Source organism: Halorientalis sp. LT38, from assembly GCF_037031225.1.
In the GTDB taxonomy this organism is placed as follows: Archaea; Halobacteriota; Halobacteria; order Halobacteriales; family Haloarculaceae; genus Halorientalis; species Halorientalis halophila.
Genome location: NZ_JAYEZN010000001.1, coordinates 2934958 through 3156716, shown reverse-complemented (window position 1 = coordinate 3156716; position 221759 = coordinate 2934958). Strand labels below are relative to the sequence as shown.

Sequence of the window (221759 nt, the reverse complement as noted above, 5' to 3'; positions counted from 1 at the left end):
GAGCACGTCCCGACCGAGCAAGAGCGGATAGTCCATGTGGCTCCGGTCTTCGACGCTCGCGGTGACGGTGTGCTGACTGCCGCCGACGCCGACCACGAGATCGACGACCGGCCGGGAGCGGCCCTCCTTGAGACTCCCGGAGCGGATCTTCACGATGTCCTTGATCGGCCCGGTCCCGATGTCCGCCGCCAGCGAGGCGTCGATGCTCGTCCGCGTCGCGCCGGTGTCGGACTTCGCGTAGACGGTCTCGGCCCCGCGGGTGCCACGGACGACCACCTCCTCGATGTATCCGATGACGACCGGATCGGTCGGGCCGGACCGGTCGACGGCGGGCATACACGCGGGGCGGGAGTCGTCCAGTTCGGTCGTCAGCTCTGCGACCGCCGCGTCGTCCACGTCGCCGCCCGCCCGTTCGATGGCGAGTTTAGCGATGGCGGGGGCCGGGCTGACGCCGGTCGCGGCGAACAGGCCCCTGAACCCCGCCGTCGGGTTGACTTCGAGCACGTACCAGCCGTCGGGGCCCTCGATCATATCGACGCCGGCGTAGTCGAGGCCGACGGCGGCGGTGGCGTCGCGCGCGATCTCGCGGACCTCCTCGGGCACCGTCTCGGTCACGTCGGCGGTCTCGCCGCCCAACGCGACGTTGGTGCGCCACTCCGCGTCGCTCGCGGTCCGGGACATCGCGGCGATCACCTCGTCGCCGACGACGTAGACCCGGAGGTCGCTGTTCGGGTCGTCGGCGGGCGCGAGGTACTCCTGGAGGAAGGCCTGGCGCGGGCCGACCTGTGCGGTGACGGCGTTGCCCGCGTCGACCTTCCAGGTCCCGCCACCGTGGGTGCCGATGGCGGTCTTGTAGACCGCCGGGTCGCCGAACCGCTCGCGGTCGGCCTCGAGCCGGTCGCTCGACAGCGCGAGCAAGGCGTCGGGGACCGGCACGCCCGCCTCGGCCAGCGCGGTGGCCGTCGCGAACTTGTAGGTGGCCGTGAGCGTCGGTCCCGGTGGGTTGAGCATCGGGCGCAACTTCGCGATGGTGTCGGCCAGCCCGAGCCCTTCGGCGGGCTGTTCCTGCTTCGAGAGCAGGAGGCGGTTGACGATCACGTCGGCGTCGGGTTCGAGCGTCGCCCGGCCGTCCCGGACGTCGACGGCGGTGTTCGACGCGCGCAGCCAGACGGCCTCGTGGCCCAGCGCGGCGACTGCGTTACAGATCGCCTTCGACTCCTTGCTGGTGTGGAGACTGAGGACGCCGACGGTGATTCCGGAGGAGTCTGCCATGCCGAATACTCGACCCGCCGACTCGTATGTGTGGTGGTCTGCGTGCGATCGTCGGCCGGTTTCCCGACTCGAAGGGACTGGACAGTTTTTGTACCTGCCAGTCCGAGGGGTTGCCATGGCCGACGGGGCGTTCACGTACAGCGGTGGCCGGGTCGAACCCGGCGAGACCGAGGACATCCGGGTGCCGGTCAGCGAGACCTACCTCGGCGACCCGATCCGGATCCCGGTCACGATCAGCAACGGCGAGCGGCCGGGCCCCACGATGTTCCTCAGCGCCGCGGTCCACGGCGACGAACTCAACGGCATCGAGGTCGTCCGCGAGGTGGCCCAGGAGTGGGACCACGAGGGCCTCGAGGGCACGCTCGTCTGCCTCCCCGTCCTCAACGTCATGGGCTTCATGGCCCAGCAGCGCTACCTCCCGATCTACGACCGCGACCTCAACCGGTCCTTCCCGGGTTCCCCTGACAGCACCAGCGCCCGCCGGATGGCCGCCCGGATCTTCTCCGAGTTCGTCGAGCCCTGCGACATCGGCATCGATTTCCACACCTCGACCCGCGGCCGGACCAACATGCTCCACGTCCGCGGGGACACGGACGACCCGGAGGTGAACCGCCTCGCGAAGGCCTTCGCCTCCCACGTCGTCATCTCCAGTCAGGGGCCCTCGGGATCGCTCCGCCGGGAGGCAACCGACGCCGGCGTCCCGACGATCACCGTCGAGATGGGCGAGGCCCACCGCTTCCAGCGGGACCTGATCGACGCCGCCCTCCAGGGGGTCGTCAGCGTCATGGCCGAGTACGGCCTCCGACCGGCCGACGCCGTCCGCTGGCCCGGGTGGCGCACCCTGGTCGACGATCAGGACGACAAGACCTGGCTCCGGGCGAACGCCGGCGGCCTCGTGGAGATGCATCACGCACAGGGCGCGCTCGTCTACGAAGGCGACCGCATCTGCACGATCACCAATCCGTTCAAGGCCGCCTCCGAGACCGTGTGCGCCCCCTTCACCGGCGTGGTCGTCGGCGTGCTGGAGAACCCGCTCGTCTACCCCGGCAACCCGCTCTGTCACCTCGTGCGACTCGACGAGGACACGCTCCGGGCCGTCGAACGGGAGCAAACGCCGTAATTCGTCGCGGAACCGTCGCTCGGATCACGCCGACCGGTCGACCGGATCAGCCCTCGTGTTCGAGGCCCTCGTACAGCGTCACGACCCGGTCTTCCTCGCCGTCGACGCGTTCGGGGTAGATCGCGATCGCGCCGATGTGGTCGTCGCCGTGCTCGAACTTCGTCGCGTGGATGATCACGTCGATCTCCTGCCCGCTCAGTTCCGTGGTGCCGTCGAACTGCTTCACGCTACGGGTCTCCCCCAGGATCGACAGGTTCCGGGTGCCGGTCTGTTCTTCGACCTGGACGTTGCTGTGCTCCGTGTTGAACTGGTTCAGGATGTCACGCTCGGACATGTCGTCGAGCGGGTTGAACGACTGGCCGGCGACGGAGATCTGCGGGCTCGAGAAGGCCACGAAGGCCGCGGCCTCCTGCTCGCCGAGGCCGGAGATGCCGACCTGTCGTTCGTACTGGGCCATGTGGTTCGTCACGACCACTTCACGGGTCTGTCCCGCCGCCTCGACCTCCCGCGAGATGTTCTGTTCGGTCACGTTCGTCTCCTCGTAGCTCGTCTCCTCGAGGGCCTGCTCCGACACCGTCGCCGGCGAGGCGCTGAAGGTGGCGGGTTCGTTCCCGAGGAGGAACCCACAGCCCGCCGTCACCATCACCGCTGCGACTGCAACCGTCGCGAGTATTCGTCTGTTCATCGTCTACCCGACAGTTTCGCGAGCCCGATGTTATGGGTTTTGGCCGGGGATCGGGAGGCCGCGTCCGTGTGACGGGCTCTCAATTCGGGCGGCCACAGGCCGGACGAACGGGCGGAAAACCGTCGTCGAAGCTGACAGTCGGAACCGAACATGAGCGGGGCGTCGGGGGCTGAAAATCGCGATTCGGAGCCGAGGTAGAAACTACTAAACACCCCCGGTCCTTGGCTCCGAACGTTATGAGTCAGTCGTACGACCGGGGCACCATCGAGGACTTCGGCCGGTGGCGAGAGTTCACCGCCGGCATGTGGGCCTGGATCTTCCACAAGTTCTCGGGCTGGGTGCTCATCGGCTACCTGTTTACGCACATCGCGGTGTTGAGCACTGCGACCCAGAGCGGGGCCATGTACACGGAGACGATCCGTGGGCTGGAGTCGCTCGTCGCGGTCCGCGTGCTCGAAGTCGGCCTCCTCGCGGTCGCCGTCTTCCACATCCTCAACGGGGTGCGCCTCCTGTTCGTGGACCTCGGTGTCGGGCTTGAAGCACAGGACAAGAGTTTCTACGCGTCGCTCGTCGTGTCGGCGGCAATCGTCGTCGCGAGCGTGCCGACTTTCCTCGCGGGGGCCTTCTGAGATGGCTGAACACTACTCTTCGTTCGACCGGAAGGGGACGCGCTGGTTCCTCCAGCGCGTGACGGCGGTCTTCCTGATCGGCGTCCTCGCCTTCCACTTCATGCTGCTTCACTTCGTCAACCACGCCGCCGAGGTCACCTTCCTGGGCACCCAGGCCCGGATGCAGCAGGTGGGTTACTTCGGCACGATGGTCGCGTTCCTGGTCACCGCGACCTTCCACGGCGTCAACGGCGTCTACAACGCCCTGATCAACCAGGGGCTCGACGGCTCGCAGAAGCAGGCCGTCAAGTGGGTCCTGATCGTCGCGAGCGCGATCCTGATCCTCCAGGGCGTCCGCACGGCACTCTACATGGCAGGGATCATCGCATGAGCACGGAAGTCACCGAGAAAGAGACCGAGGCACAGACCGAGACGGAAGCCGAGTCGGGCGAGTCGGCCCACCAGTCCCGGCGCATGGAACAGAAGCGCCAGCAGGCGTCCCAGCGCGACCTGGAAGAGGAGGCCCGGACCGAGATCGACGAGGCCGAGCAGACGATCGAGGTCAAGGTCTTCCGCTTCGACCCCGAGGTCGCCGGCAAGGAAGAGCCCCGGTTCGACACCTTCCACGTCCCCTTCTTCAAGGGGATGACGGTGCTCGACGCGCTCATCTACGCGCGAGACCACTACGACTCTTCACTTACCTTCCGGCACTCCTGCCGGCAGGCCATCTGCGGGTCCGACGCCCTGTTCGTCAACGGGCGCCAGCGCCTGGGCTGCAAGACCCAGATCGCGGACCTCGAAGACCACCTGAACTCGACCATCCGGATCGAACCCCTCCCCCACCAGGAGGTCGTCAAGGACCTCGTCGTGGACATGGAGCACTTCTACGACCAGATGGAGGCCGTCGAACCGTTCTTCGACGCCGACGAGCTCCCGGACGGCGACCTCGAAGAGCAGCGCCAGGACCGGGAGAACCGCGAGAAGATCAAGATGTCGACGCGCTGCATCTGGTGCGGTGCCTGCATGTCCTCCTGTAACATCGCGGCCGGCGACAACGAGTACCTCGGCCCGGCGGCCATCAACAAGGCCTACCGCTTCGCGATGGACGAACGCGAGGGCGAGGACCGCAAACAGCAGCGACTCAACATCATCGAGCAGGAACACGGCGTCTGGCGCTGTCAGACCCAGTTCTCCTGCACCGAGGTGTGCCCGAAGGACATCCCGCTGACCGAGCACATCCAGGAACTCAAGCGCGAATCGGTCAAGAACAACCTGAAGTTCTGGTAACCAATACATGTACGAACACGACGTACTCGTCATCGGCGGCGGCGGAGCCGGACTGCGCGCGGCGATCGCAGCCCACGAAGAAGGCGCCGACGTGGCGATCGTGACGAAGCTCCACCCCGTCCGCAGCCACACAGGCGCGGCGGAGGGCGGTATCAACGCGGCGCTCCGGGACGGCGACTCCTGGGAAGACCACGCCTACGACACCATGAAGGGCTCGGACTTCCTGGGCGACGCCCCGGCCATCGAGACGTTCGCCAAGAACGCCCCGGAAGAGGTCATCCAGCTCGAACACTGGGGGATGCCGTTCTCCCGCGAGGACGACGGCCGCGTCTCCCAGCGCCCGTTCGGCGGCCTCTCCTTCCCGCGAACCACCTACGCCGGCGCCGAGACCGGCCACCACCTGCTGCACACGATGTACGAGCAGGTGGTCAAGCGAGGCATCACGGTGTACGACGAGTGGTACGTCAGCCGACTCGCCGTCACCGACCACGACGACCCCGAGGACCGCGAGTGTCACGGCGTCGTCGCCTACGACATCAAGACCGGCGAGATCGCCGGCTTCCAGGCCAGCGGCGGCGTGATCCTGGCCACGGGTGGGTTGGGGCAGGCCTTCGACCACACCACCAACGCGGTGGCCAACACCGGCGACGGCCCCGCGATGGCCTACCGCGCCGGCGTCCCGGTCGAGGACATGGAGATGATCCAGTTCCACCCGACCACGCTCCCCTCCACCGGCGTCCTCATCTCCGAGGGGGTCCGTGGCGAGGGCGGCATCCTATACAACGACCAGGGCGAGCGGCTGATGTTCGAGTACGGCTACGCGAACAACGAGGGCGAACTCGCCTCCCGCGACGTCGTCGCCCGCGCCGAACTCACGGAGGTCAACGAGGGCCGCGGCATCGAGGACGAGTACGTCCACCTCGACATGCGCCACCTCGGCGAGGAGCGCATCCTCGACCGCCTCGAGAACATCCTCCACCTCGCGGAGGACTTCGAGGGCGTCGACGGCCTCGAAGAGCCGATGCCCGTCAAGCCCGGCCAGCACTACGCCATGGGCGGCCTCGAGGTCGACGAGCACGGCGAGACCTGCATCGACGGCCTCTACGCCGCGGGCGAGTGCGCCTGCGTCTCCATGCACGGCGCGAACCGCCTCGGCGGGAACGCCCTGCCCGAACTGCTCGTCTTCGGCGCCCGCGCCGGCTGGCACGCCGCCGACCGCGACCTCGGCGAGGCCCAGATCGGGACCGGCCCCTCCGCCAAGAGCGAAGACGAGGACGTCGACACGCCCGTCTCCCCCGGCGCCATCGACGCCGGCGACGAGGACGTCGCCGCCGACGGCGCCCTCGTGGAGCCCACCGAGGTCCTCGACCACCACGTCACCGCCGAAGAGCAGCGCGTCGAGTCGCTGCTCGAGAAGGACGAGGGCGTCAACCACGCCGAGGTCCGCGCCGACGTGCAGGAGACGATGACCCAGAACGTCAACGTGTTCCGCGAGGAGAGCAACCTCAAGGAGGCCCTCGAGGACCTCCGCGTCGCCCGCGAGCGCTACCAGGACGTCTACGTCCGCGACCCCTCGCGCACGTTCAACACCGACCTGATCCACACCATCGAGACGCGCAACATCATCGACGTCGCCGAGGCCATCACCCTCGGCGCCCTGGCCCGCGAGGAGTTCCGCGGCGCCCACTGGCGCGCCGAACACCAGGAGCGCAAGGACGACGAGTGGATCAAGCACACGATGCTCGCCTGGAACGACGGCAACCCCGACCTCTACTACAAGCCCGTCATCCTCGAAGGCGAGGACAAGACCTACGAGCCGAAGGAACGCTCCTACTAGACCACCTTTTTTCTTCGTCGGGTGCCGCGCGGAGCGCGGCACCGCTCCTCGAAAAAACGTGGGCGAAAAAAGAACTCGGCGCTCCCTTCGGTCGCGCCGAGCGAACCCCGCGCCTCCGGCGCGCGGATGCTGGACCGCGAACGCGTCGCTTCTTGCGACCGCACATTCGACCCAGCTACGGCTCCAGATCGTGTCGCTCCAGTAGTTCCGGCACGCTCGCGGGATCCATCTCCAGATCGTAGGCCGCGTTCAGTTCTTCCAGTCGAGCTATCGTCTCCTCGTCCGGGACGCCGTCCTCGGGGAGGACCGCGGCCGTCTCCTCGAAGTAGCCCGCGAACTCGCCCGGCGCGACGATCTCCAGGAATCGCAGTTCCTCGGGCCCCGGGTTCCAGAAGGTGTGCCAGACGCCGCGCTCCTTGACCGCGGCCTCGCCGGCTTCGACCGTCGAGACCTCGTCGTCCTCCCGGACGCCCATGACGCCCTCCAGCACGTAGGAGATCTCGTCTTCGTTCTCGTGTCGGTGCATCGGTGCGGCGAGTTTCCCCGGCGCCAGCGTGTGCTCGACGACCGCCACCCCGCTCTCGCTCTCCGTCGGCCCGACGGCCAGCGCCGCGCCGAGGTTCTTCCGGAGCCCCGCGTCGACGTCGTACCGCTCGTCGTCCTCGCTCATTCGAAATCCGGGTGTGCCAACCCCAAGCGCTATTGACACGATCGGCCGGCATAACTGTGCGGGTCGATTCACAGGCCTTCGATCGGCGTGGCGTGGTCCACACGAAGGCGAGTCTGGAGTCACGAGTCGGCGGTTCCGCTTTGCGCGCTGGGCGGGATCGGTGTTCGCGCTCCGTCCGTGACCGGACCGGGTGGACGCGTGCGGACGCGTCGCACAAGTCACCGACTTCCAGCTATCCGCGGTCGACAGTCGATGCGTAACAAAGCCGGGCTCTGTCGTACGAGGGCCGCATGCATCCCTCAATTGACGGTGATCGCACGTGAACCGGCGCACGGGACTGCTCGTCTCGCTGGCGGTCCTCGCGTGCACCGCGGTGCCGGCCGCGGCGGCGCAGTCGGCCCCGGAGACGGCGGCGGCGGACTCGGCCCTGACCTCGGGCGAGACCCACTGGATCGGACAGGAACTGGCCGTCCGGGGCGGCGACGCCGACGCGGCTTACGACCTCCGGACCGTCGAGGACGGCGAGGTCGGCGACTACGTCCGGTCGATCTCAGTCGGAGAGAACGGGACGGCAGTCGTCGACACCGCGTCGCTATCGGCTGGCGGGTACGTCCTCGTCGACGGTGACGGGGCAGTGGTGGCGACCGACGCGTCCGGCGTTCGGACGGGCGGCGACGCGAGCGTCGACGAGGCCGCCTTCGACCTGGCCGAGCAGTCCCTCGAGGTGCGGACGGCGGACGACGACCAGACGAGCGCGACGCGGGATCTGACGGTCGTCTCCGAACGGACCGGTTTCGACGTCGAGATCACCGCCGACGAGCTGTCGGCCGACGAGGTCCGGGCCGTCTTCGGCGGCACGGCGACCGACGACGGGACCCGGGTGACCGTCGACGGCGAGGAACTGACGGGCAATCTCTCGGCGTTAGATCCGGGTCGGTACCGCTTCACGGTCGCGGTGACTGACACGGACGCGACCGACGAGGTCACCGTAACGGTCGGAGAGCCGATCGAGACGGCGCTCGACGGCGCCGAGTTCTCGGGCGCGGTCGGTGACACCGTCGACGTGGACGTGAACGTGCCGGCCGGCGAGTCGGGCCGGCTCACGGTCGGCTCGACCGACGTCGGATACGTCACGACCGTCGCCTTCACCGACGACGGCGACGGGACGGTGACGCTGTCGCTGAACACGTATCTCGCGGGCGGGCACCGCGGCGCGGAGAGCCAGGCGTGGTCCGCGGACGGCGGGACGATCACCAACGTCTCCCGGACGACGCCGGCGCTGTCGGACCCGCTCGAACCGGCGCTCTACGACGTGAACCTGACCGTCGCGGGTGACGAGCCGGCAACCGGTGCCATCGCGCTGGAACCTGCGTCGGTCGAGAACCTGACGCTGAGCGCCGCTCCGGAATCTGCCTTCGGCGACGACCCGGCCGCCCTCGATCGGAACGCGACCGATCAGGTCGCGGTCGGTGACACCCTCGTCGTGACGGCGAACGCGACCGGCGTGTTCGGCGCGCTCTTCGCCCGGCCGGGGTCGACGACCGAGCGGTTCCGATCCCTGCTCGCGTCGGACGTCGCGGACTTCGAGTTCACCCCCGAGTCGAGCGACGACGAACTCGACGTCAACCGGAGCTTCGAGAACGACGCATTCGACGTGTACGCTGACGAAGACGCGAACAGGCTGTTCGTCGTCCTCGACACGGCCGCGCTCCGGTACGAAGGCGATCCCGGCCGCGTCGGCGACGGCGACGAGTACACCGCGGTCTTCGAGATCGACGAGGACGGCGGCATCGTCACCGAGGCCGCGACCCAGTCGGCGTCGATCCGACTCGTCGAGCGATCGCTGACCTTCGATACCCGCCCCGACGGGACCCTCGCGGTGGCCCCCGAAGCCGACGCGCGGCTGACCGGGACGACCACGCTCGCTCCCGGGAGTCGATTCGAGGTCCGGGCCCGCTCGTCCGGGAACTTCCTCCGGCGAGCCGACGTGACGGTCGGCGCGGACGGCCGGTTCGCGGCCGACATGAACCTCTCGGGCGTCGAACCCGGGACCGAGTTCACCGCGAGCGTCGACGCCGTCGACGCCGAGACCGAGGGCGTCGTGACGAACGAGACCGGGACGAACGCGACCGCCGACGGCCCAAGCGGCGAGGCGACCGCGACGGGAGCGGGCAACACGACGACGGACGCCGATTCCGACGCCTCCGGCGACCTCGCCGCGAACGCGGCCGAAGGCGGGGCCGCCGACGACCGCTCCGGTGAGGAGGAGACAACGCGGAGCGGAACCGAGTCGAGCGGGACCGGAGTGGGCTTCGCCCCGGCGGCCGCGCTGGCTGCGATCGCGGCCGTCGCGCTGCTCTCCCTGCGTCGCTCGCGACGCGAGTGAGGACGGTCCGAGAGGTCATCTGGAGGCCCTGATCGCGGCGGTCGTGGCCGATCGACTGACCTGACCACGGGCGGTTCAGGCCGCGTCCTCGCGTCCGCCGGCCTCCGCGTCGGTCGCCGACCGGCCCGTGAGCACCGATCGGAGCGAGTGCGGACTGTGCTCTCTGAGGACGCCGAGAAGGTTCGCCGCGAACGCGACCGCGCCGAGGGAGACCAGTCCGCCCGCGAGCGCGACGAGCGAGTCGGGACCGAATCCAAGGTCGGCGGCGATCAGCGCCGCGGTTCCGGTTCCGAGCAGGGTGAAGTCGGCCGCGGCCAGCCGGTCATCGTAGAGGTCGTCGATCATCGGCACGTCCTCGAAGCCGAGCAGGTCGCTGTAGCGGTGGACCCAGACGATGAACGGGACGACGTGGTAGAGCGTCCCGAGCACGACGAAGCCGACGATGCCCACGGCCAGGAGGTGGGCCGCCCCCGGCGCGCCGAAGCGCGCGGCGCGGGCCAGCGGATCGGCCAGCCAGACCCGGACGGTGAGCAGGCTCCAGCCGGCCATCGCGAGCGCGACGACCGCGTATCGCGAGAGCATCGGCGTCCACGCCACCTGCGTCTCGACGAGGCGGCGCGCGAGCAGCACGGCCATTCCGGCGACGGCGGCGACGACCAGCAGGCCACCGACGCGGGCGAGGGCGGCGTTCCCGACCAGCCGGCCGCCAGCGAGCGCGAGCACGCCGACGGGATAGCCGTAGGCCTCGACCCGCTGGAGGTGGTGGTCGATCCCGTGGAGTTCCGTCTGCGTGAACATGGTCGCGAGCTGGTAGAGCGCGCCGAAGACGGTCGTGAGGATCGCGCCGAACACGGCGAGGGTCGCGTGCGCGCCGACGGCTCCCGATCGAGTGACCGGGAGGCCGGCGAAAATCGGCGCCGCGTAGTCGAGCGCGAGCAGGAACCCCAGCCCGGTCACGAGGACGAAACAGCCGAGCGCGAACGCGAAGTGGGCCTCCGTGACGTCGAGGTCGTCGATCCGGGCGAGCGTCCGACCGAGGTTGTAGGCGAAGGTCCAGAAGCCGGCCACTGCGAGCGTGCCGAAGACGTGGACCCAGGGCAAGGCGCCGGCGAGGAAGCTGCCCGCCATCCCGAGCAGGCCGGCGGTCACCAGCCACAACTGGGCGGCGGCCAGCCGACGGGAGTATAGGGAGACGCCGGACCAGACGGGCACGAACTGCGTCATCGCGCCCATGATGGTGATGCAGACCCAGCCCGCGAGCAGGAGGTGGACGTGGGCGAGACTCGCGATGCCCTGGAAGCCCACGACGGCGTCGACGACGGCGATCAGGGCCCCGCCGACGAGAAATGCCACGGCGACGACGAAGTGGCGCAGCGGGACGGTCATCGGCGGCCCCCCGTCGGTGTCGATGTCGCCGGGTACGACGCTCATGTCTCACCGTAGGAACCGCCCGTCCGAACGCGTGTGCCCGAACGTGTTCGCCAGGTGGCCGGGTCCCTCTGCCCCCTATTGCTCGCGATCAGGCGTGTTCGATGTCGACGTGGAACGTCTCGGGACCGACCTGCTCGGTCTCGTGGACGAACCCGCGCTGGTCCAGGACCTCGTAGAGCGGGACGGGCTCGAAGCTGTTGATCAGGCGCAGTCGCTCGCCCTCCGGGAGCTCCGCGAGGGCGGCCATGATGTCCTCGAACGGTTCGCCGTCGATCTCGCGGACGTCGAGCCGTCTGTCCGTGGGTGCGTCCTGACTCATACCAGCACATCGGCCACGGTCGCGGTATATATTGTCCCGAAATTGTTCGTGGCGGTCGAGGGGGCCAGCGGATCGATCGTCACTCGATCGTCCGCGGCTCCTCGCCGGTGTCGAGCGGTTTCGGCTCGGCCTCCTCGTCTAAGTCGTGGGTGGAGTATCGGCTGACGGCGTCGGTGGGACATAGCCAGACGTCGGCGGCGAACCAGGCGAACAGCTTCGTCGCCTGCTCGTAGGCCACGTCGGCGTCGGGGGCGGTGACGCTGCCGACGTATCGCATGCGGCCGTCTGACTCTTCGCGGACGAACACCTCCCACTCGCGTTCGGTCGCGTCACGTGGCTGGTCGCCGACGCGCGCGCGTTCGGGTTTCTCGACCATGGTGATCTTCGGATCGGGGACGGAGAGTCGGTTGTGCCGAACCCGTTCGTTACAGGTCGTAGCCGGCGTAGTCCATCAGGTCGGCGAAGATGTCGGTGTCCATCGCCTCCTCGTAGACGATGCCGGTGACCATGCCGCCGGGGTAGGACGCGGCGGCGTCGAGGCCGTTCGTGGCGTGGTTGACCTTGTGGCAGTGCAGCAGGTAGATGCCCGGTTCGGCGTTGGCCTCGAACTCGATGGTGTGGCGTTCGGCGGGCGAGACGTTGGTGATGTCACGCTCGTACTGGAGGGGTTCGGGGAGCTGGGTCCCGTCCTTCTCGACCAGTTTGAACCGGTGGTTGTGGGTGTGCATCGGGTGGGACATGTACCCGCCGACGTTCACGTAGTGGACCCGCACCGTGTCGCCCTGGCTGACGATCAGCGGCGAGCCGTCCTCCGGGTGAAGGGTACGGGGGAGGCTCCGCCCGTTGATCGTGAACACGTCGGCTTTGCGTCGGTGGGCGCTGTAGCTCACGTCCTCGCCGGCGTACATCCGGGAGAGTCGGGAGTCCCAGTCCTTGATGGTCAGGAAGTACTCCCGGTCTGCCTCCTCGTACCCCGCGGGATCGACACGGAAGATGCCGTACATCCCCATCTCGATGTGCTTGTGGGTCTGGTAGTGACAGTGGTAGCCGTGGGTACCGGGCGTGTTCGCCGGGATCTCGTAGGTGTGTTTCTCACCGGCCGGGACGGTGATCCCGGACGTCGTCGGGACGCCGTCGTCCTTCCAGGCCTTCTGTACGCCGTGGAAGTGGACCGTGTGCGGCCGTTTCCCGTTCGTGTTGTCCAGCGTGACGTCGATGACGTCCCCCTCCTGGGCCCGGAGGACGGGGCCGGGGACGCTGGGCTGACCGTCGTCGGCCTGGAAGGCCCACACCCGCGGGAGTTCGATGGGACCGCCCAGCGAATCTTCGGGATGGACCGGGAGCCGGGCAGGTTTCGTCTTCAGCGTGACCTGGTTGTTCTGTTCGGCGAGGTCGATCATCTCCGGCGGGGCCGCCGCCGGTAAGGACGACTGGTTCCCCTGCGATGCCGTCGAATCGGGCGTTCCGGCCGTGTTCTGCGCTTTCGGTGCCGACTGACACCCGGCCAGCCCGACGGTCGCTGCACCGCCGGTTGCTTTCACGAAGTCGCGACGCGAGAACCGCGTTCCGGGCGCACTCATCTGATCGCTCATGACACCCGGATATTGTGGGGGTTAATATATACAGGGAAGGGACATTCCAACTCCCCGAGAACGGGTCCGAACATGTTCGTCTTCGTGACGGGGTCCCTGAGAGGCGACGGCCGACGTGGTCCGGGTCGGCGGAGGACGGGCTTGCACACGCCGGTTTGAGGCTTTTCCGGGTCGGTGTGGAACATCGGCCGTGCGTCTGGTCCAGCTTTCGGTCCCCGACGAGCGACGCGACGACGTCGTCGCCCACCTGCGCGATCAGGGCATCGGGTACTCGATCGTCCCTGGGGGCGCCGAATACGACGACCGGTCGTACGTCTCCTTCGTCGTCCCCGCCGACGCCGTCGAGCACGTCCTCGAGGATCTGGCGGCGGTGGGCTACGAGCGCGAGTGGTTCACCGTCGCGATCGAGACGGAGTTCGCCGACTTCGAGGGGCGGGACGAACTGCAGGCTCACTGGGCGAACACGCCCAACAAGATCGCCCCGCGGACGCTGCGCTCGAAGGTCGTGGACATGCGCTACAACACCAGAGCGTACCTCTGGATGATGGTCCTCAGCGCGATCGTCGCCGTCGCGGGGATCTTGCTGGCCTCGCCGGCCGTCGTCGTCGGGTCGATGGTGCTGGCCCCGATCGTGAGCCCGATGCTGACCGCGAGCGTGGGCGCCGTCCGGGGCGACCAGGAGATGCTCTACGAGAGCGTCAAGATGCAGGTCCTCGGCCTCGGCGTCGCCGCGCTGGCCGCCACCGCCTTCAGTCTCCTCCTCAAGTGGTTCTTCGCGGTGCCGCGGGTGCTTGCCGTGGCGAGCCTGGAGCTCGTCGCGCTCCGGATCTCGCCCGGCATGCTGTCCGTCGCGGTCGGGTTGGCTGCCGGTGCGGCCGGCGCCTTCGGGCTGGCGACGAAGGGACAGGTGAGTATCGTCGGCGTCATGATCGCCGCCGCCCTGATCCCGACCGCAGGCGTCGCCGGCATCGGGTTCGCCTGGATGGAGTTCCAGGTCGGCCTCGGCGCGCTCGTCTTGCTGTTCATCACCATCGTGGCGGTCAACGTGGGCGCGTTCCTGATGCTGTGGTACCTCGGCTACCGGGCCGAGGCCAGCGCCGAGAAGTCCCTCGCCCTGGACTCGCCGGGCCGGGCGGTCAGCGTCGCCGCGACCCTGGTCGTCGTCGTTGCCATCCTGCTGTTCGTCGGCGTCGGGTTCTACCAGCAGAGCACCTTCGAACGGGAGGCCAACGCCGCCGTGACGGACGTGCTGAACCGGGGCGGGTACGACGACCTCGGCGTGGTGGAGACCTCCTACGAGTACACCGGCATCGGCCCGTTCACGTCGCCGACCACGGTCACCTATACCCTCCGACGGACGAGCGATCGGGGGTACGCGAGCCTGCCGGCCAGGTTCGAAGACCGAATCGCGGCGGCGACGAGCCGGGACGTCGTCGTCCAGATCCGGTTCGTCGACTACCGGGTCGCCGGGACCGAGACCACGGCGGCCGATCGCTCGACGGAAACCCAAACTCCGGCACTGCTGGCCCCCGTGGGCTGACGATGACCGACCGGCGACGACCGCTCGACGCTGGCTCTCTCGACGGCGACCCCAACGCCGTGGTCGCGTCGGCGAGACCTGATCACTGCCCCGACCAAAACGTATTTGCCCCTCTCCGTCGTGGGTGTGAGCAAGCTCGCTTGGTATAGAGAAAGCGAGGTTGTATACAGATGTCACAGGACACACTCGTACTCGTCGGGCAGGAGGGCACGCACGACGGGGCAACCCTGGCGACGCACGCGACACGGATCGAGCGGCGCGGCGCGGTCGACCGCGCCCGGGCGGTCACCTACGCCGAGGAGCCGGGCCGGGAACTCCGGGAGACCTTCCGGACCGTCGCCGACGGCGTCGTCTACGTGTTGCCCGCCTCGCTGGCCCACAGCCGGGAGACGACGGACGTGCTCCCCCGGACCTTCCCGGCGTTCGAGGGCACCGTCCGGTACTGCGAACCGATCGGTCGGAGTCCGGCGATCACCCGGCTGGTGACCGAGCGCGCGACCGAACTCGTCCCGGCGGGCCCCGATGCCACGCTCGTCCTGGTCGGCCAGGGCAGCAGCTCACAGCCCTACAACCGGCAGATGACGGAGTACCACGCCTCGCGGATCGCCGCGGAGACCTACTACGCCGCCGTCGAGCCGTCCTATCTCCTGCAGAACCCCGCGGTCGAGTGTGTCCGTTACGCCGTCGAGACCGAGCGCTCGGTCGCCGTCCCGCTCTTTCTGACCGCAAACGAGACGACCGATCGGCGAGTCCCCGCGAAGCTCGAACTCGACCGCGGCGGGGTCGCCTACGCCGACCCGCTGGGCGAACACTCGCTCGTCACCGACGCGATCGAGGGCGAGATCACCAGACAGCGCGCGCTCGCCAACGCCGAGGACGCGCGACCGACCTCCTTCGAGGACGCGCTGGTCAGCGGCGCGAAGACGGTCGCCACCGACGGCGAAGGGCCGGTCTAGGCCCGCCTGACGACCAGGACAGACAGATCGGAAAAGGGTGTGTCCTCCGGACCGTCGCCGTCCGCGTACGTCGCCAGCTTACCGAGCGTCGTCCGCGTGATCGACTCCCCGTCGTGCGTCAGCTTCTCGCAGACCAGCGCGTCCAGCGACGCCGCCGCACCGGCCTCCACCAACTCGGCCGCCACGTCCCCGGGCATCAGGTCGTACGGACGGGGGAGCACCAGCAGGTGCCGGTTACCGACGTGCTCCCGGAGCCGCTCGAGATCCGGCCCGAGGTCACCGCTCTTGTGCAGCGTCACGAACTCGGCGTCCTCCATCGGGGTTCGGGCCCGCGAGGCCGCCACCTGCAACGCGGAGATGCCGGGGACGACTCGCACTGGCCCCGCCTCCTCACTCTCGACGGCCTGCTCGACCTTCCCGAGGAACTGGTACCCGGAGTGGTTCGGGTCGCCCATCAGGACCGCCGTTCCCGTCTCGCCAGCGGCCACGCGCTCACCGAACCGGGCGAGGGTCTCGCCCTCGTCGCGGTAACCACAGGTGAGCAGGTCGGCGTCGGTCAGGTCGGCGACGAACTCGACGACCGTCTCGAACCCGACCACCACGTCCGCCGCCTCGATCGCGCGCCGCCCGCGCGGGGTCAGGAACTCGAGGTTCCCGGGACCGATTCCGACGGCGTGAACCGAGCCGGCCGACTCGGCCGAGGCCGTCGCTTCTGGCGCCCGGGCCGCGAACGCCGCGGGGTCCGGTCCCGAATCGAGGTCGTAGTCGCTCTCGGCGTCGCTCATAGCCCGAGGTCGCCGTTTTGCAGCTCGCCGTTTCTCGCGGTTCGTCGCCGTTCGCTCTCGCTCACGCCTTCTCACCGCTCGACTGTTCCGATGTCTCTAGCGAGACGTCGCCATTCCGATGGTCGCTGGCGACGTGAACCAGTTCGTTGCTGAGTCCAGCGGCGAGCCCGCTCCCGCCCCGTCGCCCGACGTTCGTAATCGCCGGGACACCGTGCTCGCCGGCGACCTTGCGGAGCCGTTTCCGGCTCTCGGCGGCCTTCACGAAGCCGACCGGCGTCGCGACGACGACCGCGGGTCGCGTGCCGTCCTCGATACAGTCCGCGAGCGCCAGCGCGGCCGTCGGCGCGTTGCCCACGACGGCAATCGCGTCGTCGTAGACCCCGTCTCGATCGAGTTCGAGGACCGACGCGGCCGTGCGCGTCATGCCGGTCTCGGCGGCCAGCTCAGCGCCGTTACCGATGGCCTTCCGGACCGGGCAGTCGTGGCCCCGGCCGGTGATCCCCTCCTTGACCATCGTGATGTCGGTGACGATCGGGCGCTCGTCGAGGACCGCTCGCGCACCCGCGGCGACGGGTTCGTCGTCGGTCTCGCCGGTGAACCGGACGAGGTGCTGGAACTCGGGGTCACCTGTCGCGTGGACCGATTTCTGCCTGATCCGGTCCGCGAGCGTCTCGTCGGGGACCAGTTTCCGGACCCGGTCCATCGAGGTCTCGGCGATCTCCATGGCGTTCTCGGTGGTCGCGCCGAGGTCGGCGTACTCACCGACAGACTCGCTTCGCTCGTCTGTCGAGCCTCCGCTCGCTTCGCTCGCGGAGACCTCGAAGTCTTCTCCGTCGGGATTAGTCGTCATCGCTGGTCACCTCCGTGCTTTCGCCGCCTTCCAGGTCCGCGGCCGCTCGCGCCTCCAGATCGCCGTCGACCTCCAGATTGAGGTCCCGTAGTCGATCCTCTGTTTCCCGATCGGCATCCCAGAGCCCGCGGTCGATGGCCTCCAGCAGCGTGTCGGTGATCGAATCCAGCGCCCAGGGGTTGACGTCTTTCAGCCAGTCCTGGCGGTCCTCGTCGAAGGCGAACTTCTCGGCCACGTCCTCCCAGAGGTGGTCGGAGACGACGCCGGTCGTCGCGTCCCAGCCCAGCACGACGGCGACCGTCGTCGAGAGGTCGCCCGCGCCCTTGTAGCCGTGGTCCTCCATCGAGTCGAGCCACTCGGGGTTGAGCACCCGGGCGCGCATCGCCTTCCGGACCTTCTCCTCGTTGGTGTAGACGTCGACGTTGTCCGGGTCCGAGGAGTCGCCGACGTAGGAGGCCGGTTCCTCGCCCGCGGTCTCGGCGACGGCGGAGATGAAGCCGCCGTGGAACGCGTACCAGTCTGAGGAGTCGAACTCGTCCTGCTCGGCGGTGTCTTCGATCTTCACCGTGGCGTCGACGTTGCCCAGTCGGCGCTCGAAGGCGTCGTGGGCCTCGCTGACCGTGCCCCGCGAGCCCATCGCGTAGCCCCCCCACTGGACGTAGACGTCGGCCAGGTCCGAACGGTCGTCCCAGTTACCTTCGTCGACGGCCTTGTTCGTCCCCGCACCGTAGCCGCCGGGCCGGGTGGTGAACACGCGGTGTTTCGCCGCGTCGCGGGCCTCGTCGGGGTCCAGTCCGTCGGCTTCGAGCGCTTCGGCGTCCTCCTCGACGTGCTTTTTGACGTAGTTCATTTCGAGGGGTTCGTCCAGTTCGACCACGGCCTCGACGGCGTCGTGGACGACGCTCGCCGCCGCCGGGAACGCGTCCCGGAACAGGCCGGAGACGCGCGTCGTCACGTCGATTCGTGGCCGATCCAGCTCTTCGAGCGGGATCGGCTCCACGCCGTCGACCCGGCCGGCGTCGGTCCACTGCGGTTCGACGCCCATCAGGGCGAGGACCTGCGCGATGGTCTCCCCGCGCGTGCGCACGGTGGGGGTGCCCCAGGCGACGACGCCGATCTCCTCGGGATACGCGCCCTCCTCGTCGTGGTGCCGTTCGGCGACGCCGTCGGCCACTTCGCTCCCCACGTCCCAGGCCGATTTGGCCGGGACCTTGCGCGGGTCGAGCGTGTAGAAGTTCCGCGCCGTCGGGAGCAGGTCGACGCCGCCCCGCGTCGGTGCGCCCGACCCGCCCGGCGGGACGTACTCACCTGCCAGCGCGTCGGCGGTGCGGGGAATCTCCTCCTCCGCGCCCGCGACGCGTGGGGCGGCCTCCTCGCAGACGAACGCCAGGGCCTCGCGCAGGTCGTCGTGGGCGCCCGACTTCGCGCGGGCGTCGCCGAGCGGATCGACGTCGACCACGAGCAGGTTCATGTTGACCTCGCTGTCGCCCGCTGCGAGTTCGGACTCGGGCACGTCGAAGTCGTGAGCGGCCAGCGTCGAGACCAGATCGAGACTCGTCTCGTACACCTCGTCGGCCGCCTGCGCGTACGTCATTCCCAGATCTTCGTCGTAGGTCCCCGGTTCGTCGAGCATCCGCTGGTAGTCGACGCCCAGTACGCCCGCGACGGCCTCGCGGAGGCTCGGCCCGCCGGGGTTGTCGAGTCGGGTGAGCGCGACCAGGTACTCGGTCAATCTGTCGTCCTCGGGCGGTTCGCCCATCGTGTGCAGGCCCAGGCGGATCTGCGTCGTCTTCACGTCCGTCAGGTACTCGTGGATTCGCTCGACGAGGTCGTCGATGTCGACATCGTCGCCAGAGACCTCACCTTCCGCCAGCGTCGACCCGGCTTCGTCGGGGCCGCGGACGTCTGCCTTTTCCGACATCTCGCCCGTGATCCCGAGTTCGACGGCCAGATCGAGGTCGTCGACGGTCTCGCGGATGCGGTCGGCCAGCGCCTCGCCGTCGTCGGTTCTGGCGTCTTCCATGCCCGCCTCGCGGTACCGGTCCGCGAGTTCCTCCAGGTCGGCGAGGTCGTCGTAGGTGCCCGCGTTGGACATCACCGGCGTCAGGTAGTCCACGATGGTCGCGTACGACCGGCGCTTGGCCTGGGTCCCCTCGCCGGGGTTGTTGACGATGTACGGATAGACGTTCGGAACGGTCCCGATCAACTGGTCGGGGGCGCTCTCGCCGTCCAGCCCGACGGTCTTCCCGGGGAGCCACTCCAGACTGCCGTGGGTGCCGAGGTGAACGACCGCGTCGGTGGAAAAGTCGCGTTTGAGCCACTCGTAGAAGGCCACGTAGTCGTGTGGCGGCTGGAGGTCCGAGTCGTGGTAGACCTTGGATGGGTCCATGCCGAACCCGCGCGGGGGCTGGACGGTGACGAGCACGTTCCCGAACTCCACGCCCGGGATGGCGAACGGCCGGTCAGGGACTTCACCCCACTCCTCGAGGACGTTTTCGCGGAAGCGGTCGTCCTTCTCGGCGAACCACTCGCGGTATCGGTCGGGCGCGACGGTGTCGACCGAGAGGTCGCGCACGTCTTCCGGCGCGACCCAGCGATCGTCGAGGGTGAGCTGGGCGGTGAGGGCGTCGATCAGGGACTGGCCGTCCGGCGGTGACTGGCCGTCTCGCGGGTCGCTGAGCTCCCCGCTCGACTGTTCCGAGGCGCTACGCGCCTCGCCCCCGAGGTCGTAGCCGCGGGCGCTCAACTCGTCGAGCAGATTGACGGTGCTCTCGGGGCTGTCGAGGCCGAACGCGGTGCCGATGCCGTCGTCGCTCGGCGGGTAGTTGTGGAGGACCACCGCCACGCGTTTGTCCTCGTTCGGGGTGTGCCGGAGTTCGGCCCAGTTCACTGCCAGGCCGGCGGCGTGATCGACGCGGTCCTCGATCGGGAAGTGCTGCTTGGGGGCGCTCCCGATGCCGGCCTGGTCGTCGGTCCGCTCCTTGCCGCTGATCGGGTGGGTAATGACGTTGCCGTCGAACTCCGGCAGCGCGACGGAGAGGGCGAGTTCGAAGCCCATGACACCGGTGTCGCTCGACTCGTAGCGCGAGCGCGAGCGCATCGTCGTGACGGTCTGGATGACCGGGACGCCCAGCCGATCCAGGAAGACGTCCTCCGCCGAGTCGCCTTCGTCGTCGGCGCTGCGGCCGCGCTCGTCCATCGACAGGGAGAACATGAACGACGAGAGCACGGCGTCGACGATCGGTTCGCCGCGGTCGTCTACCAGCCACTCCTCGGTGACGGTCTCGGCGTCCCACTGGCCCTCGGCGTCGGTCGCTGGCTCGCAGAAGATCGGCAGCGCGTTGGCCCCACGTTCCTCGATGGCCCGGACCTGTGCGTCGACGTAGCGGGTGTTCTCGTGGGTCCAGTGGGACTCGTAGAACCAGACCGCGACCGTCGGCGCGTCGGGGTCGAACGTCCCGAGTAGTTCCTCGTAGCTCGCGGCGGGATAGTCGGGGTGGTAGACCCCCTCCGTCGGGAGGTCCACCGGGTCGTCGAACGCCGGGTCGGCGTCCGCGTCGTAGGTCGCGACGAGATAGCGCAGACAGTTGGCGACGTTGCTCGCGCCGCCGCGCTCCAGATAGGCACAGACGCGCTCACGCTCGTCGTCGGCGACCGTCGTGTCCTCGACGGCGAAGGCGTCGCCCGTCGACTCGACGATCAGGGGGACCCCGGCCTCGGCGAGTCGTTCCCGGGCGTGGTCGTACCCCGGCATGCTGTCCTGGCCGCCGTGCAACCAGAACACGACCGCGGTCGCGTCCGTCAGTTCGTCGACGAACGCGTCCACGTCGGTCCCGTCGTCGAGGTCGCTCTCCGAGCGCACGACGAGGTCGGCGTCGACCTCCCCGGCCGCCCGCTGGACCGCGCCCAGTTCGTTCTCCGTCGCGGTGTATAACCCGATGGTCGGCATAACGTTGTTAAACCTCCGTTTAGTTAACGCAAGTATGGTTGATTACGCCCACGGCAAAAAAGCTTCGCAGGCGCGGGGCGAGGGGGCCGCGTTCGGCGACATCGTCGGGCAGACGGAGTTCAAGCAGGCTTTACTGGCGGTCGCGGCGAACGACGACCTCGACGGCCTGCTCGTCCGCGGCGAGAAGGGGACGGCCAAGTCCACGGCCGTTCGGGCGCTCGCAGCGTTGCTGCCCGTCCAGCGCGCCGTCGCGGACTGTCCGTACGGCTGTCCCCCAGGGGAGCCCCAGCGCCAGTGCGACGAGTGCCGCCAGCGCGACGATCCGCCGACCGAGATTCGAACTGTGCCGCTCGTGACGCTACCGCTCGGTGCCACGCGAGATCGGGTCGTCGGGACCCTCTCCGTGGACGATGCCCTCGACGGAAACTCCGAGTTCGAGCCCGGCCTCCTGGCCCGGGCCAACCGTGGGATCCTCTACGTTGACGAGGTGAATCTGCTCGACGACCACCTCGTCGACGTCCTGCTCGACGCGTCCGCCAGCGGGATCAACCGCGTCGAGCGGGACGGCGTGAGCGTTTCCCATCCCGCCGAGTTCACGCTGATCGGGACGATGAACCCGGAGGAAGGCGACCTCAGGCCCCAGCTGCGGGACCGCTTCGCCCTCCAGGCCACCGTCACGGGCTGCACCGACGTCGAGGACCGCGTCGCCATCGTGCGGCAGGCGCTCGGCGACCGGACAGTGGGCGACGAACGGGACTACCGGACCGAACTGCGGACGGCGAGGGAGGTGCTGCCCGACGTGACGCTGCCAGAGGAGTTCCTCGCGGAGATCGCCGAGCTGTGCCGGGACGCAGGGGTCGACGGCCACCGCGGCGACATCGCCGTCGCGAGGACCGCCAGAACGCTCGCGGCGCTCGAATCGCGCGCGACGGTGATCGAATCCGACGTCCGCCGGGCCGCCGAACTGGCCCTGCCCCACCGCTTGCAGTCACGGCCCTTCGACGACGCGCCGGACCCTGAAGACGTGATCGACGACCACTTCGAGGACGGGGAGCCAGACGGAGACGGCACCGACGGGGAATCGGAGACGGGCGATGGGGACGGAGAGAACGACGCTGCAGACGGTGACGCTGGCGGGACCGGCGGAGCCGGCGGTGACGAGGAAACCGAGAGTGGCGCCAACGGCGGAGACGACCCAGAGGAAACGGAAGCCGACGACCAGGCGGGATCGGGACCAGGCGACGATCCGGAACCGGAGGAGACCGAGGCGGAAGGAGACAGGACCCGGGGTCCGACGGCCACCGCCGACGGGTCCGATCACGGAGGGGGCGAGGGGACTGAATCGGACGCTGACCGCGATGAATCGGGAGCCGACGAGGCGGACGACGCGGAGACGGCGACGCCCCTGCTCCCGGGCCAGGAGCGGGCCGCTGTCGGCGACGGCGCCGCGCCGGACGTCGAGATACCCGACGCGGTGACCGGTGGCGAGGGGAGCGGGTCGCGCGTTCGGACGACACCGAGCCCGAACGGGGACGGCCCGCGGATCAGGACGGAGCCGGCCGACTCCGACGACGGGATCGACGCGGCGGCGTCGGTCCGGGCAGCGTCGCGACGCGGCGGGTCGCGGGTCGAGTCACGCGACCTCCGGCAGTCGGTCAGGGCGGGCAGTGACTCGTCGCTCGTGCTGTTCGTCGTCGACGCGAGCGCGTCGATGCGCGCGGCCATGCGGACGGCCAAGGGCACGGTGCTGGAACTGCTGAAAGACGCCTACCGAGAGCGCGACGAGGTGGGATTCGTGGCCGTAGCGGGCGATTCGGCCGAGGTGGTCCTCCCGCCGACAGACAGCGTGAGCCACGCCGCACGACACCTCAAGGACCTCCCCACCGGCGACCGGACGCCGCTCCCGGACGGCCTGCGGACGGCCCGGTCGGTCGTCGAGCGGACCGATCCGGCCGCGTCTGTGATCGTGCTGGTCAGCGACGGCCGGGCCAACGTCGCCGACGGGAGTCCGACGGCGGCGACCCGGACGGCGGCGCGGGAGCTGGCGAGCCTCGACGCGACGGTCGTCGTCGTCGACGCGGGCGACGGCGGCCGCGCCGGCGTCCTCGACGTCGTCTGCGATGCCACCGACGCCGAGCGCGTCCCGCTGTCCGCGCTCTCCCCCGAACGCGTCGCGGCGACCGTCGACGGCAACTGAAGTTTGGCCCACTCGAAAGCTTTACAACTGCGCTTGCTGTTCTACAACTGTAGTTTACAATGGCGACAGCGAACACCGTTCACGGACGTATCGAATCGGCGCGGCCGGAACTGACGACGCCGCGGGTCGCGCTCGGCCTCGCACTGGTGGCGATTCTCGGGTTCACGCTCCTGTTCGTCCAGGAGCCGCTGGTCCACGACTCGCTGCACAACGCCAGGCACGCCGCCGGCATCGTCTGTCACTGATGCTACAACCCTACCTGGTGCGCGGACTGAAGGCCGGCCTCGTCGCCGGCGTGGCGTTCGGCCTGTTCGTCGCGATCCTGGCGAACCCGATGATCGCCGCGGCGGAGGGACTTGCCGGCGAACACGGCTACCACGGCGAGGACGGCCACGCCGGCGACGATCAGGGTGGCCACCACGACGCAGGGGGGGCCCAGGCCGGCGAGTCCGGCCTGCTCTCGGCGCTGTCTCCGCCGCTGCTCAGCGTGCTCGGCGGCGTCTTCTGGGCGCTGTTGCTCGGCGTCGTGACCTTCGGCCTGGCCTTCTACTTCCTCGAGCCGGCGATTCCGGGGACGGGGGCCGGAAAGAGCGCGGTCGCCGGGGCCACCGGGTTCGTCACGGTTTCTGGCGCCCCCTGGCTCGTCTTCCCCCCGCAACCCCCGGGCGTCGAAGCGGCGCTGTCCATCGACGCCCGAATGGGTCTCTACGCAGGCCTGATGCTGGCTGGCCTGTGCGCCTGCCTGCTGGCCGGGTACTGGTACGACCGACTCCGTGACCGGGGACGGGGGCGCGCGATCGCAGGCGCGGCGGTGCCGTTCACGCTCCTGGTCGGTCTCACGTTCGTCCTGCCCGCGAATCCGGGAACGGGGGCGCTCCCGGCTGCATTCGTCGCCGCGTTCCGAGCCCAGGTCCTGTTCGGCCAGGTCGTGCTCTGGACGCTGCTGGCCGGCACCCACGCGTGGCTGTCGCGTCGCGCGTCCGGGCCCGCAGCCGACCGACCCGCCGAGACGGTGCGGCGGGACGCCCCCTCGGCCGCCGACTGAGTCCTCGCCGTCCGGGTTTCGCTCGTAAGCCGCGTAAACACGCATTTCGGGGCCCAACATGTTCGTTTCCGGAACGACCGTGTTAAGCGTCCCACATTTTCCGGGGGAACGGCTACCCCATCGCTCCACCCAAATCGTGGTATGTCGTTTCAGGACATGGACGCGGTGGAGACCGGCCGTGTGGACACCGACAGCAAGTGGTTCGAGCTCTACCAGAAGGGGATCGAACTCGGGACGTGGGACGCCGGGAAACTCGTCGAGCAGATGGGGGTCGAGGAGGACAAGGCGGTCTGGGCCTCGCTCGAACCCGAGGAGAAAGAGCAGTGGGCGCGCCTGATCGCCGCCTTCGTCGATCTCGAGCACGCCGTCGCCGAGGACGGCCGGCGGATCATCGAGCAGATGGGATCGCCCTATCTCGACGAGTCCATCGAGAAGGAGATGTACGCGACGGTGTTCGCCATGACCGAGGCCAAGCACACGCAGTTTTTCGACATGTACATCAACACCGTCATGGACGACGTGTTCCCGGACACGCACCTCGACATCCGGCGCGGCGGCCAGCCGCTCCCGCGGACCTCCGCCTGCGGGATGTCGAAGCTCGGCGAGCGCCAGGGGGCGAAGATGGCGCTCGCGGCCAACGGCGGCGACCCCGTGGACATCGCCCGCGCCGCGACCACCTACCACATGATGGTCGAAGGCATCGCCGCGAGGGGCGGCTACTTCCTGAAGAACAACATGATGGCCGAGTCGCCGCTGCCGCTTTTGAACAAGGGCTTCCAGTTCGTCAGCACCGACGAGGGTCGTCACGTGACCCACGGACTCGAGTTGCTCTCGGAACTCCTTGAGAAAGAGCGGGCGGGGATTCCGGAGTACCAGGGGGTCGACGAGGCCATCTGGGAGGAGTCACTGGCGTGTCTGCCCCACGTGATCGACACGGCTTACTTCGTCTCGGCGGCGATGGACGACCCCCTCGGCGCGGACTTCGACGGACTCATCCAGCGCGGGATGGAGCTGTGGCACGCCCAGTTCAAGGAGACGCTGGACCTGGAGCACTACGCCCCGAACACCTTCTCGCAGGTGGCGCAGGGGGCCGCGAACGAGGCCGACGAGACCGACTACGACGGCCGGATCGAACACCACGCCGCGACCTACGCGCGGAAACTGGACCTCGACGAGACCGACGTCGTCACCGGAGGTGTCGCCGATGACTGACCTGACCGACATCGGCGGTGGCGGCGAGTTCACCGCCTCCGACGAGGAGATTCAGGAGGCGCTGGAAGACGCCAGCGAAGAACTCGGCCAACCGGTCGACGACATCGAGCGAGAAGTGGCCTACATCCTCGATTCGGGCACCGGGAGCGCGACCAACGAGGGCGTCGCCGGCACGTCGGTCGGCGCGAACGCCTCGGCCGCCTCGGATCCGCGACTCGAAGCCCTCGAACTGTACAAACTGAACGAACGGATCTGACGGGAACGCGATCTGCGAGGGTCAGGCGAGCGCGTCGAAGAGAAGCCGATACGCGCCGCGCTCCTCGCCCTCGTCGTGGTACGCGACCGGTTCTTCGATGGCGACCGCGGCGTCCCCGTCCAGCGCTGCCGCGGTGACGACCCCCTCGGCGTCGAGACCGCCGATCGGTCCGTCGACGACGTCGAAGACCGACAGACCGTGGCTCTCCGCGTCGCGGTCCCGGAAGTGCTGTGCGCTCGCGACGGCGATCCGGTCGCCGTGAGTGCCGATTCCAGTGGCGAAGCCGTCGACCGGGTGGGTCCAGTTCCGCTCGCCGCCGAGGGAAACCCCGACCCCGGTGTGTTCCATCGGGTGGCGGGCGTCGGTCTCGCGGCCCTCCTCGGGGTAGGTGTTCCCGGTCACGAAGACCGCTCCTGCCGCCGTCGCGTGGACGTGATTCGGGTAGGCGTAGACGCGGTCGCCGTCGACGGACTCGGGCGTCGCCAGCGGGACGCGTGCGCGCTGGCCGCCGTCGGCGTCGAGCAGGTAGCCACAGTAATCGCCGTGACTGGCGACCGCCATCCCCTCGGCGAGCAGCGAGACGTCGCCGACCCGCCGCTGGCCGTCCGTCCCGGGGTCCCACGTCACCCGTTCGTCTCCAGTCTCGGCGTCTAGCACCACGAGCCCGCACTGGTGATCGCCGGGACAGCGGTTGTAGGCCACCGCAACCCGGTCCTCGCGGACGGCGAGGCTGATCGGTGACGCGTCCGCCCGGTAGCGCCAGTCGACGCCGCCGTCGGGGCGGAAGGCGTAGACCGCGCTGTGGAACCGGCGGCCGTCGTCTCCACGCTCGTAGCGCCGCGCCGCGACGTACATCCGGTCGTCGCCGGCGACGACGTCTGCGACGAAGGGGAGCAGAAACCGGGTTTCTTCCTGTGGCTCACCCAGATCATCTGCCGTCTCGTAGCGCCAGACCAGATCGCCCGTCGCAAGATCGTGACAGCGAACGGCACCAGCCGGACCGCGTTCCCCCGCAACAATTTTTCCGTCGAAGGCAATATTTTCTTTAGTATTTTTGCCGTCGAAGGTATCAATCGACACGACGCGCCCGTCGCCCGTCTCGGTCGTCCACAGGGAGTGCAGGTCCCGATCGAACGCCCGGAGCCGCCCGTCCGCGGTGCCCGCGAGAACTGTATCGTCGGTGAGCGCCACGGCCGACCGGCGGCCGAGGTGCCGGGACCCCGCGGGCTCGACGTCTCCGAGCGACCGGTTTCGCCGACCGAGGCTACTCATCGGCCGGGAAGACCTCGTGGAGGTGGTGGTGGGCCTCGCCGAACCCGTCGAGGACCGATTCGGCCTGTCCGGTCAGGCGGTGGATCGCCCGTTCCGCGTCCCGCACGGCAACCAGCCGTCCGCGGGTGTAGTCGTACTCCGGATCGCCGGGGTCCATCGCGGCCACCTCCTCTTCGAGGTCCACCAGCGCGGCGTCGAGGTGCCGTTCGATCTCCGGCAAGGTCTCCGCGTTCGCCAGCGCCTCGATGGGGCCGTCGAGGCTCCCCTCGAGTTCTTGTTCCGCGTGTTCGCGCGTGCTTTCGTCGCCGATGCCGAGTGCCGTCATCACGCCCAGTCGCAGGGCTTCGAGTTCGTCACAGCTCATAGTGTTTGATCCACGAGATCCGAAACGATGCGGTCCCGGTCGAGGTGGGACGAGACGATACGGTCGGCGTCGCCCTCGTCGGCGTCGCCGTACCAGACGCCGTCGGGGTAGACGGCGACCATCGGTCCCTCGCCGCAGCGGCCCAGGCAGGATGATCTGGTGACCCGGGCGTCACACTCCTCGGAGTCCCGGACGGCCTGCCGGAGCCGCTCCAGGACCGCTGGCGCCCCGTCTTCCGCGCAGGTCTGGTTCGTACAGACCGCGACGTGTTTCTCGGGCGCGTCGTGGACGTGCGGGTCGTCGTCGACGTCCTCGCGGTCGGCGTGGGTCTCCTGGTGAGTCAGCGCTCGCAGCATCGCCCGCGCGCCGCCGACGTCTTCCTCGTAGCCGTCGAGTTCGACCTTGTACTTGCAGGTGTCACAGGACATCTCGACGCTGCCGGTACGGGCCTCCTGCCAGCGGTCGCCCAGCACGTCCAGTAGCCGCGAGTCGGTCCCGAGCGGGTCGCCCGCCGCCGCGTCGACGTAGGGGTATTCGTCGTCGAACTCGTCGGTTCGGTCCCGGATCCGCTGGGTGAGGACGCCGTCGCCCAGCATGTACGGCAGGACGACCACCGCGTCGGGCCGCCGCTTGGCGACGCCGTGCAGCGACTCCTCCAGCAACGGTTCGGTGACGCCGATGAACGAGGCCTCGACGCGGTCGAAGGCTCTGCCCTCGTCCAGCAGGCGGGCGAGTTTGTGGACGTCGCCGTTCGCGTCGGGGTCGCTCGATCCCCGGGCACAGACCACCGCGACCACGTCGTCTTCGGTCCTGTCCACGCCGAGTTCGGCCTCGACGGCCGTGGCCCGGTCGTCCAGCAGGTCGACGATAGCGGGATGGATCCCCAGGTGCGCGCCGTTGTTGACCGTCAGCCCGTCGTGGGCCGACCGGGCCTGCTGGACGGCGAGCGGCACGTCGTTTTTGACGTGGCTCGCGGCGAACAGCGAGAGGGGGACGACGGTGACCTCCGACACCGCGCCCGCAAGGCCCGCGATGGCATCGGGGATGGCGGGTTCCGCGAGTTCCAGGAAGCCGGCATCGACCGGCACGCCGAGTCGGTCTTCGAGAGCGACGGCCAGTTCGCGGACCTGCTCGTTGGACTTCTCCCGACGGGAGCCGTGGCCGACCAGCAGAACCGCCTCGTCGTCGAAGGCGCCCGCGGCGTCGCCGCCCGTGGTGCTCCGGCTCATGGCTCGACGTTCTCGGCCTGCTGGAGACTCCGCCGGAGCTTTCGCCGCCGCGACGGCGCGAACAGGCCCGTCTCCTCGCAGCCATCGTAGAGCCGCGGGCCGACGGTCGGGACGGCCGCGTCCTCGACGCCGAACCAGTAGCCGCCCGAGGCGGTCTCGGATAACTCGTCGTAGGGGGCGTCCACGTCGAGGCCGTCGAGCAGTCCCTGGATCCGTTCGAGCAGCCGCCGATCGTCGGCGACGAAGGAGAGGCCGACCGTCCCCGCTGAACTCTTGAAACAGATCGTCCCGCAACCCTCCAGCAGGCCGCGGAGTAGCTGGCGGTCGTGGTCGGCGACGGAGTCCAGCCGGTAGCCGCCCGGCTGCCCGTCCCGCGGGAGGCCGAACGCGGCCGCGGCGCGCGTCGAGAGGTCGCCGAACACCTGGACCGTGTACGCCTCCTCGGTCCTGGTGATCGACGTGTCGTGGGCGTACTCGCGCTCGCGGATGCGCTTGTCGACCTGCTCGGCCCCGGCGATGGCCGCGAGCCGGCGGGCCGCCGTCTCGTCGGTGGCGCGGACGGTCACCGAGTCCTCGCCGAGGTCGCCGTCGCCGACGACCCGGCCCCAGAAGTACGCCGTCTCCGGGTGGCTCGCCAGCAGGTCTCTGGGGACGCCGGTTTCGACGCTCACGCTTTCCCTCCGTCGGCGGACGAGACCTCGATGGCGTCGACCGGGCACGCTGTGGCGGCCTCTCTGGCGTCCTCGATCAGTTCGTCCTCGAAGGTGACGGTGAGGCGGTCGTCACCGTCCGCATCGCCGGGCCGGCGGTCCGTCTCTCCGTCCGTGGACTCGATCCCGGCGAGGCCGTCCTCGGCCTCGACGAACCGGTCGTCCCGGACGAGGCAGGCGAAGATCCCGTCGCAGGCCTCGCGGTCGAGGGTGACTGTGTAGGCCATCAGTAGTCGTACTTGGTCTCGTAGCCCCGCGGGGTCACCATCCGGTCGTCCCAGACGTAGGTCTCCGAATTGCCCACGAGGATCGTGGTCGTCATGTCGATCAGGTCCGTCTCGCCGAGGTCGGGAAGCTCGCCCAGTTCGACGATCTCGACTTCCTCGTCCTCGCGCCCGGCGGCGTGGACGACGCCCACCGGCGTGTCCGGGTCGCGGTGTTCCAGCAGGATCTCACAGCACTTCTGGAAGTTCTCTCTGCGCTTGCGACTCCAGGGGTTGTAGATGGCGATGGTGAAGCCCTCCTTCGCCGTCGCGTGGAGCCGTGACTCGATGGTCGGCATGTCCGTCAGGTGATCCGACAGCGAGATCGAGACGGTGTCGTTCACCAGCGGTGCGCCGACGCGTGCGGCACAGGACTGGGCCGCCGGGACGCCCGGGACCACGTCGAAGTCGAGCATCGACGCGGTCGCGCCCTTGGACTCGACGATCTCCAGGGCGAGGCCGGCCAGCGCGTAGACGTTCGGGTCGCCGCTCCCGATGATCGCGACGTCGTTGCCGGCCAGCGCACGGTCGATGGCCTCCTCCGTGCGCGAGACCTCGCCGCACATCGGCGTGTCGTAGATGTCCTCGGCCGCCTCGGTGATCTCGTCGGGCAGCAGGTCGACGTAGGTCGTGTAGCCGACGATGTGCTCGGCGTCGGCCAGCGCGGTCTTCGCCCGGTCGGTCATGCCCTCGGGCTGACCGGGACCGAGACCGACGGCGATCAACTGGCCGGGGTCGGCGTCGAAGTCGTCGACGGTCGCGCCGACCTCCTCCTCGTCGGAACTCGCACCGCACTCGCTGGACGACGAACTCGACGAGTCCGTGGATGCGCCGCACTTCGACTCACTCGTGGTCTCCTCGGTGCTGGTCGTTGCACCGCCGCACTTCGATTCCGTGTCTGTACTCGCGTCGTTGGTAGTGGTATCGTCGGTGCTCATGGTTCAGAAATCCTCCACGTCACGTCCGCCGCGGGGCGTGACGAGGAACTCGCGGTGGTCGTTCTCCCAGACCTCGGTCTCGTGGGTGCCGATCAGGATCGAGGAGCCCATCCCGCCGACCTTCTCGTCGTGGTCGGTCACGTCGGCGAGTGTGGTGATCGTGTTCGTCTCGCCCTCGACGTTCCGGCCGGCATCGCCCCGGCCGGCGTCGTTGACGATCGCGACCGGGACGTCGGCCGCCCGCTCTTCGCGGACGACCTCGATCGCCCGCTCGTAGTCGCGCCAGCAGTTGTAGAGGACGATGACGAACCCGGAGATGGCCGCGGCCCGGAGTTTCTCCTCGATCTCGTCCCAGCCGCGCCACTTGTCCGACAGCGAGACGGTGCAGAAGTCGTTCGAGAGCGGCGCACCGAGGGTCGCCGCGCCGCCCAGCGCCGCCGTGACGCCGGGGACGATCTCGATCGGGACGTCCGTCGCGTCCTCCGCCTCTGCCATCGTGAAGACCAGGTCGCTCTTCCCGTAGACGTTCGGATCGCCCCCGGAGACGTGGGCCACGTCCTCGCCGTCGCGGACGCGCTCGAAGGCCTCGCGGGCGAGTTCGACCTGCCGGCCCATCGTCGACCGGACGAGCGTCTGGCGTGACCCATCGGGTCGTTCGAGGACGGTTCCTTCGTCGGCAGATGCGGCCGAAACCCCTCCGTCGGCGGCCGCCTCGACTTCGGCGCTCTCGGGCGGCAGGGTCCCGTCCTTCCGCAGGAACTCCTGGTAGAGGTTCGAGGCGACGACGCAGTCGGCGGTCGCGATCACGTCTTTGGCCCGCTGGGTCATCCCGCCAGGGAGCCCCGGACCGATGCCGACGACGTAGAGGGTGCCGTAACCTTCGTCCCCACTGTCCTCGGTTCCGCTCATCGTCCGATCGCCACCGTCACGGCCTCGTCGTAGCGCTCCTTCTCGCGGAGCAGTTCGTGCTCGCGCCCGCCAGCGATGGCGCTGGCCTCGGAGATGCCCGGCCAGCCGATCAGCTCCTTCGAGCGCGAGGGAGAGGGCCCCTCGAACTCCTCCAGGGTCTCCTTCTCGAAGGAGATCACGCCCAGATCGAGTTCGGCCGCGGCGTCGAGCAGGCCGTCCTCCTCTTCCTTGCGGGTCCCGGTCGCGACGAAGTCCACGTCCGCGATCTCGTAGTCGGTGCCTTCGAGGGCAGATCTCCAGGCGGCCTCGAACTGCTCTTTCTTCGCGCCGGAGACGCTCCCGGTGCCGAGGACGACGCCGTCGTCGCCGTTGCGCTTCAGTACTGTGACGTCGTCGTCCACCATCACCGCCTTCGGCCCGTCGAGTCGCTCGACGGGACCCAGTTCGTCGTCGAGGACGGCGAGGTTCGTCGCGACAGTGGAGTCGCCGTTGACGACGTGCGCGTCGAGAGCCTTCGCCTGTTTCTCGACGCCCTGCTTGTCCGCGGCCTCCGAGGCCGTGGTCATCGCCGGCACCGCACCCATCGTCGCCAGGTCGTCGGCCACCTGGTTCGCGCCGTGGTGACCGCCGGTGATGGGGATGGCCCAGGTCAATTCCTCGTCGACGACGACGATGGCGGGGTCGTCCCACTTGTCGTCTAGCAGCGGCGCAGTCTTGCGCATCGCGATGCCGCTGGCCATCAGGCCGACGAAGCAGTCGTACTCGCCCCAGTGCTCGGCGAAGACGTCGCCGTGGTACTCGACGAGATCGATCGACTCGTAGCGATCGCCGATTTCGGCCCGGATCTCCTCGGCCGTGTCCCACTTGCGCTCGAAGGAAACGATCGCGATCTCCTCGGCGACCTCCCCGTCGCTGTCGGGGGTCGAACAGTGGCCGCCGCTCGATTCGCCAGAGTCGTCGTCCGCCGCGTCGTCGGTGTCAGTGCTCATCAGTCGTCGGCCTCCGTTTCGCTCTCGCTCCCGCGATTGGCCCAGCCGTCGTAGAGGTAGGACCGCTCGTAGCCGTCGCCAGCGACGGCCTCGCCGATGATCACGAGGGCCGAGGCGCGATACCCGGCTTCGGTCACCCGGTCGCCGATGGTCCCGATGGTCCCTTCGATCACGTCCTCGTCCGGCCAGGACGCGTGGTAGACCACGGCGACCGGCGTCTCGGGGTCGTGGCCCTGTTCGAGCAGTCGGTCCATCGTCTCCGCGACGGCGTGGGTCCCGAGGTAGATGCAGGTCGTCACGTCGCCCATCTCCACGAACTCGGAGATGTGGTCCTCGTCGGCGTCGAGGGTCTTGCCCTGCGGCCGGGTGAAGGCGACGTGGTTCGAGACCTCGTTGAGCGTGAGTTGGGTTCTGAGGGTGGCGCTCGCGGCGAAGGCCGCGGTGACGCCGGGGACGAAGTACGTCGGGACGCTCTCGTGTTCCAGGGCGTCCATCTGCTCCAGCGCCGCGCCGTAGATGGCCGGGTCGCCGCTGTGGAGGCGGACCACGTTCTCGCCGGCCTCGTAGGCGTCACGCATGAGCGGGATCAGCTCTTCGAGATCCTTGCCGATGGAGGAGACCGTCTCCGCGTCGGCGCAGTACTCCTCCAGCAGTTCGCTGTTGACGAGCGACCCCGCGTGAACGACAAGGTCGGCTGCCTCGACGAGTTCGCGGCCGGCGACGGTCAGCAGTTTCGGGTCGCCGGGGCCGGCACCGATGAAGGGAATCCCCTCCTGCTCGTCGCCGGCGCTGCGTTCGTAGACGCGCGGATCGCGGTCCGTCCGACCCGCCGTCGCGTCGATGGCGTCCTGCGGGTCGGTCGGATCCTCGCCGTCGGTCGCGTCGGGATCAGTCATCGGATCGCACCTCCGGCAGTTCGTCGCCGCAAGCGACCCCTTCGGCGCACTCCTCCGTGACCGGACCTGGGTTCTCGTAGGCCGTCTCGAACTGCGCCGTGGCCAGGTCCTCCTCGGCGTCGCTCCGCGTCGCGTAGGCGAGGGTGTAGTAATCGCGCTCCTCGATATCGTCGGGGTCGTCGGTGACGACCGTCTCGCCCTGCTCCATGAACAGCCGCCGACCGTAGGTCACGTCGTAGCCCGCATCGACGAGCCCCTCGTGGGTCGCGGGTGCGTCGGTCACTTTGAACAGGACCATCCGGTCGGGACCGGTCGGTGAGCGCCCCTGATCGGCCTCCCGGAGTGCCAGCCCCGAACCGGCCGGGATCTCGACGCCAAGCGCCGTCGCGAAGGCCGTCATGGCGCTGACGCCGGGGACGACTTCCAGCTCCACGTCGGGGTGGAAGGCGTCCAGTGTTCGCCGGAGGTGGCCGAACGTCGAGTAGACGTTGGGGTCGCCCAGCGTGACGAAGGCCGCGTCGCCGTCTTTCGCCCGGGGCGCGATCTCGGCGGCTGCCTCCTTCCAGGCCCGCCGGAGTTTCTCCTCGTCGCGTGTCATCGGGAAGTCGAGGTCGCCGATGCGCTCCTCGGGGACGTGTTCGGTCGCGACCGAGCGGGAGAGCCGGCCCGGCGAGTACACCACGTCCACCTCTTCGAGGACGCGCTTCCCCCGGACCGTTACGAGATCCGCCTCGCCGGGGCCGAGTCCGACGCCGTAGAGGGTCATGGCTGGTCCTCCGGGAATCGCGAAGCTACGCTTCGCTCACCCCCATCCGCGGCAACCTGCTCGTCGCTCGCGCTCCCGATCAGCATGTAGACGGGGTTGTCCGAGTCGAAACTCGTCGCGCCGGCGAGTTCGTAGCCGTGGCTGACCTGGAACTGGACGACCTCTTCGAGGAGGTCGCGCTCGCGGAAGGCGTCGGTCGCCGCGCCGGCGACCTCCAGCCGCGAGACGTTCATGATCACGCGGTCGACGCCGGTCGCGACGGCGTGGTCGAGGACGGCCTCGTAGTTGCGGCTGCCGCCGAGGAAGAGCGCGTCCGCGTCCTCTGGGAGCCCGTCGGGAGCTTCCCCCTCGCGCAACTCGACCTCGGCGCTGGTCTCGTTTGCCGCCAGGTTCTTCCGGGTGGTCTTAAGGCGCGATTCCTTCCGTTCGACCGCGGTGACGCGGCCGGCTCGGCGCGCGGCCTCGATGGTGACCGCTCCGGTACAGGAGCCGACCTCGGCGAAGTGGTCCGCGTCCGTGAGCCCCAGCTTCGAGAGCAACACGGCCCGGACCTCGGGCTTGGTCGGCCCCGCCTTCGCGTCGTGTGGGAGCGCTACGCGGGACATCACCGAATACAACCGGAGTGTCGGATAAAACAATTTTGGTTGTATTAGTGAGAGTGGATTTGCCGTTCGGCGCGTGATCGCAGCGCGGAGGGAAAGCCAGGCGGGAGTATGGCAAAGGTACTTGAGTTTCCGGGACGCAGGGGCAGCCATGACGGGCGAGGAGTCCGGCGAGGGGAACGTACTCAGGAGCAAGCGGGACGCGACCCGGTACCAGATCCTCGTCCAGATCGCCGAACGCCAGCCGGCGGTCAGCCAGCAGGAGGTCGCCGACGCCATCGGCGTCACCTCACAGGCGGTCAGCGACTACCTGCAGGACCTCATCAAGCAGGGTTTCGTTCGCAAACACGGCCGCGGCCGTTACGAGGTGACCAAGGAGGGCGTCGACTGGCTGATCTCCCACACCAGCCGCCTCGAGGAGTACGTCAGCCACGTCTCCGAGGAGGTCATCGGCCAGGTCGAGATCGAGACGGCGCTCGCGACCGGCGATATCGAGGAAGGGCAACCGGTCTCGCTGTCGATGCACGAGGGGACGATGCAGGCCACGCCCGGATCGACGGGCTCCGCGACGGCGGTCGCCGTCACCGCCGCGGAAGCCGGAACCGACGTGGGCGTCACCGACTTCGAGGGCGTCCTCGACTACGAGCTCGGCGACGTGACGGTGGTCTCCCTGCCACGGGTCGACGAGGGCGGCAGCCGCGCCGTCGACGCCGACCGCGTGGCCGGGCTGGCCGACGAGCACGACCTGCTCGCCGTCGCCGGGACGGAGGCGCTCGTGGCCGCCCGCGACGCCGACCGGGAGCCTGACCTGCGCTTTGGCACCCCCGAGGCCGTCCGCGAGGCCGCCACGCGCGGGCAGGACGTCCTCCTCCTCTCGGTCGAGACGGAACTCGCGCGCCACACGGACCGACTGCGCGAGGACAACGTGAGTTACGAGATCGTCGACGCAGTCGATTAGGGTTTTCGCGTCCGGCACCGCCAGGTGTCGGGGTTCTGCCGTTTGACCTCGAAGGTCTCTAAGTTCTGGCCGTCGATCAGATCGACGAGGAACTCCCGGACCGGTCCCGGATTCCGATCGCTGACCACCTCGAATCGCTCCCCTGACTCGAGCGCCTCGAAGGCGTCCCGGACCCGACCGCGGCGCTCTTCGGGGGGAACGCCGCGCAGGTCGACGGCCCCGTCCGGAACCTCCACCGTCCAGATCTCCTCGATCCGGTCGCGGGCGGCCCCCGCGAGTTCCCGGGCCACGTCGGGCACGCCGTCGGCTGTCGGTCGGGGGTCGGACTGCATCTCGCCGGTGAAGGGCACCTCCGCGAGGATCGGGACTTCAAGGGCACCAACGGGATCGTCGCCGTCGAAGAGGTCGTGGTGCTCGCCGCAGGAGTCACAGACGAACTCCCCCATGTTCGAGACGACGCCCAGCACGGGGACCTCGTTCTCCTCGAACAGCTGCAGCGAGCGGTGGGTGTCCGAGACCGCGGCGTGGAAGGGCGTCGTCACGAACACGACGCCGTCGACCCGGACCTCCTGCAGCGTGGTCAGCGCCACGTCGCCGGTCCCCGGCGGCAGGTCGATCACGAGCGTGTCGGGGCTGGCCCACGCCGTCTCCTCGAACAGTTCGGTCAGCGCGTCGTGGGCCATCGCCCCCCGCCAGGCCAGCGGCTGGCTGTCGTTCATCAACCCGACGCTCATCACTTCGAGAGCGCCGGCCGCCTCGTCCGCATCGGCCGCGCTCGCGTCGACGGGAACCGGGTGGCCCTCGTCGTCGGACTGCACCGGGCCACTCACCGAGAGCAGTTCGGGCACGTTCGGCCCGTGGATGTCGGCGTCGAACAGGGCCACGTCGTCGCCATCGGCCGCCAGCGCACAGGCGAGCGTCGTCGCGACGGTGGTCTTCCCGACGCCGCCCTTCGCGCTGGCGACGGCGATCACCCGCTCTGCCGTGCCGACGCCGACCTCGCGTCCGTCGGTGTCGACGCCGCGAGGTGCCTGTTCGACGTGGGCGCGCTCGACGCCCTCGACCTCGGAGACAGCGCGCATCATCGTCGACGTGACGGCCTGGCCCTCGCTGGGCGGGAACTCGGAGAGGTCGGTCCGGACCGTGACGTCGCCGTCGGCGATCCGCACGTCCTCGACCAGCCCTGCCTCGAAGACGTTCACGTCGGCGTCGGGGTCGCGCACCTTCCGGAGCGCGGCCTCGACGCGATCGGAGAGCGGTTCCGTCGTGGTGGTGTCCTCTGAACTCATAGGTCGGGTCTCCGGTTGAGTCGGTCTTCGCCCGGCAGCGCCGTGCTCTCGCCCTCGATGCCGCCGGTGAACTGCCGCCGGAACTTGCCGGGATCGGCCTCGACGGCCCGCGCGGCCGTGCTCCTGACGACCTGCGGTTCGTCCTCGTCGTCGGCCAGTTCCGTCAGCCGCTCGGTCGCCCGCCCGTCCTCGACGCCGGCCATGAGGTGGGCCGCCCACTCCCGCAAGCGTTCGCTGTCGGCCCGCGACTGTTCCAGCAGGACCGGGAGCAGGTCCTCGCCGCGGTGTTTGAACAGCGAGATGGCCGCGTTCCGGCGCACGGCGTGGTGGTCGTCGTCCAGTGCGGCCTCGATGTGGTCCTCGTACTCGAGTCGGTCGATATTGTCGAGCGCGACGACCGCCTCCGCGCGCACCCAGGGGTCCTCGTCGCCGAGCGTCTCGACGACGGCGGCGGCCGCCCGCTCGCCGCCCAGACTCGCCAGCGATTCGACGGCGAACTGGCGCACGTCGTCGTCTCCGTCGTTCGTCGCGGCGATTACGGCGTCCAGCACCGCCTCCTCGGGCCGTTCCTCCCCCAGTGCCAGGGCGGCCCGTCGCCGCTCGACGTGATCGCCCGAGAGCAGGTCGTCGATCTTCTCGGCGGCCGAGGCGTCGGCCACGGGTGCGAGGTCGGTCGCCTGTAGCTCTCTCGGGGTGGCCTCACCGATGGTCACGTCCCGGCTCACTTCGATGTCCTCCAGCCCCTCGGGGTCCTCGCCGAAGCCGGGGCTCTGCTCGGGGTGGACGCGCGGATCCGTCGGTCCGTCGGTCGCCTCGTCGGGATCTCTCACGTCGTCACCTCCGCGATCTCGCCCGTTGCCCGCACGAGCAGTGCGACGCCGAGCAGGACGGCCATCGCGCGTGGCAAGGTTGCAGGCACGCCCGCGAGCGCGACGAGTGACGCACCCACCGCGAGCCGTGTGTTCCCCCGGGTCAGCCCGGCGACGGCCGCCGGAACGGCCCCCCCGAACGCCAGTGCGACGAGCAGGTGGGGCACGCCGACCACGCCGAACCCGACGAGCAGGACGCTCCCGACGAGAAACGGGGCCGAGACGATGACCGCGATCACGCCGACCACGGTCACCAGTCCGGCGAGCGCTGCGGTCCGGTCGGTTTCGACCAGCAGCGCGAGCGCCGCCGTGGCGAGCAGGGTGAGCCCCGCGCCGATCGCCATCGCGCCGTCGAGGACGCCGATAGCGGCGGCGAGTGAGCAGGCGACGCCCGCCAGGAACCCGAGGAGCACGGCTGCGCGCCTGCCCTCCCGGTAGGTCCGCGGGGTGTCGAGCGAGCCGACGACCGCGAGCGCGCCGCCGCCGATCACGCCGCCGACGGCTGGCAGCGTCGCGGCGGGCGAAATCGTCGCGAGCGGGCCGAAGGCACCGGCGAACAGCAGTCCGACGCGGCGTGCCGGTTCGGCGGCCGCGAGCGCGACGGCGAACAGCGCGGCCCCCAGCGCGAGCGGCGTCGCCGTCTCCAGCGCCGCGAAGGCGACTCCCGGCACCGCGACTCCGTCCAGGGGCGCGTTGTGCAGAATCCGGAGTGCCAGCCCGAGCGCCACGATCGCGAGGCCGGCGAGACCGGCGAGCAGTTCGATCCGATCGCCGTCCGCCTCGACGCTCGCGAGCGTCGCCAGGAGGGACGCATCCTCGGCGCCCTCGGTCTCGGCGACCGGCCCCGTCGCGTGGGACTCGCGGCTCACGCCGATCCACCCCCCTCGCGGCGGGCCGCCAGGTCCTCGACGTCGGCGTCGGTGAACCGGTCGAGGAACGCGCCGAGGTCGCCGTAGAACTCGGTCCCGGGTTCGGCCGCCAGCGCGTCCGCGACGGCCTCGCCGATCACCCGGAGGTGGCGGTCGTGGAAGTCCAGTCGCGCCGCGGCGACGTCGGGGTCGACCGCCGCTTCCCGCCGGCAGAGATAGCCCATGAACTCCAGTTGCAACTGGAGGTGGTCGTGGTTGTCCCGCACCTCCTGGTCGACCTGGCAGCCGAAGTACTCGTAGGCCCGCGCCAGGTCGAGGTTCACGTCGTTCCAGGACACCTCCGGCCGGTGTGCGGACTCGTACAGCGAGACCGGCGGCTCCTCGTGGCGCATCGTCCCGTCGGTCGCGTCGACGACCTCCGAGAAGCCGATCACGAACAGGTCGTTGTACCGGGCACAGAGGTGTTCGTAGTCGTCCTCGGTGGTCAGATCCGGCACCGCCATGTCCAGCGCGGTCCGGTCGACCAGCGCCGCGAGTTCCTCGCGGAAGGCGCCGGTCTCGATGGCCCGGTAGAGTTCCTCGTCTGGCTGGTCGAACGCGGCCGCAAGCAGCGCGTAGACGGCGCCGCGAGCGCCCGCGTCGCTCTCGACCTCCCCCGCCAGCGCGCCGGGGCCACCCGGGGCGTCGTTCGCCGCCATCAGCTGTCACCCCGGGTCCGGCGGACGCCCTCGATCGTCACGAGCGTCGTGAACACGATCGCGAGGCCGGCGATCACCCACAGCAGGAGTTCGTACGGCGGCCCCTGCGGCCCGGCGCCCAGTGCGAGGTAGTACCAGTCGCTCGCGGCCTTGTGGCCCGACCGCTCGTCGGCCGAGCCGTTCCAGACCGCGATGGCCACGTCCAGGTCCTCGTCCGCGGGGACCGACGTGCGGTTCGCACCGCTGGCGTCGAGGTCGCGCGAGAAGACGACTTCCCGCTGGCCGTCGACGTAGCGGCTCTCGGTTGCGACGGTACCGTTCATCGGCGTCGTCGTCCCGGCGCCGCCCGCCAGCAGTTCCTGCTGGGTGGCATCGGCCCGCCAGAACCAGACGTTCACCGGGTTGTCGGCCCCGCCCATCGCGATCGGGGGCCGGGCGCTCTCGTCGACCGGCAACTGGATGGCGGCCGCGTCGGCGAACGCTCCCACGTCACCCGTCTCGGTGTCGTTGGTGGCGTCGGCCCAGCTGAGCTTCAGGAAGAGCCGCTCGTCGGTGCGGACGGCCTGGAGTTTCGCCTCCTCCACGGTCGTCGATGACGCGTTCGGCAGCCCGCTCGGGGCGCTTGCCATCTCGAGTGTCGCCGCCGGTGCCTCGGACCAGTCACCGCTCGCCGGGTCCCTGTAGGTCCCCTCGCCCTCGTCCTCGTGGACCGGGACGGCGAAGGCCGGCCGCGCGTCGACCACCGCCGGGAGTGCGAGCGTCGCCGCGACCAGTGCCACGGCGAGAACGGCCGCGAGGGCGAGTTCCTTACTCTTCATCGTCGAAGACCTCCAGCCGATACTGTTGGGCAGGGTTGTCCGTCGTCAGGATGTCCATCACCTCGCTCTCCTCGCCCCGTTCGACCCGGTTGCGCTCGCGCTCGATCGTGTTCAGCGCCTCGTTTACTTCGGGGCCGAACAGCTCCTCGAGGTAGTTGCGCGGGATGCGCTCCGACTCGAGGCTCTCGCCCGCGTCGGAGTGCTGTGGCGGGGCGAAGGGCGGGATGTAGAAGACGTTGGGTTCGGTGCGGTACTCGGGGTGCAACTGGACCGCCACCTCGTGTTCGTTCACGAGCTTGTGGATCGGCCCCTCCTCGTCGTCGAGGAAGCCCACGAGCCGCAACTGCGGCGGACAGTCCGCCGCACAGGACGGGGGTCGGACCTCGTCGTCCGGCCCCTCGCCCTCGATGCGGGGATAACAGAAGATGCACTTCTCGCTATTCTTCGTCACCGAGTTGTAGTACACCTTCTTGTAGGGACAGCCCTCGACGCAGTAGCGGTAGCCCCGGCAGCGTTCCTGGTCGACCAGGACGATGCCGTCCTCCTCGCGCTTGTACAGCGCCGAGCGCGGGCAGGCCTCCACGCAGGAGGGGTGGGTGCAGTGGTTGCAGATCCGGGGCAGGTAGAAGTAGTAGGAGTTGGGGTACTCGCCGGCGCCCTGGTCCTCGTCCCAGTTGGGGCCCCACTCCGCGCCGTCCATGGGGCGGAGCGGTTCGTCGCTGCCCTCGTAGAAGATCTGCTCGTGGTTGAACTCCCAGGCGCGGCCGTACTCCTCCTTCTCGGGGAGCTGGCCGGGCGACCGCTCGCTGTGCTCGTCGGACTCCCAGCCGCCGCCCATCTCCTCCCAGTCGCGCGGGTAGCCCGAGCCGGGCCGGGTCTCCACGTTGTTCCAGTACATGTAATCCCGGCCGCCGCCCTCGGTCCAGTTGGTCTTGCAGGCGATGGTGCATGTCTGGCAGCCGATGCACTTGTTCAGGTCCATCACCATCGCGACCTGGTGGTCGATCCCCTCCGCGAGGTCGACGCCCTCCGGCGTTTCGCTGCCGCCGCCGTCGGACTGGGAACTCACTGGCCGTCACCTCCGTCGGTCGCCCCCGAAGTGCCGTCCGCGCCGTCGATCGCTTCGACCTCGACGCGGACCTCGCTGTTGACGCCGGTGGGACCCCAGTAGTTGGGGAAGAAGTGCAGGTGTTCGCCGGTGTCCTCGGGATACTGGACGAGCTGTGTGGGTTTCATGTACATCGGGACGAGGCTGTTGAAGTTGTCGCCGTCGGGGAACTGGAACTTCTCCCAGGCGAAGTACATCCTGACGGTGCCGGGTTCGCTGCTTGGGTACTCCTTGGCCTGGACCTCGACTTCGGCGAGGTCGTTGTACACCGTGACGGTGTCGCCGTCCTCGATGCCCCGCTCGGCCATGTCCTCGGGGTTGAGGTAGACGACGGGTTCCCCGCGCTGGAGGCGGAGCATCTTCTCGTTGTCCCGCCAGGTCGAGTGGATCGACCACCGCCCGTGCGGCGTGTTGTACCGCAGCGGGTAGTCCGACTTCTCCTGCAGCGTCGGCGGCGACTTGTGCGTCGGCAGTTGTTCGCCCAGTTCGAGGAACCAGTCGTGGTCGACGTAGTACTGCTGGCGCCCCGTGAACGTCGGCCACGGCTCCTTGTCCTGGACGTAGCGCTTCCAGGGCGTGTAGGCCTCGCCCTCCTCGATCGGCGAGGTCCAGTGATCGCCCGTGTCCAGCAACCGTCGTGGCTGTTCGTCGATGTCGTCGAACGTGAGTTGCTCGTCGGTGCCCTCGGGATTGGATTCCTCTGAGTGTTCGAGGATGTACTCGGAGGCCGCCTTGTCACCGGTCAGCGCACCCGCCTCGCCGGTCTCCCAGTCCCGGACGTAGTCGTCGTGGACGCTCGTCAGGTCGATCTCGCGATCGAACTTCCGGTCGGGGATCGGGTCGATCCCGCGCTGGGTGGCGAGTTCCTGGATCTTCGCGGCCAGTTCCCGGAAGATCTGCCAGTCGGTCTTGGACTCGCCCAGCGGTTCGACCGCCGGGGTAAAGGGATGCACGTAGGTGTGCATGTCCGTCATCGAGAGGTCGTGTTTCTCGTAGTGGCTCGCCGTCGGCAGGACGATGTCGGCGTTCATCGCCGTCGAGTCCATCCGGAAGTTCACGTCGACGACGAGGTCGAGTTTCGGCCAGAGCTGTTCCTCGACGGCGACGTTGCCCTTGGCCTGGTTGAAGTAGTTGCCCCGCCAGACGAAGAGGACCGAGGGGTCCGGACGGGAGCCGTCGGACCGCTCCGAGGGATAGAGCGGCATCCAGCCCTTCTCGACGGACTCGCGGATCTTCGCCGCGGTGTCGGGGTCGGTGTTGTCGAGGATGCCCGCGTGGAAGTAGGTCCACAGCGTCGTGGGCACGCCCCGGACCGAGCCGGTGGGGAACGAGAGGGTCTGCCACCCCTTGAAGGTCCAGATCTTCTCCTGGCCGACGTAGTGGTCGAGGCCCGTGCCCTGCTCGCCCAGATTGCCCGTCAGCGTGACGAGCAACTGGATCGCGCGGTTGCCCAGGTCGTTGTGGTACCAGTCGTTGACGCCCTTGCCGTGGATGATCTTCGCCTTCTCGGCCTCCGCGAACTCCCGGGCGATCTCCTGGTGGGTCTGCCGGCCCACGCCGGTCTCCTCGTAGATGTACTCGGGCGTGTAGTTTTCCAGTTCGTCGGTCAGGTTGTTCCAGACGGATCGAACCTGTACGTTGCCGTCGGTCGTCGACACCGCGCGCTCGACCGACAGTTGCGGATCGAAGTCCAGCGCGATGCTCTCGCTGGGATCGTACTGGCCGTCGCGTTCACCGAGCGACCCCGGCGCGACGCGCAGGTTCCCCCCTGCGTCCTGCATGACGAACATCTGGTCGGGGCGGTCGGCCTGCACGGTGAGTCCCCGCACCTCGCTGGCCCGGAGGAACTTCCCGGTGTCCTCGCGAACCAGGAGCGGCATGTCGGTCTGCTCTTTGAGGTGGGCCGCGTCGTACAGCCCCTCGTCGACGATGACGCGGGCCATACCCAGCGCCAGGGCGGTGTCGGTGCCCGGTTCCGGACTGATCCACTCGTCGGTGTGGATCGCCGTCTGCGAGTAGTCCGTGAAGATCCCGACCCGCTTCGTGCCGTTGTAGGCGGCTTCGAGGAAGTACTTCGCGTCGGGGATCCGCGTGACGTTGATGTTCGAGCCCCACGCGATGATGTAGTCGGCGTTGTACCAGTCGGCGCTCTCGGCGTTCTCCGTCTGGGTGCCCCAGGTGATCGGCTGACCCGGCGGCAGGTCCGAGTACCAGTCGTAGAAGCTGTGGGAGACGCCACCGAGCAGGTTGATGAGGCGGGAGCCGCTGGCGAAGGAGACGGGACTCATCGCCGGAATCGGGGTGAACCCGGAGATGGCGTCGTACTCTCCGTCCTGGACCGTGTCGATCACCTCCTCGGCGATATCCGTCAGGGCCTCGTCCCAGGAGATCCGCTGCCACTGCCCCTCGCCGCGCTCGCCGACGCGACGGAGCGGGTGGAGAATGCGCTGGTCGGCGTTGACGTAATCGGAGTAACAGGCCCCCTTCTGACACCCCCGGGGGTTCGGGTCGGGCGCGTCCTCGTCGAACTGCGGGTAGTCGCCGGCCTGCTCCTCGCGCCAGACCTGGCCGTTGCGGACGAACACCTCCCACGAGCAACTGCCGGTGCAGTTGACCGAGTGGGTCGACCGGGCCGTCGAGTCCCAGTCCCACTCCTCGCGGTAGAGGTCCTCCCAGTCCCGGTAGGGGTACTCCCCGATGGGATCGTCGACGACCTCTAAACTGTTCATCTCGCTCTGCTGTCCCAGGCCGAACCCGGTGACGCCGACCGCCGTCGCCGCGCCGATCCCTTTCAGGAAGTCCCGGCGCGCGGCGTCGACGTCCGCCGCGTCCTCCCCTGTGTCCCGGCCGCCGCTCATCGGTCGATCACCACGGTTGCCAGTCCACAGGTCACGCCCAGCGCCGCCAGCACGAGGCCCGTCGCCGTGCCGCCGCCGACCTCGAGGCCCGCTGCGATCAGCGCGACCCCGACGAGTTTGCTCGCCCGATCCAGCCAGCGATACCGCCGTGCGTCCAGTGCCATGTCAGTCATCCGTACCTCCGTCGTCGCTCGCGTCGCCGTCAGTTCGACCGCCCGATTCGCCTCGCCCGTCCGCCGCCGTCTCCTCGCCCTCCGTGGGCGGGTCCGCGTCCGGTTCACGGAGCGTCACGTACGTGATCAACCCCGCGACCACGGGGACGGTCAGCAGCGCCCCGAGCAGGTACGGCCTGATGGCCGCCGTCGAGGCGCCGACGAGGTCCGCCACGATCACGTCCATGCCGGCGATCGAGGCCACCATGATGAAGGTCACGCCGGCGATCCCGACCGCCGTCTGCCAGGGCCGTTTCAGCGGGCTCTCGGCGAAGTGGACCTGCTCCTCGCTGTAGTCGATGAACGGCCAGGCGGCCACCACCGCGAACACCAGGCCGGGCAGCAGCAGGCCGCCGACGAACTCGGAACTGACGTGAATCCCGAGCAGGTCGAAGCTCAGCCACGACGGCACGAGCTTCAGGAACCCGTAGCCCCACATCAGGAACCAGTCTGGCATCACCAGCGACGGGGTCGACGCCGGGTTGTTGGGGCCGTACTCGGCGATGTTGTGGACCGGCAGGAACCCGGCCAGCAGGGAGAGCACCGCCAGCGTCAGGAAGAACACGACGGCGCTCACCGCGACCTGGTTGGGCACGGCTGGCAGACCGACCACGACGCTGCCGTCGTCCCGGTCGACGGGCTCACGACCCGGGACGTCGCCGTCCCGCTCGGCCTCGGTGTGCTTCTGGCGTATCAGGATCCCCATGTGCAGCGCTAACAGTCCCGCGATGACCAGCGGCAAGACGAGTACGTGCAGGAAGAAGAGTCTGGGTATCGTGGCGCTGGACGGGAAGCTCCCACCGAAGACCAGTTGCCCGAGAGTCTCGCCTATGATGGGGACCGACAGGGCCACGTTGTAACCGATGCCGACGGCCGTGCTGGCGAACTCGTCGAACGGTAACGCGTAGCCCGTGTAGGCCGCGAACATCGACGTGCCGGCCAGCCCGGTGCCCACGAGCCAGTTGAGCTCCCGCGGGTTGCGGTAGGCCCCGTTGAAGAAGACCCTGAGCATGTGCAACGCCATCGAGGCGACGAACAGGTGCGCGGCCCAGTGGTGCATCCGGCGCAGGAGCATCCCGAAGGGCACGTCGTAGGTGATGTTGAGGACGCTCACGAACGCCTCCGGGAGGTCCTCGCCCTGGTACTCGGCGACGCTGCCCTCGTACTCGACCTCCGTGGTGCTCGGCTCGAAGAAGAAGCCGAGGAACATCCCCGTCAGCACGAGGATCAGGAAGCAAAAGAGGGCGACCTCCCCGAGGAGGAACGAATCCTCTGCGGGGAAGGCCTTCCCGAGGAACGACTGGCTCTCGGTCAGATCCAGCCGGTCGTCGAAGAAGCCGTAGATGCGGTCGAGTCGCCCCATCACTCACCCCCCGGGCCGATGGTGCCCTCGAAGTCGGCGGTAGCGACGAGGTGCCCCTCGCTCGACAGCGTGATCGGGAGTTGCGGGAGTTTGCGTGGTGGCGGCCCACCGGTGACCGCCGCGCCCGAGAGCGGGTCGAACCGGCCGGAGTGGCAGGGACAGACCATCGTCGTGCCGTCCCGGTCGGCGACCATGCAGCCGGCGTGGGTACACACCTTCGAGTAGGCGGCGTACCCGCCGACGGTGTACTCGAGGTTCGTGTCGCCGCCGTACTCGCCCTCCTCGAACCGGACGAGCAGCGTCGGCGAGTCGGCCAGTCCGGGCCGGGGCTCGGGGAAGACGGTCAGCTGTTCGCCCGCCGAGAGCCGCCCCTCCTGGATCCGCTCGCCGGCGTCGTCGACCAGCGCGACGCCGTCGGAGTAGATCGGCCCCGTGTACTCGCGCTCGAAGACCTGCGTCAGGCTCAAAAGCGGCGCGGTCAGGCTGCCGACGGCGGTGAGTCCGCCGATGGTCGCGAGCGCCTTGGCGTAGTCGCGGCGCTCCATCTCGGCGCGGCAGTCGCCGTAGAAGTCCTGGTAGATGCTCGGGCGGCCGCCGGCCATCGCGTCGCCGGTGGCCGAACAGGGACAGCCGCCGTCGCTCGCGTCACCCTCGTCGCCCGTCGGGTACGTCCGGCCCAGATCGGCGTCGGTCGTCTCGCGGTCCATCAGTGTCCCCTCCGTTCGGCCACTTCCATGTGGGGCATGAACCAGGCGTAGTACGACACCGTGAGCCCGGTCAGCGACATGAACATCCCGAAGGCGTAGACGCCGAAGTACTGGGTCCGGGCCAGCGTGAGGTACTCGCCGGTGAACAGGGCCGCGAAGGCGATCGTCAGGACGGTCAGCCCGCCCATCGCGATCAGCCCCTCCTTCGCGTCGCTGGCTGCGTGGTACTCCACGAGCCAGCGATCCTCGGTCTCGATCCAGGGGAGCGAGACGACGCCCCCGTCGGAGCGCGAATCGGACGAGGGCCCGCTGGCGCCCTCGGCGGCCCCGCCATCGGTCGCCTCCGAGGTCCCCCGAACCGTGGCGTCGACCCCGGCGTCGGGCCGAGCCGCGCGGTTCATGAAGCGATGGAAGAAGGCGAGGGTGCCCACGAGGGCAAACAGGGCGATCCAGACGATCACCCCGACCTGGCTGGGCGACAGTTTGTTCGGCGTGTCGAGAAACCCTTCGAGCGGGCTGATCTCGTTGACGCTCTGGTCGATCTGTATCTCCTCGGACGGTGGCTCGCCCTGTGATGCCACGTACCACGTCGGGAGCAACACCGCGAGCAGTACGAGCAGAATGACGATCGTTTTGCCTTGCATGCGTGGTCGGAAAGCCGTCGATTCGCGACCTGCGGGACGACCGCTCGCTCGGGTCGGACCCCTTGCCGGCGCCGTCGCCGGCGGTCCGCCGTCCCAACGTCCGTCGGGTCGGTGTCGAAGCGCGAATAGGTGTGGCTGGGCCGTGACCGCTGTTAGAGTGCGACCCACTGAATAGGGGGCCTTTAAATCGAGGGCAACGGTTTTGTCCGGGGCGGGCGACCGGGGAACATGGCCGAAGGCATCCTCGCAACCGTCGCTGTCAGGGAACCGGACTGCTGTCCGGTCGCCCCGATGAGCACCGGCGGGCGGGTCCGGTCGGTCTCCCAGAGTCGCCCCGTCGACGGAACGGTGACCGTCGAGGTGACCACCGACGCCACCGTCGAAGGGTCCGACGTGCCCGGCGAGACGCTGTTCAGCTACGACTCCGAGACGGTCCACCGGCTCGAACGCCAGGCAGGGCAGAACTGCGCCTGCGAACTCGTCGAGCGACACGGCTGTCCGGTGCGCGACGTGAGCGCCGAGGGCGGCTCGGTCGTGCTCTCCTTCATCGCCGAGGACCTCGCCGTCCTCCGCGACGTGGTCGCCGACCTGCGGGAGCGCGAGGAGGGGGTCACCGTCCGGTCGCTCCGGCGGTCCGGCGAGGACGGGAGCCGGTCCGAACCGGTCTTCGTCGACAAGGGGGAGTTCACGCCCCGGCAGCGCGAAGTGTTGCGGACCGCGCACGAAGCGGGCTACTTCGAGCGACCGAAGGGCGCCAACGCCGAGGAGGTGGCGGCCGCGCTCGAGGTCGCGCCGTCGACGTTCGCCGAACACCTCGCCGCCGCGCAGACGAAGCTCATGGCCGCGCTGTTCGGCGGGGCGGCCGACGAGAGCTGACGCCGCCGACCCTCGAACGTGTTCGGGGCCGAACACAGGGATCGGCGGGTCCTACCGGGAGTATGGACATCCCCTCGCCCTTCTCCGCCGACGACGCGACGTTCGACGACTACGACGCGTTCGTCCCGGGGAGCATCCCCGAGCCCGGCGCGTTTCTGACCGATCACGACGTGCTCACGGGCCGGGACCACGTCGCCTTCCACCGGCTGACCCGCTGGCTGTTCGACGAACGCGGGGTCTACGACATGACCTTCGGCTACAACCTGGCCCGGCTCAACCTCGACGTGCGCCACCCCGACGCGGGCTACCGGTACGCCCGCGAGCGTCCGGACGCCGACGTCGACGGGCCGGACGCCGGCGACCGCCGCGTCCTCCGGGCCGAATTCACGCCCACCACCGAGTTTTGCCCCCAGAGCACGACGCTCGCGAAGGGCTCGTTCCGCGCCTGGAACGGCCTCGCCGACCGCCACGAGTACGACCTCGTTCGGGTGCGTGTCGACGGGATGCATCACAAGAGTTCGGTGATCAACGAGGAGCTCCGCGATCACGAGGCTCGCTACCTCGAGTCCGGCGCGCTCCCGGATCCCCGCGGCGGCGCGGGCGGTGGTCAGCCGGGCGTCCCCAACGAGGAGGGGTACGCGGACGGGCCGGAGACGCCGTTCTAGCGCCGCGCCCGCTGGCGGAAGATCCCGAACAGGAGGCCGGCGTAGGAGAGCGCGCCCAGCAGTGCGATCCCGAGGCCCGCGGTCGCGACTGCCGGGAGACCGGCGAGTCGGCCGAACAGGTCGAGGACGAGGCCGCCGCCCAGCCCCGCCATCGCGCCGAGGGCGATCCAGTCGCCGTCGACGGGGAACTCCCCGACGGCCGGCGGGTAGAACTGGACGGCGACGCCCACGATCGTCAGCCCGAGGAAGCCGATCAGCGCGAACCGGTAGTGGGACGCGATGAGCGTGGGGTCGAGGCCGGCTACGGCGAACTGGACCCCCAGTCCGACGACGGCGACGCCGAACAGCGCACCCGCGACGACGCCGTAACGGCCGACCCGTTCACGGTCGCTCTCGACGACGAGCGCCAGGACTGCCAGCGCGTACGCGACCACCGCCAGGGTCTCGACGGCGGCCCCGAACCGGAAGAACGGGCCGGCGGGCAGCGTATTGGCCAGAAGCAGCGGTGCGAGCGCGCCGAAAGGAAGCGCGAGCGCGACCAGGGACTCCGGTGGCGACGCGACGAGCAGACGGGGGAGGAGTCGGAACCCGATGGCGAAGACGAGCAGGGCGGCGGTCCCGGCGGCGAACAGGTGCGTGCGTCGGGGGGCGTAACCGTCGAACGGGCTGGGGAGCGGGAGATGCGCAGCGAGCAGCGCGTAGCTGCCGAGCGCGAGGTAGGCGAAGGCGATGGGCATCGCGGCGTTGGCGAAGCGATCCACCGACCGCCGGTCGGCGTCGTGGTCCCCGGTCCCGGTTTCGGCTCCCGTGGGGTTGTCCCGGACCGTCCAGGCGAGCGTCCCGAGGAAGACGGCGACGCCGGTCGCCCAGAACAGGGCGCCCGCGGCGGCGACTGCGGTCGGAACCCGGGGCAGACCAGCCGCCGCGAGGGCCGCGACGCCGCCGACGGAGAGCGGCAGGTGGACCGCCGGCGCGTGCGGAAACGCGAGCCCCCGGTCGAAGTACGAGGGGACGAGCGCGTAGGCCTTCCCGAAGAGGGTGTGGAACACGAAGCCGAACAGCGCGAGGGTCACCTCCGTCCGGCGCGGGAGCCCGGCGACGGCGGCGAGGCCCCAGAGGACCAGAAAGCAGGCTCCGGCCGCGACGAACCGCCGGGTCCACTTCGAGACGGTCGCGCTCGCCGTCGACATATCAGACCCCTCGCACGGCCGCCAGAAAAGTCCCGCCCCCGAACCGGTTCGGGACAACCGGCAGGACGCGCCGGGCGGTAGGATCGGACATGCCAGCCACCCACGTCGACGACGAGCGGGCCTACGACGACGAGCAGTTCAGCGCGCAGGGGGTCTTCCGAACCGAGCACTCGAAGGTCGTCTGCGGGTACTTCGAGCCCGGGCAGTTCATCCCCGTCCACGCGCCAGACAGCGACGTGACCGTCGTCGTCCAGTCTGGCACCGGGATCGTCCGGGACGGCGACACCGACCACGCCGTCGAACCCGGCTCCGTCGTCAGCGTGCCGGCCGGCCGCGATCGCGGCGTCAGAGCCGACGACGACGAGCGCCTGGAGGCGGTCCTCGTGACCGCGCCGCCGCCGACCGACGCCGAGCACGAACCCGTCCGCCGCGGCCTCCAGCAGGGAACGTTCGAACCGTGAGCCGAACATATTCGGAACAAGGGGAAGAGGACGGACGGCGTACACTCGGTGTATGCCAGAGATCGACGTCCGCGAGATCGAGCCCAAGGACCGGCACCCGAAGATCATGGACACCTTCGCCGAGATGGACGACGGCGACACCCTGCGCCTGATCAACGACCACGACCCGAAGCCACTGTACTACGAGATGGAGGCCGAGGTAGAGGACTTCGACGCCGAGAACTACGAGGTCCGCCGCGAGGGCCCCGAGAAGTTCGTCGCCGAGTTCCCCAAGCAGTGATGGCAGAGACCATCTCGCTGTCCGACCTGACCGCGGCACCGCACGCGAAACTGTTCGACGAGCCGCTGGTGATCCGGCTGTCGCTCGACGCCGGCGAGCGCGTCGACCCGCACCGCCACCCCGAGCGGACGGTCGTCCTGCACCTGCTCTCGGGAACTGTAGATCTCGACCTGGACGATGAGACTCACCGGCTGGAACCGGACGACGTGATCCGGTTCGACGGGCGTCGCGAGGTGTCGCCGGAGGCGGTCGAGGACAGTGAAGCGCTCCTCGTCCTCTCCCAGCGGGTCGAGGACTAGTCGCCGAACAGCTCGATCGCGACCGCCGCGGCGTCCCGGTCCGAGGCCGCGGCCCGCAGCCCTTCTTTCGGCGTCGCGAGTAATCGCTCGGTGAGCCGGTCGGCCACCCTCTCGACAGCCGCCCGCGTTTCCTGATCGAGGTCGCCGCGCGCGTCCAGGGTCGCCAGCGCGCTGCGGACCTGACGGTCCCGGACTGTGGCGGCGCGGTCCTCGATCCGCGAGATCGCCGTCTCGACGTCCGGCGCGCCCGGTTCGTCGGCTTCGGTCGACTCTGACGTGCTCGCGGGCATCTACGGGGTCCAGATCGTCGTCACCACGGCCGCGTCGTACTCGGCCGTGCCGTACTCGTACCCTCGATCGTCGAGTTTCGGGTAGAGGTGCTGGGGCGCGCGATCGTTCAGCTGGACGAGCACGGTATCGTCGTCGAGTTCCGTCAGTCTCTCCAGCGTGTTCTTCAGGGGCTTTGGCGGCCCGAGGTCCCGCGCGTCGAGCCGATCCCGCGGCGCGTCCGCCGGCGCACCGGTCGCCTCGACCGCTCTGTCGGCCAGCTCAGTGGTCTCGACTCCCATAGGGGACGATACGATCCGACCGGTCCCAACCCTTATCCCGAACCGGTTCGGACTGTTGGCCGAACATGTTCGGAGACACGTACTGGACCGACGGCCCCGAACCACCTGGTACAGAGAGATGCCACGAGCCAAACTGAGTGTACGGTTGCCGCAGGCGGCCTGGATCGGGGAGATCTCGACTGAGTTCCCCGACGTCGAGTTCCGAGTGCTGGCGGCCCTGCCCACCGATGACACGGGCGTCGGTCTGGTCGAACTCAGCGGGCCCGACATCCCGGCCGTGGTCAAGCGCATCGAGGAGCGGGAGTCGATCCTTTCGCTCGAGTTACTCGGCGAGTCCGACGACCGGACGCTGATCCAGTTCGAGACCACCGAGCCACTGCTGTTGTTCTCGGTCAGGGAGTCGGGAGTCCCGCTGGAACCGCCTGTCGAGATCCAGGACGGCCGCGCGACCGTCGAGGTGACCGCCTCGCAGGACCGGCTGTCGAAGTTCGGGACCCAGCTCGAGCAGTTCGGGATGTCCTTCGACGTGGAGTACGTCCGCCGGACTGTGGACGCGACCGAACAACTGCTGACCGACCGCCAGCGCGACCTGATCGTCGCCGCGGTCCAGCAGGGCTACTACGACACCCCGCGTGAGTCCTCGCTGACGGAGCTGGCCGACCACCTCGGGATGGCGAAATCGACCGTCAGCGAGACGCTCCACCGCGCCGAGGAGACCGTCGTCAAGGAGTTCGTGGCGGAACTGGACGGAGCGTTGCTCCCAGAGGCGAACTGACCGTTCTTACGCCCTGGGAATCGCGCCAGGGCGTTTTGGGAGTTCCCGGCGAACTCACAGGTATGAACACGGTCGACTCCGACCCGATCCCGGCGGGCGTGCGGGTGACGCTCGCGATCACCCGGCCGGACGAGTGTCCGCTCGCGACCGCCTCCGCAGACAGCGGCGCGCGAGTCGCCTCGGTCGCCCGAACCAGTTGCGGGTCACAGGACGACACGAACACTGAGTTCACGGTCCAGGCCGACGCCCCGGATACGGGCGTCGAGGGCGATCCGGTGTTCCGGACCGAGGAAGGCGTGCGGTACCGCTGCCAGTGCGACGCCGAGGCCTGCCTCGCCGACCTCGTGGAGGGGTTCGGCTGCCCGGTCAGCGACGTCCACGCGGTCGACGGAACGCTCTACATGGTGTTCTACGCCCCCGACACCGACCGGGTTCGCGACATCGTCGCGGCCGCGCGCGAGCGGTTCGAAGACGTGACGGTCCGGAACCTGCGGCAGTCGGGCGAACTCGTCGGCGACGGGTTCGTCTCCGTCGACACCGGCCGGCTCACCGGTCGCCAGCGCGAGGTGCTGGCACTGGCCTACGAGATGGGCTACTTCGACTACCCGAAGGGCGCCAACGCCGAGGAAGTCGCGGCCGAACTCGACATCTCGGCGTCGACGCTCTCGGAACACCTGGCGGCGGCCCAGGAGAAAGTCATCGGCCCGGTCGCGGAGCGGTCGGTCTAATCGCCCGCGGCGTCGAATCCCTCGGGGACGTGCGGACAGAGCGGGTCGCTCGCCAGCGGATCGCCCGTCGTCGCGTACGCCCGGGACCGGCTGCCGCCGCAGACGTGCCGGAACTCACAGGCCCCGCACTTCCCGGAGAGCGCGTCGCGGTCCCGGAGCGCGGTGAACAGGTCCGAGTTCCGGTAGACGTCGACCAGGTCGTCCGCCGGGACGGTGCCGGCGGCCTCGGGCAGGAAGCCCGACGGGTAGATCTCGCCGGTGTGGCTCACGAACGCGAAGCCGTCGCCTGCGACGATCCCGCCGCGGCGGCGGAGCCCCCGGTCCTCGGCGTCGCCCTCACGGCGCTGTAACTTCACGCGCCGGTAGTGGGGTGCCTCGGTCGTCTTGACGCCGAATGGTTCCTCGTCGGCCGTCTCGGCCAGCCACTCCATGACCGCGTCGGCCCGCTCGGGGGCAATCGGGTCGAGCAACCGACCGCGACCGACCGGGACGAGGAAGAAGACGCTCCAGAGGACGGCGCCGAACTCCCGGACCCGATCCCTGATCGCCGGGAGCTGATCGACCGTCTGTGCACAGACCGTCGTGTTGATCTGCAGCGGGAGGCCGGCCGCTTTCGCGTGTTCGGCCGCCCGAACCGTCTCGTCGAAACTGCCTGCCTCACCGCGGAAGGCGTCGTGCGCCGCGGCATCGCCGCCGTCGAGGCTGAGGGCCATCCGCCGGAGGCCGGCGTCTGAGAGATCTTCGAGGACGTCGCCGGTCAACTCGTCGGTGCCGCTGGGGGTCAGCGACATGCTCAACCCGATCTCGTCCCCGTAGCGCACGAGTTCGGTGAGGTCCGGGCGCTTGCAGGGGTCGCCGCCCGAGAGGACGACGAGCTGATTGTCGGCGAACTCGCGGGCCGAGTCGAGGACGGCTTTCCCCTCCTCGGTCGTGAGTTCGTCGGGGTGACGCGCCGACTGGGCGTCGGCGCGGCAGTGCTCGCAGGCCAGTTCGCAGGCCTGCGTCACCTCCCAGATCAACACCATCGGCCGTCGGCTCGTGTCGAGGTCGCGGTTCATGTGACTCGATGTGGGTGGCGGGGTCGTAACGACGGGCAGGATTCCCAGCGGGCGAGAATCCGTGGGTCTGCGCTCGGCCGCTCAGTCCTGGACGTGGACGCGGGTGACGTGACCGCCACAGCCGCACTGTTCGACGTACTCGTATTCGACTTCGTCCCCGTACGCGGCGTCGAGTTCGCCGAAGAGGTACGTCTCAGGGTGGCCGTGGTCCCCGTGGGTGACGAGGTTGACGTGGTTGCCGGGGACGGTGTGGTCGACGGCGTCGCGGGCGTGGGCGAGCACGAGCTCCCGGTCCTCGGCGTGGTGGGGCTTCTCCAGGTTCGCCGACCAGGAGTTGTCGTGGGCCGTCTCCGTCACGGGCTCGACGTCGTCGTGTGAGACGCTCATGGTATCTCTGGCTACTCGCCCGCCCGCCAAACCCGATGTCCCGAACATGTTCTCGAACGATGGGGGCAGTCGTACCGACCGAACAAGTTCGGGATGGGGCTTTGGTTGGGGGAGCCGTTATCCCGTTCCATGCCAGGAACAGCGACCGAGCAGGGCCCGGACGCCGACGCCGCGGAGACGACGGTGACCGTCAAGTGTACCGGCCACGTCCGGACGGCGGTGGGCGAGCCGCGGTTCGAGTTCGCCTTCGCCGGGAACACCCTCCGGGAGTTCCTCGCGGCCTTCTTCGACGAGTACGACGTCGCGGACATGCTCATCGCCGAGACGGAGGCCGAGGCGACGACTCGTGGCTGGGCCCCGGTCGAGGAGGACCTCCCCGGGAAGTGGAACGCGAACCCGGAAGGTGAGCAGACTCGCGCGTACGCTCGCGTGATGGTCAACGGTCGCTTCAACGAGTCGCTGGACGGGCTCGACACCCGGCTGGCCGACGGTGATCGGGTCGCGCTGGTCTACCCGTTCATGTTTTGCTTATAAGGTATCCGAACCGGTTCGGCGATCCTCGACGATGTTCTAACGCCCCGAGAAAGCTTCTCACGGGCCAAGAACGCGGTTCCCTGTTTATCCCCTGTCACCCGCTACTCACATCTGTAAGGTGACTCCCAATGTTCGATTCAACGCGGCGAAAGTGGCTGCAGGCGCTCGGGATCAGCGGCGCGGCGGCGACCGTCGCCGGCTGTGCCGGGAACGAGGCGCCGGCGGTGACCGAGACGGAGAATAACACGCTGACCCAGCAGTCCGACGGCCCCGCCGAGACGGACGCCGACCGGGTGGCCGCGGATCCGACGGACCTGCCGGACCCCGTCGACTGGTCGTCCCCCCGGACCCACGAGGTGACGCTGACAGTCGAGGAGGTCACGGCGGAGATCGAGCCGGGGGTCACGTTCGACTACATGACCTTCGACGGGCAGATCCCCGGACCGATGATCCGGGTCCGGCAGGGTGACACGGTCGAGTTCACCATGGAGAACGCGCCCGAGAACGCCATGCCCCACAACGTCGACTTCCACGCGGTCTACGGGACCGGCGGCGGGGCGGTGGCGACGACGGCCTCCCCGGGTAGCGAGAACTCGATGCGGTTCCAGGCCAATTACCCCGGCGCGTTCATCTACCACTGCGCCGTCCCGAACCTCGACTACCACATCAGCGCCGGGATGTTCGGGATGATCGTGGTCGAGCCGAAACAGGGGCTCCCCGAGGTCGACCGGGAGCTGTACCTCGGCCAGCACGAGCTGTACACCGACAAGGACACCGGCCAGGAGGGCCACCACGGCTTCGACTTCGAGGCCATGGCCGCCGAGCAGCCCACGTACGTCCTCCTGAACGGGGAGAAGTACGCCTGGGCGGCCGCCCGCTACGGCCCCGTCGAGGTCCAGCAGGGCGAACGCGTCCGGGTGTTCCTCGTCGACGGGGGCCCGAACCTCTCCAGCAACTTCCACCCCATCGGGAACGTCTGGAGCGAGGCCTACCGTGACGGTGGCCTCCCCGAGGACGAGGACCTGAGCGCGTACGCCGACAAGAACATCCAGACGATGAAGGTCCCGCCGGGAAGCTGTATGATCGGCGAGATGGACACGCCGGTTCCCGAGCGGATCAAGCTCGTCGACCACGCGCTCTCCCGGGTCGCCCGGAAGGGGCTGCTCGCCGAGGTGGACGTCCTCGGCACCGAGGACGAGGCCGTCTACGACCCCGACTTCGGCGGCACCGACCACGACGGACCCCACTACGGCTGACTCGCCCCCCGTTTCGAAACGAGGGTATATCCGTGTCGAACCACTGTGCCACGGTATGGCACATCACGAGACCGACGCGATGGATCGGGTCTTCGGTCTCCAGCGGGACGCCGTCCGCGAGGGACGGATGGCGGTCTGGAACGGACTCGTTTGCCAGCGGCGGGTCGACGACGCGGTGACGGCAGGGCTCGAGGCCGCGGTGGCGACGGAGGGCGCGGCCGTCGAACTGTTCGCGGACGCCGTCCGGAGCGGTGCGGCGTGGCTCGACGACGCTATCGGGACGTCACCGTCGGACGACGACGACTCGGGGCCGGCCGGTCGGATCGTCGACCACCCGCTCGATTCGGTCGCGGCGGCGAACGCGACGGTCGGCGACGAACTCGTCGACGTCGCCAGGGCCGGGTTCGATCGGTACGAGAGTGGCCTGCGTGCGGTGTTGCTCGCGCTCAACAGGCGCATCAGCGCGTTGCTCGACAAACACGAAGCCCTCGAGGCCCGCCTGCGCGAGTACGTCGAGCGGTCGGACGAAGCAGTGGGGCACGGAGAACGGGTCGAGGAGTTCCGATCACAGCTCGCGGCGCTCCAGTCTGAGTTGCGCTCGATGCAGGCCACGCTGCTCGCGTCCCACGGCGGGCCGCTTTCCTGAGCCAGCCCGGCCCGTTCTTTCGAGTCGATCTGCGCGACGCCGAACCTGTCGCCCCACTACCTTGAAACGGCTGGGCGCAGAACCTTCAGCCATGGCAAACGAGGACAATCCGATCAGTCAGGCCTTCGAACTGCAGCGACAGGCACTCGAACGGAGTCAGCAGGCCATGGAGCAGGCCGTCGAGTTCCAGGGCCGGCTCAACGAGGCGATGCTGAGCGGCGTCGAGGGGACCGCCGAGGCCTCGGAGCGCAGCTCCGAGATGACCCGGCAGGCCATCCACAACAGCCTGGACGCCATCGAGGGCATGGTGCCCGAGGGCGAGGCGAACTTCGATCAGGTCCGCGAGGCCGTCGACGAGCAGTTCGACGCCGCCGAGGAGGCGACAGATCAGGCCAGCGAACAGGCCATCGAGGTGACCGAATCCGGCCTCGAGAACGCCGAGGCGGCCACCGAGTCCTACGTCGAGTCGGTCGACCAGCAGATCGACCAGCTCCGGTCGGCCCACGAGGACCTCGAAGAGCAGACGCTCTCCTACCTCGAACAGACCGAAGCCCAGCTGAAGAAACTGCAGGAGCAAACCGACGGCACGCCCTTCGAGGGCTTCGAGCAGCTCCGGGAGCGGATGGAGGAGATGCGCGAGCGCCTGAACCGGTGAGAGCCGTGGTGCCGGCGAGCGGTCGCCAGCTGTGCCGGCTCTAACCGGGTCGGCGCCGTCTCTCAACCCGGCACCGAGGGCTACGTTTAAGCGTTCGGCGTGTCTCCGTTCACGTACAGTATGGCAGACGAAACGCCAGTCAGCGAGATCATGAGCGCGCCGGTCGAGACGGTCACGGAAGACGAGACCGTCGAGGAGGTAGCGCGCGTCTTCGCGGAGGAGGGGGTCGGGTCGCTCGTCATCGGTGAGGATCCCATCCAGGGGATCATCACGGAGTACGACGTCGTCAAGTCGATCGGGCAGGGGAAAGATCCCGCTGCGACCACCGTCGGCCAGTTGATGTCCGAGCCCGTGGTCACCATCCGCCCCGACGACACCGTGGAGAACGCGGGCGACCGGATGGGCAACAACGGCGTGAAGAAGTTGCCCGTCACGGAGGACGGCAAACCGGTCGGCATCGTCACCACGACCGACCTCGCCCACTTCCTCCCCCACCACCGACTGGAGATGGCCAGTCAGCCCGAAACGGACGTTCCGGACGGCGAATTCGAGTAATCCGCGTTCGCGTCGTCGAGCACTGTTTTTGCGAGCGTCCCGCCGGCGAAAAGCGTCGGGCCGAGCCACCCCCAGAGAGAGAGAAGTCCGTTACTCGCCGTCCCAGTCCTGTCGACACCGATCGTCGCAGAAGTGCGCCGACTGCACCCCATCGTCCTCGATCCAGGTGATCACCCGGTGGTTCGGTTCGTCCACGACGGCCTCCCCACACGTCTCACAGACGGGCGCGTCGTCCGCCGATACGTCGTCGCCGATGTCCGATGTCGGATCGACCATTGCGTGTACCTGTGCAACCGACGTACTTAATCCCACATATCGCGGCCGGTGAGCGTCCCCGTCCGCCCCCGTCAGCGTCGGCCGACTGCCACCGTCGCGACGTCTCAGGCCGACCGTTCGTAGTCGGGATCGAACATCTGCGCCGACAGCGGTGCCGGGTCACCCTCGGTCAGGTTGTACCCGGAGAAGTCGGTGACGCCGGCCTCACGGAGCAGGTCCTCGTCGTAGACCGCCTCGCCGGTGAATTCGGCGGGGTCGCGCGAGAGGATCTCGAGGACGGTGTCGGCGACGATCTGCGGGGTGCGCCAGTCGTCCTCGGTGCCCATCCCGAAGTAGCGGGTCGCCCGGGTGTCGATGGCCGTGACGGGCCAGAAGGAGTTACAGCCGATGTCCTCGCTGCCGAGTTCCCGGGCCAGCGAGAGCGTGATGAAGGACATCCCCATCTTCGACCACGAGTAGGCGGCCTTGCCCGGCGACCGGTCCACCTTCACCGGCGGCGCGTTCGTCAGGATCCAGGCGTCCTCCTCGACGCCCTTCAGGTGGTCGATGAACGCTCGCGAGACGAGGTACGTGCCACGCACGTTGACCTCGTTCATCAGGTCGTAGCGGTTCGCCGGCATCGACTCCACGTTGGCCATCTGGATCGCGCTGGCGTTGTTGATGACGATGTTGATCTCGCCCATCTCGTCGATGGCCTCCTCGACGGCCGCCTCGACGGCGTCCTCGTCGCGGACGTCCAGCTGGACGGCGTGGGTGTCGACGCCCTTCTCGGCGCACTCCTCGGCGGTCTTGTGGATCGTCCCCTCGAGATCCGAATCGGAGTCGTCCACGGTCTTGCCCGTCGAGACGATGTTACAGCCTGCCGCTGCGAGTTCCAGGGCCAGGGCCTTACCGATGCCCCGTGTCGTGCCGGTGATAAATGCGGTCTGTCCGCTCAGATCGGGTGTGTCGAGCATCCGTGAGTGTCCCACATTGGCATACCCCAAATAGTTCCTGCAACGGCGGGCGCTACCGTGAACGGTGGTCCGCCGCCGAACGCCGTGAAATTAAGGGCCGCGGCCCCGAACCGTCGCGCATGTCCTCGTCCGTCGTCGCCAACGCGAAACGCCTGGTCGTCTGGATCGTCGGCCTCGCCCTCGCGGGGTTCGCCGGGGCACTGATGTTCGGCGTCCTGCCCTGAGACTCGAGTTCAGCGATCGCGGTCGACCGCTTCGCCGGGCTTCGTCGTCGCGCCGGCCGAGAGCTTTACGCCGGGGTACACACTGGAATTGATCCCGGTCTTCGCGCCGTCGCCGGCCACGACGCCGAACTTCCGGCGCCCGGTCGAGACGCGCTCGCCCTTGACCGTGAACTCCACGGGTCGATCGTCGTGCCGGAGGTTCGCGACCTGCGTCCCCGCGCCGAAGTTCACGTCCCGGCCGAGCACGCTGTCGCCGACGTAGGAGAGGTGGGGGACGTTCGTGCCGCGCATCAGGACGCTGTTTTTGATCTCGACGCCGTTGCCCACGTGGACGTCCTCGCCGAGCAAGGTCGCACCCCGGACGTACGCGTTGGGGCCAACGTCCGCGCCGCTGCGGATCAGCGCGGGACCTTCGATCACGACGCCGGGTTCGACCGTTGCCCCTGCCTCGACGACGACGGGACCGCGGAGTTCGGCGTCGTCGCTCACGTCGCCGCGGACGGCGGGGTCGAGTTCGTCGAGCTTCCACTCGTTGGCCTCGAGCAGTTCCCACGGCCGGCCGACGCCCAGCCAGCGGTCGACGCCGACCGTCCGGACCGCGAACTCGTCGACAACCCGCTCCAGCACGTCGGTGATCTCGTGTTCGCCCCGCTCGCTCATCGGCACGTCCAGCCACGCCCGCGCCTCGGCGGGGAAGACGTACGCGCCGACGTTGATCAGGTTCGAGGGCGGGTCGGCCGGCTTCTCGACGATGCCGGTGACGGTGCCGTCCTCGACGGCGAACACGCCGTAGGGCGTCGGATCCGAGACCTCGTAGGTGCCGACGGCCGGGCCGCCGGAGAACAGGTCCGAGAGCGCCGCCGGGTCGTAGAGGTCGTCGCCGTTCAGGACCGCGAACTCCCCGTCGAGGTGGTCCTCGGCGGCCTGCACGGCGTGGGCCGTTCCCAGTTGTTCCTCCTGGACGGCGTAGGAGACGGGGACCCCGCGGTAGCTGTCGCCGAAGTGGTCCCGGACGACCGCTTGCTCGTAGCCCACCACGAAGATCAGTTCGTCGACGCCGGCGGCGACCGCGGCGTCGACGGTGTGGGCCGCGAGCGGCCGGTCCGCGACCGGCAGCATCGGTTTCGGCAACGACTCCGTCAGCGGACGCATCCGCGTCCCCTCTCCGGCAGCGAGAATCACAGCCTGCATGTGCGACCCTGCCGCTGGCTCCCACTAAGCCCTACCGGCCGTTCGCTCCCGTAGGCGACACCTTCCGTCCCCTCCGCCGGTTACCCGCGGTCAGCAGCCATCCCCTTCTCCGAGTCCGGTGTGCGGAACCGGACGGGCGAGGTCCCGCTCAGTCCTCGTCCCGGGGTGCGGGGTCGTTGAACACCTCGGCGCTCGGTTTGCCGACGCTCATCGGCGGTGCATCGATGTCGCGCTCGTTGAGGTAGGAGTACTCGCCCTCCCCGTCGATCGACTCGCCGCTCGTCCACGCCTGGTCGGGGTTCTCCTGTGGCTCCACGTTCGTCGACATGAACGCGTAGTTGAACTCCTGGTTCTCAATCTCGTCGGGGAAGCTGTCCGGAATCGGGTGGACGTCGAACACCTCCTCGGGGTCACCCAGGGTCTTCAGCAGCGAGATCCACTGGTTCTGGTGCATGGTGTCACGGGCCACGAGATACGCCAGCATGTCTTTCATGCCGGGGTCGTCGGTGGCGTGATAGAGCCGCGTCGCCAGCAGCCGCCCCGTCGACTCGGCCATGATGTTCGCGTACATGTCCGACGCGAGGTTCCCGCTGGCGACGACCCAGGAGCCGCTGAACGGCACGCCGTTGGCGTCGCCGGCGATCGGATTCATCCCCCCGCTCAGGAGCTGTCGCGGTTGCATGTGCGCCAGCGTCTCCACGTCCTCGTCGAGCGACGCCGGCGCGTCCCGGAGGTTCTTCTTGACCGCCGTCGCCAGGATCTCGATGTGGCCCAGTTCCTCCGCTGCGGTGTCGAGCAACACCTCGCGATACTGCTCGTACTCGTCCGGCACCGACCACGCCTGGAACAGGTACTGTAGCGCGACGCGCATCTCCCCCTCGACGCCGCCGATGGCTTCCTGCAGCAGTTTTCCGAACACCGGATCCGGTTCCTCGACCTCGACCTCGTACTGGAGTCGGTCGTCGTGATAGAACACTGTTCGATCCCATCCGTTCGTCCACGAGCACCCGAAAAGCGGTTCTTGCCCGTCCGCCGTCCGCTGGTGCAGGTGTGCCTTCGACTCTCTTCGCCTTGGCAATCGCGGCCGATCTGTTCGGCGCCACGACGCCTCGCGAAGAAAGTCCGGTCGGCAGAAGGGGCGGGATTCGAACACGCCGAGACGTTCGTGCTCGCTCACTCCGTTCGCTCCGCGCGCTGCGACTCGTCTGCTCGAATCCCGGCATCCTCGAGCGGTTCGGTAGTGACTCGGCGACACGTCGCCTCGTCGGACGAACCGCTCTACGGAAGGGGCGGGATTCGAACCACGCGAAGCCCTTAGCGGGTACCCGAGGCCAGCGTTCTGGCATTGCCAGCCGTCGGTGCTCTACCACTGAGCCACCCTTCCAGACGCGTGGTAATTGGTCGCAGAGCGGTATGAACCCTGCGGTAACCCTCGATCGGAGCCGGCTTCTCAGTCCCGCCAGTCGTACTCGCGGGCCCGCCGCCTGACCGCCGCCGCGTCGACGCCGACGTGCTCGCCGTCCTCGTACAGCACCTCCCCGTCGACCATCGCGAACGCCACGTCGTCGCCGTGCGCGGCGTAGACCAGGTGCGAGTGGACGTCGTGGATCGGCGTCGCGCGCATCCGATCGGTCCGCAACCCGATCACGTCGGCCCGCCACCCCTCCCGCAACTCGCCGAGGCGGTCGAACCCGGCGGCGGCCGCACCGTTCGCGGTCGCCATCTCGAACACGGTCGAAGCGGGCAGCGTCGTCGGGTCGAGGGCGTCGACCTTCCCCAGGAGGCTGGCCTGACGCATCTCCGTGAACGGGTCGAGCGTGTTGTTGCAGGGCGGCCCGTCGTTGCCCAGCGCGACGGTGATCCCGCGGTCGAGGTAGTCCGCGACCGGGGCGACCCCGGAGGCGAGTTTCATGTTCGCGGACGGGCAGTGCGTCACACAGGTCCCGGTCTCGGCGAGTATCTCGCGCTCGCGCTCGTCGGTCCAGACGCAGTGGGCGAGCACCACGTCCTCACCCGTCAGCCCCACCTCGTGGAGCCACTCGACGTTTCGCATGCCGGTCTCGGCCTCGATCCGCTCGATCTCCTCGCGGTTCTCGCTGGCGTGCGTGTGTAGCCGGACGCCCTCGTGGGAATCGACGAGAGCTCGCGCGCCCCGGAGGCACTCCTCGGTGCAACTGATCGCGAACCGGGGTGTGACGGCGTAGCGGATCCGGCCGTCGCAGGCGTCGTGGTACCGCTCGATCAGTCGCTCGCTCTCGGCGAGCGCTTCGTCGGCCGATTCGGCCAGTCCCGGCGGGGCATCCCGGTCCATCAGCACCTTCCCCATCCGGGCGCGGATACCGAGGTCGGCGGCCGCCCCGAACGCCGCGTCGGCGTGGTGGACCGACAGGTGATCGATCACCGTCGTCGTCCCCGACTCGATGCACTCGAGGTAGCCCAGTTCGGCGGCGAGGGCCATCCCCTCGGCGTCGAGCGCGGCCTCCATGGGCAGGACGTGGTCGGTGAGCCACTCGAGCAGGGACGTGTCGTCGGCGATGCCCCGGCCGAGCGACTGGACGGAGTGGACGTGGCCGCCGACGAGTCCGGGCGCGAGCAGGTCGTACTCGCGTCGCTCGTGGTCGGGGTAGCGCTCGCGGAGTTCGGTCTCGGGACCGACGGCCGCGATGCGGTCGTCCGCGATCACGACAGCCCCGTCCTCGACGACGGTCTCCGCGTCGGCGACGACCGTTCCCGCCAGTAACATTCCGGCCCGACGTTGGAGAGTGGCCGGCAAAAAGCTCCCGCCGCCCCCGGTAACACCGACGTCACCTGATATCACCACGGCCAGAGAGCGCCTATACGTCCGGGTGCCCTAGTGATTCTCAACACCCGCATGCAGATTCAGACACCCGGAATCCACCACGTCACGGCCATCTCGAGCGATCCCCAGGCGACCGTCGACTGCTACACCGACGTGCTCGGCCTGCGTCTCGTGAAGCGCACCGTCAACTTCGACGACCCGGGGACCTACCATCTCTACTTCGGCGACGAGGTCGGTACCCCCGGAACGATCCTCACCTTCTTCCCCTTCGGCGAAGGCCGACCCGGCCGCGTCGGTCGCGGCCAGGCCAGCGCCACTGCTTTCGTCGTCCCCGAGGGCTCGATCGAGTTCTGGCGCGACCGCCTCGACGACGAGGGACTGGCGGTCGACGACCCGCGAGAGCGGTTCGGCGAGACCGTCCTGCCCGTCCGAGATCCCGACGGCCAGCCGCTCGAACTCGTCACCGCCGAGAGCGACGTCGAACCCTGGACCGACGGGCCGATCCCCGAGGCATACGCGATCCGCGGGTTCCACGGCGTGTCGCTCGACTCGATGGAGCCCGAGGCCACCGGCGATCTCCTGGAGACGCTGGGATACGAACGCACCGCGACGGCGGGCGAACGGACCCGCTACGAGTCCGGCGGGGACCGCGCGACGGTCGTCGACGTACTCGACCGTCCTGACGCCAAACGCGGTCAGCAGGGCGCCGGGACCGTCCACCACGTCGCCGTCCGCGCCCCCGACGCGGAGACGCAGGGCGAGTGGCGCGACTCGCTCCTCGACGCCGGCCAGCGCGTCACCGCGCGGAAGGACCGGCAGTACTTCGAGTCGGTCTACTTCCGCGAGGCCGGTGGCGTCCTGTTCGAGATCGCGACGGACGAACCGGGCTTCACCCGCGACGAGTCGGTCGCCGAACTGGGCAGCGACCTGCAACTCCCGCCGTGGCTCGAATCGGACCGCGACGTGATCGAATCGCAGTTGCCCGGGATCGACGCGAGTCCCGTCTCGGAGGCCGAACGATGACGGGCCCGCACCAGGACCAGCCGCTGGTCACGGACGGCACCGACCTCGACGCGGCCGATGCGGCCGTCGTCCTCGTCCACGGCCGCGGGGCGAGCGCGCGCAGCATCCTCGGCATGGGCCGGGAGGTCCACCGCGACGGCGTCGCACTGCTGGCTCCCCAGGCCGCCCGCAGCACCTGGTACCCGAACTCCTTCTTAGAGCCAGTCGAGCGCAACGAACCGGGTCGCAGTTCCGGGCTCCGGGCGGTGGGCGACGCGGTGGAGACGGCGATCGACGCCGGGATCCCGGCCGAGAAGATCCTCCTGGTCGGGTTCTCCCAGGGCGGCTGTCTCGCCAGCGAGTACGTCGCGCGCAACCCCCGCCGCTACGGCGGGCTGGCCGTCCTCTCGGGCGGCCTCATCGGCGACACAGTCGACGAGGCGGCGTACCTCGACGTCGAGGGCGACCTCGCAGGCATGCCAGTCTTCCTCGGCTGTAGCGACGTCGACCCGCACATCCCCGAGGAGCGCGTCCACGAGACGGCCGAAGTCCTCGACGCGCTCGACGGCGACGTCACCACACGCATCTACGAAGGGATGGGGCACGGCGTCAACGAGGACGAACTCGAAGCGCTCTCCGGAATGGTCGCAGCCCTCGTCTGAGCGGATGGGACGGCCGCGATAAGCCCGGATTACCCTCGGCCCGCCGAGCAGGCGTCGGCGGTCGCCCCCCGAACGACGCCCGAAGCAGTAACAACCCCTCTCTAACTAAGCTTCTCGGGCCTCTAGCTCGGGGTTCCCGCACCGGCGTCGGCGACCGAGACGGCCGGCCGAGAGGACCGCCCAATGGGTGACAACGGAGACGATGATCGACCTGGGCGAATCGACCGGCGAGTGATCGCCAGCCACCAGACCGACGAGGGGCAGCTCACCCGCTGGTTCCTGCTGACGGGCAGGCGGATGGTCGTCACGGCGGCGCTCCTCCTGCTGGTGTTGGGCACCCTGCTCGGCCTCTCGCTGTTGCGCCCCTTCGACGTCCACAGTCTGCTCACGGAGACGAACACGACCCAGGACCTGTTCAACACGCTTCTCAGCGGCACCATCCTGCTCGTCTCGGTCGTCGTCTCGATCAACTCCGTCGTGCTCTCCGAGGAGATCACCGACATCGAGACCCAGCAACGGCGCCTGGACGCCTCCATCGACTACCGCCAGCGGCTCGGGGACCTGGTCGCCGAGGACGTCACGCCGGCGCGTCCCGCCGAGTTCCTGCGCGTCATCCTGCACGTCATCTACACGCGAACCCAGCGACTGCAGGAACTCGCCACCGAGGAGGGCGACGCCGACTTCCAGGCCGACATCGAGCCGTTCGTCACCGACGTCCTCGTGCAGGTCGGGCAGGCCCGAGCCACGCTCGCCGATACCCGGAGCGGCACCTTCGGCGTCCTCCTGGTCGGTCTGCGATACGACCACTCCGAACAGTTGCGGGCCCTGCGTATCGTCGACCAGACCTACGGCGACGAACTGACCGACGAACAGCGGGCGGTGATCGACGACCTCGTCCAGACGCTGAAGTTCCTCGCGACCGGCCGCGAGTACTTCAAGTCGATCTACTACAAACAGGAGCTCGCGCGGCTGTCGAGCCGCCTCCTCTACGTCTCGCTGCCCTCGATCGTCGTCATCTCGTACGTCATCCTGTCGCTCGACACCGAACTGGTTCCCGACGTGACCCTGTTGACGCTCTCGCCGTTGCTCGTGTTCGTCGCCGTCGCCTACACCGTCGCCCTCGCGCCGTACATCGTCCTGACGGCGTACGTCCTCCGCGCGACGACCGTCACCCTGCGGACCGTCGCCGCGGGCCCGTTCATCCTCAGCGCCGGCCTCGAGGAGCAAGATCGCGAGGCGGTCGCGACCTCCCTCGAGTGGGGCGCGATCGGCGACGACGAAGAGGAGTGAGCGTCGCGACACGGCCGGCGGGACCACACCTATTGCAGCGGCGCCGCTACGCCGGGTATGGACGAGACTGTCGACGCGGGATTCCGGTTCGCGTACGAGCACGGCCCGATCCGATACGGGCAGGGCTGCGTGGACGCACTGAGCGAGGAACTGTCGGGGATCGGCGCCGACCGGGCGCTCGTCGTCTGCGGGAAGACCGTCGGCGACACGCCCGCGGTCGTCGACCCCGTCGAGGACGGCCTCGGGAAGTACCACGCCGGCACGTTCGCCGGCACGACGCCCGACAAGCGCCTCGGCGCGGCCGTCGCCGGACTGGAGGCGATGCGCGACGTCGGCGCGGACGTCCTCGTGAGCCTCGGCGGCGGGAGCAGCCTCGACGTGGCCAAAGCCATCGCGGTGCTCGCCGGACGCGAGGAGTCCGCCGAAGCACTCGCCGCGGAACTCGCCGAGACGGGCTCGATCGCCGTCCCCGAGGACGTGCCACCGATCGTGGCGGTCCCGACGACGCTGGCCGGCGCGGACCTCTCCATCGCCGCCGGCATCACCGCCACGCCCGCCTCCGGGCTGGTCGACGAACCGGTCGGCGGCGGCCTGTTCGGCCAGCCGCTGATGCCGGCCGCACTGCTGTACGACCCCGCACTGTTCGCGACGACGCCCACGAACGTGCTCGCCGGGTCGGCCATGAACGGGTTCGACAAGGCCGTCGAGGCCATGTACGCGAACACGCGGACGGCCGTCACGGACGCGACGGGCAAGCGCGCGCTCGAACTGCTCGCCGACGGCCTCCCCGACCTCCGCGCCGACACCGAGGCGGCGCTGGAGACGGTCGTGCCGGGGATCGTCCTCGCCCAGTACGGCGCCTCCCGCCCCGACGGGATGACGCTCTCGCTGATCCACGCCTTCGGCCACGGCCTGACCGCCGGCTACCCGATCCAGCAGGGGGTCGCCCACGCCGTCGTCGCGCCGCACGCGCTCTCCTACCTCTTCGAGCGGGTCGACGGCCGGCGTCGTCTGCTGGCCGACGGCCTCGGCGTCGACACCGAGGGGAAGAGCGACGCGGAACTGGCCGAGGCCGTCGTCGATCGGGTGGCCGAGATCCGCGACGACCTCGGACTGCCGTCGACGCTCCGCGAACTGGACGGCATCGCCCAGTCGGACCTCCCCAACGTGGCGGCGTACGTGATGGACGACGGCCTCATGGCCTACGTGCCGAACGAACTGGACCCGACGGTCGAGGAGATCGAGGGCGTCCTCCGCGAGGCCTGGTGAGCGTGGGCGAAACGACGCCTCACTGTCGGCGCTGCGGGGCCGAGGTGACGACCGGCCTGATCGCCACCGGTCGACGGGCCTGCTGTCTGAACGCGACGCCGATCGTCGGCGCCTGTCCCGAACACGGCCCGCTCGGCCCGCACCACGTCGTGGACGACGAAGAAGAAGCGTGACTCACCGCCCCATCGCACGGTAGCGTCCGAGATCCGGGTCCCACGCGACTGCACCGATGGTGACCCCGGCCGTCAGCACCGAGAGCAGATACGCGTACAGCAGGAGGTGGACCGGGCTGTCGGGAGCCACCGCGAGCGCGAGCACGGCGTTGCCCAAAAGGTAGGCGGTCAGGCCACCGACGAAGAAGTAGCGGGGTTCGACCCCTGTCACCGCACCGAAGCCGATCCCCAGGCAGAGCGCCAGGATGGAGACGGGGGCGACGACCAGATCCCCGAGCGCGGCCGCCCCGGGCAGCCACTGCCAGTACAGCAGCGAGTCGACGGGCGGCCAGACGGCGACGCCCGCACAGAGCGCGAAGGCCGCGCTCGCGGCGACGGCTCTCGGTGGTTTCACGCCGTCGACTCCTCTCCAAACTAACATAAGTGTTCCCCGGAGTTCGCCACACCGTGTCGCGGCAGGCCGAAGGACCGACCGATGCGACGCCGAGAATTTATACGCGGGACCGAAACGGGTCACATGGTCAACTCGGCGGGTGATGGAGCGGCGGGGCGGGGGAGCGACTCCGAACGGGAGCTCGCCATCGACGCCGATGGACTCAGGCTGGTCTACGGGGACGGGACCGTCGCGGTCGCGGACGTGTCGCTGTCGGTCCCCTCCGGGGAGTTCTTCGGCTTCCTCGGCCCGAACGGCGCCGGCAAGACCACCGCGATCAAGGTGTTCGCCACGCTGCTGTCCCCGACCGGTGGCGACGTGCGGGTCAACGGCTTCGACGTGCGGTCCGAGTCCCGAAAGATCCGGGAGTCGATCGGGTACATGGCACAGGAGACGAGCATCGACCCGGAGCTCACCGCCCGGGAGAACGTCGCCTTCGCCTGCGAGGCCTACGGCGTCCCCCGCGGCGAGCGAGGCGAACGAATCGACGAGCTGCTCGACCTGGTCGACCTGGTCCCGGAAGCCGACAAGCGCGCCGACGAGTTCTCCGGCGGGATGAAAAAGCGCCTCGACGCGGCGACGGCCCTGGTCCACGAACCGCCGCTGGTCTTCCTGGACGAGCCGACGACCGGCCTCGACCCCAGCGCCCGCAACCGGCTCTGGGAGTACTTCCGGGCCATCAACGATCGGGGGACGACCATCTTCCTCACGACCCAGTACCTCGAGGAGGCCGACCAGCTCTGCGACCGGCTGGCGGTCATCAACGACGGCGAGATCGTCGCCGACGGGTCGCCGGCGGACCTCAAGCGCCGCGTCGGCGGCGACGTGCTCGACGTCGACGTCGACGGCGGACCGTCCGCCCGTGAACGCGCCGCCGCCGTCGCCCGGTCGTTCGAGGGCTTCGACGCCGCCACGGTCGAGACGACCGACGAGGGCATCTCCGTCACGGCCGGGACTGCGCGCCAGCACGGGACCGACCTCCTCGTGAGGCTGCGCGACGAGGGGCTGACGGTGACCGGGTTCAACGTGCGCGCGCCCACGCTCGACGACGTCTTCCTCGCGATCACCGGCGATCGGGTCGATAGCGGCGGGGACGGCGGGTCCGACGGGCAGGCGAGCGCCACGCCGACGGGCGCCGACGCGTCGACGGAGGCGGGTGACCGATGAGTTCGCCCGACGCCGACGTGACCACATCGCGGCCCGTGGACCGGTCGGCCAACTCCTTCGCGGGGGACGTCTGGGTCAACTTCAAGCGCTGGAACCTGAAGGCCGTCCGGAACCCGTTCGTGCTCGTCGTCTCGCTCGTCCAGCCGATCATCTTCCTCGTCCTGTTCACGGAGGTGTTCGGCACCGTCGCCGGCGAAGCCGTCTCCCGTGGCGCGCCGGGCGTGGGCTACGAGACCTTCCTCGTGCCGGCCATCGCCATCCAGGTGGCGCTGGCCGCCGCGGTCACCTCCGGCATCGGCCTCGTCAACGACATCGAGAACGGCATGTTCGAGAAGGTGCTCGTCTCGCCGATGAACCGGACGGCGGTGTTCCTCGGGAAGACCGCCGCCGAACTGTTCCGCATCGCCGTCCAGATCTCGATCATCCTCGTCCTCGGCGTCGCCCTCGGCGCGGAGATCGCGACCGGCGTCGTCGGCGGGCTCGGCGTCGTCGCCGTCGGGATGCTCTTCTCGCTGTGGTTCGTCTCCTTCTCGAACGCGCTGGCGGTGCTCACCCGTGATCAGGAGTCGACGATCATCGGCGCGAACCTGTTGCAGTTCCCGCTGCTCTTCCTGTCGAGTGCCTTCCTCCCCCTGGCGGTCCTCCCGGGCTGGATCCAGACCTTCGCGCGGCTCAACCCCGTCACCTACGGCGTCGACGCCGCGCGGGCGATCGTGCTCGACGCCGACGTGATGGTCGTGATCGAGACGACGGCCTTCGGCGGCGCGCTGGACACGGTCGTCCCCGCGGTGGCCGTGCTCGCGGCCCTGGATCTCTGTTTCGGCGCGGTGGCCGTCTACCTGCTCTCCCGCGCGTCGAGTTCTGACGTGCGGTGAGGGAGGCGGCGCCGTCGGCAGATCGCGACGGAGTGGGTCAGGAGGAGCCGGTGCGCGACTCGCCGACGCGCTGGCCCGCCCCGGTCTCCCGGCCGGCCCTGGCGGCGGTCCCGAGCATCGCCAGCGCGACGCCGGAGGTGAGCAGATTGACGCCGAACAGCAGGCCCACCGCCCAGGCGGCCGAGGAGGGGAAGCCGAGCAGGATCAGCGAGGAGAGAAAGACGGAGACGACCCCCGAGATCAGGAGCCAGCCCCAGTTGTCGTTGGTCCTGACCCGCAGGCCCATCACCAGCTGGACGAGGCCGTCGGCGAGGAAGTAGACGCCCAGTAGCAGGGTCAGCGCGGCCAGGCCGAGGACCGGGTTGGCGAGCAACGCGATCCCGGCGACGCCGTAGAGGGCGGCCAGGACGACGCCGAAGACGGACCCGTGCCACCCCTTGGCCGAGAACGCCGCGGCGACGTGGGCGAGCGAGCTGATCACGAGTAGCGCCCCGAGCACGAGCGACAGGGTGATCCCCGTCAACTGGGGTGCGAGGATGGCCAGGATCCCGAGCGCGGCGAGGAGCGCCCCGGCGACGATGACGGTGGTCCGGTTGCTGGCGAGCGAGCGCTCGGAGCGCTCGGCCGACGACTCGTCGGTCCGAACCCGGTCGGTCCCGTTGTTCCGTTCCGAGGCGTCCACGGTACTGTCGCGGTCGTCTGTGTCGTCCGAGTTCATGAGATCTCCCCACGGTCCGCGAGCGGTCCTCCCCCCGAGCGGACCACCGCTGTAGGGACCAATAGTACACCGTCGGACCGGAAATGGATATTTCCGGGCTGGTTTCCCGTCGCAGCGCCCTGGTACCGACGTGGTTGCGAAGCGGTCGCGGACTGCCTCGGGGGCGCTCAGTCCACGTAGCGTGCCCACAGGACCACGGCCGATGGCGTGACCGCCAGGGCGGCGACGTAGGAGTAGAGGATGCTGAGTGCGGTCAGCAACCCGAACTGGCCGAGGACGGGCGTGAGCGCGAACACGAGGACGCCGACGCCGGTGGTGGTGGTGAGCATGCTGCCGGTGAGCGCGCCGCCGGTGCCGGCCACCGTGCGGTCGAGCGCGGCGAAGGGGTCGCCGTCCTCGTACTCGTCGGCGAACCGGTGGACGACGTGCGCGGAGTAGTCGATGCCGAGGCCGATGGTGATCGAGAGGATCGTGGCGGTGAAGGCGTTGAACGAGAGGCCCAGTAGCCGGAGGGTACCGGCCAGCAGCGCGACCGAGACGGCGATCGGGACGAGGTTGACCAGGCCGAGCACGGGCGCGTCCTCGAGGACCGCGTAGGCGATCACGAGGAAGACCGCGACCAGCGCGAGCGCGGCGACGAGGCTCGTGACCGCCGACTCCAGGATCAGCGCGGAGATGGACTGGAAGACGACCACCTGCCCGGTGGCGGTGGCGTCGGCCCGGTAGCGGTCGGCCACCTCGCGTGCGTCGGTCGTGACCGCCTCCTGGGACGCCGTGGCCTCCGTCTCGTACTCGACGCGGGCGGCCCGACGGTTCTCCGTCAGGTACTGCAACGCGCGGTCGCGCTGGGGCGAGGCGAGGAGTGCGTCGTACACCTGTTCCAGGTCGTCCTCCGGGACGCCGTCGGCGTCGACGTCGTTGCGGTCGACGAGCGCCCGGAACTCGGCGGACTCGTTGGCGTAGTCGCGGATCACGGTCACGATGCTGGTCGTCTCGGCGCGCCGGTTCGTCGAGACGAACGACCCGGGCGGGCGTTCACGGGCCCGCTGGAACGACTGCAGGGTCGAATCCCGCGTCAGTTCCCCCTCGATGTAGATCGTCACCGTGTCACCCTGGCTGGCCTCGAAGTTGTCCTCGAGGAATTCGATATCGCGAGTGACGGTATATTCCCCCGGTGCGAACGGTTCGGGCAGGCGCTCGAGGGTGGCCGGCGTCTCCGCCGGGGGCAGGAAGTCCTCTTCGGAGAAGGACGTGTCGACGCCGGTCGCGTAAACCGCCGAGCCGCCCGAAATCGCCAGGACGAGCAAGAGGAAGAGGACGGGGGTGCGCCGGGCGACCGCGACCCCGCTCGTGAGGGCCCTGGCGAGTCGCGACCCCTCGCGGCCGAGGGGTTGCTGGCCGAACGCGGGGAGGTCGCGGGCGTCGCGGAACCGGTCGCCGGCGACTTTCGCGGCCGGGAGGAAGAAGCCGAACACGAGGAAGGTGACGGCGATGCCGACGGCGGCGACGATCCCGAACTGCCGGATCGGGGCGAGCGTGCTGGTCAGGTTGGCGGCGAAGCCGATGACCGTCGTCCCCGTGACGATGAAGAAGGCGACGAGCAACTGGCCGAGCGCCCGGCGGATCGCCGCGTCGATGGTGGCGCCGGTGACGCGCTCCTCGCGGTAGCGGTTGATGGTGTGGATGCCGAAGTCGATACCCACGGCCAGAAGCAGGGGCGGCACGGCGATCAGGAACTGCGTGAAGGGGATTCCGACGAGGCCGACGAACCCGAAGGTCCAGATCAACACGAGGACCAGCGAGAGGACGCCGAGCAGCAGATCGACCGGGTCCCGGTAGGAGAAAAGCAGGAAGACGAAGATCAGCAGGGCCGCGGCGGGGACGACGATGAGCAGCGAGTCGGCGATGACGGTGGAGAACTCCGCGGCGACGATCCCCTGGCCGAAGACGCTGATCCCGTCGTCGACGCCGGCGACGATCGCGCTCGCCCGCAACTGAATCGCCGTGAACGGCCCCTCTTGCTCGCCGCCACCGCCCGTCTCCGCCGCCCCGGCGGGGATGCTGTGGGTGACGACGCCGACGGTCGCCGAGGACCGCGCAGCCGTCGGGTTGAAGTCGTCGCTCAACTGATCGCGAAAGCCCGGTTCGTCGGCCAGTTTGGCGACGGCGGTGTCGATCTCTTCCCCGGTCGCTCGTTCGACCGCGCGGCGTTGCGCCGCGGGCGTCGTCGCGTCCGGGTCGAGTTCGGTCGCGATCCTCCCGGCGGCGCTCTCCGTGGACTCGACACGGAGCCCCGGCCGCTCGGCCAGTTCCGCCATCGCCCGGAGCATGGCGAGCAGTTGCGACTTCGCGAGGACGTTCCGGTCGCGCTGGATGAGCTGCGTGGTCCCGCTGTCGGGGGCGAAGGGCGTGCCGAACTCGCGGGTGACGTCCTCGAAGGCCCGCTGGGCGGGGGTCCCCTCGGTGAACTGCTCGGTGCCGGCGGTCGTCGAGATGGTCCCGAGGCCGACGGCGAAGAGCCCGGTGAGAAGCAGGAAGGCGAGGACGACCGTCTTCGGGCGGTCGACGATCCAGTCGGCGGCGGTCTCCGTCGCGTCCACGTCACTCCCTCCAATAGCGGCGCCCGACCAGGGCCCCAGACAGGGAGAGAGCGGTCACGATCGCGAGCGGCCAGAGCCGGTCGATGAGCCCGTCGTCGGGCGGGTCCGTGACGTTCACGCCGACCTGATAGGTGTCGGACAGTTCCGAGTCGCCGTCGGGGAGTTCGTACTCGAAGTCCGCCCTGAGCGGGACGGTACCGGTGCTCGCGTCGCCGGCCGCGCTCACGTCGAAGGCGAGCCGGACGGACTCGTTCGGTTCGAGGACGGGAACGAACGCCTCGTCGTCGGTGTCGAGCGGGTCGTCGACGAACACCTTCGCGTTGACGTTCCGGAGCGTCTCGTTGCGGACGTTGCGGACGACGAGCGCGACCCCCTCGGTTTCGCCCCGGACGATCGAGGCGTCGACGGCCCGCACGGCGAATCGGTCGCGCTCGGGACGGACCGGGACGCGGGCGGTGAGCCGGTCGCTCCGCGTCCGATCCCCGTCGGCGTCGGCGTACTCGACGCGGAACTCGAACAGCCGCGGCGTGGGCTCGGCGTCGGAGGTGATCTCGACCGGGAACGAGAACGACCGCGAGGCCCCGGGTTCCAGCGACCCGACCGCGTATTCGGACTCCTGGGGGTTCGTGGTCTCCGTGTCGGTCTCCAACCGGACGAGCGCCGCCGTGGCGTTGCCCGGCCCGTCGTTGACCAGTCGTCCCTCGACGGTTCCCTCCTCGGCGACCCTGAGCCGACTGGTGACGTTCTCGAGCGCGAAGGCCTGTTCCGGACGGGGTTCGATCCCGAAACGGATCGGGTCGCTCTCGCGGTCGTCGCCGTCGCGGTCCTCGTACGCGACGCTGGCGCTGACGGCGTAGGTCTGGGCCGCGCTCCCGTTTTCGGCCCGCAGTTCGTACTGGACGGTCCGGGTCTCGCCCGGCCCCCACTCGCCGACGAACCGGGTCCCGTTCTCGCCGCCGTCGACGGAGAGCACGCCGGCGTTGGACCGGAGGTCGACGCGGGCGTCGGTCACCGCCCGGCCCCGCCTGTTCCGGACCGAGAGCGTGACGGTCCCCGAGTCCTCGACCTGGACCGGCGCGTCGACGTCGGTGACGGCGAACCCGTCGCGGCGGGCGCTGACGTCGACCGGGACTGTTCGGCGGTCACTCCGGAGCCGATCACCGTCGTCGGTCTCGTACTCGACCGCGAGGCGGAACTGGCGGGGTCCGGGTTCGGCGTCGTCGCTCACCTCGAACGGGTAGTCGAACGCGGCCGTGTCGTTGACAGAGAGATCGCCGAGCGGGACGGTCGACCGCTCGGCCGAGATCGCGTCGTCGCCCGTGTCGACGACCAGCGCGGCGTTCGAGACGTTCCGCGGGCCCGCGTTCAGCACCTGGCCGGAGACGCTGCCCTGGTCACCCACGCGCAGGGACGCGGTCAGGTTCCCGAACTCGAAGGTCTGCTCGTCGTCGGGCGAGACGCCGGTTCTGATCGGGTCGGACCGCTGCTCGTCACCGTCCCCGTCGACGTAGGCGACCCGGACCGTCAGCGGGTACTCGGCGACCGCCGAGTCGTTCGCGACCGTGGCATCGAACTCGACGGTCTCCTCGTCCCCGTCGTCCCACTCACCGACGAATCGTGAGGCGTTGGTGCCGCCGTCGATCCGGAGGGCGTCGCTCCGGGAGGTCAGGGAGACCCGCGCCTCGGTGAGGTCGTCGCCGGCCTCGTTCGACAGCGAGAGCGAGACGGTGCCGTCCGCGCCGACCTGGAGGTCCGAGTCGACGTCCTCCAGCGCGAACGCCTCGTCCTCCTCGTCGATCTCGACCGCCCCGCGTAGCTCCCGACTCGCCCGCGGATCGCCGTCCGCGTTCAGGTACTCGACGACCAGCCGGACGCTCAGCTCGCCCGGTTCGGCGTCCTCGGTCACCCGGACGGGAAGCTCGAAGTCCGCGTCCTCGCCGGAATCGAGGTCGCCCAGGAACGCCGACGAGCGCTGGGCAACCACCGTCTCGTCGAATCTTCCGCCGCGATCGGCTCCCCCGCCGTCCCCGGTCTCCCGGCCGCGTTCGGCGGTCACGTCGCTCTCGGTCGCCACGTCCCCGCCCCTGACGACCCGGACCACCGCGTCGGTGGCCGGTCCCGGCCCTTCGTTTGTGATCTCGCCCTCGATGGTTCCGTCGTCGTCCACTTCCAGATCGCCTCCGAGGTCGTCCAGCGAGAAGGCCTGCTCCTCGTCGGGCGTGACGCCGAAGGAGAGGGGGCGCGAGCGCCGCTGGTCGCCGTCGGGGTCGACGTACCTGACGACGGCCTCGAGCGCGTACTCCTGTGTTCGCGACCGGTTGGTCGGCGTCGCGGCGAAGGAGACGGAGACGTCATCGCCGGCGCCCCACTCGCCGACGAACCGGGAGGCCACGGGTGCATCGGCGCCCGGCTGGCCACCGCTCCCGTCGACGAGCAGGCCGCGGGTCCGCGATCGGATCTCGACGGTCGCCTCCGTGAGGTCCGCGTCGCCCTGGTTCTCGAGGTCGAGTTCGACCGTGCCCTGCTCACCGACCTGCAGGCCCGCGTCGACCGACTCGACGGCGAAGCGGCCCGTTTCGGTGACGACGAGTTCGACCTGGACGGTGTCCGATTCCTCGACAGCGTCGCTCTCGTTCACGTCGATCTCCTCGGTGTACTCGTACTCGATCTCGGCGTCGAGATCGTAGGTGCCGGGGTCGGCGTCCTCGTCGACGTCGATCCCGAAGTCGGCCCGGCTGACCGCCCCGCTCCGGAGGTCGCCGAGCGGGACCGTGCCGGACTCGACCGAAACCGGCGCGTCGTCCTCGGTGAGCGTCGCCCGGACGTTTCGGGCGGTCGTCACCGCGTCCTCGGCGTCGGGGTCGGTGCCCGTGCCGCCGTCCTCGACGATCCCCGAGTTGACGACGCTCACGGCGAGTTGCCGGCTCTCACCGGGTTCGACCGTCCGGTTCGGCGCGAACGCGTTCAGGTCGGGCTCCCCGGCGACGGGTTCGGCCTGCGTCGGGGCCGGCTCGGACTCGTCCACCGACGGTTGCTGGCCGGTCTGGTTGCCCGGGACTCCGTCGACGCCGTCTCCGGGCGTTCCACCGCCATCGACCGGTGTTCCACCGGCTCCGTCTCCGGCCGTTCCGCCGGCCCCATCCCCAGGCGTTCCAGCGGTTCCGTCTCCGGGAGTCGCCGCGCCGTCGGTCGGCACTGCACCGGGTTCCTCCGCGGGCGAAGCGGGCCCGCCATCCGGTTCGTCGCCCTGTGCGGGAGCGTCGCCGCCCGCTGGCGCTCCGTCGCCGTCTCCTGGCGACACTCCGTCGCCGTCTGCCGGCGTCGTATCCCCGTCCGCCAGGTCTCCATCGTCGGGTGCGTCGGGTGGTTCGGTATCCTGTTCGGCGGGCGCTGGGGCTCCTTCCGCTTGCGTGGCGGTATCCGGCGGCGCCCCCTCCTCCTGTCCGCCGGCAGCCGCTTCATCGGCTCCGTCCGCCGGATCATCTCCCGCGTCCACCGGTTCGTCGGCTCCGTCCGCCGGTTCGTCGGCTCCGTCGGCTGGTTCTTCCGCGCCCTGTTCGCCGGTGATCGGCGGTTCGTCGCCGTCGGTCGGGGGAGTCTGGTCCGGCCCTTCGGCGGGTGTTTGCACACCGTCCTCCCCGTCTGCATCGGTCGCGCCGTCGCCGTGCCCGGCGTCGTCCCCGTCAGCGTCGGCCGAGTCGATCGCCCCAGCCTCGGTCGATTCGCAGGGGGTCGACTCGTCCGACTGGGTGTGTGGATCCCCCGTCGTCGCGTCGGTGGCGGGGCAGTCTTCTGGCAAACCGCCGGCCGTCGGGTCGGCGTCGCTGATTCCGGGGCCATGGACGCCGACTGCGAGTCCGGCGCTCGTCGCGGCGACCGCGACGGCCAGGACGATCGCGCGCCGTCTCATCGTGGGAGCGATCCCGCGGCGGATCGGAGGGGGCCGGCGGACGCTGTCGGACCGGTTCGCTTGGGAGGGCGGGGGAATCCCGGGCCGAGCCGGATCGGACTCCGCTCGGGGACCGAGAGTCCGCGCCGGCGGCCGGTGACCAGTCGCATGTTTCGCCGAGCCTAGCGCCAAGCGACCGTTAGTACGCGGTAAGTACAATTCGGTTAACGACGGCGTATTCGCGCCGCCGTCGGTTTACCCGGCCTACCGGTTTTTACGCCGCCCGGATCCCTCAGAGGTACTGCAAGAGCATGACGAGGCCGATGGCGAACGCGTACGCGGGGATGAGCGGGCCCAGGATTCGCCCGGGCAGAACGCGGACGATGTAGGGAGCCAGGACGGCGGCGATCACCGATCCGACGAGCAGGGAGGGGAGCAGCTGATAACTGATCGGGAAGCCGGCCGCGAACAGCGCCAGGTAGACGGCCATACCGACCAGCGAGACCAGCCCCTCGGCCAGCGAGGTGATCGCGGTCGCCGTCTTCTCGTAGACGCCGGCGAAGATCTGTCCGAGCGTCACGACAGGGCCGAAGCCCCCGCCAGAGATCCCCTTGTTGACGCCGGCGAGCAGGGCGAACCCCGCCAGCCGTCGCGGCCGGTAGACGTCCGACCGGGGGAGGGACTCGCGCAGGAGGCCGATCACGCCCATCGAGATCACCAGGACTGCCACGTAGGCCTCGACGAGCGCGGCCGGGAGACTGAAGGCCAGATACCCGAGCGCGACCGAGAGGACGACGCCGACGACGCCGCCGGCCGTCAACACGACCACCGCACGGGTCGCCTCCGTGAGCGGGGGCCGAACGGAGAACTCGACGTTCCGGAACTCGTGGTGCATCGCACCGGCCAGTAAGCCGGTCGTACTCTCGGCGATGAACAGAGCGGGGACGACCTCCAGCGGGGAATACCCCAGCGAGAACAGCAGCGGGGAGAGTGCCGTTCCGAACCCCATCCCGGACGCCGAATCGAACGTCTCGAAGACGGCGGCGGCGAGGATCACCGTCGGGACGAGGACGCGACCGATCGCCGCTGGATCGCTCGGCCGGACGCCGAGGGCCAAAAGACCCGCCAGGAGCGAGCCGAGGAAGCCGAGGCCGAGCCAGAGCAGTCGTCGTCGCGTCCGCGCACCGATGGCGGCCCGGACCGCGAGCGGTCGCTCGTCGAGTTCGCGCGCGACTGCGTCGATCTCCGGTTGTTCGTAGGCCGGTTCCTCGTAGTCGACGTCGATGTCTGAGAGAGACCCGTTCGACATACACTTCGTCCGATCCCCCCGTCGGAGTCCCGCAGAGATTGTAATCCAGCCCGTACCGTCGACCGGCCGGCGCCACGCGGCAGTCACCGACCGCACGGGCTCGGCGACTATCCGGGCCCGGCTTACGCCGCGACCAGTTCTCGTCGGAAGCGACAGTCAGGCCCCGTGAGTCGAACCGCCGCCGAACCCCCGCGATCGAGTGTCGATTCGCGGATAGAAAGCCGAACAAAACCGTATCCAGCCCGATGCAACGACGTGTCATACCACCGGCTACAGCCTTGCTGCGGATCCCTTCAGCGCCGGCTTTGGCGGTCGTTCGGGGCCACTGGCACCGTCGGCGTCCGTCAGGATTTCGGACACCCGCCGGCTCGCTGCCCGGGGGTCGACACCGTGTGTCCGCGATTCGACAGTCACGACTAGCTGCACTTACGAGCAGGGGCAACAGTCGCCGCGTCTGCTACTTTCCCTATAACCAAGGGTTGGTCCGTGGTGGAACGGTGTTGCATGGTTTCGAAACACAGCAGAACGACGTTGCTGATCGTTACGCTGGTCTTAGTCGCCGTTGGCGGCCTGGTCGTGGCCGCTCCAGCGATCGCACAGGAGGACGGAGACGACGAGGACGAAGACGAGCCCGGCGCACAGATCCGACTCGTCCACGGGGTCGCGGACGGGCCCGCGGTGGACGTGTACATCGGCGGTGAACGAGTCCTCCAGGAGGTCGAACCCGGTTCGGTAGTCGAGTACCAGGAGGTCGAAGCCGGCAATCACACCATCGTGATGGTCGCGGCCGAGGACCCGGGTGGCGTGGTCCTCGAGACCACGTTCGAGGCAGAGGAGCGCGGGAACTACACCGTCGCGGCCGCCGGGCAGTTCGACGAGGGCGATGGAGAGATCGAGCCGGCCGTCCTGCTCGACAACGCGACGCAGCCGCCGGGAGAGCTCGCCTCCGTCCGCCTGGCGCACCTGGTTCGCGGCGCTCCCGACGTGACGGTGACGCTCAACGAGACCGACGGCGTGGTCTTCGAGTCGGTGAGCTTCGGTAACTCCTCGATGTACAGGACGATCCCCGAGGGCGACTACACCTTCGACATCCGTGCCGGCGGCGCCGACGGTGAGATCATCCAGTCCGTCGACGCCGACCTCACGGGCGGACAGGCGACCTCGCTGCTCGCCATCGGTGCCGAGGACGAAAACGAGACCCTGCAGGTCCTCCAGCAGACCGACCCCATCGGTCCGGAGGACCTGAGCCCCGACATCGTCCCCGAGCCCGACGGCGACGCGGCTGACGAGACCGACGACACCGACGACAACGCGACCGACGACACGGACGCCAACGAGACCGACGGAATCGACACCGACGACATCGAAGTAGAGACGGAGGCGGCCGACGATGAAGACGCGGCTGACGAAGAGGACGAGGAAGACGCGGCCGACGACGAAACCGATCCCGACGTCGACGTCGACGACGAGGCAGGCGACAACGAGACCGATGGCGGCGACGCGGGCGCCGACATCGGCCTGAACGGCCTGCCCTGACGAATCGGTCTCGACGACCACCGCCCTGCCCCCGCGGGTCGCTGTTCGCAGTTCGCGATTCGCGGTTCGCAGGTAGCGGTTCGGGCCGACCGCACACCATTTTTTGGCGACGATCGACGCCTCCGAGCAGTGACGCCCGACCTCCGAGCCCGGAGTGCCAGAGCGCGTAGAGTTAAGGCCCGCGCGGCCGCCGTTCCGGTGTCATGAGAGAAGTTGGCACTGGACACGTCACGCTGGAGATCGACGGGCACCGCGCCGATATCGTCCTGAACCGACCGGACAAACGCAACGCGATGAACCAGGCCGTCCTGGGCGACCTCCGGACGGCGTTCGAGGAGGTCGACGCCGACGAGGACGTCCGCGCGATCGCGCTGCTCGGCGAGGGCCCGGTGTTCTCCGCCGGGATGGACCTGGAGATGATGGCCGGCCGCGCCGAGGAGGGCGGCGAACTCGAAGTCGGCCTCGGCGACGTCACCGAGGTCATCGCCGACGCCCGAGTGCCAGTCGTCGCCGGCATCAAGCGCGCCGCCCCGGCGGGCGCCTTCGAGTTGACCCTGCCCGCGGACTTCCGGATCATCTCCGAGGACGCCCAGTACGGCGTCATCGAGGTGAAACTGGGACTCTTCCCCAGCGCCGGCGCACCGACGCGGCTGGCGCGGCTGGTCGGCCTCGCGAAGGCCAAGGAACTCGTCCTCTCCGGGGAGTTCATAGAGCCCGAAGAGGCCGAACGGATCGGGCTGGTGAACGAGGTCTGCGACGCCGAAGACGTCGACGACCGCGCCCGGGCGCAGGCGGATCGGCTCGCCGAGAACGCCCCGCTGGGCATGGAACGAGCCCGGAAAGTGCTGAACGCCACGCTGAATATGCCCCTGGAGGAGTCGCTGGAATACGAGCAGGCGCTTTCGGGGCCGCTGACCGATACCGAGGATTATACCGAGGGGTTCGAGGCTCGGATCGAGGGGCGGGAGCCGGAGTTCGAAGGGCGGTAATTCACTGGAGAATTGAGCGGTGAAATCTGGCGACGAATGTGACCCTACAAGATTGTGAACTACGAGGAGGCGGTCGGCCCGTTGATTCGCCCCAATCAGATACCCTTGACAGTCTCGATGACGCCGATCGATTCGAGGGTCATCCAGAGGAGAAACAGCACATAGAGTCCGACGAACCCGGCCGCTTCGAGGTCGGTGATTTCGAGGTCGGTCCGGGTGAAGACGATGAAGACGAGCGTCGCGAACGCGAGGAATCCCATCGTCGGGATGGCGACGAGGAAGTTGATGGTCGCCGAGCCCGCCAGGAGGACGCCGACGGGGATGGCGACCAGGAGATTGAACGTGTTGCTCCCGAGGACGTTCGTGAGACTGGTGACGCTGTCGTCGTTCTTGGCGGCCCGAACGCTGACGAAGGCGTCGGGCAGGCTCGTTCCGGCCGCGATCACGGTCAGGCCCCACAGGAAGGTCGGTGTCCCGAAAATATCGCCGAGCGACAGGGCAGCGCGGACGATCCCTTCGACGCCGACGGCGATGACCAGCAGCGCCACCGCGAGCGTTCCCCACTCTTTCAGCGGGCGGACGTCGGGAGCGTCCTTGGCCACGTGATCGCTGGCGTCCTGCTGATGGAGGAAGACGTAAATTCCGTAGGTTGCGAGCGGGAGGACGACCAGCGCCGGCGTCAGGATCGCCGCGCTGTTCGTGCCCCCCGGGACGTACGTCGCACCGAGCGCGAACACGATGAATAGCACGAGGACGCTGATGACGTAGAACTGCGCGTCCTTGTGGATGATGTCCCGCGTCGCTTCCAGGTCCTCGCTCGAGAAGGCAGAGAGGGCCGGAATGACGAGGAGGTTGAAGATCGCGCTCCCGACGATGGCGCCGACCCCGAGGGAGAAGTCGCCGTGGACGACCGTACTGATGACGATCGAACTGATTTCCGGGAAACTCGATCCGACGGCCACGACGATGGCCCCGTGGACGGCGACCGGCAAGCCGTAGTACTTGCTGAGCCGCTCCGCGGCCTGCTCGAAGTATCCGCTGCCCTTCCAGATGACCAGCGTCGCGACGACGGCGAGGGCGAGGGACACGAGGAGGCCCGGCATCGCTCACCGATTGCCGTCTCGCCCTGAAAAGTGTACCTCAGTGTGGCAGGACAGTGGACTGGCTGGGGGCGTCCATCGAAAATCTCCTCTGGAATAGACGACAGTCCTCACCGCACCGCGTGGTGACGGCCCGTTCGTTATGTCCGGGTGGCTCCAATGCGGGATATGGGCCGCGACGCATCCGTTTCGGACGAACGGAACCGCCGTGAGTTAGTCGAGTTCTACCTCCTGGATCACAGGACGATCCCCGGGAAGATCATCGACGTCGCCTTGCTGGGGCTCAATCTGGTGTTCGTCGGCATCTTCATCGTCGAAACGTACCCGATCGGCGCCGAGTTCCGATCCCTGCTCTGGCGTCTCGAGGTCGGGATCGCCTTCATTTTCTCCGTGGAATACGTATTGCGACTGTACGGCGCTCCCGATCGAATCTCGGAATTTTTCAACGGGTACACGATGGTCGATCTGCTCGCGATCTTGCCGACGCTCTTCGTGTTCGCACTTCCGGTGTCCCTCGGCGCGCTCCAGATCGGGTTTCTGCGTGCGATCCGGATCGTCCGCGTCCTGCGGTTCTACCGCTTTACGGACGATGCGGAGTTTTTCTTCGGAACGATCTCGGACAACACGCTGCGTGCCACGAAGCTACTGTTGACGATTCTGGTCCTCCTGTTCGTCTCCGCCGCGGTATTCTACAGCGTCGAAACCGCGTCGAATCCCGACGTCTCGACGTTCGGAGACGCCTTCTACTACGCCGTCATCACGCTCTCGACGACGGGGTTTGGCGATATCATCCCCGTCACGACGGCAGGTCGGTGGGTGACGGTCGGCGCGATCCTGGCCGCGATCATCGTCATCCCACGGCAGGCGAGTAAATTCGTCAGGGAGTGGGCGTCCAAGGAGAAAGTCAACGTCACCTGTCCACACTGCGGGCTGTCACATCACGATCCGGACGCGTCGCACTGCAAGGCCTGCGGCCACGTCATCTATCAGGAACTCGACTCCCGGACGTAAGGCAGTCTTTTCCACGCTTCGGAAGTCTTTCCAGTCGGCGGGCGGCGATGCTCGTGGCGCATCGGACCTCTGGTCGATCCGTCTCTCGCTGGATTCGAACGAACTGTGCCCGTTCGATCGATGAACGCTGCGCTATCGGGCGATTATCGCACCGCAGTTGTATGGGCGCTGCAGGATTGTGAACTACGTGGAGACGGTCGCCTCGCAAGGCTCGGCGCTGTCGTTCGAAAGAGCGCAAAGCGCTCTTTCGTGATGACGAAAATCGCAGCGTGCGATTTTCGAACCACGTCTCCCCTCGTTCAAATCCTTCGCGGCCAGTTTCGCCGCTCGCCGTGATGGCTCGCGGCGAGAACATGGGCGCTGCAGGATTTGAACCCGCGACAGCTTGGTCCGAAGCCAAGTACTCTGTCCAGACTGAGCTAAGCGCCCTCGGTAACCGGGTTATCTGTGTGCCCTGTTAAACGACTCGGTTGGCAGCGGCCCCGGCGAGGTATCGGACTGTTTATCACTCGCTCCCCAGCAGGACACCACATGATGGAGCGCGTTCGCGGCCTCGTCGAGCTAACGCGGCCGATCAACGCCGTCGCCGCAAGCGTGTTGACGTTCATCGGGGCCTTCGTCGCCGTCGGCTGGTCGCTCCAGACCCCACAGGTGGTCGCCGCCGTCGTCGCGACGGGGTTCGCGACCGGCGCCGGCAACGCCATCAACGACTACTTCGACCGGGAGATCGACCGGATCAACGCGCCCGACCGCCCGATCCCGCGGGGCGCTGTCTCGCCCCGCGGCGCGCTCGTCTTCAGCGTCGGGCTCTTCCTCGCCGCGGTCGCGTTCACGCTGGCGCTCTTGCCGCTTCCGGCCATCGCCATCGCCGTCTTCAACCTGCTCGCGCTGGTCACCTACACGGAGCTATTCAAGGGGCTCCCCGGCGTCGGCAACGCGCTGGTGGCGTACCTCGGGGGGAGCACGTTCCTGTTCGGCGGGGCGGCCGTCGGGGCTATCGAGCCGACCGTGGTCCTGTTCCTGCTCGCCGCGCTGTCGACGCTCGCTCGCGAGATCATCAAGGACGTCGAGGACGTGGCGGGCGATCGCGAGGAGGGGCTGAACACGCTCCCGATCGCGGTCGGCGAGGGCCAGTCGCTCGGCCTCGCGGCAGCGCTGCTGGTCGTCGCCGCGCTGGCCAGTCCGGTGCCCTACCTCCTGGGCACCTTCGGCGTGGCCTACCTCGTGGCCGTCGTGCCGGCGGATCTGGTGATGCTCTACGCGGGCTACGAGGGGTTCGGGGATCCGACGGCCGGCCAGTCCCACCTCAAGTACGGGATGTTTCTGGCCGCAGCGGCGTTCGTCGTGGGGCGGGCCGCGGCGCTGGTCTGAGGGCGCTGGCTGGCGGTCGGCGCTCGTCGTGACGCAAAAGCATTTATGTGAGCCGGCAGGATTGTACGGTACGCAAGAACCGGCCGTTGCAAGGGGGCAGCAGTCGGTTGCTCGAAACGAGGCAATTCCATGTACGATCTGGGGACGGAGTTCGGCGGCGCGACAGTGGAACCCGGGACGAACATTCTCGTGGCCGGGCCGCCGCTGTCGGGCAAGCGCGAGGTCGCGATGCAGGCGCTCAAAACCGGGTCCGAGCGCGGCGACGGGTCGATCGTCGTCACCACCCGGGACAACGCGGAGCGGGTGCTGACCGACTTCCGCGCGCTCCTCGAGAACCCGGACGAGGCCCGCGTCGGGGTCGTCGACTGCGTCACCAGACACCAGGGCCAGTCGGCCTCGGACACGGACGTCGTCAAGTACACCTCCTCGCCGGTGGACATGACCGGGATCGGGATCGAGTTCTCCGAGTTCGTCGAGGAGTTCTACCGCGAGCGCGGGAGCAAACGCAACCGCGTGCTCGTCGACTCGCTGTCGACGCTGCTCATGTACTCGGACCTGCAGACCGTCTTCCGGTTCATGCACGTGTTCACCAGCCGCATCGAGAGCGCCGAGGCCGTGGGCATCCACGTTATCGATTCGACCGCCCACGACGAGGAGACGATGAACACGCTCGTCCAGCTGTTCGACGGCGTCGTCCGCACCGACGAGGACCGCTCGGTGACTCTCCAGCTCCCCGGCGTCGATACCGAGACGGTCGAACCCTGAACGGCCGGCGACCGACGGCGACCGCGGAGCCGACGCCGGTTGCAGCCGGCTCGCCAGCACTCTTTTCCTCACAGGCGTCCTCGCTGTTCGTATGCCAGTCGAAACAGACGCGGAACTCCGCGAGATCCTCGGCCTCGAGACGATCGCCGTCGTCGGCTGCTCGGCGACCGAGGGGAAGGCCGCCCACGACATCCCGGCGTACATGCAGCGCCACGGCTACGAGATCGTCCCGGTGAACCCCTACGCGGACGAGATCCTCGGCCGGCCCGCGGCCGACTCCCTCGCCGACGTCGACGAGGCGATCGACGTCGTGGACGTGTTCCGCCCGAGCGAGGAGGTCGCCGGGATCGTCGACGAGACGCTGGAACGCGACGACGTGCAGGTCGTCTGGACCCAGCTCGGCATCGTCGACGACGAGGCGGCGGCCCGGGCCGAGGAGGCGGGCCTCCGCGTCGTCCAGGACCGCTGTCTGAAAGTCGAACACCAGCGGCTCCTCGGCTGAGGCGAGACCCCCCGACCGCGTTCAGTCTTCGGGCTCTGCGGCGCTGCCGCCCGCGGCGTCCGTCGCCTCGGCGCCGGTATCGGTCGCGCCGTCGGCCCCCCCGTCCTCGGCGGCCCCGGGCGTCGCGTCCTCGATCGCCGCCGCGGCCAGCACTTCGTCGACGTCGATCCCCTGCTCCTCGGCGAGCCGTTCGAGCAGGACCTGCTGCTCGGCGATGTCGTGTTCCATCGCGTCGACGGTCTCGCTCGTGTGCTCGACCGTCTCCCGGAGCTCCTCGATCTGGGCCCGGAGCTGGTTCATCTTCTCGTAGAGGTCTTCGGCCGCCGAAATCATCTTCTCGATCTTCTTTTTCGTGTCACCGAGTCCGACCATGGTGGTCGTACCGGGTCCACGCTTGTGGCCGTTTCGACTGCTCTCGGCGGCGGCCACCTGGCCGACCGGGCGGCGGACAACGCCGCGGTTAAGTTGCGGCGCCGACCAGACGGTGATATGGACGACCTGCGGATCGCCCCGCTCGTCGGGATCGTCGGCTGTCTCGCCGTCCTCCTCGCCCTGGCCGCGCCCTATCTCCTCCTCGAGGACGCGAGCGGCGTCGCCCTCTACTACGGTTCCGGTGCGATCAACCCCCTCGTCGCCGGCCTGTTCGCGCTCGTGGCACTCATCGCCCTGGCCGCGGGCCGGGAGGGCCGATCCGACCCCGCGCTGAGCGCCGGCGTCGCGCTCGTACTCGGCGTCGCCATCGCCGCCGTCGCCATCGCCTGGGCGCTGACCGTCCGCGTCGACGTCGTCGAGATCGACACCCTCCATCGCTGGGTCGTGGCTGCGGTGAGCCCGCTGGTGCCGCTCGGATCGGCATGGTTCGCCCGCGCGCTCGGGTTGCTGTAATCGTCGGTCGCGTCGACAGGTCGCGGCCGAAACCGGGCGACGGGGACGCATCCGAAAGGCCCTTATGGAGGTCGGGGGTAGGTAAGGCTGGACTAGGTCGGGCAGTTAGGCCCTGCTCTCCACCCGCGATATGGTCTTTAGCGGGGACCGAAGCTCGGGGGCGTCCAGTCAGACGGACGCGGGCCCCGCAAGCCAACGTCGAAGCCTCGTCCTGCGGGGGCGGCGGTCCCCACTGGCTCGCCTGCAGGGGCGATCCGGTGCGGTTAGTCGGGGACACCCCGTCAGGCGCGGAAGCGAGCAGCGAATCCCCGAACACCCGTCGCTCGTAGGGTCGCGGGGTGGAGGAGGCACGCGGGATTACCCGCGTCCGAACGCCGGGCAATCCCGAGGTCCATTCCATTCATCCCACCTTTTTCATCGTCGGGTTGCGCGCCAGCGGCGCGCAACCACTCCTCGAAAAACGTGGTTCCCGTGAGCCGAAGGCGAACGGGTGCTCGGAAGACGAACGGAGTGAGTCTTCCGGTGGCGAAAAAGGCGCGAGCGCCGGAGGCGCTCGCGTTGAACCGCGGCGCGAAGCGCCGCGGATGCTGGCAAAAGTGACCGCAGAACAGCAATCAAGCCTGCCATAGACCGTGGCAGTACTTTCCGTCGTCACCAGTGACACATTCCCGCCATCCAGTTCCTGTGACGCATGCCAGAGTTAGAATTTATTACCTTCGCTTGTCGCGACCCGGACGAACTGGCCGAGTTCTGGGCGGCGGCACTCGGCGGCGAGCGCCGTGAACTGCCGTCCACGCTCGATCCGGCGATCGTCGACCGCCCCGGCGAAGGGCCGAGCCTGCTGTTCAAGGAGCTGCCGAAGGGCACCGAACGGGACCTGCCGATCCACCTGGACCTCTCGACCGGCGACCGAGAGGCGACCGTCGAGCGCCTTCGGGACCTCGGCGCCGCCGTGCGGGAGACGAAGACCGAAGCCTACGAGACCCACACCGCGACCTGGACGGTCATGGAGGATCCAGAGGGGAACGGGTTCTGCGTGAGCGAGTACCAGTAACATCGGCCGGAGAGACTGGAGTCGAGGTCGGGATCGTGTTTCGGACAGGTCAACCCGCCGACCACTCCGCGACCGGCTAATTCACCTGTGGCACCAACTGCGGCTTTCAGTGTCGCGGTGGAAACGGGGACGCGATGGTCGGACCGACCGACGGCGACGCCGATCGGGAGCGGCGGGTCGTGACCCGACGGGCCCTCCTCGCGGCGGGCGTGTTCGGCGTCGGGTTCAGCGGCCTCATCGACGTGCTCGTCCTCCACCACGTCCTCCAGTGGCACCACCTCGTCTCCGGGATCTACCCGATGGACACCGTCGCGGGGCTCCGAACGAACGTCCGCGCCGACGGTCTCTTCTCGCTCGCGATGCTGTTCGTCGCGGGCGTCGGTGCCGGCCTGCTCTGGCGGGCCGAACGCCGGACTGAAGCGCCGCTCGCCGTCCGTCCGCTCGCCGGGGCCGCGCTCGTCGGTCTCGGTGCGTTCGACCTGTTCGACGCCGTCGTCGATCACGCGGTGCTCGGCCTCCACTGGCCGGTGGCCGCCGGCGGCGAACCGCTCTCGTGGGGCGGCCCGTACAATCCCCACTGGATCGCCGTCAGCCTCCTGCTCGTCGCCGCCGGCTACTACGTCTACAGGGCCGGAACCGCCACACGGGACGGGAACCCGGGTGACGAGGCGTGACCGGGATCCTGCCAGTCCAACCCGTTCCGACGACGTGGATCGCACTGCACGCCGCGCCGGCGGCACCGCGACAGCCAGTCCCACACTGGATCGTGCTGCTCGTGTCCGTTCCGACGTTCATGCTCCTGACGGGCGGTGCCGTCCTCGCGATCGATCGACTGCTGGAACGGCTCGAAGAGGCGAACGGGAGAAATCGGAACCGGTGAACGTCAGTCGTCGGCGGGTTCGACCATCTCGACGTTCTGGATCTGCAGGTCGCCGCCGATGGTGCGGTTCGGGTAGGGGATGTTGATGTCCGCCTGGTCGAAGCGCTCCTTGACGGCGGCGACGTACTCGCCGCGGATCTTCACGAAGTCAGATCGGCTGGGGTTGTCGATCCAGATGCGCGACTGCAGGCCGACCGAGGAATCGCCCAGTTCCGTCAGCCGGACGGACGGTTCCGGATCGTCCATGATGCCGTCGTGCTTCTCGGCCTCCTCGACGATGATCTCGGTGGCCTCGTCGATGTCGTCGTCGTAGCCGATGCCGAACAGGAACTTCAGGCGCAGTTGCTGCTTGGCGACGGGGTTCTTGATGACGCCGCCGGTTAGCTGGGAGTTGGGGACCGTCAGCAGTTCGTTGTCGAACGTGCGGACGCGCGTGACGCGCATCGAGATGTCCTCGACGACGCCCGAATAGCCGTCCCACTCGATCCAGTCGCCGATGCGGAACGGCTTGTCCGTGTAGATGAAGATGCCGGCGACGAAGTTCGAGAGCACGTCCTGCATCGCGAACCCGATGGCCAGCGTCGCCGCCGCGCCGATGGTCGCGATGGCCGTGAGGATGTTCCCGAACCCGGCGAAGGTGAAGGCGACCGCGACTGCCGTGAAGCCGGTCACGATCCGCGTGAGCTTCACGAGCGGTCGGCGCGCGTGTTCGTCGAGGTCCCGGCGCCGGAGCACCCGGTCGACGACCGGGACGAAGAAGAGCCGGCCGAGGAGATAGAGGGCGACGAAGGCGACCAGGAAGGTGACCGCCGAGCCGACCGCCCCCGCCGCGGGGACGCCGAACTCGGCCAGTCGCTCGGCGAGATACGTGTTCGCGGCCTGCAGCGGGATCATCGCTCGATCACCGCGGTGTGGCCCCGCGTCCGGACGAGGTCACCGCTCACCTGTTCTGCGAGGTCCGCGGCGAGGTCCTCGGTCGTGGTCCCGCCGCGAGCCGCGCGGAGGAACTTCACTTTCACCAGATCGCGCTCGTCGAGCTGGTCCGACAGCTCCTCGACGACGGACTCGATCCCGTGTTTCCCGACCCACACCGTAACGTCCAGGTCGTGCATCCGCCGGCGTTTCTCCTGATCGGTCATGTCGTCACTGCTAGAGGGCAATCGTTCTTAAAGCCTCTCCCCGACGGTCGGTGTGCCAGCCGTCCGCACTCGCGGCCGGTGGGCGGTCCCCGACGCGGGGTCAGTACGGATACCGCGCGTGGGCACCGCAGTCGCAGGCGACGACGACGTGGCCGTCGCGGGTCCGTACCCGAGCGTTCACACCGGGTCGGAGGTAGGCGTCACAGCGGTCGCAGGTAAAGCGCTTGAAGCGGTGGGGCAGCGACAGCCGGTTGCGCTCCGCCACCCGTCGGGCGCGGCGGACGTACGCGCGAGCCCGTTCGGTCTCCCCCGCCGCCGTCGCGGCCTTCGCCAGTTCCTGCAGGCGGTCGACCCGCTCGGCGGCCAGCTGTTCCTCGCCGGGCATGACTGACACTGATCGGGCGAGGCCGGTATAGGTTCCGCTCGGCGTCGGCGGCGTCGGGGTGCCGCCCGCGAGTCGTCGCGTCCGCCGAGCCTTTCGGTAGGGTTTTTTTCCGGCCACGTGTCGGCCCGACCGTGCGCGCGCTCAACTACCTGGAACTGGCCGCTCACCTCGACCGGAGCGGCATCGGCACCGCCGTCGACCAGCAACGGGCCGCCCTCGCCGAGACCGACGTGGAGGTCCTCACCTCACCGTGGTCGGGCGGCGACCCCGTGCGCGGCGTCGAGCGCGCCCTGACCGGCGACGGCCCCGTCGCCGACTTCGACCTCGCCCACTGCAACATGATCGGCCCCGGGACCGTCGCAGTCGCCCGGTACGCCCGTCGCAACGACGTCCCGCTGGTGCTGCACTCCCACGTCACCAGCGAGGACTTCGCCGAGAGTTTCCGCGGGTCGACCTACCTCGCGAAGCCGCTCCGCCGCTACCTCCGGTGGTTCTACTCGCAGGCCGACCTCGTGCTCTGCCCCAGCGAGTACACGAAGCGGACCATCGAGTCCTACCCCGTCGACGCCCCGATCCGACCGATCAGTAACGGCGTCGACGTCGACTCGCTGGCGGGGTTCGAGGACCTGCGCGAGCCGTTCCGCGAGCGCTTCGACCTCGAGGGGATGGTCGTGTTCGCGGTCGGCAACGTCTTCGAGCGCAAGGGCCTGACGACCTTCTGTCGGCTGGCCCAGGAGACCGACTACGACTTCGCGTGGTTCGGCCCCTACGACTCCGGACCCCAGGCCTCCGCGACCGTCCGGGAGTGGACGAGCGATCCCCCCGAGAACGTGACCTTCACCGGCTGGGTCGACGACAAGCGCGGCGCGTTCGGCGCCGGCGACGTCTACCTGTTTCCCACGAAGGCGGAAAATCAGGGCATCGCCGTGCTGGAGGCGATGGCCTGCGGGAAGGCGGTCGTCCTGCGGGACATCCCGGTCTTCGAGGAGTTCTACACCGACGGCGAGGACTGCCTGAAGTGCGAGACGCGGGCGGAGTTCCGCGAGGCCCTGGATCGACTGGCCGCGAACCCCGACCTGCGCGAGCGGCTCGGGGAGAACGCCCGGGAGACGGCCGCGGAACACTCGCTCGAGCGGGTCGGCGAAGAACTGACGGCTATCTATCAGGATCTCGTCGATGACACAACGTATTAACGACAGGTCGTCGAACGGTCGGGCGATGGATCCGACCGTCGCGGTCTTCACCGATACGTATCTGCCGACGGTCAACGGCGTGACCTACACGGTCCAGACCTGGCGCCAGCGCTGGGAGGCCCGCGGCGGCCGGATGCTCGTCACCTACCCGGACGCCGACGGCTACGACCCGTCGGCCGACGAACACCCCGTTCGCAGCGTCGCCTTCCCTTTCTACGACGGGTTCCACGCCGCGGTTCCGAGCGTCCCGGACGCCATCGGCGCGGCGGACCCCGACCTCGTCCACACGCACACCCCGTTCCTGCTCGGCCTGAGCGCGCTCCGGTTCGCCCGGGGCCACGGCGTCCCCCTGGTCGCCTCCTACCACACCCCGGCCGCGGAGTACGCCGACTACATCGCCGAGGGGTGGCTCCGCCCGCCGGTCGAGCGGACCGCCCGGGCCTACGAGAAGTGGTACCTGAACCGCGCGGAGATGGTGATCGTGCCGAGCGAACCCGCCCGGCACCACCTCCGCGAGATCGGCGTCCGGACCGCGATCGAGGTCGTGCCCAACGGCGTCGACGTCGAGCGGTTCCAGCCGGTCGACACCGCCGACTTCCTGGCGAAGTACGATCTGGACACCGGGAAGCCCCTCGTCGGGTACACCGGCCGCCACGGCTTCGAGAAGGAACTCGAGTTGATCGTCGAGGCGACCGACGGCATGGACGTGACGGTCGTCTTCGGCGGCGACGGCCCCGCGCGGGAGCGACTGGAGCGACTCGCGGCCGACGCGGACGTCGACGCACGATTCCTCGGGTTCCTCGACCGCGAAGAACTCCCCGCCTTCTACAGCGCGCTCGACGTGTTCGCGTTCCCCAGTCCCGTGGAGACCCAGGGTCTGGTGGCGCTGGAGGCCAACGCCTGCGGGACGCCCGTCGCCGCCGTCGACGCCGGCGCGCTCTCCGACACCGTCCGCACCGGCGAAACCGGCTACCGCGCACCGCCGGGCGATGCCGAGCGGTTCCGGTCCGCAATCGAGCGAACGCTCGACGAACGGGACGCGCTCGGCGAGCACTGTCTCGACCGCCGCGACGCGATGAGCGTCGACCACGCGGTCGAGAAACTGGGCGAGGTCTACGAGATGCTCGCCTAGAGTTCGAGGTTCGTCACGCGTATCAGGTTCTTAAGGATGGGACGTCTCGACCCCACGAGTCGCGGGTATCGTGAAACTATGACGGGCGGTGAGACCGGACGGCGCCGACAGGTCGCGCTCGGAGTCGCGTCGCTGGTCGCCGTCTCCCTCCTCCTGCTTCTCGCGAACGCGGTGCTGATTGCGACCAGCACCCAGTCCGAGACGACCCGATTGATCTGGCTGCTCGCGCCCGCCACCGTCGTCATCCTCCTGATCGCGGTCTGGCTCTGGGTCCGGTCCGACCGGGACCGAGCCCAGCACCTCACCCGGGTCGCCGCGTGGGCCTACCTCGGTGCGGTCGCCCTCGGGGCCGGCGGCGCGCTGAACGGCCACCTGAACGCCGTCGAGGGGATCGCGGCCGGAACCGGGATCGAACTCTTCGTCGGCTGGGCGGCCGGCGGCCTGCTCGACGGCGGCCTCCTGGGCATCTACGACGCCGAGCGGCGGCTCGAACGCCAGCGGACGGAGCGGGCTCGCGAGGAGAGCGAACAGCTCGCCGCCGGCCTGTCCGTCATCAACCGCGTCCTCCGCCACGACCTCCGGAACCACGCCACCGTGCTCGAGGGACAAGCGGAACTGCTCGAGAACGCCGACCCCGAGGAAGCCGCCGTCATCCACCACCACGTCGATCGGATCGTCGAACTGGCCGAACAGGCCCGACAGATGGAGGCCGTCCTGCGGTCCGACGATCGAACCGTCCTCGACGCGGTCGCCGTGGTCGAGCGGGTGACCGACGACCAGTTCGACCGCTACCCCGACGCCGCGATCAGCGTCGAGTCGCCCGCGGAAGCGCCGGTCTCCGTCGCCACGATGTTCGACGTCGCCGTCGAGAACCTCGTCGAGAACGCCGTCGTCCACAACGACGGGACGGATCCGACGGTCGACGTCTCGGTCACGGCCGGCGACGACTGTGTCAGCGTCGCCGTCAGCGACGACGGCCCGGGCATCCCGGACCACGAACTGGAGGTGCGCGACCTCCCCCACGAGTCGGCGCTGGAACACAGCAACGGCCTCGGACTCTGGCTGGTCGACTGGGTGGTCGAGCGATCCGACGGCGAACTCGACATCGAGACCGGACCGGACGGGAGCCGGGTCCGGCTCACGATTCCGCGCGCCTGAGGCGGTCGCTGGCCGGTGGGAAAAACGGAAGAAGCCGCGACCTCAGTCTTCGAGCGCGTCGGCGATCCGGTCGAGCGTCCGCCGGACGTCGTGGACCTCGTCACGGAGCTTGCGGACCTCGCGCGTCAGCTCCTCGTTGTCGCTGCCTTCCTGGCCGCGACCCTCGCCGCCGGGACCGCCGGGGCCCATACCGCCGGGGCCGCCCGGACCCATACCGCCGCCCATGCCGCCGGGGCCGCCACCGCCGCCCATCATGCCGCCCATCATCTGCGCGAAGGGGTTGCCGCCACCGCCGCCCATGCCGCCGGGGCCGCCACCGCCGCCCATCATCTCTTCGAGGCGTTCCTCGCGGCTCATGCCCTCGCCCTCTTCGCCCTCGCCCTCTTCCGCGCGCTGCTGGCGGATCTCCTCGACTCGCTCGCGGAAGGATTTTTCCTCCCCCTCGCTCTCTGCCGCTTCGCTCTCGCTCTCTGACTCGTCCGTAGGATCCTCGTCTGCCATGCCTCCGGGTTCGGGAGCGGCTGGGAAAAGGATTGTCGTGTCGGCCCGATCAGGCCGCCGTCGGCCCGAGCCGCCGGGCCAGCGTCGAGACGCCCGCTACCGCGAGCAGCAGGATCGCGAGGTTGAACGCGGCCATGAACAGCGGCTCGTAGCCGGCCTCGACCCAGATCCCGATGGCCCGGGTCGCGCTCAGGTAGAACTGCGCCGCCGCGACCAGCGCCGCCAGGATCAGGATCACCATGGCGCCCCACTGTAACTGGTCGGCGATGGTCCACTCCTCGTCCGTCGGGTCGATCGACTGGCTTGCGGTCCGTCTCTCGTCGTCCGTGGCGTTGGCGTCGGTCATTGGTACCTCCGTGCGATCGCTGCGGTTGCGAGGACTGCTATCAGGGCGACGACCGGCCCGAAGCCGGCGCCGTCCCCGCTGCTCGTGCCCGGGCGGTCGCCGTCGTCACTCCCGTCGAGGTCCACCCGGTCGGGTTCCTCGGTCCCTTCGGTCTCGAAGTCGCCCGTGTCCAGGGTGTCGCTCGATTCGTTTCGGTCGACGGTCACCGTCCGATTCGGATTCAGCGTCGCGGGCGCCTGGGCCGTCCCGACGACGACGTCGTCGTGCTGGACGATGGCGACCAGGCGGTAGTTGTAGTCGTCGGGGACCGAGAGGCGGGTCGACGGCGTGGCCGTCCGCCCGGGCCGGATCGCGCCGACCCGGCGGACCCTGCGGTCGGCGACGATGTTCGAGTCGGCCTGCCGGGCCAGGAAGGTCACGTCCAGCCCGTCGTTCGCACCGTCACCGGTGTTGGTGAGATAGGCAGTGACGTTCAGCGTCGCCTCGCTCCCATCGGCCTCGGCGATGGAGAACTGGATCGAGGGCATCTCCTCCTCCGAGAATCCCTCGAAGCGGTGGAACGTCACGCCCGTCCTGGCGTAGTGGGGCTGGAGCCCCCCGACGCCGTTTACGGTCTTGCGGCCGCCCGCGACCCGCTCGCCGTCGGCGTAGACGACCGTCTGGATGCGGTAGTCGCCGTCGCGCGGGACGCTCACGTTCGCGGCGACCGGGACCTCCCGGTCGCCCTCGATCGTGCCGACCTCGCGGTCGGTCGTTGCCGCCACCAGGTCGGTGTCCCTGTCGACGGCCCGGACGAGCACCGTCACGTTCTCGCTGGGCCCGCCGCGGTGTTCGAGCCGGCTGTCGATCGTCAGCGTCGCCGTGCCGCCGGTCACGTTGCCCGCCGCGATGGTCTGTTCTCTGACCGTGAGTTCCGAGGGCGGCGGGTCCGGCGTTGCGTCCGCCAGTGCTCCCGGTGCGATCACGACGAAGAGGGCTGCGACGGCGAGGACGACGACCGCCCCGCCGGCGAGGACCGTTTCGCGCTCCATGCCTCAATCCTATCGGTCGCCGGTAAATGTTTTGTGTATATCACGAACGGCGCGAACGAATCGGGCTAATTCGGCTCAGAACGCACCCAGACTCGACTGGACCTGGCGGTCGGTTCCACCCTCGTCGAGTTCGTGGCCCACGAGGTCCCGCAGGTCTACGGCGAAGGCCGTCCCGCCGTTGTCTAGCACCAGTACGCGTCCCTGCGTGCCCCGGACGGTCCCGGTCACCAGCGTGTCCGCCACCGGCCGGTCGGCCAGCACGAACCCGTAGTCGAAGGCGAACGTCTCGTTTGGATCGTAGTCGGCCAGCAACGTCTCCCAGGCCGACTCGTCCACCTCACGGTGGAGCCCCCTGATCTTGGTCGGGACGCGCACCCGGTCGCCGACGCGCTGGGCGATCTCGGCCTCGACCTGTCGGGCGATCCGGCCGTCGGCGACAGTCCGGAGGTGCGCCGCACGGTCGGCCCCCTGCTCCCGGAGTCGCGTCTCCAGCCGCCAGGACCGCGTCACGCCGACCTTGAACGTCGCGGGCGCGAAGGCCGCCAGATAGACGGCGTGTTCCTCCCGGCACGAGGGCAGGGGGAGGTCGCAGTTCCCCACGCACCGAGCGCAGGCCCAGCGGCTGGTGTGGTCGTCGCAGTAGGGCGCCGTCGGGTTCGCACAGGACTCGTGGACGCCGTCGCTGATCGCCCCGGCGCAGTGGCGGTCCGCGAGGGTGTAGGCCAGCTCGGTCCCCGGTGCGAGGTCGAGGCGCTCCAGTCCCTCCTCGGTCGCGAGAGTCAAGGCAGCGTCCCGGTCGTCGCCCGCACCCGTGTCGTACCCGACGATCTGCACGCCGCCGGCTACGAACCCGGCGACCAAATGGCTGCCGCTGGCGGGTTCGGGGGACGGTGGGGGCGCTCGAACCGCAACTCAGTGCTCCTGGACGAGTTCGCGGGCGGCCTGGCGGACGGCGTCGTCGCTGGACTGGCTCGGTTCCCAGCCCAGCGCCGACAGTTTCTCGATGGACAGGCGCATCCGCGGGACGTCACCGACCCAGCCGCGGTCGCCGCCGGTGAACTCGTACTCGGGGTCGAGGTCCATCGCGTCGGCGACGATGTCGGCGATGGTGGTCACCGACGTCGTGGTCCGCGTCCCGAGGTTGTAGACGTTGAGGTCGTCGTCGGCGTGTTCGACGACGTGGCACATCGCGTCGACGCAGGAATCGACGTGCATGTACGACTTCTCCTGGCGGCCGTCGCCGAGGATCTCCAGGGTTTCGGGGGTCTCCCGGAGTTTGTGGATGAAGTCGGGGATCACGGCTCCTTTCTGGAGGCGCGGGCCGACGATGTTGGCGAAGCGGTAGACCCACGCCTGGATCCCGTAGCTCTTGGCGTAGACCGAGATGAGCGACTCCTCGGAGAGTTTGCTCGCGCCGTACGCCGAAATGGGTTCCATCGGCGCGAAATCCTCCGGCGTCGGTCGGGGCGCTTCCCCGTACACCGTCGAGGAGGAGGTGAAGGCGACGTTGTCGACGCCGACCTCGCGCATCCGTTCGAGGACCGTGAGCGTCAGGTCGCCGTTGAGTTCGTACTGCGCGCGCGGGTCGTCGGTGTCCACTGTACGATCGGCCGCGAAGTGGAACACACCGTCCAGATCGGGTGTGATGACGTCGGCGGCGACCGCCGGGTCGGTCAGGTCGCCCTCGACGAACTCGACGTCGTCGGGCACCCACGAGCGGTCGCCGTTCGAGAGGTCGTCGACCGCCCGCACGTCGTTGTCAGCCGCGAGTCGGTCACAGAGGTGTGAGCCCACGAACCCCGCACCACCCGTCACGAGGAGGGACTTCCCAGTCAGGTCCATGGTGGCCGTCCACCGCCGTCGCTCAAGTGCGTTGTGAAAGGTGCAACCCGTCGGCTTCCGGTACGTAATCCGATACTATCGGTCGATCGATCGCAGGTGACTGGAACGCGTATTGCAGTCACCGTTATCACACCCGGTCGTGCAGACGGCATACGTCGCAGGTGTGACGATGATTGCTGGAACGCGAACGAACGAACCCGGCGCGCAGCGGCGAGGAACCGCCTCACGCCCGGCACGGAGCAGGCGATGACCTCGTCCGTCGACTGGCTGACGTCGCGTGCGAGCGAACGGACGCTCGCGCGACTGACCATCGCCTTCGCGCTGTGTTCGGTCGTCCTGCTCGTGGGCATCGCCTGGTACGTCGGCAGCCTCGGCCTGTCGATGGGCGCGATGGCCTACGACGGCGACGACCGGACCATCGTCGTCGACGCGAGCGAGCGCGCAGAGTTCGCGCGCCACTACGACGAGGACCGGGAGGAGGGCTGGTGTCTGTTCGGGTCGACCAACGAGACCCACGTGCGGATCGACGAAGTGGTCCACGCCCGACCGCTGGATCAGGACGCGAAGCGCGTGACCTTCACCTGTCTGCCGGAAGCCGGCGGGCAACTGCTCACCGGTGACAGCGCGAACCTGGTCGGCGTGGTCCACAGCCACCCCGGCCACAACACGAGCGAGTTGAGCAAACTCGACATCGCCATGTTCGGCCGTCTCAGCCCGCTGGTCGAGGTCATGGGGATCTACACCGACGCCGACGGCGTCGCCTTCTTCACGACCGACAGCATGACCAACGCACTCGATACCCGCGTCGCTGGCGGTGCTCCGAACGGTAGCGCCGCGAACGAAACCACGGATCGACGTATCGAAACCCCCTAACCGGCCAGGGGCGTTCGAGCGGGTATGCAGGGAGACCCCGAGGTCGCGGTGCTCAGACTCGGTCACCGGCCGGGCCGGGACGAGCGGATCACGACCCACGTCGGACTGACCGCGCGGGCGCTTGGGGCCGACCGCGTGATCCTCGCCGGTGACGCCGCCGGCCGGGCCGACACCGTCGCCGACATCACAGACCGGTTCGGCGGTCCCTTCGAGACCGAGACCGTCGACTCCTGGCGACCCGTCCTCCGGGATTTCGAGGGGTCGATCGTCCACCTCACGATGTACGGGCTGGAGGTTCAGGAGGTCGAGGCCGAGATCCGGGAGACTCATCGCGAGGGCCGCGACCCGCTGTTGGTCGTCGTCGGCGCGGAGAAGGTCCCCTTCGACGTCTACGAGAAGGCCGACTGGAACGTGGCAGTGACCAACCAGCCCCACTCCGAGATCGCCTCGCTGGCCGTCTTCCTCGACCGACTGTTCGAGGGGCGGGAACTCGACCGGGAGTGGGAAGACGCGGAGAAGGTCGTCGTCCCGCAGGCGGTCGGCAAGCGGATGGAGGCGGCAGACGAGGAGTGAGCCGGGTGGGCACGCTCGTCCGCACGGTTCGGTGCTTTTAAACGATCCAGGCACGGATACGTACATCAATGGCTTTTGAGGAACTCCTGGAGGACCCGGTCATACAGAAGTACCTCCACGAACTGGTGGGCCCGAAGGGGATGCCCGTCGCGGCCGCACCGCCGGACGGCGAGGTGACGGACGAGGAACTCGCCGAGGAGCTCGGACTCGAGCTCAACGACGTTCGCCGCGCGCTGTTCATCCTCTACGAGAACGATCTGGCGACGTACCGGCGACTCCGCGACGAGGACTCGGGGTGGCTGACCTACCTCTGGACGTTCCAGTACGACAAGATCCCCGAGAAGCTCGAAGAGGAGATGTACCGGCTGCTCGACGCGCTCGAATCGCGCGAGCAGTACGAGCACGACAACGAGTTCTACCTCTGTGAGGTCTGCGGCATCCGCTTCGAGTTTGGCGAGGCGATGGACTTCGGCTTCGAGTGTCCCGAATGTGGCTCGCCCGTCGACGCGATGGAGAACACGGCGCTGGTCCAGGCGATGGAGGAGCGCATCGCCGCCCTCCGTGACGAACTGAACGTCGAAGCCCAAGAGACCGAGGCCTGATGGTCGTCCTCGCAACCAAGTGCTACGTCGGCGGCGACGCCCGCGACAGGGCCCTCGACGGCCTGGGCTCGCTGATCGAGAACGCGATCGGCGACCTCGACGTGACCTACGACGTGGGCCTGCGCGACGACCAGTTCCCCTCCGTCACCGTCGAGGGCGACGACGCCGTCGTCGCCCGCAACCTCCTCCGCGAGGAGTGGGGCGCCATCACCCAGGAGTTCGAGGCCGGTGAGACGTACGTCGGGACCCTCGAATCGTGGGACGACGAGGGATTCGTCCTCGACGCCGGACGAGAGGTCCGGATCCCTGCCGCCGAGATCGGACTGGGGCAGGGGACGCCGGAACAGATCCGCACGCGCTTCGGGCTGGTCCAGCACCTCCCCCTCCGGTTCGTCTGGGACGAACCGGCTCGCCTGGCCGACGAGGAGATCGACCGGCTCTACGACTGGACCCGCGGCACGGGTCGGGTCAACGTCAACAGCGCGACCCGCGCGGAAGTGCGGGCCACGGTCAACCGCGCCGGCCACGCCCAGGACATCGTCACCGTCGAGCGACTGGGCCTGCTCGAACAGTCGGTCGTCTGCCGTGAGGGGACCGACCCGCCGGGCCTGCTCGCCAGCATCGGCAAGCACCTGCCCTCCGAGATCCTCGCCGTCGTTCCATGAAGCGACGCCGCGCCCTCGGACTGGTCGCGCTCGTCGCCCTCGTGGCGCTGTCGGGCTGTTCGGTACTGGGGCCCGGCGAACCGGACGCCGAGTCGCTCGGGAAGAACGTCACCTACGACTGGTCGAGCGACGCCAACGCCTCGATCGACGTCAACGACACGCGCTACACCGTCGTCCTCCGCGTCGAGGACCGGCAGCACGTCGAACTCTACCAGCGCGACGCGCTGGGGACCGAACACCCCCTGGAGATCGAGGGGCTGAAGTTCCGGTACGCGAACGGGACCGTCCGAAATCTCACCGCCGAGGACGTCGAGCTGACCCGCCGGCGCGCGAACGTCACCGTCGCCGAGGAGAACGTCACCGGTCAGATCGCCTTCGCCTCGCCGCACAACGGCAAGAGCTTCGCGATGCCGACGTTCGTGAAGGGGACCTACGAGATGACGCTGCCCGATCGGGCCCGCGTCGACGTCCCGATCCTGGCACAGGTCAGCCCCGGCGACTACGAGACGCGCATGACCGACGGCCGGGTCACCATTGCCTGGGACGACGTCGAGACGCGGTCGCTGTCGGTCCGGTGGTACCTCGACCGCGACCTCTGGCTGTTCGGCGGCCTGCTCGCGATCGCGCTCCTGCTGGGTGGCGGCGGCGCGATCTACTACCTCCGGCAGATCCGGGCGCTCGAAGACCGGCGCGAGGAGGTCGGCCTCGACGTGGACACCGGGGACGACGTGGGCGACGACGGGCCCCCGCCGGGGATGCGGTAGGCGGGCAGGTGGGGCCCGCGGACCGACGCGGTCGAGCCGGGACGGCACGACTTTTATTCGCGGGTCGCAAATCGCGGGTATGCGCGTCGCGCTGGTCACCGTGGGCGACGAGTTGCTCGCGGGTGACACGGTCAACACGAACGCCGCCTGGCTCGGCAGCCGCCTCGCCGAGCGCGGCGCGACCGTCGAGCGCGTGACGGTCGTGCCCGACCGGATCGCCGACATCGCCCGCGTGGTCAACGAGTACCGCGCCGAGTACGACGCGGTGATCGTCACCGGCGGGGTCGGCCCCACCCACGACGACGTGACGATCGACGGCGTCGCCGCCGCCTTCGGCCGCGACGTGACCCGGAGCGAGGAGGCGCTGGCGTGGCTCGAAGAACACGGCGGTTACTCCCGCGAGGACCTCACCGAGGGGACCGCGGACATCCCCGCCGGCGCGGAGATGCTCCCGAACCGCGAGGGCGTGGCTCCCGGCTGCGTGATCGACGGCGTCTACGTGCTGCCCGGCGTCCCGGCGGAGATGAAGGCGATGTTCGAGGACGTCGCGGATCGGTTCACGGGGCAGCGCCGCCACGTCGCGACCGTCGAGGCGGACGAGCCAGAAAGCGCCCTGCTCGACCGCGTCCGGGACGTCCGCGAGCGATTCGACGTCCAGGTCGGGAGCTACCCGGGCGATACGGTGACGATCAAGTTACAGCACACCGACGAGGGGACGGTCCGCGAGGCGGCCGAGTGGCTGCGCGAGCGAGTCGAATCGCCGGAGACCGCCTGATCAGCGGTAGAGGTAGGCGACCCACGCGGCGGCCAGTAGCAGGCTCACAAGTCCCACCAGGGCACCGGCGCTGTTGATGATCGCCTCGTTCACAGCCGGCTCCGACGCGTTCTGCGCGGCCGCGAGTAGCAGGTTCATGCCCGGCCGTTCCGACCGAGGTGTCTTAAGAATCCCGAACCCGGTGCGAAGCGGGAAGCGAGAGCGGCCCACGCCGCACCCCTTTTGACCCTCCCGGGGGTAGCCCAGCACAATGGGAACGATCGGGGTCGTCGTCAACCCCATCGCCGGGATGGGCGGACGCGTCGGACTGAAGGGGACGGACGGGAAAGTCGACGAGGCGCGCGCCCGCGGCGCAGAGCCGCGCGCACCCGGCCGCGCTCGCGCCGCCCTGGACCGGATCCACGAACTCGCACCCGACACCGAGCTCCTCACCTACACCGATCCGATGGGCGCGGCCGAGGCACGCGAGGCGGGCTTCGAGCCGACCGTCGTGGGCGAACCCGAGGGGACGGAGACCTCGGCCGCCGACACGCGGGCCGCCGTCGACGCCTTCCTCGACCGCGACGTCGATCTGGTCCTCTTCGTCGGCGGCGACGGGACCGCCGTGGACGTCGCCGAGCGGATCGAGGTCCGGGAGGCCGACACGCCGATGCTGGGCGTCCCGGCCGGAGTCAAGGTGTACTCCTCGGTGTTCGGGGTGACGCCGCGGGCCGCCGGGCAGATCGCCGCGACCTTCGAGGACACGGAGCGCGCGGAGGTCAACGACATCGACGAGGACGACTACCGCGAGGGCGAGGTCCACACCGAACTGCGCGCGGTCGTGAGTGTGCCGGCGGCGGAACAGCGCCAGGCGAGCAAGCAACTCGGCGGGGGCACCGTCGAGAGCCTGGCGTCGGGATTCGCCCGCGAAGTCCGCGACGGCGTTACCTACGTCCTCGGTCCGGGCAGCACCGTCGGGGCGATCAAGTCCGAACTCGGGTTCGAGGGGTCGCCCCTGGGCGTGGACGTCTGGCGCGACGGCGAACTGCTGGTCGAAGACGGCAGCGAGTCCGAGATCCTCGACGCGCTCGGCGAGGAGAACGTCGTGGTCGTCTCGCCCATCGGCGGCCAGGGGTTCGTGTTCGGCCGCGGGAACCAGCAACTCTCGCCGGCGGTGCTCCGGCGCTGTGAGATCGAGGTGGTCGCCTCGAAACCCAAACTGGACGACATCGGCCAGCTCCGGGTCGATACCGGCGATCCCGAACTGGACGAGGAGCTACGGGGCTGGCTCCAGGTCAGGGTCGGCAGTTACGAGCGGCGGCTGATGCGTGTGGTTTAGGAACGCGGTATTTCTGCCTGATCGTTCAAGAGGTATTACATTCGGCGACGTATTAAGTGGTGTATAGACAAGATTAAGGTCGCCGGAGTGTGACGAAGGACGTATGGAAACGCGGAAAGTTCAGCGGCTCGGTCCGTCCACCCTCGCGATGACGTTGCCCGCCGAGTGGGCGTCCGAACACGACGTCGAGAAGGGCGACGAGGTCTCCCTGCGCATCGGCGGCAAGGGAACGCTCACCGTGATGCCCGAGTCCGTCCAGACCGAAGAGTCCGAGGCGATCATCTACACCGAGGACCTCGACGCGGCCTCGGTCGAACGGGCCATCGTCGCCCAGTACGTCCTCGGCCGCCGGATCATCCACGTCGAGGCCGGCGAGGACGGTACCCTCAAGAGCGAGCACATAAACGCCGTCTACAACGCCGAGACACAGTTGATGGGCCTGGGCGTCATCGAGGAGACCCCCGAGCGCATCGCCATCCGATGTTCGGTCGACCCGGAGGACTTCACGCTGGACAACCTCCTGGAGCGACTCGAATCGACCGGCTCGACGATGCGGAACGAGGCCGTCAAGGCGCTGGCCCACGGCAACCCCGACCTCGCCCAGCGGGCGCTCAACCGGGAACGCCAGGCCAACAAGATCTTCGTCCTGCTCCTGCGCCTGATCTTCACGGCCTACCAGAACCCCAACCTCGCGCGAGCGGTGGGTCTGGACACCGGCTTCCCCCTGATCGGCTACCGGTCGATCGCGAAGAACCTCGAACTGACCGCCGACAACGCCGAGGACATCGCCGAGATCGTCCTCGAGACGGAGGGCCACACCCTCAACGTCGAGTCCTCGACTATGCGGCGCATCCGGGAGTTCACCGACCAGGTCAACGAGATCACCGAGATGGCCGTCGCCGCCGCCGTCGAGCGCGACTACGACAAGGCCATCGCCGTCCGCGAACTGTACGCCGAGATCGGCAACCGGGAACAGGAGATCCTGAGCGACCTGCCGGAGATGGACAACGAAGAGCTGCTCCGGGTGCGGGAAGTGCTGGTCAGTCTCCAGCAGACCGCCCAGTACGCCGTCCGGAACGCCGAGATCGCGACGAACCTGGCGCTCAACGAGGAGTCGGTCCACACCGAGATCCAGTGAGGCGATAGCGCCGGTCGGGACCGAGAGAGCGCGGTCTTGATTCTCAGTCCGCGGTCGCTTCGTCGCCGTCGCCGGTCCGTTTGCTGACCGTCAGCGGACTCCTGCGCGCGATGGCGCAGTCGAAGGCCGGATGTTCCGCGTAGTGGCGCACGAGCATGTGCCGGCGCGAACCGGTGATGCCCGTCCGACTGACCGCGTCGGCCGTGAACTCGCTCGGAAGCCGCTCGTAGAGCCGGCGCACCTGATCGAAGCTGTCGAACACCTTGCTGTTGCCGGCCGAGTCGGCACTCCGGCGCGAGACCACGTACGCGCCGTCGTCGCGGTACTCCCCTGCGGTGTGCAGGAACTCCCGCCGCTCGGTCAGCGCGTCGTCGATCGCCCCCCTGAGTTCGGTCGCCTGTTCGCGGGTCAACGCGACGGTCTCTCCCCCGACGTCCACCCGGATCCGATCCCCCACTGCCGTGACACCCACCCCGGTGCCGCGATCCTCGTTACCCTCGAAGAACGCGACCAGGAGCGTCAGCACTCCGTGTCATGTGGCCACACCTTCCAGACGGGATACTAAAGCGCTGGTGACGGGTTGACAGGGGCCTTTAAGTCAACCGAGGAGGCCGCCACCGCCGTCGCTCTCCTCGGTCGTGGTCGCGGTCGGGGTGGTCCCGTCGTCGGTCGTCGCCGTGGTATCGTCCTCGGTCGTCCCGGCACTGTCGTCCGCGGTCGTCTCTGCGGTACCGTCCTCAGTCGTCCCAGTGGTGTCCTCGTCTGCCGTCCCGTTCCCGTCGTCGTCCTGCGCGTCCCCAGCGGACCCCTCACCGTCCGCGGTCGCGTTCTTGGTGCCGAAGATGTCCGTCTCGATCGTCGTCCGGTAGTCCAGCGGTTCGAGCGGAACGCGGAACTCGCCGGTCTGTTCGAGCGTGCTGCCCAGGCCGCCGGAGACGCCGCCGGCCTCCTCGCTCGGATCGACGACCGCGTAGAACTCGATCTCCAGGTCGGTGACCTGATCGTTTTCCAGATGGGTGACCCACCACTCGTCGAGGTTCTGGTTCCGGATGGCGACGGTGGTCTCGAGGGTCTGGCTGCTCCTGGGCAGGATCGTCGCGACGTCCTCGCTGCTGCCCTCGCCGACCTGGACGCCGTTCATCGTGATCGTGTACCCGATCTCCGAGATCGCGTAGGGCCACTCCTTGGGGTTGTACGTGTCGAAGGTGAGGCGAATGGGCGTCCGCTCGCGGGTCAGGTCTTCCCGGTCCCAGACACCACTGGTCTCGTTGACGATCAGGATCGGATCCGAGGGGAAGGACCGACCGGCCTCGATCGGCCGCGTCTCCGTGGAGTTGAACTGGCCGATCATGTTCGTCTCGATGGTCCGGCGCTGGGGCACCCGGATCTCGCGGCCACCGAGCAGCCCCGACCGGACGCGGGCGTCGATCCGCACCTCCGTCCGCTCGCCGTTTTCCACGTGGGAGTGCCACCACGGCGGGATCCGGTCGTTACGCATCTGCGTGCTGAACTCCAGCGTGGAGTTGCCCGTTCCAACTGTGAGCCCCTCCTTGTCCCCGCTGGCCATCGCCACGTCGTTCATGAAGACGGTGTAGTTGACCGACGTGTCCCCCAGCGAGACCCCGACGGGGTTGGGGTTGGAGACGACCATGTCCGTCTCGACGGTCGTCGTCTCGTCGTTCACGCCGGCGAAACGATTCTCGACGGCGGCGACGCCGGGCGCGCCGATCACACCGAGCAGAAAGGCGGCCGCGACCGCGAGGGCCAGTCCGCCGGTGACCGTGCCGGCGACGCGCGTCTTGCTCCCCAGTAGCGCCCCACGAACCCGTTCGGTGTTCATCAGCGGACTGCAGTACCAGGGATCGGATATGTCTTCTGGCCCGGCGTCTGGTGGTGCGCTCGCGGGTTCGCGGGCTTCGAACGAACTAAGTGCGCGGTGGGGGAACCACGACCAATGACAGCAACCGGACTGGAGTCGGACAAGGCGATCGGCCTCGGACTGCTCTTCGGCGCGCTCGGCGTCCTCGGCGCCGTGGTGATGTACGTCGCGGCGGCCCAGCAGCTGCTGGCCGGGTGGGGCTTCGCCCTGGCGATCGTCTTCGGGTCGCTCTCGATCGCCGCGATCCACGTCTTCTGGTAGGCGACCGTTTCGGCAAAACGAGAGCTTAAAGGTCTCGACGGCGTATTCAGTGTATGGCCGATTTCAGCGAAGAGGAACAGCGTATCCTGGAGCACCTCCGCGACCAGGTCGGTGGGGACGAAGCCTACGTCCGGGCCCGAAATATCGCCGAGAGCATCGGCCTCTCGGCCAAGCAGGTCGGCGCGCGCCTCCCGCGGCTGGCCGAGAAGTCCGACGACGTCGACATCGAGAAGTGGGGCCGCGCCCGCTCGACGACCTGGCGCGTCACCCGAAGTTGAGCGCCGAGGAAGTCGACCCCTTTTTTGACTGGCAGCCCGAAGCCGGTGTATGACCGTCCGGGTCGAGCGAACGTTCGAGTTGCCTGCCGAACGGGAAGCCGTGTGGTCGTTCATCGCCGACCCGGAGAAGCGGGCCCGTCCGATCAGCGTCGTCGACGACTTCGAGAAGACCGGTGAGCGCACCGCGACGTGGTACGTCGAGTTGCCCATCCCGGTCGTGAACAAGCGGATCGCCGTCGAGACCGAGGAGATCTCCTTCGAGCCGCCCGAGTACGTCGAGTTCGTCGGCCGCTCGAAGGTGATGCGCGTCGTCGGCGAGCACCGCCTCGAGGAGTTCGACGGGGGCACCAGAGTGATCAACCGCTTCACCGTCGACGGGAAGCTCCCCGGCGTCGAGCGCTTCTTCAAGCGCAACATGGACCAGCAACTGAAGAACATCGAGGCGGCCATCCGCGAGGACCTGGGGCTCGAAGCGTGAGGGTCGCGCTGGCCCAGCTCGAGATCGAAGCCGGCGAGGTCACCGACAACGTCGACCGCGCCGTCGCGGCCGTCGAACGGGCCGCCGACGCGGGCGCCGACCTCGTCGCCCTCCCCGAACTCTTCACCGTCGGCTTCTTCTCGTTCGACCTCTACGCCCGCGAGGCCGAACCGGTGGGGGGCGAGACACACCAGCGCCTCGCGGCAGCGGCACGGGAGCACGGCGTCGGCGTCCTCGCCGGGACAATCGTCGAGGACCTCGAAGCCACGGCCGCCCAGACCGACCTGTCCGTCCCGAGTCCGGAGGGACTGGCCAACACCGCCGTCTTCTTCGACCGGGACGGAGAGCGCCGCGCGGTCTACCGGAAACACCACCTGTTCGGCTACGAATCCGCCGAGAGCGACCTGCTGGTACCAGGCGGTCGAGTGCCAGTCGTCGACTTCGAGGGGTTCTCGGTCGGGATCACGACCTGCTACGACCTCCGGTTTCCGGAACTGTACCGCGACCTCGTGGACGACGGTGCGACGCTCGTCCTGGTTCCGAGCGCGTGGCCCTACCCCCGCGTCGAGCACTGGGAACTGCTGCCCCGCGCACGCGCCGTCGAGAACCTGACGTACGTGGCGACGATCAACGGGAGCGGGGCGTTCGAGGACGCGAGCCTGCTCGGGCGCTCGACCGTCTACGATCCCTGGGGCACGGTCCTGGCGAGTTCCGACGACGACCCGGCGCTGGTGACCGCCGACCTCGACCCCGGGAAGGTCGACGCGGTCCGGGCGGAGTTCCCGGCGCTTTCGGATCGGCGACACGGGTGAGAGAGCCGAATATTTATCCCCGAGGGTGCCGTACGAAACCGTGCCGGGACGGCGCTTTTCACGTCTGACCGGCACACAAAAACGCGCCCGCCTCGCTGCTCGGCCACCGCGGCTCGGTCCGTCCGGCGGCGTCGACAGGCGACCGCCGGCTCGTCCCGTCGGCACGGTCGACCCGGCCGGGACGCCGGCCGGCCGGCGTCGACTTCGAACTACTCCTGGTCAGTCCTGACGTCCGCCGAGAGCCCCTGTGCCAGGCCTCGGTCACGTCGGCTCGCCCTTCGCTGCTCTCCGTGCCGCACTCGCGAGTGACGATCTCGCCCAGTTCGTCGTGACGTTCCCGGAACTGGTGGAACACCTCCCAGAGGTGCACCGCGCGGTCGATGTAGGAACGATCGCTCCACGCGGGGAACGCCGCCTCGGCGGCGCTGACTGCCCGTTCTACGTCGGCCGGAGCGCCGCGTCGGAACTCCCCGAGGGACTCGCCCGTCGCCGGGTCCTCGCTCTCGAATGTCTCGCCGTCGCCGATCCACTCGCCGTCCACGTAGTGGCCCGCCGGACCCGTGGCTCGCTGGCTCATAATTACCCGGAAAGAATTGCGTCGGCAGGGATAAACACCCATCCCCTGGTGGTCCGTCCGGCGGGTCCGAGATCAGGGGAGGCCGTCGTCGGTGGTCGTGGTCTAGTTCCCCATGCCGCCGTCGGTGGTCGTCTCGTTGCCTGGGGTACCCATCCCGCCGCCGGCAGGAGTCTCTTCTGTCGGCGTCATCATCCCCTCCTCTGTCGGCGTCTCCATGCCGCCGTCTGTCGGCGTCTCCATGCCGCCGTCTGTCGGTGTCTCCATCCCCTCGTCGGGGGACTCCATGCCCCCACCCGCAGGTGTGTCCATGCCCCCGTCTGTGGGCGTCCCGCCCGGTTCTCCGGCACCGGCGCCGCCGGGGCTCGTCTCGTTCCCGCCGTCCTCGGGACCGGCACACCCCGCGGTCGCGGCGACTGCCATAGCTGTCGCACCGAGTAGTCGTCGGCGTGTAATTCGGGTCATCGGCAGCGGGCGGTTCTAATTCCAGGGTGTTTGCTATTCGCCGCTTACCGTCTCGAAAGCCCGTCGAACTGGACGAAACGGTTTCGATGACCCGTCAGGTCGCCTCCTTCTCGATCTCCCCTTTTACGGCCGCGGCGTCGAAGCTGTGGTCCGGCCGGATGTTGACGAAGTCGAGGAAGTCTCTGGCTTCCAGCAACTCCTCGGCGGAGTAGGCGGTCAGTGCCGCCTCGACCGCCGCCCGCGCCCCGACGTGTGGCGCCAGCGCCCCGAGCGCACAGGCGAGGTCGTAGGCGCGCCCGTCCGCGAGTCCGTCCCCGCGCACGTTCGTCGCGTCGATGAAGTACAGCTCGTCGTTCGCGACCAGGACGTTCTCCGCGCGGAGGTCGCCGTGGACCAGCCCGTTCTCGTGCATCGTCGCGAGCGCCGCGAACAGCGCCGGCGCGTGGGTCCCGACCGTCTCGGGGTCGAGCTGGTCCAGACTCTGGAAGTCTGGCAGGTACTCGAGGACGAGGACCCCGAAGCCGTCGACCTCGAACGCCTCGATCGGCTCCGGCGCGGAGAGGCCGAGGTCACGCATCCGCTCGGTCGCGGCCAGTTCGTGCTCGGCCATCTCCACCGGGGAGTCGAAGTGCTCGAAGAACCCCTCGGACCCACTGGAGAAGGCGCCGAGGTTGCGTCCCGCCGTCAGGAGCCCGTGTAGGAGCGTGTGCCGCTCGGTGACGACCTTCACGAAGAACTGTTCGTCGACGACCAGCGGGGTCGACAGCCAGTTGTCGGCCTCGAGGAAGGTGACCCGGTCGGCCGGCAGGTCGTACCGCTCCGCGACCGCCTCGACCACGGACTCGACCGCCTCGTCGGAGAGTTGCCCACGGAGCAGTCGGCGGATTGCCATCCCGTAGAGGGAAACTCGCCACGAGTATAGCCTTTCGGCCCGACGGGCGCCCGGGACGGCGCGTGGGACCGGTGTCGGGGCCGAGAGCTTTTGTCGCGGCCCCGCCATGCAGTGGCATGGACTTCGAGCTCCCAGCGGAACACCGGATGATCCGGGAGACGGTCCGCGAGTTCTGCGACCAGGAGATCGAGCCGATCGCGCAGGACGTCGAGGACGAGCACCGCTTCCCCGCCGAGATCTTCGCCGACCTCGCGGACCTGGACGTGATGGGCGTCCCCGTCGCCGAGGAGTACGGCGGTCTCGGGGGCGACTACCTCATGTACGCCCTGGTCGCCGAGGAACTCGGCCGCGTCTCGGGCAGCATCGGCCTCTCCTTCGTCGCCCACACCTCCCTCGGGTCCAAACCGATCGAGGCCTTCGGCAGCGAGGAACAGAAGGAACGGTGGCTCCGCCCGCTCGCCGAGGGCGATGGAATCGGCGCCTGGGCGCTGACCGAACCCGAGTCCGGGAGCGACGCCAGCAACATGTCGACGACGGCCGAGGCGGACGGCGACGGCTACGTCCTGAACGGCACCAAGCAGTTCATCACCAACGCCAGCGTGGCCGACTCGATCCTCGTCAAGGCCGTCACCGACCCGTCGGCGGGGTACGACGGCATCTCGACGTTCGTCGTCGATCCGGAGGCCGACGACGGGTTCGAGGTCTCGAACGTCTGGGACAAGATGGGGCTGAACGCCTCCCCGACCTGCGAGATCCGGTTCGAGGACTGTCGGATCCTCGAGGACCGCCTCCTGGGCGGCGAGGGCGAGGGCTGGACCCAGACCATGAAGACCCTCGACGGCGGGCGCATCTCCATCGCCGCGCTGTCTGTCGGTCTGGCCCAGGGCGCCTTCGATGCCGCCAGGGAGTACGCGAAAGAGCGCGAGCAGTTCGGCCAGCCCATCTGCGAGTTCGACGCGATCCGAGACAAACTGGTTTCGATGGACCGCAAGGTCGAACGCGCGCGCCTGTTGACCCACAAGGCCGCGACGACCTACGACGCGGGCGGGGACGCGACGCGTCTCTCCTCGCTGGCGAAACTCGACGCCAGCGAGATCGCCCGCGAAGTGGCCGAGGACGCCGTCCAGGTGCTGGGCGGCTACGGCTACACCGAGGACTTCGCCCCCCAGCGGTTCTACCGCGACGCGAAACTCATGGAGATCGGCGAGGGCACCAGCGAGATCCAGCACGCGATCCTCGGCGACGAACTGGGGCTCTAGGTACCGGACCTCGACCGTCCACGCGGCGAACCCTTATCTACCGGGACGGGACCACCCCGGCCCGTGATCTGATCGTCGCCGCGGAGCGCCCTGCGGGAGTGCGACACAGCGCTCCGCGAGTTCGTCGCCGCGTGTCACCTGTTCGCCCATCATATCGAGACGGAAACGCAAAGTTCCCCGGAGTCACTCGGGCAGGTATGGGCACGCCGCTTTCCTCGCGCGAGGAACAGACCGCGGAGGTCGTCGACCGACTCCACGAGGAGTACCCCGACTCGACCATCTCACTGAACTTCTCGAACCGCCTCGAACTGCTGATCGCGGTCATCCTCTCGGCTCAGTGCACGGACGAACGGGTCAACACGGAGACCGAGCACCTCTTCGAGAAGTACCAGTCGCCCGAGGACTACGCCGAGGTCGACGAAGCGGAACTCGCCGAGGACCTGAACTCGATCACCTACTACAACAACAAGGCCGGCTACATCACGAGCGCCTGCCGGACCATCGTCGAGGAACACGACGGGGAGGTGCCCGACACGATGTCGGAACTGACCGACCTGCAGGGGGTCGGCCGGAAGACGGCGAACGTCGTCCTCCAGCACGGCCACGAGGTAGTCGAGGGGATCGTCGTCGACACGCACGTCCAGCGGCTCTCCCGTCGGCTGGGCATCACCGAGGAGGAACGGCCCGAGGCGATCGAGCAGGACCTCATGCCGCTGGTCCCCGAGTCGGAGTGGCAGCAGTACACCCACCTGCTGATCAGCCACGGCCGGGCGACCTGCACCGCGCGGAACCCCGACTGCGACGACTGCGTGCTCGAAGACATCTGCCCGTCCTCGAAACTGGACGGCGACGTCGACCTCGCCAGCGGCGAGTCGTGGTAGGCTAGGCGGTACTTACCGCCGCTCACGGCCAGAAGTCGCCGTCTGGCGGTAGCTACCGATACACACGTCGACGAGGCGCTCCCGAGTTTAGCACTGCCTACGCCCCGGCGTCGCGGGCGATGCCAAGGCGTCGAACCCGCGACGAACGCTCCACCGACGCGCGACGAGTCCGCAACCAAGATTCAGCAAGCGGTATCGAGACTCGAAGAGGTGGCTCCCAACCCGTAGCACCCCGAAAAAACGGTTATACGTCTATCGAGCCCCTACTGAATCGTAGGGTCGATAGGTAGACCCTACGGAGACGAGTCGAGGCCGACGCGACGCCGGGACGCCGCTCTCTCGGGCAACGGACGGCGTCAGTGAGGAGCAGTCGTGCAGTGTGACCCGCGTCGGCCAGTCGCCACGCGACGACACGTCGTCTTCGACGTGATACTCTCCCCCTACCCACCCACATCTGCCGTCTCGCGGGCGGTCGACAGTTGCCAGCACCCCCCCGAACGGTCGCCCGCTTCGCAGTCCCATCGCACCCGCTGTCGGACGATATCGCCTGCCATCTCTCTCCGTGGCATCACCCTCTCTCCCCTGTCCATTCTTTCAGAAGTACTTGATGACGTATCGCGCCATGCCGACGACGTAGGCGAGGATCCAGAAGAACGTGTAGCCGAAGACGCCGATGCGGAGCCGTCGCCGCCAGAACTGCATCCGCTCGGACCCGATCTCGTCGAGCAGGACGTCCTCGTCGTAGTCGTGGTAGAGGTCGTGTTCCCACTTCGCCCGGAAGATCCGGACGATACCCGTAAAGCCGAAGGCGAGCATGGCGTAGGCCTGCAGGCCGAGGAAGGCGTGCAGCGCGGCGGCGCCGCCCAGCTGGGCGAACAGGCGCGGGAACATCCAGAGGAGCATGGGAACGGTCGTCAGCGCCAGCCCGGTCCCGATGAACTTGAGGTGGTAGGTCAACACGCCCCAGGTGACCTGCTCGGCGTCGATCATGATCCAGGCCCCGTACAGAAAGCAGGGGAAACTGCAGGTGACCGCGACGGCCACGATCGTCGCCAGCTGCATCTCCGACAGGGCGATCATTGCCGGCCGTAGGGAAGGCGGTCGGTAAAACGTGCCGAAACCCGTGGCACGCGGGTCGGAAAGCGTATACGGTCGCCACCCGTATCCCGAGCAAATGGCCGACCCAGAGTCGACGTCTTCCGGCGACGTGGACGACCCGGCCGACGAGGAAACGGACGCGCCGGCGGACGAGGCGCCCGCGGACGCCGAGACGGTATCGACCGAACAGCTCCGACAGGAGGTCGAGGAACGGTACGACTTCGATAACTTCGGCCCAGACCAGATGGCCGAGATGAGCGGAGACGAATGGGAGGTCGCGTTCGATCCGGACACCTGGATCACCGGTCAGGAACTGCTCGACAGGGTCGAGTCCGATCTGAAAAATAGGGTAGTGGTCCGGGACGTGTTCGCGCGGGTAGAGCGACTCAGGGACGGACGGGTCGTCGCGTACTCGGACGAGGGGTACGCCATGGTCGAGCCGGACGGCAGCGTCGAGGGGTTCGGTACCGTCCTCAGGGACGTCAAACCGGTCGTCGCGCTGTGTTCGATGGAGGAGTACGACGTCCCGGAGATGCCCGAGGGCGACGTGTTGCCCCGGCCGACGGACGTCCCGGAGGGGAGCGGCGAACTCGGGAACCTGATGCTCCAGATCGTCGGCGGGATGCAGATCCTCGCCGGCATCGGACTGCTCGGGGCCTGGGTGGTCGCGGGCCTGAACATCGTCGCGATCATCGCCGGCCTCGCGTTCGTGACCATCGGCCTCGTCCTGTTTTTCACCGTCGCGAACGCGCGGCTCTCGGATCGGTTCCGGGCCGAGGAGTACCGCAACCGACTCCGCGCGATCGGGATGGAGGAGGGAGAGCGGCCGGACTTCCTCCCCGTCGAGGACGAGGAGTGGGTGACCGATTCGGACCGGCTTCCGGGGGAGTCTGCGGCGGGGCTGGGATCGCTCTCGAGGACCGACGAACGGGGCGAAGAGAACCGGGAATCCGACCCGGTGTCCTGACTGTTCAACCGCACGCACGGGCCCGTATTCGGTGGGTTTATACAAAGCCAGTTCTGAGTCTGTGGTGTATATGAACAGGCGGGACTTTATCCGGACGGCCGGCGGGGCTGCCGGTACGACCGCCGCCGTGTCTGCTGGCGCAGGCACCGCCGCCGCGTCCTCCGAAGATGGCGGTGGCGGCGGCACCCGGCCGGACTTCGGCGGTTATCTGGACGACGCGAACGGATACGAGGGCGGCCAACCGGCCGACCAGACGGGCAACAGCGAGGTGACCGTCGAGGTCGGGACCGGGAGCCAGGGCTTCGGTTTCAGCCCGCCGGCGGTCCACGTCGACACCGGAACGACCGTCGTCTGGGAGTGGACGGGCGAAGGCGGCGCCCACAACGTCAACAGCAACGACGAGGTGTTCAGTTCGGGCTCCGCGGAGAGCGGCGCCGGCATCACGTTCGAGTACACCTTCGAGGAGAGCGGGGTCTTCAACTATCACTGTGTTCCCCACGAGAGCTCCGGCATGAAGGGTGCCATCGTCGTCGGCGACGATTACCCGACCGTGCAGGTCGAGGCCGGCGGCGGCGAGGTGGACCCCCACGAGATGGGCGTCCCGTTCCAGGCCCACTACGTCGGACTGGCGACCATCCTGATGGTCATCGTGTCGCTCGTGTTCACCTTCTTCCTGCTGAAGTACGGTGAATCGCCGAACGCCAAAGGAGGGAACGACTGATGTCCTCGGAAGGCAGCAGTTACGGTGACATCCACCGCTACGAGCCCCCGCGTGAGAGCACGGCGGCCGCGCTGGCGATCGTCCTGTTGACGGTCGTCGAAGTGATCTTCGTGGGTCTGTTCACCTACGGCCTGATCTCGGGCTGGGGCCTGTCGGAACTCGGGAACATGTACCTCGGGGGTATCCTCGCGGTCATCTTCATCGACCTGGCCTTCATCCTCATGTTGTACCGCAAGGAGTTCCTCCCCGACGTGATGATCGTCAAGAAGCGCCGTCGCAAGTGGGAGGACCTCTACGTCCGTGAGGATCAGGTCGACGGGCAGTCGTTCTCGGAGCAGAGTCCCTGGGAAGGGTTCAAACGGGCGGTCTATCCCTACTACAAGCGATAACAATGCCACTTGACGAAGACAAATATCCGAGCGAGACGGGCCGGCGACGCTTCGTGAAAGGCGTCGTCGGCAGTGCTGCGCTGTCCAGCGTCGGCGTCGGCGGAGCGGTCGCCCTGGACACGGCGACTTCACCGTCGGGCGTCGGCGGTGGTATCACGCAGTTCATCGGTATCGAGAACACTGACGGTCCGGCCCCCCGTGGGATGCCGCTGGTTCCCCTGACCATCGACGACGAAGGGGCCCTGATGGGCCGCTGGCCCGAGGTGAAGACCGAGACCGTCCAGGGTCGGGAGGTCACCATCGCCGAGACGAACATCGGCGGGACGACGTACTCGGCGGCCTGGTTCCAGTACTGCGGGATCCAGACCGCGGAAGGGCTGGCCCCCGAGGCCGATCAGGACAACTTCTTCCGCTCCGTGTCGGGCTCCGAACTCACCTGGCAGTCCGAGAACAAGGAGGGCGACGAGAAGCTGTTCGTCGAGGACTTCGCGGACTACCAGGAGTGGGGCAACGGCATCGGCCAGAGCGGGCTGGGCAAGCCCGCGAAGGCCAAATGGCGTTCCGAGGGCGACGTGCAGACCATCCCCGTCCAGGTGATGCGCAGTCCCGAGGTCTCGAAGATGGCCAACGGTGAAGGGCGGTACAGCGACCTCCCGGGCGAAGTGCAGGACTTCATCGGGGCCGCCACCGAGCAGGACTTCATGGCCTGGCTGAACAAGTGCACGCACTTTTGCTGCGTGCCCGGATTCAAGACCTACGAGGGCAGCGCGAAGTTCAACGCGGAGAACGCGGTCTACTGCCAGTGTCACCAGTCCGTCTACGACCCGTTCAGTCCCGTCAGCAAGTCGTTCGTGGCGCTTCCGCGCCCGGGTGAATAACGATGAGTCTCGAGAAAAAAGACGAACACGATCACAAAGGCTGGATGGAAGAGCGCGAGCTCACGGCGCTCGAAGAGCAGTACCTGACGCTGTTGATGTGGCTCGACAAGCGGCTCCGGCTGGTCGACTACCTGGAGCTGCTCGAGGACCTCTACTACAAGGTCAACATGCAGATGCCCAAGAGCCACACCGAGCAGTACGGGCTCGACAACAAGTTCTGGTACTGGTATCCGCTGTACGCGCTCGGGTCGTTCTCGACGCTCGCGTATCTGGTCGCGGCGGTGTCGGGCGCCCTGCTTGGGTTCTACTACGCCCCCGCGGCCGCAGGCGCGACGGGAGACCCGACGGTCGCCTACCAGTCGGTGACGAGCATCATGACGGAGCTGAACTTCGGGTACATGCTCCGGTCGATCCACCGCTGGAGCGCCCAGGTGATGACCGCGGCGGTGTTCCTGCACATGCTGCGGGTGTACTTCACGGGCGCGTACAAGGAGCCCCGCGAGCTCAACTGGATCATCGGCATCGTGCTGATCTCGCTGACGATGGTCTTCGGGTACAGCGGCTACCTGCTCCCCTGGAACCAGCTGAGCTACTGGGCGGGCCAGATCGGCGTCGAGATGGCGCTGTCGATCCCGCTGGCCGGTGAGTGGACGGCGCAGCTGTTGTTCGGCGGCTTCACGCTGACGCAGGCCACGTTGCAACGGATGTACATCCTGCACGTGTTCTTCCTGCCGTTCATCGTGACGGCGCTGATCGCCGTCCACATCGGCATCGTCTGGATGCAGGGCATCGCGGAACCACACTAATACAATGAGCGACAACGACACTCCGGAGACGGAAACGGACGGCGGTCCCGTGAACGAAGAGAGCGGGACCTCGTCAGACCTACGGTCTGACGGCGGAACGGGAATCGTCCCGCCGGACGACGAGACCCCCACGTGGAGCGAGCGCAAAGAGCGCACGCAGGGGCTCTCCCGGCTGACCTACGAGTACTTCGAGCGGGCGCGCCGCGAGGACCAGGACCTGCGCCAGGAGTCGAGTTACGTCGAACGTGACGTGCTGGGCTTCCCGGCCTGGCCCCACGAGATGATCCGGAACCTCGCGCTGACGAGTTTCTTCGTCGGCATGATCGTGTTCCTCTCGGCGACGCTGCCCCCGGAGATGCTGCCGCCGGCGGACTCCTCGAGTACGCCCGCGGTCATCCTGCCCGACTGGTATCTCTACTGGTCGTTCGGCCTGCTCAAACTCGGCCCGCTCAACCCCGAGCTGGCGCTTCTGGGGGGCCAGAAGCTGATGGCGGACCGCACGTACGGCGTCCTGGCGAACCTGGTCGTCGTCGGCGCGATCACCATCGTCCCCTTCCTGAACAAGGGGGCCGCCCGGCGCCCGGTCGAACAGCCCTTCTGGGCGTCGGTCGGCGTGTTCGGCGTCGTCTTCGCGTTCACCATCGCCACGCTGTCGGTGAAGAACCTGGCACCGATGGACTCGCACCTGCTGTTCGACCTGACGTTCCTCCTGCCGTTCGTGGCAGGGTTCATCAGCTACGCGATCCTCAAGTCGATGCGCGAGGGGTACATGTTCACCCTCAACCGTCGCTACTACCGGCTGCGACCGCCGAAGTGACCGGCGCGACGGCCGTCTCGAACGCCCGCTTCTGTTTCCCGTCCCAATGACACCAGACGACCGCGACCGGTCAGTTTCGCCCGACGACGACGCCAGCGACGAGGCCGGCGACGACCCGGCGAGCGACGGCAGTTCTGCCGACGAGTCCGACGACGCCCGCGGCGTCGAGGTGCCGATGCGGGTGTACAAGGCGGTCACGGTCTTTACGACGCTGTTCGCCATCATTACGGTGGTCGGGGGGTTCGTGTTGCTGGACTCGGCGACCAACCGAGCGACGGCCTCGCTGTCGGAGATCCGGCCGGTCGCCGCACTGCTCGCCATCGGTCTGATCCTCGTCGGAGCGGCGGCGTACGCGTTCTCGACGCGGTTCCAGGCGGCGGGAATGGGAAAGTCTAAAGACGACACCGACGAACACACGGATAATGGCTGACGAATTCGCCAAGGGCCTCGGGATCTTCACGACCGCGGGGCTGGCCTGGATGGTGCTCGCCGGCTGGTACACCACCTCCAGCTTCGAGTCGGGGCAGTTGATCGGGCCGCCGCCGACGGATCCGGGCGCCTACGGGAGCATCGCACTACTCTTGAAGGACATGCTGTTCTGGTTCGCGATCCTCGGTGCGCTGACCTTCTGGGTCGTCATCCCGCTGGTCGAACAGGGCCGGGAGGCCTGGGCCGACCGGAAGAGCTGAAGCGGGCGGAACTGTCGACTGGCGGAACCGCGACACGCGTTTCTCCGTGCGTCTCGTCTCCTAACAGCCACGCGTCGAGACTGTGTGAGCCCACCCCCCGGAGAGCCGTCCGTGCAGCAGACGTGGAGCGCTGGCGGTAGCCGGCCGGTTAGTTCACACCGTGGCGACGGACACGTTGTGGCGGTGGATAGGCTGTCGCGATGGATGCGCTCCGGCGATTGTCACGCGTGGTAACGGACACGCTGTGTCGACGACGGTGTTGTGCCGAGGGGCACGCCGAAGCGACAGGCGCGCTGCGGGCGTGGCGCCGGCGTACCCCCGAGCGTCATCGCAGTGCAGGACGCGACCTGTGAAGACGGACGGTTCGGCGTTTGATCGTGGCGACGGCTCGGGGTCGAGTGGTGTCGAAACGGGAACGACGAGCGCGCCGTGGCGATCAGATGACGCTCGAGACGACGCCCTCGAAGAGGAAGAAGATCGCGAGGTACCCGGCGTAGAGCAGGGCGAGCAGCGACGCACCGATCGCGCCCTTGGGTCGCTCGATCTCGATGCCGCGGCGGGCTTCCACCTTGCGGGCCTCGAACTCGAAGAAGTCGGCGATGAACACGCCGACGACGAGCACCGAGATGACGACGCCCGAATGGGCGTGGAGGGTGGCGTAGTAGAACGCCGCGAGCACGAACAGGACGTTGGTCGCGGCGTGGATCGGGTTGCGCGAGATCGATTCGGCACCGCCCTCGTCGGCCTGTTTGACGTGTGACCGGTGTGCGAACAGCCGGGTCCCGATGTTGAGTACCGCGAGCGCCAGCAGCACGTACTCCATCTGGCCCCCGAGGATCGCGTCCAGCGGGCCGAACAGCGTTACCGATGGTTCCATACGCGGGACTGCGTCCGTGAGGCTTTAGTGTTTTTCCAATCGGCGCGGGCGAACGCTCACTCGTCGGTCGGCACCCGAAGCGGCGACCGACTCGCCGACACCGTGAGCAAGGAGAGGTCGTCGACGACCGAGAGGGAGACGGGAACCCCCGGATCGATGCCCCCGATCCGACGGTCGTCGGCGAGCAGCTCGACTGGGACCTCGTCGCGCTCGACGCGCAGGGAGACGCGCTCGAGGTCGAGGACCCAGCGATCTGCGTCCGTGGCGAAGGGAGCGATCGGGGTGATAGCCGCGACGCCCGTGTTGGCGGCCACGACCGGACCGTCGACCCGGCGGGTGTAGCCGTGCGTACCGGCGGGCGTCGCGACCACGACGCCGTCTGCGCGGAAGCGGGCGACGGTATCGTCGCCGGTCACGACCGCGTACTCGGAGATCCGGGCCGGCTCGGCGGTCAAAAGCGTCACGTCCAGCAGCGCGCGGGCCCGGACCGCGCCGTCGACGCGGACGCCGACGACCGGATAGGCCGCCACGTCGCCCCCACCGGAGACGAGCGCGTCGACGGCGTCAGTGACGGCCGACCGGGGAACCGACGGCACGCACTCGCCGGCGTCGACCGGGAGGATCGGAACCGACGGCGCGTCGGAGCGGGAAGCGAGCGCCAGTAGCGGTGCCTCGCCGACGGCGACGAGCGCGTCGGGCGAGACTCCGTAGACGGCGTCGGTGTCACCGGTCTCGGCGCGTCCGCCGGCGGCTTCGACGGCGGCGACGATCGGCTCGGCGGACTCGCCCAGGACGCCGACGACCGGGCGCTCGGCTGGATCGCTCATCGGTCCCCCCTGGGGACCCGGCGGGCAAAAGCGTGCGGTATCGACGTGCGCGCGGGTCCCCTGCCCGCCCCGCCGAAGGGAGTCGAGCGGGCGCATTTCTGAACACTTTTGAGGACCGGGCGTGACCGGTTGCACATGCGAGAGGTTCTGGCGGAGTGGCGACCGGTGGTCGACGAGACCATCGAGGAACTGCTCCCGCGGACCGTCGACGAGGGGTATCTCGCGGAGTTTTTCGGCCCGGCAGTTCACGAGTACGATCCGGCGGCGATCCAGGTAGCCCTGGCCGATCCGATCTGGGAACTGCTGGACCGGGGGGGAAAGCGGTGGCGGGCGGTCCTCTGCCTGCTGTTGATCGAGGGCTTCGGCGAGGATCCGGAGGCGTACCTGCCCTACGCCTGCATCCCGGAGATCCTGCACAACGGGACGATCGTCGTCGACGACGTCGAGGACGACGCGTCGATGCGGCGGGGCGAGCCCGCGATTCACCTCGAATACGGCACGGACATCGCCCTGAACGCGGGCAACGCGATGTACTTCCTCCCGCTGAAGATCATCACCCACGACCCGGGCGATCTGGACGACGGGACGCGGCTCGCGGCTTACGAGATGCTCATGCACGAGCTCAACCGCACGCACCTGGGTCAGGGGATGGACATCACCTGGCACAACGACCGGGAGATCGACATCTCCGAGGCGGAGTACCTGGAGATGTGCGCCTGCAAGACCGGCTGTCTCGGCCGGATCGTGGCGCGACTGGCCGCCATCGTCACCGGCCAGCCCGAATCCGTCGAGACCGCCGTCGCCGAGTACGCCCAGCAGATGTCCATCGCCTTCCAGATCGGCGACGACATCCTCGACGTCGAGCACTCCCTGGACCAGGCCGGCGACTTCGGCAAGGCCTACGGCAACGACGTCCGGGAGGGCAAGAAGACGCTGCTGGTCATCCACGCCATGGAACAGGCGTCGCCAGAGGAAGCCGCCCGCCTCGAGGAGATCCTCTGGGCCGACGACAACACCGACGAGGAGATCGAGTGGACGCTCGACCTCTTCCAGTCGACGGGCAGCATCGAATACGCACGCGAGCGAGCCGAGTCGCTCTCCGAGCAGGCGCGAGAACACCTCGAGGGACTCGACCTGGAACCCGAGCCGAAACGGCAACTCGCCGAGTTCACCCGCTTCGTCGTCGAGCGCGACGTCTAGGCGAACACGGCGTAGGCCATCAGGAGGCCGAAGTACAGCATGACGAGCGCCCCCAGCGCCTGCAACCGGAAGAGCCGCAGGGCCTCGGACTCGGCCTCGTAGGCGTCGTCGAAGGCCTCGCGCTCGGCCTCGTCGAGGGCCGCCGCGTGCTCGATCCCGCGATGGAGGGCGAGCAGGTCGGCGTCGGCGAAGGGCGCGCCGCAGTGCGTGCAGACCACCGGCTCGTCCCCGGGCGGAACCTCGTACTCGTCCGGAGCGGGCGGGCTCGTCGATCCGTCGGGTCGATCGGTGGCGTTCGTCCGTGGGGTCTCGGTGTCGGTCATAGGAACGGTGGTGTGACGCTCGGTCGCGAGACGATCCAGAGGCTGGTCATCGTGTAGCAGACCATCACGAAGGTGAAGGTGTACTGGCTGCGGACGGCCTGGAGTCGGCCGGGGAAGCGATCGAAGGCGGCGGCGTGGGCGACCCAGATCGCGAGCAGGTGTCCCAGCAGGACGAAGCTCATGTTGAGCGCGCCGAACCAGCCGGGGATCACCGCGACGGCCACCTCGCCCGAGGCGGGGCCGGCGAGCGGGGTCAGCAGGACCGACAGCGCGGCAGGGGCGAGCGAGACGAAGTACTCGAGGTAGTGGGCCAGGTGGTACCCGGCGGCGATGGCCAAAAGCGGCGGGGCGAACCGGCGGGCGAGGACGGCGGGCGAGACGTACGTGTCGGCGAGTCGTCGGGCGCCCACCGCGGCGAGCCAGTAGGCTCCGAAGAAGGCCAGGTAGCCGACGACCAGCGCGGCCGGGTAGAGGACGACCGGCGGGACGCCGAGCCCGACGACGCCGCGGGCGAACTCGCGCCAGAGCGGCGTCGCGACCAGGCCGTCGTAGGTCGTCACCCAGACGAGGGCGACGACGAAAGCCACCTCGTCGAGGCCGTCGACGAGACGGGCGTCCGTGAGCGCGCTGCCGGGGAGCCGGAGGCGGAGCCGGCCCGTCTCGTCGTCGCGGGTCAGCGGCGCGACCCGGCCGTAGTAGCGGAAGACGCGGGCGACGGGGTCGACGCTGCCGAACCAGCGGTCGGGCCCGAAGACGACGGCGCCGGCGAGGGTGAACGCGGAGTAGCCGACGACGACCGTCGCGAGCAGCCGGGGGTCGTCGGCCAGCGGACTGACGACCTCCAGCCAGATCAGCGCGAGCAGGCCGACGACGCTGGGCCAGGCGCCGAGACGCTCTGGATACGGTCGATCGAGCGTCGGAACGGCGCTCGTCAGGGTGCGCCAGGGGTTCACCACCGGCCAGGCGTTGCCGACGAGGTAGGTCGTCATGGTGAAGCCGGCCCACCAGCCCACCCAGACGAGCAGCAGGCCCAGGTTCGCGAGTGCGGCGGTCGGTCCCAGGAACCCGACGACGAGGACGACAGCGAGGCCGGCGAGGCCGACGATTTGACCGACCCGCACCGCGACACGGCGGCCGGGAACGACCGCGTCGCGGCCCCACCCGTGGATCTGCCGGACGAGCAGGCGGTCGGTGACGAAACTGGAGAGGAGGAAGGAGGCGCCGACGGCGCCGCCGCCGGTGAGCAGGAGGAGCCAGGTCGGCACGCTGATCGACTCCCGGCCGGACGCGCCGAGGCTGCCGCCGTGTGCCGCCGCGGTCCCGACGAACAGGGTCAGGGCGAGCAGCGCCCCGGCGACCGTCGCGACCGGGAGGCGCCGACGGGGGCGACTGGGGTCGGGCGACGTCATCGCCGGGGGCTTGGACCGGGGTCGCCCTGTAGCTTCCGGAACGACGCGTGCGCGCGCCGGCGACGACTTGGGCAGGTTTTTACCAGTCGACCCGCAACGCTCACCTACAAATGGGCGTCGCAGACGACACTTCGGACGACCACGGTGGCCACGGCGGCCACCACCTGCCCGCGGTCGAGGACTGGCCGCGCGGGTTCGGTGAAGCCAGCTGGTGGCCATTCGTAACGGCGATCGGCGCGAGCGGCTTCTACATCGGCGCGGCCCTGTACGTGCTGGGCCGCGGTGACAACGCCATCGTCGGCCCGATGCTCGGACCCGGGGTCTTCATCGCCAGCGCGGTGCTGTTCCTCGGCGGGCTGTACGGCTGGCTCTACCACGCCTTCGTGGTCAACTTCTGGGAGCACGGCACCGGTGAACACGACGACTCGACCCTGCGCCTCGCGATGATACTGTTCCTCGGGACCGAGATCGCGACCTTCGGGGCCGGGTTCATCTACTACTTCTTCATCCGGGCCGGCCAGTGGCCCCCGGGTGAACTCCCCCACCTGTTCGGGACCCTCGTCATCGTCAACACCCTGATCCTGGTGGCCAGCAGTTTCACGCTGCACTTCGCCCACACCGGCCTCCTGAAGAACGACCGCAAGCAGTTCCTCGGTCTACTGGGCGTGACGTTACTGCTCGGGATCGTCTTCATCGGCGGGCAGGTCTACGAGTACTACGCGTTCATCGTCGAAGAAGGACTCCAGCTACAGGACGCCGTGTTCGGGAGCGCCTTCTTCGGCCTGACCGGCCTCCACGGCCTCCACGTCACACTGGGCGCAATCTTGCTGTCGATCGTGTTCATCCGGGGGCTGCTGGGTCAGTACTCGGCCGAGCGCCACACCTCCGTCAGCACCGTCTCGATGTACTGGCACTTCGTCGACGTCGTCTGGATCTTCCTCGTCGTCGTCCTGTACATCGGCGCCGAATTCGGCGTCTGATCGGGGGACTCCTCCCGATCCGCTCTCACGCTCGAACAGCGACGCGTCCGAACCCACGTCGGACCGACGCGACGAGGCGTCGCGCGCCGGGAGAAACTCAACGGCCGTGTATCGCCGTTTAAACCGCGTGTCGATACCGATGTGTTGCCAACACTTATCACGGAACGTGCGCAGATGATGAGCAATGGGACAGGTCGGCCCGGGTCCGTTCAGGGCGTGCTACGTCGGTGACGACGAGGAGGTGGCGGACTGGATCCGGGCCGGATTCGATCGCGTCGACCCCGACGTCGAGGTGATAACCGAGCCGGACTTCGAGGCGGGGGTGGAGCGCATCGCCGAGGCACAGCAACGGATCGACCCGCGGATGCGGAGTCCGCTCGCCCCGACGGAGGCGCCTCTCGACTGCGTGATCTGCACGGACGACGCGGCCTACTCGCCGGTGGAGTTCGTCGAGGCCGTCCGGGCCACACACGCGGATCTGCCGATCGTCCTCTTCGCCACGGACGGCGACGAGACGCTCGCGAGCGCGGCCATCTCCGCCGGCATCGACGACTACCTGACGACCGACGGCGAGGATCCGACGGGCGAACTCGCCGACCACGTCGTCGATCTGTGCGCCTCACACCGCGAAGCGCTTGACACCCGTCGGCGGGGGGAACAGGCCCAGCGCCTGCTCGAAACGACCCCCGACATGCTCAGCGTCGTCCGCCCCGGAGCCGTGATCAGCTACCAGAACGAGGCGGTGACGGAGTCGCTGGGCTACGAGGCCGACGACCTCAAAGGTCGCGTGCCGTACGAACGGATCCACCCCGAGGACTGGCGCCGTCTGCGCGAGGAGTTCTACGACGGCGTGATCGACGGCGAGGACACCCCGCGCGCGGAGTTTCGCATCGAGGACGCCGAAGGCGACTGGCGGTGGGTCGAGGCGCGCGGTCGGAACCACCTCGACGACCCGCTGATAAACGGCTTCGTCGTCTCGACCCGCGAGTTGACCGAGAGAAAGCGCCGCGAGCAGGACCTGGAGGGGTACCAGCGCGTCGTCGACAACGTCGGCGATCCGGTCTACCTGCTCGACCCCGACGAACGCATCACCTGGGTCAACGAGGCATTCCTCGAACACACCGGGTACGAACGCGGGTTCGTCGAGGGCGCCCAGGCCGCCCAGTTCCTCCGCGAAGACGACCTGGAAGCGGGTCGGGAACTGGTGGCCGACCTGCTCGAGGACCGTGACCGGCGCTGGGGCGTCTTCGAGTTCGCCACCCAGACGGTCGACGACGAGGTCCGGTGTTACGAGGCCAACGTGGCCGTCATCACCGACGACGGCGAGTTCCAGGGGACGGTCGGCGTCCTCCGCGACGTCACCGACCGGGAGTGAGTCAGTCCTCGCTCTGCAGCCCAGTGATCTCGATCCGCGTCCCGCCCGACGTGCCGTCAGTGATCGCGACCGACCAGCCGTGGGCCTCGCCGATCCGCCGGATCAGCGCGAGTCCCAGCCCCGAGGCGTCGTGTTCGGTCGTCTCGCCGTACTCCAGCAGTCGCTCGCGGTCGTCTGCCGGGATGCCCGGCCCGTCGTCCTCGACGTAGAATCCGTCGGCCACGTCACCGACGGTGATCGACACGCTCTCGCCGCCGTGGACGACCGCGTTCTCGAGTGCCTGCTCGAGGAGTCGGCGGAGCCGACCCTCGTCAGCGTCGAGGCGTCGGTCGGTCTCGGCCGCGAGCGTCGCGTCGGCGGTCTCGAGCTCCGCCCAGACGGCCTCGACGAGCGGCCCCAGGTCCACGGACTCCGTCTGCCGGACCGTCTTTCCCTTCCGGGCGAGCGTGACGAGGTCGTCGATCAGCGTCTCCATACGGGCCGTCGAGCGCTTGACCGCCTCGAAGTGCTCGGCCCCGTCCTCGACCTCCCGGGCGAGTTCGATCCGTCCCGAGATGACGTTCAGCGGGTTCCGGAGGTCGTGGGAGACCGCACCGATCAGTTCCTCCAGCCGCTCGGTCTGGCGTTCGAGTTCGCGCTCGTAGGCCACCCGGTCGGAGATGTCGCGGGCGACGCCGGCGACCCCGACGGTCTCGCCCGCCTCGTCGGTCAGCCGGGAGCCGCGGAACTCGACGGGGATCTCGCCCCCGTCGCGTCGCTGCACCGTCGCCTCGATGGTCGCCTCGCCGGTTTCGAGCGCCTCGTCGATCGCCTCGGTGATCCGTTCGCGGTCGTCGGGGACGAAGAAGTCGGTCGGATCCATCCCCTCGAGGTCGGCACCCGCAAAGCCCGTCACGCCGGGGATGGATTCGTTCCAGTAGACGACGGTCCGGTCGCGATCCAGGACGAAGAAGCCGTCCTGGACGGTGTCGAGCGCCGTCGAGAGGACGGACTCCCGGTCGCCGAGAGCGAGGGCGGCCAGATCCGGGCTCTGCGACGGGTCGGACCCACCGTCGGTGGCCACGTCGTCACCGACTGCGTCGAGGATCTTCTCGGCGAGCGTCTCGTAGCGCTCCGTTCCCGAGCCCTTCTGGAGGTAGCCGCTGATCCCGTCGTCCAGCAGTTCGGCGTCGATCCGGGCGCGGTCGCGTCCGGTGAACAGGATCACCGGCAGGTCCGGGTCGGCGTCGCCGACCGCCGCGACGAACTCCGCACAGTCCATGTCCGCGAGGTGGAAGTCCGTGACCACGCAGTCGACCGCGTCGTCGCGGATCCGGTCCAGGGCGTCCGCGGCCGACTCCGCCGAGGTCACGTCCAGTCGCTCGTCCTCGCGGCGGAGAAAGGTAGCGGCCAGGTCGACGATCTCGGCGTCGTCGTCGACGTGGAGCACCCGAATTCGATCGACATCGGCGTCACTCATATTTCGGCGTACGTCGAGTGTCATGTTAAGGGTTGAGGGCATTTCGAGGGCGGGCACGGGTCGAGGCGCCGCGGCGTCCCGGCGATCGCGTCACTGCGCGGGTGCAGCCCAGGCGTAAGTCACACCGTACTCGCATTTGCAGCGAGTAAGTGCGAGCAGAGGACGGACGTTCACCCAGTTTCTGGCCGGTGCAACGGTAAACGAACGCATTACCAAACGGCCGCCCTCCCCAGGCCGGTGCATGGACAACGTCGCCGTCGTCGTGCTCGATTCGCTCCGGTACGACGACTTTGCCACGGCGTTCGACTGGCTCCCCGGCCGCCGGTTCACCAGGGCCTTCTCGACCGCCACCTGGGCCGCACCCGTCGCCGCCAGCCTCCTGACCGGCCGCTACCCCAGCGAAGTGGGCGTCCACAGCGACGCGCCCGCCCTCGACTGCCCGACCCCCTCCCTGGCCGAACGGCTCGCCGCCGCCGGCTACACCACCCGGGCGTTCTCCGCCTCCCCGGCCCTGCGGGCGGCAGCAGGCTGGGATCGCGGCTTCGACGAGTTCGCCGGGTACGCGAGCCTCGCGTCCAGCCACCCCCGCTCGTTCGACTGGGGCCCGTACTTCGACGACCCCGGGTCGGCCGGTCTGGGCGGCTTCCTCCGTGGCGCCTGGCGATGCCTCGGCGCGGACTGTGCCACCCAGCGGTCGCTCCGGGAGGGGTACGAACTCCTCACCCGCTCGGCCGCGGACGGCGGCGCGGCCTCGGTCCGCGACCGCGTGCGCGCGACCGACTTCGGCGACGACGAGTTCCTCCTCGTCGACCTCACGGAGACCGCCTCCCCCTACCACCCGCCCGCGCCGGGCGAGGGCCCCGTCTCCCTGGTCGCCGCCGACGCCTTCACCGAGGCCCCGCCAGACCTCGACCGCGCCCGCCGCGCCTACCGCCGATCGGTCGAATACCTCGCCGAGGCCTACCGCGAGATCTTCGCCGACCTCGCGGCGTCGTTCGATTACGTCATCACCTGCTCGAATCACGGCGAACTGTTCGGCGAGTACGGCGCCGTCTCCCACGCCTTCGGCCTCTACCCCGAGCTAACGCGCGTCCCCCTCGTCGTGAGCGGGCCCGACCTCGACGGCCGGGTGAACCGCGTCGTCAGCCTCCTCGACGTCCACCGCACCGTCGCGGAGGTCGCCGGCATCGACGTCGACTCCCGCGGCCGGAGCCTCCTCGAAGCGTCCAGCTCGGTCGACCGTCTCGTCGAGTACCACGGCCCGCCGCCCGGCACGGACGCCCAGTTCCGGAAGCGGTCGGTCCCCAGCGAGGAACTCGATCGCCGCCGGGCGCCCCTCCGTGGCTTCGTCGCCGCCGACGGCTCCTACGCCTACCAGACCCACACCGAGGGTTTCCAGACCGTCGGCGAGTTCGACGGCGACCCGCGTGCCCGACTCGCCGAACTACAGAGCGGACTGGACGTCCGCCAGGTCGACGGCGAGGGGTCGAAGACGCGGGGCGAACGGCTGGAAGAGATCGGGTACGCGTGAGCGAGGGCGATCGAGAACCGCGTACAGCCGGTGACGGGGTGTGTCCCGCGGTCGTCCCGCGTTGTGCCACTCCCTGATTCAACTCACCGGACACCTGCCGCTCACGTGTTCGGTCGCTGATCAGCAGGTGTGCGACAGCGTTCGAATCGAACGGGGGCCGGCGGAAGAGCCGGCGAAACTCCGGTACCCTTCCGAACACGGGATTTGGCCCGGAACTGGCGTGAAATCCGTCGTGACCACATCGGTTTGAACGGGCACACTCGACGCTGGGAGTGGAGACTCCCCAGTTGCCCTACCCGAGGCCGGTACCCGTTCCGTTTCTACCCACCGTCCCGACGAAGGCTGATCGCCGAGATATTCGGGAACACCTCATCTGATAATTAGCCCATACTGACCCAAGGATTAGAAGGGTCTAATTTATATATTCGGGCGTTCTACTACCGCGTATGCGTAACCGAAGGCTCGAGCAGCGGAGGCGATCATGCCATCGATAGATTACGGCAGTGCGGCGGACGTCACAGAACGACTCGAACGGCGACTGGTCGAATCTCTCACTGGAGAGAAAAGAGTCAGTCGTCGCACGGTACTCGGCGGTCTCGGTGTCGCCGGGAGTGCAGCAGTCGGACTCGGAAGTTCGCGGGCAGGTGCTTCCGCCGACCACGATGAGGAGGAACACGGCAATTTCGGAGCGGTGGGGGAGTACCAGGATATGGATTTCGACCCGCACGAGTTCCTCACTGCGTTCAACACCGGAGAGGGCGGCCAGGACAACGTTCCCCAGCGGGTCTACGAGGAGGACGGTCGCACCGTCCGGGAGTTCGAGTTCACTGCCGTGGACACGACGATCACCATCGCGCCGGGCGTCGAGTTCCAGGCGTGGGCGTACAACGGCCAAGTGCCGGGCCCGACGATCCGCGCCGTCGAGGGCGACCTGATCCGCGTGCAGTTCACGAACCTGGGGCGACACGCGCACACGATCCACCCGCACCTGAAGAACCTCAATCCGCGAATGGACGGGATCCCCCAGAACGGGCCTGGTGTGCTCGATACCGGTGACTCCTTCACCTACGAGTGGATCGCCCAGCCCGCCGGCACGCACTTCTATCACTGCCACTCGCTCCCGCTGAAAGAGCACATCCACCGCGGGCTCTACGGCACGATCATCGTCGATCCGGACCCGGAACGCGTCAGGGAGAACCCCCGCGACTACGTCGATTACCCCGGCCCGATTACCGACGCCCTCCGGACGCGGCTCGTCGACGAAGCGAAGAGCCGGAACCACGAGTACGCCGAAAACGACGCCGTCAACGAGATGGTGATGGTGATGAACTCGTTCGATACCAACTTCGACGGCGGCAACGAGGTCTACGCGGCGAACACGCGGGCGTTCGGATACGGGGTCGGTGAGACTGACGGCAACGGCAACTGGACGGCCGGCGAGACGAAACGCCCGATCCAGATCGACAGGAACGAACGCCAGCGCGTCTACCTCTCCAATGCGACGGAGTTCGACCTCGTCAATTCGTTCCACACTCACTCGCAGTTCTTCGACTATTACGACCACGGGACGACGCTGACGCCGACGCGCAAGACCGTGGACACGATCATGCAGACCCAGGCCCAGCGCGGTATCGTCGAGATCGACTACTCGGACCACGAGCCCGGGCTGTACATGTTCCACGCCCATCAGTCGGAGTTTGCCGAACTGGGCTGGATGAGCTTCTTCGAGGTGGTCTAAATGGCCGACGAGTCACGAAACTCGACGACGGACGGTGGAGTACCGGCCGAGAACGAGATCAGACAACCGCTCGGGCTTCCGCGATGGGTCAGCGCGTTGCTCCCGGTCGTGTTGCTCGTGCTCGTGCTGGGCGTGTTCGTATTCACGTCACCGCTCGCCGGTGTGCAGAGCGGCGCCCCGCTCCCCGACGTGACGATCACCCACACGACGCTTCCGAGCGACGGAACGGTCGTGTTGCACGCGACGAACAACGGGCCCGAATCCGTGACGATCTCACAGGTGCTCGTCGACGAAGCCTACTGGGATTTCCGGGTCGAAGGCGCCGGCGGTGACAACACGCTCGCGCCGATGGAGAGCGCACAGATCGTGCTCCCGTATCACTGGAATCCGGGGTGGGATCTCGAAGTCGCGCTCGTCCTCTCCGACGGGGCGACGTTCCACAATACGATCGTCGCGCCGAGTCAGTCACCCGGATTGAGCCCCGGTCTGCTCGGGACGCTCGCAGTCATCGGGCTGTTCGTCGGCGTGATCCCGGTCGCACTGGGGATGCTCTGGTTCCCCTACATCAAGACGATGAGTGATCGCTGGCTGCACGCCGTTCTCCTGTTCGCGGCCGGCGTCCTGGGCTTCCTGGCGTTCGACGCCGGGTTCGAGGCATTCGAACTCGCCGAGCGGGTTCCAGGCGCCTTCGAGGGTAACCTCCTGGTCGTCTTTGGAATCCTCGGGGCCCTTCTCCTGGTCCAGGCGATCAGCGCGTGGCGTACGGGCCGTGTCGCCGCCGGAGATAGCCGGGCCAGTAGCGGTCTCTGGATCGCCTATCTGGTCGCGATCGGGATCGGCCTGCACAACCTCGCGGAGGGACTCGCTATCGGGAGTTCGTTCGCACTCGGGCGCGTGTCGCTCGGCGCGTTCCTCGTCATCGGGTTCATGCTCCACAACGTGACGGAAGGCCCCGCCGTCGTTGCGCCGGTCGCCCGTGGCGAACGCCCGTCGGTCAAGCACTTCGCCGCACTCGGCGTCATCGCCGGCGCACCCGTCATCCTCGGTGGCTGGATCGGGAGTCTCGCTTACTCGCCGACGATCGGCGCCTTCTTCCTCGCGATCGGGGTCGGTGCGATACTGCAGGTCGACTGGGAAATTGCGCGAATGGTCCGGGATGCAGGCGGTCGCTTGGCCAGCGCCACGAATTTGCTCGCGTTCCTGCTCGGACTCGGCGTGATGTACGTGACCGACCTCTTCGTGGTACTCTAATAGGTCCCACACCTCACTGTTACAATGTCACTCGAACGCTACGACCGACGGGCGGTGTTGCGTCTCGGCACTGCCACCCTGGCGACTGTCGGCACCGCCGGCTGTTCGAACAGACAGTCGTCGTCGATCCAGACCGTCACGATGCCCGACGACCGCACGTTCGAACCGGAGACCGTGCCGATCGAATCGGGAGAGACGGTTCGGTGGACGAACGAGAGCGACGTCGATCACACTGTCACCGCATCTGCAGACGAGATTCCAGACGAGGCCGCCTACTTCGCGAGTGGTGGCTTCGAGTCAGAGCGCGCTGCGAGAAACCGGGTCACCGAGGGACTCATCGCACCGGGCGAGAACTACGAGTACACCCTCGACCGACCAGGAACCTACGGCTACTACTGTATCCCACACGAGAGTTCGGGGATGGCCGGGACAGTTCGAGTGAAGTGATCGAACGGTCGTCGCAGAAAGCCGGTGGAGAGGATTGTGAACCACGGTCGGAGCGCAGCTCCTCCCTGCTTCAAATCCCTCTGGCTTTCGCTGCTCGAGATTCGCTCGCAGCAGAAAGCCGGTGGAGGGATTTGAACCCTCGGCCTAATCCTTACGAAGGATTCGCTCTGCCAGTCTGAGCTACACCGGCGCGTTCACACGGTTCACGCCCCGAGCACCACCTCGCTTCGCTCGGTGGTACACCGGCAGACTCGTTTCACTCGTCTGCCGAGCCTCGCTTCACTTCGTTCAGCGAGACACCGGCACTCCGTGTGCATCGAAACGTGGGCACATAATCGCAATAAGGGTTGCGAATCGATCTCCGGTCACCGCCGCGTCAATCGCACGTCCAGCACGACGTTCAACTCGTGGGGCGCGTACGACCGGACGGTGTGTCGCGTCTCGACCGTCACCTCGTACTCGGGTTCGGCCGCCGCCCGGATCGCGCGCTCGCCCGGCCCGAACGGGTCGTCCTCGTGCTGGATGTCGTAGTAGTGGAGCACGGCCTCGTCGCCGGCCAGCGCCACCGCCGTGTCGAGGAACTCGCCGGCGCTGTGAGGCAGGTTCATCACGATCCGGTCGGCCCAGTTCTCGTACTCGCCGGCCACGTCGCGGACGTCTCCCTCGATCGCGGTCACCCGATCCGCGACGTCGTTGCGCTCCGCGTTCGCCCGGAGGTACTCGATCGCCCGCGCGTTGAGGTCGACGCCGACGGCCTCGGCACCGCGCTCCGCGAACGGGATCACGAACGGCCCGACGCCCGCGAACATGTCGAAAGCGTGCTCGCCGGCCGAGACCTGTTCGGCGACGCGGTGGCGCTCGGTCGCCAGTCTGGGCGAAAAGTACACCTCGGCGAGATCCACCGCGTACTCGCAGCCGTACTCGCGGTGAACGGCCTCGGTGGGCGCGGCCTCGGCCTCGTCCGGACTCGCCAGCACCTCCCAGTCGCGCACCCGGAGGTCGCCCTTGACCTTCGAGGCGCGGTTCAAGACGGTGTGGACCGGCAGCGCCGAGTCGACGATGGCGTCGGCAAGCGCGCGCGCCCGGTCCGGATCGTCCTCGTCGATGATCGCGACTTCACCGATCCGCTCGTAGGAGGGCTCGAAGTCCACGAGATCCGCGGGCATGGTCTGTGTCTCGCGCACGGGTGCGTCGCGGTCGACCACCTCGTACCCCTCGGGAACCGCATCGGGGTCGACGACCGGGATGTAGAGCCGCCCGTCGGCGTGTTCGATCCGGTGGGCGTCGTCCACCAGCTCGGCGGCCGCGAGCTCCTGACGGGCGGCCTCGCCGGCCTCGCGGGCGACACACACGCATGGCACCGACATGTCCACTCCTCGGCGACCGCCGGCGGTAAGCCTGACGCTCCAGGTCGGGCCGTTTAACCCCGCGGCCCCCGGACGACAGATATGCTCACGTTCGTCGGCCTCGGGCTGTACGACGAGCGCTCGATCACCGTCGCGGGCCGCGACCGGCTCCGCGCCGCCGACCGGGCGTTCGCCGAGTTCTACACCTCGAAACTCGTCGGCTCCACCGTCGCCGACCTGGAAGCACACCACGACGTCACGATCGAGGTCCGCGACCGCGAGGGCGTCGAACGGGACCCCGACCCGATCCTCGACGCCGCCGAGGCGGGCGACGCCGTCTTCCTGACCGCCGGCGACCCGATGATCTCGACGACCCACGTCGACCTCCGACTGCGTGCCCGCGACCGCGGGATCGACACCGCCGTCGTCCACGGCACGACCGCCCAGACCGCCGCGAGTTCGCTCACGGGCCTCCAGAACTACCGGTTCGGAAAGGCGACCACCCTCCCCTTCGAGCGCGCCCACGGCGGCACCGGCGTCCCCGAAAGCGTCGTCGAGACCATCGACGACAACCGCGAGCGCGGCCTTCACACGCTCGTCTACCTCGACATCAAGGCCGCCGACGAGGACTACATGACTGCCGCGACGGCCGCCGGCCTCCTCGCCGAGGAGTACGAAGATCTCCCGGCCGTCGCCGTCTGTCAGGCCGGCAGCGATAGCCCCACGGTCGCCGCAGACGAACTGTCGGCGCTCGCCGAGCGCGACTTCGGGCCGCCGCTGCACCTGCTCGTGATCCCCGGTGACCTGCACCTGTTGGAACGAGACGCGCTGGTCGATCTCGCCGGGCTGCCGCCCGAACTGGCCGAAGACTGAGAGCTACTCACTCGCCATCGGCTCGAGCGACCGGCACGCCCAGTGCACCCCGGAGGTCGTACTCGCTGCCCGTCGCCATATAGAGGAGGTCCTCGATGACGATCAGCACTTCCGGGAGTTCGCGAACGACCAGCCAGGTGATCGCCACCAGCGCCACGACCGAGGCGCTCTGGGCGATGATCCGATCGGCCCAGTAGTAGGAGACCAGGCCCGGATCGGCCGCCAGGTCGAACGCGAACAGGCTCGCCGTCGCCTCGGGAACCAGCTGCATCTTCATGGTCCCGAACGAGAGGCCGATGAACACGTTCCGGACGAGATTGAGGGCGTAGATGACCGGGATCGACACCGCCAGCGCGCGGAGTTTGCGATTAAGCGGCGCGCGGACCGCCGCGATCAGCCCCACGAAGATGGCCATGCTCCCGATGCCCGTACACGCGATGATGATCGTATAGGTTATCCGGTAGTTCTCCTCTGGGTAGAACACGAACGTGTTCCGGAAGGCCTCGTACTCCGCTTTGACCTCACTCCCCGGGATCACCTCGGGGTGGTAGCCAAGCAGCCCCATCAGGAACTCCGTCTGTCGAGTGACCGCTTCGATGAGCAGTTCCTGAAGGACGAGGATGGCCTCGAACGGCAGGAATACCGCACCCATCACCGCGACGGCCCGCGAGAGGACCAACAGCGAGTCCCGGCCGCGGTGGAGAAGGAGGGCGACGTACAGCGAGGCAGGGACGGCGACGAGGGTCCCGATCCCCTCGACGATGCTCTTCTGGACGAACGCGAAGTGGTGAATCTGCGTGAACCAGAACAGCGCAAAGAGGACCCAGGCGGCGACCGAAATCGTTCGTGCCGCGTCGCGGTGCCAGTCGTACCAGTCCAGCACCGCGCCGGTGCCGAAGGCGGCGATCACGAGCCAGGCGAGCGGGTCGGAGAACTGCCCGACCCACGCCAGCGCGCCCAGCACCGTCTCTTGCATTCTACCAGACGCTTCGACGATGACCGGCATATGTCTTGTCGTTACCCGAGCGTAACCGACGATCGGGAGCCGTAGCTGTCGCTACCCGGGTGGCGTCGAAAGAAAGGGAATTGATCGAAGGCCGGCGGTTAGGCCGGTGGTTTAGTCGCGGCGGACTGCGATCAGCGCCGCGGCGAGGAGTGCGACGAGCGCGATGACGGCCGTGAAGCCAGCACCGTCGCCCGCGGTGGTTTCCTCGTCACCGTCGTCGCCACCGTCGGTCTCCGGAGCATCGGTCTCCGTGTCTTCGGTGGTGGGTTCTTCGGTGGTCTGCTGCTCCGTGGTGGTCTCGGTGTCGTCCTGCGGCGAGATCATCGCGGAGTCGCTCACGACCGTCCCGTTACTCGTGGTGTACGGGCCGTCCGTGGAGCCACCGACCTCGAAGTCGAGGGCTTCGTTGTCGTTCGTGTCCTGGTGGGCGACCGCGTACAGCTCGGTCTCCTCGGACAGCGGATCGACGTCGATGGTGGCGGTGTTGTCGCCCTCACCGAGGTACTCGGAGGCGCCCACGATCTCGCCGTCGGGCGAACCCGTACGGAGCGAGATGAAGCCGCCGTCCGAGAGCGTCGCGTCGACGGTCACGGACCCGTTCTCGACGGTCTGGTCCTCGAAGTCGACGTCAGCCGTGGGTGCCTGACCGATGACACCGGGCGTGTCGAAGTCGCTATCGAAGCCCTGCGCGTTGGCGCTAAAGGACGCGTTCTGCGCGCGGTCGGAGAGATCGACCGTGGCGTTGAACGTGCCGTCAGGCTGGACGATAGCTTCGGGGTCCTCGAGGAACGGCGTGTCGCCCGTGGAGCGGAGCCGGACGTTCAGCTCCGTACCGGGGGCGACGCTCGTGGAGCCCGAGATGACCTGACCGGGCGCGGCAGCGACGCGGATGACGCCGCCAGCGTCCGTGTCGAAGTCGATGGACTTCTCGGTGATCTCGGCCGTGTCAGTGACGCCCGCATTGTCGCTGTCAAGGCCGGTGTTGTCGAAGACCGTCCAGTTCGCCTCGTAGGCGTCACCCTCAGCCATCTCGAGGTTGGAACTGCCGGAGCCAAGAGTGCGGGTAAGCTGCAGGTTGTTCTCCTTCATGACGACGAACAGCGAGGAGTTACGCTCGTCGGGAACGACCTTGACACCGTTACCGGCACTGGCAGCGAGGTCAACCTGCTTGGGGTCAGTGTTCGCTCGCGTGGTGTCGCTGGTCTGCTCGACGAGGAACTTGAAGCTCTTGCCGTTCGCGGAATCGTAGCTATCGTTGTAGGAGGCGATCTGGTTGAGTGCGTCCGCGTAGTCGACGCCAGAAGCACTCTCAGCAGCCTTTAGCTCGCCGAACATGCTGGTCGACTGGATCTGGAAGACCAGCACGTCGCGCTTGGCGACCGAGTCGGACTCGGTCAGCTCACCGTTCTGGATGTACTCGTAGAGTTCCGCGGTCTCGTCTTCCTCCACGTCGGAGAAGACGTTGCTGGGCATCGTCCAGCTGGTGATGCCGTCGACCGACGGTTCGACGATCTGGACCGTACCGACGTCGAACTCGTTGTTGATGTCGTCGACGTGTGTAACGTTGATGTCGTACTGGTCAGCGTCCATCGGGCTGTTGATGTGATCGGTTCCGCCACTCGGCGACCACATGCCCCAATCCGAACCGGACGGGATAGTCACACTGTCCTGATTGTCGGAGACGGTCAATGCCGCTCCGAGGACGTCGTCAGCAGTGGACTGTCCGAGTCCATTCTGAAGACCGGCGTAACGCGTGTTGATCTCGACCGTCACGAGACCATCGTCGTTACCGTCTTCGACCTGGAAGGACGCGTTGAAGTTGACGTCGTTGAAGCCGAGGTTGACTCGGGCCGTGTCCGTCTCCTCGAGCTGGATCGGAACCACAGCGAAGTCACCCTGCGCGGCCGTCGCAACGCCACCGTTGAGAATCTCGGCGTCAACGTCCTCCTCGTCGCTCACGGTGACAGACGAGCTGTCCGAGACACCGGTGTCGGTAACCTCGAACTCGAACTCGTAGTCACCCGTATCGATGTCGTTGAAGTTGGCCGAGATGTTGGCCTGACTGTCAACGCCGTCGAAGACGACACCGTCACCGTACGAGGAACTCGCACCTGCATTAGCGAGTGACTGGTCCCCAGCTGAGACACTGCTGTCACTCGCGTCGTAGATCGCCTGCACGGAGTTGTCGTCGTCACTCGTGTTGAACTCGTCGTTGAAGATCTCGACAACTTCGTCGTCGTCGAGACCGTCAGCGGTGACGAGAAGGTCGGAGTCCCCGCGAGCGGAGTCGACCTCGAGGAAGATCTTTTCCTGAGCCGACTCAGCGGACTGGAAGCTGGCGTCCAGGTTCTGAGACGTGACCTCGAAGGAGGCCAGCTCAACGGCATCGTTAACACTGTTACCGGATCCGAGGCTCACAGTGCCATCATTTGCGAAGTAGCCCGAGTGAGGCGTACCGTCAGCAGCACCATTCTCGAAGTTGATCACGTCACCATTGCCGCTTCCGGTTGTGATCACGTAGGAGCCTTCGAGGCCGGCCGTGTTGATGATGGCCGCATCGTTATTGTTCAGGTTCACTTCACGGACCAGCGAACCGGACGGGAGGCGTTCGCCACCGCCGTCTTTGCTCACGCTCTCTCGGATCTGAAGCGTACTAGTTCCAACGTTCTGGGCCTGAATGACAAGGCGCTGACCCTGCCAGTACGGACCGCCACTGGACGTCAGTGTTTCGTCATATTGATTGTTCTTCTGTTCAGTCGGATCGGTATCCTGGGTGAATCCCCAGTTACCTGCGGATTGTGCAGCCGTTGCTCCCGAGAACGCGATGGTGCCTCCGAAGACGGAGAGTACCATCAGGGTCGCGAGGAACAGACTGCGGATCTTGTCGCGTGTTCCTGTCATAGTTTGTGTTTGTGCTTTTCGGGCGGTTTCAGCACCTTTCCCGCGAGGCAGTCGCGGCCCGCACTGCCGCCGCGCGGAGACTGCCAAACCGTACTCGATACTGTCACCATGGGTAGGGGTACGGTCGAAACAACTGTGGCCCGTTATAAATGCTTTGTGGTCAAATACGAGGGTTGACACCACGACACATGCCCAGAAACCGGCGATTCGGCGGCCCAGAGGCGCGAATTCGCCTCGGATGTGAGGTCGTCGGCCGGTCGGCTTGCAGGCGTCTGACACGAGCACGACGCCAACGACCGTGCTGACCTGGGGCGCAGCCGACGGGGTAGCCGCTCGCTATCCGACGGCCGTTTGACGCAGAACTATCGGTACAACAGGCCTTCCGGCAACCAACGTGACCGGAGTTACGAGTAGGGATCCCGACCTGTCGATCGATCGGGGCCGGATGGTCGTCGCTCAGCTCGTCACTATCTCGACTTCGTGGCCGTCCGGCGTCTTCGTGAACGCGTAGCGGTCGCCACAGCTCTCGGGGTCGCGGTAGTCCTCGGCGTGACGGGTCAGCAACTGGTCCCAGAACTCGTGCAGGTCGTCGGCCTGGACCGCGACGTGCCCCCACGCGTCGCCCACGTCGTACGTGCGCCCGTCGTAATTGTACGTGAGTTCGACGGACATCTCCTCGGGCGCGGCCGCTTCGGGCTTCAGGAAGTAGAGCGCGAAGTCCTCGAACTCCTCCCGGCGGAACAGGTCGTACTCCAGTTTCCGCGTGAACCAGCCGATGGCCTCGTCTGCGTCCTCGACCCGGAGCATGGTGTGGTCGAGGCTCCATTTGGCCCCGTGGTCGCGCTCGACGATCTCGATCTCGTGACCGTCCGGATCGGTGACGAACGCGTACTGGCCACCACAGGAGTCGGGGTCGCGATAGTCTTCGACGCCCTCGTCCATCAGTTGCTCGTAGGCCTCGTAGACGTCGTCGCAGCGGACGGCGATGTGGCCCCACGCGTCGCCGAAGTCGTAGGTCCGGTCGTCGTGGTTGTAGGTGAGTTCGAGCAGCGCACCGTCCTCGTGTTTCTCGGCCGGGCCGAGGAAGACGTTCGTGAACGTGTCGGCCTCCCAGCGGCCGTACTCCTCGTAGTCGAAGTGATCCTGATACCAGTCCAGGGACTCGTCCAGGTCCTCTACGCGCAGCATGGTGTGGTCGAGCGTCGCGTGCATGTCCGGGACCTCGGGTGGAACGCCGAAAAGGATACCGACGCGGCTACTCCCGCCCGTCCGGGAACTGGACGATCGACGCCAGATCGCGCCGGTAGTACCGCCAGACGAGCGCCCACAGGAGGACGGTCCCGATCGGAATCGCGGTGTAGCCGACCCGCCGGAGGAAGCCCAGCGCGAACAGCAGCTGCCCGAACCCGGCGAAGACGAACATCGCGGCCGTTACGCGGGGGTCCTCCCGCCAGACGAGGCCGACCAGCGCGCTCGCCAGTCCCACCGCGAAGACGAGTACGGAGAGGCCCCAGGCGGTGAGGTACTCCGGCAACGCGGCCGTGTACCGGAAGTAGAAGTCGGTGATCGTCGTCAGTCCCAGCGGGTCGACGTTGAGAATACCGAAGGTGAAAAACAACGAGACGTCCGACCCGATCGTGAGGACGGTCCAGGGCACGAGTGCGACGGCGAGGGCCGCGAGGAGGCGTCTGGTGGGCGAGTCCGACGGGGTTGCCGTGTCGGCCGATTCGTCGTTCACTTCCGGGTCACGATCCGGAGGACGTCCTCGTCTTCGAGTTCGTGGTCGGTGCCGACCTGCTGTTCGTCGTGTTTGGCGCTCGAACCGGAGACGCGGGCGAAGCGAAAGCGCTCTTCGAACTCCCCGCCCAGTTTCTCGCAGGCGTCCTCGACGGTGTCGCCCGAGCGGAGGATCAGGGGTTCCTCGTAGTCGACGCCCCGGCCCGGTTTGTCCATGTAGACGCGGACGAGTCCGAGCGCGTCCCAGATCTCCTCCTTCAGGGCGTCCAGGCCCTTCCCCTCCTCGGCGCTGATGAACACGGCCTCGTCGGGATCGATGTCGTGGTCGCGCAGGTTCTCCTCGACGGTCGGGAGGTAGTCCGGGTCGATCAGGTCGGCCTTGTTGACCGCGACGATCGAGGGGAGGTAGACGCGGTTGTCCATCACGCCGTCGATGAGTTCGTCGATGTCGATCTGCTCGCCGATGGTCACGTCCGCGTTGATGAACCCGTGCTCTCGGAGGACCTGCTTGATCGTCTCCTCGTCCAGGTCGAGGTCGACGCTGGCGTTGACCGACAGCCCGCCTTTCCCCTTCCGGCGGATGGTCACGCGCGGCGGCTCGGTGTCGACCCGGACGTTATTCTTGTACAGTTCTTCGCGCAAGCGCGCGTACTCGTGAATCTCGAAGACGTCCAGCAGGAAGACGACGAGGTCGGCCGTCCGGACCACGGAGAGGACCGCCTGGCCGTCACCGCGGCCCTCCGCGGCGCCCTCGATCAGTCCGGGAACGTCGAGCATCTGGATGTTGGCGCCGTTGAACTTGAGCATGCCCGGGTTGACGTCGAGGGTCGTGAACTCGTACTCGCCGACCTCGCTGTCGGCGTTGGTCATCGCGTTCAGGAGCGTCGACTTGCCGACGCTGGGAAAGCCCACGAGCGCGACCGTGGCGTCGCCGTGTTTCTCGACGGCGTAGCCGCCGCCACCGCCGGAGCCGGACTGTCGTTTCTCGAATTCCTCCTTTTTCTGCGCGAGTTTGGACTTCAGCCGGCCGATGTGGGCCTCCGTCGACTTGTTGTAGGGAGTCTCGGCGATCTCTTCCTCGATCTCCTCGATCTCCTCCTCCAGGCCCATTAGGGGGTAGTCGGCAACCGCGACTCAAAAGCGCTTTCGTTGGGGGTCGCTCCTCACCCCCCGACCGTCCGCTCGCGGACGCGTTCGATCGCGCTCGCGTTCTGGATCAGCAGCGTCCCGACGATGCTCATGATCAGCACGTAGCCGACGGCGAAGGCCGGGACGACCTCCCCCAACGTTCCGGTCGACGCGCCGGCCGACGCCGCCAGCGTCGCGAGGATCAGCGAGAACTCCCCGCGCGGGACCATCCCCAGGCCGACCCGCAGCGAGCGTCGCGGGTCGAGGTCGTACACCCGTCCCGAGAGCGTCCCGCTGAGGAGTTTGCTCGCGGTCGTCGCGACGACCGCGACGGCGAGCAGGAGCGCGACCTCCGAGAGCAGCGTCACGTCGGTCGTCAGTCCGATGGAGAAGAAGAACACGGCGGCGAAGAGGTCCCGGGCCGGCGCGATCACGTGTTCGATGCGTTCGGTGTGGTCGGTCCCGCTGAAGGCCGTGCCGACGAAGAAGGCCGCGACGGCCTCGCTGACGCCCATCGCCAGGGCCACGCCGGCTATCAGCGTCGTCACGCCGAGCACGCGCAGGAAGAACAACTCGTCCGAGTCGGTCGCGAACAGTCGCTCGACCAGCCCGCTCCCGTACCAGGCCGCGGCGAGCAGCGCGCCGAGGAAGGCGAAGGCGGTCCCGACGGACAGGGCCGCCTCCTCCAGAGAGCCGCCGCCCAGCGCCACCGCCGAGAGGACGGCGAGGTAGACGGCGATGAAGATGTCCTCGAAGACGAGCGTCCCGAGGATCGGCCCGCTCTCGGCGTTGGCGACCCACCCCTCGTCGATGATCGACTTGGTGATGACGGCGCTCGAGGAGATGTAGACGATCCCGGCGACGAACAGCGTCTCGACGGCCGAGAAGCCGAAGGCGACGCCGATGGCCAGCCCGACGCCGAAGTTCACGAGGAGGTCGATCACGCCGATGGCGGCGATGCGGCGGCTGTCCCCGAACAGCTGTGAGATGCTGAACTCCAGGCCCAGAAAGAAGAGCAGGAGGACGATCCCGAGTTCGGCCAGCCCGGCGACGAGTTCGCTATCGGAGACGAGCGTCAGCGAGACGTCTCCAAGCGCCCCCAGCGCGACCGGCGAGAGGTCGCCGACCGAGGAGGGGAAGTTGGGGCCGACGAGGACGCCGACCAGGATGTACGCGGGGATGACCGACAGGCCGTAGCGGAAGACGACGGAGCCGGCGATCGCGAGCGCGGTGAGCGCGATGCCGAGTTCGTAGAGCGCGACCGCCATCTACGCGTTCGACCCGCCGTCCTCGCCGAGCATCTCCTCGAGCGCTTCCTGGTCCCCGCGAGTCCCCAGCGTGACCAGCACGTCGCCGGCCGCGAGCGAGAAGTCCGGGCCGGGGTTGGGGAAGGTCTCGGACTCGCGCTGGACGGCCAGCACGGAGACGCCCGTCTCCTGACGGAGGTCGGCCTCCGACAGCGTCAGGCCCACCAGTTCCGAGTCCGGCGCGAGGTCCAGCCACTCGATGAAGGCGTCACCCAGGGGGACCTGCACCTCGTCGGTCTCGACGGGCTGGAAGAACGCACCCTCGATGATCGACCCGAGCTGGCGGGCCTGTTTACCGGCGACGGAGAACAGCTTCTCGCTGTCTGCGTCCTCGTCGGGGCGACGGTAGACCTCCCGCTTGCCGTCGTGGTGAATGAGAACGACGATGCGCTCGCCGCCGCCGATCTCGAGTTCGAACTTCTTGCCGACGCCCGGCACGTCGGTCTCGTAGACGGTCATGCCGGGAGAAGGGGACGGCTCGTAGATAAAGCCAGTGTGCGCGTCGGGCCCGTCTCCGGGTCCACGACACTCGCGGGGGACGGTTTCGATACACCTATACGGCGAGATTGCGACCCTTCACGTGATGCCCGACGCGGCTTTGCTGCGCGACAGTACACAGATCCTGCTACCGGAGCGGGCCCTCGACGGCCTCCGGGAGGACCTGGAGCACCGGTTTACCCTGACAATCCGAACGGAGGAGGACGGGGTACGCATTCTCGGCAGCCCGGTCGAGATCAAGGAAGCCAGCGCGTACCTCTCGCGAAACGGCGTCTCCATCCAGTAGTCGGGCCGAGCGCCCGACAGTCCCCGTTTTTTCGAGCGTCCCCGAGCCGCGTGTGTCCCCGCGACACACCAGCCCGGGAAAGCAACCGTTAAAAGCGCGCCCCCGTGATAGAACCCATATGGCTGGAACCATCGAGGTACTCGTCCCCGGCGGGCAGGCCAACCCCGGACCGCCGCTCGGACCGGAACTCGGGCCGACCCCCGTCGACGTGCAGGCGGTCGTCGAACAGATCAACGACCAGACAGCGGCCTTCGACGGCACCGAAGTCCCCGTCACCGTCGACTACGACGACGAGGGCGACTTCGAGATCGAGGTCGGGGTCCCCCCGACGGCCGAACTCGTCAAGGACGAGGCCGGCTTCGAGACGGGCAGCGGCGAACCCCAGGAGAACTTCGTCGCCGACCTCTCGGTCGACCAGGTCATCCAGATCGCCGAGCAGAAACACCCGGACCTGCTGGCCTACGACCTGAAGAACGCCGCCAAGGAAGTCGTCGGGACCTGCACCTCGCTGGGCGTCACCATCGAGGGCAACAACCCCCGCGAGTTCAAGGAGCGAATCGACGAGGGCGAGTACGACGACATCTTCGCGGACGAAGCCGCAGCGTAGCGAGGCTTCCTCCGCAAAGGCTCGGAAAACGGCCGAAGCGACTTTTCCGATTCGTAGTGCGGACGCCCGACTGCTGCCGCATCGTCTTTTCGAGGGCGCCACTGGCCAGCGGCGGCCGCGTCCACCGATCACCGCACCGTCTCGCCACCGAATCGGCGGTCAGGCGACGCGTTCGACGGGTTCCTCTGCGGACGAGATCCGGAGGAGGTCACAGACCCCGGACAGTCCACGCTGGTCGTAGGCGGTCCGCTGGCGGGCGCTCCCGCTGGGCCGATCGAGGACGTCGCCAATCCCGTCGATTCCCAGGCGGTCGCACTCCCGGGAAACGACCGTCCCGAGGTCGACGACGGTCCGCGCGTTCCGGTCGGTGAACTCGGCGTCGTGGCCGTACCGCAGCGCCCGCCACCTGTTAGTCTCGAGCAAGGCGTCGTGGAACTCCGTCGCCGACTCGCCGTCCTCGTAGCGAGCGGCGAGGTCGCGGACCAGCGCGCGGGCGTACTCCGCGAACGCGACGACCGTGTCGGGATCGAACTGGGCGTCGGCGGTGCGGATCTCGACGGTCCCCAGGTCAGGTTTCAGCCGGACGTCCCACCAGAGCTGATTGGCGTCCGGAATCGCGTCCGTCTCGATCATGGTCTCGCGGACGTCCCTGTAGGCCGCGAAGGAGTCGAAGGCGGGCGGCATCCCCGAGCAGGGCAGACTGCCGAAGACGTTCGCGCGTGCGGACGCGAGGCCGGTGTCGTGGCCGTCGTAGAACGGTGAGTTCGCCGACAGCGCCAGGAACACCGGGAGGTACCAGCGGAGTTCGTTCGCGATCCAGACGGCCTTCTCCGCGTCGTCGACCCCGACGTGGAGGTGCAGGCCAGTCGCGAGGTTCCGCCACTGGGGGTACTGCAGCCGGTCGAGCATCGCGCGATAGCGAGCGCCCTCCGTGGGTTGGACGTCGTCCGGGCAGGCGGCCGGGTGGATGCCCGCCGCCGCGACGTCGCGGCCGAAGTGGGCCGCGTGGTCCCGGAGCGCGCGCCGCTTGCGCCGCACCTGTCGCCCGAGCGCGGCGGCGTCGTCGCAGACGTCGGTTTTGGTCTCGACGAGGCAGTCGTACACTTCCGTCTCGATCTGGTCCGCCAACTCGGACGGGAGGCTGCCGTGGACGAGGCGGCTGGCGCCGTGTGCCGGGCGACCGTTCGCGTCGACGAGGTAGAACTCCTCCTCGACGCCGAGGGTCCCCAGACGGGTGAACGAGGTGTCCGGCGGCTGCGCCGACTGCGGCGACTCGGATCGGTCGTCGACGATGGTCCACTCCGACGGCCCTGTCGACCTGTCCTTCATACTACCCGTACCGCGCTGGGGCAGATACGCCACCCCCCTAAAGGATTAGGCGAGGCGAGCTGGTCCACTGGCCGAGTATGCGAGAGACGGGGTCTCGCTTGGGATTACACCCGATACCGGCTGACGGACTGGCGGTCGCGAGTCCGGGGCCCCCGAAGTATCAGTTCTGATTTTTCAGAGCGTGTCTTTAACTGTTGGTTCGCCTATATGGAACTGAGAGTAACAGGACCTGGTCGGAATGGAACTGCAATGGAATCCGTACACGGTGCCGCTGGCGCTCGCAATGCTCCTCGGGATCGTCGTCACTGTGTATGCCTTTCACGAGGCCGACGACCGGATGGACGTCTGGGGAGCGCTGACCCAGTCCTCCTACGTCCTGTGGTGTCTGTTCACCCTTCTGACGGTCTCGAGCGTCGGGCTGGCCTGGAAGGAATTCTGGTTCGCCCTGTTCATGCCTTCGATATTGTTCATGATCCTGACGGCGTTCGGGTTCACGCTCCACTTCGTGGGCCGGGGCGAGTGGCTGACTCGACCACGGATCGCCGTACTCGGCCTCTTGCCCGTGGCATTCCTCCTCGTGAGTCTCACCAACGGCGTCCACGGGTGGATGCTCGTCGACGTGGGGCTCGACCGGAGCGGGTCGTTCACACTCCTCACCTACGACTGGGGGATCGGCGTGTTCGCGATGGCAGCCATCGCGTACGCGATCGTGCTGGTCTACAACGGGCTGCTGTTACAGCGCGTCCTGCGGTCCCGGAACGTCTATCGCAAGATGAGCGCCGTCGTCTTCTTCTCGACGGCGCTCCCGGCGGTCCTGGCGTTTCTCTCGCTGACGCGACTCAGCCCGTTCCCCCACTTCATGCTCGTCCCGTTCAGCTACCTGCTCACCGGGGTGCTGGTCCTCTTCGGGACGACGAGCGTCAAGTTCGTCCGGGCGATTCCAGTCGACCGGTTCCTCTCGGTCTTTGACTCACGGTTCGATAGCGCCGTCCCGCTGGCCAGGGACTTCGTCGTCGAGGAGATCGACAGCGGCGTCATGGTCCTGGACAGCGACGACCGGGTCGTCGACGTCAACTCGATGGCGAAGAAGATGCTCGGGCTCGACAGACCGATCGGAAAACATCTGTCGGACATCACCCAGCCCGAACGCATCGTCGACGGCGAGACGGAACCGAGGATCCTCCGTGACGACGAAGAACTCCACGAGGCCGACTACGAGATCTGGGTCGAGACCGCGAACGGCACCCGCTGTTACGAAGTGCGAGTATCGCGACTCAGCGGTTCGGAGGGTGAGACCGTCGCACACGTCGTCCTGTTGCACGACATCACCAAACAGAAACGCAGAGAAGAGCAGCTCGAACAGCAGACCGAGGAACTACGGGCCCAGAAGCAACAGCTCGAGTACCAGAACGAGCGGCTCGACCGCTTCGCGGGCATCGTCTCTCACGACCTCCGCAATCCCCTCAACGTCACCGACGGCTACCTCGAGATCATGGAGGCGAAAACCGACGAGGAGACCGGCGTGGTCGAGGTCGACGACGACAAAATCGCGGAGATGCGAAACGCGACCTCCCGGATGGAGAACATCATCGAGGACGCGCTCACGCTCGCACGCGAGGGGAAAGCGCTCACCGAGACCGAACCCGTCGACCTGGCCGAGGTGGCCGAGGCGGCCTGGGACAACGTCGATACCGGCGAGGCCACCCTGTCCGTCGACCTCGACCTGACCGCCGACGGCGACCGTGGCCGACTGCTGAACGTCTTCGAGAACCTCTACCGGAACGCTGTCGAACACGGTTCGACAGGCAATCAGAACGCTTCGCGTTCCGATGACGCCGTGGAGCATGGCTCCACGAGCAATCGGACTTCGTCCGATGACGCGATCGAACACGGTCGCGAGGGCGTCAGCATCCGGGTCGAGCCCCTCGGCACCGGCGACGGGTTCGCCGTGGCCGACGACGGACCGGGCATCCCCGACGACCGGAAGGATTCGGTGCTCGAAAGTGGGTATACGACCAGTGACGACGGCACCGGTCTCGGACTCGCGATCGTTCGCGACGTCGTCAGGGCCCACGGCTGGACGATCGACGTCGCCGACAGTGACGCCGGCGGCGCGAGGTTCGAGATCGGAGACGTGACGAGCGGCGTCGCGGTCACACCGACGGCCGAGTGACGGCAGTCGGCTCGAATCGTCGCCTCGGTCCCGGTTCGACGGGTTTAAGTTTCACATCGGCTTCGTTCCGGACGAGACAGGCGTAGCCTGTTTCACTGACCCGTAGGAGCATCATGCGTACTACGGAGGTGAACGATGGCAGATCAGGACATAGAGCAAGCAGTATCTAGCGCACTCGAGGACGCACCGGAGCGGAACTTCCGCGAGACGGTGGACCTCGCGATCAATCTGCGCGACCTAGACCTCGACGATCCGTCGAACCGCGTCGACACTGGCGTCGTCCTGCCGGAAGGGACGGGCCAGGAGACAAACATCGTCGTCTTCGCCGCAGGGGAGACAGCCCTGCGCGCGGAAGACGTCGCCGACGACGTGCTCGACGGGGACGACCTCGAAGAGCTTGGCGACGACGACGACGCGGCCAAGGACCTCGCCGACGAGACCGACTTCTTCATCGCGGAGCAGGACATGATGCAGGACATCGGTCGGTATCTCGGGACGGTCCTCGGCCCGCGCGGGAAGATGCCCGAACCGCTCGACCCCGACGACGACGTCGTCGAAGTCGTCGAACGGATGAAAAACACGGTGCAGCTCCGCAGCCGCGACCGGCGGACCTTCCACACGCGCGTCGGCGCCGAGGACATGGACGCCGAAGCCATCGCGGACAACATCGACGTCATCATGCGTCGGCTGCACGCCGAACTCGAGAAGGGTCCCCTGAACATCGACTCGATGTTCGTCAAGACCACGATGGGGCCCGCCGTCGAGGTGGCCTAAATGAGCGCAGAACGCAAGACCGAGACGATTCCGCAGTGGAAAAAGGAGGAGGTCGACGAGCTCGTCGACACCCTGGAGAGCTACGACTCGATCGGTATCGTCAACATCGCCGGCATTCCGAGCCGGCAGCTCCAGGCCATGCGACGCAACCTCCACGGCACGGCCGAACTCCGCGTCAGCCGCAACACGCTGATGGCGCGGGCCCTCGACGAAGTCGACGACGGACTCGAGGACCTGACGGAGTACATCGGCGGCCAGGTCGGCCTCATCGGCACGAACGCGAACCCGTTCACGCTGTTCCAGCAGCTCGAGGAGTCGAAGACCGCCGCGCCGATCAACGACGGCGAGGTCGCTCCCAACGACATCGTGATTCCGGAGGGCGACACCGGGATGGACCCGGGCCAGTTCGTCGGTGAACTGCAGGCCGTCGGGGCCGAAGCGCGCATCCAGGAGGGGTCGATCCAGGTCATGGCAGACTCCACGGTGCTGGAAGCGGGCGAGGTCGTCGACAGCCAGCTCGCCAACGTCTTGAGCGAACTCGGCATCGAGCCCAAGGAAGTCGGGCTCGACCTGCAGGCCGTGTTCGCCGACGGCGTCGTCTTCGAGCCCGAGGAACTCGAACTGGACGTCGAGGAGTACCGCGCGGACATCGAGGCGGCCACCGCGGCCGCGCAGAACCTCTCGATCAACGCCGTCTACCCGACCGCCCAGACGGTCGGCTCGCTGCTCGGCAAGGGGGCCGGCGAGGCCAAGTCCGTCGGCCTCCAGGCCGCCATCGAGGACGAGGAGCTCATGCCCGACCTGGTCAGCAAGGCAGACGGGCAGGTCCGGGCCCTCGCGGCCCAGATCGACGACCCCGAGGCGCTCCCCGAGGAGCTCCAGGACGTCGAGACCGCCGAGTCCGACGCCGAGGCCGATGCCGAGGCCGACGAGGGCGGTGACGACGAGGACGAAAGCGACGCGGCCGACGCCGAACCCGAGGACGCCGACGACGACGATGACGACGACGGCGACGCGGGCGACGCGATGGGCGCGATGTTCGGCTAACAACTAAATACCAGCAACCAAACACACAACCATGGAATACGTTTACGCAGCACTCATCCTGAACGAGACCGACGCAGAGATCAACGAAGACAACATCACGGGCGTCCTCGAGGCAGCGGGCGTCGACGTCGAAGAGTCCCGCGTCAAGGCCCTCGTGGCCGCGCTGGAGGACATCGACATCGAGGAAGCCGTCGAGCAGGCCGCCGCGGTCCCGGCCGGCGGCGCGGCCGCCCCGGCTGGCGGCAGTGCGGACGCCGAACTCGAAGAGGGCGACGACGACGAGGGCGGCGAGGAGGAGGAAGCCGAAGCCGAAGACGAGGGCGACGACGAGGAAGACGACGCCGACGGCGAGGGCCTCGGCGAGCTGTTCGGCTGATTCCGGCCACACAATTCTCCGCATTTTTCACGCCCCATAGCGGCAGGGCCATAGAGCGCGCCTCGACGAGCGATCGGACGACGAGTGGACCGCCCGGGACCGCTGGACCGCACCGCCCGAAATCGAGGGGCCTTCGAAATCAGAATCCGAAATACCGACCCCGAAAAATTCGGACGCTGGCCCCACCTTCTTCCATCTGAGACTCTAGAATCAGCCGTGATATTTCGACCGGTTACTTATAATCCCATGAGCCGGAATATTGAGGGAGACTGGGATGTGGCAGTACACGCCGTACACGGTGCCGCTGATACTCGTGGCTCTGTTAGGCGCGGCGGTGGCGGTCCTCACGTGGCGGCAGGGTGACAGCAAGGCCGAGACCTGGTTCGTCGCCGTCGTGCTGTCCGTCAGTGCCTGGGCGTTCGCGCAGTTGCTCATCGTCTCGGCCGCGGACCAGGCGACGGCGGAGGTACTGGTTCGGTTCGGATCGCCGGTTGCCATCTTCCTCCCGATCAGCCTCACCGTGTTCACGCTCCACTACACCGGCCGTAGCGATCTGGTCACGCCGCGGCGCGTTCGAGCCCTCCTGCTCCTCCCCTTCGCGACGGCCGCGGTGGCCGTGCTGGGCGACGCGCTGGCCATCGACCTCGCCCGGGTCCATCTCGACGCCCGGATGGTCGACGCGGGGTCCTACGACCGACTGGAGTACGCGTTCGGTCCGATCGCCTACTTCGCGGCCGGGCTCTCGTGGGTGATGGTCCTCGGCTGTATCGTGCTGCTGTACAAGAAGTTCCGCCGCTCCCGGAACGTCTATCGCAAGCTGAGCGCCCTGTTCATCGTGACATTCGTCGTCCAGCTGTCCGCGAGCGTGGCGACGTTCACCGGCCTGAGCCCCGTCCCCCACATGCTCGCACTCCCGTTCACCTTCCTGGTGTTCGGGACGATCGCGTTGCTGACGACCGTGAGCGTCCGCTTCCTCCGGATGATACCCCTCGACCGCCTGCTCTCTCGACTCGGGTCCGATTCGGTCGTCCTGATGGCCCGTGACTTCGTCGTCGAGGAGATGGACGCCGGCGTGCTGGTGCTGGACGCCGACCATCGCATCGTCGACATCAACGAGACGGCCAAGGAGATGATGGGCGTGAACCGCCCGGTCGGTCGGTCCGTGGCCGCGGTGGTCGACGTCGATGCCATCGTCGACGGCGGCCCGTTGCTGGACGTGCTCCGGGGCGACCGCGAGCTGACTGCGATCACCGACGAACTCTGGATCGACGGCGCAGACGGCGAGCGCTGTTACGAGGTCACGGTCTCGCCGCTGACCGACCGGGAGACGGTCGTCGGCCACGTCGTCATGCTCCACGACATCACCCGGCAGAAACGCCGCGAGCGCGTCCTCCGCGATCGCGAACAGGAACTGGAGGCCCAGAAGGAGAACCTCGTCCAGCAGACGACCAAGCTCGAACACCAGAACGAACGCCTCGACGAGTTCGCCGGCATCGTCTCCCACGACCTCCGGAACCCCCTCAACGTCTCCGACGGCACGGTCGAACTGTGCCTGCACCGGGCCGACCCGGACGCCGAGACCGTCGAGGTCCCGGTCGAACACCTCGAGACGATCCGCGATGCCAACCAGCGGATGGGCGCGATCGTCGACGACGCACTGACGCTGGCTCGGCAGGGCAAAGCGATCACCGAGACCGAGTCCGTCGACCTCGCCGACCTGGCCGAGCGGGCCTGGGCGAACGTCGACACCGCCGACGCGACCCTCGAGGCCGACCTCGATCTCCGTGTCCCGGCCGACCCCGACCGCCTGCTCAACGTCTTCGAGAACTGCTTTCGGAACGCTGTCGAACACGGTTCGACAGGCAATCGGACAGAGTCCGATGACCCGGACGGTCGCGCCGGCGTGACCGTCACCCTCGGCGAGATCGACCGCGAGGCCGGGACGGGCTTCTTCGTCGCCGACGACGGCGCCGGCATCCCCGACGAGGAAAAGTCCGACGTGCTCGATCACGGCTACACCACCAGCGACGATGGGACCGGACTGGGGCTCTCGATCGTCACCGACGTCGCCAGCGCCCACGGCTGGGAGGTCCGCGTCACAGACAGCGAGAGCGGGGGCGCTCGCTTCGAGTTCGTCGGCGTCGGCGGAGACTCCGTCGGGGATCACTCGATCGACGCCGTGCTCGAGGCGGCCGACTCGCGGTCGGACCCGGCGCCCGGAACCCAGACGCGAGCGCCGGACGAGGACTGAAGACAGGCCCGCCCAGGGGGGACAGGCCAGCGAGGGCTTAAGTGCGAAGCCGGGACCACCTCGGCTCGATGGGAGTCTCGGCCTGGGCAGGCGTCCGGATCGCGGTCGCACCGTCGGCGGCGGCCACGGCGCTGGCGTTCGTCCTCGGCGGGGCGGCGCTCGGCGTCGTGAGCGGCCTCGTCCCCGGGCTCCACGCGAACAACATGGCGCTGCTGCTCGCCGCGGGCGCGGCGTCGGTCCCCGGCCCGCCGCGACTCGTCGGCGCGGCGATGCTGGCCGCCGGCACCGTTCACACGTTCCTCGACGTCGTCCCGGCGCTGGCGCTGGGCGTGCCGGACCCGGCGATGGCCGCGACGGCCCTGCCCGGCCACGAACTCGTGCTCGCCGGTCGGGGCCGGGAAGCGCTCAGGCTGTCGGCGCTCGGGAGCGGGCTGGCTGTGGCGCTGGCGGTCCCGCTCGCGGTACCGGTCACCGAACTCGTGACGGCGGTCTATCCGACGATTCGGGCCAACCTCTCGGTCGTGCTGGCGGCCGTCGCGGTGGGGCTGGTGACCACCGAGGGGTCCTATCGCGGGAAAGTCGGTGCCGGCCTCGCGCTCGCGGCCAGCGGCGGCCTCGGACTGGTGACGCTCGACCTCCCGACCGGCGGGCTGGTGAGCGCCGGCGGGACGCTCGCCCCGCTGTTCGCCGGGCTGTTCGGCGCCCCGGTCCTGATCGAAGCGTTGCGGGGCCAGGGCGTCCCGCCCCAGGACGACGCGACCATGGCGCTCTCGAAATCCGCGGTGGGTGGGCTCTCTGCCGCGGGGACGCTCTCCGGGGCGGTCGTCGGGTTCATCCCCGGTGTCTCCAGCGCCATCGCGGCCACGGGTGCGCTGCTCGCCGTCCCGTACCGCTTCGGCGCGCGCGGATTCGTCGTGATCACCAGCGGCGTCAACACGGCGAACACGGTCTTCGCGCTGCTGGCACTCCGGGCGCTCGGCTCCCCGCGGACGGGCGTCCTCGTCGCGCTGGAGGAGAGCGGCGCGCCGCTTCACTTCCCCCTCCTGCTCGCGAGCGTCGCACTCGCCGCGGCGATCGGGTTCGTCCTCGTGCCGACGGTGGGTGACCGGTACCTGTCGGTGGTGGGCGCGATCGACTACGCGGTCCTGTCGGTCGCCGTGCTGGCGCTGCTGGTCGCGCTCTCGGCCGTCCTCGCCGGTCCGATCGGGGTCGGGATCTTCGCTGCCGCCACGGTCGTCGGCCTGCTCCCGCCCCTGTTCGGGTCGCGACGGGCGACGCTGATGGGCGTGTTGCTGGTGCCGCTGGCACTGGGCTAGCAGTGGATCTCCGCCGGGGGGGTCGCCGCCCGGTCGATCTCCACTTCCCGGAGGATCTGTGAGGCCTCCGGGCCGGGGCGATAGATCAGTTCGTACGTCTCGCCCAGACAGGCGGCGTTGAGGGCGCCGTCGCTCCCGTGGCCGTCGATGTGAACGTAGTCGGTCGCCGTGACTTCCTCGCTGCCGGTCCACACGTCGGCCCAGGCCACCTCGTTGCCGTCCGAATCGACGACGAACAGCTTCGTCCCGTCGACGGTATCGCCGCCGGTGTGGGTGACGTTGAGGTACGGTCGGTCGTCGTCGTTGCCCGAGCCGTCGGCCTGATACTGGGTCTCGACGGTGAACGTCGGCGCGGGCGTGCCCATCGACCCGCCGAACCCGAGTGCCAGGTTCCCGACGACCGCCGCGAGGAGCACGACGATGGCCACGACGAGGAGGACCCCAACGACGTTGGAGACGGCGCGGGCGTCCCCGGTGGCCGAACGATCGGGCGAAGAACCGGTCATTGGCGGGTCTATCCGATCCTGTCACTTAATCCCGCGATCGGTGTCGGCGGCCGAAAGCTATAGATAGTCCTTCCGCTGGAAGTAGACGAGCATCGCGCCGGTGATGACGGCCATCAGGACCAGTACGGCGGGGTAGCCGTATCGCCAGGTCAACTCGGGCATGTTGTACGGGCTCTCGGCGAAGTTCATCCCGTAGACGCCGGCGACGAAGGTCAGCGGGAGGAAGATGGTCGCGATGACCGTCAGCACCTTCATCACCTCGTTGGTGGACTGGGAGAGCGTGTTGAGGTAGATGTCGCGCGCGCCGGTCGTCAGGTCCCGGTAGGTCTCGGTGAGGTCGACGACCTGGACGAGGTGGTCGTAGACGTCCCGGTAGTACTTCTCGGTCTCCTCGCGGACCTGTGGCGGGTCCCCGCGGGCGAGGACGCCGATGGCCTCCCGGCAGGGCCAGGCCACCTTGCGGAAGGCGAGCAGGTCCCGGCGGAGGGCGTTGATCTCCTCGAGCGTCTCGATGTCGGTCGAGACGGTGACGGCCTCCTCGATGGCCTCGATGTCGGTCTCGATGTCGTCGAGGACGGCGAAGTACTCGTCGACGATCACGTCGACGATCCGGTAAGCGGTGAAGTCGGGGCCGCGTTCCAGCAGCCGTTCGTCGCCGCGGACGACGGCGTCCCAGACCCTGTCGACCGGGTCGTCGGGCCCGGCTGCGAGCGTGATGACCCAGTCGGTTCCGACGCAGATTCCCACCGCCTCGTCGCGAACCTCGTCTTCGAAGGACTGCTCGCCCCGGGCGAGTTCCACGGTCTTGAGCAGCGTGAACGCGTAGCCGTCGAAGGACTGGGTCTTGGCCCGCACGTTGTTGCGGACGTCCTCGACGACCAGCGGGTGGACGCCGAAGGTCTCCGCCACGGATTCGAGTTCCGCCGGCGTCCCGTCGCGCACCCGGACCCAGGTCGTCCCGGCCGCCGCCTTCGCCGCGGCGATGTCGTCGTACTCCGTGACGCCGTCGGCCCCGTAGACGAGCGCCGCGATCACGGGTCCGCCCTCCCGCGCGTGGCGGCGCGGCTCCCGGTCGACTCGGGCCCGCGGCCCTGCGTGGCGTGCATACTCGCGCGTGTCGCGGCAGGCTGATAAACGTTCACGCGACCTCGCCCGGGGCGTGGGTACGGACACCGACTGACTCACTCCGTTCGCGGGGACATCGGCAGACTCGCTTCGCTCGCCTCCCGAGCCTCCGCTCGCCACTGCTCGCGGAGACGCCGTCGGAGCAAGCTCCGACAAGCCCCCGCTCGCCACTGCTCGCGGAGACGCCGTCGGAGCAAGCTCCAACGAGCCCGCGCTCACTCCGTTCGCGCGGACGCCGAAAGACGCGTAGCGTCTTTCGAGCCCAGCCTCGCATGGCTCGGCTGGACGCCCACCGACAGACGTCCGTCGGACACGCGACAGACGCGAGCCGATTTCCGCCGGAGAGAACCCACAGACGGCGCTCGGACGGGTGTAAGGTTTAACATACTGGGGCCGGAATATCCGGGTAACGGACACATGACGATCAATCCACGCGATTACGACCTCGACGAACTCCGGAAGATGGCGCGGGAACGCGGTGACGGCCCGCGCCAGTCCGGCGGTGACGGCGGCGACGCACGAACCCCACCGACGAGCGACGGCGACGACGGCGCCCGGCCGGAAGGCAACGGCTGGGGCAGTCTCGAACCGGAGACCGACGCCAGAGACCGGTTTCAGGACGGCCTCTACCGCGAACTGCTCCCGCTGGAGGCGGGCGCCGACGATCTGACGAAGCCGTACCTCGACGCGCTCCCCGAGAGCTACGGCGCGGAGTACGTCGTCTTCGAGTGGCTCGAGTTCCTGCTGACGAACTTCGGCTACCAGGGCACGAGCGAGGCGATCCAGTTCTACGAGTCGGTCGGCTGGCTCACCGAAAACGTCGCCGCCGACCTCAACGACTACCTGCTCGGCCTCGAGAGTCCCGCCGAGGAACCTCGCGGCGGCACCGCCGACGACCACCGACTCAGTCTCGTCTACGTCGCGCGCCTCGTCTCGATGCAGTGATTTCCGGTCGGCCTCTGTCCCCCGACCGATCCGTCTCCGTGTTTCGATCCCGAGTATAGGGAGAGAATATTTACCACAGCCGTGAGTACCGCCTGCCGATCATGAGCGATGACGAGACGGCGACGTCGGACGGACCGGTTCCGGTCGGGGTCAAGCTGGGCAGCACGCGAACGGTGATCGCCCTCCCGGACGGCGATGGCGGGCTGGAGACGATCCGGACGCTCACCTGTCTGGCGACCTACGACGACCCGATCACTGGCGAGGAGCGCGTCCTCTACGGCGACGAGGCCGCGACCGAGTACCCCGACCGCGCTGAGTTCATGCTCCGCTCGGGGCTCCCGGAGGACGACGACCGCGCGGAACTGACCAAGAAGTTCTTCGACGCGCTGATCGCCGAACACGAGGTCCCCGAGGACAGCGTCGTCGTCTACGCCATCCCGACCATCGACAACGAGAAGGGACTGGCGAACCTCGAATCCGTCATCGAGGAGAGCGCCATCGGGGGCGAACTCGTCCAGAGCTACCCCGAATCGCTCTGCGGGTCGATTCCCGCGCTGGGCGAAGATCTGCAGGCCATCGAGGAGATCTTCTGTTCGGTCAACATGGGTTCGACGAACCTGGAGGCCTCGGCCTACCGCCGCGGCGAGCAGCTCGCCCCCTTCGCGACCGGCGCCGTGACGGGCAACGAGGTCGACCGGATGATCGAGAACAACGTCGAAGAGGAGACCCAGGGCCGGGTCAACATCGACAAGACGACCGCCCGGGAGTACAAGGAAGAACACGCCGACTTCGTCGACTTCGAGCCGTTCACCGACGTGATTCAACAGCCCGGCGGCGGCGCCCACGAGTTCACCATCGAGCGCAGCGTCATGGACGCCTGCAACGACTACCTCGACGAGGCCGTCGACGAGATCGCGAACACCTTCCTGCCGGAACTGGCCAACGACCACATGAAGGTGTACAAGCTCGCGCTGGACCAGCCGGTCGTCCTGACGGGCGGGATGGCCTGCGTCCCAGGTATCGTCGGGGAGTTCGAGGAACGCCTGAGCGACGAACTCAACCGTGACGTGACAGCCGTCTCGGCCGACCGGCCCGACCTCTCGGCGACCGTCGGCGCACAGCGCATCGCGGCCCACCTCATCGAGAGCGACAGTTACTGACCGTCGGTCCCGGCCCAGCAGCGGTGCCAGCGGACCACGCGCGGGCCGCCGACCGGCTGCCCGCTCGCAGTCACCGTCTCGGTCGGATCGCGCGTCTGCGCCCGACCGTCTTCCGTCTGGTTTTCGGCGCTCTCGGGACCAGGGCCCGGCCGTCTGAGTTCGTCGGGCAGGTCCAGCATCAACCGTGGCATACCACCTACCAGGGAGACGACAGTACCTAAACCCCAGTCAGACAGACGTCGGCGCTGTGGCACACTTCGGCTCCGTTCGCGTACTGTGAGAATTTATTTTTCGAACCATCTGATAAATTCATCGTCGGACGCGGGCTGGAGCGAGCGTATGACTCATTATCAATCAGATTCATTGTAGGTGTGCGAGATCACCATGTTGGCTTCCCAGGACGAGAACGCGATCGACGACGAGGAGTTGCTCACTGGGACCGGTAGCGGCGGCGTCTTCGCGAGTGGCTACCTCCGCGACCGGCCCCTCATCGAGTACCTGGGCGAGTCCGAACGCGTGGCGTTTCTATTATCGAACGAGAAAAAGGGCGTTCGCCGGGAGGCCGACGACGGCGCGACGGCGTACACGCCGGGCGACGGCTACCGGGCCATCCTCGCGGTGACCGACACGCGCGTCCTGTTCGTCGTCGGGGACGGCGGCGCGGACGGCGACAAGTCCGTGGCCGTCCCCTACACGGAGATCGAGGACGTCAAGACCCGCGGCGGAATGCTGCGGAACGGACTGGACGTCTGGACGACCGAGGGCGTCAGGTGGCGCTTCGCGCTCCGCCGCTCGGTCGACGTCGAGCCGGCGGCCGAGTACGTCGAACGGGCCGCCGTCGTCTGGTCGCGGGTCGAGAGCCAGCTCAGCCACGCCAACCGACACCTCGCCGACGTGGCGAGCCATCTGGAGGAGCGTGACCACGAGGCCGCGCGCGATGCGGCCGGCACGGCACGGGATCACCTCGAAGTCGCACAGCGAAAGGCCCCGGAACTGACCACCGACCGCACCGACGCGGTCTGGGAGCGAATCCACCGGGCCGAGCGCCGCCTCGACGCGGCGGTGATGGACGTTCACGTCTCACGGGCCGAGGCCCACGAGACGACCGCCAGCGACCACTGGCGCCAGGAGCGCTACGACGACGCCTACGAGACCTACCTGCAGGCGCGCAGCCAGTACGAGCGCGCACTCGACGTCGCGCGCGAGCACGACTTCCCGGAACAGACGGAGATCCGCGAGAGCGCCGACGCGGTGACGCGGACGCTCGATCGCCTCTCGAAGTCGCCGCTCGGACGCGCCGAGACGGCCTACGAGCGGGCTCGCGAGGTCGACGATCCGAAAGTCACCGCCGAACGGCTCGAACGCGCGCTCGAACGCTACCAGACCGCACTGGTCCTGGACTGGGGCAGCGACGACAGTCGGTTCGCCGGCGACAGCGACGAACTGCGCGAGCGCGTCGAGACCATCGCGGGACAGGTAGTCACGACCCGTCGGTCGCTCGCCGACCGCCACCGCGTCGCGGGCGATCACTGCCTCGCGACGAACCGGCCGGACGCGGCGATCGCCGCCTACGAGGACGCCCGGGCCGAGATCGAGGCGGCCCTCGCCGTCGCGAGCGAACTGAAGCCCGGACTGACCCCGGAACTGGAGGCGGCGCGCGACGCGCTCGGAGACCGGATCGAGGCCGCCGAGTCCGCGGCCGCCGACGGGTTCGAGTTCGTCGGCGACATGTCGGACGGGGACCGGCGGACGCGCGGGCTCTCGAACGACTGAGCCGCCGGTCGTCCGGCCGCACACTGCGGACGAGGGTTATTTGTCAGGTCCCGCCGAACTCGCGACCGAATGGGCCCGTTCCGGGACGTCGACGTCGACGAGCACAGAAGGACCTACGTCAGTAGCGCCCGGGACCGACTGTCCGAGGGCGGCGCCGTCGCCACCGCGAGGGACCGCTGGGCGTCGTTCGTCCGGACCAGCCACGGCGACGTGTTCGCCGAGATGGCAGTCGACGACCCCGTCGATGCGGCGTTCGTCGAGACGCTGTACGTCGACTACCTGCTGGACTGCCTGCTCGATGCCGTCGAAGGCAGTACGGGGACGGCGATCGCGAATCGGGAACCGGGCACGAACACGGGCGCGACGGGCGGCGCGTTCGGCGATTTGCACGACGAAATCCTGCCGCCGGACCGCGGGCGCGAGCAGGTGCTCGAATCGGTCCGGGAGCGCGACCTTGGGCGGCTCACACCCGACCGCCTCCGGGATCTCTACGCCGAGGTGGTCCCGCACGCGGTCCGCCTCGCGCTGGGCGAATTCTACACCCCGCGCGCCGTCGCCGACCTGGCGCTGGAGTCGCTCCCCGAGACGGTCGCGGACGCGACGGTCCTCGATCCGGGCTGTGGCTCCGGCGTCTTCCTGACGGCCGCGCTGGAGCGGAAACGCGAGGGCTGGACGGGCGACTCCGAATCGTTCCTCGACGCCGCGACCGATTCCGTCGTGGGCATCGACGTGAACCCCGTCGCCGTCAAGAGCGCGACGCTCTCCTACGCGGTGGCCCTGTTCGACGAACTCGAGGCCGCGGACCGCGAGTCGGTCGCCCTCCCCGTGTTCCTGACCGACGCGCTCGCGCTGACACGCGACGACGAGATCCGGGTTCGCGGTGCCTCGCTCGATGCGTCGTTCGATGCCCTCGTCGGAAATCCGCCGTGGGTTCCCTGGGAGCGACTCTCCGAGCGGCTCAAGGACCGCTGGCGAGCGGAGTACGTCGACCGACTGGATCTGCAGCCCCACGACGGGGTGACGGCCCGCCTGGGCCACAGCAACGACGACGTCTCGGTACCCTTCGCCTGGGTCTGCGTCCACCGGTACCTCCGGGAGGGTGGGGCGGCGGCGTTCGTCCTGAAACGCGACCTGATGCGGGGGCCCGCGGGCGCGGTCCTGCGCCGGCTTCGCGTGGGTGATCGGGCACTGGATCTGCGGGACGTGCAGGACCTCTCGGCGCTGACGCCCTTCCCCGAAGTCGGCGCGAACGCGGCCGTCTACGCGTTCGCGGCCGACGCGCAGGCGTCCTTCCCGGTCCCCGCGACGGTCTGGACCGCCGGTGAGGACTCGGCTGACTTCGGGTCGCTGTCGGCCCTGCATGAGAGCGCGACGGCGACGGCGACCGAACTCGTGCCGCTCGCGCCGGACGATCCGTCGACGCCGTGGCTCCGGGCCGACGCGGAGCGGGCGGCGCTCGGCCCCTGCGACCACGAGATCAGACACGGGCTGAAAGACGACGCCAACGCCGTCTTCGGGCTGGAGCGCGAGGCCCTCGACCGGATCGAGGACGACCTGGTCTACCCGTACCTGAAGTCGCGACACGTGCGGAAGTGGGGGCTGACCGGCCACGACCTTCGGCTGGTGCCCCAGCGGCAGGCGGGCGAGGACAACGAGGAGCGCCTGCAGCGGGAGTATCCGGACGCCTACGCCTACCTCCGGGACCACAGGGAGCAACTGACCGACCGCTCGTCGTCCTGGCTGGATCACGGCCCCTTCTACTCCGTGTTCGGACTCGGAGCCTACACCTGGGCCGACTACAAGATCGCGTGGTGTCGGCTGGGGTTCAAGCCCGACTTCACCGTCGTGTCGACGCGGACGGATCCCGACCTTGGCGAGCGACAGGCCATTCCAGGGGATCACTACATGTTCGTCGCCGCGGACGACCGCCGAACGGCGCACTTCCTCTGTGCGTTGCTCAACTCCGCGCCCTACCAGCGGACGCTCCGTGACCTCTCCTCGAACGGGAAGGCGAGCCTCACGAAGTCCGTGGTCTCCGAGTTGCGACTGCCGGACCCGGCGGCCTGCCCGCACAGCGATCGGCTGGCCGACCTGTCGATCCGGGCCCACGAACTCGTGGCCGACGCCCAGCGGGCGGACGGTGACGGGGGCCCGGATCCCGAGTCACCGGCGCTGTCGGCCATCGAGGCCGAGATCGATCGACTCGTCGAGGCGTGGCTGACCGACCGCGCACCTGTCGGCTCGGCGGAGGTAACGGGCGAGTGATTGATTAGGGGGGAGCGTCAACAGTAGGTAGTTACGGGATCACCATGGGGGGCAGCAGCAACGCCGAACGAACGGTGTCGAGGGACGGCGGTGGGGCCGGCTACCTCGAGGACGCGGCACTCGAGGACTACTTCGAGGGGACCGAAGCGCCGGCGTACGTCCTGACGAACGAGAAAAAGGGAATCAAGCACGAGGACGGCGACGGCGAGCGGACCGTCACGCCGGGCTCCGAGTACAGCGCGGTCGCCGCCGTGACCGACGAGCGCGTCCTGCTCGTCGTCGGCGGCAACCACGAGGGCAGCGGCCGCAATCGGAGCGTCTCGCTGCCGTACACGGAGATCCGGTCGGTCGAGACCAAGACCGGGATGCTCAAGAGCCGGGTGACGCTGACCGCACGGACCAGCGACCGCTACACCTTCTGGCAAGGCGGCCGCGAGGACCTCGATCCGGTCGGCGAATACGTCGAGCAGGCCATCTCCTACTGGGTGACTGTCGACCGGCGCCTGGAGAAGGCCCGGGAACACGTCTCGACCGTCGAGTCCAACCTGGAGGACGGCGACCCGGCGACGGCGGAGACGGCCATCTCTCGCAGCGAGGAGTTACTGGAGGAGGCCCGGCAGGTTGCGGCGGACTTCCGTGAGGGCGAGCACGCGATGCATCGCCGGATCGCCCAGCTCGAGACGCGGCTCTCCCTGGCGCGCATCCGCACGCACTGGACCAGGGCGCGCCACCTCGCCGCCGGGGCCGAGGCCGCGCGGACCGACGGCGACTACCTCGAGGCCTACGAGACCTACGACCGGTCGCTCTCCCTGTACGAGCGCGCGATGGACCTCTCGAAGGACGTCGAGTACCACGAGGCAGACGACATGGCCGCCGAGGTGGCCGGCGTCGAGAAGGCCATCACCGAGGTCGGCGGGGCGCCGCTGCGGTCGGCGACCGAGGCCTGCGAGCGCGCGGTCGAGGTGGCGGATCCGGACGCGGCCGTCGACGCCTGGCGACGGGCGCTCGAGGAGAGCCACGAGACGCTGGCGCTCGTCCTCCGCCACGGAAACGTGTTCGACGGCGACCCCGAGGCGCTCCGGTTCCAGGTCGAGTGGGCCGCTCAGAAACTCGCCGCGGCTCACGGCGAGCGCGCCGAGCAGGCCGTCGACCGCGCCGAGTCCGCGCGGAAGGACGGCAACGCGGCCGCGGCGGATGCAGCCTACGACGAGGCCCGCGAGCACTACGACCGCGCCCGCCGAGTCGCCGCGGAGTTCCGGTCCCCCGATCCCGAGGAATACGAGCGCGCCCGCGACGAGCTGCCCGACGACGTCGCCGTCGAGGCGTCCGAAGCCGCCGTCTGATCGCCCGTCCGGACGGCGCCTCGAGCGGTCGATTCGACCGGTCGACGCCGCTGCCTTACCGCACCCGCCACGTATTTGAGCGTCCCGCTCGTGCCCGCCAGTATGTCTGACGCGGTCACGCCGTCGGTCAACGTCCCCCGGGGCGAGTTCGACTTCGAGCACCGTCCCGAGACCGACCAGTCGTTCGAGAACGCGCTCGCGAAGGCCCGCGCGGGCGATCGGCTCTCGGTCGCGGACGGGATCGAGCTGCTCACGACGGGGACCGACCGATCGGGGATCGACCGCGAGCGCAAGGAGCGCGTCCTCGAGGCCGCCGATCGCCGCCGCGCCGAGGTGGTCGGCGAGGAGGTCACCTTCGTCGCCAACCTCAACAACAACGTCACCACCGCCTGCAACACCGGTTGCCTGTTCTGTAACTTCAAGGACCGCTCCGAGCAGTTCCGCGCGTCCCACCAGGACGACCACGACGGGTTCACCAAGACGCCCGCCGAGTCCCGCGAGATCGTCCGCGACGCCGCCGAGCGCGGGGTCTACGAGGTGACCTCGGTGTCCGGCCTCCACCCGGCCTTCGCCCTCGACGCCGAACACCGCGAGATCCTCGAGGCCAGCGACCGCGAGGACCTGAACTACCGCCCGCCCGGGGAGTACGAGAAAGACCCCGCGACCTACGTCGAGCAGATCGAGGCCATGAGCGTCGACGGCGTCCACGTCCACTCGATGACGCCGGAGGAAGCCTACCACGCCCGCCGCGGCACCGACTGGTCCTACGAGGAGGTGTTCCGCCGGCTGCAGGCGGCTGGACTCGACTCGGTTCCCGGGACGGCCGCCGAGATCCTCGTCGACGAGGTCCGAAACGTCATCTGCCCCGGCAAGATCGACACCGGCGAGTGGCTCGAGGCGATGGAGGCCGCCGCCGAGGTGGGCCTCGACACGACGGCGACGATCATGTACGGCCACGTCGAGAACGAGGCCCACAGGGTGCTACACCTCGACCGGATCCGGGAGCTACAGGACCGCACCGACGCCGTCACGGAGTTCGTGCCCCTCTCCTTCGTCCACGAGGAGACGCCGCTGGCCGAGCGCGGGATGGTGGAGAACGGCGCGACCACCCACGAGGACGAACTGCTGATCGCCGTCTCCCGGCTCTACCTCGACAACGTCGACCATATTCAGTCTTCCTGGGTGAAATACGGCGACGCCCAGGGGCTGAAGATGCTCACCTGCGGCGCCGACGACTTCATGGGGACGATCCTCTCCGAGGAGATCACCAAACGCGCCGGCGGCGACTACGGCGAGTTCCGCTCGGTCCGGGAGTACGCCGACATGATCGCCGCCATCGGCCGGATCCCCGTCGAGCGCTCGACCGATTACCGACAGCGCCGCCGGGTGGACCCGGGCGCCGACACGCTCGGCCCGCGCCTCGGGCCGAAGGCCGACGGCACGCCGATCCTGACCGATCGCTGACTATTTCGGGCGACGTGCTGTCGCGCGGCCACTCCCCCGTCGCGATCGCGGGTCCTTTATTAGTAGTTTCCTTCAGATTGGAACGTACATAAACCTACCTCGAATACGCGGGTCAAAATCCAATAGCCGTCGGCCACTATCCCCTATCGCGGACGGGCCGAACTGGAGTATTCCGGCCCAGGAATCCCCGATTCGGTGGTCATCGCGGCTGCCGAGCGATTCCACCATCCCCCCTTCTCCACTTCGACGGCGTAAGAAATATTTCCTACTTGGTAGTAGTACTCGACGATGCGACACGTGACGATTCGGCTCTCGATCGACCCGGATCGGTGCCACCCGTTCATCGGGGAGACGTTTCGCGACCCGGCGGTGAGCGTCGAGGCGCTCCACCGCTCCGACGCCCTGGACGACGGGTCGGTCGTCCTGCTCGTCGAGTGCCACGGTGACCGCGACCGGTTCGAGTCCATCGTCGCAGCCGCGGAGTCGGTCCGTGAGTGCAGTCTCACCGGCGAGCGAACCTGGCACGCCTACCTCTCTTTCGAACCCACGGACTACACCCGGTCGCTGCTCGCCACCGACCGCTCCTCCGACATCTTCGTCAAGCGGCCGATCAGGGTCATCGACGGCCCCGCGATGGAGGTGACCTACGTCGGCCACGAGAGCGGCTTCCGCGAGCGACTCGAGGAGCTCCCCGATGGCGTCGACGTCGAGGTCGTCGGCACGGGGAGCTCCTACCCCGACGCCGCCCACCTGCTCGACGGCCTGACGGCGCGCCAGCGCGAGATCTTCGCGGTCGCCGTCGAACAGGGGTACTACGCCGACCCGCGCCGGGCCACCCATCAGGAACTGGCTGACGAACTCGGCTGTTCCTCGGCCACTGTCGGCGAGCACCTCCGGAAGATCGAGGCGACCGTGCTCGGCGACCTCCACGAACTGGACACCTACGCCGACCCGGACGCCGAGGTCGGGGCCCGGAACCCCTCCCGGTGACGGTCGAGGGGCAGTGACTCACGTCGGCTCGACGCCCGCCTCGTCGCGGGGCGTGAACTCGAACCGGGCCCCGCCGCGGTCCTCGCTCGCGTCGGCCGATCGACCCGGCGCACCGTCGGCAACTGCCGTCGAGCCCCCCGTCGCGGCGTCGGTGACCGACACCTGCCAGCCGTGTACCGAAGCGATCCCCTCGACGATCGCCAGTCCGAATCCGGTTCCCCCGGTCGCGGTCGTGTATCCCGACTCGAACACGTGCTCGCGCTCGTCCTCGGGGATGCCGGGCCCGTCGTCTTCGACGAAAAAGCCCGTTCGAGCGCCGCCCACTTGCTGGCTCCCGCTTCGCTCCCCCGCGAGGTGGCCGTCGGGCAGGGCACCGACGGTCACCGTGACCGCGGGGCCGGCGTGTTCGATCGAATTGCGAAAGAGGTTCTCGAGCAGGCGGCGGAGCCGCTCGGGGTCCGCCCGGAGTTCACAGTCCCGGGCGACGGTGAGCGTCGCCGTCTCCGTCCGCACGGTGTTCCAGGCCTCGTTCGCCACCGAGGAGAGCCAGACGACCTCGGTCTCGTCGAGGCTGCGTCCCTGACGGGCCAGTTCCAGGACGTCCGCGATGATCGCCTCCATCCGGTCGTGAGCGGTCTCGACCCGTTCGAAAGCGTCCTCGTCGCCGGACTGACGCGCCTGTTCGAGGTAGGCCTCGGCGATCTGCAGGGGGTTGCGGAGGTCGTGGGAGACGAGGTTCGCGAAGTCCTCGAGCCGGTCGTTCTGGCGCTCCAGTTCCCGCTCGCGGCGTTTGCGCTCTGTGATGTCGCGGGAGTTGATTACGAGCCCCTCGACGACGGGGTTGTCGAGCAGGTTCCGGGCGATCCCCTCGAAGACGTGCCACTCGCCGTCGGCGTGGCTGGCGCGGAACTCGAAGCGCTCGGTTTCCCCTGGCCGCTCGAAGAGGGAGTCGAGGAGGTCCTCGAGGCGGTCCCGGTCGTCGCCGTGGACGCGCTCGAGCCCGTTCATGCCCTCGATCGCCGCCGGATCGATACCGAGGACCGTCTCGTGGGACGGACTCGCGTAGGTGACCGTGCCCGTCTCGTCGAGGACGGCGATCACGTCCGCCGAGTGCTCGATGAGTTCCTGGTAGCGATTCTCGACCTGCCGGCGGTCCGTGACGTCCCGGAGGAGGAGTAAACTGCCCCGCTCGGTCCCGTTCTCGGCGAGCGTCGAGCTATTGGCCGTGAGATACCGGCGGTCGCCGCCGACCGTCACCGACAGCTCCGTGTCCGGCCTGCCGTCGCCGTCGAGCAGTGGCTCCACCTCGGGGAGGATCGCACGTACGTCGGCGCCGATCACGTCCTCGCCGACGCCGAGCAGCCGCTTGGCCGCCGGGTTCAGGTCGACGATCCGCTCGTTCTCGCCCAGGACCACGTACCCCTCCCGCATGTGCTCGACGACGCGCGTCCGGGCCATGGGCGCGAGATCCAGGAGCTGGTGGCGCTCGATGGCGTAGGTGAACGCGGCGACGGAGACGACGAACCCGATCGGCGACAGCTCCACCGTCGGGTGCGGTCCCAGTCCGAGCACCACCCAGAGACTCACCATTAGCGGCGCCGCGGCAGCGACGATGAGGGCGGCCATCTGGCTGCGGTAGCGCGTCCGGGAGGTGAGCATGAACCGGCCGAGCAGCGCGACGCCGAGCAGCGCCGTCCCGAACGCGGCGATCACGAACGCGTAGTAGGCGCTCGTCTGCTCGTAGGTGAGCGAACTGAAGGAGCCGTAGTCCACGACGGCGGGCGACGCCCACAGCAGTTCGTGGGAGCCGTTCGTCAGCGCGAGCAGCGACCCGCTCCCGAGGACGAGCGCCAGGCCACCGACGACGGGCACGGACACCAGATCGTCGTGCCCGGTGTAGGCCGCGGCGAACACCAGCCAGCCGATCACGACGATCGGCGTCCCGACGTAAGTCCACTGCTCTGCCAGCACCATCAGCTCGAACGAGGTCGTCGAAACCTGCAGCAGGGCCGCGACGCCCCAGACGAGCGTCCCGAGGCAGACGACGGCCAGCGACCCCACCGCCACGTCCCAGTCCCGCTCCCGGGTGCGGTGCAGGAGATACGCGCCGAAGACGAGACTGCAGAGTATCGTGACTGCGAAGGGGATCGTGTACGGCGTGTATTCCCAGGCCATCTGTGAGTGCGACCGAAGCCGCTTCGTGCGGGCGTTTTGATACCCTCCGGCATCAACGTCGTGGCTCGTTTCCGCTGTCGATACGCAGCGCCCGGCCGCGGCCGGCCAGTCACTCCGCCGCGGCGTTCCGGACCCCGTCGCCGAGCACGCGCCGGTACCGTTCGCCCGCTGCGTTCGGGGCGTCGATGGCCGCTGCGATCGGCGCCGAGAGCCACTCGTCGGTCGCGTAGCGGTCGTACACCGGCAGTCGCTCGCGGAGCGGGACGCCGGCGTGGTCGGCCACCGCCCGGAGTTCGTCCAGCCCTGGCCACTCGTAGTCGGGGTTGACGTGATCGACGGTCACCGGGGAGACGCCCCCGAGGTCGTCGATGCCGCAGTCCACGACCTCCCGCGCGGGCGCGAGGTTCGGCGGCACCTGGACGCTCACGTCCTCGGGCAGGCAGTGGCGGGCCATCGCGACCGTCCGCCGGAGCGCGTCGACGCCGACGGTGCCGTCGCGCCAGCGCTCGTTCTCGACCACCGGCTGGACGATCACCTCCTGGACGTGACCGTAGCGCTCGTGCATCGCGCGGATGGCCAAAAGCGACTCCGCGCGGTCGCGCCAGCCCTCGCCGATCCCGAGCAGGATGCCGGTCGTGAACGGCACGCCGAGTTCGCCCGCCGTCCGGATCGTCCGGAGGCGCTGGCCCGGGTTCTTCGCCCGCGGGCCGCCGTGGGCCTGGACCTCGGCCGTCGTCTCCAGCATGACGCCCATCGAGGCGTTCAGGTCCGCGACCTCGGCCATCTGCTCGCGGGTCTGGTCGCCCGGGTTCGAGTGGGGGAGCAGCCCCTCCTCGAGCGCGATCTCACAGGCCTCCCGGAGGTACTCGTGGATGGAGTCGTGGCCCCACTCGTCGAGCTGGTCGTGGATCTCGGTGTACCGATCGTCGGGGTCGTCGCCGAAGGTAAAGAGCGCCTCCGTACAGCCGGCGTCGGCGCCGCGCCGGACCGTCTCGCGGATCTCCTCGGGGCTCATGAGCGTGGCTCGCCCCGGCGGATCGTAGTAGGTGCAGTACGTGCAGGTGTACCGGCAGGCCGTCGTCAGCGGGACGAAGACGTTCCGGCAGAACGAAAGGGAGTCGGCCGGCTCGACGTCGGCCGGGGTCACGTCGAGCAGTCGCTCGATCTGGTCGGCCGCGATCTCGACGTCGACACCGTACGCCTCGGCCCCTGGAATCACAGGCTTCGGTCCGTGTCCCCCGGCCTTCACTCTTGGGAGCGCGGCAGGGTGGCACGGCCGTCGGTCGTCTCGATCTCGAAGCCGGCGTCGAGGAGCCACTCGCGCGCAGCCCCGGTTCCGTGGAGCATCACTTCGACGAGGTCCGCCGGTTCGTCGACGTCGGTCGCCAGCCGGAAGCTGTCGACTTCGGTCACCTCGGCGCCGACCTCACGGGCCGCCCGGCGGTGGTCGCGGATCGAGGCCCCGTGGTAGTCGACGCGGAACTCGGGGTGGCGGGTGACGATCGCGTTCGTCCCCCCGCCCCGACCCGGGGCCAGCACGACGTCGCCCTCGGCCGAGAACAGTCGGTCGAGCGCTTCGGGGGTCGCCAGCGCGAGGTCGGCCATGACGACGGCGACGCCGTCGCGGTCCGGGTCCGCCTCGAACGCCTCCTCGAAGACGGCGTTGACCGCGTCGGAGAGCGGGCGGTCGTCGACGGAGACGGGGGCGTCGAACGCGACGTCGGCCGTGGCGAGAACGCGCGGCTGGTGACCGCTCTCGCGGACGGCCGAGAGCACGTCGGAACACATCGCGCGGGCGAAGGACTCGCGTTCGGATGCGGCGAGCGCGTCCGCGAGCCGCGTCTTCGGCTCGGTTGCGGCGAACGGGACAACGACGTCCATCAGCGCAGCTTGTCGTAGTCGTCGCCGCGGTTGCGCCAGTAGTAGACGCCGCCGCCGATCACGGCGATGGCGACGACTGCGACGGCACCGAACATCAGCAGCTGGCTCGTCTGCTGGGAGCTGGTGGCCGAGGACTCGGCGTCTTCGGCCAGGTCCATCGCGTTCCCGAAGTTGCCGTTGTTGTACGAGGAGATCGCGCTGTCGATCGTACTCTCGACCTCGTCGGGGTTGCCGGCGCCGTCACTGGCTTCCCGGGCGCTGTCGATCGCCTCGCGGGCGTCCTTGCTGTCCTTGGTGTAGACGTGGACCTCGTAGGTCGCGAGCGTCTGGGTGTTGTCGCCCGTCGTGCTCGTGACCGCAACGAAGGTGACGTTCTCCGCCGACGGGTTCGAGTAGTTGTACTCGGGGACCGCCGGGACCTCACCGCGGATCTGGACGCGGAGTTCGTCGCCCTCCGGGTCGCTGGAGACCTGCTGGCTGATCGACTGGCCGCCGAGGTCGTTCCACCGCTCGACCCGGGAACCCTGGTCGTACTCCTCGAGCTGCCAGCTGACGTTCTGCAGTTCGGTCTCGGCGCCGACCGTCCACTGGCCGTTCTCGGTGAACGCGTCGTCGATCGTGACCGTCGTGTTGATCTCGGTTCCCACCTGGGCCTCCCGCGCGGGATCGTCCGCGGAGACGGTCAGCGCAGCGGCTGTCCCCACGGCCCCCAGGAGGACCACGAACAGTGCGATTGCGATCGTACCCTTAGAAGAGCGGATCCAGTTCATCATCATCGTCCTCGACTAACTCCTCTAAATTCGCTTTGCTTTCCTGCCGGATCTCGTCGATGTTGTCCTGTGCCTCGATGGCCACCTGCTGGAGCTCCTTGATGCGCGGGACGTTGTGGACGCCCGATAGCAGGATGACGCTCGCGACGTAGCCCGACTCGGGGACGGGGTAGTCGCCGCCGCGGACCTCCATGCTCCCGGTCTGCTCTTCGAGCCACTTCCGCCCGCGCTCGATGCCTTTCCGGTTGAGGTGTTTCGGCGGACCGCTCAGCACGAGCAGCGCCCGCTCGGCGCCGTCGATCTCGCAGGGCAGGGTCAGGCGGCCCAGCGCCGCCTTCCGGACGAGACTCGTGATGCGGTTCGTGGTGTTGGCGGTGTCCATCCCGTCGTCGCCGTCGTCGCCCTTGAACCGCGAGAGGAGGCCGCCGGAGTCCTCCCCGGGTTCGACCTCCTCGGCGGCGTAGCCGACCGTCGACACGCCGCCGCCCGCGAGCGTGTTGATGATCTCGCTGGAGTCGACGACGCTCTCCCCGACCTCCTGGCCGGGCTGGACCTCGCCGGCGCCGAAGAGGATGCCGAATCGCTTGACGATCTCGTCGTTGATCTCGGCGTAGCCGCCCTCGACCGATTCGCCGGATTTCCGCCAGGCGTCGTTGTCGAACACGAGGAGGTTGTCGACCTCGCGCACGAACGTCTGGAAGGATCGGGCGGCGTTCAGGGTGTAGATACCGCCCTCGTCCCCGCCGGGCAGCACGCCCAGCCCGTAGACGGGTTCCGTGTAGATACGTTTGAGATGTTTGGCCAGGACCGGCGACCCGCCCGACCCGGTACCGCCACCGAGTCCGGCGACGATGAGGAAGGCGTCGACCTCGTGGACAGGGATGTTGTCGATCGCACCCTGAATCTCGTCGATGTCTTCCTCCGCGATCTCGGCGCCGAGTTCGTTGTCGGCGCCGACGCCGTGTCCTTTCACCCGGGCCTGTCCGATTAGCACCCGGTTGTCTTTCGGTACGCGCTCCAGTCCAAGTAAGTCGGCTTTAGCGGTGTTGACGGCGACCGCGGAACGGACGATCCCGCTCCCGGTTCGCTCGTCGTACTCCAGGAACTTGTCGACGATTTTCCCGCCCGCCTGGCCGAAACCGATCATCGCGAGTTTCATGACTCGTCTCCGTGTGAAAGGAAACAGTCACAATACGGCTATAAGTTTTACCCCCAACTATCAGCAAATAGAATGGCGCGAACGTCGCACAATCGCCCGAACGGCCGGGCGTTAATCGGAGCTTAGACTCTCGGAAAACGAGTGCTTACGTCGTTCGATCGAGGTATTCCGAGAGTCGGGTCATGTCGGCGGGGTCGACACCGAAGGCCGCGACGTCGTTGTCGCTCGTCGTGTTGTCGAACTGGAGCGATCGGTACTGGTCGCCCCCCATCGGGAAGCCCGGGATCGCGCCCCCGAGTTTCATGCCGACGCCAGCCAGCCCCATCGGCACCGGGACGATGACGCTCCCCCGGACCATCTTGGCGATGTCCCGGAGCGTCAGGACCTCGGGCCCGCCGATCTCGTAGGTCTCCCCGACGTGCTCGTCGTCTTCGGCCGCGGCTGCGAGCATCGGCACGAGGTCGCCGACCCAGATCGGCTGGAAGTTGGTCTTCTTGCCGCCGCCGGGCAGCGGCGCGACGCCGGGCGGCGTGAGCTTCTTCGTGAAGGAGACGAACTCGCCGCCCTCGCCGAACACGACCGAGGGGCGGAAGATCACCCAGTCCAGCTCGGAGCTCGTGACCACGTCCTCGGCCTCCCCCTTCGCGCGGATGTAGGCCGTCGGCCCGTTCGGATCGGCGCCCAGCGCGCTCATATGAACCAGTCTGTCGACGCCGTGTTCCTCGGCCGCCCGAACCACGTTGCGCGCGCCCTCGGTGTGGACGGCGAAGTGCTGGTCGTTGCCGCCCTTGGGCTTGAACAGCGGCGAGAGCGCGACCAGGTACACCACCGCGTCCTGCTCCGCGAAGGCGCCCTCGATGGAGTCGTAGGCCGTCACGTCGCCGCGGGCGGTCTCGACGCCGGCCGGAAGGGGTTCGCGCTCCGGCTCCCGCGACAGAATCGTGACCTCGTGGCCTCGCTCCGTCAACGTCTCGCTTAGGTTCGTCCCGATGAAGCCACTGCCGCCGACGACGAGTACGTTCATACGTCCGACATTTCGGGACAGATCCGGTTAAAGCTACCGTGCAACCAGTCCGGTACCGCGACAGGACGGCCCGTCGGGAACGCCACGCCTCGCCGAACTGCACGGGCCGTCGGAGTGTGTTTCCCGACTGATCCGGAGCGGCCGATTTACAAGCACCGGCCGCCCAGGGCGGGTATGCTCGTCACGCTGGAGGGGATCGACGGCAGCGGGAAGACGACCGTCTGGGAGGCGTTACGTGGTGAACTCGACGACCCGGTCACCTTCACGCGCGAGCCGACCGACTCCTGGTACGGCGAGGCCGTCGGCCGCTCGATCCGGGACGACGACGCCGACCCGCTCGCGGAACTGTTCCTCTACACCGCCGACCACGCCGACCACCTCTCGCGGGTCGTCCGCCCGGCGCTCGAAGAGGGCGACCTCGTCGTCTCCGACCGCTACTCCGACTCGCGGTACGCCTATCAGGGCGCGACGCTGTCCGAGCACCTCGACGACGCGCTGGCGTACGTCCAGCGGATCCACGAGCCGTTCACGCGGGCGCCCAACGCGACCCTGTACTTCGACGTGCCGCCCGAGACGGGTGCCGAGCGCAGCGGCGCCACCAACAAGTTCGAGACCGCGGACTACCTCGCTGCGGTCCGCGAGAACTACGAGCGCCTGATCGCGGCCGAACCCGACCGGTTCGTCCGCATCGACGCGACGCAGTCGCCCGACGCGGTGCGAGAGCGCGCCGTCGATGCGATCCACCGGCTTCGCGATTAGGTACCCTGGCGCCGTCGGTCCGGCACGTCGACCTCCTCGGGCGAGGGCATCCAGAAGTAGTCGAAGGCGATGCCCACCGCCAGTGGCACGGCGACCGTGAGGCCCAGGACCGCGTTCGCGCTCCCCAGGTTCGGCCCGAGCACGCTCCCGAGGAGCAGCGTCGTTCCGACGAGCGGGATCGGCGTGAGAACGGCCGCGTAGACGGCGCTGCCCCACTGGGTGTTCAGCCGGACGCGGAAGAAGCGGGTCGCCAGCGCTGCGATGGCCGTATTGAGCGCCACGATGACCAGCAGCCCTGCGACCTCGACCACGGAGACCATACCCAACCTTTGGGCCAGGACACCTTTGGGGTGTCGGATCCGCGCCGCGTCGCGGAGGCACCTCGCAGGACCGCGGCGACGGCGGCTACTCGAGACAGATGTAGGTTCGCGTGTCCGCGACGCCGTCGAGTTCCCGGACGTCCGTCGCGACCGAGTGCATCACGTCGTAGACCTCGTCGCCCCGGGCCTCGATGATGACGTCGTACTTCCCGGCGACGATGTGCGCCTCCTCGACCCCCGACAGCGACCGCGTCGCCTCCAGGAGCCCCTGGGATTTGCCCGCCGCCGTCTTGACCATGATGTAGGCCCGGACCATGTGCCACGTTACTCTAGCGCACGTCAAAAGTGTTTACCCCGCCCTGTGGCCGACCCGTCAGGTGATCGGCCGCCCGCGTCGGGATAGCTTTATGGCCTCCCGTGGGTCAATGTAGCACATGAGATTCGTTATCGTGGGTGCCGGTCGCGTCGGCCTCCGGACCGCCCGCGTCTTGCAGGAGAGCGGCCACGAGGTCGTCGTCGTGGAGTCCCATCCGCCGGCGGTCGAGCGAGCACGCAAAGAGGGATTCGACGTCATCGAGGGCGACGGCTCGACCGAGGCGGTCCTCGCGAAGGCCGACCTCGCGAACGCGGACGCGCTGGGCGCGCTGTCGGGCGACCTGAACGACAACTTCATCGCCTGCCTGATCGCCAAACACCACGGCTGTCGAACGGTATTGCGAATCGACGAGGACTACCGCGAGGACATCTACCGGAAGTACGCCTCCGAGGTCGACGAGGTGATCTACCCCGAGCGGCTGGGCGCCATCGCCGCCAAGAACGCCCTGCTGGGCGGGTCGATCCGCGCGGTCGCCGACATCGCGCGCAACCTCCAGATGCTCGAGTTGACCGTGACCGACGACGCCCCGATGCGTGGCTACACCCTGAGCGAACTCGAACTGCCGGCCAAGTCCCGCGTGCTCGCGTTCGGCAAGCAGGACGAGTCCTACGGGCTCCCCGACGCCGACGCCTCGCTGGAGGCGGGCGACCGCCTGGTCGTCCTCGCCGACTTCGGCGTGCTGGACGACGTGCGACAGATCGTGGTCGGTGACAGTGGGGGTCGCGCCACCGCCGCCGGAGGTGTCTGACCGTGGTCGTCGCATACGTCATGGTCAAGGCCCACACCGGCGACGCCGACCGCATCCGCGACGACATCAGTGCGGTCGACGGCGTCGTCGAGTGCTCCATCGTCGCCGGCGACGTCGACTTCATCGCCAAGGTCGAGGTCGACTCCCCCGCCGCGGTCAAGGACGTCGCGGCCACGGGCATCCAGGCCATCGACGGCGTCGAGAACACCCAGACCTACATCGCGATGGACTAATCCGACTGGACTGCAAACGGCGGACGATGACGAGCTATCTCGTCCGTCGGGGATTCCAGACGGTCGCGACCGAGAGCGCCGGCACCACCGGGACGGCCAAGAGCGAGGCGGCCGCCTCGATCCGGGAGACGCTTCTCGCGGCCGGTGACGGCAGTATCGAGACGGTGAGCGCCGAGGCGACCGACGTCTACGAGTTCCCGTCGGGCCCGTTCGACCCCTACCGGCTGACCGTCCAGGGGTCGGTGACGGTAGCGGTCGAGTCGGCGGACGAGCAATCGGGGGTCGCGAGCGGCGAACGGCTGATCGAAGAGCTCCTGACGGCCGCCGATCTCGACGGCTGGGAGTACCTGGACGACGCGACGCTGGCCGAGTGAACCGGGCGAAAAATACGGCGGGCTAGAGGAACTCTTCGTCCGGCCCGGCGCCGGCCGGGTCCTCGGCGGTGTCCCACATGTCGTCTGCGTACTCGTCGGCCACGTCCGTCGCGCCGCGGTCGTCGCTCGACACGTCGCGAGTGTAGGCGTCCAGCCCGGCCGAGAGCAACTCCTCGACGGCCTCCTCCTCGGTGACGAACTCCTCGTCGACTACCCGTTCGAACTGCGCGTGCACGTCCTGTGGAAGGGAGACTTCGACGGTCGGCACGGGGGAGGGTATCGTATGGGACGAGTTCAAAGTTGGGATGGGGGTGCCGACACGCCTTTGCTCGCGAGACGACTACGGAGCGGTGACATGGGTCGACTGGGACTGCGCGCGCTCATGGCCGCCGTCGGCCTCGCGCTGCTTGCGGGCTACGCCCTGGCGGCCTGGCTGGTCTACGCCGCGCTCGTCTGGTTCTGGGCGAGCCGACCGCCGCTGTCGACCACGATCCTGTTCGTCGCCGTCACGACGCTCGTGCTCGGGTACTGCAGCTACCAGTTCGGGACGCGCCAGTTGCTCGCCGGCATCGACGCCACCGAGATTCCGCGCCGGCGAGCGCCGGACCTCTACCGCCGCGCCGACCGGCTGGTCGATGGGATGCGGATCGAGGCCCCCCGCCTGCTCGTCGCTGACCTGTCGGTCCCCAACGCCCTCTCCATCGGCAGCCGGACGGGTGGCGTAGTGGTGCTCGACCGCTCGTTGTTCCGCCTGCTCTCGCCCGCCGAACTGGAAGCGATCCTCGCCCACGAGTTCGCTCACCTGGAGAATCGGGACGGACTGGTCCAGACGCTGTCCTACAGCACCCTGCGGACGGTCGTCGGCCTCGTGACCCTCGTGCTGTCGCCGGCGCTGCTCTTTCTGACCGGACTGGCCCGGGCGACGGCGTGGATCCGCGGCCACCCGAACCGCTGGGCCGACGGCACCGTCGGCCGGTTTCGGCTGCTGATCGGCAACGGGATCGTCGTCGTCCTCTTCGCGCTCACGCTCGCGGTGCGTGCTCACTCGCGCCGGCGGGAACTGGCCGCGGACGACCGCGCCGTCTCGGTGACCGGGGACCCGCTGGCGCTGGCCCGCGCGCTGGCGAAACTCGACCGCGTCCGCGAACCGGACTGGGGACTCCTCTCGTCGCTCTACACGCTCGGCGACGAGACCGGGCCGCTCGGCCGCGCGCTCTCGACGCACCCGGCCATCGACGAACGGATCGAGCGCCTCCGCGAGCACGCGAGGACGAGCCCCGCGGGTCGACGCTGACCGTCGATTCCGTGGCCCGCCGATCGTCGCCCCTCGCCACCGCCGATCCAGCCGACCGCCGATCCCGCCGACACCGCTTTCCGCCTCCGCTCGAAGGGAGAGGCGAGATGTGCTTTCCCACACTCCAGTCCTGCGCCGAGGACGGCTGCGAGCGCGTCGCGATGACCCGGAGTCGCGTCTGTTTCGGCCACGCCGACGTCGAGGAGATCGTCGGCTGAGCGGCGGCCCGTCGAGGACGGCCCCCTATTCGCGCGGCACGACTCGCATCGACATCTCCTGGCGCGGATGGGCGGTGAGCGTCGGCAACAGTTCCAGCGGCGACTCGCCGAGGAATTCGAGGCGGTAGCGGTCCGCGACCGTCGCGACGATCAACCGGGCTTCGAGCATCGCGAGGTGTTTGCCGATGCAGTGGCGCGGTCCCCCGCCGAACGGGAAGTACGCGAACCGCGGCCGCTCCGCGCGGCGCTCGGGCGAGAACCGCTCCGGATCGAAGACCTCCGGCTCCTCCCAGTACTCGTCCGAACGGTGGACCGCCCACTGCGGGAGCATGATGCTCGCGTCCGTCGGAATCGTGTACCCGAGGATCTCGACCGGCCGCGTCGGCGAGCGGAAGATGGCGTACACCGGCGGGTAGAGCCGCATCGCCTCCTCGATCGTCCAGGTGGTGTACTCCAGTTTTCGCACGTCCGCCATCGTCGGCTGTCCGTCGCCCAGCACCTCGTCGAGTTCGGCGTGGACCCGCCGCTCGACCTCCGGATGCTCCGAGAGCAGGTACCAGGTGTACGTCAGCGTCAGCGCCGTCGTGTCGTGGCCCGCCAGGAGCATCGTCATCATCTCGTCGCGCAACTGCTCGTCGGTCACGGTCCCTTCCTCGCGAGCCCGCAGCAGGATCGACAGGAAGTCCATCGGTGCGTCCGGATCGTCCGCCTCCGCGAGCTCCGTCCGTCGCTGGCGGACGATCCCGTCGATGATCTCCTCGAGTTCAGCGACCGCCGCCGCGAACTCGGCGTCGCCCGGCATCGGCACCCAGTCCGGGAGGGCAAATCGGATCGGATCCGGCTCGAAGCGCTCACCCAGCGGCTCGAGTTGCTCGCGGACGTGTTCGATCCGCTGGTCGCTCGGTCGGACGCCCATCATCACGTCGAGGATGACCCGCAGCGTCACCTCGGTCATGGACATCTCGGCGTCGATCTCGTCCCCGGCCGTCCAGCCGTCGACCATCGATTCTGCGTGGCCAGTGATCCGGTCCGCCATCCCCGACAGGCGGTTCATGTCGAAGGCCGGGTTCGCCAGTTCGCGCTGGCGCTCCCAGGTCTCGCCCTCGCTGAGCAGCAGGCCCTCACCCAGCAGGTCGCCGATCGCGTCCGCCTGAAAGTCGGGCTTCTCGTAGGCGTCGGATTGGGTGACGAGGATCTCCTCGATCGCCTCGGGATCGGTCACCGCGTACGTCTCCATCGGCCCCATGTCGAACTGCGCGATTCCCCCGTAGGCGCGCTCCAGCGCCGTCACGAATGCGAACGGGTCCCGGGCGTACTGCCTGCTGCTACCGAACACCGGTCGCCCCTTCGGCCCTGGCGGTGTCTGGGACATCGAACCTTCTAGGGGCTGGACGACCAAATAGCTGGGTTCCAGTCGGTCAGTTGGCCTGTGCCCTGGCTGGCCAAACGGCTTTCCGTCCGAATGCCCTGTTTTCGGTATGGCCAACGTTGCCATCGTCGGCGGCGGCCCCGCCGGCCTGAGCGCCGCACTGTTCTGCCAGAAAAACGGCGTCGACGCCACCGTCTTCGACTCCGACAAGACCTGGATGCACAAGGCCCACCTGTTCAACTACCCCGGGATCGGCTCCCAGGACGGCACGGCCTACATGGAGACGCTTCGGAACCAGGTCGACAGCTTCGGCGTCGACCGCCGCCAGGACGCGGCAGTCACCGACGTCGAGGCCACCGGCGACGGCTTCTCCGTCGCCACCGACGACGACTCCCTCGACGCCGACTACCTCGTCCTCGCCACCGGCGCGAACCGCGACCTCGCCGAGGACCTCGGCTGTGATTTCACAGACGACGACGTGGTGGACGTGGAAGTCAACATGCAGACCAGCGTCGCGGACGCCTACGCCACCGGCGCCATGGTCCGGACCGAGGAGTGGCAGGCCGTCATCTCCGCCGGCGACGGCGCCGCTGCTGCGCTCAACATCTTGAGTAAGGAAAAGGGCGAGAACTTCCACGACTTCGACACCCCCGCCGACGCCGACGAAACGTTCGGCGGGATGGCCGGGGAGTAAAGTCTGTCGAGCCTGTTCGAACTCGATTAGAACGACAGTTACCAATCGCTACGTCCGCTGTGCGCCGAACTTCTACGTAGTGCGTTTAGCGTCGAACTGACTGGTCCGCAATCTTTTGCTGTGTGCCTCTCAAGACCCTGTTATGTCGTTCGGAAAAGAGTGGCACGTTCTCCTCGAGAACGTGGAGGACCTTCCATCCGAGACAGTCTTCACTACGCCGCTGTCACAGAAGTCCTTTCGTGTGACTGCTGTTCAAGAACGTCGCCTTCTGATAGAGTATCGGGACGGTGACGATAGAGTCCCGCTCGAACGTGACCAGTTTGAGACACTGTACGAACGTGTTACTGAAGCCAGAGAGGGATTCGGCCTCGACCGGCTGCCCCCCAACGCCGAACCCTACGCTACCGTTCTCAGTCTCCATCCGCATATCGAACTTGACGATCAGGGTGGAAACCTGATCGAAACTGAGACGGCTTCACCTTCCCCGCTCGTGGATACCCATCACGAAGAGGACCAAACTAAGAGTACGACTGAACCCTCAATCAAAGCGATGATGGACAACATGGGCAACCCAGCGGACAAAGTAAACTGTCCGATAGAAGGATGCGACTACAGTCATCGGTCTGCATCTTCTGTCGCGCGCCATGTCAGTGGGAGTAGCACGGATAAGCACATCTGGGCGAATACGTCGTATGAAGGCTGGCGCGATTTCGTTCGAAAACACAGCTGAGATTTAGTTGTCAAAGTAACTTGTTCCGAACGCATTGTGAACGCGAGGACTTCGCTTCGCTCGTCCTCTGGGCTCAAATCCTGTCGATCATTTTCGAGGGACGGACTCCTCGCAGCGCTCCTCGTCTTGTCCCTTGAAAATGGGTCGGGGCGGATTTGAACCGCCGGCTTTCTCCGTGTGAAGGAGATATCATAACCGGACTAGATCACCGACCCGGCGAAAAATCCTACCGCTGGACCGGACTTAAGGGTTACCTCTCAGGCTTCCGCCGTCCGGTAGGAATCGATCCGCTCCCGCGCCTTCGCGATGGCCTCCTTCGCCTCGCCCTCTGCGCGTCCCTGGATCTCCTTCAGGTCCGCACGGACTTCCTCCAGCCGGCCCGGTTCCGGTTCGTCCTCGCCGCCGGTCAACTTCTCGACGCGCCGCTGGACCGGTTCGAGTTCCTCCACGACGCCGCGCTTTGCCGTCTCGCCCGCTCGCTTCAGGTAGTAGCCCGCGTCTTCGAAGTGTTTGTTCATATCCGTCCTTACGCAGAGGACAGATAAAAGGTTTGTGGCCCTACACGTCCGGGCCGTCAGAGGGTGACGGGGTGCACTGCCCGGCGGGGCCGACCACAACCTTTTTCAATTATTTAGGCGTACCTAAAATCGGCTGCAGCCCCGTCGGGGGTCGGCCACGCGTCTGTCCCAACAACGCGTCCAAACGGTACTCGGCCGTCGAGCCTCACCGTGGGCACGGACTCGCCGGCCGCGCTTTTCGACCAAAACTGTATGCCCCAGCGGCGGGTAGGCGATTGCATGTTCACACGCCTCACGGTTCCGACGCCGTTCCAGATCGGCCCGGTCAACGCCTACCTCGCCGGGCGCACCCTCGTCGATCCCGGTCCAGACAGCGAGGAGGCCTGGTCGCACCTGCTCGACGCGCTCGACGAACGAAACCTCGAACCCGACGATATCGAGCGCGTGGTGATCACCCACCCACATCCCGACCACTTCGGACTCGCCCACCGGTTCCGCGACGCCGGCGCGACCGTCGTCGCCACCCCCGACGCCGCCGCCATCGTCAGCGACTTCGAGGGCCGCTTCGAGCGCGAATGCGAGTTCTTCACCGACTTCTTCGAGCGCTGCGGGATGGCCCGCTCGACCGCCGAGACCGTTACCGGCCTCCCCGAGGTGTTCCTGCGGTACGCCCCCGACGTCGCGGTCGACCAGGAGGTCGTCCAGGGCGACACCCTCGTCGTCCACGACACCGTCCTCGACGTCGACGAGGTACTCGGCCACGCGGACGGGGAATGTGTCCTCTCCTTCGACGCCGACGGGGAGCGCCAGGCGATCGTCGGCGACCACGTCCTCCTCGAGATCACGCCGAATCCCTTCCTCCTGCCGCCCGGCGAGGACGGCGAGCGACCCCGGGTCCTCCCGGCCTACAACCGCTCGCTCGACCGCCTCCGCGACCGCGACTACGACCGACTGCTCCCCGGCCACCGCGACCTGATCGACCGGCCGAGCGAGCGTATCGGCGAGATCCGCGAGGCCCACGAGGAGCGCACCGCGAACGTGAAAGCGCTGGTCGACGGCCCGACGACGCCGGTCGACGTGATGGAGGGGCTGTTCGAGGACCTGCCGGTCACCGAGTCCTTCGCCGGCATGAGCGAGGCGGTGGGCCACCTCGACGTGCTCGAAGACCGGGGCGAGGTGACGCTTCGCGACCGCGGCGGCGTGCTGGTCTACGAGCCCCAGTAGGTCGACGCGAGCAGCTGTTGCGACTGGACCGGGGCCTCAGTACTCGGGGTTCTCCTCGCGGACGCCCTCGCGCTTGTTGACGACGCGCGCGAGCGTGAACAGGCAGTCCGAGAGGCGATTGAGGTAGACGATGGCGGCGTCGTTGACGCCCGCCTCCTCCGAGGCGAAGCTCACGGCCCGCCGTTCGGCGCGGCGACAGACCGCCCGGGCCTGGTGGAGTTTCGCGCCGGGTTCGCTGCCGCTGGGGAGGATGAAGGACTCCAGTGGATCGAGTTCCTCGTCGTACCCGTCCATCCACGACTCGAGTTCCTCGACGTGCTCGTCGGTGATCTGCGGGTCGTCCTCGTCCGGATTCGGGTTCGCGAAGTCCGCCTGGACGACGTGGAGGTGGTTCTGGATCGCCCGGAGTTGCTCGTCGACGTCGTCCTGACCCGTCGGGCGGACCACGCCCACCAGCGCGTTGACCTCGTCGACGGTGCCGTAGGCCTCGATCCGCGGGCTGGCCTTCGACACGCGGTCCATGTTCCGGAGATCGGTCAGTCCCTCGTCGCCGCGGCCGGTGTAGATCTTCATGGCGCAAACGTGGGTCGCCACGGTCTTATAGCTCCCCGACGGCGACGGAGTTTACTGCTCGGGGACTCCAGAGTCGGTATGGCCAGGGGCGGGAGTCCGACGATCACGACGCTGTCGATCTTCGTCGTCGTCTTCCTCCTCGAGTGGGCGGCCGTGCCCTTCGGACTCTCCGGGACGCTGTTCGTCCTGCACCCACCGGTGGCCGTCCACCCGTGGACGGTCGTCACGAGCGTCTACGCCCACCAGACCCTCGATCACCTGCTCGCCAACTCCGCCGGCCTGCTGGTCACCGGCTTCCTGCTCGAACGGAAGACGACCAGCCTGCGCTATCACGTCTTCTTCGTGGGGACCGGCGCCCTCGCCGGCGTCGCCCAGATCACGCTCGGGGACCTCTTCGGGCCGGCGACGGGCGTCCTCGGCGCCAGCGGCGCCATCTTCGCGTTCCTGGGCTACCTCCTGACCGGCAACCGGCTCACCGAGACCGTCGTCGGCGGCGTCGCCCTCTCCACGCGCGTCCAGGTACTCGCCTTCCTGCTGGTCGCCGCCGTCGTCACGCTCGCGACCGGTTCGGCCCGCGCCGCCCTGGTCGCGCACTTCACCGGCCTGTTCCTCGGCCTGCTCGCCGGCCGGGCGCACCTCCTCCGGGCCCGGTAACGCCGACAGACCGTCCGCAGTGCCCTACAGTTCGGGTTTCGGATCGACCCAGCTCGGCGGCGCCGTTGCCGATTCGATATAGCGGTCAGTCGTTTATCCCCCTCGAAAACCGGGACGTTGAACTGTCCGGCCGGCAAAGCGCGGGACATGGCCATGGAACTCGATCGATCCTGTCCGAGCTGTGGCGAGTCGAAGACCTTCTACCGGGCGGCGAGCACCACGCTCCACCTGGGACAGAAGGTGAAGTGGCACTGCCCGGACTGCGACTACGGCTTCGTGAAGATCGACGGCATCGACACCGGCGCGTCCGCCTGACCCGATCGCCGTCATCGTTCTCGTCGATCACCGTCACCAGAGACCGTGAGGGCACCGGACGGCCCTGCAATTCGACACGTTGCGCGCTCACCCGCCGTTTCGATTCGCCGACGGAGCCGTTTCTCAGCGCCACTCGGCAGCTTCGCGCACGAACCCACGTTCTTCGCCGCGCATCCGGGCCCCCGGAGCCTCCTTCGTGACTCCAGCGCCCGACGGATCCGCTGCATCGCGAACGAGCGACCGTGCTGAGCCCCCGATCGGCGAACGAGACCGGTGAAACAGCCCCCAGTCCGTCGGATTCGGCCGAGTCCCCACCGATTCGCCCCCTCTATTTCCGCGTTCGACCCTCTCCTTGCTAGCTCAGCAGTCGTACCGGCGGCGAACCGGCCTCAGAACGGTCGTGAGCGGCTCGTAGAGAGTTCGCAGCCAGTACGCCTAAACGGTATGTCGCAATAGGAAATCGAGGTTGCACACGAATCGTACGGGCCGAGCGGGGCTGTCTCGAGCGGTGAAAACCGCTGCGACCCGTATTCCCGGCATTGCGATAGCTCCCCGGAGTGATCGATTCCTCTCAGACACGTCTCGCTGTGGCTCTATTCGTCACGCTGGCGGGCAGGATGGCGATCGGTTCGGTCTTCACCGTTCACGCAGCCGATAGCCGTGCCGCGATACCGGCGGTCGAGCGACGTCCCGGCGGGCTTCGAGGCTGAGATCCTGCCCCCGCGAGATCGAACCACGCGCGCTCCGCTCTCACCCCCGCTGGGATCAGTTTCCGCCGGTCAACGCCCCGTCCAGCCCGTCGACGGGGATCACCGAGTAATCCACCGTCAGCGTGTCCTTGGTCGCCCGGATCTTGCCCACGAAGGTAGAAATCTCCTCCAGGGACCCTTCGAGGATGAACAGTTCCATGCAGTAGGCGTCGCCGACGTGGTTGTGGACGTTCGACTGGACCAGTCCCTCGTGCTGGTGACGCAGGTGCATCATCCGCTCCTCGACGCTCGTGGTCTCGTAGTTGAACAGGACGGTGACGACGCCCATGAGTTCGCGGCCCTCCAGCCGACGGTCTTCGAACTCGCCGAGGAGGTTTCGAGCCGCTTCCCTGACGACCTCGCTCCGGCCGGTGTAGCCGTGGCCGTCCGCGAACTCGTCGATCCGTTCGAGTAACTCCTCGGGCATCGAGACGCTGACGACGGTCATATGTTAACGCAGCACCGCTCGACTATTAATGATTTGTAAGGGGGCCGCGGACGGCGGGGGAGTCACTCCTCGCCGTCGTCGAGCGCCTGCCACGAGAGCCGCGGGTTCCGGGCTGCGGCGACCTGGTCGATCCGGCGGGCGCTCGTCTTCGACGGCGCGGCCTCGAGCGTCGAATCGTCTTCGCCGGCGACGGCGTCGAAGGCCGCTGCCAGCTGGTCGAGCGTGCGTTTGCCCTCGATCTCGGTCGGTTCGGTCATCAGCGCCTCGCCGACGATCTCAGGCCACTTCGTGGTCGGCGGATGGACGCCGAAGTCGAGCATTCGCTTGGCCACGTCGGCGGCGTCCTGGTCGCCCGCGCTGGCGACGAACTCGTGGTGGAACGGGCCGAACGGCACCTCGTAGTCCACCTGTTCGGCCAGGTAGTTCGCGTTGAGGACGGCCTTGGCGCTGGCGTCCGCCAGTCCGGCGTCGCCCAGCCGCGAGATGTACGCGTAGGCCTTGATCAGGACGAGCCAGTTGCCCTCGAAGCCGTGGACCTTCCCCACGCTGTGTTCGGGGTCGTAACGCTCGTAGCCGTCGTGGTGGGGCCCGTCTCGCGGGTCACTCCGTTCCCCGCTCGACCCGTCCGTGCCGCTTCGCGGCACGCGCCGCACGTGCGGCGACGGCAGGAAGGGCGCGAGTTCCGCATTGACGCCCACCGGTCCGGCCCCTGGCCCGCCGCCGCCGTGGGGCGTCGCGAAGGTCTTGTGGACGTTGTAGTGCATCACGTCGAAGCCCATGTCGCCCGGGCGAGCCTGCCCCAGCAGGGCGTTGAGGTTCGCGCCGTCGTAGTAGAGCAGGCCGCCCGCGTCGTGGACGATCTCCGCGATCGTCTCGATGTCCCGCTCGAAGCAGCCCAGCGTGTTCGGGTTCGTGAGCATCAGCGCCGCGGTGTCGTCGCCGACGGCGGCCCGGAGCGCGTCGAGGTCGACGCGACCGTCCTCGGCGCTGGGGAGTTCGACGACGTCGTAGCCGGCCAGGGCCGCGCTCGCGAAGTTCGTGCCGTGGGCGCTGTCGGGGACGACGACCTCCGTCCGCTCCTCGCCCCGGTGTTCGTGGTAGGCCTTCGCGATCAGGATGCCTGCGTACTCGCCGGCCGCGCCGGCCGGCGGCTGGAGGGTGACCGCGTCCATCCCGCCGATCCGTCCGAGGTAGTCCTGCAGGCCGGCCAGGATCGCGAGCGTCCCCTGGACCGTCTCGTCCGGACGGTCCGGATGGACCGCGCCGTCGGGCAGGGCCGCCACGTCCTCCGTGAACTTGGGGTTGTACTTCATCGTGCAGGAGCCGAGCGGGAAGGGGCCGCTCTCGACGCCGTAGTTCATCTGGGAGAGTCGGGTGTAGTGGCGCGCCAGTTCCGGCTCCGAGAGGGCGGGCAGTTCGAGCGAATCACGGGTCAGGTCGTCGGGCAGCGGCGAGTCGTCGCCCCCGACCTCGACTTCCGTCGAGTCCTTCTCCGAGAGCAGCGGCTCGTACCGCTCCCCCGAGTCGGTCCAGCGGGCCTGGTCGTAGCCGAGCGGTCCGGTGGACTCCCGGCTCCCGTCACCTTCGCCCTCGCTCATGGGGCCACCTCCGCCATCGCGGCGACGAACCGATCGAGCCTGTCTGCGGTCCGCTCGGTGACGCAGATCCCCAGTCGGTGTTCGCCGAGGGTGTGGACCGCGTAGCCGCGGTCGCGCAGGTCGCCCGCCACCGCCGCGGCGGGCTGGTCCGTCCGCGCCTGGAACTCCCGGAAGTGGTGACGGTCGTGGATCGGCGCCTGGACGCCCTCGATCTCGTCCAGCCTGGCCGCCAGGTCGCGCGGGTAGGCGACGCAGTCCTCGGCGAGGTCGACGAGTCCGTCCGGCCCGAGCCAGGCGGCGTGCATGGCCGCCCGGAGCGCCACCCAGGCCTGGTTGGTGCAGATGTTCGAGGTGGCACGCTCGCGACGGATGTGCTGTTCACGCGTCTGGAGCGTCAGCGTGTACGCTCTGCGACCGCTTTCGTCTTCGCCAGCCCCCACCAGCCGGCCGGGGACCTGCCGGAGGTAGTCCTCGCGCGTCGCGAACATCCCCAGCCCCATCCCGTAACTCCGGCCGAGACCGAGCGTACTCGCGTCGCCGACGACCACGTCCGCCCCGACGCTTGCAGGCGATTCGAGCAGTGAGAGCGCCACCGGATCCGAGCCGAGACAGAACAGCGCGTCATGGGCGTCGGCGAGGCCACCGACCGCCGACAGCGACGGTTCGACGACGCCCCGGATCGTCGGTGACTCCGCGTACACCATCGCCACGTCCTCGTCCATCATTCCCTCGAGGGCATCGATGTCCACGGCGCCGTCGGCCATGGGATAGGTGTCGACGAGCAGGTCGGCGCCGTCGGCGTAGTTCTCCAGTACGCCGCGTCGCCCGTCGCTCAGCTGGGCCGGGACGAGCACCCGGTCGCCCGAAACCGAACGCACGCGGCTGGCGAGCGTGGCGGCTTCGCCCAGCGCCGTCGCCGCATCGTACATCGAGCAGTTGGCCACCTCGAGTCCGGTGAGTTCGACCAAAAGCGACTGGTACTCGAAGAGCGCCTGGAGAAAGCCCTGCGCGACTTCGGGCTGGTACTGCGTGTAGGAGGTGAGAAACTCGGAGCGGTCGGCCAGGTGGTCGACCATCGACGGGACGTAGTGGTCGTAGTGGCCGCGGCCGAGCAGTTCCGTCAGGTCGTCGTTGCGAGCGAGGGTGCGCTCTACGTCGCGCCGGACGGCGCGTTCGTCGCTCGCGTCGATGCCGAACTCGCCGTCGAACCGCACCGCCGGGGGGATGTCGAACAGGTCCGACTCGCTGTCGACGCCGACCGCGTCCAGCATCGCCGCCGTCTCCGTCGCCGTGTGGGGCGCGTACGGGCTCCCGCGTGTGTCGTTGTCGGTCATGGTAACTACCGCAGGACGGCACGCCGCCCTGTGTGTGGTTGGGGAGTGTTACGCCCGACCTGAAAAGAGTGTCCCGGTTCAGGCGGTGCAGAAGTCGATGGCCCCGTGGACGGCTTCCGTCCGGCCGATGATCGTGATGTGATCGTTGCGCTCGATCCGGTCGTCGGCGTGGGGGATGCGGTTCTCGTCCCCGCGACTGATCAACCCGACGTAGCACCCGTCGGGGAGGTTCGACGCCAGATCCGACACGGTGCGACCGGCGGCGGCGTCGGCCGTCACTTCGACCTCCTGCACGTCGCCGCTCCGGTCCAGTTCCGTCATCCAGCGCGCGATCGCCGGCCGCTCGATCACGTTGTCCATCGACCACGCGACGGACATCCCCGTCGAGATCGCCTCGACGTCCAGGTCCCGGAATGCAGCCTCGTTGTCGGGGTCGTTGACCCGCGCGACGATCGTCTCGACCTCGAAGGTGTTCCGGGCGAGTTGCCCGACGAGCAGGTTCACGTCGTCGTCGGCGGTCGCGGCCGCGACGACCTTGGCGTTCTCCGCGCCGGCCCGCGTGAGGACGTCCTTGCTCGCACCGTCACCGACTTCGACCCGGTAGCCGGCCTCTCTGAGTTGCTCGGCCACGTCCGGATCGTGGTCGACGATGGTCACCGCCTCACCGCGGTCCGCGAGTCGCTCGGCCAGCGCCGTGCCGATCCGTCCGCCGCCGACGATGATGGTTCGGTTCGGGATCACGTCCAGTGCCTGCGCGATGTGTCTCGCCAGACCCCCTTGAAAGGTCACGGTCGCGAAGATGACGAGGAAGACCGTCCCGACCAGCGTCGTCGCGACCGCTGGCTGGCTGTCGCCGATCCGGAGGGCAAAGAGCGTCACCACGCTCGCCGGGATGATCCCTCGCGGCCCGATGGCACTGACGAACAGCCGTTCGCGGAGCGTCAACCGCCCGCCGACGGTGCAGAGGAAAACGAGCAGCGGCCGGATTACGAGCGCGACGGCGACGACGACCACGAGTCCGCCCAGTCCGAGCGACAGGAGGTCGGAGAGCGAGAGCAGCGAGGCCAGCACGACGAAGACGAAGGTGAGCACGACCAGCGTCACGTCGCCTTTGAACTGCTCGATCTGTTCGCGGTACGGGAGGTCGACGTTCCCGAGAACGAACCCGGCCGCGGCGACGGCCGCGATGCCCGACTCGCCGACGCCGAGTCCGGCCTCCGCGAGCCCGTAGGCGGACAGCGCCGCGGCCAACACGACGAGTCGCGCGTTACGGAGGGCGTTCTCGGTCGGTAACTCGACGCGCGCCAGCAGCAGCCAGACGACCGTCGCGACGGCCACGCCCACCAGGACGCCGGCCCCGAGCCGGAAGGCGAACTGCCCGATCAGCGTCGGCAGTCCCTCCCCCTCCAGCAGGAGGTACTCGAACATCACGATGGCGAGGATGGCGGCGGTGACGTCGTTGACGACCCCCTCGGTCTCCAGGGTCGTCGCCACGCGCTCGCGGACGGGGACGACGGCCAGGATCGGGTTGATCACCGTCGGGCCGGTCGCGATCAGCAGCGACCCGATCAAAAGCGCCAGTTCCCAGGAGGTCCCCAGCGCGTACCGGACGACGACGGTCGTCGCGAGGTGGGAGATGACCGCGCCCACGGTCACCAGCCTGAGCGTCTCCCGGGGCGCCTCGCGCAATCGATCGACCCGGAGGTGGAAGGCACCCTCGAAGACGATGACGGCGACGCTCAGCCCGACGATGGCCGACAGCGCGCCGCTGTCGATCGTCCCGGGGTCGATGATCCCCAGCACCTGGGGGCCAGCGGCGACGCCCGCCACCAGCCAGAAGAGCACGCTCGGCACGCTCAACCAGTCCGAGAGCACCTGTGCGGCCACGCCGACGCCGATGACCGTGACGACGAGCGCGATCAGTTCGGTCGAAGCTGTCACGTTTCCGGAGTCGTTCGAGGATCCGACCCGCCAGCGTCGAAAGTGTTGCGTTCGCCGCTCTCCGGTGGATTCCGTGTCCACCGACCGGGTGCGTAAACTGTTATTCGCGATATCAAATCAGCCAGTCACGGACACGGGTGGGGACGAGCCGGCGGCTACGCGACGGCGGAGTTCGCGTCGGCGAGAGCCACTGACAGCGTCAGGGAACCGCCGGACAGGAGTCGGATGAACGGCGCGGGACCGGCGGCTTCACTCGCCGGTCTCGGTTTCCAGCCAGTCGAACTGGGCGTCCAGTTCGCGCCGGCGCTGTCGCTTGATCACCGTCGCGTCCAGCAGGCTCCCGATCACGGCCACGTCCAGCGAGAACTCGGTCGTCGCCGTGACGCGGGTCCCACCGTTCTGGGCGGTTACCTCGTAGGTCGTCCACATCTCGTCGAAGATGCCGTCGACCTGTTCGTAGGCCAGTTCGGCGCCCTCCCGGTCGACGAGCCGGAGCGACAGTTCGATGGCGGCGATGCTGAACCCGTTCTCGATGCGCATCGCGTCGCCGTCGACGTCGACCGCGTCGAATCCGGCCCCTTCCATGAACCGTTCGACGTCGGCCATCGCCTCGCGGATCTGGTCGGGCGGGGCGTCGAACGTCCGCGTTACGCTGACAGAGTCCATGCGTCGGGCTACTCGGCCCTCCCCTAACCCGTTTGTGGCGAACACCAGCGGGACGCCGTCGTCTCTGTGACGGGGTTCCGACCCGAGGAGCGGGGACGACCGGCTCTGCGCCGATACTCAGTCGCGCGTGTCGAACGTTTCGGAAGAATCCGTCGGCGGGGCGGGCTCCTCAGGCGATCTGGTCCTCGTACTCGTCGGGCGAGAGCAGGGCGTCGAGTTCGCTCTCGTCGTCGAGTTCCACCTCGAGCATCCAGCCGTCGCCGTAGGGATCCTCGTTGACCAGTTCCGGCGCGTCGACGAGGTCTTCGTTGACGCCGACGACGGTGCCCGAAACCGGGGCGTAGAGGTCCGACACGGCCTTTATGCTCTCGACCACGCCGAAGTCCGCGTCCTTGGTCACCTGCGTCCCCTCGTCGGGGAGTTCGACGAAGACCACGTCGCCGAGTTCGTCCTGGGCGAAGTCCGAGACGCCGATGCGCACCGTCCCGTCTTCGCGCCGCGCCCACTCGTGGGACTCCAGGAACCGACAGTCGTCTGGGATCTCGAAGCTCATCTATCCAGAAATGGCAACGCCTGTGTTTGTGCCTTTTTCGGCTCGCCCCGGACGACGACCTGGACGTTGACGCCCGGACTCCGGTACTCCACCGGGAGGTACGCCAGCCCGATCGGCTTGTTCAGCGTCGGGCTCATCGTCCCGCTCGTGACCTCGCCGATGGGCTCGCCGTCGAGGTCCTGGACGACGTACCCCTCGCGGGGGACGCCCCGATCCACGAGGCGAAAGCCCGTCAGCTTCTCCTCGACGCCCTGGGCCTCGACGCCCTCCAGGGCGTCCCGGCCCACGAACTCCGTGTCGAGTTTGACCGTGAAGCCGACGCCGGCCTCGTAGGGGTTCCGGGGGTCGTCCTCGGGATCGAAGTCCTGCCCGGAGAGCAGAAAGCCCATCTCGATGCGGAGGGTGTCCCGCGCGCCCAGCCCGCAGGCCTGGCAGTCGAACTGCCGCCAGACGCGGACGGCCTCGTCCCAGGGGACGATCAGTTCGAACCCGTCCTCGCCCGTGTAGCCGGTGCGGGCGACCAGGGCGTCGACGCCGCCGACGGTCGCCGTCATGGTCGAAAACCGCGAGAGGTCACAGATCGCGGTCCGCTGGTCGTCGGCGACGGCGTCGAGCAGGCGCTCCTCGGCTTCCGGGCCCTGCAGGGCGAGCATGGCGTAGTCGTCGGTGCGGTTCTCGACGGTCGCGTCCAGTCCCCACTCGTCGCGGTGGGTGACCCAGCGGTCGTACATCTGCCCGTCGTGGCCCGCGTTCGGGATGAAGAGGAAATCCGCCGGCCGGTCGTCGGGGAGGTCGTAGACGACCGTGTCGTCGAGGATAATCCCGTCGTCGTCGGTGATCATCGCGTACTGGGCCTCGCCGGGATCGAGGGCGGTCACGTCGTTGGTCGTGAGTCGCTGCATGAGCCGCTCGGCGTCCGGGCCGGACACCTCGATCTCGCCCATGTGCGAGACGTCGAAGATCCCGGCCGAGTCGCGGACGGCCGCGTGTTCGGTGCGGATAGAGTCGAACTCGACCGGCATCTCCCACCCGCCGAAGTCGGTGAATGTCGCCCCCCTGTCCTCGTGTATCCCGTGCAGGGGCGGCGTCCGTTCCGTCATACCTGTATCCGCCCCGGCCAGCGACCTAACTCTTTGGTCTACTTACGGTCCATCACCATGACCACTGTCGACTCCGGATCGCCGTACTCGTCCCCGACCGCGACCGTCACGACGGGGCTCGGGAGCGGGTCCAACCCCCTCGAATTTCAGGATCGATACGCCCGCTATACTTATTCACGATGATGAACAACAAATGGTAGACAATGTGCAACGTGATCGGATACGAGACGCATCCTCGATTGGCCCCTGCAGTTTCTCGGTCCGATCGGTACGCGATAGTTGCAGCCAGATGACGTCGGGGTAAACTGAATCAGAGATGAGAACAGATCGAGACGGCGGGGTGACGGCCGGACGGCTCCGGGGGGACCGGCGCGGACAGACGCTACAGGATTTCCTCCTGGGGGTGTCGCTGTTCCTCGTGACGACGATGTTCGTCCTCAGTCTCCTGCCGGGGTACCTGTCGCCGTACACGGTCGGCGTCGGCGGGGACGAGGAGGCCCAGGCGGACAGGGTCGCACAGACGCTGGTCTCGAACCTCTCGGTTGCGCTGGACGACCCCACCCTGTCGACGAGCACCCTCGACACGGTGCTGGCCCTCGAGCAAGACGAGATCCGGGAGCGGTACGCGCTCCCACCGACGGCACGGGTCAGTATCTCCGTCCGGACGGTGCCGAACGGGTCCGTCGTCAGGGCCGGTGGCGCCCCGCTCACGAACGACCTGAACCGGACCAGCGGGTCGGTCGCGAGCGCGAGCCGACTCGTCGAACTCCGCGGGACGAGCTGCGATCCGGTGTGTCGGCTCGTGGTGGAGGTGTGGTGAGCATGGGGGCCGCGCCCGACGAGCGGGGACAGGCCTTCACCCTGGAGGGGCTCATCGGGGCCATCGTCCTCCTGACGGCCGTGCTGTTCGCGTTACAGGCCATCAACGCGGTCCCGACCGACGACGACGGCGGTCCCGGAGCGGAGGCCGAGGTGTCGGCCCAGGCCGACGACGCGTTGCGGATGGCGGCACGGAACGACACGTTCGGCCTCTCGGAGCTGATTCGGTACTACGCGCCCGCCCAGGAGCAGTACTACGGGGCGGTCGGGAGCCGCGTCGGCTACGGCGACGGGACGCCACCGGGACAGGTCGGCCGGATCCTCGAGTCGACGATCACCGAGCAGGGCCGAACCTACAACCTCCGGATCAGGTACCGGAACGAGTCGCTCTCGAACGGCTGGGAGTCGACGCCCATCGTCAGGCGCGGTGAACCCGACGAGACCGCCGTCCGGGCGACGTACACGATCACGCTGTACGACAACCAGACGCTCACCGCCCCGACGACGTCCGGGATCGAACTCCAGGAGATCAGCTCGCGTCGCGGTGGCAGCGGGGGCTACTATCCCGTGCCGAACGCCGTCGACGGACCGGTGTACAACGTCGTGGAGGTGCGATTGACCGTATGGTGAGCCAGAGCAGCCGGCGCGAACGGGCGCAGGTCCTGTTGACCGGTGCCATCGCGGTCGCGTTCGTCATCATCGGCCTGGTCGTCGTCGTGAACACGCTCATCGTCACCGAGGACGGGCTGGCGGGCGACCGACTCGACCGCGCGGACCAGGCGGAGTCGTTCGAGTTCGAGGCCAGGCGGAACGTCCAGCGACTCCTGCTCGAGGTGAACCACCGGGAGCGAAACGTCACCGCGCCCGCGGTGAACGCCTCGATCCACGAGAACGTGAGCCGGTACGGTCGTCTCCTGGGTGAGACCTACGGCGCCAGCGGCTCGACCTACGTCGATCTGGCGTACCACAACGCGAGCAGTACCTGGGGGGAGCGCATCGTCCAGGTCGGTGACGACCGGTACCAGTCGCCGGGCGGCGGCTCCGACTGGTGGCTGATCCGGAACGTCTCGGGCCAGCGTCGAGAGGTTGGCCGGTTCGTCGTCAACGCCAACATGCGAAGCAGGTGGCTCAGCACGGTGAACGTGTCGGCGACGAACGCGACCGGCTCGTCCCTGCAGCTCGAACTTGGCAAGGAGCGCGACGGGAGCGTGCGCGTCGACTGGACGGCCAGCGACCGCCCCGACGGCACCACGACCTGCGACACCCGCGGGGGCCGTTCCCTCCTCGGGTTGGTCTCGGGACGCGCGCACACAGCCGATTGCGACTTCCCCGGCCTCGAAAACGTCGGCGGACCAGTCGCCGTCCGGATCGAGAACGGCCAGGGCGGCGTCGGGAAGTTCGGCCTCGTGGCGAACGACACGGTCGACACCTACGACGACGGCACCGTGGATCCGTACCCGACCTGTGACGACGGGGTCGATGCCGACCGTCCCTGCACCGCCCCCGTCGTCTGGGAGGCGAACGTCACCGTCACGTTCGACACCACTGGCGTCACCATCGACCGAACGCAGAACGTGAGCGTGTATCCATGAACGGACAGTCCAGAGGGAGCGCGGTCGTCTCCCACGTCCTGGCGGTCGGGATCGCGAGCCTGCTCATCGTCGGGCTGCTGTACTCGGCGGGGACGCTCCTGTCCGATCAGCGCGAGTCCAGCGCCCGCCAGCAGATGGAGACCGTGGGGAACAGGCTCGCGGCGGAACTGACACAGCTCGACCGGATGAGCGAGCGTGGCGGCAACGTGTCCATGTCCGTGCGCCACCAGCCACTGATCGCCGGCGAGTCCTACAACGTCAGACTCCGGCAGGGCAGCGACTGCGAAGCGGACGGCATGGATCCCGATACGTGTCTGGTCGTCACGTCGGCGGGGCACTCGATCACCGAATACGTCCCGCTGCAGGCCGAGAACGACCTGTCGGTCGATTCGAACGGCGCCGGCGAGTTCAGACTCGAAGGACGGCCCCAGGGCGAGGCGGCACCCGACGCGGGCCGGCAGTCGCTTCGGCCCGGCGTCGGCCACGACTTCACGAGCACGACGCGGGTGTCTGGAGGCCTGAATCAGGAACCCGTCCCGCGGTTCACGATCGACCCGGGCGCGCCGGACAGTTCGAACGACATCCTGTTCGACGGGTCGACGTCCGTCGACGACAGTCGCATCGTCAACTACACCTGGAGCTTCGGCAACGGCGATCGGATCGGGAGTTCCAAACCGAAGATCACCTACGACTACGATCACGACCCCGGTTACTACGAAGTCTACCTGAACGTCACCGACGACGACGGCGCCACGGTCAAGACGAGCCAGAACATCACCGTCGCCGGGCTCGAGTACAACCGCGATCTCACGATCGCGAGCGGCAACGACGAGACGGAGTTCACGATGACGAACAACTGGAGTTCCCACCCGGTGACCATCGAGTCGATCCTGATCGATCCGCCGAACGACGTCGACGAACTGGATTGCTACGGGTGGTTGTGTGAACCAGAGGTCACGATCACCTCCGACACCGATTCGAGCGTGCGTGAGATCGACGACACCGAAGTCCCGAACGACGGCATAATCGTGACCGGCTTCGACACGACGGTCCAGCCCGGTGACGACGTGACGATCACCGTCGACGACTACGGCCAGGACATCAGCGGCGAGACGATGTCCTTCTCGGTCCGCCACGAGGTGGATGGGCAATCCAACGTGACCCGGTTCACCGACGTGGTCGGGAGCATGGAGATCAGGAACTTCTACCTCGAGGAGGACGACACGGACCTCGATGCGGTGTTGATCACCGACAAACCGATGGACACGGTGGAAGTCGAGTGGGACCGGCTGTTCACGTTCGAGGACGGTACGCTCACCGAGGCCGACTTCAGCCAGGACTCGAGCCTGACGGACGCGAGCCAGGACCGCTACGCCTACCGCGCCCAGGTCAACGACGAGTGGGGCCTGCACTACGTCGTCCTGCGGGAGGCGACCAGCAGCGGCGGGATCCAGAGCGGCGAGACGCCGATCTACCGGCTGGAGTACGTCTCTACCCTGTACGACTGAGTGATACGATGATCCGAAACACACCCACCGACGATCGTGACCGGCCGCGAGACCGCGACGGCGACGACCGCGCCGTGAGCGATCTGGTCGGGTTCATCGGGACGTTCGCGATCATCATCACCGCCGTGGCGATCATCACGACGGTCGGGATCGGCTCGCTGGGCGAGTTCCAGCTCCACGAGCAACACAACAACGCCGTCCGGAACATGGAAGCCGTCGGGAACGACCTCGATCGACTCCAGCAGCAACGCGCCAAGCGCCACTCGACCAGGATCGACCTCTCGGTCGGCCGGCTGCGGTGGATCGACGACACGGCGATCGAGGTGGAGACGGACACCAACGTCGAGCACTCGTTCAGGCCGGGCTCGCTGCGGCTCGAACTCGCGGACACGGACGTCGCCTTCGAGAACGGGGCCGTCTTCCGGTCGGATGGATCGGCCGGCGGGGTCATGAAGCAGCGTCCGGAGCTGGTCTGTCGCGACGGCGAGCGGGCGATCGTTTCGATCGTCGAACTCGACGGGCCGGACCAGCGCCAGGTCGGCTCCGGCGTCGTCCACGTGGTCGGCGTGCGAGAGCGGACCGACCTCCTGTTCCCGCTCAACCGGACCGGCGCGAACAGTTCGACCGCACCGACCGAGGTGGACGTCTCGGTCCGGAACTCGCCACGCGAGTCGCTCTGGGTGGACTACTTCGAGCGTCCGGAGTCGGGGTGGACGATGGTCGACTCTGACACCGCGCGCTGTACCGTCGGTGACGACGGCGGCGTCTACGTCCGACGGACGGTCGTCAACGTCTCCTTCCGCCGGTGACGGGCCGGGTCACCCGTCCAGGGAGACGTTGTGGACCCGCGGTTCGAAGACCTCGGCTCTGGTTCCCTGGTCCGGGAGGCCGACCTCGTACAGGACCAGCAGCAGGTTGTCCGAGTCGACGCTGTCGTCGAAGTCGTAGGCGATGATGGCCTGGTTGCTCTTCAGATCCAGATCACTCCCGTCGAGATACGGGTCGAGCTGGTCCCCCATGTCCGTCTGCCAGTCGGCGGTGTCGCTGGAAAGCAGCGGGCTGGCGTCGTCGCCGTCGGTGTAGACGGTCGTCGGAACCGTCGTCCCGCTGCTCTCGTCGAGCGACGCGCACCTGGCGACCTGGTAGGTATCCCCGCCGCTCTGGACGGTCTGGGAGGTTCCCGCCCAGGAGTCGCAATCGTACTCCGTGGCACCGATGTCGACGCTCTCGCCGCCGGAGACGGGGAAGGAGTGCCCGAACAGCGACGGCGCCGTCGGGTCGTTGACGTTGAGATACGTCGTGCCGCCGCTGTCGTCGCGGGCGAGGTGCGAGCTGTCGCCGGCGATCGTCGGTGGGTGCTCACCGTCGGTCGAGAACGACGTCGTGATCGGCGCCCTGGTCACCCGTGGCTCCGACTGGATAGACTCGAGGATCGTACCGAATCGGTCACCTAGTTCGTCACCGTCCGCGGCGTAGTAGTACTCCCCACCCGTGATGTCCGCGACGTCTCGCAAGAGGTCATCCGCGACCTGGTCTTCGCTCGAGCTGAACCCGACCGTGTAGATGGTCACGTCGTTTCGAGCGGCCGCCTTCGCTTTGTCGATCGTCGAGGCGTTCAACTCGTCCGTCTCCGGTTGCCCGTCGGGATGGTCGTTGACGCCGTCGGTCAGGAGGATGGCGACCCGGTCCCTGTTCTGGTCGCTGAAGTAGTCGTAGAGTTCGTTCGAGACGTCGATTCCCCGGTTGATGTTCGTCCCGCCCTCCGTGCCGAGCCGGTCGATAGTGCCGTTGACGCCGGTGTCACTGAAGTCGTTCGAGAGGTACTTCTCGTCGTCGATCAGGTAGATCTTGGTTACGTCGGTGTAGCCGTCCATCGTGTATCCCACCAGCCCGGCCCGGTCGACGGTGCTATCGAGGTCGGCGAGAAAGCCCTTCGAGGCCGACTTCGCCTGACTGAGCTTCGACGGGTAGCCGTCGTTCATCGAGAGGCTCCGGTCCATGATGAACACCAGGTCGAGGGACTTGCGGCGGACGTTCTGTGAGGTCTCGACGTCCCGAACGTCCCCCACGTCGATTCCGTCGTGCAGCGGCGCCGCGGTCACGGTGAACGTGTTCTTGACCGACTTGTTGACGGTGATCTGATCGTTCAGGATTTCGACCTGGTCCATGTAGGCGGCCGTCGGCGACTGTGAGAGGTTGATCACCTGATTGGCCGCGTCGTCGGCCGCCACGGGCAACTCGTCGCTCGACAGCGACAGGCGAACGGTGTCGTTGCCCTCGAACCGCGTCACCGGCTGTCCCGTCTCGCCGCGGAGGTAGTCCGCCCAGGCGACGTCGAAGTCGCTCTGGACCGACATCGTGAGATTGTCCGGCCGCTGACAATCGTCCTCGTAGAGGTCGTCGATCAGCCGCTGGGTGGTCGCCTCCGAGCGCGTCGCGTTCATCCGGGCATCGATCCGCGAGGCGTTGACGTCACCCACGACGTCGACGACCGACACCGACAGCGTCCCGTTCTGGAAGGATACGTCCGGCGCCGAAACCATCGCACTCCCGGTCTCCCCGGCCCGCCAGACGCCGCCCGCCTCGTAGGCGACGGTCCGCCCCGAGTCGTCCTCGTACCGGATCGAGCTGAGCGGGATCGAGGCCTGACAGTTCGGGTCGTCGTTGGCCGTCACGGCGATCGATCCCGTCCGAACGACGCGAACGTCTCCGGGGTCGACGTTCCCGAGGTCGAAGGCGACCGTCGCGTCGTCGGTCTGCCGGCCGAACGAGCCGAAGGTCGCGTCGAGCTGTTGCACGCTCGCGAGGGCACTCTCCATCTCGTGTTGGTCTTTGGCCTCCGTGATCGCGCCGGACCCCATCACGACGACCGCCATCGCGCCCCCAAGGACGAGCCCGAGTAACAGGACGATCCCCAGGATCTCCGAGGCACCCCGATCCGCGTCGCCGAGCGACCGATCGTTCTCCCACATCGTAGTTCACAGATGTTGTGCATCGTGAAGAATAAGCATACTGGCCGTTTTGAGCGTCGAGGACCGGCCACGCCCGAGTGGCTGCGTCGGGGCCGAACGGGGTCGCTATCGCGGGGTCAGAACAGGACCGGGCCGACGCCGAACAGCTGGTTCACGACGAGGAGGCCGCCGATGACGAAGCTCGCGCCGCCGGCGACGGTCTTCAGGAGCGATTTGAGCCGCGTCGTGAGGATCCGGCCCCAGAGGAAGGAGAGCACGCTCATCGTGCAGACGGTGACCAGGGAAAAGGAAAGCAGCAGGGAAAACGAGGAGGTGATCGAGGAGGCACTCGCCGCGAGCGCGACGACGATGGCGCCGCTCCCGGCCAGCCCGTGGACGATCCCGACGAGGAACGATTCGCCGTCCACGTGCGTGTGGAAGGAGCCGATCGAGACGCTCCCGACGGAGACGTGGGTGTGCTCGTGTCCGTCGTGTTCGTGCTGTTCGACCGCGAGCAGCCCCGAGACCTCGAACAGCATCCGGAGCCCGAGATAGACGAGGATCAGGCCGGCGAGGATCTCGAACCCGGTGGTCACCGATTCCGGGAGCGACGCGCTAATGGCGACGAACAGGAGGCCGATCGCGACGATCGGAATCGAGTGACCGACGCCCCAGGAGGCGCCCACGACGCTGGGCCGATCGGTCTTCTCCTCGTTGACGAGGGTCGAGATCGCGGCGAGATGGTCGGCCTCCAGCGAGTGCCGGAGCCCCACCACCGCGCCGGTGATCGCTGCCGCAGTAATCGCCATGTGTCCCGACACGAGCCACCGCCGTAATCAATCCACCGATCCGGCCAGGCCCTCCGTCGATTTTCGCGACCAGAACCGGACGGATTTTATCCTGCCCCGGGATGAAAGAGCACAAACGCTCGTCGATGCGTCCAAAATCTGTGTATGGTGAAACAGGGGCTCGTAGCTCACCGACCTCGTGGGTGCGCCCCAGCGCGCTCGGGATCAGTCGCACGGACGTCCAGCGACTCGTCATCGAGACAGGTCCGGCCGAACACGAGCACGCCGAGCGCCGTCTCTTGCTCAGTTGACCCCCAGCTCACGGGACCCGCGCTCCGCCGGCAGATTTCGACGAGCGTTCACTTGTGCTCCACTCACCCGACGTTTCGACTGGAATCGGACGCGAAGTGAACTGGACCGAGACGATCGTTCGATTCGTCGTGGACGTACGCTGTATCAGGATAAATCATGAAGGTTTATAGTGATCGCCGTGGGAGTGTGAAACGAAGACGGCGGACCCACAGACTATGACCCGGCCACGACACGACGAGATCGACCCGATGGTGCCCGTGATCGCGAGCGCGACCGACAGGACCGACGACGCCCGCGTCGCGTCGGACGGCGGAGTCGCCCGCGCGACGGAGACGGAGGCGCCGCTCGTTCCCGACCTGACCTGATCGAGGACCCACTGCGGCGGTTTCTCGCTGTTTCGACGCACCCACAGCGACTGCACAGTCCGGGCCCTGACGGGGCGGGGGTTCGTCCCGGAAGCACAACCTTTGATTACCCGGTGGATGTATCCGCGAGCATGTGGTCCGACAGCAGTGATGACGGAGGGGGGCGGTATCGTTCGGACGGGGGGAGACATCGGGCGACCTGGAACACCGAGGACCCGGATTCGCTACCGAGTACGGTCGTCAACGCCGTCGCCGAGGCGAAGGGCGTCGACGGGCTGGCGCTGTCAGAGGTACTCAACGACGTCGTCGACCCGGACGCGCTCGTCCGCGTGGTGGGATCGTCGCCCGCCGAACCCGTGACGGTCGAGTTCACGCTCGCGGGGCGGCCGGTGACCGTCGACAGCGACGGGACCGTCGTCGTGGAACCCGCCGAGTCGGAGTGACCGGCCTGGCGGGCCGGGGGAAACGGCCACGCATATAACGTTCGCCCGCCCTCTCGGAGCCATGGGACTGCTGGACCGGCTGTCGGCCGGCCGCGACGGTTCGCGCGTGGGACTGTTCGTCGACGGGCCCAACGTCCTGCGCTCCGAGTTCGACGTCGACCTCGCCGACGTGCGCGAGGTCGCGGCCGGCAAGGGACGCCTCGCGGTCGTGCGACTGTATCTCGACGAGAACGCGACCCCGGGGCTGATCCAGGCCGCCGAAGCCAACGGGTTCGAGGTGGTGACCACCAGCGGCGACGTGGACGTGAAACTCGCCGTCGACGCGACCGCGGCGGCCGCCGAGGACGAGATCGACGTGCTCGCGATCGCCTCCCGCGACACCGACTTCAAGCCGGTCGTCGAGGCCGCCGCCCGCCGGGGGATCGAGACCTTCGCCATCGCCCCCGGCGAGCACGGCCGCTCCGACGCGCTCCGGACCGCCGCCCACGACGCGGTGACGCTGGACTAGCCTGTCGGGAGCACCCCGGCGACCACTCCCGCGGACTCGAGGATCATCCAGAGCACGAAGGCCGCGTAGGCCGCGAGCAGGGCGTACGCTTCGAGATCGGTGAGCGAGAGGTCGGTCCGGAGGACGGTGAACAACAGTACGGTCGCGCCGGTGAGGACGGCGAACATCGGGACGGCCATCGCGAAGTCGATCGACGCGGCGCCGACGATGAGGACGCCGATCGGAATCGCCACGAGCAGGTCGAAGGTGTTCGAACCCAGTACGTTCGCGAGCGATGCCACGCCCCGCTCGTCACGGGCGGCCCGGACGCTCACCAGCGCGTCGGGCAGGCTGGTCGCGCCGGCGATGACCGTCACACCCATGATGAACTCCGGGACGCCGAGCGCGGCGCCGATCAGGTCGACGGCGTGGACGAGGCGCTCGACGGCCACGAGGATGACGACGAGGCCGGCGGCCAGGAAGGCCCACTGGCGGCGGACGTCGATCCCGCCACGTCCACCCCGGTCGGCATCGAAGTCGCCGGTGTCCTGGGCCTGGATGAAGAGGTAGAGCCCGTACAGGCCGATCGGGATGAGCGCCAGCGGTCGGGTCACGAGGCCCTCCAGGTCCCCCGCGGCCGACGGATCGGGGTAGTAGATGACCGCGAGCGCGAAGGTAATCACCAGCGTGGACACCGCGAGCATGTAGAACTGCGCCTCCTTGTAGACGAGCGTCCGGTTGGCCTCGATCGGCTCGTCGGTCGCCAGCGTCGACACCGCCGGGATCACGAGGACGTTGAAGATGGCCGAGCCGACGATGGCCCCCACGCCGAGTTCGATGGAGCCGGTCACGATCGCGGCGAAGACGACGGAGGCCAGTTCGGGGAAGCTCGACCCCACGGCGGTCACGACCGCTCCTTGCACGACCATCGGGAGCCCGTAGTACGTCGAGAGGTCCTCGCTCGCCCCTTCCAGCCAGCCGCTGCCGACGTAGATCGCGCCGGTCGTGAGGAGGATCACCGCCACCTCGACGATCGAGACGCCCGCCCAGTTCATCGAGTGGGCGATCAGCCAGGAGACACTAAGCGGTTCCGGCGCGTCGGCGGGCCGGAGACGGCGAACGAACCGCTTTTGCGGCGGGCCCGACCAGGGTCGGTATGGACGACCTCGACACGCCGGTCCTCGATAACCATCTCCACCTGGACCCGGTGAACGGACGCAACACGGACGCCGTCGAGGAGTTCGCCGACCACGGCGGCACGCACCTGCTGGTGCTGAACAAACCCTCCTGGTCGCTCGGCGTCGAGGTCGACGCCGCCGACGACTTCCGGGAGGGGTTCGACCTCACCGTCGGCGCCGTCGAGGACGCGACCGACGTGCTGGCAGGGCGGGCCTGGCCCGTCCTCGGCGTCCACCCGGCGCTGATCTCACAGCTTCTCGATCGGGGCTACGAGCCCGCGGAAGCGCGCGATCTGATGCAGGCGGGTCTGGACGTGGCCGCCGAGTACGTCGCCGACGGACCTGCGCTGGCGATCAAGTCCGGGCGGCCCCACTACGACGTCGACGACGACGTGTGGGCGGCCTCGAACGACGTGATGAAACACGCCTTCGAACTGGCCGGCGAGGTGGGCTGTGCCGTCCAGTTGCACACCGAGGGCGGCGAGGACTTCACCGAGGTGGCCGAGTGGGCAGAAGAGCGTGGCCTCCCGCGCGAGCGCGTGGTAAAACACTACTCCGGCGGGCGGCTTGCGGGGCCGATCCCGAGCGTCCTGAGCGACAAGGAGGAACTCGAGGTCGCGGTAGAGCGGGGCGAGCCGTTCCTGATGGAGACGGACTTCATCGACGACCCCGACCGGCCGGGGGCCGTGCTGGGGCCGAAGACGGTCCCCCGGCGCGTCCGCTGGCTGCTCGAGGAGGGCCACGACGAGGCCGTCCGGAACGCCCACGTCGAGACGCCCGCGTCGGTGTACGGGATCGACACGGAGGCGACCATGGAATGACGGGGACCGCCCGCTGTCCCGGGTGCGGGCTGTTCGGGTTCTCCGCGGCGATCGAGGGGTAGGCGACGGACCCAGGTACGGCCGGGCCGTACCGCCCGTATGGTCGAGCGAACCTGTCCCGACTGCGGCGTGCCGATGGAACCGGTCCAGTTCAGTCTGCGCGCGGGCTTCGCCGAGTTCCTGACGGCGTACGTGACGACCGACGAGGACGGCGGCGGGTTGCTTGGGCTGCTGGGGGGCGGCCGCCGGCGGCCCGTGAGCACGGTCCGGTGCCCGGAGTGTGGACTCCTCCGACAGTACGCGTGAATCCTCGGAATATGAGGCCTCTGTCCGGCGTTTCGACGCCGGACGGCGGGTCTGTCGAGGTTCGTTGACCTCGAAGTCTTTAACCCCGGCCGTACATTGGTGGAGGTATGAGCGAGAGCGACCCGCCGGGGACATTTTATACCGAGGAGCGGTGGCAAAACTGGATCGAGCGGATCGACGAGGAGGAGATCGACCCGGAGGACGAGGACTCCGCGCGGCTCCTGTTGAACCTCCAGGACGACACGGCCATCGCGGTCGCGAAGATCATCACGGCCCACGAGGACGGCCACATCGACGAGGAAGAGGCCCGGGAGAAGCTGGCCGACATCCGCGAGATCGTGCTCTCGGAGGTCCAGCTCGACGACGAGGAGAAGCTGATGCTCGTCGACGGCGTCCAGACCTCGCTGGTCTGCGTCTTCTACGCCGCAGAGGAGTACGTCGCGGGCGGCGTCGCGGACGACGGGTCGATCGAGGAGTACGTCCGCGCGGCCGCCGACGCCGAGGCCGAGGAGGACCCGGACACCGCCCTGGGCTACTGCGCGCAGGCCGGCACCCGCATCATCGACGGCGAGGAACTGTCGATGGAACTGGCCGAAGACCTGGAGTTCGGCCTGGTCGCCGAGTGGGTCAACGGGCTCGACAGTCTCCAGACCGCCATGAGCGACCCCGAAGTCGTCGAAGAAGACGAGGACTGAACGCGTTGCGGGGGGACGGGGCCGCCGGGTCGATACGCCCCCAATACTATTGCGCGTCCGGCGCCGATTGCGTACGTCTCGGATGTCTCGCGCGCGTGCACAGTCGGAGGTCGTCGGCGTCGTCATCCTGACCGGCGTGGTCGTCACGATGGTCGGACTCGTGAGCGTCGTCGCCCTCTCGAACGTCGTCGACGAGCCGGCGCCGGTCGCGGACCTCCGGATCGAGGGCAACGACACGCACCTGCAGGTCACCCACGTCGGCGGCGACGGGCTCGCGGTCTCGGACCTCGACGTCGTCGTCCGCGGCCCCGACGGGACGACCCGGTTCGGGGTCGACGCGGCGAACCTGACGAACGACGACGGCGACGCCCGGCTGGCGTTCGGGGAGGCGCTCGTCCGCGAGCACGGGATGAGCGGCGACGAGGCGCGCGTGCTGGTGGTCCACCGGCCGACGAACGAGATCGTCGCCGAGGGGACGGTGGTGTTCGTCGCCGACGAGTAGCCCCGGACGGCGTTACGGTGGACGGAACAGCCACACGAGTTTTACTCACGGAGCCGAAAGCACCGAGAACGTGATCTTTCGGGACGACGAGCGCGGGCAGGCCATCCAGATCGGAGCCGTGCTGCTGTTCGCGGCGCTGATCATCGCCTTCTCGACCTACCAGGCGTTCGTCGTCCCCAATCAGAACAAGCAGGTGGAGTTCACCCACAGTCAGGAAGTGCAGGGGCAGTTACAGGACGTCAGAAATGCGATCGTCTCGGTCCCTGGCGGGAACACGGGGCGGTCGGTGACGGTTGATCTCGGGGTCCGGTATCCGAGCCGCCTCGTCGCACTGAATCCGGGGCCCGCAAGCGGGTCGCTCCGGACCGTTGGAACCACCGACGGGCGATACAACCTGACGATCGAGAACGCCACCGCCAGCGGGAGCGGTGAACTCGCGGACTTCTGGAACGGATCGGCGCACGTCTACGAGACGGGCGGTCTCGTCTACACCCCGGACTACAATCGATACGACGAGGCGCCGCGTTCGATCTACGAGAATTCCGTCCTGTACGGCGCGGACGGGGACCAGTCGGTTCCGAGAACCGGGCAGGGACTGATCGAGGGCGATCGCATCACACTCGTGACACTCAACGGGTCCCTCGACGCGACGCGGACCGGAGCCATCTCGGTCGATACCGACGCACTGAGCACGTCGACGCGCACGGTCTCGGTGCGGAATACCTCGCACAACGTCACGATCGAGGTGCCGACGCGACTCTCGGCCGAGCGCTGGCGTGAGCTGACTGCGGGCGAGTCCAACGTCGCGGGCCTGACGGTCGATCCGGGCACGATAGACGGCGACTGGGGACTGTTGCGACTGGATCTGGAGCCGGACACCACCTACGACCTCCGGATGGCGAAAGTGGGCGTCGGGACCGGACGCCGAGCCTCCGAAACGGGATACCTCCTCCCGGTCGAGGGGAACGGGTCGTCGGTCCCAGAAGGCGGGGACGAACGACTGGTGGTGGAAGTCCGCGACCGATTCAACAATCCCGTCAGCGGTGTGGACGTGAACGCGAGCGCGGCGGAGGGAACGGTGACTGAACCCGGAGAGACAGACGACCAGGGGCGCGTCGCACTCGAATACAGTGCCCCAGGCGACATCACCACGTCGGAGCTGACGGATACCGTCAGAGTCAGCTACGCGGTCGATCAATCCGACGTCGAAGACTACACTGGCCCGTTCGATGCGGGCAGGCCGGAGAACGCGGTGCTGAGAGTCAACGTCAGGGACACCGACGGTGGGAGTGGCGGTTCCAGCGCGTACACGGTCGACTGGCTCGCCCCGGACGCGACGGGCGACAATTCCGGCGCGGCGCTCTCGAACTGCGACGACGAATCGTGTGTCTGGGACGTCGGCAACAGCGGGAGTTCCTCGCTGACGCTTCGCAGCGACACGACACCGAGCGTCGAGGGAGTGACGCACGACTACGGCGTGAACGACTCGACCGTCGCGAGTTCGAGCAAGAACACCGAGACGTCCGACGCGAACGGTGAAGCGACGACGGATCTGCTGGCACAGAACAATGGAACCGTCGGCGTTTTCGTGGCGAGCGGTGGCTCCAGCGAGGACATCGCCGTCGAACTCGTGAACGTCGGGGCCGGTGGTGGCGGAAGTGACACGACGCCCCCCACGATCAGTTCCGCGGCTGCGACCCACGACGACAACTCAGGGATCTTCCTGGACTTCGACGACGACGTCTTCTTCGACCTCCAGGCCAGTGACGCGTCGGGGATCGACCGCACGATACTCACCGCTAGCCGGGCGACGAACGGGAACCAGTTCAACCAGCGCGTGGTCACCACCTCGCCGGGATCGTTCACCGACGAATCGCTCGCGCTCAACGCCGAGGCCAGTTTCAACGGGAACAACGGCGTCGCCGTCAACATGACGGTCGTCGACGACGCGGGCAACGCCAGGACCTGCACCGGGACGATCGACAACAGCGGCGACACCATCGATACGGCCGGTGGAGGCCTCACCTGTAACTGACTCGCTTCGGCGCCCCGGGCTCGGTCGATCTCCGACGCCTCCTGGAGAAGTCGTTCGGGAGGGCTGGTGAGGCCGACGGTCGGACGGGAACGGTTGTCGACGATCGTCGATAGTACAGTCGACAATATATTATACCACGTTCCCGCAGTTGCTGGTATGACAGCGGTCGGCATCGACGCCGTGGAGATACGAACGGGGAAGCTCGAACTGGACCTGGCGGAGACGTTCGCGCCGGCGAAGGGGGAGGAACCGGGGAAGTACACCAAGGGGCTCGGGCTGTATTCGAGTTCGTTCCCGGACACCTACGAAGACATCGTGACGATGGGGGCCAACGCCGCCCATCGCCTGATGGAGCGCAAGGGGCTCGAACCGGACGACATCGGCCGGATCGACGTGGCCACCGAGAGCGCCTTCGACAACTCGAAACCCGTCTCGACGTACATCGCGGGCTGTCTCGAGCAGGTGTACGACGGGGACTTCCACCACGCGAACAAGGGCGAACGCAAGTTCGCCTGCGTGGCGGGCACCCAGAGCATCGACGACGCGTACAACTGGATCCGCGCGGGGCGCCACCGCGGTCGGAAGGCGATCGTCGTCGCCACCGACACGGCGCTGTACGCCCGGGGCGACCCCGGCGAGGCGACCCAGGGCGCGGGCGCGGTCGCGCTCCTCATCGGCGAGGACCCCGACCTGGTGGAACTGTCGCCGGAGCAGGGATTCGGCAGCGCCGACGAGACGGACTTCCTGAAGCCCAACCAGCAGTTCCCGTCGGTCGACGGGAAGCGCTCGGTGCAGGTGTACCTCGCGCGGATGCGCGAGGCGGTCATGGACTTCGAGTCGGTCTGGGGCGAGGTCGAGCCCAGTGACTTCGCGCTGGTGCCCTTCCACACGCCCTTCCCGGGGATGGTCCGGAAGGCCGCACTGCTCGGCTATCGGCACATGATCCGCGACACCGAGATCGAGGACGCCCTGGCCGAGGAGATCGGTCGCCAGCCGCGGCCGGAGGCGTTCGACGACGACGAGGCCTACCTGGACGCCATCGCGGAGTACACGGACGGCCTGAAGGAGACCGAGCGGTACGCGGACTGGTACGACGACGTCATCGAGCCGACGCTGACCATCTCGCGGGAGGTGGGCAACTGGTACACCGGCTCGGTCCACGTCGCCCGAGTCAGCGGGCTGAAGCAGGCCCTCGAAGCCGGCGAGGACCTGACGGGTGAACGCATGCTCGTGGGTTCCTACGGCAGCGGCGCGCAGGCGGAGATCCACGCCGAGACGATCCAGCCCGGCTGGGCGGACGAGATCGAGGCGCTGAACGTCGACGAACAGCTCGAGGCGCGCTATCCCCTCTCCTTCGAGGAGTACGAGCACATCCACGACGTGCACAACCACGACAAGGAGACCGAAGCCGACGCGGAGGAGTTCACGACGCCCGACGAGGAGTTCGTCTTCGACGGCTGGGGCCGGATGGGCGAGCGCAAATACCGCTACGTGGAGTGAAGTCGTTCTAGGGGTCGTGAACGAAGTGAACGACCCGCTTTTTCATCGACGTTCGCAAGAGCGGAGCGCTTGCGCAGCCCACCAGAAATCTCCAATTTCTGGGGACGTTTTTCAAGGAGGGGTTCCCGAGCGTTCAGCGAGGGAACCCGACGCAGAAAAAGGTCGGATGGCTGGGGCCGGATGGGCGAGCGCAAGTACCGCCACGTGGAGTAACGACCCGTTACGATCGCTCGTTTTCGATTCTGATAGCAGAAATTCGAGAGAGGAGAGCCCGACGCGCTCGAAGGTAGATCTGGTCGCAGACTGGTAAAAAGTATCGATAACGATAAAATTAACGAGGGATTCAAATCGGATGGGAGACAACTCGGGGTATGGCACACCCAGCGGAGAGTGCGGTCGTCGGTGCGGTCGTCGGACTCGTCGTCGCCCTCGCAGCCTTCCCCACCAGGGTCGGGCGACTGCTCGCGCCGGCGGCGGGGGCGGTCGTCGACGGAATCCGCTGGGCCAGCGAGTCGCTCCCCGAACCGGCATTCATCCTGTCGGTGTTCCTGGGGACGATGGTCCTCACGGTGTTCGTCGCCGTCGTCTTCGCGCGGGTCGGCTACGCCGCGCTCCACCGGGCGGGGCCGCGGACCAAACGCCTCTACCGGTTCGTGACGCCGAACACGCCGATCGGGAAGGCGGGCTTTGCCTTCGCGCTGACAGTCCTCTTTCTCATCGGCTCGGTCTGGTCGCTCCCGTACGTGATCGGCGACCTCGGGGAGAACAGCGCCGTCAGCAACGCGGGGGACTTCACCACCGACAGCGGTCCGGACGACGCACTGGAGAACGCGGAGGAGGGGGTACTCCACGATGACGCAGCCACCACCGGCGACGGCGCCGCCGCCGACGAACGCGCCTACGACCGCCCAGGGCCGGACGCTGACGGGGACCGGCTGCCAGACGAGTGGGAGGAGCGCGGCCGGACGGCGGATGGGGCTGCGCTCCCGAACGCCGATCCCGATCGCATGGATCTCTACGTCCAGTTGAATTACGGCTACTACACCCATCCGCTGAACGATCGCGAGAAACGGGCGCTGAAATCGGTCTGGGCGGAGATGCCCGTCGAGAACCCGGACGGCTCGACCGGGATCGCGCTCCACATCGACGACGACGGACGGGACGGCTACGGCGGCCCCGTCGGGAGCGAAGTCGTTATCTCTGGGACCGACGGCGCGGAGATCCACCAGTACTACACGGCCGAGAACCTCGGGCCGCGACGCTGCGTGTACCACCAGGTCGTGGTCGGCGAGATCGACGGCGGTGACCGCCCCGGGTTCGGCAGCGCCCCCGGCTTCGGAAGCGTCATCGACGACCAGCGGCGGGCTACCGACGGCTCGGTCCCGTTCCGGGTCCAGGTCATCACGCACGAACTCCTGCACAACGTCGTGGGCGAGGTCGACGGCGGCACGCACACCGACGCGGGCTGGCTCTCACCGTCCGTCGGCGCTGACGACGAGTTCCTCTCCGACGCGACCGCCGCGGAACTCGACGACGGGTTCGCCGGCTCCGGGTACTACCAGCAAAATCTCTGCTAACCCACCTTTTTGGCCGGGGGGTTCGACCCGCGAACCCCCCGGCCAAAAACGTGGTTCCCGCGAACTGGGAGGGACCGGAGGTCCCTCTGGAAGCCGGACGTAGTCCGGCGACGCAGTGAGCGGGAGTGCTCAAAAATCGAAGATTTTTGGCATGCCAAGAGAACGGAGTTCTCTTGAGCACTCGAAAGACGAGCGTAGCGAGTCTTTCGGTGGCGAAAAAGGCTGCCTCGCTTCGCTCGGCCAGTGAACCGGCGCGCTTCGCGCGCCGGATGCTCCCCCACCGCAATTTCGGTATACCACTTCCGTCGAACCATCAGGGCAACTCGTCCAATCCTTCCAGCATCGTCGGCAGATCCGTCGTCGTCACCGCGAGCGAGAAGCCGTCGATCTGCGCCAGCCGCGGCGCGTGATCCCAGAGGCTCTCCTCGTCAAGTCCGTGGAGGACGATGGCGTTCGGCGTCGGGGTGACGACGCGCATGGCGACCAGCGGCGACTCGCCGCGCGTGACGTTCGTGAACACCAGCGCCCGGTTGGTGGACTGGCCGTAGAGCCGGTAGAACTCCTCGCTCGAGAGACGGGTGATCGCCTGGATGCTGTCGATGACCGTATGGCCGGCGACCGTTGCCTGTGCTCCCTCGACCAGTTCCGTCGCGCCGATGGCGTCGTAGTAGCGGTCCATCGGGATCGTCGCGGGGTACTCCCGGAGGTCGTGGACGATCTCGCTGTCGAACCCCGCGGATAGCACGCGCGCGTGCTGGCGGATGCGCCCGCCGCCGCGGGACTCGTCGATCTCGAGCAGCGCGCCGACGATGCGGTCGACGACGCCGATGCCCGGACTCTGGCGGCGGCCGCTCTCGTAGTCCGAGATGACGGAGGAGGAGACCTCGAGGTGGTCGGCCAGTTCCGTCTGGGAGACGTCGAAGTCCGTCCGCCACTTCCGCAGCGTGGCGCCGGGATCGTCACTCAGCGTGATCTCACCGGCGATCTTCTCGGCCAGTTCCCGCCGCGGTTCGCGGCCCATGGGGACAGTGGACGCGCTCCAGGGCAAAAACGTACCGACACCGGCGGTCGGCGGCGCGGCCGTCACGGGCAGAGCCACCGGAAGGGATTTGCACCCCCGCGTCCAGGCCCCTGCCATGCCATCGACGGTGGTGCACCTGGCCTTTGCGGGCATCCTCGCGGCCGCGTTGCTGGGCGAGGCTTTCTCTCCCCGGAGCCTCGCGGTCGTGTTCGCCGTCGTGATCTTCGCCGACCTGGACGTCTTCCTCGGCTTCCTGGTCGGGGGCGCCCACCGCGCGGCCTTCCACACCCTCCTGCTGCCCGCGATCGCCGGCGCGGCGATCTACGCCGACGCCCGACGCGAGGACCGGTGGCTCACGGCGCGGTTCGGCGAGTCGGCCCCGACGGTCGCCTGGACCGCCCTCGCCGCGTTCGTCTTCGCGGCCGTGGGGCTCGACCTGTTCACGACCTGGGGCGCGAACCCGTTGTACCCCCTGCACGACCAGTTCTACCGGATCGAGGGGACCCTCGAGCTCTCGTCCCAGCGAGGGCTCGTCCAGACGTTCGTCGAGGTCGGCGGGCCAGAGGCGGGGCCCAAAAAACTGGGAACCACCGCGGACTATCACGTCAACAGCGGCGTCGATCCGAACCGCGGCGCCGAGCCGGAGGGCGTCGACCGGATCTTCCCGGTCGCACAGTCTGGCTGGCAGTTACTGCTCGTGCTCGCGAGTCCGGTCGTCCTCTGGGCGCGGGTTCGTCAGGACTGAGTCGCGAAGGCGACGACACTTCCCAGCGCACCGAGGACGGCAGGGTAGACCAGGCCCGCGAGGACGGCCCCGAGGAGCAGGTCCGGTCCCGCCGAGGAACCGCCGGACTGGACCTGGACCAGGAAGGCACCGATCACGGCCAGCGGCAGGTAGCCGACGACGACGGTCGCGCCGGCCGCGGCCGCGTCACCGTAGTCCTGCTCACCCGCCGTCCGGCGGCCGATGGCCAGGCCCGCACCGAACAGCAGGAGGACCGGGACCAGATACAGGATCGCAGAGAAGGCGTCGACCTCCGCGATGAAGTTCACCGTACTGGAGCCACCGATGAACGGCACGTCCACGTCGACGACCGTCGAGACGAAGTGGGCGTTGTAGAACACCCACCCGACCGCCTGATACGTCAGATCCTGTCCCCCGAACGCCTGGGCGACCTGATTCGCGGCGGATTCGCGAACGTCACTCCCGACCAGCAGATACGTGAAGACGTAGCCGAGGACGTACGCGCCCGCACCAGCGATAGCCCCAGTCGTCAGCGGCAGCGACTGCAGTCGTTGTGTACTCATCAGTTTACAGAGAAGAGAGGCGGAGGAAAAACCCTTGTGGCCGGCGGTTACCGACGGCGGGCGACGACGGCGGCAGCCACGTAGAGGGCGATGGCGACCAGCACGATGGCGCCCGAGGCCGCCACGTCGTGGGTGTACGACAGCGTCACGCCCGTGACGGCGGCCAGTTCCGCGACGGCGACGGCGAGGAAAATCGACGCGCCGAAACTCGGCGCGACCTGGCCGGCGGCGGCGACGGGGACGACGAGCATCGCCGCGACGAGGATCACCCCCATGACCTGCATGGCAGCGACGACGACCAGCGCGGCGAGGACGACGAGCAGGTGGTTGTGGAAGTCCACGCGCAGGCGTGCGGCGCGGGCGGCCTCCTCGTCGACGGTCACGTACAGCAGCGGCTTGTAGGTGAGCGCGACGACGCCGACGACCAGCGCACTCAGCCCGGCCATCACGTACACGTGGGACCAGCCGACGGTGGTGACGCTCCCGAAGATGTACTGGTCGATGCCGACGGCGACGCCGCCGCCGAGGCTGACCAGCACCGTCCCCACCGCGAACCCGCCGGAGAGGACGATGGCCATCGAGACGTCGTTGTCCACGTCAGTGTAGTCGGCCATGGCCTGGATCAGGACCGCCGCGAGCGCCGCGACGACCAGCGCGACGAGGAAGGGGGACCCACCGACGCCGAGGACCGCCTCGGCGAACAGGCCGGCGGCGACGCCGGCGAAGGCGACGTGGGCGAGCGTGTCCCCGATGAACGCCATCCGCCGGTAGAGGAGAAAGGATCCCACGACCGGCGCCATGACCGCCACGAGCATCGCGGCCAGGAAGGCCCGTCGCATGAACTCGAAGCCGAGCATCTCGGCGAACACGTCGACGACGGGGACGGCCTGGAGGGCAACGGCGCCCGTCACGAGTGATCGTGCTCCACGATGCGCTGGGTCGTCCCGTAGGCGTCGGCCAGCGCGCCGCTGTCGGCGAACGCGCCGGGATCGCCGTGGTAGTGGAGCCGCCGGTTGATGCAGGCGATACTGGAGGCGTACTCGGTGACGACGCCGATGTCGTGTTCGACGAGCAGGATCGTCAGCCCGTCGGCGTGGAGCGAGCCCAGAAGCTCGTAGAAGGCGTCGCGGGACTCGACGTCGACGCCGACGGCCGGTTCGTCGAGCGCGAGCAAGTCCGCCTCGCAGGCGAGCGCGCGGGCGATGAACGTCCGCTGGCGCTGGCCCCCGGAGAGCGCCGAGAGCCGACGATCGGCGAGGTCGGTGATCCCCGTCGTCGCCATCGCCTCGCGGACTGCCGCGCGGTCCTCGGCGCGCAGCCGGCCGTAGCCGACGTGGGGGTATCGTCCCGTCGTGACGACCTCCTCGACGGTCACCGGGATCCCTCGGTCTGCGGTCGCCGTCCGCTGCCCGACGTACCCGATGCGATGCCCGTCGGCGAAGGCGTGGGCCGGCTCGCCGAACAGCCGCGCGTCCCCGGCGTCGGGCTCCAGGAGCCCGAGCAGTACCTTCAGGAGCGTGCTCTTCCCCGAGCCGTTGGGCCCGACCAGTCCGAGGAACTCCCCGGCCTCGACGGACAGCGAGACGTCCCGCAGTACGTCGACGTCGGTGTAGCCGAACCGGAGGTGCTCGACGGCCGCGACGCTCATTCGGCCCCCAGGGCGCGCTCGAGCGCGGGCAGGTTCACCCGCTCCATGAGGTCGACGTAGCCCCAGTCGCGCTCCTCCCACTCCTCGGTGAGGCCCGCGATGGCGGTGATCTCGAGGACCTCGCTCGCGTCGGTCTCCGCGACGAGTTGCTCTGCCGCCCGCGACGACTCGAGGGCTGGTGCGAGCACGTACTCGACGTCGTGTTCGGCGACGAACACCTGGGCCCGGGAGACGGTTCGCGCGCTCGGACGTTCGTCCGGCGAGAGCCCGCGGAGCGCGTGGATCTCGAACCCGTAGCGCGCGCCGAGGTACTGGAAGGAGTTGTGTCCGGCCACGAGCACCGCGTCCCGCGATCGGTCGTCGAGGGTCTCCGCGAAGCGGTCGTCGAGGGCCTCCAGCTCGGCCAGGTACGCGTCGGCGCGGTCACGGAACCCGGATTCGCCGTCCGGGTACGCCTCGATCAGGCCGTCGCGGACGTTCTCGACGGCCGTCCTGGCGCGAAGTGGGTCCAGCCAGAAGTGCGGGTCGCGATTTCCTGGGTCGTGGTCGTGTCCGTCGTCGCCCCCCTCGTGGTCGGCGTGGTCGCTACCCTCGTGCGCTTCGGTCCCGTGTTCCCCGGCATCGTGCTCCTCGTCGTGCTCGTGTTCTCCGGCGCCGTGGCCGTCGACGTCGAGGAAGTCCACGCCGTCCCAGGCGTCGGTGACGACTACGTCGGCGTCGTCGTCGCGCATGTTCCGGACGACGTCGTCGGCCCACGGCTGGAACCCCTCGCCCATGTAGACGAAGAGTGCGGCGGTGTAGACGTCCCGCTGGACCTGTCCCGAGGGCTCCCACCCGTGCCCGTGCTGGCCGAAGGGGACGATGCTCTCGACGGGGACGTCCTCGCCCGCGACCGATTGCGCGAAGTCGTACAGCAGGTGGAAGGAGGTCTGTGCGCCGTCGCTGGTCGATCCCTCGCCGGAGAACCCGCCGAGACAGCCGGCCGTCGCCGCACCGAGCCCCGCCGCGCTCGCCGTCAGAATGGATCGTCGCGTGCGCTTCATATCCGGGAGCAGACGGCAGCCGAGTAAATAAGTTATTATCTCTACCCCCGATATTATTAATAGTTGCTTGGTTCGCAGACCCCATTATTAATTCGGGAGGCGTCGGGGATGCCGTGCCGGTAGCGCTGCCGTCGGACCCCCCGGAACCCGGGCTCCGCAACCCATAAGCGCGGGCCGTCCGTCCCCACTCGCAATGAGCGACTGGACCGAAAAGTACCGCCCGTCGACGCTGGCGGAGGTCCGGGGCAACGACAAGGCCCGCGACGCCCTCCGGGAGTGGGGCGAGACGTGGGACGAGCACCGAGAAGCGGCCATCCTCCACGGCAGCCCCGGCATCGGCAAGACCTCGGCGGCCCACGCGCTGGCGGCGGACATGGGCTGGGAGACCGTCGAACTCAACGCCAGTGACTCGCGGACCAAAGACGACATTGAGCGGCTGGCCGGCCGCGCCGCCAAGAACGCGACGCTGGGCGGGACCGGCAAACAGCTCATCGTCGTCGACGAGGCCGACAACTTCCACGGCAACGTCGACCGCGGGGGCTCGAAGGCAGTGACCGGCATCGTCAAGGAGGCCGGCCAGCCGATGGTCCTGATCGCCAACGACTTCTACGAGATGTCGAACACGCTGCGGAACGCCTGCCGGGAGATCGAGTTCCGCGACATCTCCGCGCGCTCGATCGTCCCCGTCCTCCGGGACGTCTGTCGCCAGGAGGGCATCGAGTTCGAGGACGAGGCGCTGTCGGCCATCGCCGAGTCCAACAGCGGCGACCTCCGCGGGGCGATCAACGATCTGCAGGCGATGGCCCAGGGCCGGACCGAACTCCGCGCCGAGGACGTCGTCACCGGCGAGCGCGACCGCACCAGCGGCGTCTTCGACTACCTCGACACGGTCATCAAGAAGGCCGGCGCCGAGGAGGCGCTGAAGGCGTCCTACGACGTCGACGAGACGCCCGACGACCTCATCAACTGGATCGAGGACAACATGCCCAAAGACTACGAGGGGCGAGAACTGGCCCGGGCCTACGACTTCCTCGGGAACGCCGACCGCTGGCTCGGGCGCGTCCGCGCGACGCAGAACTACTCGTACTGGCGGTACGCGGGCGACAACATGACCGCCGGCGTCGCCGCTGCCAGGGGCGGCGAGAAGGGCGGCTGGACCCGCTATGGCCCGCCGAGCTACTGGTCGAAGCTCGGGCGCTCGCGCGGCACGCGTGAGAAACGCGACTACGTCGCCCGACAGATCGCCGAGGAGCAGGGCGTCAGCATGGCCACGGCACGCCGGGAGATCATGCCCCACCTCGCGGTCATGACCCACCACTGCAAGAACCGTGAGCTGACGGTCGCGATGACGGCCCGCTACGACCTCGACGCCGAACACGTCTCCTTCGTCACCGGCTCCGGCAAGGACACGAACAAGGTCCAGGACATCGTCGAGGACGCCGAACGACTCCAGGCTGAGTCCGCCGTCGAGCACTCGGGCGGGGCCTTCGAGGGCGGTCGGGCCGGCCAGGCGGCCGAGACGAACGCGACCGAGTCCGGCACCGAGGAAAGCGCCGGCGGTACCGAATCGGACGACGCGGACGGGGCGGGGCAGGCGACGCTCGCCGGGAGCGCAGCAGACGACGAGGAGGAGCCCCCTGCATCGGCGACCGAGGGCGAGGACGCGGACGCGAACGATCAGCAGTCGGGGCTGGGCGACTTCGTCTGAGTCAGAGCCGGACCGGGCCGGAGGTGTTCTCGGCGCTCTGTTCGGCGTCCGAGGGGGTCTCGGCGGCTGCCGCGGCGGCGTGCTGGAACGACCAGGCGGTCGCGGCGGTCAGCGAGGCGAAGATGAGCAGCGCCGCGGAGTGGTGGAGCACCTGTGCGAGCGGCCCGTAGCCCCAGATCGTGTTCGCGCCCAGCATGACCTGCACGGGGAGGACCGCCAGCGCGACGATGGACGCGCGCCGGACGGCGTCGCTCTCCTGGCGTTTCCAGGCGGCGTAGGCGGTGCCGATGATCATGAAGCCGGTGATCATCGCCACGAGGCGGTGGAACCACTCGACGAAGCTGGGCCAGTCGGCCGGGAAGAGGCCGAAGACGCTCCCGTTACAGAGCGGCCAGCGCGCTCCGCAGGACAGTCCCGCGCCGATAGCGCCCGTGTAGACGCCCAGCAAGATCAGGGCGAACGTCATCGCCGTCGTCGTCGCGGCGAGGTGGCGAAATCCCAGTCGCATAGCCGAGGGTCGGGTTCGCGCATACTTATGCTCCGCCTTTCGTTCCCGCGATGCGAGAACGACCCCGACGGTACAGACGGGTATCGACGAACGTCGAACACGATTTTCGGTTACCTTTTTACCCTGGCCTGAACCCCCTAGAGGCATGGGACTAGACGAGGATTCGCTCGACTATCACCGGGAGGATCCACCCGGGAAGATCGAGATCTCCACGACGAAGCCGACGAACACGCAGCGGGACCTGAGCCTGGCCTACTCGCCGGGCGTCGCCGCTCCCTGCCGTGAGATCCGCGACGCGCCCAACGACGCGTTCACCTACACCGCGAAGGGGAACCTCGTCGGCGTCGTCTCCGACGGGACAGCCGTGCTCGGCCTCGGCGACATCGGCGCACAGGCCTCGAAACCGGTCATGGAGGGCAAGGGGGTCCTCTTCAAGCGCTTCGCCGACATCGACGTCTTCGACATCGAACTCGAGGAGGACGACACCGACCAGATGATCCGCTCGATCGCCTCGATGGAGCCGACCTTCGGCGGCATCAATCTTGAGGACATCAAGGCCCCCGAGTGCTTCGAGGTCGAGGAGCGCCTCCGCGAGGAGATGGACATCCCCATCTTCCACGACGACCAGCACGGCACCGCGATCATCTCCGGGGCCGCCCTGCTCAACGCCGCCGACATCGCCGGCAAGGAACTGGCGGAACTGGACATCGTCTTCTCCGGCGCCGGCGCGAGCGCCATCGCCTCCGCGCGCTTCTACGTCTCGCTCGGCGCGAAACGCGAGAACATCACGATGTGTGACTCCTCGGGGATCATCACCCAGGCCCGCGCGGAGTCGGGCGACGTCAACGAGTTCAAACGCGAGTTCGCACGCGACGTGCCCGAGGGCGACCTCGCGGACGCGATGGACGGCGCGGACGTGTTCGTCGGCCTCTCGGTCGGCGGCATCGTCTCCGAGGAGATGGTGCAGGCGATGGCCTCGGACCCGATCATCTTCGCGATGGCGAACCCGGACCCGGAGATCGCCTACGAGGACGCCAAGGCGGCCCGCGACGACACCGTCATCATGGCCACGGGCCGCTCCGATTACCCCAACCAGGTGAACAACGTGCTCGGCTTCCCCTTCATCTTCCGCGGGGCGCTCGACGTGCGGGCGACCGAGATCAACGAGGAGATGAAGCGCGCGGCCGCCGAGGCGCTGGCCGACCTGGCCCGCCAGGACGTGCCCGACGCGGTCGTCAAGGCCTACGGCGACCAGCCGCTCCAGTACGGGCCCGAGTACGTCATCCCGAAGCCGCTCGACCCACGCGTGCTCTTCGAGGTGGCACCGGCGGTCGCCCAGGCCGCGATGGACAGCGGCGCGGCGCGCTTCGACATCGACCACGACGAGTACGTCGAACAGCTCGAAGCCCGCCTGGGCAAATCGCGGGAGATGATGCGGGTCGTCCTGAACAAGGCCAAAAACGAGCCCAAGCGGGTCGTGCTGGCCGAGGGCGACGACGAGAAGATGATCCGGGCGGCCTACCAGCTGGTCGACCAGGGCATCGCCGAACCCATCCTGATCGGCGACCGCGAGCGCATCTGGGCGATCATGGAGACCCTGGCCCTGGACTTCGACCCCGAGATCGTCGACCCCGGCGAGGGGAGCCTCGAACCGTACGCAGAGCGGCTGTACGAACTCCGCCAGCGCAAGGGCATCACCCGACGGGAGGCCGGCGAACTCGTCCAGGACGGCAACTTCCTCGGCAGCGTCATGGTCGAGATGGGCGACGCCGACGCCATGCTGACGGGGCTGATGCACAACTACCCCTCGGCGCTCAAGCCGCCGCTCCAGATCGTCGGCACCGCCGACGACGCCAACTACGCCGCCGGGGTGTACATGCTGACTTTCAAGAACCGCGTGATCTTCTGCGTGGACACGACGGTCAACCAGAACCCCGACGCGGAGGTGCTCTCGGAGGTGACCTGCCACACCGCCGACCTGGCCCGCCGGTTCAACGTGGAACCGCGCGCGGCGATGCTGTCGTACTCGAACTTCGGCTCGGTCGACAACGAGGGCACGCGCAAGCCCCGCGAGGCCGCGGAGTTGCTCCGGGCCGACCCAGAGGTCGACTTCCCGGTCGACGGTGAGATGCAGGCCGACACCGCCGTCGTCGAGGACATCCTCAACGGCACCTACGAGTTCTCGGACCTCGAGGAACCGGCGAACATCCTGGTGTTCCCGAACCTCGAAGCGGGCAACATCGGCTACAAACTCCTCCAGCGCCTCGGCGGCGCCGAGGCCATCGGCCCGATGCTCGTCGGCATGGACAAACCCGTCCACGTCCTCCAGCGGGGCGACGAGGTCAAAGACATCGTCAACCTGGCGAGCGTGGCGGTCGTCGACGCCCAGCAGAACGACTACTGACCACCTTTTTCTCCTCGGGTGGCTCGCGGTGCTCGCCACCACTTCTCGAAAAACGTGGTTCCCGCGAACGCAGTGAGCGGGTGCTCGAAAGACGAGCGAAGCGAGTCTTTCGGTGGCGAAAAAGCGGAACTCGCGCTCTGCGCGAGTTCCGGGATACCCGCGAGTGACCAGCGGGAACGAGTGGGTGCTCGTCAGAGCAAAGCTCTGACGGAGACTGCGGCGCTTCGCGCCGCGGATGTTGGATATGGGTGTCTGAATCCCCGTTCTATCTTCGCTACCGAGTATCGCGCGTACTAGGTTGGTATGGGTTCGTGATCGTCACCCTCGAAGTACAGTTTCGCGCCCACGCCGGTCCAGAGGAAAGCGAGGACGCCGACCGTTACGCCGGCCGGGACGCCGACGGGGGAGACGATCTTCGCGGCGACCAGGCCGATCGCGACGACGGTGACGAGGAAGACGTATTCGTCGAGGGGATCGGCAGACAGCCGGGAGACGCCGACGAAGGCGAAGCCGACGCCACCGCCGACGCCGACGACGAGCGCGAGCAGGACTGCGAGTACGGAGCCGCCGGGGAGCAGGCCCCTCCATAGCTCGACGGCGACGTAGACAGTCAGCGCGAACGTGAGCACGCCGGCCTGGGCGACCGACGCGAATGGCTCCCAGAACCCCTCCCTGCCCCCCATTGACAGATTGTGGCACTGGCCAGCGAGTTAAATCTTGCCGCGTCAGTCGCTGGCACCGCGGTCCGACCGGGAGGGCGGGGGGACCTGCTCCTCGGTCGGATCTTCCGGGATGACGCAGCGGTCGGGTTCCCGGTTGACGTGGGCGTACTGGTCGGGCGCGTTGGCCAGCGGATGGGCCGGGTTCACGTCGCTCCGGATGCGGGCGGCCCGGAGTTCGTCGAACCCGTTGATGCGGGCGCGGATGCCGCGCCAGTGGTGGTTCGTCGCCGTCGGGACTGAGACGGCGGGGTCCCAGTCGGCGCCCCGGGCGTCGAGGACGGCCTGGTTCACGTTGCCCGCGAGGGCGTCGTGGTCGATGAGGACGCCGACGCGAGCGTCCGCCGGGGCTCGCGCCGCGAGGACGTCCAGGCCCAGGTGGAGCGCGCGGTACTCGGCGACGTTGTTGTCAGGGGCGCTGTCCGCGACCGAGAGCCGCGCCACTCGCTCACCGTCTCGCGTCTCGATGACCACGCCGAGTCCGCCGGCGGGGTTGTCCTCGCCGCCCACCGCGCCACAGCGGCCTCTGTAGGAGCCGTCTGTGGCGAGGTAGAAGTCCCGATGGTGGGTGCGAGGGGGGTGGGCAATGTGTGGCGTCGGCGACTCGTCGAACAGGTCCCGAAGGGACGGCCGGCCGTAAGCGGCCATATACGTCCATTAGTTGCGGGGCAATTTAAATATATGGCCCGATGCGCTGGCGGAAACCGCCCGAAGTGAGGGCAAACCCGTTTCGAGCGACGCGCGAGCCGGGCGATTCCGTCGCGTCAGGCGGTCTCCGACCGATCGCTCGCGGGCGACCCACCGACCGCAACGCCTACGGCCGGGCCGTCCGTCCCCTCGGCCATGCTGACGGCTCGCGACATCATGACGACCGAGGTGGAGACGGTGGCCCCGGACGACGACGTGGCGTCGGTCCTCACCCGACTGGCGCGCGCGGACTTCAACGGCTATCCGGTCGTCGACGAGGGTGGCGACCTCGTCGGCATCGTCACGCAGGGCGACCTCGTGGACCTGTTCCAGCCCTCGGACCGGACGCTGTGGATCCCCGTCGGATTTCCCCCGTTCCTCGAGAGCCTGACCTATGGAATCGACCTCTCCTGGGACAATCTGGACGTGGGCCTTGACATGGTGCGCAACTCCGGCAAGTCGATCAGCGACGTGATGACCACCGAGGTGGTGACGGTCGCGCCCGACGACGACGTCGACCACGTGCTCGATCTGCTGGCCGACCGTGAGCGAGACATCAACAGACTGCCGGTCATCGAGGACGGCGCGGTGGTCGGGATCATCGCCCGACAGGACGCGATCAGGGCGCTGCGGGACGCGCGGAACGGGGCCTGAGAGGACTCAGTCGTGATAGCGGTGGCCGATGACCGCCGCCACGACGTTCAGGGAGAGCAGGCCGACGAAGGCGGCGACGATCGAGCTATCCCGGAACCCGTAGAACAGAAGCGGGAGATAGAGGAAGGGGAGGACGACCGCCGACCAGAAGGCGAGGCCGGTGACGCCGGCTTTGAGATCGGTGCCGTACTGTGCCAGGGCTGGCGGGACGCTGCGCTCCCCCGGGGACAGTTGGCGTTCGTTGCTGGAGGGACTTGACGGTGCCATCGGTTCGTTCTATCCAGCTGTATGACGGGTACATTCTTATAACTGCAAGAGCCTTCGATCCGTTTCGGTTCATTTCACTGCGGAACCCGCTCTCTACGGACCTTTCACGAACGCCGCAGAATCGGTAACACGTTTTATCCACCGACCTAATCGAGTTATATCGACCTGTCAGAAGGCATCCTTCCGCGACCGTCGCGGCGGAAGGAAGGCGCCACTGAATCGTCGATTGAACCGGTCGATCGGGGGTGTAACTGGACGGGCGTTCACCCTGATCCGAGCACGGTGACGTCGACTTCGTGGGGTCCGGACGGTGCCTCGATCGCGACCGCGTCGACGACGTGGTCGGCCACGGACTCTCGCCACGCTCCCACGGCCTCGGTGTGGCGCTCTCGATGTCGCTCGCGGGTGTATTCTTCGTCGGGATCGGCGCGAAGTTCGTCCTCGGTCTCGGCCGGCGCGGGATAGGCCGGGGCGTCGTCGGCCACGAGGTCGCGCGGGTCGACGTGGACCGGCGTCGGGTCCTCGTCGTACTCGGACGCGTTCTCGCGGTGGAGGCGGGCGCGCATCCGGCCGCTAAAGGGCGGCGTCACGCGCAGGACGGAATCCTGTCCGCTCCGGCGGGTGGCCTCGAGCGCCGTGACCACGTCGTCGGCCCGGACCGCGATGGAGCGGATCGCCGTCGGGTCGTCTCCTCCGGACATATTCCGACCTCAGGCGCCGGCCGCCCTTGACGGTTTCCCGTCAGTCGCCGGCGGCGCTCGTCACCGATACGTCGTCGATGAGGTCGTCGACGGCCCCGTCGATGTCGGTGACCTGGTCCGTCTGGTCGTCGATTTCCCCGGCGATCTCCTCGACCGCGTCGACGATCTCCTCGGCGTTCGTCGTCGTCTGGTCGACCATGCTGGCCACTTCCTCCGTCGAGGCGGCCTGCTGGTCGGTCGCCGCCGCGACCTCCTCGATGCCGTCGTTGACCTCGCGGACGGTCTCGCCGATCTCCTGGAGGTTCTCCATCGCGTCGTCGACCAGATCGATCCCGTCGTCGATGCGCTCGTTGTTGTCCTCCAGACTATCCACGGCCCGCTCGGTGTTGCCCTGGATCTCGTCGATCATCGCCTCGATCTCGCCGGCCTGTGACTGGGACTCGCCGGCGAGGTCCTTGATCTCGTCCGCGACCACGGCGAAGCCCTCGCCGGCCTGCCCGGCGCGGGCGGCCTCGATCGAGGCGTTCAGCGCCAGAATGTTCGTCTGGTCTGCGATGTCGTTGATGATATCGACGATGTCGTCGATCTCCTGGACGCTCGTCTGGATCGTCCGGACGTCCTGGGCCACGCTGTCGGCCGCCTCCTGGATCTCCTCCATCGCCGTGACGACCTCCTCCGCGGAGGCCTGGCCCTCGTCGGCCAGG

At 68.2% G+C, this 221759-nt stretch carries 233 protein-coding genes, 4 tRNA genes, 1 other RNA gene and 1 pseudogene (2 of these 239 only partly in view); 121 read left to right on the top strand and 118 right to left on the bottom strand.

Translation table 11 applies throughout. The features are described from left to right. A protein-coding gene (locus U5918_RS16335; RefSeq protein WP_336002721.1) for a RimK family alpha-L-glutamate ligase crosses the window boundary here: on the bottom strand, positions 1-1272 show its 5' portion. It extends 93 nt beyond the left edge of the window; only the first 1272 of its 1365 coding nucleotides appear in the window; the start codon lies at positions 1270-1272; its stop codon lies beyond the left edge, outside the window. Between the two features lie 115 nt (positions 1273-1387). Between U5918_RS16335 and U5918_RS16330 the strand changes: the two genes are divergently transcribed. Beyond that, a complete protein-coding gene (locus tag U5918_RS16330; RefSeq protein ID WP_336002719.1) occupies positions 1388-2392 on the top strand; it encodes a succinylglutamate desuccinylase/aspartoacylase family protein in 1005 nt (334 codons plus the stop codon). 46 nt (positions 2393-2438) lie between these two features. Here the strand turns inward: U5918_RS16330 and U5918_RS16325 are convergent, their stop codons facing one another. Next, positions 2439-3077, bottom strand: a complete 639-nt coding sequence (locus U5918_RS16325; RefSeq protein ID WP_336002718.1) for a DUF6517 family protein — start codon at positions 3075-3077, stop codon at positions 2439-2441. Positions 3078-3313: 236 nt separating this feature from the next. Between U5918_RS16325 and sdhC the strand changes: the two genes are divergently transcribed. From sdhC to U5918_RS16305, 4 genes are read left to right on the top strand one after another with little or no spacing between them, the layout of a single operon-like run. After that, positions 3314-3706, top strand: a complete 393-nt coding sequence (sdhC, locus tag U5918_RS16320; RefSeq protein WP_336002717.1) for a succinate dehydrogenase, cytochrome b556 subunit — start codon at positions 3314-3316, stop codon at positions 3704-3706. A gap of 1 nt (position 3707) precedes the next feature. Then, entirely contained in the window at positions 3708-4076 is a 369-nt protein-coding gene (locus U5918_RS16315) for a succinate dehydrogenase hydrophobic membrane anchor subunit (protein WP_336002716.1), read from the top strand. Then, positions 4073-4972, top strand: a complete 900-nt coding sequence (locus U5918_RS16310) for a succinate dehydrogenase/fumarate reductase iron-sulfur subunit (RefSeq protein ID WP_336002715.1) — start codon at positions 4073-4075, stop codon at positions 4970-4972. The genes U5918_RS16315 and U5918_RS16310 overlap by 4 nt, the downstream gene beginning before the upstream one ends. 7 nt (positions 4973-4979) lie before the next feature. Then, positions 4980-6809, top strand: a complete 1830-nt coding sequence (locus U5918_RS16305) for an FAD-binding protein (RefSeq protein ID WP_336002714.1) — start codon at positions 4980-4982, stop codon at positions 6807-6809. Positions 6810-6984: 175 nt separating this feature from the next. On the opposite strand, the gene U5918_RS16300 is transcribed toward U5918_RS16305, so the two are convergent. Continuing rightward, on the bottom strand, positions 6985-7479 hold the full coding sequence (locus U5918_RS16300) for a cupin domain-containing protein (RefSeq protein WP_336002712.1): 495 nt from the start codon (positions 7477-7479) through the stop codon (positions 6985-6987). Positions 7480-7798: 319 nt separating this feature from the next. On the opposite strand from U5918_RS16300, the gene U5918_RS16295 reads away from it, so the two are divergent. Next, complete coding sequence (locus tag U5918_RS16295; protein ID WP_336002710.1) at positions 7799-9865, top strand: BGTF surface domain-containing protein; 2067 nt, start codon at positions 7799-7801, stop codon at positions 9863-9865. Positions 9866-9940: 75 nt separating this feature from the next. Here U5918_RS16295 and U5918_RS16290 read toward each other — a convergent pair whose 3' ends face one another. The 4 genes from U5918_RS16290 to U5918_RS16275 form a co-directional block, all read right to left on the bottom strand. After that, positions 9941-11296 (bottom strand): hypothetical protein, encoded by a 1356-nt coding sequence (locus U5918_RS16290; RefSeq protein WP_336002708.1) that lies wholly within the window; start codon positions 11294-11296, stop codon positions 9941-9943. An 88-nt stretch (positions 11297-11384) separates the two neighbouring features. Next, positions 11385-11615 (bottom strand): DUF2249 domain-containing protein, encoded by a 231-nt coding sequence (locus U5918_RS16285; RefSeq protein ID WP_336002707.1) that lies wholly within the window; start codon positions 11613-11615, stop codon positions 11385-11387. Positions 11616-11694: 79 nt separating this feature from the next. Then, positions 11695-11991 carry an Htur_1727 family rSAM-partnered candidate RiPP gene (locus U5918_RS16280; protein WP_336002705.1) on the bottom strand — a complete coding sequence of 99 codons (297 nt, stop codon included), beginning with the start codon at positions 11989-11991 and terminating at the stop codon, positions 11695-11697. Positions 11992-12040: 49 nt separating this feature from the next. Then, a complete protein-coding gene (locus U5918_RS16275; RefSeq protein WP_336002704.1) occupies positions 12041-13207 on the bottom strand; it encodes a multicopper oxidase domain-containing protein in 1167 nt (388 codons plus the stop codon). 190 nt (positions 13208-13397) lie between these two features. Here U5918_RS16275 and U5918_RS16270 point away from each other — a divergent pair, with 190 nt between their 5' ends. Both U5918_RS16270 and U5918_RS16265 read left to right on the top strand, forming a co-directional pair. Then, positions 13398-14747, top strand: a complete 1350-nt coding sequence (locus tag U5918_RS16270; RefSeq protein WP_336002702.1) for a DUF389 domain-containing protein — start codon at positions 13398-13400, stop codon at positions 14745-14747. Between the two features lie 170 nt (positions 14748-14917). Next, on the top strand, positions 14918-15703 hold the full coding sequence (locus U5918_RS16265; protein WP_336002700.1) for a CbiX/SirB N-terminal domain-containing protein: 786 nt from the start codon (positions 14918-14920) through the stop codon (positions 15701-15703). Here the strand turns inward: U5918_RS16265 and U5918_RS16260 are convergent. From U5918_RS16260 to cobN, 3 genes are all read right to left on the bottom strand, one after another. Further along, positions 15700-16488: a cobalt-precorrin-7 (C(5))-methyltransferase gene (locus tag U5918_RS16260; RefSeq protein ID WP_336002699.1), complete on the bottom strand. Its 789-nt coding sequence runs from the start codon at positions 16486-16488 to the stop codon at positions 15700-15702. The genes U5918_RS16265 and U5918_RS16260 overlap by 4 nt on opposite strands. A 61-nt stretch (positions 16489-16549) precedes the next feature. Then, on the bottom strand, positions 16550-17338 hold the full coding sequence (locus U5918_RS16255) for a precorrin-8X methylmutase (RefSeq protein WP_336002698.1): 789 nt from the start codon (positions 17336-17338) through the stop codon (positions 16550-16552). After that, on the bottom strand, positions 17328-21287 hold the full coding sequence (cobN, locus tag U5918_RS16250) for a cobaltochelatase subunit CobN (RefSeq protein WP_336002697.1): 3960 nt from the start codon (positions 21285-21287) through the stop codon (positions 17328-17330). Before cobN ends, U5918_RS16255 begins: the two co-directional genes overlap by 11 nt. A 34-nt stretch (positions 21288-21321) precedes the next feature. Here cobN and U5918_RS16245 point away from each other — a divergent pair, with 34 nt between their 5' ends. The 5 genes from U5918_RS16245 (at position 21322) to U5918_RS16225 (ending at position 25997) form a co-directional block, all read left to right on the top strand. Then, positions 21322-23484: a VWA domain-containing protein gene (locus tag U5918_RS16245; protein ID WP_336002695.1), complete on the top strand. Its 2163-nt coding sequence runs from the start codon at positions 21322-21324 to the stop codon at positions 23482-23484. 59 nt (positions 23485-23543) lie between these two features. Beyond that, positions 23544-23729, top strand: a complete 186-nt coding sequence (locus U5918_RS16240) for a CbtB domain-containing protein (protein WP_336002694.1) — start codon at positions 23544-23546, stop codon at positions 23727-23729. Beyond that, the gene (locus U5918_RS16235) at positions 23729-24529 is read left to right on the top strand and encodes a CbtA family protein (protein ID WP_336002693.1); all 801 of its coding nucleotides are present in this window, start codon (positions 23729-23731) and stop codon (positions 24527-24529) included. Before U5918_RS16240 ends, U5918_RS16235 begins: the two co-directional genes overlap by 1 nt. Positions 24530-24670: 141 nt before the next feature. After that, positions 24671-25741, top strand: a complete 1071-nt coding sequence (locus U5918_RS16230) for a ribonucleotide-diphosphate reductase subunit beta (RefSeq protein WP_336002692.1) — start codon at positions 24671-24673, stop codon at positions 25739-25741. Next, a complete protein-coding gene (locus U5918_RS16225) occupies positions 25734-25997 on the top strand; it encodes a hypothetical protein (protein WP_336002691.1) in 264 nt (87 codons plus the stop codon). The genes U5918_RS16230 and U5918_RS16225 overlap by 8 nt, the downstream gene beginning before the upstream one ends. A 21-nt stretch (positions 25998-26018) precedes the next feature. On the opposite strand, the gene U5918_RS16220 is transcribed toward U5918_RS16225, so the two are convergent. From U5918_RS16220 to cbiT, 11 genes are read right to left on the bottom strand one after another with little or no spacing between them, the layout of a single operon-like run. After that, the gene (locus U5918_RS16220; protein ID WP_336002690.1) at positions 26019-27269 is read right to left on the bottom strand and encodes an outer membrane protein assembly factor BamB family protein; all 1251 of its coding nucleotides are present in this window, start codon (positions 27267-27269) and stop codon (positions 26019-26021) included. Further along, positions 27262-27633, bottom strand: coding sequence for a DUF3209 family protein (locus tag U5918_RS16215; protein WP_336002688.1), 372 nt, complete (start codon positions 27631-27633; stop codon positions 27262-27264). Before U5918_RS16215 ends, U5918_RS16220 begins: the two co-directional genes overlap by 8 nt. Next, positions 27630-28862: a CbiX/SirB N-terminal domain-containing protein gene (locus U5918_RS16210; RefSeq protein WP_336002686.1), complete on the bottom strand. Its 1233-nt coding sequence runs from the start codon at positions 28860-28862 to the stop codon at positions 27630-27632. The genes U5918_RS16215 and U5918_RS16210 overlap by 4 nt, the downstream gene beginning before the upstream one ends. Then, a complete protein-coding gene (locus U5918_RS16205) occupies positions 28859-29533 on the bottom strand; it encodes a cobalamin biosynthesis protein (RefSeq protein WP_336002684.1) in 675 nt (224 codons plus the stop codon). The genes U5918_RS16210 and U5918_RS16205 overlap by 4 nt, the downstream gene beginning before the upstream one ends. Beyond that, positions 29530-29799, bottom strand: a complete 270-nt coding sequence (locus U5918_RS16200) for a ferredoxin (RefSeq protein ID WP_336002682.1) — start codon at positions 29797-29799, stop codon at positions 29530-29532. Before U5918_RS16200 ends, U5918_RS16205 begins: the two co-directional genes overlap by 4 nt. Then, positions 29799-30773 (bottom strand): precorrin-3B C(17)-methyltransferase, encoded by a 975-nt coding sequence (gene cobJ / locus U5918_RS16195; protein ID WP_336002679.1) that lies wholly within the window; start codon positions 30771-30773, stop codon positions 29799-29801. The genes U5918_RS16200 and cobJ overlap by 1 nt, the downstream gene beginning before the upstream one ends. Positions 30774-30776: 3 nt before the next feature. Further along, complete coding sequence (locus tag U5918_RS16190) at positions 30777-31682, bottom strand: precorrin-3B C(17)-methyltransferase (RefSeq protein WP_336002677.1); 906 nt, start codon at positions 31680-31682, stop codon at positions 30777-30779. Next, positions 31679-32671, bottom strand: coding sequence for a cobalt-precorrin 5A hydrolase (cbiG, locus tag U5918_RS16185; RefSeq protein WP_336002676.1), 993 nt, complete (start codon positions 32669-32671; stop codon positions 31679-31681). The genes U5918_RS16190 and cbiG overlap by 4 nt, the downstream gene beginning before the upstream one ends. Continuing rightward, a complete protein-coding gene (locus tag U5918_RS16180; protein WP_336002675.1) occupies positions 32671-33567 on the bottom strand; it encodes a cobalt-precorrin-4/precorrin-4 C(11)-methyltransferase in 897 nt (298 codons plus the stop codon). Before U5918_RS16180 ends, cbiG begins: the two co-directional genes overlap by 1 nt. Beyond that, positions 33560-34333, bottom strand: coding sequence for a cobalt-factor II C(20)-methyltransferase (locus tag U5918_RS16175; RefSeq protein ID WP_336002674.1), 774 nt, complete (start codon positions 34331-34333; stop codon positions 33560-33562). Before U5918_RS16175 ends, U5918_RS16180 begins: the two co-directional genes overlap by 8 nt. After that, the gene (cbiT, locus tag U5918_RS16170) at positions 34330-34971 is read right to left on the bottom strand and encodes a precorrin-6Y C5,15-methyltransferase (decarboxylating) subunit CbiT (protein ID WP_336002673.1); all 642 of its coding nucleotides are present in this window, start codon (positions 34969-34971) and stop codon (positions 34330-34332) included. The genes U5918_RS16175 and cbiT overlap by 4 nt, the downstream gene beginning before the upstream one ends. 115 nt (positions 34972-35086) lie before the next feature. On the opposite strand from cbiT, the gene U5918_RS16165 reads away from it, so the two are divergent. Beyond that, a complete protein-coding gene (locus U5918_RS16165) occupies positions 35087-35893 on the top strand; it encodes a DUF7839 domain-containing protein (RefSeq protein ID WP_336002672.1) in 807 nt (268 codons plus the stop codon). Here the strand turns inward: U5918_RS16165 and U5918_RS16160 are convergent. The 11 genes from U5918_RS16160 to U5918_RS16110 are packed head-to-tail and all read right to left on the bottom strand — an operon-like array spanning position 35890 to position 47328. Then, the gene (locus tag U5918_RS16160) at positions 35890-37182 is read right to left on the bottom strand and encodes a P-loop NTPase (RefSeq protein ID WP_336002671.1); all 1293 of its coding nucleotides are present in this window, start codon (positions 37180-37182) and stop codon (positions 35890-35892) included. The genes U5918_RS16165 and U5918_RS16160 overlap by 4 nt on opposite strands. Continuing rightward, the gene (locus U5918_RS16155; RefSeq protein ID WP_336002670.1) at positions 37179-38012 is read right to left on the bottom strand and encodes a HEAT repeat domain-containing protein; all 834 of its coding nucleotides are present in this window, start codon (positions 38010-38012) and stop codon (positions 37179-37181) included. Before U5918_RS16155 ends, U5918_RS16160 begins: the two co-directional genes overlap by 4 nt. Further along, entirely contained in the window at positions 38009-38920 is a 912-nt protein-coding gene (locus tag U5918_RS16150) for a DUF8068 family protein (RefSeq protein ID WP_336002668.1), read from the bottom strand. The genes U5918_RS16155 and U5918_RS16150 overlap by 4 nt, the downstream gene beginning before the upstream one ends. Then, entirely contained in the window at positions 38917-39618 is a 702-nt protein-coding gene (locus U5918_RS16145) for a molecular chaperone TorD family protein (RefSeq protein ID WP_336002666.1), read from the bottom strand. The genes U5918_RS16150 and U5918_RS16145 overlap by 4 nt, the downstream gene beginning before the upstream one ends. Continuing rightward, the gene (locus U5918_RS16140; RefSeq protein WP_336002664.1) at positions 39618-40436 is read right to left on the bottom strand and encodes an ethylbenzene dehydrogenase-related protein; all 819 of its coding nucleotides are present in this window, start codon (positions 40434-40436) and stop codon (positions 39618-39620) included. Before U5918_RS16140 ends, U5918_RS16145 begins: the two co-directional genes overlap by 1 nt. Then, positions 40426-41505: a nitrate reductase subunit beta gene (gene narH / locus U5918_RS16135; protein ID WP_418771325.1), complete on the bottom strand. Its 1080-nt coding sequence runs from the start codon at positions 41503-41505 to the stop codon at positions 40426-40428. Before narH ends, U5918_RS16140 begins: the two co-directional genes overlap by 11 nt. Then, positions 41502-44402 (bottom strand): nitrate reductase subunit alpha, encoded by a 2901-nt coding sequence (gene narG / locus U5918_RS16130; protein ID WP_336002662.1) that lies wholly within the window; start codon positions 44400-44402, stop codon positions 41502-41504. Before narG ends, narH begins: the two co-directional genes overlap by 4 nt. Next, positions 44399-44566, bottom strand: coding sequence for a DUF8120 family protein (locus U5918_RS16125; protein WP_336003359.1), 168 nt, complete (start codon positions 44564-44566; stop codon positions 44399-44401). Before U5918_RS16125 ends, narG begins: the two co-directional genes overlap by 4 nt. 1 nt (position 44567) lies before the next feature. Further along, on the bottom strand, positions 44568-45977 hold the full coding sequence (locus tag U5918_RS16120; protein ID WP_336002661.1) for a cytochrome b: 1410 nt from the start codon (positions 45975-45977) through the stop codon (positions 44568-44570). After that, positions 45977-46684, bottom strand: a complete 708-nt coding sequence (locus tag U5918_RS16115; protein WP_418771324.1) for a QcrA and Rieske domain-containing protein — start codon at positions 46682-46684, stop codon at positions 45977-45979. The genes U5918_RS16120 and U5918_RS16115 overlap by 1 nt, the downstream gene beginning before the upstream one ends. Further along, positions 46684-47328, bottom strand: coding sequence for a hypothetical protein (locus U5918_RS16110; RefSeq protein WP_336002660.1), 645 nt, complete (start codon positions 47326-47328; stop codon positions 46684-46686). The genes U5918_RS16115 and U5918_RS16110 overlap by 1 nt, the downstream gene beginning before the upstream one ends. 228 nt (positions 47329-47556) lie before the next feature. On the opposite strand from U5918_RS16110, the gene U5918_RS16105 reads away from it, so the two are divergent. Together U5918_RS16105 and U5918_RS16100 are read left to right on the top strand one after the other, a co-directional pair. After that, complete coding sequence (locus U5918_RS16105) at positions 47557-48204, top strand: helix-turn-helix domain-containing protein (protein ID WP_336002659.1); 648 nt, start codon at positions 47557-47559, stop codon at positions 48202-48204. Positions 48205-48266: 62 nt separating this feature from the next. Next, positions 48267-48869 (top strand): DUF7998 family protein, encoded by a 603-nt coding sequence (locus U5918_RS16100; protein ID WP_336002657.1) that lies wholly within the window; start codon positions 48267-48269, stop codon positions 48867-48869. Here U5918_RS16100 and U5918_RS16095 read toward each other — a convergent pair. Further along, on the bottom strand, positions 48866-50059 hold the full coding sequence (locus U5918_RS16095) for a hypothetical protein (protein ID WP_336002655.1): 1194 nt from the start codon (positions 50057-50059) through the stop codon (positions 48866-48868). The genes U5918_RS16100 and U5918_RS16095 overlap by 4 nt on opposite strands. Positions 50060-50148: 89 nt before the next feature. Here U5918_RS16095 and U5918_RS16090 point away from each other — a divergent pair, with 89 nt between their 5' ends. From U5918_RS16090 to U5918_RS16080, 3 genes are read left to right on the top strand one after another with little or no spacing between them, the layout of a single operon-like run. Then, positions 50149-50520, top strand: coding sequence for a cupin domain-containing protein (locus U5918_RS16090; protein WP_336002653.1), 372 nt, complete (start codon positions 50149-50151; stop codon positions 50518-50520). A gap of 52 nt (positions 50521-50572) precedes the next feature. Continuing rightward, complete coding sequence (locus U5918_RS16085; RefSeq protein WP_336002652.1) at positions 50573-50800, top strand: DUF2249 domain-containing protein; 228 nt, start codon at positions 50573-50575, stop codon at positions 50798-50800. Beyond that, entirely contained in the window at positions 50800-51099 is a 300-nt protein-coding gene (locus U5918_RS16080; protein WP_336002651.1) for a cupin domain-containing protein, read from the top strand. The genes U5918_RS16085 and U5918_RS16080 overlap by 1 nt, the downstream gene beginning before the upstream one ends. On the opposite strand, the gene U5918_RS16075 is transcribed toward U5918_RS16080, so the two are convergent. After that, positions 51096-51389, bottom strand: coding sequence for a hypothetical protein (locus tag U5918_RS16075; RefSeq protein WP_336002650.1), 294 nt, complete (start codon positions 51387-51389; stop codon positions 51096-51098). The two genes, U5918_RS16080 and U5918_RS16075, sit on opposite strands and share 4 nt — an antisense overlap. Further along, a complete protein-coding gene (locus tag U5918_RS16070; protein WP_336002648.1) occupies positions 51390-51668 on the bottom strand; it encodes a DUF2249 domain-containing protein in 279 nt (92 codons plus the stop codon). 118 nt (positions 51669-51786) lie between these two features. Here U5918_RS16070 and U5918_RS16065 point away from each other — a divergent pair, with 118 nt between their 5' ends. Continuing rightward, positions 51787-52443 carry a helix-turn-helix domain-containing protein gene (locus U5918_RS16065; RefSeq protein WP_336002646.1) on the top strand — a complete coding sequence of 219 codons (657 nt, stop codon included), beginning with the start codon at positions 51787-51789 and terminating at the stop codon, positions 52441-52443. Positions 52444-52505: 62 nt separating this feature from the next. Continuing rightward, positions 52506-53171, top strand: coding sequence for a helix-turn-helix domain-containing protein (locus U5918_RS16060; protein ID WP_336002645.1), 666 nt, complete (start codon positions 52506-52508; stop codon positions 53169-53171). Here U5918_RS16060 and U5918_RS16055 read toward each other — a convergent pair. Both U5918_RS16055 and U5918_RS16050 read right to left on the bottom strand, forming a co-directional pair. Then, positions 53168-54229: a TIGR04053 family radical SAM/SPASM domain-containing protein gene (locus tag U5918_RS16055; RefSeq protein WP_336002643.1), complete on the bottom strand. Its 1062-nt coding sequence runs from the start codon at positions 54227-54229 to the stop codon at positions 53168-53170. The genes U5918_RS16060 and U5918_RS16055 overlap by 4 nt on opposite strands. 81 nt (positions 54230-54310) lie before the next feature. Further along, positions 54311-54616, bottom strand: coding sequence for a CGCGG family putative rSAM-modified RiPP protein (locus tag U5918_RS16050; RefSeq protein WP_336002642.1), 306 nt, complete (start codon positions 54614-54616; stop codon positions 54311-54313). A gap of 129 nt (positions 54617-54745) precedes the next feature. Here U5918_RS16050 and U5918_RS16045 point away from each other — a divergent pair, with 129 nt between their 5' ends. The 5 genes from U5918_RS16045 to U5918_RS16025 all read left to right on the top strand — a co-directional run bounded on the left by U5918_RS16045 (position 54746) and on the right by U5918_RS16025 (position 58262). Then, complete coding sequence (locus U5918_RS16045; protein ID WP_336002641.1) at positions 54746-55150, top strand: MoaD/ThiS family protein; 405 nt, start codon at positions 54746-54748, stop codon at positions 55148-55150. Between the two features lie 128 nt (positions 55151-55278). Further along, the gene (gene nirK, locus U5918_RS16040; RefSeq protein WP_336002639.1) at positions 55279-56406 is read left to right on the top strand and encodes a copper-containing nitrite reductase; all 1128 of its coding nucleotides are present in this window, start codon (positions 55279-55281) and stop codon (positions 56404-56406) included. Between the two features lie 55 nt (positions 56407-56461). Continuing rightward, positions 56462-57052 carry a hypothetical protein gene (locus U5918_RS16035; protein WP_336002637.1) on the top strand — a complete coding sequence of 197 codons (591 nt, stop codon included), beginning with the start codon at positions 56462-56464 and terminating at the stop codon, positions 57050-57052. Between the two features lie 91 nt (positions 57053-57143). Further along, on the top strand, positions 57144-57707 hold the full coding sequence (locus tag U5918_RS16030) for a hypothetical protein (protein ID WP_336002634.1): 564 nt from the start codon (positions 57144-57146) through the stop codon (positions 57705-57707). Positions 57708-57827: 120 nt separating this feature from the next. Beyond that, complete coding sequence (locus U5918_RS16025) at positions 57828-58262, top strand: CBS domain-containing protein (protein ID WP_336002632.1); 435 nt, start codon at positions 57828-57830, stop codon at positions 58260-58262. A 90-nt stretch (positions 58263-58352) separates the two neighbouring features. Here U5918_RS16025 and U5918_RS16020 read toward each other — a convergent pair whose 3' ends face one another. The 6 genes from U5918_RS16020 to U5918_RS15995 all read right to left on the bottom strand — a co-directional run bounded on the left by U5918_RS16020 (position 58353) and on the right by U5918_RS15995 (position 63652). Then, entirely contained in the window at positions 58353-58538 is a 186-nt protein-coding gene (locus U5918_RS16020) for a DUF7576 family protein (protein WP_336002631.1), read from the bottom strand. Positions 58539-58642: 104 nt separating this feature from the next. Beyond that, complete coding sequence (locus U5918_RS16015) at positions 58643-59494, bottom strand: SDR family oxidoreductase (protein WP_336002629.1); 852 nt, start codon at positions 59492-59494, stop codon at positions 58643-58645. Between the two features lie 233 nt (positions 59495-59727). Further along, the gene (gene glmU / locus U5918_RS16010) at positions 59728-60909 is read right to left on the bottom strand and encodes a bifunctional sugar-1-phosphate nucleotidylyltransferase/acetyltransferase (RefSeq protein ID WP_336002628.1); all 1182 of its coding nucleotides are present in this window, start codon (positions 60907-60909) and stop codon (positions 59728-59730) included. Between the two features lie 148 nt (positions 60910-61057). After that, the gene (locus U5918_RS16005; protein WP_336002626.1) at positions 61058-61885 is read right to left on the bottom strand and encodes a manganese catalase family protein; all 828 of its coding nucleotides are present in this window, start codon (positions 61883-61885) and stop codon (positions 61058-61060) included. Positions 61886-62190: 305 nt separating this feature from the next. Beyond that, positions 62191-62293 (bottom strand) — tRNA-OTHER (locus U5918_RS16000). A gap of 66 nt (positions 62294-62359) precedes the next feature. After that, positions 62360-63652, bottom strand: coding sequence for a 5'-deoxyadenosine deaminase (locus U5918_RS15995; RefSeq protein WP_336002625.1), 1293 nt, complete (start codon positions 63650-63652; stop codon positions 62360-62362). A gap of 129 nt (positions 63653-63781) precedes the next feature. Here U5918_RS15995 and U5918_RS15990 point away from each other — a divergent pair, with 129 nt between their 5' ends. The 5 genes from U5918_RS15990 (at position 63782) to U5918_RS15970 (ending at position 68105) form a co-directional block, all read left to right on the top strand. Beyond that, positions 63782-64732 carry a ring-cleaving dioxygenase gene (locus U5918_RS15990; RefSeq protein ID WP_336002624.1) on the top strand — a complete coding sequence of 317 codons (951 nt, stop codon included), beginning with the start codon at positions 63782-63784 and terminating at the stop codon, positions 64730-64732. Then, positions 64729-65373, top strand: a complete 645-nt coding sequence (locus tag U5918_RS15985) for an alpha/beta hydrolase (RefSeq protein ID WP_336002622.1) — start codon at positions 64729-64731, stop codon at positions 65371-65373. The genes U5918_RS15990 and U5918_RS15985 overlap by 4 nt, the downstream gene beginning before the upstream one ends. 183 nt (positions 65374-65556) lie before the next feature. Beyond that, positions 65557-66663 (top strand): DUF7972 family membrane protein, encoded by a 1107-nt coding sequence (locus tag U5918_RS15980; RefSeq protein WP_336002621.1) that lies wholly within the window; start codon positions 65557-65559, stop codon positions 66661-66663. A gap of 57 nt (positions 66664-66720) precedes the next feature. Beyond that, complete coding sequence (locus U5918_RS15975; protein ID WP_336002620.1) at positions 66721-67932, top strand: iron-containing alcohol dehydrogenase family protein; 1212 nt, start codon at positions 66721-66723, stop codon at positions 67930-67932. Further along, positions 67929-68105 carry a hypothetical protein gene (locus U5918_RS15970; RefSeq protein ID WP_336002619.1) on the top strand — a complete coding sequence of 59 codons (177 nt, stop codon included), beginning with the start codon at positions 67929-67931 and terminating at the stop codon, positions 68103-68105. Before U5918_RS15975 ends, U5918_RS15970 begins: the two co-directional genes overlap by 4 nt. 1 nt (position 68106) lies before the next feature. Here the strand turns inward: U5918_RS15970 and U5918_RS15965 are convergent, their stop codons facing one another. Further along, on the bottom strand, positions 68107-68499 hold the full coding sequence (locus U5918_RS15965) for a hypothetical protein (protein ID WP_336002618.1): 393 nt from the start codon (positions 68497-68499) through the stop codon (positions 68107-68109). Positions 68500-68622: 123 nt separating this feature from the next. On the opposite strand from U5918_RS15965, the gene U5918_RS15960 reads away from it, so the two are divergent. Both U5918_RS15960 and U5918_RS15955 read left to right on the top strand, forming a co-directional pair. Further along, positions 68623-69705: an ABC transporter ATP-binding protein gene (locus tag U5918_RS15960; RefSeq protein WP_336002617.1), complete on the top strand. Its 1083-nt coding sequence runs from the start codon at positions 68623-68625 to the stop codon at positions 69703-69705. Then, entirely contained in the window at positions 69702-70580 is an 879-nt protein-coding gene (locus U5918_RS15955) for an ABC transporter permease (RefSeq protein WP_336002616.1), read from the top strand. Before U5918_RS15960 ends, U5918_RS15955 begins: the two co-directional genes overlap by 4 nt. 37 nt (positions 70581-70617) lie before the next feature. Here the strand turns inward: U5918_RS15955 and U5918_RS15950 are convergent, their stop codons facing one another. The 4 genes from U5918_RS15950 to U5918_RS15935 all read right to left on the bottom strand — a co-directional run bounded on the left by U5918_RS15950 (position 70618) and on the right by U5918_RS15935 (position 79096). Next, complete coding sequence (locus U5918_RS15950) at positions 70618-71298, bottom strand: HdeD family acid-resistance protein (protein ID WP_336002614.1); 681 nt, start codon at positions 71296-71298, stop codon at positions 70618-70620. 167 nt (positions 71299-71465) lie between these two features. Beyond that, entirely contained in the window at positions 71466-73898 is a 2433-nt protein-coding gene (locus U5918_RS15945) for an efflux RND transporter permease subunit (protein ID WP_336002612.1), read from the bottom strand. A 1-nt stretch (position 73899) separates the two neighbouring features. Continuing rightward, positions 73900-77808 carry a hypothetical protein gene (locus tag U5918_RS15940; protein WP_336002611.1) on the bottom strand — a complete coding sequence of 1303 codons (3909 nt, stop codon included), beginning with the start codon at positions 77806-77808 and terminating at the stop codon, positions 73900-73902. A 271-nt stretch (positions 77809-78079) separates the two neighbouring features. Then, positions 78080-79096, bottom strand: coding sequence for a sulfite exporter TauE/SafE family protein (locus tag U5918_RS15935; RefSeq protein WP_336002610.1), 1017 nt, complete (start codon positions 79094-79096; stop codon positions 78080-78082). Positions 79097-79672: 576 nt separating this feature from the next. Here U5918_RS15935 and U5918_RS15930 point away from each other — a divergent pair. Both U5918_RS15930 and U5918_RS15925 read left to right on the top strand, forming a co-directional pair. Beyond that, on the top strand, positions 79673-80632 hold the full coding sequence (locus tag U5918_RS15930) for a DUF4397 domain-containing protein (protein ID WP_336002609.1): 960 nt from the start codon (positions 79673-79675) through the stop codon (positions 80630-80632). A gap of 203 nt (positions 80633-80835) precedes the next feature. Continuing rightward, positions 80836-81621, top strand: coding sequence for an enoyl-CoA hydratase/isomerase family protein (locus U5918_RS15925; RefSeq protein ID WP_336002608.1), 786 nt, complete (start codon positions 80836-80838; stop codon positions 81619-81621). A gap of 95 nt (positions 81622-81716) precedes the next feature. On the opposite strand, the gene U5918_RS15920 is transcribed toward U5918_RS15925, so the two are convergent. Further along, positions 81717-82724, bottom strand: coding sequence for a sodium:calcium antiporter (locus tag U5918_RS15920; protein WP_336002606.1), 1008 nt, complete (start codon positions 82722-82724; stop codon positions 81717-81719). A 165-nt stretch (positions 82725-82889) separates the two neighbouring features. Here U5918_RS15920 and U5918_RS15915 point away from each other — a divergent pair, with 165 nt between their 5' ends. After that, complete coding sequence (locus tag U5918_RS15915; protein WP_336002604.1) at positions 82890-83732, top strand: ion transporter; 843 nt, start codon at positions 82890-82892, stop codon at positions 83730-83732. 354 nt (positions 83733-84086) lie between these two features. Here U5918_RS15915 and U5918_RS15910 read toward each other — a convergent pair. Continuing rightward, a tRNA-Arg gene (locus tag U5918_RS15910) sits at positions 84087-84161 on the bottom strand. A gap of 102 nt (positions 84162-84263) precedes the next feature. Between U5918_RS15910 and U5918_RS15905 the strand changes: the two genes are divergently transcribed. The 3 genes from U5918_RS15905 (at position 84264) to U5918_RS15895 (ending at position 86370) form a co-directional block, all read left to right on the top strand. After that, positions 84264-85103, top strand: a complete 840-nt coding sequence (locus tag U5918_RS15905; RefSeq protein WP_336002602.1) for a geranylgeranylglycerol-phosphate geranylgeranyltransferase — start codon at positions 84264-84266, stop codon at positions 85101-85103. A gap of 129 nt (positions 85104-85232) precedes the next feature. Then, a complete protein-coding gene (locus U5918_RS15900; protein ID WP_336002601.1) occupies positions 85233-85868 on the top strand; it encodes an RAD55 family ATPase in 636 nt (211 codons plus the stop codon). A 91-nt stretch (positions 85869-85959) separates the two neighbouring features. After that, entirely contained in the window at positions 85960-86370 is a 411-nt protein-coding gene (locus U5918_RS15895) for a CoA-binding protein (RefSeq protein WP_336002599.1), read from the top strand. A gap of 21 nt (positions 86371-86391) precedes the next feature. Here U5918_RS15895 and U5918_RS15890 read toward each other — a convergent pair whose 3' ends face one another. Continuing rightward, a complete protein-coding gene (locus U5918_RS15890; protein WP_336002597.1) occupies positions 86392-86742 on the bottom strand; it encodes a DUF5798 family protein in 351 nt (116 codons plus the stop codon). Between the two features lie 117 nt (positions 86743-86859). Here U5918_RS15890 and U5918_RS15885 point away from each other — a divergent pair, with 117 nt between their 5' ends. The 5 genes from U5918_RS15885 to U5918_RS15865 all read left to right on the top strand — a co-directional run bounded on the left by U5918_RS15885 (position 86860) and on the right by U5918_RS15865 (position 89189). After that, positions 86860-87255: a DUF7548 family protein gene (locus U5918_RS15885; protein ID WP_336002595.1), complete on the top strand. Its 396-nt coding sequence runs from the start codon at positions 86860-86862 to the stop codon at positions 87253-87255. An 85-nt stretch (positions 87256-87340) separates the two neighbouring features. Then, an RNA gene (gene ffs / locus U5918_RS15880) (signal recognition particle sRNA) lies at positions 87341-87652 on the top strand. Positions 87653-87946: 294 nt separating this feature from the next. After that, complete coding sequence (locus U5918_RS15875) at positions 87947-88309, top strand: VOC family protein (protein ID WP_336002593.1); 363 nt, start codon at positions 87947-87949, stop codon at positions 88307-88309. A gap of 134 nt (positions 88310-88443) precedes the next feature. Beyond that, positions 88444-88983, top strand: a complete 540-nt coding sequence (locus U5918_RS15870; RefSeq protein ID WP_336002591.1) for a DUF2243 domain-containing protein — start codon at positions 88444-88446, stop codon at positions 88981-88983. After that, a complete protein-coding gene (locus tag U5918_RS15865; protein WP_336002590.1) occupies positions 88980-89189 on the top strand; it encodes a hypothetical protein in 210 nt (69 codons plus the stop codon). The genes U5918_RS15870 and U5918_RS15865 overlap by 4 nt, the downstream gene beginning before the upstream one ends. Before the next feature lie 3 nt (positions 89190-89192). Here the strand turns inward: U5918_RS15865 and U5918_RS15860 are convergent, their stop codons facing one another. The 3 genes from U5918_RS15860 to U5918_RS15850 all read right to left on the bottom strand — a co-directional run bounded on the left by U5918_RS15860 (position 89193) and on the right by U5918_RS15850 (position 90713). Then, positions 89193-90083, bottom strand: coding sequence for a mechanosensitive ion channel family protein (locus U5918_RS15860; RefSeq protein ID WP_336002588.1), 891 nt, complete (start codon positions 90081-90083; stop codon positions 89193-89195). Next, positions 90080-90328: a YhbY family RNA-binding protein gene (locus U5918_RS15855; RefSeq protein WP_336002586.1), complete on the bottom strand. Its 249-nt coding sequence runs from the start codon at positions 90326-90328 to the stop codon at positions 90080-90082. Before U5918_RS15855 ends, U5918_RS15860 begins: the two co-directional genes overlap by 4 nt. Before the next feature lie 100 nt (positions 90329-90428). Further along, a complete protein-coding gene (locus U5918_RS15850; protein WP_336002585.1) occupies positions 90429-90713 on the bottom strand; it encodes a ribonuclease P protein component 4 in 285 nt (94 codons plus the stop codon). A gap of 131 nt (positions 90714-90844) precedes the next feature. Between U5918_RS15850 and U5918_RS15845 the strand changes: the two genes are divergently transcribed. The 3 genes from U5918_RS15845 to U5918_RS15835 all read left to right on the top strand — a co-directional run bounded on the left by U5918_RS15845 (position 90845) and on the right by U5918_RS15835 (position 94196). Further along, on the top strand, positions 90845-91906 hold the full coding sequence (locus U5918_RS15845; RefSeq protein ID WP_418771321.1) for a glycosyltransferase family 4 protein: 1062 nt from the start codon (positions 90845-90847) through the stop codon (positions 91904-91906). A gap of 25 nt (positions 91907-91931) precedes the next feature. Beyond that, positions 91932-93038 carry a glycosyltransferase gene (locus U5918_RS15840; RefSeq protein WP_336002583.1) on the top strand — a complete coding sequence of 369 codons (1107 nt, stop codon included), beginning with the start codon at positions 91932-91934 and terminating at the stop codon, positions 93036-93038. Between the two features lie 78 nt (positions 93039-93116). Beyond that, a complete protein-coding gene (locus tag U5918_RS15835) occupies positions 93117-94196 on the top strand; it encodes a sensor histidine kinase (protein ID WP_336002581.1) in 1080 nt (359 codons plus the stop codon). A gap of 42 nt (positions 94197-94238) precedes the next feature. Here the strand turns inward: U5918_RS15835 and U5918_RS15830 are convergent, their stop codons facing one another. The 5 genes from U5918_RS15830 to U5918_RS15810 all read right to left on the bottom strand — a co-directional run bounded on the left by U5918_RS15830 (position 94239) and on the right by U5918_RS15810 (position 97916). Next, positions 94239-94697 (bottom strand): hypothetical protein, encoded by a 459-nt coding sequence (locus U5918_RS15830; RefSeq protein ID WP_336002579.1) that lies wholly within the window; start codon positions 94695-94697, stop codon positions 94239-94241. Positions 94698-94746: 49 nt separating this feature from the next. Further along, positions 94747-95043 carry a DUF8060 family membrane protein gene (locus tag U5918_RS15825; protein WP_336002577.1) on the bottom strand — a complete coding sequence of 99 codons (297 nt, stop codon included), beginning with the start codon at positions 95041-95043 and terminating at the stop codon, positions 94747-94749. After that, positions 95040-96074, bottom strand: coding sequence for a DUF7490 domain-containing protein (locus tag U5918_RS15820; RefSeq protein ID WP_336002575.1), 1035 nt, complete (start codon positions 96072-96074; stop codon positions 95040-95042). Before U5918_RS15820 ends, U5918_RS15825 begins: the two co-directional genes overlap by 4 nt. A gap of 75 nt (positions 96075-96149) precedes the next feature. Then, positions 96150-96908, bottom strand: a complete 759-nt coding sequence (locus tag U5918_RS15815) for a DUF2797 domain-containing protein (RefSeq protein WP_336002573.1) — start codon at positions 96906-96908, stop codon at positions 96150-96152. Between the two features lie 78 nt (positions 96909-96986). Next, positions 96987-97916 (bottom strand): NAD-dependent epimerase/dehydratase family protein, encoded by a 930-nt coding sequence (locus U5918_RS15810; RefSeq protein ID WP_336002572.1) that lies wholly within the window; start codon positions 97914-97916, stop codon positions 96987-96989. A 246-nt stretch (positions 97917-98162) separates the two neighbouring features. On the opposite strand from U5918_RS15810, the gene U5918_RS15805 reads away from it, so the two are divergent. The 6 genes from U5918_RS15805 (at position 98163) to U5918_RS15780 (ending at position 102168) form a co-directional block, all read left to right on the top strand. Continuing rightward, the gene (locus tag U5918_RS15805; protein ID WP_336002571.1) at positions 98163-98789 is read left to right on the top strand and encodes a hypothetical protein; all 627 of its coding nucleotides are present in this window, start codon (positions 98163-98165) and stop codon (positions 98787-98789) included. A 24-nt stretch (positions 98790-98813) separates the two neighbouring features. Next, positions 98814-99362, top strand: coding sequence for a tRNA (cytidine(56)-2'-O)-methyltransferase (locus U5918_RS15800; RefSeq protein WP_336002570.1), 549 nt, complete (start codon positions 98814-98816; stop codon positions 99360-99362). Positions 99363-99430: 68 nt separating this feature from the next. Beyond that, the gene (locus tag U5918_RS15795; protein WP_336002568.1) at positions 99431-99964 is read left to right on the top strand and encodes a transcription factor; all 534 of its coding nucleotides are present in this window, start codon (positions 99431-99433) and stop codon (positions 99962-99964) included. Further along, positions 99964-100629 carry a DUF2110 family protein gene (locus tag U5918_RS15790; protein WP_336002566.1) on the top strand — a complete coding sequence of 222 codons (666 nt, stop codon included), beginning with the start codon at positions 99964-99966 and terminating at the stop codon, positions 100627-100629. The genes U5918_RS15795 and U5918_RS15790 overlap by 1 nt, the downstream gene beginning before the upstream one ends. Next, the gene (locus U5918_RS15785) at positions 100626-101393 is read left to right on the top strand and encodes a DUF5803 family protein (RefSeq protein WP_336002564.1); all 768 of its coding nucleotides are present in this window, start codon (positions 100626-100628) and stop codon (positions 101391-101393) included. Before U5918_RS15790 ends, U5918_RS15785 begins: the two co-directional genes overlap by 4 nt. Before the next feature lie 79 nt (positions 101394-101472). Then, positions 101473-102168, top strand: a complete 696-nt coding sequence (locus U5918_RS15780; RefSeq protein ID WP_336002562.1) for a competence/damage-inducible protein A — start codon at positions 101473-101475, stop codon at positions 102166-102168. Here the strand turns inward: U5918_RS15780 and U5918_RS15775 are convergent, their stop codons facing one another. Further along, complete coding sequence (locus U5918_RS15775; RefSeq protein ID WP_336002561.1) at positions 102169-102306, bottom strand: hypothetical protein; 138 nt, start codon at positions 102304-102306, stop codon at positions 102169-102171. A gap of 112 nt (positions 102307-102418) precedes the next feature. On the opposite strand from U5918_RS15775, the gene U5918_RS15770 reads away from it, so the two are divergent. Next, positions 102419-103486, top strand: coding sequence for an ATP-NAD kinase family protein (locus U5918_RS15770; RefSeq protein ID WP_336002560.1), 1068 nt, complete (start codon positions 102419-102421; stop codon positions 103484-103486). A 103-nt stretch (positions 103487-103589) separates the two neighbouring features. Beyond that, positions 103590-104624, top strand: a complete 1035-nt coding sequence (locus U5918_RS15765) for a phosphate uptake regulator PhoU (protein WP_336002559.1) — start codon at positions 103590-103592, stop codon at positions 104622-104624. Positions 104625-104667: 43 nt separating this feature from the next. On the opposite strand, the gene U5918_RS15760 is transcribed toward U5918_RS15765, so the two are convergent. Both U5918_RS15760 and U5918_RS15755 read right to left on the bottom strand, forming a co-directional pair. Then, complete coding sequence (locus U5918_RS15760; protein ID WP_418771372.1) at positions 104668-105096, bottom strand: DUF7528 family protein; 429 nt, start codon at positions 105094-105096, stop codon at positions 104668-104670. Positions 105097-105222: 126 nt separating this feature from the next. Further along, positions 105223-106464, bottom strand: coding sequence for an LEA/WHy family protein (locus tag U5918_RS15755; protein ID WP_336002557.1), 1242 nt, complete (start codon positions 106462-106464; stop codon positions 105223-105225). 114 nt (positions 106465-106578) lie between these two features. Between U5918_RS15755 and U5918_RS15750 the strand changes: the two genes are divergently transcribed. The 4 genes from U5918_RS15750 to U5918_RS15735 are packed head-to-tail and all read left to right on the top strand — an operon-like array spanning position 106579 to position 108332. Continuing rightward, positions 106579-106764 (top strand): DUF7525 family protein, encoded by a 186-nt coding sequence (locus tag U5918_RS15750; RefSeq protein WP_336002556.1) that lies wholly within the window; start codon positions 106579-106581, stop codon positions 106762-106764. Between the two features lie 53 nt (positions 106765-106817). Continuing rightward, entirely contained in the window at positions 106818-107042 is a 225-nt protein-coding gene (locus U5918_RS15745) for a DUF7123 family protein (RefSeq protein ID WP_336002554.1), read from the top strand. Positions 107043-107091: 49 nt separating this feature from the next. Beyond that, positions 107092-107520 carry a CoxG family protein gene (locus tag U5918_RS15740; RefSeq protein ID WP_336002552.1) on the top strand — a complete coding sequence of 143 codons (429 nt, stop codon included), beginning with the start codon at positions 107092-107094 and terminating at the stop codon, positions 107518-107520. Further along, positions 107517-108332 (top strand): nitrilase-related carbon-nitrogen hydrolase, encoded by an 816-nt coding sequence (locus tag U5918_RS15735; RefSeq protein WP_336002551.1) that lies wholly within the window; start codon positions 107517-107519, stop codon positions 108330-108332. The genes U5918_RS15740 and U5918_RS15735 overlap by 4 nt, the downstream gene beginning before the upstream one ends. Before the next feature lie 247 nt (positions 108333-108579). Here the strand turns inward: U5918_RS15735 and U5918_RS15730 are convergent. The 3 genes and pseudogenes from U5918_RS15730 to U5918_RS15720 form a co-directional block, all read right to left on the bottom strand. Beyond that, a pseudogene (locus U5918_RS15730) lies at positions 108580-108909 on the bottom strand (aldehyde dehydrogenase family protein); the annotation flags it as partial. 102 nt (positions 108910-109011) lie between these two features. Further along, the gene (locus tag U5918_RS15725) at positions 109012-109329 is read right to left on the bottom strand and encodes a hypothetical protein (RefSeq protein WP_336002549.1); all 318 of its coding nucleotides are present in this window, start codon (positions 109327-109329) and stop codon (positions 109012-109014) included. Between the two features lie 136 nt (positions 109330-109465). Next, positions 109466-110263 carry an RIO1 family regulatory kinase/ATPase domain-containing protein gene (locus tag U5918_RS15720; protein ID WP_336002548.1) on the bottom strand — a complete coding sequence of 266 codons (798 nt, stop codon included), beginning with the start codon at positions 110261-110263 and terminating at the stop codon, positions 109466-109468. A gap of 116 nt (positions 110264-110379) precedes the next feature. Between U5918_RS15720 and U5918_RS15715 the strand changes: the two genes are divergently transcribed. Beyond that, on the top strand, positions 110380-111522 hold the full coding sequence (locus U5918_RS15715; protein WP_336002546.1) for an acyl-CoA dehydrogenase family protein: 1143 nt from the start codon (positions 110380-110382) through the stop codon (positions 111520-111522). 197 nt (positions 111523-111719) lie between these two features. Beyond that, on the top strand, positions 111720-112403 hold the full coding sequence (nth, locus tag U5918_RS15710) for an endonuclease III (protein WP_336002545.1): 684 nt from the start codon (positions 111720-111722) through the stop codon (positions 112401-112403). 594 nt (positions 112404-112997) lie between these two features. On the opposite strand, the gene U5918_RS15705 is transcribed toward nth, so the two are convergent. Further along, on the bottom strand, positions 112998-113483 hold the full coding sequence (locus U5918_RS15705) for a DUF7321 family protein (protein WP_336002544.1): 486 nt from the start codon (positions 113481-113483) through the stop codon (positions 112998-113000). A gap of 94 nt (positions 113484-113577) precedes the next feature. Between U5918_RS15705 and U5918_RS15700 the strand changes: the two genes are divergently transcribed. The 8 genes from U5918_RS15700 to U5918_RS15665 all read left to right on the top strand — a co-directional run bounded on the left by U5918_RS15700 (position 113578) and on the right by U5918_RS15665 (position 118768). Next, positions 113578-114468 carry a DUF7319 domain-containing protein gene (locus tag U5918_RS15700; protein ID WP_336002543.1) on the top strand — a complete coding sequence of 297 codons (891 nt, stop codon included), beginning with the start codon at positions 113578-113580 and terminating at the stop codon, positions 114466-114468. A gap of 70 nt (positions 114469-114538) precedes the next feature. Further along, the gene (locus tag U5918_RS15695) at positions 114539-115189 is read left to right on the top strand and encodes a halocyanin domain-containing protein (protein ID WP_336002541.1); all 651 of its coding nucleotides are present in this window, start codon (positions 114539-114541) and stop codon (positions 115187-115189) included. Further along, positions 115189-115578, top strand: a complete 390-nt coding sequence (locus U5918_RS15690) for a DUF7318 family protein (protein WP_336002539.1) — start codon at positions 115189-115191, stop codon at positions 115576-115578. The genes U5918_RS15695 and U5918_RS15690 overlap by 1 nt, the downstream gene beginning before the upstream one ends. 2 nt (positions 115579-115580) lie before the next feature. After that, positions 115581-116456: a ubiquinol-cytochrome c reductase iron-sulfur subunit gene (locus tag U5918_RS15685; protein ID WP_336002538.1), complete on the top strand. Its 876-nt coding sequence runs from the start codon at positions 115581-115583 to the stop codon at positions 116454-116456. Positions 116457-116458: 2 nt separating this feature from the next. Continuing rightward, the gene (locus U5918_RS15680; protein ID WP_336002537.1) at positions 116459-117262 is read left to right on the top strand and encodes a cytochrome b; all 804 of its coding nucleotides are present in this window, start codon (positions 116459-116461) and stop codon (positions 117260-117262) included. Positions 117263-117266: 4 nt separating this feature from the next. Further along, positions 117267-118079: a cytochrome b family protein gene (locus U5918_RS15675; RefSeq protein ID WP_336002535.1), complete on the top strand. Its 813-nt coding sequence runs from the start codon at positions 117267-117269 to the stop codon at positions 118077-118079. A 46-nt stretch (positions 118080-118125) separates the two neighbouring features. Further along, positions 118126-118509 (top strand): DUF7315 family membrane protein, encoded by a 384-nt coding sequence (locus tag U5918_RS15670; protein WP_336002533.1) that lies wholly within the window; start codon positions 118126-118128, stop codon positions 118507-118509. After that, the gene (locus U5918_RS15665; protein WP_336002531.1) at positions 118502-118768 is read left to right on the top strand and encodes a DUF7314 family protein; all 267 of its coding nucleotides are present in this window, start codon (positions 118502-118504) and stop codon (positions 118766-118768) included. Before U5918_RS15670 ends, U5918_RS15665 begins: the two co-directional genes overlap by 8 nt. Before the next feature lie 436 nt (positions 118769-119204). Here U5918_RS15665 and U5918_RS15660 read toward each other — a convergent pair whose 3' ends face one another. Beyond that, positions 119205-119645 carry a DUF7313 family protein gene (locus U5918_RS15660; protein WP_336002529.1) on the bottom strand — a complete coding sequence of 147 codons (441 nt, stop codon included), beginning with the start codon at positions 119643-119645 and terminating at the stop codon, positions 119205-119207. 56 nt (positions 119646-119701) lie between these two features. Further along, the gene (locus U5918_RS15655) at positions 119702-120472 is read right to left on the bottom strand and encodes an NAD(+)/NADH kinase (RefSeq protein ID WP_336002527.1); all 771 of its coding nucleotides are present in this window, start codon (positions 120470-120472) and stop codon (positions 119702-119704) included. Positions 120473-120607: 135 nt separating this feature from the next. On the opposite strand from U5918_RS15655, the gene U5918_RS15650 reads away from it, so the two are divergent. Continuing rightward, complete coding sequence (locus U5918_RS15650) at positions 120608-121672, top strand: polyprenyl synthetase family protein (protein ID WP_336002526.1); 1065 nt, start codon at positions 120608-120610, stop codon at positions 121670-121672. Here the strand turns inward: U5918_RS15650 and U5918_RS15645 are convergent. Both U5918_RS15645 and U5918_RS15640 read right to left on the bottom strand, forming a co-directional pair. Then, positions 121669-121995: a C2H2-type zinc finger protein gene (locus U5918_RS15645; protein WP_336002524.1), complete on the bottom strand. Its 327-nt coding sequence runs from the start codon at positions 121993-121995 to the stop codon at positions 121669-121671. The two genes, U5918_RS15650 and U5918_RS15645, sit on opposite strands and share 4 nt — an antisense overlap. Further along, positions 121992-123404, bottom strand: coding sequence for a hypothetical protein (locus tag U5918_RS15640; RefSeq protein WP_336002522.1), 1413 nt, complete (start codon positions 123402-123404; stop codon positions 121992-121994). The genes U5918_RS15645 and U5918_RS15640 overlap by 4 nt, the downstream gene beginning before the upstream one ends. Before the next feature lie 110 nt (positions 123405-123514). Between U5918_RS15640 and U5918_RS15635 the strand changes: the two genes are divergently transcribed. Together U5918_RS15635 and U5918_RS15630 are read left to right on the top strand one after the other, a co-directional pair. After that, complete coding sequence (locus U5918_RS15635; RefSeq protein WP_336002521.1) at positions 123515-124384, top strand: cytochrome c oxidase subunit 3; 870 nt, start codon at positions 123515-123517, stop codon at positions 124382-124384. A gap of 184 nt (positions 124385-124568) precedes the next feature. Next, positions 124569-125759, top strand: coding sequence for a PAS domain S-box protein (locus U5918_RS15630; protein WP_336002520.1), 1191 nt, complete (start codon positions 124569-124571; stop codon positions 125757-125759). Position 125760: 1 nt separating this feature from the next. On the opposite strand, the gene U5918_RS15625 is transcribed toward U5918_RS15630, so the two are convergent. Next, on the bottom strand, positions 125761-127218 hold the full coding sequence (locus U5918_RS15625) for an ATP-binding response regulator (RefSeq protein ID WP_336002519.1): 1458 nt from the start codon (positions 127216-127218) through the stop codon (positions 125761-125763). A gap of 241 nt (positions 127219-127459) precedes the next feature. Here U5918_RS15625 and U5918_RS15620 point away from each other — a divergent pair, with 241 nt between their 5' ends. The 4 genes from U5918_RS15620 (at position 127460) to U5918_RS15605 (ending at position 132185) form a co-directional block, all read left to right on the top strand. Continuing rightward, positions 127460-128749, top strand: coding sequence for a sulfatase-like hydrolase/transferase (locus tag U5918_RS15620; protein ID WP_336002517.1), 1290 nt, complete (start codon positions 127460-127462; stop codon positions 128747-128749). Between the two features lie 481 nt (positions 128750-129230). After that, complete coding sequence (locus tag U5918_RS15615) at positions 129231-130487, top strand: multicopper oxidase domain-containing protein (protein WP_418771311.1); 1257 nt, start codon at positions 129231-129233, stop codon at positions 130485-130487. Then, complete coding sequence (locus U5918_RS15610) at positions 130488-131738, top strand: ZIP family metal transporter (protein WP_336002514.1); 1251 nt, start codon at positions 130488-130490, stop codon at positions 131736-131738. A 24-nt stretch (positions 131739-131762) separates the two neighbouring features. After that, on the top strand, positions 131763-132185 hold the full coding sequence (locus U5918_RS15605) for a cupredoxin domain-containing protein (protein WP_336002513.1): 423 nt from the start codon (positions 131763-131765) through the stop codon (positions 132183-132185). 116 nt (positions 132186-132301) lie between these two features. Here the strand turns inward: U5918_RS15605 and U5918_RS15600 are convergent. Then, positions 132302-132375 (bottom strand) — tRNA-Thr (locus U5918_RS15600). 175 nt (positions 132376-132550) lie between these two features. Continuing rightward, positions 132551-133552 (bottom strand): class I SAM-dependent methyltransferase, encoded by a 1002-nt coding sequence (locus U5918_RS15595; protein WP_336002511.1) that lies wholly within the window; start codon positions 133550-133552, stop codon positions 132551-132553. A gap of 81 nt (positions 133553-133633) precedes the next feature. On the opposite strand from U5918_RS15595, the gene dph5 reads away from it, so the two are divergent. Continuing rightward, positions 133634-134404, top strand: a complete 771-nt coding sequence (gene dph5, locus U5918_RS15590; protein WP_336002509.1) for a diphthine synthase — start codon at positions 133634-133636, stop codon at positions 134402-134404. A gap of 7 nt (positions 134405-134411) precedes the next feature. On the opposite strand, the gene artA is transcribed toward dph5, so the two are convergent. The 7 genes from artA to U5918_RS15555 all read right to left on the bottom strand — a co-directional run bounded on the left by artA (position 134412) and on the right by U5918_RS15555 (position 142942). Next, positions 134412-135380, bottom strand: coding sequence for an archaeosortase A (gene artA, locus U5918_RS15585; protein ID WP_336002507.1), 969 nt, complete (start codon positions 135378-135380; stop codon positions 134412-134414). A 141-nt stretch (positions 135381-135521) separates the two neighbouring features. Next, complete coding sequence (locus tag U5918_RS15580; protein ID WP_336002505.1) at positions 135522-138596, bottom strand: BGTF surface domain-containing protein; 3075 nt, start codon at positions 138594-138596, stop codon at positions 135522-135524. A gap of 171 nt (positions 138597-138767) precedes the next feature. Then, positions 138768-139523 (bottom strand): VOC family protein, encoded by a 756-nt coding sequence (locus U5918_RS15575; protein ID WP_336002503.1) that lies wholly within the window; start codon positions 139521-139523, stop codon positions 138768-138770. A 43-nt stretch (positions 139524-139566) separates the two neighbouring features. Next, positions 139567-140049 carry a TIGR04206 family protein gene (locus tag U5918_RS15570; RefSeq protein WP_336002502.1) on the bottom strand — a complete coding sequence of 161 codons (483 nt, stop codon included), beginning with the start codon at positions 140047-140049 and terminating at the stop codon, positions 139567-139569. Then, on the bottom strand, positions 140046-141158 hold the full coding sequence (locus tag U5918_RS15565) for an OBG GTPase family GTP-binding protein (RefSeq protein WP_336002501.1): 1113 nt from the start codon (positions 141156-141158) through the stop codon (positions 140046-140048). Before U5918_RS15565 ends, U5918_RS15570 begins: the two co-directional genes overlap by 4 nt. 53 nt (positions 141159-141211) lie before the next feature. Beyond that, a complete protein-coding gene (locus tag U5918_RS15560; protein WP_336002499.1) occupies positions 141212-142444 on the bottom strand; it encodes a cation:proton antiporter in 1233 nt (410 codons plus the stop codon). Next, positions 142445-142942: a cation:proton antiporter regulatory subunit gene (locus tag U5918_RS15555; RefSeq protein WP_336002497.1), complete on the bottom strand. Its 498-nt coding sequence runs from the start codon at positions 142940-142942 to the stop codon at positions 142445-142447. Between the two features lie 124 nt (positions 142943-143066). Here U5918_RS15555 and U5918_RS15550 point away from each other — a divergent pair, with 124 nt between their 5' ends. Together U5918_RS15550 and U5918_RS15545 are read left to right on the top strand one after the other, a co-directional pair. Then, positions 143067-143267, top strand: coding sequence for a VNG_1110C family protein (locus tag U5918_RS15550; protein WP_336002495.1), 201 nt, complete (start codon positions 143067-143069; stop codon positions 143265-143267). Positions 143268-143385: 118 nt separating this feature from the next. Then, on the top strand, positions 143386-143874 hold the full coding sequence (locus U5918_RS15545) for a 50S ribosomal protein L11 (protein WP_336002493.1): 489 nt from the start codon (positions 143386-143388) through the stop codon (positions 143872-143874). Positions 143875-144033: 159 nt separating this feature from the next. Here the strand turns inward: U5918_RS15545 and U5918_RS15540 are convergent, their stop codons facing one another. After that, on the bottom strand, positions 144034-145203 hold the full coding sequence (locus U5918_RS15540; protein ID WP_336002491.1) for a glutamate--cysteine ligase: 1170 nt from the start codon (positions 145201-145203) through the stop codon (positions 144034-144036). Positions 145204-145441: 238 nt separating this feature from the next. Between U5918_RS15540 and U5918_RS15535 the strand changes: the two genes are divergently transcribed. From U5918_RS15535 to U5918_RS15510, 6 genes are all read left to right on the top strand, one after another. Next, a complete protein-coding gene (locus U5918_RS15535) occupies positions 145442-147376 on the top strand; it encodes a histidine kinase N-terminal 7TM domain-containing protein (RefSeq protein ID WP_336002488.1) in 1935 nt (644 codons plus the stop codon). A gap of 135 nt (positions 147377-147511) precedes the next feature. Next, positions 147512-148150, top strand: coding sequence for a 50S ribosomal protein L1 (locus tag U5918_RS15530; protein WP_336002487.1), 639 nt, complete (start codon positions 147512-147514; stop codon positions 148148-148150). Continuing rightward, positions 148151-149197, top strand: coding sequence for a 50S ribosomal protein L10 (locus tag U5918_RS15525; protein ID WP_336002486.1), 1047 nt, complete (start codon positions 148151-148153; stop codon positions 149195-149197). A 31-nt stretch (positions 149198-149228) separates the two neighbouring features. Next, a complete protein-coding gene (rpl12p, locus tag U5918_RS15520) occupies positions 149229-149573 on the top strand; it encodes a 50S ribosomal protein P1 (protein ID WP_336002484.1) in 345 nt (114 codons plus the stop codon). A 274-nt stretch (positions 149574-149847) separates the two neighbouring features. Next, positions 149848-151824 (top strand): histidine kinase N-terminal 7TM domain-containing protein, encoded by a 1977-nt coding sequence (locus U5918_RS15515; protein WP_336002483.1) that lies wholly within the window; start codon positions 149848-149850, stop codon positions 151822-151824. 68 nt (positions 151825-151892) lie between these two features. Beyond that, positions 151893-153140 (top strand): tripartite tricarboxylate transporter permease, encoded by a 1248-nt coding sequence (locus U5918_RS15510; RefSeq protein WP_336002482.1) that lies wholly within the window; start codon positions 151893-151895, stop codon positions 153138-153140. Here U5918_RS15510 and U5918_RS15505 read toward each other — a convergent pair. Continuing rightward, the gene (locus U5918_RS15505) at positions 153137-153646 is read right to left on the bottom strand and encodes a type IV pilin domain-containing protein (RefSeq protein ID WP_336002480.1); all 510 of its coding nucleotides are present in this window, start codon (positions 153644-153646) and stop codon (positions 153137-153139) included. The two genes, U5918_RS15510 and U5918_RS15505, sit on opposite strands and share 4 nt — an antisense overlap. Positions 153647-153703: 57 nt before the next feature. Beyond that, positions 153704-154681 carry a magnesium/cobalt transporter CorA gene (corA, locus tag U5918_RS15500; RefSeq protein WP_336002478.1) on the bottom strand — a complete coding sequence of 326 codons (978 nt, stop codon included), beginning with the start codon at positions 154679-154681 and terminating at the stop codon, positions 153704-153706. 507 nt (positions 154682-155188) lie between these two features. Here corA and U5918_RS15495 point away from each other — a divergent pair. Beyond that, positions 155189-155716 (top strand): FlaD/FlaE family flagellar protein, encoded by a 528-nt coding sequence (locus U5918_RS15495; protein WP_336002476.1) that lies wholly within the window; start codon positions 155189-155191, stop codon positions 155714-155716. Between the two features lie 101 nt (positions 155717-155817). After that, positions 155818-156876, top strand: coding sequence for a hypothetical protein (locus U5918_RS15490; RefSeq protein WP_336002474.1), 1059 nt, complete (start codon positions 155818-155820; stop codon positions 156874-156876). Here U5918_RS15490 and U5918_RS15485 read toward each other — a convergent pair. Next, positions 156870-157067, bottom strand: coding sequence for a hypothetical protein (locus U5918_RS15485; protein WP_336002472.1), 198 nt, complete (start codon positions 157065-157067; stop codon positions 156870-156872). The two genes, U5918_RS15490 and U5918_RS15485, sit on opposite strands and share 7 nt — an antisense overlap. A gap of 193 nt (positions 157068-157260) precedes the next feature. On the opposite strand from U5918_RS15485, the gene U5918_RS15480 reads away from it, so the two are divergent. The 5 genes from U5918_RS15480 (at position 157261) to U5918_RS15460 (ending at position 164711) form a co-directional block, all read left to right on the top strand. Next, positions 157261-158649: a PH domain-containing protein gene (locus U5918_RS15480; RefSeq protein WP_336002471.1), complete on the top strand. Its 1389-nt coding sequence runs from the start codon at positions 157261-157263 to the stop codon at positions 158647-158649. 69 nt (positions 158650-158718) lie between these two features. Further along, the gene (locus U5918_RS15475; RefSeq protein ID WP_336002469.1) at positions 158719-160914 is read left to right on the top strand and encodes an N-6 DNA methylase; all 2196 of its coding nucleotides are present in this window, start codon (positions 158719-158721) and stop codon (positions 160912-160914) included. Positions 160915-160958: 44 nt separating this feature from the next. Then, positions 160959-162257: a PH domain-containing protein gene (locus tag U5918_RS15470; RefSeq protein ID WP_336002468.1), complete on the top strand. Its 1299-nt coding sequence runs from the start codon at positions 160959-160961 to the stop codon at positions 162255-162257. A 102-nt stretch (positions 162258-162359) separates the two neighbouring features. Next, positions 162360-163721 carry a 7,8-didemethyl-8-hydroxy-5-deazariboflavin synthase subunit CofH gene (gene cofH / locus U5918_RS15465; protein WP_336002467.1) on the top strand — a complete coding sequence of 454 codons (1362 nt, stop codon included), beginning with the start codon at positions 162360-162362 and terminating at the stop codon, positions 163719-163721. A gap of 288 nt (positions 163722-164009) precedes the next feature. Continuing rightward, positions 164010-164711: a helix-turn-helix domain-containing protein gene (locus U5918_RS15460; protein WP_336002466.1), complete on the top strand. Its 702-nt coding sequence runs from the start codon at positions 164010-164012 to the stop codon at positions 164709-164711. A gap of 18 nt (positions 164712-164729) precedes the next feature. Here U5918_RS15460 and U5918_RS15455 read toward each other — a convergent pair whose 3' ends face one another. The 6 genes from U5918_RS15455 to U5918_RS15430 form a co-directional block, all read right to left on the bottom strand. After that, positions 164730-166886 (bottom strand): sensor histidine kinase, encoded by a 2157-nt coding sequence (locus U5918_RS15455; protein ID WP_336002465.1) that lies wholly within the window; start codon positions 166884-166886, stop codon positions 164730-164732. Positions 166887-166995: 109 nt separating this feature from the next. Then, positions 166996-168105, bottom strand: coding sequence for a 7,8-didemethyl-8-hydroxy-5-deazariboflavin synthase subunit CofG (cofG, locus tag U5918_RS15450; RefSeq protein WP_336002464.1), 1110 nt, complete (start codon positions 168103-168105; stop codon positions 166996-166998). A 26-nt stretch (positions 168106-168131) separates the two neighbouring features. Continuing rightward, complete coding sequence (cofC, locus tag U5918_RS15445; RefSeq protein WP_336002463.1) at positions 168132-168767, bottom strand: 2-phospho-L-lactate guanylyltransferase; 636 nt, start codon at positions 168765-168767, stop codon at positions 168132-168134. Further along, positions 168767-169540: a hypothetical protein gene (locus U5918_RS15440; protein ID WP_336002462.1), complete on the bottom strand. Its 774-nt coding sequence runs from the start codon at positions 169538-169540 to the stop codon at positions 168767-168769. Before U5918_RS15440 ends, cofC begins: the two co-directional genes overlap by 1 nt. Then, positions 169515-170696 (bottom strand): tubulin/FtsZ family protein, encoded by a 1182-nt coding sequence (locus U5918_RS15435; RefSeq protein ID WP_336002460.1) that lies wholly within the window; start codon positions 170694-170696, stop codon positions 169515-169517. The genes U5918_RS15440 and U5918_RS15435 overlap by 26 nt, the downstream gene beginning before the upstream one ends. 145 nt (positions 170697-170841) lie before the next feature. Continuing rightward, complete coding sequence (locus U5918_RS15430) at positions 170842-171720, bottom strand: complex I NDUFA9 subunit family protein (protein WP_336002458.1); 879 nt, start codon at positions 171718-171720, stop codon at positions 170842-170844. Positions 171721-171894: 174 nt separating this feature from the next. Here U5918_RS15430 and tmk point away from each other — a divergent pair, with 174 nt between their 5' ends. Beyond that, positions 171895-172479 carry a dTMP kinase gene (gene tmk, locus U5918_RS15425; RefSeq protein ID WP_336002457.1) on the top strand — a complete coding sequence of 195 codons (585 nt, stop codon included), beginning with the start codon at positions 171895-171897 and terminating at the stop codon, positions 172477-172479. On the opposite strand, the gene U5918_RS15420 is transcribed toward tmk, so the two are convergent. Both U5918_RS15420 and U5918_RS15415 read right to left on the bottom strand, forming a co-directional pair. Next, positions 172476-172799: a DUF7991 family protein gene (locus U5918_RS15420; RefSeq protein ID WP_336002455.1), complete on the bottom strand. Its 324-nt coding sequence runs from the start codon at positions 172797-172799 to the stop codon at positions 172476-172478. The two genes, tmk and U5918_RS15420, sit on opposite strands and share 4 nt — an antisense overlap. An 85-nt stretch (positions 172800-172884) precedes the next feature. Next, complete coding sequence (locus U5918_RS15415; RefSeq protein WP_336002454.1) at positions 172885-173115, bottom strand: Lrp/AsnC ligand binding domain-containing protein; 231 nt, start codon at positions 173113-173115, stop codon at positions 172885-172887. Positions 173116-173233: 118 nt separating this feature from the next. Between U5918_RS15415 and U5918_RS15410 the strand changes: the two genes are divergently transcribed. Genes U5918_RS15410 through U5918_RS15400 form a run of 3 tightly spaced genes read left to right on the top strand, consistent with a single transcriptional unit; the run spans position 173234 to position 174530 of the window. Then, positions 173234-173923 carry a potassium channel family protein gene (locus U5918_RS15410; protein ID WP_336002452.1) on the top strand — a complete coding sequence of 230 codons (690 nt, stop codon included), beginning with the start codon at positions 173234-173236 and terminating at the stop codon, positions 173921-173923. A 2-nt stretch (positions 173924-173925) separates the two neighbouring features. After that, positions 173926-174156: an Lrp/AsnC family transcriptional regulator gene (locus U5918_RS15405; protein ID WP_336002450.1), complete on the top strand. Its 231-nt coding sequence runs from the start codon at positions 173926-173928 to the stop codon at positions 174154-174156. Positions 174157-174182: 26 nt separating this feature from the next. Then, a complete protein-coding gene (locus tag U5918_RS15400; RefSeq protein WP_336002448.1) occupies positions 174183-174530 on the top strand; it encodes a hypothetical protein in 348 nt (115 codons plus the stop codon). 22 nt (positions 174531-174552) lie between these two features. Here U5918_RS15400 and U5918_RS15395 read toward each other — a convergent pair whose 3' ends face one another. Next, the gene (locus tag U5918_RS15395; RefSeq protein ID WP_336002447.1) at positions 174553-174798 is read right to left on the bottom strand and encodes a DUF7120 family protein; all 246 of its coding nucleotides are present in this window, start codon (positions 174796-174798) and stop codon (positions 174553-174555) included. 87 nt (positions 174799-174885) lie between these two features. Between U5918_RS15395 and U5918_RS15390 the strand changes: the two genes are divergently transcribed. Beyond that, entirely contained in the window at positions 174886-175824 is a 939-nt protein-coding gene (locus U5918_RS15390; protein WP_336002445.1) for a M48 family metallopeptidase, read from the top strand. 243 nt (positions 175825-176067) lie between these two features. On the opposite strand, the gene U5918_RS15385 is transcribed toward U5918_RS15390, so the two are convergent. Further along, complete coding sequence (locus U5918_RS15385) at positions 176068-177414, bottom strand: cytochrome P450 (protein WP_336002443.1); 1347 nt, start codon at positions 177412-177414, stop codon at positions 176068-176070. Positions 177415-177520: 106 nt separating this feature from the next. On the opposite strand from U5918_RS15385, the gene U5918_RS15380 reads away from it, so the two are divergent. Beyond that, positions 177521-178105: an FAD-dependent oxidoreductase gene (locus U5918_RS15380; RefSeq protein ID WP_336002440.1), complete on the top strand. Its 585-nt coding sequence runs from the start codon at positions 177521-177523 to the stop codon at positions 178103-178105. A 142-nt stretch (positions 178106-178247) separates the two neighbouring features. Further along, entirely contained in the window at positions 178248-178835 is a 588-nt protein-coding gene (locus tag U5918_RS15375) for a DUF7983 family protein (RefSeq protein ID WP_336002439.1), read from the top strand. Between the two features lie 140 nt (positions 178836-178975). Here the strand turns inward: U5918_RS15375 and U5918_RS15370 are convergent. Beyond that, positions 178976-179050 (bottom strand) — tRNA-Val (locus tag U5918_RS15370). 42 nt (positions 179051-179092) lie between these two features. Then, positions 179093-179353 (bottom strand): DUF7553 family protein, encoded by a 261-nt coding sequence (locus U5918_RS15365; protein WP_336002437.1) that lies wholly within the window; start codon positions 179351-179353, stop codon positions 179093-179095. Positions 179354-179632: 279 nt separating this feature from the next. Between U5918_RS15365 and U5918_RS15360 the strand changes: the two genes are divergently transcribed. Further along, the gene (locus tag U5918_RS15360) at positions 179633-180577 is read left to right on the top strand and encodes an MBL fold metallo-hydrolase (protein ID WP_336002436.1); all 945 of its coding nucleotides are present in this window, start codon (positions 179633-179635) and stop codon (positions 180575-180577) included. 36 nt (positions 180578-180613) lie between these two features. Here the strand turns inward: U5918_RS15360 and U5918_RS15355 are convergent, their stop codons facing one another. Continuing rightward, the gene (locus U5918_RS15355; protein WP_336002434.1) at positions 180614-181150 is read right to left on the bottom strand and encodes a cob(I)yrinic acid a,c-diamide adenosyltransferase; all 537 of its coding nucleotides are present in this window, start codon (positions 181148-181150) and stop codon (positions 180614-180616) included. Between the two features lie 78 nt (positions 181151-181228). Between U5918_RS15355 and U5918_RS15350 the strand changes: the two genes are divergently transcribed. Both U5918_RS15350 and U5918_RS15345 read left to right on the top strand, forming a co-directional pair. Then, a complete protein-coding gene (locus tag U5918_RS15350; RefSeq protein WP_336002433.1) occupies positions 181229-181804 on the top strand; it encodes a rhomboid family intramembrane serine protease in 576 nt (191 codons plus the stop codon). A 147-nt stretch (positions 181805-181951) separates the two neighbouring features. After that, entirely contained in the window at positions 181952-182119 is a 168-nt protein-coding gene (locus U5918_RS15345) for a DUF7838 family putative zinc beta-ribbon protein (RefSeq protein WP_336002432.1), read from the top strand. Positions 182120-182884: 765 nt separating this feature from the next. Here U5918_RS15345 and U5918_RS15340 read toward each other — a convergent pair. The 7 genes from U5918_RS15340 to gcvT all read right to left on the bottom strand — a co-directional run bounded on the left by U5918_RS15340 (position 182885) and on the right by gcvT (position 190508). Continuing rightward, a complete protein-coding gene (locus tag U5918_RS15340) occupies positions 182885-183316 on the bottom strand; it encodes a CopG family ribbon-helix-helix protein (RefSeq protein ID WP_336002430.1) in 432 nt (143 codons plus the stop codon). 62 nt (positions 183317-183378) lie between these two features. Next, positions 183379-184914 (bottom strand): aminomethyl-transferring glycine dehydrogenase subunit GcvPB, encoded by a 1536-nt coding sequence (gcvPB, locus tag U5918_RS15335; RefSeq protein WP_336002429.1) that lies wholly within the window; start codon positions 184912-184914, stop codon positions 183379-183381. Continuing rightward, positions 184911-186248: an aminomethyl-transferring glycine dehydrogenase subunit GcvPA gene (gene gcvPA, locus U5918_RS15330; RefSeq protein WP_336002426.1), complete on the bottom strand. Its 1338-nt coding sequence runs from the start codon at positions 186246-186248 to the stop codon at positions 184911-184913. The genes gcvPB and gcvPA overlap by 4 nt, the downstream gene beginning before the upstream one ends. Before the next feature lie 78 nt (positions 186249-186326). Next, a complete protein-coding gene (locus tag U5918_RS15325) occupies positions 186327-188189 on the bottom strand; it encodes a cation:proton antiporter (protein ID WP_336002425.1) in 1863 nt (620 codons plus the stop codon). A gap of 249 nt (positions 188190-188438) precedes the next feature. Further along, positions 188439-188855 (bottom strand): SRPBCC family protein, encoded by a 417-nt coding sequence (locus U5918_RS15320; protein ID WP_336002423.1) that lies wholly within the window; start codon positions 188853-188855, stop codon positions 188439-188441. A gap of 169 nt (positions 188856-189024) precedes the next feature. After that, positions 189025-189408, bottom strand: a complete 384-nt coding sequence (gcvH, locus tag U5918_RS15315; protein WP_336002422.1) for a glycine cleavage system protein GcvH — start codon at positions 189406-189408, stop codon at positions 189025-189027. Continuing rightward, positions 189405-190508, bottom strand: coding sequence for a glycine cleavage system aminomethyltransferase GcvT (gene gcvT, locus U5918_RS15310; RefSeq protein WP_336002420.1), 1104 nt, complete (start codon positions 190506-190508; stop codon positions 189405-189407). The genes gcvH and gcvT overlap by 4 nt, the downstream gene beginning before the upstream one ends. A gap of 316 nt (positions 190509-190824) precedes the next feature. On the opposite strand from gcvT, the gene U5918_RS15305 reads away from it, so the two are divergent. The 5 genes from U5918_RS15305 to U5918_RS15285 are packed head-to-tail and all read left to right on the top strand — an operon-like array spanning position 190825 to position 195236. Beyond that, on the top strand, positions 190825-191328 hold the full coding sequence (locus tag U5918_RS15305) for a DUF7287 family protein (protein WP_336002419.1): 504 nt from the start codon (positions 190825-190827) through the stop codon (positions 191326-191328). 2 nt (positions 191329-191330) lie between these two features. Next, positions 191331-191957 (top strand): DUF7288 family protein, encoded by a 627-nt coding sequence (locus U5918_RS15300; RefSeq protein WP_336002418.1) that lies wholly within the window; start codon positions 191331-191333, stop codon positions 191955-191957. Then, positions 191951-192919 carry a hypothetical protein gene (locus tag U5918_RS15295; protein WP_336002416.1) on the top strand — a complete coding sequence of 323 codons (969 nt, stop codon included), beginning with the start codon at positions 191951-191953 and terminating at the stop codon, positions 192917-192919. Before U5918_RS15300 ends, U5918_RS15295 begins: the two co-directional genes overlap by 7 nt. Beyond that, positions 192916-194427 carry a DUF7266 family protein gene (locus U5918_RS15290; protein WP_336002414.1) on the top strand — a complete coding sequence of 504 codons (1512 nt, stop codon included), beginning with the start codon at positions 192916-192918 and terminating at the stop codon, positions 194425-194427. The genes U5918_RS15295 and U5918_RS15290 overlap by 4 nt, the downstream gene beginning before the upstream one ends. An 8-nt stretch (positions 194428-194435) precedes the next feature. Beyond that, positions 194436-195236: a DUF7289 family protein gene (locus tag U5918_RS15285; RefSeq protein ID WP_336002413.1), complete on the top strand. Its 801-nt coding sequence runs from the start codon at positions 194436-194438 to the stop codon at positions 195234-195236. Positions 195237-195245: 9 nt separating this feature from the next. Here the strand turns inward: U5918_RS15285 and U5918_RS15280 are convergent, their stop codons facing one another. Then, positions 195246-197399, bottom strand: a complete 2154-nt coding sequence (locus U5918_RS15280; protein WP_336002411.1) for a vWA domain-containing protein — start codon at positions 197397-197399, stop codon at positions 195246-195248. Positions 197400-197515: 116 nt separating this feature from the next. Next, positions 197516-198187 carry an urease accessory protein UreH domain-containing protein gene (locus U5918_RS15275; protein ID WP_336002410.1) on the bottom strand — a complete coding sequence of 224 codons (672 nt, stop codon included), beginning with the start codon at positions 198185-198187 and terminating at the stop codon, positions 197516-197518. Between the two features lie 506 nt (positions 198188-198693). On the opposite strand from U5918_RS15275, the gene U5918_RS15270 reads away from it, so the two are divergent. The 3 genes from U5918_RS15270 (at position 198694) to U5918_RS15260 (ending at position 199794) form a co-directional block, all read left to right on the top strand. Further along, positions 198694-198843, top strand: coding sequence for a hypothetical protein (locus U5918_RS15270; RefSeq protein ID WP_336002409.1), 150 nt, complete (start codon positions 198694-198696; stop codon positions 198841-198843). Positions 198844-198974: 131 nt separating this feature from the next. Further along, a complete protein-coding gene (locus U5918_RS15265; RefSeq protein ID WP_336002407.1) occupies positions 198975-199286 on the top strand; it encodes a HalOD1 output domain-containing protein in 312 nt (103 codons plus the stop codon). Positions 199287-199347: 61 nt separating this feature from the next. Then, positions 199348-199794, top strand: a complete 447-nt coding sequence (locus U5918_RS15260) for an NYN domain-containing protein (protein WP_336002406.1) — start codon at positions 199348-199350, stop codon at positions 199792-199794. Here the strand turns inward: U5918_RS15260 and U5918_RS15255 are convergent. After that, entirely contained in the window at positions 199791-200828 is a 1038-nt protein-coding gene (locus U5918_RS15255) for a sodium:calcium antiporter (protein ID WP_336002405.1), read from the bottom strand. The genes U5918_RS15260 and U5918_RS15255 overlap by 4 nt on opposite strands. 101 nt (positions 200829-200929) lie before the next feature. On the opposite strand from U5918_RS15255, the gene U5918_RS15250 reads away from it, so the two are divergent. The 7 genes from U5918_RS15250 to U5918_RS15220 all read left to right on the top strand — a co-directional run bounded on the left by U5918_RS15250 (position 200930) and on the right by U5918_RS15220 (position 208387). Next, positions 200930-201772, top strand: coding sequence for a TatD family hydrolase (locus tag U5918_RS15250; RefSeq protein ID WP_336002402.1), 843 nt, complete (start codon positions 200930-200932; stop codon positions 201770-201772). Positions 201773-201871: 99 nt separating this feature from the next. Beyond that, complete coding sequence (locus U5918_RS15245; protein ID WP_336002401.1) at positions 201872-202078, top strand: hypothetical protein; 207 nt, start codon at positions 201872-201874, stop codon at positions 202076-202078. A 107-nt stretch (positions 202079-202185) separates the two neighbouring features. Further along, positions 202186-202773, top strand: a complete 588-nt coding sequence (locus tag U5918_RS15240) for a DUF2150 family protein (protein WP_336002400.1) — start codon at positions 202186-202188, stop codon at positions 202771-202773. An 82-nt stretch (positions 202774-202855) separates the two neighbouring features. After that, the gene (locus tag U5918_RS15235; RefSeq protein ID WP_336002398.1) at positions 202856-203275 is read left to right on the top strand and encodes a type IV pilin N-terminal domain-containing protein; all 420 of its coding nucleotides are present in this window, start codon (positions 202856-202858) and stop codon (positions 203273-203275) included. A 70-nt stretch (positions 203276-203345) separates the two neighbouring features. Further along, positions 203346-205310, top strand: coding sequence for a hypothetical protein (locus U5918_RS15230; RefSeq protein ID WP_336002396.1), 1965 nt, complete (start codon positions 203346-203348; stop codon positions 205308-205310). A gap of 156 nt (positions 205311-205466) precedes the next feature. Then, positions 205467-206810, top strand: a complete 1344-nt coding sequence (hmgB, locus tag U5918_RS15225; protein ID WP_336002394.1) for a hydroxymethylglutaryl-CoA synthase — start codon at positions 205467-205469, stop codon at positions 206808-206810. Between the two features lie 371 nt (positions 206811-207181). Next, a complete protein-coding gene (locus tag U5918_RS15220; RefSeq protein WP_336002392.1) occupies positions 207182-208387 on the top strand; it encodes a hypothetical protein in 1206 nt (401 codons plus the stop codon). Positions 208388-208700: 313 nt separating this feature from the next. On the opposite strand, the gene U5918_RS15215 is transcribed toward U5918_RS15220, so the two are convergent. Continuing rightward, a complete protein-coding gene (locus tag U5918_RS15215; protein ID WP_336002390.1) occupies positions 208701-209408 on the bottom strand; it encodes a helix-turn-helix domain-containing protein in 708 nt (235 codons plus the stop codon). Positions 209409-209523: 115 nt separating this feature from the next. On the opposite strand from U5918_RS15215, the gene U5918_RS15210 reads away from it, so the two are divergent. Further along, positions 209524-210153 (top strand): metal-dependent hydrolase, encoded by a 630-nt coding sequence (locus tag U5918_RS15210; protein WP_336002388.1) that lies wholly within the window; start codon positions 209524-209526, stop codon positions 210151-210153. Here U5918_RS15210 and U5918_RS15205 read toward each other — a convergent pair. Genes U5918_RS15205 through U5918_RS15190 form a run of 4 tightly spaced genes read right to left on the bottom strand, consistent with a single transcriptional unit; the run spans position 210144 to position 213407 of the window. Then, positions 210144-210716: a DUF7978 family protein gene (locus U5918_RS15205; RefSeq protein ID WP_336002386.1), complete on the bottom strand. Its 573-nt coding sequence runs from the start codon at positions 210714-210716 to the stop codon at positions 210144-210146. The genes U5918_RS15210 and U5918_RS15205 overlap by 10 nt on opposite strands. Positions 210717-210763: 47 nt before the next feature. Next, positions 210764-211627 carry a metal ABC transporter permease gene (locus U5918_RS15200; protein ID WP_336002384.1) on the bottom strand — a complete coding sequence of 288 codons (864 nt, stop codon included), beginning with the start codon at positions 211625-211627 and terminating at the stop codon, positions 210764-210766. Then, the gene (locus U5918_RS15195) at positions 211624-212364 is read right to left on the bottom strand and encodes a metal ABC transporter ATP-binding protein (RefSeq protein WP_336002382.1); all 741 of its coding nucleotides are present in this window, start codon (positions 212362-212364) and stop codon (positions 211624-211626) included. The genes U5918_RS15200 and U5918_RS15195 overlap by 4 nt, the downstream gene beginning before the upstream one ends. Beyond that, positions 212361-213407: a metal ABC transporter substrate-binding protein gene (locus U5918_RS15190; RefSeq protein ID WP_336002380.1), complete on the bottom strand. Its 1047-nt coding sequence runs from the start codon at positions 213405-213407 to the stop codon at positions 212361-212363. Before U5918_RS15190 ends, U5918_RS15195 begins: the two co-directional genes overlap by 4 nt. A 193-nt stretch (positions 213408-213600) precedes the next feature. On the opposite strand from U5918_RS15190, the gene U5918_RS15185 reads away from it, so the two are divergent. Then, positions 213601-215115, top strand: coding sequence for a replication factor C large subunit (locus tag U5918_RS15185; protein ID WP_336002378.1), 1515 nt, complete (start codon positions 213601-213603; stop codon positions 215113-215115). Between the two features lies 1 nt (position 215116). Here U5918_RS15185 and U5918_RS15180 read toward each other — a convergent pair whose 3' ends face one another. Further along, entirely contained in the window at positions 215117-215623 is a 507-nt protein-coding gene (locus U5918_RS15180; RefSeq protein WP_336002376.1) for a COX15/CtaA family protein, read from the bottom strand. A 145-nt stretch (positions 215624-215768) separates the two neighbouring features. On the opposite strand from U5918_RS15180, the gene U5918_RS15175 reads away from it, so the two are divergent. Continuing rightward, a complete protein-coding gene (locus tag U5918_RS15175) occupies positions 215769-218027 on the top strand; it encodes an NADP-dependent malic enzyme (RefSeq protein ID WP_336002374.1) in 2259 nt (752 codons plus the stop codon). 293 nt (positions 218028-218320) lie between these two features. Here the strand turns inward: U5918_RS15175 and U5918_RS15170 are convergent, their stop codons facing one another. Both U5918_RS15170 and U5918_RS15165 read right to left on the bottom strand, forming a co-directional pair. Further along, the gene (locus tag U5918_RS15170; protein ID WP_336002372.1) at positions 218321-218710 is read right to left on the bottom strand and encodes a hypothetical protein; all 390 of its coding nucleotides are present in this window, start codon (positions 218708-218710) and stop codon (positions 218321-218323) included. A gap of 42 nt (positions 218711-218752) precedes the next feature. Further along, a complete protein-coding gene (locus U5918_RS15165) occupies positions 218753-219394 on the bottom strand; it encodes a ribonuclease HI (protein WP_336002370.1) in 642 nt (213 codons plus the stop codon). A gap of 195 nt (positions 219395-219589) precedes the next feature. Here U5918_RS15165 and U5918_RS15160 point away from each other — a divergent pair, with 195 nt between their 5' ends. Continuing rightward, a complete protein-coding gene (locus U5918_RS15160; protein WP_336002368.1) occupies positions 219590-220087 on the top strand; it encodes a CBS domain-containing protein in 498 nt (165 codons plus the stop codon). A gap of 6 nt (positions 220088-220093) precedes the next feature. On the opposite strand, the gene U5918_RS15155 is transcribed toward U5918_RS15160, so the two are convergent. The 3 genes from U5918_RS15155 to U5918_RS15145 all read right to left on the bottom strand — a co-directional run. Then, entirely contained in the window at positions 220094-220354 is a 261-nt protein-coding gene (locus U5918_RS15155) for a DUF8028 family protein (RefSeq protein ID WP_336002367.1), read from the bottom strand. A gap of 263 nt (positions 220355-220617) precedes the next feature. Continuing rightward, positions 220618-221055 (bottom strand): DUF8009 family protein, encoded by a 438-nt coding sequence (locus U5918_RS15150; RefSeq protein WP_336002365.1) that lies wholly within the window; start codon positions 221053-221055, stop codon positions 220618-220620. 40 nt (positions 221056-221095) lie between these two features. Then, on the bottom strand, positions 221096-221759 hold the 3' portion of the coding sequence (locus tag U5918_RS15145) for a methyl-accepting chemotaxis protein (protein WP_336002363.1). 305 nt of this gene lie beyond the right edge of the window; 664 of the gene's 969 nt are visible here — the last part of the coding sequence; its start codon lies off the right edge, out of view — the gene reads right to left on this strand; the stop codon is at positions 221096-221098.

Coding starts and splice junctions, on each gene's coding strand:
- U5918_RS16330 (WP_336002719.1), top strand. CDS start 1,388: ATGGCCGACGGGGCGTTCACGTACAGCGGTGGCCGGGTCGAACCCGGC.
- U5918_RS16325 (WP_336002718.1), bottom strand. CDS start 3,077: ATGAACAGACGAATACTCGCGACGGTTGCAGTCGCAGCGGTGATGGTG.
- sdhC (WP_336002717.1), top strand. CDS start 3,314: ATGAGTCAGTCGTACGACCGGGGCACCATCGAGGACTTCGGCCGGTGG.
- U5918_RS16315 (WP_336002716.1), top strand. CDS start 3,708: ATGGCTGAACACTACTCTTCGTTCGACCGGAAGGGGACGCGCTGGTTC.
- U5918_RS16310 (WP_336002715.1), top strand. CDS start 4,073: ATGAGCACGGAAGTCACCGAGAAAGAGACCGAGGCACAGACCGAGACG.
- U5918_RS16305 (WP_336002714.1), top strand. CDS start 4,980: ATGTACGAACACGACGTACTCGTCATCGGCGGCGGCGGAGCCGGACTG.
- U5918_RS16300 (WP_336002712.1), bottom strand. CDS start 7,479: ATGAGCGAGGACGACGAGCGGTACGACGTCGACGCGGGGCTCCGGAAG.
- U5918_RS16290 (WP_336002708.1), bottom strand. CDS start 11,296: ATGAGCGTCGTACCCGGCGACATCGACACCGACGGGGGGCCGCCGATG.
- U5918_RS16285 (WP_336002707.1), bottom strand. CDS start 11,615: ATGAGTCAGGACGCACCCACGGACAGACGGCTCGACGTCCGCGAGATC.
- U5918_RS16280 (WP_336002705.1), bottom strand. CDS start 11,991: ATGGTCGAGAAACCCGAACGCGCGCGCGTCGGCGACCAGCCACGTGAC.
- U5918_RS16275 (WP_336002704.1), bottom strand. CDS start 13,207: ATGAGCGATCAGATGAGTGCGCCCGGAACGCGGTTCTCGCGTCGCGAC.
- U5918_RS16265 (WP_336002700.1), top strand. CDS start 14,918: ATGTCACAGGACACACTCGTACTCGTCGGGCAGGAGGGCACGCACGAC.
- U5918_RS16260 (WP_336002699.1), bottom strand. CDS start 16,488: ATGAGCGACGCCGAGAGCGACTACGACCTCGATTCGGGACCGGACCCC.
- U5918_RS16255 (WP_336002698.1), bottom strand. CDS start 17,338: ATGACGACTAATCCCGACGGAGAAGACTTCGAGGTCTCCGCGAGCGAA.
- cobN (WP_336002697.1), bottom strand. CDS start 21,287: ATGCCGACCATCGGGTTATACACCGCGACGGAGAACGAACTGGGCGCG.
- U5918_RS16245 (WP_336002695.1), top strand. CDS start 21,322: ATGGTTGATTACGCCCACGGCAAAAAAGCTTCGCAGGCGCGGGGCGAG.
- U5918_RS16240 (WP_336002694.1), top strand. CDS start 23,544: ATGGCGACAGCGAACACCGTTCACGGACGTATCGAATCGGCGCGGCCG.
- U5918_RS16235 (WP_336002693.1), top strand. CDS start 23,729: ATGCTACAACCCTACCTGGTGCGCGGACTGAAGGCCGGCCTCGTCGCC.
- U5918_RS16230 (WP_336002692.1), top strand. CDS start 24,671: ATGTCGTTTCAGGACATGGACGCGGTGGAGACCGGCCGTGTGGACACC.
- U5918_RS16225 (WP_336002691.1), top strand. CDS start 25,734: ATGACTGACCTGACCGACATCGGCGGTGGCGGCGAGTTCACCGCCTCC.
- U5918_RS16220 (WP_336002690.1), bottom strand. CDS start 27,269: ATGAGTAGCCTCGGTCGGCGAAACCGGTCGCTCGGAGACGTCGAGCCC.
- U5918_RS16215 (WP_336002688.1), bottom strand. CDS start 27,633: ATGAGCTGTGACGAACTCGAAGCCCTGCGACTGGGCGTGATGACGGCA.
- U5918_RS16210 (WP_336002686.1), bottom strand. CDS start 28,862: ATGAGCCGGAGCACCACGGGCGGCGACGCCGCGGGCGCCTTCGACGAC.
- U5918_RS16200 (WP_336002682.1), bottom strand. CDS start 29,799: ATGGCCTACACAGTCACCCTCGACCGCGAGGCCTGCGACGGGATCTTC.
- cobJ (WP_336002679.1), bottom strand. CDS start 30,773: ATGAGCACCGACGATACCACTACCAACGACGCGAGTACAGACACGGAA.
- U5918_RS16190 (WP_336002677.1), bottom strand. CDS start 31,682: ATGAGCGGAACCGAGGACAGTGGGGACGAAGGTTACGGCACCCTCTAC.
- cbiG (WP_336002676.1), bottom strand. CDS start 32,671: ATGAGCACTGACACCGACGACGCGGCGGACGACGACTCTGGCGAATCG.
- U5918_RS16180 (WP_336002675.1), bottom strand. CDS start 33,567: ATGACTGATCCCGACGCGACCGACGGCGAGGATCCGACCGACCCGCAG.
- U5918_RS16175 (WP_336002674.1), bottom strand. CDS start 34,333: ATGACCCTCTACGGCGTCGGACTCGGCCCCGGCGAGGCGGATCTCGTA.
- U5918_RS16165 (WP_336002672.1), top strand. CDS start 35,087: ATGACGGGCGAGGAGTCCGGCGAGGGGAACGTACTCAGGAGCAAGCGG.
- U5918_RS16160 (WP_336002671.1), bottom strand. CDS start 37,182: ATGAGTTCAGAGGACACCACCACGACGGAACCGCTCTCCGATCGCGTC.
- U5918_RS16145 (WP_336002666.1), bottom strand. CDS start 39,618: ATGGCGGCGAACGACGCCCCGGGTGGCCCCGGCGCGCTGGCGGGGGAG.
- U5918_RS16140 (WP_336002664.1), bottom strand. CDS start 40,436: ATGAAGAGTAAGGAACTCGCCCTCGCGGCCGTTCTCGCCGTGGCACTG.
- narG (WP_336002662.1), bottom strand. CDS start 44,402: ATGAGCGGCGGCCGGGACACAGGGGAGGACGCGGCGGACGTCGACGCC.
- U5918_RS16125 (WP_336003359.1), bottom strand. CDS start 44,566: ATGGCACTGGACGCACGGCGGTATCGCTGGCTGGATCGGGCGAGCAAA.
- U5918_RS16120 (WP_336002661.1), bottom strand. CDS start 45,977: ATGGGGCGACTCGACCGCATCTACGGCTTCTTCGACGACCGGCTGGAT.
- U5918_RS16115 (WP_418771324.1), bottom strand. CDS start 46,684: ATGGACCGCGAGACGACCGACGCCGATCTGGGCCGGACGTACCCGACG.
- U5918_RS16110 (WP_336002660.1), bottom strand. CDS start 47,328: ATGCAAGGCAAAACGATCGTCATTCTGCTCGTACTGCTCGCGGTGTTG.
- U5918_RS16105 (WP_336002659.1), top strand. CDS start 47,557: ATGGCCGAAGGCATCCTCGCAACCGTCGCTGTCAGGGAACCGGACTGC.
- U5918_RS16100 (WP_336002657.1), top strand. CDS start 48,267: ATGGACATCCCCTCGCCCTTCTCCGCCGACGACGCGACGTTCGACGAC.
- U5918_RS16095 (WP_336002655.1), bottom strand. CDS start 50,059: ATGTCGACGGCGAGCGCGACCGTCTCGAAGTGGACCCGGCGGTTCGTC.
- U5918_RS16090 (WP_336002653.1), top strand. CDS start 50,149: ATGCCAGCCACCCACGTCGACGACGAGCGGGCCTACGACGACGAGCAG.
- U5918_RS16085 (WP_336002652.1), top strand. CDS start 50,573: ATGCCAGAGATCGACGTCCGCGAGATCGAGCCCAAGGACCGGCACCCG.
- U5918_RS16080 (WP_336002651.1), top strand. CDS start 50,800: ATGGCAGAGACCATCTCGCTGTCCGACCTGACCGCGGCACCGCACGCG.
- U5918_RS16075 (WP_336002650.1), bottom strand. CDS start 51,389: ATGCCCGCGAGCACGTCAGAGTCGACCGAAGCCGACGAACCGGGCGCG.
- U5918_RS16070 (WP_336002648.1), bottom strand. CDS start 51,668: ATGGGAGTCGAGACCACTGAGCTGGCCGACAGAGCGGTCGAGGCGACC.
- U5918_RS16065 (WP_336002646.1), top strand. CDS start 51,787: ATGCCACGAGCCAAACTGAGTGTACGGTTGCCGCAGGCGGCCTGGATC.
- U5918_RS16060 (WP_336002645.1), top strand. CDS start 52,506: ATGAACACGGTCGACTCCGACCCGATCCCGGCGGGCGTGCGGGTGACG.
- U5918_RS16055 (WP_336002643.1), bottom strand. CDS start 54,229: ATGAACCGCGACCTCGACACGAGCCGACGGCCGATGGTGTTGATCTGG.
- U5918_RS16050 (WP_336002642.1), bottom strand. CDS start 54,616: ATGAGCGTCTCACACGACGACGTCGAGCCCGTGACGGAGACGGCCCAC.
- U5918_RS16045 (WP_336002641.1), top strand. CDS start 54,746: ATGCCAGGAACAGCGACCGAGCAGGGCCCGGACGCCGACGCCGCGGAG.
- nirK (WP_336002639.1), top strand. CDS start 55,279: ATGTTCGATTCAACGCGGCGAAAGTGGCTGCAGGCGCTCGGGATCAGC.
- U5918_RS16035 (WP_336002637.1), top strand. CDS start 56,462: ATGGCACATCACGAGACCGACGCGATGGATCGGGTCTTCGGTCTCCAG.
- U5918_RS16030 (WP_336002634.1), top strand. CDS start 57,144: ATGGCAAACGAGGACAATCCGATCAGTCAGGCCTTCGAACTGCAGCGA.
- U5918_RS16025 (WP_336002632.1), top strand. CDS start 57,828: ATGGCAGACGAAACGCCAGTCAGCGAGATCATGAGCGCGCCGGTCGAG.
- U5918_RS16020 (WP_336002631.1), bottom strand. CDS start 58,538: ATGGTCGATCCGACATCGGACATCGGCGACGACGTATCGGCGGACGAC.
- U5918_RS16015 (WP_336002629.1), bottom strand. CDS start 59,494: ATGCTCGACACACCCGATCTGAGCGGACAGACCGCATTTATCACCGGC.
- glmU (WP_336002628.1), bottom strand. CDS start 60,909: ATGCAGGCTGTGATTCTCGCTGCCGGAGAGGGGACGCGGATGCGTCCG.
- U5918_RS15995 (WP_336002625.1), bottom strand. CDS start 63,652: ATGTTACTGGCGGGAACGGTCGTCGCCGACGCGGAGACCGTCGTCGAG.
- U5918_RS15990 (WP_336002624.1), top strand. CDS start 63,782: ATGCAGATTCAGACACCCGGAATCCACCACGTCACGGCCATCTCGAGC.
- U5918_RS15985 (WP_336002622.1), top strand. CDS start 64,729: ATGACGGGCCCGCACCAGGACCAGCCGCTGGTCACGGACGGCACCGAC.
- U5918_RS15980 (WP_336002621.1), top strand. CDS start 65,557: ATGGGTGACAACGGAGACGATGATCGACCTGGGCGAATCGACCGGCGA.
- U5918_RS15975 (WP_336002620.1), top strand. CDS start 66,721: ATGGACGAGACTGTCGACGCGGGATTCCGGTTCGCGTACGAGCACGGC.
- U5918_RS15960 (WP_336002617.1), top strand. CDS start 68,623: ATGGTCAACTCGGCGGGTGATGGAGCGGCGGGGCGGGGGAGCGACTCC.
- U5918_RS15955 (WP_336002616.1), top strand. CDS start 69,702: ATGAGTTCGCCCGACGCCGACGTGACCACATCGCGGCCCGTGGACCGG.
- U5918_RS15950 (WP_336002614.1), bottom strand. CDS start 71,298: ATGAACTCGGACGACACAGACGACCGCGACAGTACCGTGGACGCCTCG.
- U5918_RS15940 (WP_336002611.1), bottom strand. CDS start 77,808: ATGAGACGGCGCGCGATCGTCCTGGCCGTCGCGGTCGCCGCGACGAGC.
- U5918_RS15935 (WP_336002610.1), bottom strand. CDS start 79,096: ATGTCGAACGGGTCTCTCTCAGACATCGACGTCGACTACGAGGAACCG.
- U5918_RS15925 (WP_336002608.1), top strand. CDS start 80,836: ATGAGAGAAGTTGGCACTGGACACGTCACGCTGGAGATCGACGGGCAC.
- U5918_RS15920 (WP_336002606.1), bottom strand. CDS start 82,724: ATGCCGGGCCTCCTCGTGTCCCTCGCCCTCGCCGTCGTCGCGACGCTG.
- U5918_RS15915 (WP_336002604.1), top strand. CDS start 82,890: ATGGGCCGCGACGCATCCGTTTCGGACGAACGGAACCGCCGTGAGTTA.
- U5918_RS15905 (WP_336002602.1), top strand. CDS start 84,264: ATGATGGAGCGCGTTCGCGGCCTCGTCGAGCTAACGCGGCCGATCAAC.
- U5918_RS15900 (WP_336002601.1), top strand. CDS start 85,233: ATGTACGATCTGGGGACGGAGTTCGGCGGCGCGACAGTGGAACCCGGG.
- U5918_RS15895 (WP_336002599.1), top strand. CDS start 85,960: ATGCCAGTCGAAACAGACGCGGAACTCCGCGAGATCCTCGGCCTCGAG.
- U5918_RS15890 (WP_336002597.1), bottom strand. CDS start 86,742: ATGGTCGGACTCGGTGACACGAAAAAGAAGATCGAGAAGATGATTTCG.
- U5918_RS15885 (WP_336002595.1), top strand. CDS start 86,860: ATGGACGACCTGCGGATCGCCCCGCTCGTCGGGATCGTCGGCTGTCTC.
- U5918_RS15875 (WP_336002593.1), top strand. CDS start 87,947: ATGCCAGAGTTAGAATTTATTACCTTCGCTTGTCGCGACCCGGACGAA.
- U5918_RS15870 (WP_336002591.1), top strand. CDS start 88,444: ATGGTCGGACCGACCGACGGCGACGCCGATCGGGAGCGGCGGGTCGTG.
- U5918_RS15860 (WP_336002588.1), bottom strand. CDS start 90,083: ATGATCCCGCTGCAGGCCGCGAACACGTATCTCGCCGAGCGACTGGCC.
- U5918_RS15855 (WP_336002586.1), bottom strand. CDS start 90,328: ATGACCGATCAGGAGAAACGCCGGCGGATGCACGACCTGGACGTTACG.
- U5918_RS15850 (WP_336002585.1), bottom strand. CDS start 90,713: ATGCCCGGCGAGGAACAGCTGGCCGCCGAGCGGGTCGACCGCCTGCAG.
- U5918_RS15840 (WP_336002583.1), top strand. CDS start 91,932: ATGGATCCGACCGTCGCGGTCTTCACCGATACGTATCTGCCGACGGTC.
- U5918_RS15835 (WP_336002581.1), top strand. CDS start 93,117: ATGACGGGCGGTGAGACCGGACGGCGCCGACAGGTCGCGCTCGGAGTC.
- U5918_RS15830 (WP_336002579.1), bottom strand. CDS start 94,697: ATGGCAGACGAGGATCCTACGGACGAGTCAGAGAGCGAGAGCGAAGCG.
- U5918_RS15825 (WP_336002577.1), bottom strand. CDS start 95,043: ATGACCGACGCCAACGCCACGGACGACGAGAGACGGACCGCAAGCCAG.
- U5918_RS15820 (WP_336002575.1), bottom strand. CDS start 96,074: ATGGAGCGCGAAACGGTCCTCGCCGGCGGGGCGGTCGTCGTCCTCGCC.
- U5918_RS15810 (WP_336002572.1), bottom strand. CDS start 97,916: ATGGACCTGACTGGGAAGTCCCTCCTCGTGACGGGTGGTGCGGGGTTC.
- U5918_RS15805 (WP_336002571.1), top strand. CDS start 98,163: ATGACCTCGTCCGTCGACTGGCTGACGTCGCGTGCGAGCGAACGGACG.
- U5918_RS15800 (WP_336002570.1), top strand. CDS start 98,814: ATGCAGGGAGACCCCGAGGTCGCGGTGCTCAGACTCGGTCACCGGCCG.
- U5918_RS15795 (WP_336002568.1), top strand. CDS start 99,431: ATGGCTTTTGAGGAACTCCTGGAGGACCCGGTCATACAGAAGTACCTC.
- U5918_RS15790 (WP_336002566.1), top strand. CDS start 99,964: ATGGTCGTCCTCGCAACCAAGTGCTACGTCGGCGGCGACGCCCGCGAC.
- U5918_RS15785 (WP_336002564.1), top strand. CDS start 100,626: ATGAAGCGACGCCGCGCCCTCGGACTGGTCGCGCTCGTCGCCCTCGTG.
- U5918_RS15780 (WP_336002562.1), top strand. CDS start 101,473: ATGCGCGTCGCGCTGGTCACCGTGGGCGACGAGTTGCTCGCGGGTGAC.
- U5918_RS15775 (WP_336002561.1), bottom strand. CDS start 102,306: ATGAACCTGCTACTCGCGGCCGCGCAGAACGCGTCGGAGCCGGCTGTG.
- U5918_RS15770 (WP_336002560.1), top strand. CDS start 102,419: ATGGGAACGATCGGGGTCGTCGTCAACCCCATCGCCGGGATGGGCGGA.
- U5918_RS15765 (WP_336002559.1), top strand. CDS start 103,590: ATGGAAACGCGGAAAGTTCAGCGGCTCGGTCCGTCCACCCTCGCGATG.
- U5918_RS15755 (WP_336002557.1), bottom strand. CDS start 106,464: ATGAACACCGAACGGGTTCGTGGGGCGCTACTGGGGAGCAAGACGCGC.
- U5918_RS15750 (WP_336002556.1), top strand. CDS start 106,579: ATGACAGCAACCGGACTGGAGTCGGACAAGGCGATCGGCCTCGGACTG.
- U5918_RS15745 (WP_336002554.1), top strand. CDS start 106,818: ATGGCCGATTTCAGCGAAGAGGAACAGCGTATCCTGGAGCACCTCCGC.
- U5918_RS15740 (WP_336002552.1), top strand. CDS start 107,092: ATGACCGTCCGGGTCGAGCGAACGTTCGAGTTGCCTGCCGAACGGGAA.
- U5918_RS15725 (WP_336002549.1), bottom strand. CDS start 109,329: ATGGCAGTCGCCGCGACCGCGGGGTGTGCCGGTCCCGAGGACGGCGGG.
- U5918_RS15720 (WP_336002548.1), bottom strand. CDS start 110,263: ATGGCAATCCGCCGACTGCTCCGTGGGCAACTCTCCGACGAGGCGGTC.
- U5918_RS15715 (WP_336002546.1), top strand. CDS start 110,380: ATGGACTTCGAGCTCCCAGCGGAACACCGGATGATCCGGGAGACGGTC.
- nth (WP_336002545.1), top strand. CDS start 111,720: ATGGGCACGCCGCTTTCCTCGCGCGAGGAACAGACCGCGGAGGTCGTC.
- U5918_RS15705 (WP_336002544.1), bottom strand. CDS start 113,483: ATGATCGCCCTGTCGGAGATGCAGCTGGCGACGATCGTGGCCGTCGCG.
- U5918_RS15700 (WP_336002543.1), top strand. CDS start 113,578: ATGGCCGACCCAGAGTCGACGTCTTCCGGCGACGTGGACGACCCGGCC.
- U5918_RS15695 (WP_336002541.1), top strand. CDS start 114,539: ATGAACAGGCGGGACTTTATCCGGACGGCCGGCGGGGCTGCCGGTACG.
- U5918_RS15690 (WP_336002539.1), top strand. CDS start 115,189: ATGTCCTCGGAAGGCAGCAGTTACGGTGACATCCACCGCTACGAGCCC.
- U5918_RS15685 (WP_336002538.1), top strand. CDS start 115,581: ATGCCACTTGACGAAGACAAATATCCGAGCGAGACGGGCCGGCGACGC.
- U5918_RS15680 (WP_336002537.1), top strand. CDS start 116,459: ATGAGTCTCGAGAAAAAAGACGAACACGATCACAAAGGCTGGATGGAA.
- U5918_RS15675 (WP_336002535.1), top strand. CDS start 117,267: ATGAGCGACAACGACACTCCGGAGACGGAAACGGACGGCGGTCCCGTG.
- U5918_RS15670 (WP_336002533.1), top strand. CDS start 118,126: ATGACACCAGACGACCGCGACCGGTCAGTTTCGCCCGACGACGACGCC.
- U5918_RS15665 (WP_336002531.1), top strand. CDS start 118,502: ATGGCTGACGAATTCGCCAAGGGCCTCGGGATCTTCACGACCGCGGGG.
- U5918_RS15660 (WP_336002529.1), bottom strand. CDS start 119,645: ATGGAACCATCGGTAACGCTGTTCGGCCCGCTGGACGCGATCCTCGGG.
- U5918_RS15655 (WP_336002527.1), bottom strand. CDS start 120,472: ATGAGCGATCCAGCCGAGCGCCCGGTCGTCGGCGTCCTGGGCGAGTCC.
- U5918_RS15650 (WP_336002526.1), top strand. CDS start 120,608: ATGCGAGAGGTTCTGGCGGAGTGGCGACCGGTGGTCGACGAGACCATC.
- U5918_RS15645 (WP_336002524.1), bottom strand. CDS start 121,995: ATGACCGACACCGAGACCCCACGGACGAACGCCACCGATCGACCCGAC.
- U5918_RS15640 (WP_336002522.1), bottom strand. CDS start 123,404: ATGACGTCGCCCGACCCCAGTCGCCCCCGTCGGCGCCTCCCGGTCGCG.
- U5918_RS15635 (WP_336002521.1), top strand. CDS start 123,515: ATGGGCGTCGCAGACGACACTTCGGACGACCACGGTGGCCACGGCGGC.
- U5918_RS15630 (WP_336002520.1), top strand. CDS start 124,569: ATGGGACAGGTCGGCCCGGGTCCGTTCAGGGCGTGCTACGTCGGTGAC.
- U5918_RS15625 (WP_336002519.1), bottom strand. CDS start 127,218: ATGAGTGACGCCGATGTCGATCGAATTCGGGTGCTCCACGTCGACGAC.
- U5918_RS15620 (WP_336002517.1), top strand. CDS start 127,460: ATGGACAACGTCGCCGTCGTCGTGCTCGATTCGCTCCGGTACGACGAC.
- U5918_RS15615 (WP_418771311.1), top strand. CDS start 129,231: ATGCCATCGATAGATTACGGCAGTGCGGCGGACGTCACAGAACGACTC.
- U5918_RS15610 (WP_336002514.1), top strand. CDS start 130,488: ATGGCCGACGAGTCACGAAACTCGACGACGGACGGTGGAGTACCGGCC.
- U5918_RS15605 (WP_336002513.1), top strand. CDS start 131,763: ATGTCACTCGAACGCTACGACCGACGGGCGGTGTTGCGTCTCGGCACT.
- U5918_RS15595 (WP_336002511.1), bottom strand. CDS start 133,552: ATGTCGGTGCCATGCGTGTGTGTCGCCCGCGAGGCCGGCGAGGCCGCC.
- dph5 (WP_336002509.1), top strand. CDS start 133,634: ATGCTCACGTTCGTCGGCCTCGGGCTGTACGACGAGCGCTCGATCACC.
- artA (WP_336002507.1), bottom strand. CDS start 135,380: ATGCAAGAGACGGTGCTGGGCGCGCTGGCGTGGGTCGGGCAGTTCTCC.
- U5918_RS15575 (WP_336002503.1), bottom strand. CDS start 139,523: ATGCACGCGACGCTCGACCACACCATGCTGCGCGTAGAGGACCTGGAC.
- U5918_RS15565 (WP_336002501.1), bottom strand. CDS start 141,158: ATGGGCCTGGAGGAGGAGATCGAGGAGATCGAGGAAGAGATCGCCGAG.
- U5918_RS15560 (WP_336002499.1), bottom strand. CDS start 142,444: ATGGCGGTCGCGCTCTACGAACTCGGCATCGCGCTCACCGCGCTCGCG.
- U5918_RS15555 (WP_336002497.1), bottom strand. CDS start 142,942: ATGACCGTCTACGAGACCGACGTGCCGGGCGTCGGCAAGAAGTTCGAA.
- U5918_RS15550 (WP_336002495.1), top strand. CDS start 143,067: ATGCCCGACGCGGCTTTGCTGCGCGACAGTACACAGATCCTGCTACCG.
- U5918_RS15545 (WP_336002493.1), top strand. CDS start 143,386: ATGGCTGGAACCATCGAGGTACTCGTCCCCGGCGGGCAGGCCAACCCC.
- U5918_RS15540 (WP_336002491.1), bottom strand. CDS start 145,203: ATGAAGGACAGGTCGACAGGGCCGTCGGAGTGGACCATCGTCGACGAC.
- U5918_RS15535 (WP_336002488.1), top strand. CDS start 145,442: ATGGAACTGCAATGGAATCCGTACACGGTGCCGCTGGCGCTCGCAATG.
- U5918_RS15530 (WP_336002487.1), top strand. CDS start 147,512: ATGGCAGATCAGGACATAGAGCAAGCAGTATCTAGCGCACTCGAGGAC.
- U5918_RS15525 (WP_336002486.1), top strand. CDS start 148,151: ATGAGCGCAGAACGCAAGACCGAGACGATTCCGCAGTGGAAAAAGGAG.
- rpl12p (WP_336002484.1), top strand. CDS start 149,229: ATGGAATACGTTTACGCAGCACTCATCCTGAACGAGACCGACGCAGAG.
- U5918_RS15515 (WP_336002483.1), top strand. CDS start 149,848: ATGTGGCAGTACACGCCGTACACGGTGCCGCTGATACTCGTGGCTCTG.
- U5918_RS15510 (WP_336002482.1), top strand. CDS start 151,893: ATGGGAGTCTCGGCCTGGGCAGGCGTCCGGATCGCGGTCGCACCGTCG.
- U5918_RS15505 (WP_336002480.1), bottom strand. CDS start 153,646: ATGACCGGTTCTTCGCCCGATCGTTCGGCCACCGGGGACGCCCGCGCC.
- U5918_RS15495 (WP_336002476.1), top strand. CDS start 155,189: ATGACGATCAATCCACGCGATTACGACCTCGACGAACTCCGGAAGATG.
- U5918_RS15490 (WP_336002474.1), top strand. CDS start 155,818: ATGAGCGATGACGAGACGGCGACGTCGGACGGACCGGTTCCGGTCGGG.
- U5918_RS15485 (WP_336002472.1), bottom strand. CDS start 157,067: ATGCCACGGTTGATGCTGGACCTGCCCGACGAACTCAGACGGCCGGGC.
- U5918_RS15480 (WP_336002471.1), top strand. CDS start 157,261: ATGTTGGCTTCCCAGGACGAGAACGCGATCGACGACGAGGAGTTGCTC.
- U5918_RS15475 (WP_336002469.1), top strand. CDS start 158,719: ATGGGCCCGTTCCGGGACGTCGACGTCGACGAGCACAGAAGGACCTAC.
- U5918_RS15470 (WP_336002468.1), top strand. CDS start 160,959: ATGGGGGGCAGCAGCAACGCCGAACGAACGGTGTCGAGGGACGGCGGT.
- cofH (WP_336002467.1), top strand. CDS start 162,360: ATGTCTGACGCGGTCACGCCGTCGGTCAACGTCCCCCGGGGCGAGTTC.
- U5918_RS15460 (WP_336002466.1), top strand. CDS start 164,010: ATGCGACACGTGACGATTCGGCTCTCGATCGACCCGGATCGGTGCCAC.
- U5918_RS15455 (WP_336002465.1), bottom strand. CDS start 166,886: ATGGCCTGGGAATACACGCCGTACACGATCCCCTTCGCAGTCACGATA.
- cofC (WP_336002463.1), bottom strand. CDS start 168,767: ATGGACGTCGTTGTCCCGTTCGCCGCAACCGAGCCGAAGACGCGGCTC.
- U5918_RS15440 (WP_336002462.1), bottom strand. CDS start 169,540: ATGATGAACTGGATCCGCTCTTCTAAGGGTACGATCGCAATCGCACTG.
- U5918_RS15435 (WP_336002460.1), bottom strand. CDS start 170,696: ATGAAACTCGCGATGATCGGTTTCGGCCAGGCGGGCGGGAAAATCGTC.
- U5918_RS15430 (WP_336002458.1), bottom strand. CDS start 171,720: ATGAACGTACTCGTCGTCGGCGGCAGTGGCTTCATCGGGACGAACCTA.
- tmk (WP_336002457.1), top strand. CDS start 171,895: ATGCTCGTCACGCTGGAGGGGATCGACGGCAGCGGGAAGACGACCGTC.
- U5918_RS15420 (WP_336002455.1), bottom strand. CDS start 172,799: ATGGTCTCCGTGGTCGAGGTCGCAGGGCTGCTGGTCATCGTGGCGCTC.
- U5918_RS15415 (WP_336002454.1), bottom strand. CDS start 173,115: ATGGTCCGGGCCTACATCATGGTCAAGACGGCGGCGGGCAAATCCCAG.
- U5918_RS15410 (WP_336002452.1), top strand. CDS start 173,234: ATGAGATTCGTTATCGTGGGTGCCGGTCGCGTCGGCCTCCGGACCGCC.
- U5918_RS15400 (WP_336002448.1), top strand. CDS start 174,183: ATGACGAGCTATCTCGTCCGTCGGGGATTCCAGACGGTCGCGACCGAG.
- U5918_RS15390 (WP_336002445.1), top strand. CDS start 174,886: ATGGGTCGACTGGGACTGCGCGCGCTCATGGCCGCCGTCGGCCTCGCG.
- U5918_RS15385 (WP_336002443.1), bottom strand. CDS start 177,414: ATGTCCCAGACACCGCCAGGGCCGAAGGGGCGACCGGTGTTCGGTAGC.
- U5918_RS15380 (WP_336002440.1), top strand. CDS start 177,521: ATGGCCAACGTTGCCATCGTCGGCGGCGGCCCCGCCGGCCTGAGCGCC.
- U5918_RS15375 (WP_336002439.1), top strand. CDS start 178,248: ATGTCGTTCGGAAAAGAGTGGCACGTTCTCCTCGAGAACGTGGAGGAC.
- U5918_RS15365 (WP_336002437.1), bottom strand. CDS start 179,353: ATGAACAAACACTTCGAAGACGCGGGCTACTACCTGAAGCGAGCGGGC.
- U5918_RS15360 (WP_336002436.1), top strand. CDS start 179,633: ATGTTCACACGCCTCACGGTTCCGACGCCGTTCCAGATCGGCCCGGTC.
- U5918_RS15355 (WP_336002434.1), bottom strand. CDS start 181,150: ATGAAGATCTACACCGGCCGCGGCGACGAGGGACTGACCGATCTCCGG.
- U5918_RS15350 (WP_336002433.1), top strand. CDS start 181,229: ATGGCCAGGGGCGGGAGTCCGACGATCACGACGCTGTCGATCTTCGTC.
- U5918_RS15345 (WP_336002432.1), top strand. CDS start 181,952: ATGGCCATGGAACTCGATCGATCCTGTCCGAGCTGTGGCGAGTCGAAG.
- U5918_RS15340 (WP_336002430.1), bottom strand. CDS start 183,316: ATGACCGTCGTCAGCGTCTCGATGCCCGAGGAGTTACTCGAACGGATC.
- gcvPB (WP_336002429.1), bottom strand. CDS start 184,914: ATGAGCGAGGGCGAAGGTGACGGGAGCCGGGAGTCCACCGGACCGCTC.
- gcvPA (WP_336002426.1), bottom strand. CDS start 186,248: ATGACCGACAACGACACACGCGGGAGCCCGTACGCGCCCCACACGGCG.
- U5918_RS15320 (WP_336002423.1), bottom strand. CDS start 188,855: ATGGACTCTGTCAGCGTAACGCGGACGTTCGACGCCCCGCCCGACCAG.
- gcvH (WP_336002422.1), bottom strand. CDS start 189,408: ATGAGCTTCGAGATCCCAGACGACTGTCGGTTCCTGGAGTCCCACGAG.
- gcvT (WP_336002420.1), bottom strand. CDS start 190,508: ATGACGGAACGGACGCCGCCCCTGCACGGGATACACGAGGACAGGGGG.
- U5918_RS15305 (WP_336002419.1), top strand. CDS start 190,825: ATGAGAACAGATCGAGACGGCGGGGTGACGGCCGGACGGCTCCGGGGG.
- U5918_RS15300 (WP_336002418.1), top strand. CDS start 191,331: ATGGGGGCCGCGCCCGACGAGCGGGGACAGGCCTTCACCCTGGAGGGG.
- U5918_RS15295 (WP_336002416.1), top strand. CDS start 191,951: ATGGTGAGCCAGAGCAGCCGGCGCGAACGGGCGCAGGTCCTGTTGACC.
- U5918_RS15290 (WP_336002414.1), top strand. CDS start 192,916: ATGAACGGACAGTCCAGAGGGAGCGCGGTCGTCTCCCACGTCCTGGCG.
- U5918_RS15285 (WP_336002413.1), top strand. CDS start 194,436: ATGATCCGAAACACACCCACCGACGATCGTGACCGGCCGCGAGACCGC.
- U5918_RS15280 (WP_336002411.1), bottom strand. CDS start 197,399: ATGTGGGAGAACGATCGGTCGCTCGGCGACGCGGATCGGGGTGCCTCG.
- U5918_RS15275 (WP_336002410.1), bottom strand. CDS start 198,187: ATGGCGATTACTGCGGCAGCGATCACCGGCGCGGTGGTGGGGCTCCGG.
- U5918_RS15270 (WP_336002409.1), top strand. CDS start 198,694: ATGACCCGGCCACGACACGACGAGATCGACCCGATGGTGCCCGTGATC.
- U5918_RS15265 (WP_336002407.1), top strand. CDS start 198,975: ATGTGGTCCGACAGCAGTGATGACGGAGGGGGGCGGTATCGTTCGGAC.
- U5918_RS15260 (WP_336002406.1), top strand. CDS start 199,348: ATGGGACTGCTGGACCGGCTGTCGGCCGGCCGCGACGGTTCGCGCGTG.
- U5918_RS15255 (WP_336002405.1), bottom strand. CDS start 200,828: ATGAACTGGGCGGGCGTCTCGATCGTCGAGGTGGCGGTGATCCTCCTC.
- U5918_RS15250 (WP_336002402.1), top strand. CDS start 200,930: ATGGACGACCTCGACACGCCGGTCCTCGATAACCATCTCCACCTGGAC.
- U5918_RS15245 (WP_336002401.1), top strand. CDS start 201,872: ATGGTCGAGCGAACCTGTCCCGACTGCGGCGTGCCGATGGAACCGGTC.
- U5918_RS15240 (WP_336002400.1), top strand. CDS start 202,186: ATGAGCGAGAGCGACCCGCCGGGGACATTTTATACCGAGGAGCGGTGG.
- U5918_RS15235 (WP_336002398.1), top strand. CDS start 202,856: ATGTCTCGCGCGCGTGCACAGTCGGAGGTCGTCGGCGTCGTCATCCTG.
- hmgB (WP_336002394.1), top strand. CDS start 205,467: ATGACAGCGGTCGGCATCGACGCCGTGGAGATACGAACGGGGAAGCTC.
- U5918_RS15220 (WP_336002392.1), top strand. CDS start 207,182: ATGGCACACCCAGCGGAGAGTGCGGTCGTCGGTGCGGTCGTCGGACTC.
- U5918_RS15215 (WP_336002390.1), bottom strand. CDS start 209,408: ATGGGCCGCGAACCGCGGCGGGAACTGGCCGAGAAGATCGCCGGTGAG.
- U5918_RS15210 (WP_336002388.1), top strand. CDS start 209,524: ATGCCATCGACGGTGGTGCACCTGGCCTTTGCGGGCATCCTCGCGGCC.
- U5918_RS15205 (WP_336002386.1), bottom strand. CDS start 210,716: ATGAGTACACAACGACTGCAGTCGCTGCCGCTGACGACTGGGGCTATC.
- U5918_RS15195 (WP_336002382.1), bottom strand. CDS start 212,364: ATGAGCGTCGCGGCCGTCGAGCACCTCCGGTTCGGCTACACCGACGTC.
- U5918_RS15190 (WP_336002380.1), bottom strand. CDS start 213,407: ATGAAGCGCACGCGACGATCCATTCTGACGGCGAGCGCGGCGGGGCTC.
- U5918_RS15185 (WP_336002378.1), top strand. CDS start 213,601: ATGAGCGACTGGACCGAAAAGTACCGCCCGTCGACGCTGGCGGAGGTC.
- U5918_RS15180 (WP_336002376.1), bottom strand. CDS start 215,623: ATGCGACTGGGATTTCGCCACCTCGCCGCGACGACGACGGCGATGACG.
- U5918_RS15175 (WP_336002374.1), top strand. CDS start 215,769: ATGGGACTAGACGAGGATTCGCTCGACTATCACCGGGAGGATCCACCC.
- U5918_RS15170 (WP_336002372.1), bottom strand. CDS start 218,710: ATGGGGGGCAGGGAGGGGTTCTGGGAGCCATTCGCGTCGGTCGCCCAG.
- U5918_RS15165 (WP_336002370.1), bottom strand. CDS start 219,394: ATGGCCGCTTACGGCCGGCCGTCCCTTCGGGACCTGTTCGACGAGTCG.
- U5918_RS15160 (WP_336002368.1), top strand. CDS start 219,590: ATGCTGACGGCTCGCGACATCATGACGACCGAGGTGGAGACGGTGGCC.
- U5918_RS15155 (WP_336002367.1), bottom strand. CDS start 220,354: ATGGCACCGTCAAGTCCCTCCAGCAACGAACGCCAACTGTCCCCGGGG.
- U5918_RS15150 (WP_336002365.1), bottom strand. CDS start 221,055: ATGTCCGGAGGAGACGACCCGACGGCGATCCGCTCCATCGCGGTCCGG.